Annotated in this window: 193 protein-coding genes, 2 tRNA genes, 1 pseudogene and 1 riboswitch (2 of these 197 only partly in view); of the genes and pseudogenes, 113 read left to right on the forward strand and 83 right to left on the reverse strand. The window is 33.6% G+C overall.

Annotation, left to right across the window (positions count from 1 at the left end; translation table 11 throughout):
• Positions 1 to 2,037 carry the 3' portion of a GAF domain-containing protein gene (locus HNV08_RS04220; protein WP_173279923.1) on the forward strand. The gene continues 336 nt to the left of window position 1, outside the view, so 2,037 of the gene's 2,373 nt are visible here — the last part of the coding sequence; the start codon falls outside the window, past its left edge; it ends in the stop codon at positions 2,035 to 2,037.
• A gap of 4 nt (positions 2,038 to 2,041) precedes the next feature.
• On the opposite strand, the gene HNV08_RS04225 is transcribed toward HNV08_RS04220, so the two are convergent.
• Positions 2,042 to 3,256, reverse strand: coding sequence for a Pycsar system effector family protein (locus HNV08_RS04225; RefSeq protein ID WP_173279924.1), 1,215 nt, complete (start codon positions 3,254 to 3,256; stop codon positions 2,042 to 2,044).
• Between the two features lie 244 nt (positions 3,257 to 3,500).
• Between HNV08_RS04225 and HNV08_RS04230 the strand changes: the two genes are divergently transcribed.
• From HNV08_RS04230 to HNV08_RS04265, 8 genes are all read left to right on the forward strand, one after another.
• On the forward strand, positions 3,501 to 7,184 hold the full coding sequence (locus tag HNV08_RS04230) for a metallophosphoesterase (RefSeq protein WP_173279925.1): 3,684 nt from the start codon (positions 3,501 to 3,503) through the stop codon (positions 7,182 to 7,184).
• Between the two features lie 87 nt (positions 7,185 to 7,271).
• Positions 7,272 to 8,504, forward strand: coding sequence for a BaiN/RdsA family NAD(P)/FAD-dependent oxidoreductase (locus HNV08_RS04235; RefSeq protein ID WP_173279926.1), 1,233 nt, complete (start codon positions 7,272 to 7,274; stop codon positions 8,502 to 8,504).
• Positions 8,504 to 9,037, forward strand: coding sequence for a DUF1697 domain-containing protein (locus tag HNV08_RS04240; RefSeq protein ID WP_173279927.1), 534 nt, complete (start codon positions 8,504 to 8,506; stop codon positions 9,035 to 9,037). The genes HNV08_RS04235 and HNV08_RS04240 overlap by 1 nt, the downstream gene beginning before the upstream one ends.
• Positions 9,038 to 9,043: 6 nt before the next feature.
• Complete coding sequence (locus tag HNV08_RS04245) at positions 9,044 to 10,138, forward strand: diphosphomevalonate/mevalonate 3,5-bisphosphate decarboxylase family protein (RefSeq protein WP_173279928.1); 1,095 nt, start codon at positions 9,044 to 9,046, stop codon at positions 10,136 to 10,138.
• Positions 10,139 to 10,172: 34 nt separating this feature from the next.
• Positions 10,173 to 11,102, forward strand: a complete 930-nt coding sequence (locus HNV08_RS04250; protein WP_173279929.1) for a mevalonate kinase family protein — start codon at positions 10,173 to 10,175, stop codon at positions 11,100 to 11,102.
• 85 nt (positions 11,103 to 11,187) lie between these two features.
• Positions 11,188 to 12,090: a geranylgeranylglycerol-phosphate geranylgeranyltransferase gene (locus HNV08_RS04255; RefSeq protein ID WP_173279930.1), complete on the forward strand. Its 903-nt coding sequence runs from the start codon at positions 11,188 to 11,190 to the stop codon at positions 12,088 to 12,090.
• Complete coding sequence (locus HNV08_RS04260; protein WP_173279931.1) at positions 12,091 to 13,038, forward strand: carbon-nitrogen hydrolase family protein; 948 nt, start codon at positions 12,091 to 12,093, stop codon at positions 13,036 to 13,038.
• 41 nt (positions 13,039 to 13,079) lie between these two features.
• The gene (locus HNV08_RS04265; RefSeq protein WP_173279932.1) at positions 13,080 to 13,922 is read left to right on the forward strand and encodes a pseudouridine synthase; all 843 of its coding nucleotides are present in this window, start codon (positions 13,080 to 13,082) and stop codon (positions 13,920 to 13,922) included.
• 4 nt (positions 13,923 to 13,926) lie between these two features.
• Here HNV08_RS04265 and HNV08_RS04270 read toward each other — a convergent pair whose 3' ends face one another.
• The 4 genes from HNV08_RS04270 to HNV08_RS04285 form a co-directional block, all read right to left on the reverse strand.
• Entirely contained in the window at positions 13,927 to 14,949 is a 1,023-nt protein-coding gene (locus tag HNV08_RS04270) for a transglutaminase domain-containing protein (RefSeq protein WP_173279933.1), read from the reverse strand.
• Between the two features lie 37 nt (positions 14,950 to 14,986).
• Complete coding sequence (locus tag HNV08_RS04275; RefSeq protein ID WP_173279934.1) at positions 14,987 to 15,421, reverse strand: carboxypeptidase-like regulatory domain-containing protein; 435 nt, start codon at positions 15,419 to 15,421, stop codon at positions 14,987 to 14,989.
• Between the two features lie 226 nt (positions 15,422 to 15,647).
• Entirely contained in the window at positions 15,648 to 16,409 is a 762-nt protein-coding gene (locus HNV08_RS04280; RefSeq protein ID WP_173279935.1) for a thioredoxin family protein, read from the reverse strand.
• Positions 16,410 to 16,417: 8 nt separating this feature from the next.
• Positions 16,418 to 16,921, reverse strand: a complete 504-nt coding sequence (locus HNV08_RS04285; RefSeq protein WP_173279936.1) for a TlpA family protein disulfide reductase — start codon at positions 16,919 to 16,921, stop codon at positions 16,418 to 16,420.
• A gap of 490 nt (positions 16,922 to 17,411) precedes the next feature.
• Between HNV08_RS04285 and HNV08_RS04290 the strand changes: the two genes are divergently transcribed.
• From HNV08_RS04290 to HNV08_RS04320, 7 genes are all read left to right on the forward strand, one after another.
• Positions 17,412 to 18,863 carry an arginine decarboxylase gene (locus tag HNV08_RS04290; protein ID WP_173279937.1) on the forward strand — a complete coding sequence of 484 codons (1,452 nt, stop codon included), beginning with the start codon at positions 17,412 to 17,414 and terminating at the stop codon, positions 18,861 to 18,863.
• An 11-nt stretch (positions 18,864 to 18,874) separates the two neighbouring features.
• Positions 18,875 to 19,816, forward strand: coding sequence for an agmatinase (gene speB, locus HNV08_RS04295; RefSeq protein ID WP_173279938.1), 942 nt, complete (start codon positions 18,875 to 18,877; stop codon positions 19,814 to 19,816).
• Positions 19,806 to 20,783 carry a deoxyhypusine synthase family protein gene (locus HNV08_RS04300; RefSeq protein WP_173279939.1) on the forward strand — a complete coding sequence of 326 codons (978 nt, stop codon included), beginning with the start codon at positions 19,806 to 19,808 and terminating at the stop codon, positions 20,781 to 20,783. Before speB ends, HNV08_RS04300 begins: the two co-directional genes overlap by 11 nt.
• Before the next feature lie 2 nt (positions 20,784 to 20,785).
• On the forward strand, positions 20,786 to 22,315 hold the full coding sequence (locus tag HNV08_RS04305; protein WP_173279940.1) for a carbon-nitrogen hydrolase family protein: 1,530 nt from the start codon (positions 20,786 to 20,788) through the stop codon (positions 22,313 to 22,315).
• 44 nt (positions 22,316 to 22,359) lie between these two features.
• Entirely contained in the window at positions 22,360 to 22,686 is a 327-nt protein-coding gene (locus tag HNV08_RS04310) for a hypothetical protein (protein WP_173279941.1), read from the forward strand.
• A 75-nt stretch (positions 22,687 to 22,761) separates the two neighbouring features.
• Positions 22,762 to 23,175: a VOC family protein gene (locus HNV08_RS04315; protein ID WP_173279942.1), complete on the forward strand. Its 414-nt coding sequence runs from the start codon at positions 22,762 to 22,764 to the stop codon at positions 23,173 to 23,175.
• Between the two features lie 246 nt (positions 23,176 to 23,421).
• Positions 23,422 to 23,796: a hypothetical protein gene (locus HNV08_RS04320; RefSeq protein ID WP_173279943.1), complete on the forward strand. Its 375-nt coding sequence runs from the start codon at positions 23,422 to 23,424 to the stop codon at positions 23,794 to 23,796.
• A gap of 35 nt (positions 23,797 to 23,831) precedes the next feature.
• Here the strand turns inward: HNV08_RS04320 and HNV08_RS04325 are convergent, their stop codons facing one another.
• The 6 genes from HNV08_RS04325 to HNV08_RS04350 form a co-directional block, all read right to left on the reverse strand.
• Complete coding sequence (locus HNV08_RS04325; RefSeq protein WP_394353391.1) at positions 23,832 to 25,154, reverse strand: mannosyltransferase; 1,323 nt, start codon at positions 25,152 to 25,154, stop codon at positions 23,832 to 23,834.
• A gap of 62 nt (positions 25,155 to 25,216) precedes the next feature.
• Positions 25,217 to 26,650 carry a cellulose synthase family protein gene (locus HNV08_RS04330; protein WP_194241976.1) on the reverse strand — a complete coding sequence of 478 codons (1,434 nt, stop codon included), beginning with the start codon at positions 26,648 to 26,650 and terminating at the stop codon, positions 25,217 to 25,219.
• 56 nt (positions 26,651 to 26,706) lie between these two features.
• Entirely contained in the window at positions 26,707 to 27,396 is a 690-nt protein-coding gene (locus tag HNV08_RS04335) for a glycosyltransferase family 2 protein (RefSeq protein ID WP_173279944.1), read from the reverse strand.
• Positions 27,396 to 28,223, reverse strand: a complete 828-nt coding sequence (locus HNV08_RS04340) for a toxin-antitoxin system YwqK family antitoxin (RefSeq protein WP_241697172.1) — start codon at positions 28,221 to 28,223, stop codon at positions 27,396 to 27,398. Before HNV08_RS04340 ends, HNV08_RS04335 begins: the two co-directional genes overlap by 1 nt.
• Positions 28,223 to 29,812: a 4Fe-4S binding protein gene (locus tag HNV08_RS04345; RefSeq protein WP_173279945.1), complete on the reverse strand. Its 1,590-nt coding sequence runs from the start codon at positions 29,810 to 29,812 to the stop codon at positions 28,223 to 28,225. Before HNV08_RS04345 ends, HNV08_RS04340 begins: the two co-directional genes overlap by 1 nt.
• A 2-nt stretch (positions 29,813 to 29,814) precedes the next feature.
• The gene (locus tag HNV08_RS04350) at positions 29,815 to 31,119 is read right to left on the reverse strand and encodes an NAD(P)/FAD-dependent oxidoreductase (RefSeq protein ID WP_173279946.1); all 1,305 of its coding nucleotides are present in this window, start codon (positions 31,117 to 31,119) and stop codon (positions 29,815 to 29,817) included.
• A gap of 167 nt (positions 31,120 to 31,286) precedes the next feature.
• Here HNV08_RS04350 and HNV08_RS04355 point away from each other — a divergent pair, with 167 nt between their 5' ends.
• The 5 genes from HNV08_RS04355 (at position 31,287) to HNV08_RS04375 (ending at position 36,034) form a co-directional block, all read left to right on the forward strand.
• Positions 31,287 to 31,997: a DUF547 domain-containing protein gene (locus HNV08_RS04355; protein WP_173279947.1), complete on the forward strand. Its 711-nt coding sequence runs from the start codon at positions 31,287 to 31,289 to the stop codon at positions 31,995 to 31,997.
• 67 nt (positions 31,998 to 32,064) lie between these two features.
• A complete protein-coding gene (locus HNV08_RS04360; protein ID WP_173279948.1) occupies positions 32,065 to 32,934 on the forward strand; it encodes a transporter family protein in 870 nt (289 codons plus the stop codon).
• Positions 32,935 to 33,045: 111 nt separating this feature from the next.
• A complete protein-coding gene (locus tag HNV08_RS04365) occupies positions 33,046 to 34,053 on the forward strand; it encodes a glycoside hydrolase family 113 (RefSeq protein WP_173279949.1) in 1,008 nt (335 codons plus the stop codon).
• Positions 34,050 to 34,778, forward strand: a complete 729-nt coding sequence (locus HNV08_RS04370; RefSeq protein WP_173279950.1) for a hypothetical protein — start codon at positions 34,050 to 34,052, stop codon at positions 34,776 to 34,778. The genes HNV08_RS04365 and HNV08_RS04370 overlap by 4 nt, the downstream gene beginning before the upstream one ends.
• On the forward strand, positions 34,775 to 36,034 hold the full coding sequence (locus HNV08_RS04375) for a POTRA domain-containing protein (RefSeq protein WP_173279951.1): 1,260 nt from the start codon (positions 34,775 to 34,777) through the stop codon (positions 36,032 to 36,034). Before HNV08_RS04370 ends, HNV08_RS04375 begins: the two co-directional genes overlap by 4 nt.
• Here HNV08_RS04375 and HNV08_RS04380 read toward each other — a convergent pair.
• A complete protein-coding gene (locus HNV08_RS04380; protein ID WP_173279952.1) occupies positions 36,031 to 37,563 on the reverse strand; it encodes a carboxypeptidase-like regulatory domain-containing protein in 1,533 nt (510 codons plus the stop codon). The two genes, HNV08_RS04375 and HNV08_RS04380, sit on opposite strands and share 4 nt — an antisense overlap.
• Before the next feature lie 182 nt (positions 37,564 to 37,745).
• Here HNV08_RS04380 and HNV08_RS04385 point away from each other — a divergent pair, with 182 nt between their 5' ends.
• The 6 genes from HNV08_RS04385 (at position 37,746) to HNV08_RS04410 (ending at position 42,541) form a co-directional block, all read left to right on the forward strand.
• Positions 37,746 to 38,438, forward strand: a complete 693-nt coding sequence (locus HNV08_RS04385; RefSeq protein ID WP_173279953.1) for an NUDIX hydrolase — start codon at positions 37,746 to 37,748, stop codon at positions 38,436 to 38,438.
• 63 nt (positions 38,439 to 38,501) lie between these two features.
• Positions 38,502 to 39,341, forward strand: a complete 840-nt coding sequence (gene prs, locus HNV08_RS04390; protein WP_173279954.1) for a ribose-phosphate diphosphokinase — start codon at positions 38,502 to 38,504, stop codon at positions 39,339 to 39,341.
• A gap of 24 nt (positions 39,342 to 39,365) precedes the next feature.
• On the forward strand, positions 39,366 to 39,605 hold the full coding sequence (locus HNV08_RS04395; RefSeq protein WP_173279955.1) for a RyR domain-containing protein: 240 nt from the start codon (positions 39,366 to 39,368) through the stop codon (positions 39,603 to 39,605).
• On the forward strand, positions 39,589 to 40,140 hold the full coding sequence (locus tag HNV08_RS04400; RefSeq protein WP_173279956.1) for an RNA 2'-phosphotransferase: 552 nt from the start codon (positions 39,589 to 39,591) through the stop codon (positions 40,138 to 40,140). The genes HNV08_RS04395 and HNV08_RS04400 overlap by 17 nt, the downstream gene beginning before the upstream one ends.
• A complete protein-coding gene (locus tag HNV08_RS04405) occupies positions 40,137 to 40,868 on the forward strand; it encodes a metallophosphoesterase family protein (protein WP_173279957.1) in 732 nt (243 codons plus the stop codon). Before HNV08_RS04400 ends, HNV08_RS04405 begins: the two co-directional genes overlap by 4 nt.
• A gap of 221 nt (positions 40,869 to 41,089) precedes the next feature.
• Positions 41,090 to 42,541 (forward strand): nicotinate phosphoribosyltransferase, encoded by a 1,452-nt coding sequence (locus HNV08_RS04410; RefSeq protein WP_173279958.1) that lies wholly within the window; start codon positions 41,090 to 41,092, stop codon positions 42,539 to 42,541.
• 49 nt (positions 42,542 to 42,590) lie between these two features.
• Here the strand turns inward: HNV08_RS04410 and HNV08_RS04415 are convergent, their stop codons facing one another.
• The 15 genes from HNV08_RS04415 to HNV08_RS04485 form a co-directional block, all read right to left on the reverse strand.
• A complete protein-coding gene (locus tag HNV08_RS04415; protein WP_173279959.1) occupies positions 42,591 to 43,436 on the reverse strand; it encodes a TIGR04283 family arsenosugar biosynthesis glycosyltransferase in 846 nt (281 codons plus the stop codon).
• A 33-nt stretch (positions 43,437 to 43,469) separates the two neighbouring features.
• On the reverse strand, positions 43,470 to 44,342 hold the full coding sequence (locus HNV08_RS04420; RefSeq protein ID WP_173279960.1) for a DUF547 domain-containing protein: 873 nt from the start codon (positions 44,340 to 44,342) through the stop codon (positions 43,470 to 43,472).
• A gap of 11 nt (positions 44,343 to 44,353) precedes the next feature.
• On the reverse strand, positions 44,354 to 45,256 hold the full coding sequence (locus HNV08_RS04425; RefSeq protein ID WP_173279961.1) for a sterol desaturase family protein: 903 nt from the start codon (positions 45,254 to 45,256) through the stop codon (positions 44,354 to 44,356).
• 253 nt (positions 45,257 to 45,509) lie between these two features.
• Complete coding sequence (locus tag HNV08_RS04430; RefSeq protein WP_173279962.1) at positions 45,510 to 46,322, reverse strand: purine-nucleoside phosphorylase; 813 nt, start codon at positions 46,320 to 46,322, stop codon at positions 45,510 to 45,512.
• 4 nt (positions 46,323 to 46,326) lie between these two features.
• On the reverse strand, positions 46,327 to 47,055 hold the full coding sequence (locus tag HNV08_RS04435) for a T9SS type A sorting domain-containing protein (RefSeq protein ID WP_173279963.1): 729 nt from the start codon (positions 47,053 to 47,055) through the stop codon (positions 46,327 to 46,329).
• Positions 47,052 to 47,675: a TIGR04282 family arsenosugar biosynthesis glycosyltransferase gene (locus HNV08_RS04440; protein ID WP_173279964.1), complete on the reverse strand. Its 624-nt coding sequence runs from the start codon at positions 47,673 to 47,675 to the stop codon at positions 47,052 to 47,054. Before HNV08_RS04440 ends, HNV08_RS04435 begins: the two co-directional genes overlap by 4 nt.
• Positions 47,668 to 48,177 (reverse strand): rhodanese-like domain-containing protein, encoded by a 510-nt coding sequence (locus HNV08_RS04445; protein ID WP_173279965.1) that lies wholly within the window; start codon positions 48,175 to 48,177, stop codon positions 47,668 to 47,670. Before HNV08_RS04445 ends, HNV08_RS04440 begins: the two co-directional genes overlap by 8 nt.
• A gap of 30 nt (positions 48,178 to 48,207) precedes the next feature.
• Positions 48,208 to 49,035: a metallophosphoesterase family protein gene (locus HNV08_RS04450; protein WP_173279966.1), complete on the reverse strand. Its 828-nt coding sequence runs from the start codon at positions 49,033 to 49,035 to the stop codon at positions 48,208 to 48,210.
• A 28-nt stretch (positions 49,036 to 49,063) separates the two neighbouring features.
• Positions 49,064 to 50,401 carry a sodium:solute symporter family transporter gene (locus HNV08_RS04455; RefSeq protein WP_173279967.1) on the reverse strand — a complete coding sequence of 446 codons (1,338 nt, stop codon included), beginning with the start codon at positions 50,399 to 50,401 and terminating at the stop codon, positions 49,064 to 49,066.
• Positions 50,402 to 50,407: 6 nt separating this feature from the next.
• Positions 50,408 to 51,850, reverse strand: a complete 1,443-nt coding sequence (locus HNV08_RS04460) for a SusD/RagB family nutrient-binding outer membrane lipoprotein (RefSeq protein WP_173279968.1) — start codon at positions 51,848 to 51,850, stop codon at positions 50,408 to 50,410.
• Between the two features lie 9 nt (positions 51,851 to 51,859).
• Entirely contained in the window at positions 51,860 to 55,054 is a 3,195-nt protein-coding gene (locus tag HNV08_RS04465; RefSeq protein ID WP_173279969.1) for a SusC/RagA family TonB-linked outer membrane protein, read from the reverse strand.
• Between the two features lie 88 nt (positions 55,055 to 55,142).
• On the reverse strand, positions 55,143 to 55,823 hold the full coding sequence (locus HNV08_RS04470; protein WP_173279970.1) for a TIGR04282 family arsenosugar biosynthesis glycosyltransferase: 681 nt from the start codon (positions 55,821 to 55,823) through the stop codon (positions 55,143 to 55,145).
• A 77-nt stretch (positions 55,824 to 55,900) separates the two neighbouring features.
• Positions 55,901 to 56,962 carry an arsenosugar biosynthesis radical SAM (seleno)protein ArsS gene (gene arsS / locus HNV08_RS04475; RefSeq protein ID WP_173279971.1) on the reverse strand — a complete coding sequence of 354 codons (1,062 nt, stop codon included), beginning with the start codon at positions 56,960 to 56,962 and terminating at the stop codon, positions 55,901 to 55,903.
• A gap of 54 nt (positions 56,963 to 57,016) precedes the next feature.
• Positions 57,017 to 57,352 carry an arsenosugar biosynthesis-associated peroxidase-like protein gene (locus tag HNV08_RS04480; protein WP_092445017.1) on the reverse strand — a complete coding sequence of 112 codons (336 nt, stop codon included), beginning with the start codon at positions 57,350 to 57,352 and terminating at the stop codon, positions 57,017 to 57,019.
• A gap of 85 nt (positions 57,353 to 57,437) precedes the next feature.
• Entirely contained in the window at positions 57,438 to 58,334 is an 897-nt protein-coding gene (locus HNV08_RS04485; RefSeq protein WP_173279972.1) for an alpha/beta hydrolase, read from the reverse strand.
• Positions 58,335 to 58,463: 129 nt separating this feature from the next.
• On the opposite strand from HNV08_RS04485, the gene xdhC reads away from it, so the two are divergent.
• Complete coding sequence (xdhC, locus tag HNV08_RS04490; protein ID WP_173279973.1) at positions 58,464 to 59,231, forward strand: xanthine dehydrogenase accessory protein XdhC; 768 nt, start codon at positions 58,464 to 58,466, stop codon at positions 59,229 to 59,231.
• An 89-nt stretch (positions 59,232 to 59,320) separates the two neighbouring features.
• On the opposite strand, the gene HNV08_RS04495 is transcribed toward xdhC, so the two are convergent.
• The 7 genes from HNV08_RS04495 to HNV08_RS04525 all read right to left on the reverse strand — a co-directional run bounded on the left by HNV08_RS04495 (position 59,321) and on the right by HNV08_RS04525 (position 68,678).
• Positions 59,321 to 59,710: a hypothetical protein gene (locus tag HNV08_RS04495; RefSeq protein ID WP_194241969.1), complete on the reverse strand. Its 390-nt coding sequence runs from the start codon at positions 59,708 to 59,710 to the stop codon at positions 59,321 to 59,323.
• 104 nt (positions 59,711 to 59,814) lie between these two features.
• Positions 59,815 to 62,139: a xanthine dehydrogenase molybdopterin binding subunit gene (locus HNV08_RS04500; RefSeq protein WP_194241970.1), complete on the reverse strand. Its 2,325-nt coding sequence runs from the start codon at positions 62,137 to 62,139 to the stop codon at positions 59,815 to 59,817.
• Positions 62,132 to 63,568 (reverse strand): FAD binding domain-containing protein, encoded by a 1,437-nt coding sequence (locus tag HNV08_RS04505; RefSeq protein WP_206677679.1) that lies wholly within the window; start codon positions 63,566 to 63,568, stop codon positions 62,132 to 62,134. Before HNV08_RS04505 ends, HNV08_RS04500 begins: the two co-directional genes overlap by 8 nt.
• Positions 63,569 to 63,803: 235 nt before the next feature.
• On the reverse strand, positions 63,804 to 64,280 hold the full coding sequence (locus tag HNV08_RS04510; RefSeq protein ID WP_173279974.1) for a nucleoside deaminase: 477 nt from the start codon (positions 64,278 to 64,280) through the stop codon (positions 63,804 to 63,806).
• A 121-nt stretch (positions 64,281 to 64,401) separates the two neighbouring features.
• Entirely contained in the window at positions 64,402 to 65,409 is a 1,008-nt protein-coding gene (locus HNV08_RS04515; RefSeq protein WP_173279975.1) for an alpha/beta fold hydrolase, read from the reverse strand.
• A 74-nt stretch (positions 65,410 to 65,483) separates the two neighbouring features.
• On the reverse strand, positions 65,484 to 66,782 hold the full coding sequence (locus HNV08_RS04520; RefSeq protein ID WP_173279976.1) for an O-acetylhomoserine aminocarboxypropyltransferase/cysteine synthase family protein: 1,299 nt from the start codon (positions 66,780 to 66,782) through the stop codon (positions 65,484 to 65,486).
• Between the two features lie 121 nt (positions 66,783 to 66,903).
• Positions 66,904 to 67,027, reverse strand: a riboswitch (SAM riboswitch).
• Between the two features lie 103 nt (positions 67,028 to 67,130).
• Positions 67,131 to 68,678 (reverse strand): hypothetical protein, encoded by a 1,548-nt coding sequence (locus tag HNV08_RS04525; RefSeq protein ID WP_173280136.1) that lies wholly within the window; start codon positions 68,676 to 68,678, stop codon positions 67,131 to 67,133.
• 148 nt (positions 68,679 to 68,826) lie between these two features.
• Here HNV08_RS04525 and HNV08_RS04530 point away from each other — a divergent pair, with 148 nt between their 5' ends.
• From HNV08_RS04530 to HNV08_RS04550, 5 genes are all read left to right on the forward strand, one after another.
• Positions 68,827 to 70,002, forward strand: coding sequence for a 2-isopropylmalate synthase (locus tag HNV08_RS04530; protein ID WP_173279977.1), 1,176 nt, complete (start codon positions 68,827 to 68,829; stop codon positions 70,000 to 70,002).
• Positions 70,003 to 71,388: a 3-isopropylmalate dehydratase large subunit gene (gene leuC, locus HNV08_RS04535; protein ID WP_173279978.1), complete on the forward strand. Its 1,386-nt coding sequence runs from the start codon at positions 70,003 to 70,005 to the stop codon at positions 71,386 to 71,388.
• A gap of 84 nt (positions 71,389 to 71,472) precedes the next feature.
• Positions 71,473 to 72,060: a 3-isopropylmalate dehydratase small subunit gene (gene leuD, locus HNV08_RS04540; protein ID WP_173279979.1), complete on the forward strand. Its 588-nt coding sequence runs from the start codon at positions 71,473 to 71,475 to the stop codon at positions 72,058 to 72,060.
• 66 nt (positions 72,061 to 72,126) lie between these two features.
• Positions 72,127 to 73,245 (forward strand): 3-isopropylmalate dehydrogenase, encoded by a 1,119-nt coding sequence (gene leuB / locus HNV08_RS04545; RefSeq protein WP_173279980.1) that lies wholly within the window; start codon positions 72,127 to 72,129, stop codon positions 73,243 to 73,245.
• A 3-nt stretch (positions 73,246 to 73,248) separates the two neighbouring features.
• Entirely contained in the window at positions 73,249 to 75,828 is a 2,580-nt protein-coding gene (locus tag HNV08_RS04550; protein ID WP_173279981.1) for a phosphoenolpyruvate carboxylase, read from the forward strand.
• 141 nt (positions 75,829 to 75,969) lie between these two features.
• On the opposite strand, the gene HNV08_RS04555 is transcribed toward HNV08_RS04550, so the two are convergent.
• The 4 genes from HNV08_RS04555 to HNV08_RS04570 all read right to left on the reverse strand — a co-directional run bounded on the left by HNV08_RS04555 (position 75,970) and on the right by HNV08_RS04570 (position 80,162).
• Positions 75,970 to 77,199: an ammonium transporter gene (locus HNV08_RS04555; RefSeq protein ID WP_173279982.1), complete on the reverse strand. Its 1,230-nt coding sequence runs from the start codon at positions 77,197 to 77,199 to the stop codon at positions 75,970 to 75,972.
• 9 nt (positions 77,200 to 77,208) lie between these two features.
• Positions 77,209 to 77,547, reverse strand: a complete 339-nt coding sequence (locus HNV08_RS04560) for a P-II family nitrogen regulator (protein ID WP_173279983.1) — start codon at positions 77,545 to 77,547, stop codon at positions 77,209 to 77,211.
• 267 nt (positions 77,548 to 77,814) lie between these two features.
• Positions 77,815 to 79,113 (reverse strand): ammonium transporter, encoded by a 1,299-nt coding sequence (locus tag HNV08_RS04565; protein WP_173279984.1) that lies wholly within the window; start codon positions 79,111 to 79,113, stop codon positions 77,815 to 77,817.
• A gap of 29 nt (positions 79,114 to 79,142) precedes the next feature.
• A complete protein-coding gene (locus HNV08_RS04570) occupies positions 79,143 to 80,162 on the reverse strand; it encodes an outer membrane beta-barrel protein (protein WP_173279985.1) in 1,020 nt (339 codons plus the stop codon).
• A 440-nt stretch (positions 80,163 to 80,602) separates the two neighbouring features.
• On the opposite strand from HNV08_RS04570, the gene gltB reads away from it, so the two are divergent.
• On the forward strand, positions 80,603 to 85,117 hold the full coding sequence (gene gltB / locus HNV08_RS04575; RefSeq protein ID WP_173279986.1) for a glutamate synthase large subunit: 4,515 nt from the start codon (positions 80,603 to 80,605) through the stop codon (positions 85,115 to 85,117).
• A gap of 83 nt (positions 85,118 to 85,200) precedes the next feature.
• The gene (locus tag HNV08_RS04580) at positions 85,201 to 86,664 is read left to right on the forward strand and encodes a glutamate synthase subunit beta (RefSeq protein WP_173279987.1); all 1,464 of its coding nucleotides are present in this window, start codon (positions 85,201 to 85,203) and stop codon (positions 86,662 to 86,664) included.
• A 119-nt stretch (positions 86,665 to 86,783) separates the two neighbouring features.
• On the opposite strand, the gene argH is transcribed toward HNV08_RS04580, so the two are convergent.
• The 16 genes from argH to ilvD form a co-directional block, all read right to left on the reverse strand.
• A complete protein-coding gene (gene argH, locus HNV08_RS04585; RefSeq protein WP_173279988.1) occupies positions 86,784 to 88,058 on the reverse strand; it encodes an argininosuccinate lyase in 1,275 nt (424 codons plus the stop codon).
• A gap of 221 nt (positions 88,059 to 88,279) precedes the next feature.
• A complete protein-coding gene (locus tag HNV08_RS04590) occupies positions 88,280 to 89,341 on the reverse strand; it encodes a M20 family metallo-hydrolase (protein ID WP_173279989.1) in 1,062 nt (353 codons plus the stop codon).
• The gene (gene argB / locus HNV08_RS04595) at positions 89,338 to 90,114 is read right to left on the reverse strand and encodes an acetylglutamate kinase (protein ID WP_173279990.1); all 777 of its coding nucleotides are present in this window, start codon (positions 90,112 to 90,114) and stop codon (positions 89,338 to 89,340) included. Before argB ends, HNV08_RS04590 begins: the two co-directional genes overlap by 4 nt.
• Before the next feature lie 255 nt (positions 90,115 to 90,369).
• Positions 90,370 to 91,305 (reverse strand): Rossmann-fold NAD(P)-binding domain-containing protein, encoded by a 936-nt coding sequence (locus HNV08_RS04600; protein WP_173279991.1) that lies wholly within the window; start codon positions 91,303 to 91,305, stop codon positions 90,370 to 90,372.
• Between the two features lie 151 nt (positions 91,306 to 91,456).
• Complete coding sequence (locus HNV08_RS04605; RefSeq protein WP_173279992.1) at positions 91,457 to 92,590, reverse strand: aspartate aminotransferase family protein; 1,134 nt, start codon at positions 92,588 to 92,590, stop codon at positions 91,457 to 91,459.
• 115 nt (positions 92,591 to 92,705) lie between these two features.
• A complete protein-coding gene (gene proC / locus HNV08_RS04610; RefSeq protein ID WP_173279993.1) occupies positions 92,706 to 93,506 on the reverse strand; it encodes a pyrroline-5-carboxylate reductase in 801 nt (266 codons plus the stop codon).
• A gap of 170 nt (positions 93,507 to 93,676) precedes the next feature.
• Positions 93,677 to 94,660, reverse strand: a complete 984-nt coding sequence (argC, locus tag HNV08_RS04615; RefSeq protein ID WP_173279994.1) for an N-acetyl-gamma-glutamyl-phosphate reductase — start codon at positions 94,658 to 94,660, stop codon at positions 93,677 to 93,679.
• A 42-nt stretch (positions 94,661 to 94,702) separates the two neighbouring features.
• Positions 94,703 to 95,884 (reverse strand): argininosuccinate synthase, encoded by a 1,182-nt coding sequence (locus HNV08_RS04620; protein WP_173279995.1) that lies wholly within the window; start codon positions 95,882 to 95,884, stop codon positions 94,703 to 94,705.
• A gap of 42 nt (positions 95,885 to 95,926) precedes the next feature.
• Positions 95,927 to 96,565, reverse strand: coding sequence for a GNAT family N-acetyltransferase (locus tag HNV08_RS04625; protein WP_173279996.1), 639 nt, complete (start codon positions 96,563 to 96,565; stop codon positions 95,927 to 95,929).
• A 424-nt stretch (positions 96,566 to 96,989) separates the two neighbouring features.
• Positions 96,990 to 98,567, reverse strand: a complete 1,578-nt coding sequence (locus HNV08_RS04630; protein ID WP_173279997.1) for an NADP-dependent glyceraldehyde-3-phosphate dehydrogenase — start codon at positions 98,565 to 98,567, stop codon at positions 96,990 to 96,992.
• Between the two features lie 11 nt (positions 98,568 to 98,578).
• Positions 98,579 to 99,847: a threonine ammonia-lyase IlvA gene (ilvA, locus tag HNV08_RS04635; protein ID WP_173279998.1), complete on the reverse strand. Its 1,269-nt coding sequence runs from the start codon at positions 99,845 to 99,847 to the stop codon at positions 98,579 to 98,581.
• Between the two features lie 32 nt (positions 99,848 to 99,879).
• On the reverse strand, positions 99,880 to 100,170 hold the full coding sequence (locus HNV08_RS04640; RefSeq protein ID WP_173279999.1) for an antibiotic biosynthesis monooxygenase family protein: 291 nt from the start codon (positions 100,168 to 100,170) through the stop codon (positions 99,880 to 99,882).
• A gap of 64 nt (positions 100,171 to 100,234) precedes the next feature.
• Complete coding sequence (gene ilvC, locus HNV08_RS04645) at positions 100,235 to 101,737, reverse strand: ketol-acid reductoisomerase (RefSeq protein ID WP_173280000.1); 1,503 nt, start codon at positions 101,735 to 101,737, stop codon at positions 100,235 to 100,237.
• A 95-nt stretch (positions 101,738 to 101,832) separates the two neighbouring features.
• Complete coding sequence (ilvN, locus tag HNV08_RS04650; protein WP_173280001.1) at positions 101,833 to 102,363, reverse strand: acetolactate synthase small subunit; 531 nt, start codon at positions 102,361 to 102,363, stop codon at positions 101,833 to 101,835.
• A 100-nt stretch (positions 102,364 to 102,463) separates the two neighbouring features.
• Positions 102,464 to 104,200 carry a biosynthetic-type acetolactate synthase large subunit gene (gene ilvB / locus HNV08_RS04655; RefSeq protein WP_173280002.1) on the reverse strand — a complete coding sequence of 579 codons (1,737 nt, stop codon included), beginning with the start codon at positions 104,198 to 104,200 and terminating at the stop codon, positions 102,464 to 102,466.
• Between the two features lie 12 nt (positions 104,201 to 104,212).
• Complete coding sequence (ilvD, locus tag HNV08_RS04660; protein ID WP_173280003.1) at positions 104,213 to 105,892, reverse strand: dihydroxy-acid dehydratase; 1,680 nt, start codon at positions 105,890 to 105,892, stop codon at positions 104,213 to 104,215.
• Positions 105,893 to 106,406: 514 nt separating this feature from the next.
• Here ilvD and HNV08_RS04665 point away from each other — a divergent pair.
• The 19 genes from HNV08_RS04665 (at position 106,407) to HNV08_RS04755 (ending at position 132,720) form a co-directional block, all read left to right on the forward strand.
• Complete coding sequence (locus tag HNV08_RS04665) at positions 106,407 to 107,702, forward strand: tyrosine-type recombinase/integrase (protein WP_173280004.1); 1,296 nt, start codon at positions 106,407 to 106,409, stop codon at positions 107,700 to 107,702.
• 18 nt (positions 107,703 to 107,720) lie between these two features.
• Positions 107,721 to 108,479, forward strand: a complete 759-nt coding sequence (locus tag HNV08_RS04670) for a hypothetical protein (RefSeq protein ID WP_173280005.1) — start codon at positions 107,721 to 107,723, stop codon at positions 108,477 to 108,479.
• Positions 108,480 to 108,579: 100 nt separating this feature from the next.
• On the forward strand, positions 108,580 to 108,867 hold the full coding sequence (locus HNV08_RS04675) for a helix-turn-helix domain-containing protein (protein WP_173280006.1): 288 nt from the start codon (positions 108,580 to 108,582) through the stop codon (positions 108,865 to 108,867).
• Between the two features lies 1 nt (position 108,868).
• Complete coding sequence (locus HNV08_RS04680) at positions 108,869 to 109,534, forward strand: hypothetical protein (protein WP_173280007.1); 666 nt, start codon at positions 108,869 to 108,871, stop codon at positions 109,532 to 109,534.
• A gap of 6 nt (positions 109,535 to 109,540) precedes the next feature.
• Positions 109,541 to 110,272, forward strand: coding sequence for a P-loop NTPase family protein (locus HNV08_RS04685; RefSeq protein ID WP_173280008.1), 732 nt, complete (start codon positions 109,541 to 109,543; stop codon positions 110,270 to 110,272).
• Positions 110,273 to 110,331: 59 nt separating this feature from the next.
• Complete coding sequence (locus HNV08_RS04690) at positions 110,332 to 110,781, forward strand: hypothetical protein (protein WP_173280009.1); 450 nt, start codon at positions 110,332 to 110,334, stop codon at positions 110,779 to 110,781.
• 139 nt (positions 110,782 to 110,920) lie between these two features.
• Positions 110,921 to 115,168, forward strand: coding sequence for an NACHT domain-containing protein (locus HNV08_RS04695; RefSeq protein ID WP_173280010.1), 4,248 nt, complete (start codon positions 110,921 to 110,923; stop codon positions 115,166 to 115,168).
• Between the two features lie 254 nt (positions 115,169 to 115,422).
• Positions 115,423 to 115,836, forward strand: coding sequence for an HYC_CC_PP family protein (locus HNV08_RS04700; RefSeq protein WP_173280011.1), 414 nt, complete (start codon positions 115,423 to 115,425; stop codon positions 115,834 to 115,836).
• A 111-nt stretch (positions 115,837 to 115,947) separates the two neighbouring features.
• Positions 115,948 to 119,676, forward strand: coding sequence for an efflux RND transporter permease subunit (locus HNV08_RS04705; RefSeq protein WP_173280012.1), 3,729 nt, complete (start codon positions 115,948 to 115,950; stop codon positions 119,674 to 119,676).
• Positions 119,673 to 120,890, forward strand: coding sequence for a TolC family protein (locus tag HNV08_RS04710; protein WP_173280013.1), 1,218 nt, complete (start codon positions 119,673 to 119,675; stop codon positions 120,888 to 120,890). Before HNV08_RS04705 ends, HNV08_RS04710 begins: the two co-directional genes overlap by 4 nt.
• A gap of 3 nt (positions 120,891 to 120,893) precedes the next feature.
• The gene (locus tag HNV08_RS04715; RefSeq protein ID WP_173280014.1) at positions 120,894 to 121,637 is read left to right on the forward strand and encodes a heavy-metal-associated domain-containing protein; all 744 of its coding nucleotides are present in this window, start codon (positions 120,894 to 120,896) and stop codon (positions 121,635 to 121,637) included.
• A complete protein-coding gene (locus HNV08_RS04720; RefSeq protein WP_173280015.1) occupies positions 121,634 to 123,406 on the forward strand; it encodes an efflux RND transporter periplasmic adaptor subunit in 1,773 nt (590 codons plus the stop codon). The genes HNV08_RS04715 and HNV08_RS04720 overlap by 4 nt, the downstream gene beginning before the upstream one ends.
• A 35-nt stretch (positions 123,407 to 123,441) precedes the next feature.
• Positions 123,442 to 123,840, forward strand: coding sequence for a heavy-metal-associated domain-containing protein (locus HNV08_RS04725; protein WP_173280016.1), 399 nt, complete (start codon positions 123,442 to 123,444; stop codon positions 123,838 to 123,840).
• A gap of 147 nt (positions 123,841 to 123,987) precedes the next feature.
• Positions 123,988 to 124,299, forward strand: coding sequence for a DUF6660 family protein (locus HNV08_RS04730; RefSeq protein WP_173280017.1), 312 nt, complete (start codon positions 123,988 to 123,990; stop codon positions 124,297 to 124,299).
• Positions 124,300 to 124,396: 97 nt separating this feature from the next.
• Positions 124,397 to 128,731 carry a CusA/CzcA family heavy metal efflux RND transporter gene (locus HNV08_RS04735; RefSeq protein WP_173280018.1) on the forward strand — a complete coding sequence of 1,445 codons (4,335 nt, stop codon included), beginning with the start codon at positions 124,397 to 124,399 and terminating at the stop codon, positions 128,729 to 128,731.
• A gap of 4 nt (positions 128,732 to 128,735) precedes the next feature.
• Positions 128,736 to 129,941 (forward strand): efflux RND transporter periplasmic adaptor subunit, encoded by a 1,206-nt coding sequence (locus HNV08_RS04740; protein ID WP_173280019.1) that lies wholly within the window; start codon positions 128,736 to 128,738, stop codon positions 129,939 to 129,941.
• Between the two features lie 3 nt (positions 129,942 to 129,944).
• The gene (locus tag HNV08_RS04745; protein WP_173280020.1) at positions 129,945 to 130,358 is read left to right on the forward strand and encodes a Fur family transcriptional regulator; all 414 of its coding nucleotides are present in this window, start codon (positions 129,945 to 129,947) and stop codon (positions 130,356 to 130,358) included.
• A 56-nt stretch (positions 130,359 to 130,414) separates the two neighbouring features.
• On the forward strand, positions 130,415 to 130,777 hold the full coding sequence (locus tag HNV08_RS04750; RefSeq protein WP_173280021.1) for a DUF3703 domain-containing protein: 363 nt from the start codon (positions 130,415 to 130,417) through the stop codon (positions 130,775 to 130,777).
• Entirely contained in the window at positions 130,774 to 132,720 is a 1,947-nt protein-coding gene (locus HNV08_RS04755; RefSeq protein ID WP_173280022.1) for a heavy metal translocating P-type ATPase, read from the forward strand. Before HNV08_RS04750 ends, HNV08_RS04755 begins: the two co-directional genes overlap by 4 nt.
• 190 nt (positions 132,721 to 132,910) lie before the next feature.
• On the opposite strand, the gene HNV08_RS04760 is transcribed toward HNV08_RS04755, so the two are convergent.
• Positions 132,911 to 132,983, reverse strand: a tRNA-Phe gene (locus HNV08_RS04760).
• Positions 132,984 to 133,085: 102 nt separating this feature from the next.
• Between HNV08_RS04760 and HNV08_RS04765 the strand changes: the two genes are divergently transcribed.
• From HNV08_RS04765 to HNV08_RS04795, 7 genes are all read left to right on the forward strand, one after another.
• Positions 133,086 to 133,814, forward strand: a complete 729-nt coding sequence (locus HNV08_RS04765) for a type III pantothenate kinase (protein ID WP_173280023.1) — start codon at positions 133,086 to 133,088, stop codon at positions 133,812 to 133,814.
• Positions 133,814 to 135,133, forward strand: a complete 1,320-nt coding sequence (locus HNV08_RS04770) for a hypothetical protein (RefSeq protein ID WP_173280024.1) — start codon at positions 133,814 to 133,816, stop codon at positions 135,131 to 135,133. Before HNV08_RS04765 ends, HNV08_RS04770 begins: the two co-directional genes overlap by 1 nt.
• A 16-nt stretch (positions 135,134 to 135,149) precedes the next feature.
• Positions 135,150 to 136,334, forward strand: a complete 1,185-nt coding sequence (locus HNV08_RS04775) for a tetratricopeptide repeat protein (RefSeq protein ID WP_241697174.1) — start codon at positions 135,150 to 135,152, stop codon at positions 136,332 to 136,334.
• A 184-nt stretch (positions 136,335 to 136,518) separates the two neighbouring features.
• Positions 136,519 to 137,073 carry an LPS export ABC transporter periplasmic protein LptC gene (gene lptC, locus HNV08_RS04780; protein WP_173280025.1) on the forward strand — a complete coding sequence of 185 codons (555 nt, stop codon included), beginning with the start codon at positions 136,519 to 136,521 and terminating at the stop codon, positions 137,071 to 137,073.
• 33 nt (positions 137,074 to 137,106) lie between these two features.
• On the forward strand, positions 137,107 to 137,298 hold the full coding sequence (locus tag HNV08_RS04785) for a hypothetical protein (protein WP_173280026.1): 192 nt from the start codon (positions 137,107 to 137,109) through the stop codon (positions 137,296 to 137,298).
• A gap of 3 nt (positions 137,299 to 137,301) precedes the next feature.
• Entirely contained in the window at positions 137,302 to 138,591 is a 1,290-nt protein-coding gene (locus HNV08_RS04790) for a hemolysin family protein (protein WP_173280027.1), read from the forward strand.
• Positions 138,592 to 138,697: 106 nt separating this feature from the next.
• Positions 138,698 to 140,845 (forward strand): SurA N-terminal domain-containing protein, encoded by a 2,148-nt coding sequence (locus tag HNV08_RS04795; RefSeq protein WP_173280028.1) that lies wholly within the window; start codon positions 138,698 to 138,700, stop codon positions 140,843 to 140,845.
• Between the two features lie 77 nt (positions 140,846 to 140,922).
• Here HNV08_RS04795 and HNV08_RS04800 read toward each other — a convergent pair whose 3' ends face one another.
• Together HNV08_RS04800 and HNV08_RS04805 are read right to left on the reverse strand one after the other, a co-directional pair.
• Positions 140,923 to 141,867, reverse strand: a complete 945-nt coding sequence (locus HNV08_RS04800; protein ID WP_194241972.1) for a GYDIA family GHMP kinase — start codon at positions 141,865 to 141,867, stop codon at positions 140,923 to 140,925.
• A gap of 8 nt (positions 141,868 to 141,875) precedes the next feature.
• Positions 141,876 to 143,204, reverse strand: a complete 1,329-nt coding sequence (locus HNV08_RS04805; protein ID WP_317170208.1) for a hydroxymethylglutaryl-CoA reductase, degradative — start codon at positions 143,202 to 143,204, stop codon at positions 141,876 to 141,878.
• A gap of 229 nt (positions 143,205 to 143,433) precedes the next feature.
• Between HNV08_RS04805 and HNV08_RS04810 the strand changes: the two genes are divergently transcribed.
• From HNV08_RS04810 to HNV08_RS04825, 4 genes are all read left to right on the forward strand, one after another.
• Positions 143,434 to 145,620, forward strand: a complete 2,187-nt coding sequence (locus HNV08_RS04810) for a S9 family peptidase (protein WP_173280030.1) — start codon at positions 143,434 to 143,436, stop codon at positions 145,618 to 145,620.
• Between the two features lie 64 nt (positions 145,621 to 145,684).
• Positions 145,685 to 147,244 (forward strand): peptide MFS transporter, encoded by a 1,560-nt coding sequence (locus tag HNV08_RS04815; RefSeq protein WP_173280031.1) that lies wholly within the window; start codon positions 145,685 to 145,687, stop codon positions 147,242 to 147,244.
• Positions 147,245 to 147,288: 44 nt separating this feature from the next.
• Positions 147,289 to 149,409 (forward strand): peptide MFS transporter, encoded by a 2,121-nt coding sequence (locus tag HNV08_RS04820; RefSeq protein WP_173280032.1) that lies wholly within the window; start codon positions 147,289 to 147,291, stop codon positions 149,407 to 149,409.
• Between the two features lie 83 nt (positions 149,410 to 149,492).
• Positions 149,493 to 150,044 (forward strand): thioredoxin family protein, encoded by a 552-nt coding sequence (locus HNV08_RS04825; protein ID WP_173280033.1) that lies wholly within the window; start codon positions 149,493 to 149,495, stop codon positions 150,042 to 150,044.
• A gap of 47 nt (positions 150,045 to 150,091) precedes the next feature.
• On the opposite strand, the gene HNV08_RS04830 is transcribed toward HNV08_RS04825, so the two are convergent.
• Genes HNV08_RS04830 through surE form a run of 4 tightly spaced genes read right to left on the reverse strand, consistent with a single transcriptional unit; the run spans position 150,092 to position 154,608 of the window.
• Positions 150,092 to 152,122 (reverse strand): ComEC/Rec2 family competence protein, encoded by a 2,031-nt coding sequence (locus HNV08_RS04830; RefSeq protein WP_173280034.1) that lies wholly within the window; start codon positions 152,120 to 152,122, stop codon positions 150,092 to 150,094.
• A 32-nt stretch (positions 152,123 to 152,154) separates the two neighbouring features.
• Positions 152,155 to 152,664 (reverse strand): C40 family peptidase, encoded by a 510-nt coding sequence (locus tag HNV08_RS04835; RefSeq protein ID WP_173280035.1) that lies wholly within the window; start codon positions 152,662 to 152,664, stop codon positions 152,155 to 152,157.
• A gap of 17 nt (positions 152,665 to 152,681) precedes the next feature.
• Entirely contained in the window at positions 152,682 to 153,797 is a 1,116-nt protein-coding gene (gene lpxB, locus HNV08_RS04840; RefSeq protein ID WP_173280036.1) for a lipid-A-disaccharide synthase, read from the reverse strand.
• Positions 153,798 to 153,834: 37 nt separating this feature from the next.
• A complete protein-coding gene (surE, locus tag HNV08_RS04845) occupies positions 153,835 to 154,608 on the reverse strand; it encodes a 5'/3'-nucleotidase SurE (protein WP_173280037.1) in 774 nt (257 codons plus the stop codon).
• Positions 154,609 to 154,781: 173 nt separating this feature from the next.
• On the opposite strand from surE, the gene HNV08_RS04850 reads away from it, so the two are divergent.
• Both HNV08_RS04850 and HNV08_RS04855 read left to right on the forward strand, forming a co-directional pair.
• On the forward strand, positions 154,782 to 156,923 hold the full coding sequence (locus HNV08_RS04850; protein ID WP_173280038.1) for a carboxy terminal-processing peptidase: 2,142 nt from the start codon (positions 154,782 to 154,784) through the stop codon (positions 156,921 to 156,923).
• A 62-nt stretch (positions 156,924 to 156,985) separates the two neighbouring features.
• On the forward strand, positions 156,986 to 158,080 hold the full coding sequence (locus HNV08_RS04855; protein WP_173280039.1) for an ABC transporter permease: 1,095 nt from the start codon (positions 156,986 to 156,988) through the stop codon (positions 158,078 to 158,080).
• Here HNV08_RS04855 and yihA read toward each other — a convergent pair.
• Together yihA and HNV08_RS04865 are read right to left on the reverse strand one after the other, a co-directional pair.
• The gene (gene yihA / locus HNV08_RS04860; protein WP_173280040.1) at positions 158,077 to 158,691 is read right to left on the reverse strand and encodes a ribosome biogenesis GTP-binding protein YihA/YsxC; all 615 of its coding nucleotides are present in this window, start codon (positions 158,689 to 158,691) and stop codon (positions 158,077 to 158,079) included. The two genes, HNV08_RS04855 and yihA, sit on opposite strands and share 4 nt — an antisense overlap.
• Positions 158,692 to 158,833: 142 nt before the next feature.
• Complete coding sequence (locus tag HNV08_RS04865) at positions 158,834 to 159,598, reverse strand: alpha/beta fold hydrolase (RefSeq protein WP_173280041.1); 765 nt, start codon at positions 159,596 to 159,598, stop codon at positions 158,834 to 158,836.
• A 286-nt stretch (positions 159,599 to 159,884) separates the two neighbouring features.
• Between HNV08_RS04865 and mraZ the strand changes: the two genes are divergently transcribed.
• From mraZ to HNV08_RS04940, 15 genes are all read left to right on the forward strand, one after another.
• Positions 159,885 to 160,355: a division/cell wall cluster transcriptional repressor MraZ gene (mraZ, locus tag HNV08_RS04870; protein WP_173280042.1), complete on the forward strand. Its 471-nt coding sequence runs from the start codon at positions 159,885 to 159,887 to the stop codon at positions 160,353 to 160,355.
• Positions 160,342 to 161,238: a 16S rRNA (cytosine(1402)-N(4))-methyltransferase RsmH gene (gene rsmH / locus HNV08_RS04875; RefSeq protein WP_173280043.1), complete on the forward strand. Its 897-nt coding sequence runs from the start codon at positions 160,342 to 160,344 to the stop codon at positions 161,236 to 161,238. Before mraZ ends, rsmH begins: the two co-directional genes overlap by 14 nt.
• A gap of 28 nt (positions 161,239 to 161,266) precedes the next feature.
• The gene (locus tag HNV08_RS04880) at positions 161,267 to 161,590 is read left to right on the forward strand and encodes an FtsL-like putative cell division protein (RefSeq protein WP_173280044.1); all 324 of its coding nucleotides are present in this window, start codon (positions 161,267 to 161,269) and stop codon (positions 161,588 to 161,590) included.
• Between the two features lie 10 nt (positions 161,591 to 161,600).
• Positions 161,601 to 163,613 (forward strand): penicillin-binding protein, encoded by a 2,013-nt coding sequence (locus tag HNV08_RS04885; protein ID WP_173280045.1) that lies wholly within the window; start codon positions 161,601 to 161,603, stop codon positions 163,611 to 163,613.
• Entirely contained in the window at positions 163,610 to 165,073 is a 1,464-nt protein-coding gene (locus tag HNV08_RS04890; RefSeq protein WP_173280046.1) for a UDP-N-acetylmuramoyl-L-alanyl-D-glutamate--2,6-diaminopimelate ligase, read from the forward strand. Before HNV08_RS04885 ends, HNV08_RS04890 begins: the two co-directional genes overlap by 4 nt.
• Positions 165,074 to 165,184: 111 nt before the next feature.
• Positions 165,185 to 166,426: a phospho-N-acetylmuramoyl-pentapeptide-transferase gene (mraY, locus tag HNV08_RS04895; RefSeq protein WP_173280047.1), complete on the forward strand. Its 1,242-nt coding sequence runs from the start codon at positions 165,185 to 165,187 to the stop codon at positions 166,424 to 166,426.
• A gap of 190 nt (positions 166,427 to 166,616) precedes the next feature.
• Positions 166,617 to 167,954 carry a UDP-N-acetylmuramoyl-L-alanine--D-glutamate ligase gene (gene murD / locus HNV08_RS04900; protein ID WP_173280048.1) on the forward strand — a complete coding sequence of 446 codons (1,338 nt, stop codon included), beginning with the start codon at positions 166,617 to 166,619 and terminating at the stop codon, positions 167,952 to 167,954.
• 84 nt (positions 167,955 to 168,038) lie between these two features.
• On the forward strand, positions 168,039 to 169,226 hold the full coding sequence (locus tag HNV08_RS04905; RefSeq protein ID WP_173280049.1) for an FtsW/RodA/SpoVE family cell cycle protein: 1,188 nt from the start codon (positions 168,039 to 168,041) through the stop codon (positions 169,224 to 169,226).
• A 232-nt stretch (positions 169,227 to 169,458) separates the two neighbouring features.
• A complete protein-coding gene (gene murG, locus HNV08_RS04910) occupies positions 169,459 to 170,559 on the forward strand; it encodes an undecaprenyldiphospho-muramoylpentapeptide beta-N-acetylglucosaminyltransferase (RefSeq protein WP_173280050.1) in 1,101 nt (366 codons plus the stop codon).
• 48 nt (positions 170,560 to 170,607) lie between these two features.
• Complete coding sequence (gene murC, locus HNV08_RS04915; protein WP_173280051.1) at positions 170,608 to 172,014, forward strand: UDP-N-acetylmuramate--L-alanine ligase; 1,407 nt, start codon at positions 170,608 to 170,610, stop codon at positions 172,012 to 172,014.
• Positions 172,001 to 172,723 carry a cell division protein FtsQ/DivIB gene (locus HNV08_RS04920; RefSeq protein WP_317170205.1) on the forward strand — a complete coding sequence of 241 codons (723 nt, stop codon included), beginning with the start codon at positions 172,001 to 172,003 and terminating at the stop codon, positions 172,721 to 172,723. The genes murC and HNV08_RS04920 overlap by 14 nt, the downstream gene beginning before the upstream one ends.
• 3 nt (positions 172,724 to 172,726) lie before the next feature.
• The gene (gene ftsA, locus HNV08_RS04925; RefSeq protein ID WP_173280052.1) at positions 172,727 to 174,061 is read left to right on the forward strand and encodes a cell division protein FtsA; all 1,335 of its coding nucleotides are present in this window, start codon (positions 172,727 to 172,729) and stop codon (positions 174,059 to 174,061) included.
• 64 nt (positions 174,062 to 174,125) lie between these two features.
• Positions 174,126 to 176,096 (forward strand): cell division protein FtsZ, encoded by a 1,971-nt coding sequence (gene ftsZ, locus HNV08_RS04930; RefSeq protein WP_173280053.1) that lies wholly within the window; start codon positions 174,126 to 174,128, stop codon positions 176,094 to 176,096.
• A gap of 161 nt (positions 176,097 to 176,257) precedes the next feature.
• The gene (locus HNV08_RS04935; protein WP_173280054.1) at positions 176,258 to 176,707 is read left to right on the forward strand and encodes a GatB/YqeY domain-containing protein; all 450 of its coding nucleotides are present in this window, start codon (positions 176,258 to 176,260) and stop codon (positions 176,705 to 176,707) included.
• A gap of 41 nt (positions 176,708 to 176,748) precedes the next feature.
• Positions 176,749 to 176,822 (forward strand) — tRNA-Arg (locus tag HNV08_RS04940).
• A 345-nt stretch (positions 176,823 to 177,167) separates the two neighbouring features.
• Here the strand turns inward: HNV08_RS04940 and HNV08_RS04945 are convergent.
• From HNV08_RS04945 to HNV08_RS04955, 3 genes are all read right to left on the reverse strand, one after another.
• On the reverse strand, positions 177,168 to 178,031 hold the full coding sequence (locus HNV08_RS04945) for an SdiA-regulated domain-containing protein (protein ID WP_173280055.1): 864 nt from the start codon (positions 178,029 to 178,031) through the stop codon (positions 177,168 to 177,170).
• Entirely contained in the window at positions 178,018 to 180,303 is a 2,286-nt protein-coding gene (locus HNV08_RS04950) for an FUSC family protein (protein ID WP_194241973.1), read from the reverse strand. Before HNV08_RS04950 ends, HNV08_RS04945 begins: the two co-directional genes overlap by 14 nt.
• A gap of 65 nt (positions 180,304 to 180,368) precedes the next feature.
• Entirely contained in the window at positions 180,369 to 181,958 is a 1,590-nt protein-coding gene (locus HNV08_RS04955) for an FMN-binding glutamate synthase family protein (RefSeq protein WP_173280056.1), read from the reverse strand.
• Positions 181,959 to 182,198: 240 nt separating this feature from the next.
• On the opposite strand from HNV08_RS04955, the gene HNV08_RS04960 reads away from it, so the two are divergent.
• On the forward strand, positions 182,199 to 183,056 hold the full coding sequence (locus HNV08_RS04960; protein ID WP_173280057.1) for a zinc-dependent peptidase: 858 nt from the start codon (positions 182,199 to 182,201) through the stop codon (positions 183,054 to 183,056).
• 97 nt (positions 183,057 to 183,153) lie between these two features.
• Here HNV08_RS04960 and HNV08_RS04965 read toward each other — a convergent pair whose 3' ends face one another.
• Positions 183,154 to 184,614, reverse strand: coding sequence for a T9SS type A sorting domain-containing protein (locus HNV08_RS04965; RefSeq protein ID WP_173280058.1), 1,461 nt, complete (start codon positions 184,612 to 184,614; stop codon positions 183,154 to 183,156).
• Between the two features lie 132 nt (positions 184,615 to 184,746).
• Here HNV08_RS04965 and HNV08_RS04970 point away from each other — a divergent pair, with 132 nt between their 5' ends.
• The 4 genes from HNV08_RS04970 (at position 184,747) to HNV08_RS04985 (ending at position 188,322) form a co-directional block, all read left to right on the forward strand.
• Positions 184,747 to 185,724, forward strand: a complete 978-nt coding sequence (locus HNV08_RS04970) for a polyprenyl synthetase family protein (protein WP_173280059.1) — start codon at positions 184,747 to 184,749, stop codon at positions 185,722 to 185,724.
• 133 nt (positions 185,725 to 185,857) lie between these two features.
• Complete coding sequence (locus HNV08_RS04975) at positions 185,858 to 186,421, forward strand: RNA polymerase sigma factor (protein WP_173280060.1); 564 nt, start codon at positions 185,858 to 185,860, stop codon at positions 186,419 to 186,421.
• The gene (locus tag HNV08_RS04980; protein WP_173280061.1) at positions 186,408 to 187,193 is read left to right on the forward strand and encodes a hypothetical protein; all 786 of its coding nucleotides are present in this window, start codon (positions 186,408 to 186,410) and stop codon (positions 187,191 to 187,193) included. The genes HNV08_RS04975 and HNV08_RS04980 overlap by 14 nt, the downstream gene beginning before the upstream one ends.
• A gap of 46 nt (positions 187,194 to 187,239) precedes the next feature.
• Positions 187,240 to 188,322: a hypothetical protein gene (locus HNV08_RS04985; protein ID WP_173280062.1), complete on the forward strand. Its 1,083-nt coding sequence runs from the start codon at positions 187,240 to 187,242 to the stop codon at positions 188,320 to 188,322.
• A gap of 55 nt (positions 188,323 to 188,377) precedes the next feature.
• On the opposite strand, the gene HNV08_RS04990 is transcribed toward HNV08_RS04985, so the two are convergent.
• Both HNV08_RS04990 and HNV08_RS04995 read right to left on the reverse strand, forming a co-directional pair.
• On the reverse strand, positions 188,378 to 189,151 hold the full coding sequence (locus HNV08_RS04990; RefSeq protein ID WP_173280063.1) for a metallophosphoesterase: 774 nt from the start codon (positions 189,149 to 189,151) through the stop codon (positions 188,378 to 188,380).
• 171 nt (positions 189,152 to 189,322) lie between these two features.
• Complete coding sequence (locus HNV08_RS04995; protein ID WP_173280064.1) at positions 189,323 to 190,444, reverse strand: DUF748 domain-containing protein; 1,122 nt, start codon at positions 190,442 to 190,444, stop codon at positions 189,323 to 189,325.
• Positions 190,445 to 190,574: 130 nt separating this feature from the next.
• Here HNV08_RS04995 and dnaG point away from each other — a divergent pair, with 130 nt between their 5' ends.
• Positions 190,575 to 192,539 carry a DNA primase gene (gene dnaG / locus HNV08_RS05000; protein WP_173280065.1) on the forward strand — a complete coding sequence of 655 codons (1,965 nt, stop codon included), beginning with the start codon at positions 190,575 to 190,577 and terminating at the stop codon, positions 192,537 to 192,539.
• Positions 192,540 to 192,550: 11 nt separating this feature from the next.
• Here the strand turns inward: dnaG and HNV08_RS05005 are convergent, their stop codons facing one another.
• Together HNV08_RS05005 and nadE are read right to left on the reverse strand one after the other, a co-directional pair.
• Positions 192,551 to 193,180, reverse strand: coding sequence for a response regulator (locus HNV08_RS05005; protein ID WP_173280066.1), 630 nt, complete (start codon positions 193,178 to 193,180; stop codon positions 192,551 to 192,553).
• A 137-nt stretch (positions 193,181 to 193,317) separates the two neighbouring features.
• A complete protein-coding gene (nadE, locus tag HNV08_RS05010; RefSeq protein WP_173280067.1) occupies positions 193,318 to 194,106 on the reverse strand; it encodes an NAD(+) synthase in 789 nt (262 codons plus the stop codon).
• An 85-nt stretch (positions 194,107 to 194,191) separates the two neighbouring features.
• Between nadE and gldB the strand changes: the two genes are divergently transcribed.
• Together gldB and gldC are read left to right on the forward strand one after the other, a co-directional pair.
• On the forward strand, positions 194,192 to 195,151 hold the full coding sequence (gene gldB, locus HNV08_RS05015; RefSeq protein ID WP_173280068.1) for a gliding motility lipoprotein GldB: 960 nt from the start codon (positions 194,192 to 194,194) through the stop codon (positions 195,149 to 195,151).
• The gene (gldC, locus tag HNV08_RS05020; protein WP_173280069.1) at positions 195,151 to 195,486 is read left to right on the forward strand and encodes a gliding motility protein GldC; all 336 of its coding nucleotides are present in this window, start codon (positions 195,151 to 195,153) and stop codon (positions 195,484 to 195,486) included. The genes gldB and gldC overlap by 1 nt, the downstream gene beginning before the upstream one ends.
• A 7-nt stretch (positions 195,487 to 195,493) precedes the next feature.
• On the opposite strand, the gene HNV08_RS05025 is transcribed toward gldC, so the two are convergent.
• From HNV08_RS05025 to HNV08_RS05035, 3 genes are all read right to left on the reverse strand, one after another.
• Positions 195,494 to 196,273 (reverse strand): hypothetical protein, encoded by a 780-nt coding sequence (locus HNV08_RS05025; protein ID WP_173280070.1) that lies wholly within the window; start codon positions 196,271 to 196,273, stop codon positions 195,494 to 195,496.
• A gap of 388 nt (positions 196,274 to 196,661) precedes the next feature.
• Positions 196,662 to 197,663 (reverse strand): hypothetical protein, encoded by a 1,002-nt coding sequence (locus tag HNV08_RS05030; protein ID WP_173280071.1) that lies wholly within the window; start codon positions 197,661 to 197,663, stop codon positions 196,662 to 196,664.
• A 292-nt stretch (positions 197,664 to 197,955) separates the two neighbouring features.
• Positions 197,956 to 198,714, reverse strand: a complete 759-nt coding sequence (locus HNV08_RS05035; protein ID WP_173280072.1) for a hypothetical protein — start codon at positions 198,712 to 198,714, stop codon at positions 197,956 to 197,958.
• A gap of 229 nt (positions 198,715 to 198,943) precedes the next feature.
• Between HNV08_RS05035 and HNV08_RS05040 the strand changes: the two genes are divergently transcribed.
• Positions 198,944 to 199,567 (forward strand): DUF4230 domain-containing protein, encoded by a 624-nt coding sequence (locus HNV08_RS05040; RefSeq protein WP_173280073.1) that lies wholly within the window; start codon positions 198,944 to 198,946, stop codon positions 199,565 to 199,567.
• Here HNV08_RS05040 and HNV08_RS05045 read toward each other — a convergent pair.
• Positions 199,564 to 199,872: a rhodanese-like domain-containing protein gene (locus tag HNV08_RS05045; protein ID WP_173280074.1), complete on the reverse strand. Its 309-nt coding sequence runs from the start codon at positions 199,870 to 199,872 to the stop codon at positions 199,564 to 199,566. The two genes, HNV08_RS05040 and HNV08_RS05045, sit on opposite strands and share 4 nt — an antisense overlap.
• Before the next feature lie 109 nt (positions 199,873 to 199,981).
• Here HNV08_RS05045 and HNV08_RS05050 point away from each other — a divergent pair, with 109 nt between their 5' ends.
• The 17 genes and pseudogenes from HNV08_RS05050 to HNV08_RS05130 all read left to right on the forward strand — a co-directional run bounded on the left by HNV08_RS05050 (position 199,982) and on the right by HNV08_RS05130 (position 214,635).
• Complete coding sequence (locus HNV08_RS05050; RefSeq protein ID WP_173280075.1) at positions 199,982 to 200,551, forward strand: TetR/AcrR family transcriptional regulator; 570 nt, start codon at positions 199,982 to 199,984, stop codon at positions 200,549 to 200,551.
• 56 nt (positions 200,552 to 200,607) lie between these two features.
• Positions 200,608 to 201,681, forward strand: coding sequence for an FAD-binding oxidoreductase (locus HNV08_RS05055; protein WP_173280076.1), 1,074 nt, complete (start codon positions 200,608 to 200,610; stop codon positions 201,679 to 201,681).
• Between the two features lie 203 nt (positions 201,682 to 201,884).
• The gene (paaA, locus tag HNV08_RS05060) at positions 201,885 to 202,841 is read left to right on the forward strand and encodes a 1,2-phenylacetyl-CoA epoxidase subunit PaaA (protein WP_173280077.1); all 957 of its coding nucleotides are present in this window, start codon (positions 201,885 to 201,887) and stop codon (positions 202,839 to 202,841) included.
• A 9-nt stretch (positions 202,842 to 202,850) separates the two neighbouring features.
• Positions 202,851 to 203,165, forward strand: coding sequence for a GIY-YIG nuclease family protein (locus HNV08_RS05065; protein WP_173280078.1), 315 nt, complete (start codon positions 202,851 to 202,853; stop codon positions 203,163 to 203,165).
• 43 nt (positions 203,166 to 203,208) lie between these two features.
• Positions 203,209 to 203,496, forward strand: coding sequence for a 1,2-phenylacetyl-CoA epoxidase subunit PaaB (gene paaB / locus HNV08_RS05070; protein ID WP_173280079.1), 288 nt, complete (start codon positions 203,209 to 203,211; stop codon positions 203,494 to 203,496).
• 45 nt (positions 203,497 to 203,541) lie between these two features.
• Positions 203,542 to 203,892 (forward strand): four helix bundle protein, encoded by a 351-nt coding sequence (locus HNV08_RS05075; RefSeq protein ID WP_173280080.1) that lies wholly within the window; start codon positions 203,542 to 203,544, stop codon positions 203,890 to 203,892.
• Between the two features lie 58 nt (positions 203,893 to 203,950).
• Positions 203,951 to 204,703 (forward strand): 1,2-phenylacetyl-CoA epoxidase subunit PaaC, encoded by a 753-nt coding sequence (paaC, locus tag HNV08_RS05080; protein WP_173280081.1) that lies wholly within the window; start codon positions 203,951 to 203,953, stop codon positions 204,701 to 204,703.
• Between the two features lie 38 nt (positions 204,704 to 204,741).
• Positions 204,742 to 205,278, forward strand: coding sequence for a 1,2-phenylacetyl-CoA epoxidase subunit PaaD (gene paaD, locus HNV08_RS05085; RefSeq protein WP_241697176.1), 537 nt, complete (start codon positions 204,742 to 204,744; stop codon positions 205,276 to 205,278).
• Between the two features lie 163 nt (positions 205,279 to 205,441).
• Positions 205,442 to 206,224 carry an enoyl-CoA hydratase-related protein gene (locus HNV08_RS05090; protein WP_173280082.1) on the forward strand — a complete coding sequence of 261 codons (783 nt, stop codon included), beginning with the start codon at positions 205,442 to 205,444 and terminating at the stop codon, positions 206,222 to 206,224.
• A 78-nt stretch (positions 206,225 to 206,302) separates the two neighbouring features.
• Positions 206,303 to 206,617, forward strand: a pseudogene (locus tag HNV08_RS16265) (endonuclease domain-containing protein); the annotation flags it as partial.
• Positions 206,618 to 206,719: 102 nt separating this feature from the next.
• A complete protein-coding gene (locus tag HNV08_RS05100) occupies positions 206,720 to 207,652 on the forward strand; it encodes a pyridoxal-phosphate dependent enzyme (protein ID WP_173280141.1) in 933 nt (310 codons plus the stop codon).
• A 100-nt stretch (positions 207,653 to 207,752) separates the two neighbouring features.
• On the forward strand, positions 207,753 to 208,928 hold the full coding sequence (locus HNV08_RS05105; protein ID WP_173280083.1) for a 3-hydroxyacyl-CoA dehydrogenase NAD-binding domain-containing protein: 1,176 nt from the start codon (positions 207,753 to 207,755) through the stop codon (positions 208,926 to 208,928).
• 33 nt (positions 208,929 to 208,961) lie between these two features.
• A complete protein-coding gene (locus tag HNV08_RS05110; protein ID WP_173280084.1) occupies positions 208,962 to 209,342 on the forward strand; it encodes a four helix bundle protein in 381 nt (126 codons plus the stop codon).
• Between the two features lie 20 nt (positions 209,343 to 209,362).
• A complete protein-coding gene (locus tag HNV08_RS05115; RefSeq protein WP_173280085.1) occupies positions 209,363 to 209,773 on the forward strand; it encodes a hotdog fold thioesterase in 411 nt (136 codons plus the stop codon).
• 66 nt (positions 209,774 to 209,839) lie between these two features.
• Positions 209,840 to 211,045: a 3-oxoadipyl-CoA thiolase gene (gene pcaF / locus HNV08_RS05120; protein WP_173280086.1), complete on the forward strand. Its 1,206-nt coding sequence runs from the start codon at positions 209,840 to 209,842 to the stop codon at positions 211,043 to 211,045.
• Positions 211,046 to 211,252: 207 nt separating this feature from the next.
• Entirely contained in the window at positions 211,253 to 213,790 is a 2,538-nt protein-coding gene (gene paaZ, locus HNV08_RS05125) for a phenylacetic acid degradation bifunctional protein PaaZ (protein WP_173280087.1), read from the forward strand.
• A gap of 92 nt (positions 213,791 to 213,882) precedes the next feature.
• Positions 213,883 to 214,635, forward strand: coding sequence for an enoyl-CoA hydratase/isomerase family protein (locus tag HNV08_RS05130; protein ID WP_173280088.1), 753 nt, complete (start codon positions 213,883 to 213,885; stop codon positions 214,633 to 214,635).
• Positions 214,636 to 214,642: 7 nt separating this feature from the next.
• Here HNV08_RS05130 and HNV08_RS05135 read toward each other — a convergent pair whose 3' ends face one another.
• Entirely contained in the window at positions 214,643 to 214,933 is a 291-nt protein-coding gene (locus HNV08_RS05135; RefSeq protein ID WP_173280089.1) for a hypothetical protein, read from the reverse strand.
• Between the two features lie 109 nt (positions 214,934 to 215,042).
• Between HNV08_RS05135 and HNV08_RS05140 the strand changes: the two genes are divergently transcribed.
• Positions 215,043 to 215,639 (forward strand): acyltransferase, encoded by a 597-nt coding sequence (locus HNV08_RS05140; protein WP_173280090.1) that lies wholly within the window; start codon positions 215,043 to 215,045, stop codon positions 215,637 to 215,639.
• Between the two features lie 158 nt (positions 215,640 to 215,797).
• Here HNV08_RS05140 and HNV08_RS05145 read toward each other — a convergent pair whose 3' ends face one another.
• Positions 215,798 to 216,274 carry an Lrp/AsnC family transcriptional regulator gene (locus HNV08_RS05145; protein WP_173280091.1) on the reverse strand — a complete coding sequence of 159 codons (477 nt, stop codon included), beginning with the start codon at positions 216,272 to 216,274 and terminating at the stop codon, positions 215,798 to 215,800.
• Between the two features lie 199 nt (positions 216,275 to 216,473).
• On the opposite strand from HNV08_RS05145, the gene HNV08_RS05150 reads away from it, so the two are divergent.
• The 3 genes from HNV08_RS05150 to HNV08_RS05160 all read left to right on the forward strand — a co-directional run bounded on the left by HNV08_RS05150 (position 216,474) and on the right by HNV08_RS05160 (position 221,364).
• A complete protein-coding gene (locus tag HNV08_RS05150; RefSeq protein WP_241697177.1) occupies positions 216,474 to 217,763 on the forward strand; it encodes a dihydrolipoamide acetyltransferase family protein in 1,290 nt (429 codons plus the stop codon).
• Between the two features lie 250 nt (positions 217,764 to 218,013).
• Positions 218,014 to 219,081 carry a branched-chain amino acid aminotransferase gene (locus HNV08_RS05155; protein ID WP_173280093.1) on the forward strand — a complete coding sequence of 356 codons (1,068 nt, stop codon included), beginning with the start codon at positions 218,014 to 218,016 and terminating at the stop codon, positions 219,079 to 219,081.
• 180 nt (positions 219,082 to 219,261) lie between these two features.
• Positions 219,262 to 221,364, forward strand: a complete 2,103-nt coding sequence (locus HNV08_RS05160; RefSeq protein ID WP_173280094.1) for an alpha-ketoacid dehydrogenase subunit alpha/beta — start codon at positions 219,262 to 219,264, stop codon at positions 221,362 to 221,364.
• A 62-nt stretch (positions 221,365 to 221,426) separates the two neighbouring features.
• Here HNV08_RS05160 and HNV08_RS05165 read toward each other — a convergent pair whose 3' ends face one another.
• The 5 genes from HNV08_RS05165 to HNV08_RS05185 all read right to left on the reverse strand — a co-directional run bounded on the left by HNV08_RS05165 (position 221,427) and on the right by HNV08_RS05185 (position 226,519).
• Positions 221,427 to 221,618 carry a cold-shock protein gene (locus tag HNV08_RS05165; RefSeq protein WP_173280095.1) on the reverse strand — a complete coding sequence of 64 codons (192 nt, stop codon included), beginning with the start codon at positions 221,616 to 221,618 and terminating at the stop codon, positions 221,427 to 221,429.
• 136 nt (positions 221,619 to 221,754) lie between these two features.
• The gene (locus HNV08_RS05170) at positions 221,755 to 223,656 is read right to left on the reverse strand and encodes a SulP family inorganic anion transporter (protein WP_173280096.1); all 1,902 of its coding nucleotides are present in this window, start codon (positions 223,654 to 223,656) and stop codon (positions 221,755 to 221,757) included.
• 122 nt (positions 223,657 to 223,778) lie between these two features.
• Positions 223,779 to 224,330 (reverse strand): DUF4136 domain-containing protein, encoded by a 552-nt coding sequence (locus HNV08_RS05175; RefSeq protein ID WP_173280097.1) that lies wholly within the window; start codon positions 224,328 to 224,330, stop codon positions 223,779 to 223,781.
• 18 nt (positions 224,331 to 224,348) lie between these two features.
• On the reverse strand, positions 224,349 to 226,358 hold the full coding sequence (locus tag HNV08_RS05180) for a urocanate hydratase (RefSeq protein ID WP_173280098.1): 2,010 nt from the start codon (positions 226,356 to 226,358) through the stop codon (positions 224,349 to 224,351).
• Complete coding sequence (locus HNV08_RS05185; protein WP_173280099.1) at positions 226,358 to 226,519, reverse strand: DUF5522 domain-containing protein; 162 nt, start codon at positions 226,517 to 226,519, stop codon at positions 226,358 to 226,360. The genes HNV08_RS05180 and HNV08_RS05185 overlap by 1 nt, the downstream gene beginning before the upstream one ends.
• 49 nt (positions 226,520 to 226,568) lie before the next feature.
• Here HNV08_RS05185 and HNV08_RS05190 point away from each other — a divergent pair, with 49 nt between their 5' ends.
• Positions 226,569 to 226,898 carry a hypothetical protein gene (locus HNV08_RS05190; protein ID WP_173280100.1) on the forward strand — a complete coding sequence of 110 codons (330 nt, stop codon included), beginning with the start codon at positions 226,569 to 226,571 and terminating at the stop codon, positions 226,896 to 226,898.
• Here the strand turns inward: HNV08_RS05190 and HNV08_RS05195 are convergent.
• Positions 226,892 to 230,686: the 3' portion of a T9SS type A sorting domain-containing protein gene (locus tag HNV08_RS05195; protein WP_173280101.1), read on the reverse strand. The gene runs 258 nt beyond the window's last position; the window shows 3,795 of its 4,053 coding nt (coding positions 259-4,053); its start codon lies beyond the right edge, outside the window; the stop codon is at positions 226,892 to 226,894. The two genes, HNV08_RS05190 and HNV08_RS05195, sit on opposite strands and share 7 nt — an antisense overlap.

The following is a 230,686-nucleotide window of genomic DNA, read 5'->3' on the forward strand; positions in this document are numbered from 1 at the left end:
TCTAATTTTGATTTACAAATTCAGAACATGCCCAATGATCAAAAATATATATTCGCCTGTGCTGTTATTTTAAATTTATGTTATGGTTATACGCTTAATTTTAAGCGTCCATTTTTTTATGAAATTCCTGATGCTAATGGCGTAGTTCGTTATTATAAAATGCTGTATAATGCCGATTTTACAGAAGTAATTCCATCAGAAAATGCTCCTAAAATAACGAAACAAGATTATGATGAATTATTAGATAATTTTGAAAATATAGCATTGTGGAAAAAGAAATTTCCGCCAGGTAGTTATATGTTCAAAGGGTTTGTGATTTCTAATATTTTTGATATTACAGATGACCAATCCATTTCTAATGTTAAGACCACACTGATTGGTGAGAGTAAACGAAAAACGGAGAGCTTTATGGAAGGTTTTCATGATATTTTTCAATCCTTATTTGGACTTAAAAATATCAAAGTAGGTTTTTCTATTTATAATGCAGAAGACCATGTTTTTGAACGCGTTTACGGTGTAGGTATTAATAGTTATTTGCTCAATAATTTAGAAAGCAAGTATTGTTCTGATGCTTTGTGTAAGTGGTCTTATAATAAGTTATTAAGAGAGAACGAGTATTTTTCTGTGTCTGATGTAGATAGAGCTTTTGAGAAATCACAAGGAAAGGCGCCACATATTAAAGTGTTACATGAACAAGGAATTAAAAGCGCCATTTTTGCACCAATAGCCAATAAAGAAGGTTTAATGGGTGTTGTAGAAATTGTTTCAAAAGAACCAAAAATATTAAATAGTATAAACGCTAATAAATTGGTAGATGTTATGCCATTTATTGTAAGTGCTGTGGAGCGTTCAAAGAATGACGAGACGAATTTAATTGAAGCCATTATACAAAAGGAATGTACGTCTATTCACTCTAGTGTGCATTGGAGATTTAAAAAAGAAGCCAAGCAATTTATAAAAGATGAAATGGATGGTAAGAAAGCTAATTTTAACAAAATAGTTTTCGAAAATATTTATCCTCTTTACGGACAAATTGATATTAAAGGATCATCCGAAGCTAGAAATTGGGCCACTCAAAGAGATTTGTCCCTTCAGCTAAATGAATTAAAAAGTATTTTATTAAATGCTTTTAATATAGTGAAATTGCCAATTTATGAGCAATATATCTATCAAATTGAAGACTTTTTAAAGAGTGTTGATGTGCATTTTCAAGTTGATAGTGAGCACCAGATATCTGTTTTTATTAAAAATGAAATTGAACCCGTTTTAAAACATTTGTATTCAATTGATGATTTAAAAATTGAAATCGATTCCTATTTTAAGCATATTGATAATCATGTAGATACGTTATATCATCATAGAAAACAGTATGACGATACGATTCTGAAAATCAATAAAGAAATGGCTGCGATACTAGATGCTAAACAAGTAGAGGCACAACAAATGTATCCGCATTATTTTGAGCGTTTTAAAACCGATGGTGTAGAGCACAATATGTATATCGGTGAATCATTAACAAAAGAAGATAGTTTTAACCCAATTTACTTATATAATTTAAGACTATGGCAATTACAAGTCATGGTAGAAATGGAGAATGCTTATTATCAAATGAAGTCAGATTTTCCTGTTGCCTTAGATGTCGCTTCTATGATATTAGTCTTTAATCAGCCGCTATCGATTAGTTTTAGAATGGATGAAAAACAATTTGATGTAGACGGAACCTACAATGCCAGGTACGAAATTGTAAAAAAACGAGTAGACAAAGCTTTTATAAAAGGCACTAATGAACGAGTGACCCAAAAAGGGAAGTTAAGTATTGTTTATTCTCAAAGAGAGGATGAAATAGAGTATTTACAGTATATTAAATTTTTACAAGCGAAACAGTATTTAGATACTGATGTAGAAATTGTAGAATTGCAAGATTTACAAGCGGTTACTGGTTTAAAAGCAATAAGAGTTAGTGTGTTGTATCATAAAGCCAAAGATGATAAATCCTTCTATACGTATGATGATTTAATGAAAGAAATTAAGGCTTAGAAAGCTATAAACTTGTAATAGGTGATTGTTGCCCAGAAAAATGAAAAGCTAATGCAAAAGCCATGGCACTAACGACAATTCCTACGGCAAAAAAAGTATATGTGAGTCGTAATATTTTATATTTTCTATTGAGAACCAGTCCTAAAAAGTACAAATCTTTAGTTAAAGAGCCATAGAGATACTCTTTGTCTTTCATCATTTCTTCCATAGCCCATTCAAACTCTTCAAGTTTCATTTTATGGAAGTTACCAAAGAATAATAGATTTACTTTTTTATTCGCCACATCCTCTTTTGTGAATTTTCCACTTGTTATATTAGGGCGTGTTGCTATAACTGAAAGTACTACAGATCCTACCGTAAATAAAGCAAAAATAAATGTTGGCCAAATTAAATAATCATTAGAAGGATTGTCAAGTTTAGAGACAAGATTAGACAATACTAAGGAAATAATTATAGCATTTACAGATAATAAAATATTAGCTTTTGTGTCTGCAATATCACTTAGCGTAATATGGTTTCTCAAGGCCACCCTAAACATGGTTTCAATGCCGCGATCTGGTAGGTCTAACTTTTCTTTTTTAAAGTTTAATTCCGCCTTTTTTTGTTTTAATTTATCAGTAGTTGTTTTTATTTTATTTTGATCTTGTAATAGATTTGCTAAATTTTTTCCTTTTCGTTTTTCCCATTTTTTTGTCGCTAAATCCGTGCAAAAACTATGTTGTGTTAAAAAGCCAATATTTTCTTTAAGCCATTCTGCTTTTGATACTTTTTTACCCAAAGTAAGTTCCCATTCTTTTCTTAACAATGAGGCGTATTGGCTGTAGTTTTTACTAGATAAATGTGCGCAATCTGCATCCTTTATAAAGCCTTCTAATTGGTTAGTCGGCTGGTAATTCATTTGAGTCGCTAAAATGATGTCAGAAACACTTTTAATAGTTGCTTCAGAGACCTTTTGAGCGGTTAAAAATTCTGAAGCAATTTTTACACTTTCTAGTTCATGGCCAACAATCGTTTTTGTAAATCCGGTATCATGAAACCAAGCAGCTATTAACAATTGCTCCTGTTCGTTAGCTGTTAATGTGCTGCCTTCAATTAATTCATTAACTTTAGAAACAACACGTTGCGTATGTGCTACATTGTGATAAACAAATGATGCGTCTAGATTATCATTTAAGTAAGTGATAACATAGTTCTCAGCAGCCGTTAAAAGGTTTTCCATAAATCTCGTATAAGAATTTAAAATTAAGGAATTTTTATGTTCTAAAATAAGTATTGAAATTTATTTTGTAATGTATTCAGTATGTCTTCTACTAAACTGTAGACGTAATTTATCTAGTTTAATTACAGTTTGTTATAGATTGAAATTCTTAAGAGTTATTGTATAAGGCCTTTAAGAAACATAAATTAACAATTTCTAATTGGCTAGCGTAATTCGTATTTTTGACTAACTAACGAAATGAACTATGAAATTTTTACGCAAGTTTACAATGGCTACGGTTGTTGTTTTATTCTTCTTTAATTCTTGTGCAACTCTGCATAAACAAGTGGTAGAAGGGTCAGAAAAACCGAAACCAGAAAATAAAGAAATTGAACATAGTTTTTATTTAATTGGTGATGCTGGGAACTCAAGCATAGGAGAAAGTTCGGAAGCTTTAAAGGCATTTAAGGAAAAATTAGAGACCGCTAGCAAAAATAGTACGGCCATTTTTTTGGGCGATAATATTTATCCTAAAGGCATGCCAAAAAAATCAAGTGAAGGTTACGAACTTGCTAAGCATCGTATTCAAATACAAACGAAAGCACTAGAAAATTTTAAAGGAAAATCTATATTTATTCCTGGGAATCATGATTGGTATTCAGATATAAAAGGGTTAAAAGCGCAAGAGAAAATAGTTGAAGACGCATTAGGAAAGCATAGTTTTTTGCCAGAAAATGGTTGCGCAATAGATAAAATACATATATCAGAAAATATAGAACTTATAGTGGTAGATACACATTGGTATATAAATAATTGGAATGATCAACCTACCATTAATGATGATTGCGAGATTAAAACAAGGTTAGCATTTTTAGATGAATTTAATAGCTTAATAAAAAAGGCTAGGGGAAAAACTACAATTGTTGCATTACATCATCCTATGTTTACAAACGGCTCACATGGAGGGCAATATAGTTTTAAGAGTCACATGAGCCCTGCACCTATATTAGGTACCGTAAAAAATGTTATTAGAAAAACAAGTGGAATAGCTAATGTAGATCTTCAAAATAAATTATATAATGAACTCAAAAGCCGTTTGGTAGCCTTAGCACAAGTCAATAAAAAAGTGGTTTTTGTTTCTGGTCATGAACATAATTTGCAATATTTAATTGAAGATAATTTACATCAAATTATCTCTGGTGCTGGCTCAAAAGTTTCTGCGGTAAGAAATATAGGAAGTGGTATTTTTGGTTATGGTACACCAGGTTATGCAACCTTAGATATTTATAAAGACGGATCTGCGCATGTGTCTTTTTATTCTTCAGAGAAAAAAGCGGTTGTTTTTGAAACGGAAGTGTTTTCAGAAGATAAACCATTAGCGCCAAAAACATACACTAAAAATACAGATAGTCATAAGGTCTCATCGGTTTATACAGAAGAAGAAACAGACGTTAATGGTTTTCGGAAATTTATTTGGGGAGAACGTTATAGAAAGGAGTATAGTACCAAAGTTAAGGCACCCAATGTTAAGTTAGACACGCTTTTTGGAGGCTTAACGCCAGTAAAGAAAGGAGGAGGAAATCAGTCTAAATCCTTACGTTTAGAAACTAAAAATGGCACGCAATATGTGATGCGAGCAGTACGTAAACAAGCCTTACAATATTTACAAGCGGTTTTATTTAAAGACCAATATATAGAAGGCCAATATGATGATACGGCAACAGAAGATTTAATTTTAGATGTCTTTACAGGTTCACATCCATATGCGCCATTGGTTATTGGCGATTTAGCGGATGCCGTAGGTGTTTATCATACAAATCCTGAATTGTATTTTGTGCCAAAGCAAGACCGTTTAGGTCAATATAATGACGCATATGGCGATGAGCTTTATATGATAGAAGAACATACCTCAGAAGGGCATAACGATCAAGCTAGTTTTGGATTTCAAAATAAGTTATTATCAACAGATGATATGATGCATAAAATCCATAAAGATGAAGACCTTAAAGTAGATGAAGTTGCATATATACGTGCTCGATTATTTGATATGTTAATAGGAGATTGGGATAGACATCAAGATCAATGGCGTTGGATAGAATTTAAAGAAAACGGACAAAAAATATACAGACCTATGCCTAGAGATCGCGATCAAGCATTCTCTAAAATGTCAGATGGATTTTTATTGGGTACAGCTGTAAAATTAATGCCAACAGCACGTTTGTTACGAAAATATTCAGATGATTTGGTTGATGTAAAAGGCGTAAATGTAGAACCTTACCCTTTAGATATGGAAATAATTGCAGAATCAGATAAAGCGGTTTGGGATGCTCAAGTAAAACGGATTCAAGATGGAATTACAGATGCCGTTATTGAAAATGCTTTTTTAAATATGCCATCTGAAATGCCTAAAAATTCTATAAAGGACATTAAGGCAAAGCTCAAAGCTAGACGCTCTAATCTTCAAGAAATCTCTGATCGTTATTATCAGTTAATTAATAAATATGCAGTAATTAAAGGTACTAATAAAGACGACTGGTTTGATGTAGAACGCATGCCAAACGGAGAAACTAAGGTGACAGCTTATCGCATTAAAAAAGGTAAAAAGCAAGATGTTTTTCATCAACGCACCTATACAAGAGATGAAACTAAAGAAATTTGGATATACGCGTTAGACGATGATGATGTTTTTGAGGTTAAAGGCGAAGGTGATGGTTTTATTAAAGTAATCTTAGTTGGTGGGCAAAACAATGACACCTATAATATAGAAAACGGAAAGCGTGTTAAGTTTTACGATTATAAATCCAAAACTAATACAGTGGTTACGAATAAGGGTAGAAAAAAACTGTCCGATGATTATTTAACCAATGTATATAATTATAAAAAATTAAAAAATAGTACCAATCAACTTATACCTTCTGTAGGCGCAAATCCAGATGATGGAATTAAAATCGGATTTGTAGATGTGTATACAACCTATGGTTTTGAACGAAATCCATTTACATCACAACATCAATTTGCAGCATCCTATTATTTTGCAACCGAAGGCTTTGAATTAAATTATAAAGGCGAATTTGCTAATGTTGTAGGGCACTTTAATTTAGGGCTCGATGCCTATTTTACAAGTCCTAATTACGCTTTTAATTATTTTGGAAGTGGAAATGAATCAAATAATCCAGCGGCAGACACTAGTGATGGATTAGATGCAGATTTAGATTATAATAGAGTGAAGCTAAGAACTCTAAAATTTGAACCTTCTTTAAAATGGAAAGGCAGGTATGGCGCAAGTTTTAAATTTGGAGTAACCGTAGAATCTATAGAAGTAGAAGATACTGAGGGTAGATTTATAAATGATCAGGTAATCGGCAATAATACCGAAGTTTCTAATAATTTTTATGGCGCAGATGCCACTTATAAATTTGAGCATAGAGATAATGAAGCTTTCCCTACGTTAGGTATGTTATTTAGTGTGCAAACAGGCTTTAGAAATAATATTGATACATCCAAAGGGTTTGGGTATTTGATTCCAGAACTGGGTTTTGACTATAAATTAGAACCTCAAGGTCAATTGGTTTTAGCAACTAAATTGAGAGGACATCTTAATTTTGGCGATAACTATGAATTTTATCAAGGTGCAACTATAGGAGCAGACAATGGATTACGAGGCTTTAGAAACCAAAGATTTAATGGGCAAAACGCCTTTGTGCAAAGTACAGATTTACGACTCAATCTAAAGAAAGTAAGAACAAGTGTTATGCCTCTAAAACTTGGGTTTTATGGAGGATTTGATTACGGAAGAGTTTGGATAAAAAATGAGACTTCTCATACATGGCATAAGGCATTTGGTGGTGGTATTTTTGCGAATGCAGCAGATTTATTTACATTAAACATGTCTGCCTTTGATAGTAATGAAGGTTTGCGATTAGCATTTAGAATAGGTTTTGAGTTTTAAAAAATCATATTCATTCGTTACAATAAATACTATAAAATTCTTCTTTTGAAGTATATCATTGTAGTTTTATATTTTTAAAATATAAGATTGAGTACACATAGCGATATAATAATCATTGGAGGAGGTGCGGCAGGTTTTTTTGCAGCAATAAATATTGCCGAACAGCAACCGCATTTGTCTGTTACTATTTTAGAACGAGGCAAAGAGGGTTTGCAAAAAGTAAAAATATCAGGAGGCGGAAGATGTAACGTAACGCACGCTGAGTTTATACCTTCAGAATTAACGTTGAATTATCCGCGAGGTCAAAAAGAACTGCTTGGTCCATTTCATCAGTTTATGACTGGTGATACAATAGCGTGGTTTGAAGCGCGTGGTGTAGCATTAAAGATTGAAGATGATGGTAGAATGTTTCCTGTGTCTAATTCTTCCCAAACAATTATTGATTGTTTTTTAGATCAAGCACAAAAACACCATGTAGAGGTGTTGTATAATCATGCGGTAAAATCAATTGAACCAATGTTGCAAAGCGACATTGATGCACCTCGATTTAAGATTGAAACGAATCAAGGAGCTTTAACTTGTAATGCCTTAGTTGTGGCAACTGGTAGCAATCCTAAAATTTGGAAATTATTAGAAGATTTAGGGCACACTATTATTCCACCAGTACCTTCATTATTTACGTTTGATATAAAAGATAAACGCATTAAGGATATACCTGGCGTAGTGGCAAAGCATACTGAAATTAAAGTCGTAGAAACCAATTTAGAATCTAGTGGACCGCTGTTAATAACACATGTAGGTATGAGTGCTCCAGCTATATTAAAACTTTCTGCTTTTGGAGCTGTAGCGTTGGCAAAAAGGAACTATAATTTTAAAATTGAAGTAAATTTTATTAGCCTAGATGTTAATAGTTGTACTGACGCACTAAAAAGTTATAAGCAAGAATTTGCTAAAAAAACAGTTATCAACGCAACACAATTTGATTTGCCTAAACGACTTTGGAAACAACTCGTTTTAGCATCAAAAATAAATGAAACAGAACGTTGGGCAGAGGTAAATAAAGCGCAAATAGAAAATTTAGCATTACAACTAACATCAGCCGTTTTTGAGGTAACAGGAAAAAGTACGTTTAAAGAGGAGTTTGTAACTGCAGGAGGTGTAGATTTAAAAGAAGTTAACTTTAAAACTTTTGAGAGTAAACGTATTCCTAATTTATATTTTGCAGGTGAAGTCATTAATGTAGATGCTGTAACAGGAGGTTTTAATTTTCAGAATGCCTGGACAGGTGCCTATATTGTCTCTCAATCAATTACTAAATAATGAATACATATATCGCTCTTTTACGAGGTATAAATGTTGGAGGACACAAAAAAGTTCCCATGGCTGAGCTACGAACATTATTGTCTAATTCAGGATTAGAAAACGTAAAGACTTATATACAAAGTGGTAATGTTATTTTTCAAACGTCCATAAAGGATGAGGTAACCATTGCACAAAATCTAAAGACGCTGTTATTGGATCATTTTGGTTTTGACATTCCTGTTTTTGTGAAAACACGGGAAGCATTAGAGTTCATTTTTAACAACTGTCCATTTGCTAAAGACAAAAAGGAACTAAGTTACTTTGCAGTTCTCAGTGAAATTCCTGATAAAACTAAAGTTATTGAAGCTTCTCAAAAAACATATCCAGATGATGAATATGTGATTATTAACGATTGTATTTATCTGTATTGTGCTAAAGGTTATGGTCGTGCAAAATTTAATCTTAGTTATTTTGAAAAACATTTAAGTGTCAATGCAACAGCAAGAAATTATAAAACAATGCTAAAACTGTTATCTTTGTCAGATATTTAATTCGCAATGACAGAGCAAGACTTTATTCTTAAAAATTACAATGCTAATATAGATAACGGTTCCGTAAAATGGACTTCACCAAGTAATATAGCTTTGGTAAAGTATTGGGGAAAAAAGAAGCATCAAATTCCAGAAAATCCATCGATTAGTTTTACACTTTCAGATTGTAAAACAATCACTGAAATTACATATACAAAGAAGGATTCTAAAGGGTTTAGTTTTGATGTGTTTTTTGAAGGCAATAAAAATGAAGCGTTTAAACCTAAAATTCAAACTTTTTTTGAACGCATAGAAAGTTATATGCCATTTTTAACGGCCTTTCATTTTAAAATTGAAACATCAAACACGTTTCCGCACAGTTCTGGTATAGCATCGTCTGCATCAGGAATGAGTGCAATAGCTTTGTGTTTAATGAGTATTGAAAAAAAACTCACAACTCAAGGTAATAGTACCAATGATCAAGCGTATTTTAATAAAAAAGCGTCCTTTTTAGCAAGGTTAGGATCAGGTAGTGCCTGCCGAAGTATTGAAGGCGAACTAGTAGTTTGGGGAAAAAATGATAGCGTTTCAAATAGTTCTGATTTATACGGAACCAAATTTGAAGCAGATGTACATTCAGTTTTTAAAAATTATCAAGACACCATTTTATTGGTAGATAAAGGCGAAAAGCAAGTGAGTAGTACGGTTGGTCATCAATTAATGTATGGACATCCATTTGCTGAGGAACGGTTTAAACAAGCGCATGTAAACATTGCAAATCTCAAAACGGTATTGGCGACTGGCGATTTAAATGAATTCATTAAAATAGTTGAGAGCGAAGCGTTAACCTTACATGCAATGATGATGACGAGTTTACCTTATTTTATACTAATGAAACCAAATACATTAGAAATTATTAATAAAATATGGGCTTATAGAGCGCAAACAGATTCTAAGGTATGTTTTACGTTAGATGCAGGTGCAAATGTACATGTCTTATATCCAGAAAGTGAAAAGCAAAATGTTATCGAATTTATTAAAAATGAATTGGTAACCTATTGCCAGAATGGACATTACATATGTGATCAAATTGGGCAAGGTGCAAACCAAATACAATTATAATACGTATATTTGTTAAAGTAATTGACAATACTACATGAAGGGACCACTATTTTATTCAAAGATTCTTTTATTTGGAGAATACGGAATCATCAAAGATTCTAAAGGCTTATCTATACCTTATAATTTTTATAATGGCGCATTAAAGATGGATGAAAATCCATCTAAAGAGGCTATAGATTCTAACGCAAGTTTAAAACGTTTTGTTCGTTATTTAGCTAAATTAGACAAAGACTTAGTATCGTTTGATATAGAAAAATTACAAAGCGATGTTGATGCTGGTATGTACTTTGATTCATCTATACCTCAAGGTTATGGCGTAGGAAGTAGTGGCGCATTAGTCGCAGCGATTTACGATAAGTATGCATCAGATAAGATTACTGTTTTAGAAAACCTTACACGAGAAAAGTTACTAAAGTTAAAGGCTATTTTTTCTGAAATTGAATCTTTCTTTCATGGTAAATCTTCTGGTTTAGATCCATTAAATAGCTATTTAAGCCTTCCTATTTTAATTAATTCTAAAGATAATATTGAAGCTACAGGTATTCCGTCGCAACAAACCGATGGAAAAGGTGCTGTGTTTTTATTAGACAGTGGCATTGTAGGTGAAACCGCTCCAATGGTTAGCATTTTTATGGAAAACATGAAGAATGAAGGGTTTCGTAGTATGCTAAAAGATCAATTTATTAAGCATACAGATGCTTGTGTAGATGATTTTCTAAAAGGAGATCTTAAGTCTTTATTTAAAAACACTAAGCAATTATCTAAGGTGGTGTTTAATAACTTTAAACCAATGATTCCGTCTCAGTTTCATGAGTTATGGAAAAAAGGAATTGAAACTAACGACTACTATTTAAAACTATGCGGTTCTGGTGGTGGTGGTTATATCCTTGGGTTTACTGAAAACATTGAAAAGGCTAAAGAAGCTTTAAAAGGACAAAAATTAGAGATTGTTTATAATTTCTAATTTTCAATGTTAAATATGCAAAGTCCAACTTAATTTTACTAAGTGTGTTTTAGGGTATTTTGACAGAAATTTGCGCAGTGAAACCATGTTATCTAGACGGCAGAAACACATATTAATAAAATTTTTCAGCCTATTTTCAGTAGTTAGAGGTTATAATATTTTAGTCGTTGTTGTTGCACAATATTTGGCTTCAGTTTACATTTTTGCACATTACAAACCTTTAAAATCCGTTTTATTAGATGTCAATCTACTAATGTTGGTGTTAGCGTCTACCGCAACAATTGCTTCTGGGTATATTATCAATAATTTTTATGACTCCGAAAAAGATTTAATAAACAAGCCTAGAAAATCTATGTTAGATAGGTTAGTGAGTCAAAATACCAAATTATCGTTCTACTTTATTTTAAATTTTTTAGCTGTTGTTTTTGCCAGTTATGTGTCCTTTAAAGCAGTTTTGTTTTTTGCCTTATATATTTTTGCTATTTGGTTGTATTCGCATCGTTTAAAAAAACAACCTATAGTTGGTAATTTAGTATCTGCAATATTAACGGTTACGCCGTTTTTTGTTCTTTTTATATATTATAAAAATTTTGAAAGAGTCGTTTTTGCACATGGCGTCTTTTTGTTTTTAATAGTGTCCATGAGAGAACTCACAAAAGATCTAGAAAACTTAAAAGGCGATTTGGCATTAAATTATAGAACCGTTCCCGTGGTTTATGGAGAACAAGTATCAAAACGTATGCTTACCGTTGTCGGTGTATTTACAATTATATCAGCATTATTGCTCATTAGTTTTTTTAAAATAGGGCATATGTATTATTACTTTTACCTAAGTATAGTGTTATTACTCATCTACTTTATCATATTACTAAAATCTAATAAGAAGCCACATTACTTAATTTTACATAATATTTTAAAATTTATTATTGTTGTTGGTATATTTTCCATTTTATTAATAGATGTCTCTGTAGTCTTAAATCGTATATAAATGAATAATACTTTAAAAATAGCGATGGCTCAAATTGCGCCAGTTTGGTTAGATAAAAGTGCAACATTGCTCAAAGTTAAAACGGCAATTGAAGAAGCTGCAAAGGAACACTGTGAACTTATTGTTTTTGGTGAAGCTTTATTACCAGGTTATCCGTTTTGGTTGGCCTTAACCGAAGGAGCAGCATGGGATAAAACGGTAAACAAAGAATTGCATGCGCATTACGTAAGAAACTCTATTTGTATAGAACATGGTGAATTAGACGTTGTATGCCAACTAGCGAGACGTCACAAAATAGCAATATACCTTGGTATCATAGAACGGCCAACAGATAGAGGAGGTCATAGTATCTATGCCTCATTAGTGTATATTGATAACAAAGGCGAAATACAATCTGTTCATAGAAAATTACAACCCACTTATGATGAACGCCTCACTTGGGCACCAGGTGATGGTAACGGATTACGTGTACATAAGTTAAAAGACTTTACAGTTGGAGGTCTTAATTGTTGGGAAAACTGGATGCCATTACCACGAACCGCATTGTATGGACAAGGTGAAAATTTACACATTGCTGTATGGCCAGGTAGTGATCACAATACTAAAGATATTACTCGTTTTATAGCAAAAGAATCTAGGTCTTATGTCGTTTCAGTGTCTAGTTTAATGTCTACAGCAGATTTCTCAAAGGATACACCACATAGAGATGCAATTTTAAACAAAGCACCAAAAATTCTAGCTAATGGCGGAAGCTGTATTGCAGGTCCTGATGGTGAGTGGATTGTAGAGCCTGTTTTACATAAAGAAGGTTTAATAATTCAATCAATAGATTTTAATAGAGTTTTAGAAGAACGTCAAAATTTTGATCCAGTTGGACACTATTCCAGACCAGATGTTACCAAGCTTACCGTAAATAGAGAACGACAAACAACTGTAGAAATTAAGTAGTTAATATCAACTATTGTTATACCTTTGCAAAAAGTTAAAACATGAGCAGAAATCAAGATAGCAAAGGCAAAGGGAAAACTTCAGGAAGAGGAAATGCTAATAGCAAAAACAAAAGTTATGCTAGAGGAAACGCTCCTTTTAAAAAGAAACCAAAAGCTGCAAAGCAAGGAACAAATTCTGATGAAATCAGATTAAATAAATATATCGCCAATTCTGGTATGTGTTCGCGTAGAGAAGCTGATGAAAATATAGCCATTGGTTTAGTAAGTGTTAACGGAAAAATTGTAACCGAAATGGGTTACAAAGTTAAACGTACAGACGAAGTAAAGTTTGACGGACAACGAATTACTCCAGAAGCTAAAGTGTACGTTTTACTAAACAAACCTAAAGGATTTGCTACGACAACAGCAGAAGGAAAAGGCCGAACAGTTATGGACTTAGTCGCCAATGCAACTAATGCAAATATTAAACCTATTGGTCGATTAGGAAGAAATTCTTTAGGCTTATTGTTGTTTACAAATGATGATAAAGTGGTTCAGAAATTCACTAATTCTAAAAATGGTGTTGCGCGATTGTTTCAGGTAGAATTAGATAAAAACTTAAAATTCGAAGATTTAAAAAGAATTCAAGAAGGGTTTAAGGTTGATGGAAAACTAGTGGCTGTGGAAGAGATTAGTTACATACAAGATGAGTCTAAAAATCAAGTAGGCATTAAGATTAAAAATACCGGAAATACCATTCTTCGTACTATTTTTGACCATTTTAACTATGATATTGTAAAAATAGATTGTGTGGCTATTGGTCATTTAACCAAAAAGGATATTCCTCGTGGTCATTGGAAACATCTTACAGAGCAAGAGGTTAACACGTTAAAAATGATATAAGCGTTTAGTCTTCTACTTTAAATGTATAGGTAGATATTAAGTGCTCTTCTAGATATAAGTGTACATCATAAAAACCTTTTTTTGTAAATTGATGTTCTATTTTTAAGGTAGAATTTAGAACAGAAATAGGCATAGGTATAATGTTTTCAATGCTTGTGCCATTATCAATTTTAAATACAACATCCTTAGGTTGAATCGGTTTTTTAAGTTGATATTCAAACCGAACATGTTCAAAACGCTTAATAGTTTGATGCATTTGTTTAGGAAGCGTATGTTGATCTAAACTTTCATAGGCTTTGCCATAAATGATTGGCGCTGCTAAAAATGCATTAAACGTAGGCGCATTATCTTCTAAAAGCGACCATTTTGCTTCAACCGGAAAATGATTAACTGCAAACAGTTTTGGTTCAGCTAAAAAGAAACCATCGTTGTATTGAAAGCTAAAATGATTTGTCTTTGGGTTAGGAATTCCACTAGCCCAAGTGGGATCGCATAAGTACCATTTCTTATTGAGTTTTACGGCATTCCACGAATGATTGGGTAGGTCTAATGTTTCAATATTTGTTGTGCTTACTCTTCCGTAACCTTGAATAATGTTGCATTCTATGTTGGCTAGTTTGGCTAGTTCTCTCACTAAGTAAGCGTAACCCGTACAAATTGTAGTGTTATTTTTAAGTAATTTTTTAAACAGCTTTTTTTTGAAGTTTTTATTCCAATTTTTAAGTTTTATACTATCATTTTTAAAACGATGACGTTGGTGTTTGTTTCTTAAATACAAACTATAATTATTTGAAATATTATGACAAACCCAAAAGTAAATAGCTCTAAATTTTTCAGCATCTGTGTCTAAATTACACGTCAGTTGATAAGCTAATTTTGGTAAATTATAAAGCCCTTCATTGTTGTAAGACAAAGCTATGCTATCTGCTTTTTTAAAATCTATATGATTAAAATCAGAGATTTGTGCAAAAGAATGTTTCGCAATAATGAAGAGCAATATATTTACAATCGTTTTTAAATAACGCATCTAAGTATTGGACCAATGATGTTTATGGATGTTGTAATTAATCCTTTCGTTTAGATTTGTATGGTTTACCAGTATCTAAGGTGCCAATCATAGTTACATCATCTAAAGTTAATTTTACAGTAATAAACGAAGTGTCTTCTTTTATTTCTACTTTTTGAGTTTCATAACCGATGTAACTAAAAAGTAAAACATCGCCTACATTTAATTTTTTAGGAAATGTAAATTCGCCTTTTTCATTAGTTGTTGTGCCATTAACTGTGCCTTCTTGCACAATGTTTACACCAAGTAGCACATCTGTTTCGTCGCTAACGATGCCTTTAATTGTGCGTTCCTTTGTAATCGATTTCGAGTTGTTTTCGTTTTTAGTCTGAGAGAATGTAGGATGACTAACAAACAAAGTAAGTATCAATAAACTAATAAAGCTAAAGGTTGTTAAATGTTTTTTTTGCGGTAATGTGACATGTTGTTTCATAATATCTGTGTTTTGTTTTCTTCAAATCTAGATGTTATGCTTACAAGTTAATAATAGTTTTGAGTAACAGCAACCTATGAGTTCGTAAAGTCGTGTTTTTGGTAAGTGACGCGCTTCATGTAGTATGAACACGAGCTACGTTGTATTTAAAATTTTAAATAAAAAAAAGTACTCTCGTTACATTTAAAACTCGAGTACTTTACTATCAATCAATCAAATTTTCGTTTTACATGGTGCTTGCTTTTATAGGGCAACCAATGGCTTTTGTAAGGTTTGGACTTGGCTTTTCCCCTTTTTCTAATGCAGCAATGGCATCTTCAACGTATTTTACTTTTACGTTTTCTGGCGATTTAGCGTTGTCATCAATTGAGCCAATGTATTGTACTTTTCTTTCACTATCTAATAAAAATACATGAGGTGTTCTTACAGCACCATATTGAGGGTATATTTTTTGTCCTTCATCTACTAAATATACAAATGGAAAACCTTTGTCTTTTGCGCGTGTTTGCATTGCTGCAAAACCTTCTTTTTCATTTTCTGGACTATTAGGATTAATAGCAATAACAGAATAGCCTTTAGGTGCATATGCGTTGTGCAATTCTATTAAACGGTCTTCATAAAGTTTAGCAAAAGGACATTCGTTACAAGTAAAAGTGACTATATAACCTTTTGCATTGTCTATACTAGCTAATGAAACCATTTCACCATTGACGTTTTTAAGGTTAAAATCGGTTGCAACATCGCCAATTTTATAACCACCAATCTCTTCTAAAGTTTTAGTTTGTTCTGGGCCATGACCACCACCAGGAGGTGGTCCTTTTCTATCGCCTTTTCCCTTTGGTGGATGTCCTTTTGGAGGATGACCATTAGGATCGTGTTTTTGGTTTTCAGTAATTGTTTCGGCAGAGTTACTAGCTTTGTCTTTACAAGATACTAGAGCAGTTGTGGATATAACAACAGCGGCTATGAATACACTTATTTTTTTCATTCTATTTATTAATTAAAGTTTTGGTAAATTTCGTTTTCTAAGTCGTTAATATTTTCAAAAGGGCGTTCGTAAAATAAACGTTTTTCATGGTTAAAGATTATTGTAAATGGAATAGCTCCCGACCAATTGGGATCTATTTTGTCTATCCAAGTATTTGAGTCAGGATCATCTAATAGTACCACCTTTGTAGTAATATTTTGTTCTAATAAAAAGGGTTTAAGTTGTGTGTCAATGTCTTTAGGAAAATCTAGACTCACTAATAACAGTTCTATGTTTGCGTTTTTATTGGCGTATTCTTGTAAATATGGCAATTCCTTTACACAAGGTGCACACCACATCGCCCAAAAATTCACAATAGTTATTTTGCTTTGTTCGGTATATAGTAATGGCTCTAATTCTTCAAAATTATATACAGGAACTTCTGAAATCTGAAGTTTTTTTGTAGAATCACATGAGGTGATAAAACAAATTATGAGCGTAAAAAGGAATAGTTTTTTAAGTGTAGTAATCATTAAATAGTATTATTCATTCATTAGACTTAGATTGAGGAAAAAAGTTTAATTGAATATATATTTATTTCAAAATTTATACTAACATGCAGTTTTGAGTCGTATTAAGACCATAAAATGAGGTGTTTAAAAAAAAATAAAAAATGTTTTTTTTATTAAAAAATAAATTACATTTGCGGCGAAAATTGGTGTTAATTTAATTTAAGATTTTAAAGCCAGTTTTTAGCTGAACAATTGAAACATGTTTTTATGTTCGGGCTTTTGAAAATTAGGAAGTCATATTCAAAAGCAGCTTATAGGTTAAGTAACCGAATTTTAGAGCTAACTTCCGCTTCTGCGATAGCTGCTAGTCAGCATATTTATGGTTTTGTACCAACTACACAAAGCCAAATTCAGGTATGATATAACGTAACCTTAACGGAGTTTTACGCATATATTTTTTAATTTACATACTTTAAGTCCCATACGTTGGGAATTTTATCATAATTACATCATGAATAATAAATACATTGATCTTATTGATCAATCCTTTCACTTTCCTCAAGACGAATTTAAACTTGAAGGCAAATCTTTACGTTTCCATAATGTAGACCTTATGAAATTGGTTGAAGAGCATGGAGCACCTTTGAAATTTACGTATTTACCTCAAATTTCTAATAACATTCAGCGTGCAAAAACGTGGTTTGCTGAAGCGTTTAAGAAACACAATTACAAGGGTGAATACAACTATTGTTATTGTACAAAAAGTTCACACTTTAAACACGTTTTAGATGAAGCTTTAACGAACGATATTCATATTGAAACCTCTTCAGCTTTTGATATTGATATTGTACGTGCGCTTAAAAAAGAGGGAAAAATCACCAATAACACGTACGTGTTAAGTAATGGTTTTAAACGCGAAAAGTACATTACAAATATAGCTGAGCTAATTAATGATGGTCATAAAAACTGTATTCCTATAATTGATAATTACGAGGAAATAGATTTATTATCAGAAGAAATAAACGGTAAGTTTCAAGTTGGTATTAGAATTGCTTCCGAAGAGGAACCAAAGTTTGAATTCTATACCTCGCGTTTAGGAATTGGTTATAAAAACATTGTGCCTTTTTACAAATCTCAAATTCAAGATAATAAAAAAGTAGAGCTAAAAATGTTACACTTTTTCATTAACACAGGCATAAGAGATAACGCATATTACTGGAATGAGTTGCACAAATGTCTAAAAGTCTACACAGCTTTAAAGAAAATTTGTCCATCATTAAATAGTTTAAATATAGGAGGTGGTTTTCCTATTAAAAATTCGTTGGCTTTCGATTTTGATTATGCGTATATGGTAGACGAAATTGTAAATCAAATTAAATTGGTTTGTGAGGAAGAAGAGGTAGATGTACCTAACATTTTTACTGAATTTGGAAGTTTCACAGTAGGCGAAAGTGGAGGTGCTATTTATAAAATACTTTACCAAAAGCAACAGAACGACCGTGAAAAATGGAACATGATAAACTCCTCTTTCATTACAACATTACCAGATACTTGGGCAATTAATAAACGTTTTGTGATGTTGCCCATTAATCGTTGGAATGATAGTTACGAGCGTGTACTTTTAGGAGGTTTAACGTGCGATAGCGATGATTATTATAACAGTGAGCAACACGTTAACGCCATTTATTTACCAAAGTATAATAAAGACAAACCTTTATATATTGGCTTTTTTAACACAGGAGCGTACCAAGAAACCATTGGCGGTTTTGGTGGATTACAACATTGTTTAATTCCAACACCAAAGCATGTTTTAATTCAGAAAGATGCAGAAGGCAATTTAAGTACTCGTGTATTTGCAGAGCAGCAAAAGAGTGAAAATTTATTAGGCATTTTGGGTTATGAAACTGAGACAAAAGAATCTACAATAATTACGTCAAAAGAACTTTTAGAAAATAAAATTTAGAGTAAAAGATTATGAACAAACAAAATTACGCTGGTATTCCAGATGAGTTAGCAAAATTAGAAACAGCTAAAATTGTTCTAATTCCTGTACCTTACGATGGTACAAGTACTTGGCAAAAAGGAGCAGATAAAGGGCCTGATGCTTTTTTAGATGCTTCTGCAAATATGGAACTTTATGATATTGAAACAGATTCTGAAGTTTACCAACAAGGTGTATTCTTAGCAGATGCTGTTACAGAAAACGCGTCACCAGAATCTATGGTAGAAGCGGTTCATTTAGCAACAAAAAAATACATCAAGAAAAATAAATTTGTTACTGTTTTTGGTGGCGAACATTCTATTTCAATTGGTACTATTAGAGCATTCAATGAAATGTTTGATGACTTAACTGTCTTACATATTGATGCACACGCAGATTTACGTGAAAGTTATGACGGTTCTAAATGCAACCATGCTTGTGCTGTTTATGAAGCGAGTCAAACTACCAATTTAATTCAAGTAGGTATTCGTTCTATGGATGTCATTGAAAAGACGGTAATGGACGAAGATAAAACATACTTTGCTCACGAGATGGCAGAAGATGATAGCTGGATGGATTCTGCCATAGATCAAATGACAGATAATGTATTTATTACATTCGATTTAGATGCACTAGATCCTTCAATTATGCCAAGCACTGGCACACCAGAACCAGGAGGATTATTGTATTATGAAACTTTGGAATTCTTAAAACAAGTGTTTGAAGAAAAGAATGTGGTTGGTTTTGATATTGTGGAATTATGTCCGAATGAAAATGAAAAATCATCCGACTTTTTAGCAGCAAAACTCTATTACAAAATGTTAAGTTACAAGTTTCAAAATGAAGATAGTGAAGATGCTTTTGAAAGTAACTTCAACGATGCAAATAACCAAGGACATAAAAAATCTAAATTCCAAACAGAAGATGACTACTAATAAAGGCGAAATTTCAAAATTCATTGAAAAGTATTATTTACATTTTAATGCGGCTGCTTTAGTTGATGCAGCAAAAGGCTACGAAGACCAATTAAATTCTGGAGCAAAGATGTTAGTGTCTTTAGCTGGTGCTATGAGTACTGCAGAATTAGGGAAGATTTTTGCAGAAATGATACGTCAAGACAAAGTTCAAATTGTGTCTTGTACAGGTGCAAATTTAGAAGAAGATATCATGAATTTGGTAGCGCATTCACATTACAAACGTGTGCCAAATTATAGAGATTTAACACCTCAAGATGAGTGGGATTTATTAGAGAAAGGCTTAAACCGAGTAACAGATACTTGTATTCCAGAAGAAGAAGCTTTTAGACGCATTCAAGAACATATCGTTAAAATTTGGAAAGAGGCTGAAGCTAAAGGCGAACGCTATTTGCCACATGAGTATATGTACAAATTATTGTTATCTGGTGTTTTAGAAGAGCATTACGAAATAGATTTAAAAGATTCTTGGATGTATGCTGCTGCAGAAAAAAACTTACCTATAGTTTGTCCTGGTTGGGAAGATAGCACCATGGGAAACATTTTTGCAAGCTACGTACTTAAAGGCGAGTTAAAAGCAAGTACCATGAAATCTGGTATAGAATACATGACATTTTTAGCAGATTGGTACACAGATAATTCTAAAGATGGTATTGGTTTCTTTCAAATTGGAGGCGGAATTGCAGGCGATTTCCCAATTTGTGTAGTGCCAATGTTATACCAAGATATGGAACGTACAGACACACCATTCTGGAGTTATTTTTGTCAGATTAGTGATAGTACAACAAGTTATGGTTCATATTCTGGTGCAGTACCAAACGAAAAAATAACTTGGGGAAAGCTAGATATTAATACACCAAAGTTCATCATAGAAAGTGATGCTACTATTGTTGCACCATTAATTTTTGCTTATCTCTTGGATATGTAATCATGGACAATCAAAAGATTGACAACATAGAATTAAAGTTTCTAACGGTTGATGATTTTGAAGAATTAAAGTCAGCAACCTTAGAATCTTATGGTGGCGTTTTAGATTCCTACTGGAAAAAACATCACATAGAACGTTTAACTTCTATTTTTCCGCAAGGGCAAGTGGTTATAAAAATCGATGGTAATATTGCAGGTTGCGCATTGTCTCTCATTGTGGATTATGACAGTATAGATGATGAGCATACCTATGCAGATATTATTAAAGGAGATACATTTAAAAATCACGATGCTAATGGCGATGTACTTTATGGTATTGATGTATTTATAAAACCAGAATACAGAGGATTACGTTTAGGAAGACGTTTATATGATTACAGAAAAGAAATTTGTGAAACCCTTAATTTAAAAGGAATTGTCTTTGGTGGACGAATGCCAAATTACCATAAACACAAAGGATTTACACCTAAAGAATACATTGAAAAGGTAAAGCGAAAGGAAATACATGATCCGGTTTTAAACTTTCAAATTTCAAATGACTTTCATCCTGTACGCGTGTTAAAAGGCTATTTAGAAGGCGATACAGCATCCAATGAATATGCTGTTTTAATGGAATGGGATAATATTTATTATACAAAAAAAAGCAAGCGCGCTTCAGCGATAAAAACCGTTGTGAGATTAGGACTTATTCAATGGCAAATGCGTCCTTATAAAGATTTAGATGCGTTGATGCAGCAAGTAGAATATTTTGTAGATAGTGTGTCTGCATATCGTTCAGATTTCGCCGTGTTTCCTGAGTTTTTTAATGCGCCATTAATGGCAAAGTACAATCATTTGCACGAGCCACAAGCCATTAGAGAATTAGCAGGTTACACTAAGGTTATTGTAGAAAAAATGCAGCAATTGTCTATTTCGTACAATATAAATATCATTACAGGTAGTATGCCAGAATTGGTGGATGATGTGTTGTATAATGTAGGCTATTTATGCAGAAGAGATGGAAGTTTAGAGCGCTATGAAAAAATCCATGTCACACCAGATGAAGCTAAAGTTTGGGGAATGCAACGCGGAAATGAATTAAAAACGTTTGAAACTGATGCAGGAAAAATAGGCATATTAATTTGTTATGATTCGGAGTTTCCAGAATTATCAAGGTTATTAGCAGATGAAGGTATGGACATTTTATTTGTACCATTTTTAACAGATACGCAAAATGGATATTCTAGAGTGCGTCTATGTGCGCAAGCAAGAGCAGTGGAAAATGAGTGTTATGTTGCCATTGCTGGTAGTGTAGGTAATTTGCCAAATGTAAATAATATGGATATACAATATGCACAATCTGCCGTGTTTACGCCTTGTGATTTTTCGTTTCCAAGTAATGGTATAAAAGCGGAAGCAACGACCAATACCGAAATGATTTTGGTAGCAGATGTGGACCTCAGTCTTTTACGAGAATTACATGCTTTTGGTGCTGTAAAAAATTTAAAAGATAGAAGAAAAGATGTTTATGAAGTTGTACGTGTAAACAAATAAGTATTATATTTAAAAAAAATTAGCATTAGAAATATTATTAAAAAATGAAACCGAAAGACGCACATTTAAAACGAGTTATAGTTGATTTTAAAAAATTAACACCAGAAATTTTAGCACTACTTGTGGAGAAATATCCTGACGGCTACGATGATGGAAATGTAATTTCGTTTAAAAATGCAAAGAATGAAACTGTAGAAGCTGTTGAAGTTACAACTGAAGATACTAAGTATTTAGTTAAAGTTAGTACAAAGCTAGAGCAGACTATGGAAAATTATGATGAAGATGATTATGAAGATTTTGATGATGATGATCCAAACGCAGTCGTAGATCCGGAATTAGAACCTGGAGCTGAAGACGAAGATTTTGGTTAAATCTTAGTTGCTAATTTTTGAATATTTTTGTAATTTACTGTATATTAAAGTGTTGTAATTTTAAATGGTTGAATTATGGAAACATCATTTCATGTCTCTTTACCGTGTGTAAGTGTAAAAGAAACTAAGAATTTCTACATTAATAGTATTGGAGCTTCTAGCGGAAGGTCTGGTAAAAATTGGTTAGATGTAAATTTATTTGGCCACCAAATAACATTTATTCAAGCCGAAAAATTCAATTTTAATAATCCCAATTATGTATTTGAAGGTAAGTTGTTGCCATCGTTTCATTTTGGTGTTATTGTCAATGAAGACAACTGGAAGGACTTGTATGAAAAACTGAAAAATTTAAACTTAAATGTAGTCACACAAACCACGTTTTTGTCAGATAAGCCAGGAGAGCATTTGTCTTTTTTTATTAAGGATCCTAGTGATTATATGTTAGAATTTAAAAGCTTTAAAAATTCTAAAGACGTTTTTAAAGCTTAAAATCAAATTTTTAATTTAATCTAAACGTTAGTTAGACTAAAAAGAACTTCTACAATTATAGCTACAGTAATTATAGCCTTAAGGTTATATTCTAAAAGCATTTGGGCTTGAGGTAGCAAATTCCCAAAACCACACATTATTTAGTTATAGATACTACGAGGATTGCAAAACCTTGCACGTATTGAGGTGTCTATATCTAAAATTTAAACAAAGGAATTTAAACAAGATTTTTAATTTTTAGCAAACATGAAAAACAAACAATTTATACTCGTATTTATATTCTCAATTGTAGTATTTAGCGCAAATGCATTATTAGTGAAAAAAACTAAAACGCAAGAAAAACGAAAAGAAACAACAACTGCTACTTTTGATGGTTATGATGCAGAAGATGGTTATGCCTTTATTGTCCTAGAGGATAAGGATGATCCAGATAGTGAGATGACAATGTTCTTTACAGAAATTTCTGAGGCCGCTTTAAAAGCTGTGAACTTAAAATCTAATGATATGATTGGTAAGCGTTTTCAAATTACTTATGAGGTCACAGAATATGAAGAAGAAGACGATAACGGTTATATAGAAACGTTTGAGAGCTTTAAAATATTAGAAGTAAAAAAGATTTAAAACCATTATTTATAACAAGAGTTAAGATTGGACTGCTAGGCAACTAGCAGTCTTTTTTTTAATACAACTTCCCAAATAAATACAGAAAATACAATACAATATTCGAGTCCAATAATCCATAAATTTTCAGAAAACGTATCGTTAGCATAAGCGGCATAGCTTAATATAATAATTATAGACCAAACTATAGGGAATTTATATTTAGTAAACACGCTTAATAGGAGTACCGTTGCAATGTACCAAGGATGAACCGTTGTACTTAAAAACAAATACAAAGTAAGCGCCAATAGCATGGATGTAATCAGTTTTGGGAAATAACTATTGTCTTTAAAAAACGAAAAACCCAATATGAATAGAACCGAAATAACAGGTAAAATTTTTCCTATTATGGCAATTTCATTATAACCCGTTATTGCATAGCCTATAGCTCTGGCGAGATAATAAATACTGGCATTAAATTCAAAATTTCCAAACCAAAGACCAACAGTTTTAGAATAATTATTTACAAATTCCATTGAAAAAAACGGAATAAAAAGTAGAATAATAGTACCGATAACAATACTGTAAAAACCTATGAGTCGTGGTAAATTTAGATTTTTGATGGTGTCTAAAAACCTTGTTGTTTTGCTGTCTTCTTGAGGCGTTTTAAAATGGTTAAAAAACAAAGGCAACAACATCAATGGAATTAATTTTACTGAAATAGAACAGGCTAAAACCACAGCTGCCCATTTCCATTTGCCAGAATGTAATAAGTATAATGACCAAACAAGGAAGAAAATCATGACACCTTCAAAATGCAGGTTCCCTGTTAATTCAATAATGATAAACGGATTTAAAATGTACCAGAAGATATTATTAGACGGTAATTTTAGTCGTTCTAAAAGCTTTTTTCCAAAATATAAGGTACCAATGTCAGCAGCAATAATTATAAGTCTTAGACCAATAACTGAGCTCAAAATACTTTGCCCAGGAAATAGATTTGCTACCACAAAACAAAGTTGATTTATTGGCGGATAATTTGTAAAATGCGACGCACTTAAACTTCCCATGCCATTAAATAACTCTTGTGTGTCTGCTATAGGAAATACACCGTTTTCTATAAATGAGTTTGGTTTGTAGAGATAAGGATTTAGGCCATTTAAAATTATACGTCCATCCCAAATAAAACGATAAAAATCTTGCGATAAATTAGGAATGGCAAATAAAAATAATAACCGAAATATTACAGAGAAAAGAACTAATGTCTTAAACTTGAATTTTGCCGACTTTATAATTTGAAAAGTAAATGCAAAGAGTGTAACGTACAGTAATATTAATTTTGAGGTATCACTACGGACTAAATCATAAGCAAAACCCACATAAAAAATGCTACTTAAAATAAAAAATAGAAAGGGGATTTTGTGATATTTCCAATTTGCAATCACACCTTAGATGTGAGTGATTTAAAAAACACATAAGAAAATCCTATAAAGAGCATTAAGTGAAACGGAAATAATCCAAAATCGCCACCTTGGTCACCCACAATAAAGGCACTATACATCCCAAAAGCAAAGTACAGCATTAAAAGGCCTTCGATAATAACATGTGGTGATACTTTTTTACGTAAGTACTTATTGTTTTTCCAGTTGTCTTTGAATTTTTTAATATTGAATTTTGGTGTACGTACAAATTCACTTTTTTTACCAATATGCCCTTCAATAACAGCAATAGAATTGTGTAATGAAAATCCCATGGCAATGGAGAAAAAGGTAAAGAACATTCCGATGTAACCAAAAAATCGTTTAAAGCCGCTGCCATAAATATTTTTGTACATAAACCAGTAGCAAACAAAGAATATTATTGTACTCATTACAAAGAAACTCATTATATAAAAATAGTTTCTTAAATGTGCATATTCATTTTTTATATACAACATAGGAATACTCAAAATAGCAACAATAAAGATGCTTAAAAACATAGAGCTATTTAATAAGTGAAGTAACCCATGAACTTTAGTTTTAGCAGAAATATTATTAGACTTTACAACGCGCCATAGCATTTTTCTGAAGTTTTCTGCACCACCTTTATTCCAACGAAATTGCTGTGAACGCGCAGCACTGATAACAATTGGTAGTTCTGCAGGTGTTTCTACATCTTCTAAATATTTAAATTCCCAATTTTTTAGTTGCGCTCTGTAACTTAGATCTAAATCTTCTGTAAGAGTATCACCTTCCCAATTTCCGGCATCGAGAATACATGCTTTTCTCCAAACACCAGCTGTTCCATTAAAATTAATAAAATGGCCTTTACTGTTTCTGCCAACTTGTTCTAATGTAAAATGAGCATCTAAAGCAAATGCTTGTATTTTAGTAAGGATAGAGTAGTTTCTATTTATGTGTCCCCAACGCGTTTGTACAACACCAATTTTATCATTCTTAAAAAATGGAATTGTACGTTTAAGCCAGTTAGGTTGTGGTAAAAAATCGGCATCAAAAATGGCAATAAATTCTCCTTTTGCTATTTCTAAACCTTCTTTAAGTGCACCAGCTTTAAAACCAGTACGATTGGTTCTGGTAATATGTTTAATGTCTAAACCGGTTTTGGCAAGTTGTTCTATGTGCGCTTTTGTGGTTTTTACAGTTTCATCTGTAGAATCATCCAAAACCTGTATTTCTAATTTTTCTCTTGGGTATTCTAGCAACGCAATATTATCTAATAAGCGTTCCATTACATACATTTCGTTAAACACAGGAAGCTGAATGGTAACAAATGGAATTTCTTCTGAATTTGAAAAATCGAAAGTTTCACAATTTTCTCGCTTCCGTTTAGAAGACAAGTAATTATAAAGCAGGTTTAACTGAGCCAAAGCATACATAAAAATCAGTACTATGGCAATAGTGTAAATTACAATTATGGTGTATTGAAGGTATATCACTTAAAACTATATTTAAAAATCCAAGTCAAGATTTTTACACCAGCAAAGATAGCACCTTTTATCGTACCAGAAACTTTTGAGACGCCTATTCTGTTTCTGTAATTTACAGGAATTTCTCTATAACTTAATTTTTGTTTTAAAACTTTGAGTTGCATTTCTACGGTCCAACCATAGGTTTTGTCTTCCATGTTTAAGCCTAACAGTGTGTTGTACTTCACTGCTCTAAATGGTCCTAAGTCAGTAAAGGTTGAGCCAAAAAATAATCTCATTAAGTTGGTAGCTAACCAGTTACCAAAAATTTGAGGTTTTGTCATGGCGCCAACTTCGCGCAATTCTTTTACTCTAGAACCAACAACAAAATCAATGTCTTCTTCTATAATGGGCTGCACTATTTTAGTTAGTTCTTCAGGATAATCACTATAATCGCCATCTATAAAAACAACAATGTCTGGCTTAATTTCTTGCTTAGAAATATAATCCATGCCTTTTAAGCAGGCAAAACCATATCCTTTTTGGTTTTCTACTAATACAGTTGCACCAGCATTTTTAGCATTGATTTCCGTATTGTCTGTTGAGTTATTACTAACTACTATAATCTCGTTTACAATAGAAGGAATGTCATTTATAACAAGAGGAATTGATTCTTCTTCATTATAAGCAGGAATTATTACTGATATATTGGACATTATTTTAAATCTGAAAGTTTATTGTCTCTTTTAAATGATTTTAAATCTGTCCATTCTTTAAGTTTTTTTCCTTTAGAATATCTTGAAGCAGATATTAATTTTTCATCTTTATACATGAGGCAATATCCATTTTTTTTATTGTTTGTTAACTGACACTTGTGGTTAATTTTTTCGTTTTCGTCATAAAATAACCACCAACTGTCTTTTTTTCCATTCACAAAATGACCTTCTGAGGTTTTTGTTCCTTTGCGGCTGTAAAATTGCCAATAGCTATTGAGTTTTCCTAACTTATAGTCGCCAACTTTTTCAATTTGACCATTATCATAAAAAAACCGCCAGTATCCTGTTTGTTTATCATTTAAATACTGACCTTCATTTTTAAGTTTGCCATTGTTGTAATACGTTTTCCAATACGCTGTTTTAAGGTTGTCTAAAAAATGTCCGGTAGACTTTAACCTGCCGTTTGGGAAATAAAATTTCCAATACTTTGAGCGTTTGCCATTATTGTAATGCCCTTCTTCTAAAAGTTTATTGTTAGAATATGTTTTCCAATGCTTTATTTTTAAGCCATTTTTGAAGTAGCCAAAAGCTTCAGTATTTCCGTTTGAATCGTAAAATTTCCAAAATCCGTTCTCTTTACCATTTATAAAAGCACCACGTTTTTTGAGTTGACCATTTGTATAATAAAAGTACCAATAGTCTACTTTTACATTATCTTGTAGCCAACCTTTATCACTTGTGTTGCCATTGTCATAGAAATGTTCTGCGTAATTTTTTTGACCAAACGCCACAGAAGACACCATAAAAAGAAATAGAAAAAGTCGCATTAGTTTTGGTTTACTAAATCCATTAAATCAACATCATTACCAAGTAAAATTTCAGTAGGATTAATACGTCCTTTCATAGAATCATTTTCTAATTTTAGTACACCTCTTGGGCAAACAGCAGAACAGACACCACAACCTACACAGCTAGAGCGTACTATATTCTCTCCTTTTTGTGCATAGGCACGTACATCTATTCCCATTTCGCAACTGTTAGAGCAATTACCACAAGAAATACATTGTCCACCATTGGTAGTAATTCTAAATTTAGAAAACAATCGTTGTTGAAACCCTAGAATTGCTGCCATAGGACAACCAAATCGACACCAAGAGCGACTTCCTAAAATAGGGTAGAAACCAGTACCTATAACACCTGAAAAGATAGAGCCAATATAAATGCCATAAGTAGAACGCAAAGCACCTGCTTTTATGTAAAAAATTTGATCTGTTGTGCCAGTAAAATGCATTATGAGTAATAAGGCAATTACAATGAAAAAACCTATGGCACCATACTTTGCGTCTTTGCCCAATTCTTGTCTTTTAAAATACATGACAGCTGCAAATACTAATGTTAAAAAGCCAATAACTAAGCTTATAAATATACCTCTAGTTAGCCAAAAGTCATTTTTGTCATAACCTAGATAAGTATAAATCATTGCGGTTGTCATTACTACAGAAAATACTAAGACCGTGTGGATTAACCATCGCTCTATTTTCCAAGCAGACATTTTTTTAGACGATAATTGTCTAAACGAATCACCAGCCGTTTCTGCCAATCCGCCACAACCACAAACCCAAGAACAATACCAACGCTTTCCATATTTGTACGTCAGAATTGGTGTAATTACGAATATAGATATGATACCAAAAAGTAAAAGCGCCAATCCTATGTTGCCATTAGAAAGAAAACCGTTTACCGACCATTCATCAAAAATATAATAGTTAAGCGGCCAAATACTTTTTAGGTCGTAATATGGTAAGTCCTTATTCATAACGTACATAAATTCTGGAATCAAAAAGGCAAAACCTAATTGAAAAAACATAACAGAAACTGTACGAATCTGTTGGTAACGGTTATGTCTGTATTTTAAAATAAACTTATACCCAAAAGCTAAAATTGCAACCGTATACAATGTACCATAAACAAACCATTGACTGGCGTTTCTATCACTTAAAAGTACGCTTAAAGGATCAAATAACCCTATTAATCCTGTGTTTGCTTTACCATCTGAGCCTAGTCCTAAATATTCAGGAAAGAAATAAAGGACAATATAAAATGTAGTTAAAATGACACCTACAATCCAACCCCAAACGCCTCGTGAGGAAATGGATTTAAACCAAACACCATCATTTTTTATACCTTCTAATTTAGTTAAATAAGCATCTCTGGCATATACTATTATACCAACCGCAATTAAGCCTAATGAAAGCGATAAGAAAAAGGCTTTATTAGGGAAATTAGTATTAAACAAAGCTAATACTAAAATGAACAAGCCAATAAGACCTGTTGCTAAAGCTATTTTTTGTTTTGTTGTTATATCTAAAGCATCTGGTTTGGCTAAAGACATACTGTGGTTTAATTTATTACTCATAATTAAGCGGTTTGTAGTTGGTTGTTGTAGGCTTTTAAAATTTCGTTTTCGAATTTTGAATAAAACTCTGGGTCAAAATTCGCTTCAGATAAATGATGCATCACATAATCGATATCGCGTTTTTCTGTTAACCATGTATCAAAAGTTTCATGGCGCATTCGTATACCAAAGGTATTGATGCCTAAAAATGCTTTGGTGTCTTTGTGGTACGCTACAGTAATACATTTTGTATCGTCACTGTGTTTCCAATGAAAATGTTTTTCGTGTTTTGGGCGTCCGCGTTCTCCAAATACCCAACCATACGTTTGATATTCAATATCCATAAACTTTGCTGAGTTAAACCAATGTCCAGGTTTGTATTCTATTTTATTGCCACAGATGGTTTGGGCTAAAGTTTCTCCCATCATTCGGCCTGTGTACCAAACGGCTTCGATGGGTCTTCGGTTGCCTATAGCTTCATGTTGTTCAGCGCAATCACCAATTGCATATACATCTGAAATGTTGGTTTCTAAAAAACGATTCACTTTTACACCTCGTCCTAATTCAATTTCTGAACCTTTTAAGAAATCGATGTTAGGCGTCACTCCAGCAGTTAATCCTACCACATTACAAGGGATTTCTTCTCCTGTTTCTTCAATAATGACAGATTTAACGTTTCCGTTTTCGTCAGATTTTATTTCTTTTAAATTGGTTGAGAGCCTCAAATCTATATGATGATTTTTTATATGTCTATTAATCATCTCACTTTCACCTTGTGGTAAAACACCATTCCAGAAACTATCTTCTCTTACTAGAAAGGTAACCGGAATACGTCTAGAATTCAACATTTCTGCTAATTCAATGCCTATTAATCCACCACCAACGATTACGGCACGATTACAAACTTTATTATTAGGAGCATGTTTTTCTAGGTTTTCTAAATCTTGTTTGTGGTACATACCCATAACACCATTAAGGTCTTGACCTGGCCAACCAAATTTGTTAGGTTTACTTCCTGTTGCAATAATCAATTTGTCATATTGCATCGTATCTCCTTCGGCAAAATGAAGTGTTTTAGATTTGGTTTCAACGTTTTTTACGTAACCTTTTTTTAATTCAATTCTGTTTTTTTTCCAAAACCAGTTTTCGTAAGGTTGTGTGTGTTCAAATTTCATGTGTCCCATATACACATACATTAATGCTGTACGCGAAAAGAAATAATCTGTTTCTGCTGAGATAATTGTTATCTTTTTATCAGATAGCTTTCTTATATGTCTGGCTAAAGTAACGCCTGAAATGCCGTTGCCAATGATCACAATATGCTCCATGTTTTTTGTTGTTAGTTAAGAGGTCTGTCGAAGCTAAAGGTAATAACTTAATATGTGCGCTTTATTTAGAAAGAATTTAAATAGTGTTTTTGGGTTTTAGTGTTTGTAAGTGTTAAGATTTTTGTACGACCTAGGGTGCAATTGATGAACAAAATATTCCCTTAAACATGAAAAAAATTAGTTTAATACTTACATTACTCGTTAGCTTAAGTGTATCTGCACAAGACTTAGATTTGTTTTTTACGCAAACCAATTTGTTTTTAGGTAAGCATGTATCTAAAGGCAAAGTTGACTATGCGTCTATACATAAAGACCAATCTGAATTAGATGAACTTTTAAAAATAGCCAGTTCTATTTCCGTAAAAAGTACGGATGCCAATAATTATAAAGCCTTTTGGATTAACGCCTATAATATTTCAGTTATTAAGGGCATTATAGATAATTATCCGACGAAATCGCCTTTAGATAATTCTGGTTTTTTTGATAAAACCACTTATAAATTAGCAGGTAAAGACATTACATTAAATGATATAGAGCATAAGTTGTTAAGAGCAAAATTTAAAGATGCACGTTTTCATTTTGTGTTGGTTTGTGGTGCTGTAGGTTGTCCACCATTAATCAACAAGGCCTATTTACCAAGTACTTTAGAAACTCAATTAGAAAATCAAACTGTAAAAGCCTTAAATGGTAGTTTTCTTAAAGTGAATACAAAAAAGAAAAAAGTAGAAGCTTCTGAAATTATGAAATGGTATAAAGAGGATTTTACTATGGATGGCATTACCGAAATTGAGTTTATAAATAAATATAGAACAGAAAAAATTCCTGATAACTTTAAGTTAAGTTATTTCACATATAACTGGAATTTGAACAAACAATAAAATCTCTTTAGAACGAAAGATCCCAAAAATTAACTTAATCTTAAATATTAATCAACAAAAAAAAGCAATGAAAAAAATTAGTTTATCAATCCTAGTAATGATGGTTACATGTCTAGGATTTTCGCAAGAAGACGAAGAATCGCAAAAAAGTGTAATACAAGAATATACGCCTTCAAAATTACTAGATAAAGGACAATGGGATATTAAATGGTTTAATAACCTATATACGCAAACCGAAAGTACATTTAGTGATGGTAAAGAACCAAGACAAACCTTTTTTACATCGACTGTAGATGTGTTTACAGGTGTGTCTGAAAACAGTAAGTTCAATGTAGGATTACTTTTAGAATTTAGATCTAATGTTATCGCAGATAGAGACGCTTTAGATGTATTTTCTTTTGATGGCGAAACAGGTACTGCACGTTCGGGATTTACCTCTTTTGCACCTGCTGTAAAATTTAATCCGTTTAAAAATGTATCTAACTTTACAATTCAATCTGCTTTTCATATTCCATTAGTAGATAACGAATCTGAAGATGGTGTATTTTTAGACCAGAAGGGATTTATTTTTCAGAATAGATTTTTCTATGATTACACTTTTCCTAGTGGTGATTGGCAAATTTTTACTGAGTTGAATACCGAGTATAATTTTGGTAAAAAAGAAGATAGCTTTGCTAACAACAGTCTTAATTTAACACCAGGTGTTTTTCTAAGTTATTTTCCTAGTGATAAGTTTACAGTATTAGCTTTGGCTCAACATTCTCAACGCATTGATACAGGTAATGATTTTGAACAAGATTTTACAGCGTTAGGTGGTGGTTTTAAATATCAATTAACAAAGGAATTAAATATAGAAACACTTTATACCAATTTTGTACGAGGAAATAATACAGGGTTAGGCCAAACATTTAATGTAGGTTTAAGAGCCTTGTTTTAGGCCTTTGTTTTTATTGACAACGCATATTAGAAGAAATCCCGTTTCTTGTGCTGAATTTATTTCAGTATCAACGGGATCTTTTCTATATTTAGAAATACAATATTAATATATATGAAGCTGTATCAATACCTAGTCATTTTTTTGAGTTTTGCAATGCATTCTTGTACAAGTCAATCCGAAAAAATTAATGGTGTAAGTTTTGTAGCTTCAAGAGATATTATTGACGAAACTAATGTTAATCCCATAGTAGAAGTAAATGCTAATTATGCGGCTGTAATGCCATTTGGGTTTATTAGAGATTTAGATCATCCCAACATTCAGCATAATACAAATAGGCAATGGTATGGCGAAACCCAACCTGGTACAAAGCAATATATAGAAGAACTCAGAAAAAAAGAGATTAAAGTAATGATAAAACCTCAAATTTGGGTGAGACGAGGTGAATTTACGGGTCTTATTAAAATGTCTTCTGAAGAAAACTGGAAAATTTTAGAGGAAACCTATACTAGTTTTATTTTACTATATGCGCAATTAGCAAAAGATGTGAATGCTGAAATTCTTTGTATTGGAACAGAATTAGAGTTGTTTGTAGAGCATAGACCTCAATATTGGATTGATTTAATTGCAGACATTAAGACCATATATAACGGTAAATTAACCTATGCGGCAAATTGGGATGAATTTAAAAGAACACCATTTTGGGATAAGTTAGATTATATAGGTGTAGATGCCTATTTTCCTGTAAGTGATCTCAAAACACCCACTGTAGAAGATTGTATTGAAGGTTGGAAAGTACATAAACCAGTCATTGAAAATCTCTCTAAAACCTATAATAAGCCTATATTGTTTACAGAATATGGATATAGAAGTGTTGATTTTGCTGGAAGAGAACCTTGGGCTTCAGATATGGAGATGGACGATGTTAATTTACAAGCACAAGTAAATACAACTAAGGCATTGTATGAGACCTTTTGGAAAGAGCCATGGTTTGCAGGTGGTTTTGTATGGAAATGGTTTCATAGACATCACGAAGTTGGTGGTGAAGAGAATTCGAGATTTACACCGCAAAATAAACCTGCAGAAGCTGTGATAAAAGCTTACTATAAATCAAATAAATGAAAATAATAAAGTGTTTCGTTGTACTCCTATTATTTGCATCTTGTAATACTGATGATGTGAAGGATGAGAATAGTTTGAGTGACTATTTAGAAAACAGAACCGTAGAAAATGGTGCAGTTATCGCTTGTGCTGGTAGCATGGAAGATAACACAAATAGCGTAGAAATATTCTTTTATCCAGAAAGTGGTGCTTCTAATTTTGGTCTGTTTGAAACATCGAGTAGTGCTGTAGATCCAAACGACATATTAAATTATAACCGCATTGTTTTAGATGATATAGCTGTGTTTAATGGCTACTTACGTAAGTTTGAAGGACATTTTAATGAAGAGCGCTGGTTTATAGTATCTTTTGAGTTAGATGGTGAGATAAAACTATCTAATCCTATTAGAATAAAACATATTACGCAACCCACATTATACGCTACGCAAATTTCAATTAATCAGGACACTTCTCTAATGCCACTGTTTACCTGGAATGTTAATTCTGAAGAAAATAATGCCATCTTTTTTGAAGTTCTATCTACAATTGACAATGATTTATGGTCAGGTACGTATACTTTTGAAACGCAATTTCAATATTATAACACTGCTAATGTGGTTTTAAATATTACAAACGGAACACCTCCAGATTTAGTTCTCGGCGAAACTTACAAAATGACCATAATGGATGTTAGTGAAGATAACTGGATTAATGAAATTTTTGTTTCTCAATTTACTGCACAATGATTAGACTATTAACGTTGCTTTTTGTTTGTTTTTCTTGCTTTAGTTACGCACAAAGCAAAGTGGTTGACCTCAAAATTCAAGGGAATAAAAAACTAAAATCGTCTTTTGTAAAAAAAATATCTAATATTAAATCTGGTGTAGTATTAGATTCTTCTGTGATAGAAGAAGATATAAAATTATTAAAACGATTGCCTTCAATTGCACATGCGTATTATCAAGTGTTTCCTGCAGAAGGCAAGGATGAATACAATGTGTTTTACAATATTGAAGAAAACTTTACTATAATCCCTTCTGCTAATATTTATACGACCAATGAAGATGAGTTTGCTTACCGTTTAGGATTGTATGAATTTAATTTACTAGGTCAGAATATTACATTTGGTGGCTTTTATCAAAAAGACATTTATAGTTCGTATGCAGTAAACTTTAGAGCGCCTTATTTGTTTGGTAGATCTTTAGGTTTGGCAATGAATTATCAAGATTTAACGACTCAAGAACCTATATTTTTTGATAATAAAACAGCCGATTATAAATACAACAATACGTCTTTTGAAGTATTAGGTTTATATCAATTAAATTTTACTAACCGTTTTGAATTAGGAATTAATTATTTTACAGAAGATTACCAATATAAATCTGGAGCGACGAGTCCTAATGTTCCTCGAGCTTTGAGAGTCCATAAGTTATTGTATAAACTTATTTATGAATACAATAACCTTAATTACGATTATCAATATGTAGAAGGTTTTAGAAGTATTCTTAATTTTCAATATGTAACCACACGAGATGATTCCTTACCAGAGTTTCTCATTGCATGGAATGATTTTTTATTTTACAAACGTTTAGGTACACATGGCAATTGGGCGAATCGATTGAGAATTGGGATGGCTACCAATAATGAAACACCTTTTGCTCCTTTTTCCGTAGATAATAATATCAATTTAAGAGGTGTTGGCAATACCATTGATAGAGGTACAGCAGCAATAGTATTAAACACAGAATACAGACATACGCTATTCGAAAAAAAATGGTTTTCGCTACAAGGTAATGTGTTTATTGATGCTGGTACTTGGCGAAATCCTGGTGGTAATTTTGGCGATTTTTCAGATTCTCAAAACATACGTGTATATCCAGGTGTAGGATTGCGTTTTATTCATAAAAAAATATTTAATGCCATATTTAGAATAGACTATGGTAATGGGATAACGCCAGATGCTACCAATGGATTAGTTTTTGGTATTGGCCAGTATTTTTAATCTTCAGCTGGTAAGGCTTTAAACTTTTTTATAGCATTATTTGGTTCAATAATGTTATGACCTTTCCAGAATTCAGGATTATATTGACTTAGCTTAGTCGGTAAAACAAGTGTTTTTTCTTTAAAATTATGATAGTCCGCTTCAGATAACAAATCAGTTTCAAAAACGACGAGTTCTGTTTTTTCAATATTTCTAATTATAAAATGGAGGTCTGCTTTTAATTCATTTTGTTTACGTCTGCCTTTTACATTTTTGTTTTTTTCTACGATTTTTATAGGTCGCTTAATTCCTGTTTTTTCTCCAAAAGTTTCATCTCTATATTTTAGGGTGTACTTTTCGTTTTCGTTTTTCTGAAAAATAATAGTGCCTTCTTTTAAGTACTTATTCATGGAAATGCCAAGTATAGAAAACTTACTTAAAGGTTTTATGTTTTTATAATCTACGCGCACTATAGCAAAATCCTCTGTGTTAACGTACATGGTGCCAAAATAATCTTCACTGCGTTTGGGTTTAAAATCTATTTCATAAACAAACATGTCGTCCATATAAGCATAATCTGAAACTTCAAACTCATAACGATTAGATTTATGAATAAAGTTGAGGTCATTGTCTTCATCAATAAAATTATTGTTTTCAAAATTATGAACCATCATTTTTTTCCAGTTCAAAAACCCTAATTTTTTTAGAGAGTCCTTTTTCTTTTGGGCGTCGACCATAGCGTCTGTAACAACTTTTTCTTTCTCGTTTTTATCGCCAAACAAAGACGAGTCAATTTCTTCTTTAGCACCAAACCATCCCGATTTTATCTTAAAGTAAGAATCGCGTTTTACATATTTTCTAAAAATAGCATTAAAGCGTTCTTCATAGTTGTTAAAGTTGAGATCAGCAGATGAATCGTAAAGCTGGCACGCTTTTAGAATTTCCATTTTCTGATAAGATTTAGGCTCAATTTTTCCGTAAAGTTCGCCTAAAATTTCAGTGTGGTCTGCAATGGTTTTGGGCATAATAGTGATTAAACTATCAATAAGATGTTGGTTAAATTCTGGAATTGTAGATTTCTCTAAATGCACGTTGTGCTTATCTATATTTGTATAATAAGATTGTCTAAAAAATAACTTGCGTTTGGCATAGTCATAATCGTAATTCGTAGCAAGCCCTTCTTTTATCTTATCTAAAATCTCATCAATGGTGTAAGATTTGTTAGTGACTAAAACTTCAGATAAATCTACACTTTGTGGTATTAGGTAGATAGTAGCATGGTTATAATTTAAGAGTGAAATTCGCTTTTCTTCATAGCCTAAACAACTAATAACTAAAGAGTCATCAGCTTTAAGATGTCGTTTAATAGTGATGCTAAATTCGCCATTGTCATTACTAATGACTCCAGACTTGGCATTGAACTGAATGGTTGCAAAAGGAATGGGTTGCTCCGTTTTAGAATTTAATAATTTTGAAGAAAAAGTGTGCTGTCCGTAAGATTGCGATATCGTAAAGACTACAAACGCAATAATGATTTGATTGATTTTCATTGAGTTGATAATTGATTGGTGTTCAGCCAAAGTAGAAGAATGAAATAATTCTGAAACTCAATTTATAATTTTGTTAAGTCATATTTTACTTAAGTTTAACATCTTTAAGAAAAATTATAGGTTTTCATTATCAAGATTTTAACAATGTTAGTATATTTGTGTCAATATTACACAAACAAAACATGGCGTTACAACAAGATATAAAAGTAGCCGTAGATGCAGTGATTTTTGGCTACGAGTCTAAAGGGAATTTATCGGTTTTATTAATTAAGAGAGGTATAGAACCTTTTAAAGATGCTTGGGCCATGCCAGGAGGATTAGTGTTAGAACGCGAATCTTTAGAGGCAGCAGTAAAACGAGAGCTCAAAGAAGAAACAGGTGTAAGAATTGATTATTTAGAACAATTGTACACCTTCGGAAAGCCAAACAGAGATCCAAGAAATAGAGTAATATCAGTGAGTTATTTTGGTTTAGTTAGGCCAAATCATTTTAAAATAAAAGGCGATACAGATGCCGTAGACGCTAAGTGGTTTCCAGTAAATGATTTGCCAAAATTGGCTTTTGACCATAAGAAGATATTTCAAATGGCAGCACAACGATTAAAAGGCAAATTAATGTACCAACCTATTGGTTTTGATTTACTATCTCCAGAATTTCCGTTCTCAGATTTAGAACATTTATATACTACAATATTAGGTCGAGATATAGATAGACGCAACTTCAGAAAAAAAATTAAGAGTTTTGGTTTTGTTGAAGAAACTGATAAATTACACCAAGAAGGCAGTGGTAGACCAGCAAAACTATTTAAATTTAATAAGCAAAAATATGATACTCTAGTGGATGATGGCTTCCACTTTGATATTAAGTTTGTGTAGTTTTTACACAAAATATTTGGTCGATTCATAATTTCAATCTACATTTGTGTAAAAATAACGCAAATGATTTTAAATTTAGATACTTCGTTTCAACCTTTAGGAAAAGACAATACCATTCAGTTTAATAGTTTTACATTCTCTGGAGGCGAGCCTCATATTAAGATACTTTCGGATTTAAATGAGGTCACAGAAGTTACGGTAACAACCAGAATTCAATCCTTTAATGATTTAGGGTTGCTACTGATTGCTGTGGATGCTTTGCGTAGAATGGATGTAAAAACCATGCATTTGTTTTTGCCATATATGCCAGCAGCACGTCAAGATCGTGTTATGATTCCTGGAGAAGCTTTGTCAGTAAAGGTCTATGCAGAGGTTATTAATAGTTTAAATTTTGAATCTGTTTCGGTTTTCGATCCGCATTCAGAAGTCACAGCAGCTGTAGTGAACAATTGTAAAGTGATGACTAACCATACGTTTATTGAGCAGGTAATACGACGTATCAATTCTGAAGTTTTACTCATTTCACCAGATGGAGGTGCTTTAAAAAAGATTTATAAAGTGAGCGAATTTCTTGGCGGATTCCCAGTTATAGAGTGTTCTAAAAAACGAAACGTAACCAACGGAAAACTTGAAGGGTTTAAGGTCTACGAAGATGATTTAGAAGGTAAAGCCTGTTTAATTGTAGATGATATTTGTGATGGAGGCGGAACATTTATGGGTTTAGCAGAAGAACTCAAAAAGAAAAATGCAGGCCAATTATATTTGGCCATAAGTCATGGCATATTTAGTAAAGGTGTAGAAGCTCTGAATCAACATTTTGAAACCATTTTTACAACAGATAGTTTTAAGAATATAGATGAGGTTGGTGTTGTACAGATAGCATTGAACGACATTCTTAGATGAAAATTATTAGAATTTTATAGCGAAATGATGATAGACGATGCAAATATTACTTTAGAGTTGGTATCAAAACACATCCATAACATGTGGACAACTTGGGCAAAAAACATTATTGAAACAGAACCCAATATTTCTAAAGAACGAAAAGAACGATGGCAAAAAGAATGTTTCAAACCGTATGAAGAACTTTCAGAAAGCATGAAACAATTAGATCGGAATTTTGCAGTTCAGATTATAGAAGCGATTACTAATGAACGAACAACATAAAAAAAGAATAAGCAAATTTCTGAGTTTGGTGTTAAGACATCAGCCAGAACATATCAACCTACAATTAAACGAAAACGGTTGGGCAAAAGTTGATGAACTCATAGAGAAATCAAAAGCCAAAAAGAGAAGCTTTTCAAAGGAAGAATTAATAGAGATTGTAGCCACAAATGATAAACAACGTTTTGCCTTTAATGATAACAAATCCTTAATACGAGCTAATCAAGGGCATTCCGTAAAAACTGTAGATTTACAATTAGAACCCATAAAACCACCAGATGTTTTATGGCATGGAACGGTTGCAAAGTTTATGGATTCTATTAATACATATGGCTTACTAAAGCAAAGCAGGCAACATGTACATTTAAGTAAAGATGTAGAGACGGCTTTAAAGGTAGGAAATCGAAGAGGGAAAGCCTTAATTTTAAATGTAGCATCTGGTAAAATGCATCGCGATGGTTTTAAGTTTTACTGCTCAGAAAATGGTGTGTGGTTAACGGAAACTGTGCCATTAGAATATATAACACTAAAAGAATGAAAAGAACATTTGCTATAGGAGATATTCACGGAGGATTTAAGGCCTTAAAACAGCTTATAGAGAATCTTCAAATCACTAAGGATGATGTGCTTATTTTCTTAGGTGATTACGTTGATGGTTGGAGTGAATCTGCCCAAGTTATTTCATATTTAATAGACTTATCAAAGACAAATACATGTACCTTTATTAAGGGAAATCATGATGCTTGGTGCGAACAATGGTTGGCATCTGGTTTTATCAATGAGGTTTGGTATCAACATGGAGGAAAGGAATCAATAGAAAGTTATATTGGTGTTTCGGATCACGATAAAAAAATGCATCTTAAGTTTTTTGAAGATTTAGCGATGTATCATATTGATGCAAAAAACCGATTATTTCTTCATGCTGGTTTTACGTCTATGCATGGTGTAAACAAAGAATTTAATATCCAAAATTTTTATTTTGATAGAACCCTTTGGGAAATGGCATTGACCATGGACAAGCGTATAGAAAAGCATTCCGAATTATATCCTAATCGTTTAAAACATTATTCGGAAATCTATATTGGTCATACACCTACAACCAATTATTCTCAAACAAGGCCAATGAATGCTGTTAATGTCTGGAATGTAGATACAGGAGCTGCTTTTAAAGGCCCTTTATCTGCTATAGATGTGGATACTAAAGAAGTGTTTCAAACAGACAGAGTTATGGATTATTATCCTAATGAGACTGGTAGAAATAAATAGAAAAGCAACAGTGAGACTGTCCCTTTGAGGGAATTTTAGGGGTGTAATTCTTATAATTAATCTCAACTTCCAATCACTACAATTTTTAAATTTTAACCCACAATTACAACTTAACAACAAGTTTTAAAGATAATTTGCGTAAATAAAACGCAAATTATTTTGTCGCCTCAAAATTAAAATATATATTTGTGTATATATTACGCAAATTAAATAGTTTTATTATGAATCCACTATTATATACAGACGGTTACAAAGTAGACCACAGAAGACAATATCCAGAAGGAACAACATTAGTATATTCTAACTGGACACCGAGAAAGAGTAGAATAGAAGGCATAGAAAATGTTGTGTTTTTTGGGTTGCAATATTTCATTAAAAAATACATGATTGAGGATTTTAATACTAATTTTTTCAATCAACCAAAAGCTGAGATATGTAAACGTTACTCTAGACGTATCAATAATTATTTAGGGCCAAACCAAGTAGGTATCGATCATATAGAAGCGCTTCATGATTTAGGCTATTTGCCAATGGTTATAAAAGCGTTGCCAGAAGGTGTGCAAGTGCCAATTAGAGTGCCAATGGTAACGATGTACAATACAAAACCAGAATTTTTTTGGCTCACAAATTATTTCGAAACCTTATTGTCTACCACACTTTGGATGCCTTGTAACTCGGCAACTATAGCCAAAGAATACCGAACAATTTTAGATAAATATGCCTTAGAAACGTCGTCAGTTCCAGAATTTGTAGATTGGCAAGGTCACGATTTTTCAATGCGAGGAATGGCAGGATTAGAAGCCGCTGTAATGTCGTCAGCAGCACATCTGTTGAGTTTTACAGGTACAGATACTATTCCAACCATCGATTTTTTAGAGGATTATTACAATGCCAATTCAGATACCGAATTAATTGGTGGTTCTGTCGCAGCAACCGAACATTCTGTAATGTGTATGGGCACTAATTTGGGAGAGCAAGAAACCTTTAAACGTTTAATTACAGAAGTCTATGCAAATGGTATTGTGTCTATTGTTTCAGATACTTGGGATTTATGGAAAGTACTTACCGAATATTTACCGAATCTTAAAAACGAAGTATTAGCAAGAGACGGAAAAGTTGTGATAAGACCAGATTCTGGTGATCCTGTAGATATTATTTGTGGTCATCCAAATGGCACATCTACTGAAGAGAAAAAAGGGGTTATTGAACTACTTTGGGAGATTTTTGGAGGAACAACTAACGCTAAAGGTTATAAGGAATTAGACGCACATATTGGAGCCATTTATGGAGATAGCATCACCTTAGATAGAGCGACTCAAATTTGCGAGCGTCTAAAACAAAAAGGCTTTGCTTCAACTAATGTGGTTTTAGGTATTGGTTCTTTTACATACCAATATAATACAAGAGATACCTTTGGATTTGCAATGAAAGCGACCTATGGCGAAGTAAATGGCGAAGGACGCGAAATTTATAAAGATCCTATTACAGATGATGGTACAAAGAAATCGGCTAAAGGTTTAATTAAAATCGAAAAGCAAAATGGTGTTTACCAATTAATAGACCAAGTCTCTTGGGAAGAAGAAAACCAAGGCGAATTAAAAGAGGTTTATCGCGATGGTAAATTGTTAATCGATGAAAGTTTGACCGAAATTAGAAAACGAATAAAATCTTAACTTCTTATAATAACCTACAAGGTTCTAATAATCTTGTAGGTTTTGTTTTTTAACAGACGCTCTTTTTATAATATGCTTGCAGTTCTTCAGCCGAAGCACCAAACATCTTCTTTATATAAATAGTCCAAAAGTGATATTGCACTTTCCAAATACCATGCTTGTTATACATACGAGCTGAGGTTTTTAGCTTTTTATTAATCACAACAAATTGGTTTCTGGCGTAGAGTTCGTTAATTAAAATATTGTCTTCGTAAATGATATAATTTTCATCATAACCACCAATATCATCAAAAAGTGTTCGCGTTATAAACTGACTTTGATCGCCACCTCTGCAAGCACGCCAAGAAAATTGCGTCAACCAACTCGCTAAACGTAACCACCAATGCTTACTATCAAACTGCATTCTAAAACAACCAGCTTTATTTCCTTTGTTAACCTCATTAATAATCAGTTGGTCAAAATTTTTTGGTGGAAAAGAATCCGCATGAAGAAAATATAAAATGCTGCCTTTGGCATGTTTTGCACCCAAATTCATTTGTTTGGCTCTACCTTTTTCAGAATTAACCAATACAATTTTAGGTTGAATTTGGGATGCCGAACTTGTTTTTGGATTACTTAAGTCACTACTTTGTTGCACGTCAGTTCGAGTGAAATTCCTTTTTTGGAATTTTGTATCGAGAACTATTTTATTTTTTTCTCCATACGATGCTTCACGTTGATCAGAATCCCTCGAAGCGACGAAATCGCTAATAATTTGTAATGTTCCATCCGTACTTCCACCATCAACAATAATTATTTCCGAAATGTTTGAAGCCAATGTATTTTGATTAATATGGTGTAATAATTTACCAATATTATCAGCTTCATTTAAAACAGGAATAATTATACTTATCATAGTTTACTTACGAAAAATGTTTTAGGTGAGTTTTTAATCGTTCAAATTCCAGTTGTAATCTTTGAAACTTTTTTTAGCTGAACTTGAAATTTTTAGGTCAGCATTTTGATTTAAAAATTCGATTAAATCGCCATCGTGTTCAAAATCCTTTTTAAACCATTTAAAAATTTTAGACAGTTTTATGTGGTTTTCGGTTAATTCATTTTTAGTAGAATCGTTTAAAAATTCTTTAGTCGCATTTGTTAATTGCGTTTCTAAATCTGAAGCGGTAAAGGCCTCGTTCTGTAATTTAGGACACGAGATAGATGCACAAACAATAGCAAAATGAATACGAGGTTCGTTCATTTCTCTTAAAATCTTATGTTCAATATCATTAAGGTTTTGCCATTTGTCGCCAAATTGCCAAAGCCTTTGGTCCCAAGGGTCTTTAATGTCTTTAATGCTTTTTACAGGATAATGTCTAAGAATTAAATCTACGGTTAAGGCATTGTAAGCGTTAATCCAATAGGCTAATTTTTCGTCTTTTGTCCAACTGTCATCAGGTAGTGTTTCACTAAGGTAATCAATATAAACCTCAAATTCAGATTCGTTTTTTATGCCTTTATAATTAACATTACCAGATTCAGAAACATGGTTTTGTAAAATTTTGTTCCATCGGTTATGCATTACATCTTTATAATTAGATAAGGGTTTCGGTGGTTTTGGTGGCAGTGGAATTATGTCTTCTTCTGACTCAACAACCGTTTCATTTTGAGATTCAGGTTGCTCAATAATTGTAGAGGATTCGGTTATATTAGATTCTGTACTAACCGTTTCAGAAGTATTATTTTCTGTTTTAATAGTCTGCTTTTTTGTAACGCAAGACATTATAAATAGTGATACAATTAAAGCAAAAAGATATTTCATTGGTTGAAGTTTTAAACATCAGATTCTCGTTTTTTTGAGAATGCAGGATACAATTCCTGACTAATAAAATCTTTAGGAAATTCTTCATCGCCTTCAAAACCTAATTCAATATCTCTACCATCGTGTGGTATATAATCGGTTTTAAAAATGTAATCCCAAAGACTTAATGTTAGTCCGAAATTAACACCATACCTTACGTCTTTTGGCAATTCTTTTACATGATGCCAGATATGCATTTTAGGATTATTAAAAATGTATTTTAAAAACCCATAATCCCAACCCAAATTAGCATGGTTTAAATGGCCAACAGCAATACTAAAGAAATAGACGATAGCCACATCTTGCGCATCAAAACCGCCAATAATAGCAATAGGAATGTATAAAATAGACTTGTACATCACTGGTTCCATCCAATGGTAACGCAAGTGTGCGGCAAAGCCCATTTCCTTAACAGAATGATGTACTTTGTGGAAATTCCATAGCCATTCAAAACGATGTAAAAGCCGATGCGTGTTCCATTGTACAAAATCGGACACTATAAAAAAGATAAATAGGCCTAACCACTTTGGTAAATCATCTACATCAAACAATTGAAAGCTAGAAACCGATAAACCAACGAAGCCTAAAATATCATTAAATAATTCTGAAACTGTATTTGACAAAGCAATGAAGACAATTAAATTCAGAAGAAAAAAATTGAAGAACATATAGAACGTATCTAACCAAAAATCCTTCCGGATTAAGGCTTGATTTTTTCGCCAAGGAAATATAATTTCTAAAAGCCAAACGACTATTGAAATTATAATTAAACCATAGAAAAAATTGTCCCAATGATTGATGTCAATGAGCTCATATTTTAAATAGTTCCAATAATCGGAATAGGATTTTGTGAATATGTCTAGATATTTTTCCATCTTTTGTTTCCATGAAAATGGGTGTCTTCTTTTGTTCTTCCTGCGAAGGCAGGAATCTCTTTTTATATATTTAGACCTGCTAGGTTTTTAAACCTGCTAGGTCTTGATTATGGATTATACCTACAAGGTCGAAAAAAGACCTTGCAGGATATTTCGCGATAATAATTTAGTTTATACTTTACACCTACAAGGTTTTCAGCGTTTAGTTGCGTATCAGTGAGACTGAAGACTGCAAACTGAGGACTGCCAATTATTAAAGTGTCTTTATCAATTCTTTAAACAACGTAATCATGTTTGGTTCTGCTTTTCCTGCCATGGCGATAATTTCAGCAATATCAACAGGTTTAAGATTGTCTGGGTCGCACTCATCAGTTAAAACCGAAACAGCAGCCGCTTTTAAATTCAAATGGTTAGCGACAATAATTTCTGGTACAGTGCTCATACCAACAGCATCTGCGCCAATGGTTTTTAGCATTCTGTATTCGGCTCTCGTTTCTAATTGTGGTCCAACAACACTAGCATAAACACCTTTGTGTAAGGTAATGTTTTGGGCTTTAGCAATCGTTTCGAATTTTGAGTTGATGTCAGCGTCATAAGGTGCACTCATATCTGTAAAACGTTCGCCTAATTCTGAAACGCCTTTAAACGCTAATGGCGAACCACCTTGTAAATTCAAGTGGTCGTCAATAAGCATTAATTCGCCTTTTTTGAAATCTAAATTTATTGCACCTGCAGCATTAGAAACCAATAGCGTTTTAATACCTAATTTTTCCATAATTCTTACCGGAAACGTCACATCTTGCAACGTGTAACCTTCATAAACATGAAAACGACCTTGCATCACAACGACTTTTTTACCTTCTAGAATACCATAAATAAGTTTGCCTTTATGAAACTCTACAGTTGCCGTTGGAAAATTAGGAATGTGATTATAACTAGCTTCTGCAATGATTTCAATTTCATTAATTAATTGTCCTAAACCAGTACCAAGAATGATACCTATTTCGGGATTTTCAAAACCTTTGCTTTGTAAATATTCAGTGCTTTCTGTTATAAATTTAATCATTGAGTTAATGTTTAATTAGCTTTTTTGTAAAGGTATTACCATTAACTGAAAAACGTATTAAATATAACCCAGTTTTTAATGAAGAAATATCAATGGTTTGTGTTTGTTTCGTGAGATTTTTATATTCTAAAATACGGTCTCCTAATGTATTGTACACAGAGAAATTAATATTGGTTTGTGCATTATTAGAAATTTCTAAAATGTCATTTGCAGGATTTGGTGATAAACTTATTTGTTGTGATAAGGTGTTTTCTACTACATTTAATGCAGAACAGGTTGTATTTGTAAATGGAATTATTTTACCAAAATCCCAAAATTGATCAAATTGTTGGCAGTAAAAAAATACGAGGTCGTAATTAGATATATTGGCATTAGTTGGAATGTTTACGGTAAACATTTTTGAACCGTTTTGATTGACAGAGTTAGAACCAACTAAGCCAAACTCAAAGTTTTCTAGATTAGAAATTAACGAATTTCTTAAGGTTGCATCTGTAGCTCCATTTGAGGCAACAAAATAGGCTCTAATGTCTGGTCCTGCAGCTGTAGTAAAATTGTCTCCTAAGTTGAGCGTAACGGTATTATTTGTGTTTAGCACAACTGTAACATCTCCCATTACATTGTACATTGGAATACTGCTATTGTTTTCAAAATCCGTAGCCATCACTGAGCATTGGGAATAAACAGTAGAAATTGCAGAAAAAATAAAGCAAATAAAAAGTAATTTTGTTTTCATAATTTACACATTTGGTGGTTTGTTAAATATTTTTCGAAAACTTTATATGGTTTTAAATCTTCGACATTATCTATGTCGTTAAGAGTTTTTAAAACATACACACTTTTATCATTGAGTTTGTTAATTGTTTGCTCGTAAACAGTCTCTCCTCCCCAATTTTGTATGTTAAACACTTCAGGGTAAGCATGTTTCATTCCCAAAAGATAGTAGCCTCCATCTTCTGCTGGTCCTATTACAAAATCTTGATTTTCTAAATTTTTAAAAGATTCATCTATTATAAATTCGTTTAAATCTAACAAGTCACTGCCAATTATTACTGCTTTGTCGTAGTCGCTATTAAATACATCGGAAAAGGCATTTTGCATACGCTTTCCAAGATCACCTCCAGATTGTATTTTTTTTATAAAATGGTCGTTGTCCCATAAGTCATTTGTACTAATATTTTCTGAATAAAACACGAAAATATCTGCATTTACCTTTTGAGATATATTGGCTGTGTGTTGCAATAGGTATTTGTAAATATCTAGCGCATTTTGATCACCAATTGTTTTTGCTAAACGTGTTTTACATTTTCCCAATTCGGGATTTCGAGTAAAGATTATTAGGGCATTCTTATTCATCATTTTCAAGCTTATCGTATATTTTATTTCCTTTTGTAAGCCATTTACTCCATTCTTTAGAAAATGCGTGAACATCATCTGTTTCGCCTTCTGTATTGTAAATTGTGAAGTCGTTATTTTTCCATTCAAAAATACCGCCAAATAAATTAAAAACATTGGTGTATCCAGCATTTTTAAGCTGTTCTGCAACGTCTTCTGAGCGAATACCAAGCGAGCAATACACTACAATGGTTGCCGATTTATCTGGTAATAATGCCGTAGTTGTTTCTAAATTAAATTCGTCATAACCAACGCAAATCGCATCTTCCAAATGACTCACATTAAATTCTGAAACTTCTCTAGCATCTAACAAAATAGCATCGGTTTTTGGCATCGCTAATTCGTCAACTGAGATATAAGGCACGCTTTCTTCGTTATATTTTTTTAGTAGTTTTTTAATGCTACTTTGGCTATGTCCTGCAATGCCTAGAAGTAGAAATGATAGTAAAATTAAATTTTTCATAAGGGTTTAGTATAATTAGTTGGTCTAACCTTACAGTAATATCGGTTTTCCCTGTAATTGTTTTTCTGTTTCGGGTAATATTTCCATGTTATCCCAAATACCAGTAACTATGGTTTTTGCATAAGATTCTGGTAATAATCCGTTTAACATCAGTTGATTTGTGTGTTTATAATCATAATCTAATTTACGGAAATTTACTGTAGTCAATGGTTTTGAATCGTCTAAAATAGCATACCAAACGTTAGGGTTTCCGTCGTTTGCAGGCATACCAATAACACCAGGATTAACCCAAAGTTTATCATCTTGTTGTTCTAAAAAAGGTAAACCACAATGGCCAGCAATAATGATATCAGCTTGTGTTGCTTCAAAATTTAATTGTTTGGTAGACCAAGCTGTGGATTTAAATATAAATTCTGAAACATTAAAATAAGAACCATGGACCACAGAAACGGTTTTATTGCCCGATGTAAATTTAATATGGTCCGGAAGCGTTTCAAGATAATTTAATGAATCTTGTGATAATTTACTCTTAGCATAAGGATACCATTGTTGCGAAAAATTATCACAGCGAGAGCCTTCCCTAAAATCGCAACCACAATCATCTTCATCATCGCGCAGTTGTATTTCTACATTACCAACAATACTGCGTGCTTTCCAATTTTTAAATGTTTGAATGGTTTCTTCTGGCTGAGCGCAATACCCAATGATATCGCCTGTACAAATACAGTTTTCTGGCAAAATACCTTCTGATTCAGCTACAGTAATAAGGGCTTCAAGCGCTTGAAGATTACTGTAAACACCACCAAAGAGTAATACTTTATCAGTTAAATGACCTATGTCTGTTATGTTTTTATTCATTGTTTTTGTTACTGCATCGGACAGCTTGTTATTTTAATTTTAGCCATTTAGGAATGAAATATAAAATATTACAACTTAAAATTCCCCAAATATTTACCCATAGCAAGTCGGCATATTTTCCTTGAGTGAAAATTAAGGCTTCAGGAAATACATTAAAAACCAATAAGAATCCAAAAGTAATTCCTGTTATAACACTAAGATAAAAACTAATTTTTGGGACTTTCATTTTCCAGAATAGAAAAATAGGTGTTAAGCCAATAACCATAGTTCCTGAAATGGTGGTTGCGGATAATATTTCAGCTTCAAGAAAAATTGGCAAAGTTCCTAAAATGGCAATAGCAGCCATGGACGCTCGTCCAAAAGTGAGGTCTTTTACCATGCCTAAATCAATTGCTAATAATTTGGAAAAGGATGAAAATGTAGAGTCTAAGGTTGAAGCTGCAGAGGTTATCATTATAAAATTAATGACTAACAGAATAATTACACCAAATGCTTTACCAACTTGCACTGCTGCCTGACCAGTAAAGCCTTGCGTTTGTGCATATACGCCAATAATACTAAATAAAACGATGCAAATGCCACCTAATAAACTTGCCCACAAAAAGCTTTTCCGTGTGACTTTTGGCGAACTTATAAAAGCTCTATCTGTTAAAACTGGATCGTGAAACGGATAACTAAACGATTGAATAATAGCTGCGAAAAACAGATTTAAACCCAACTCAAAACTCCATGTGCCTGAAGAGGAAACATCGCTATCGCTAAAGGATTCTACTGAGAAGATTTTCCAAAGAATGACTAACAATAAAATGCTAAATAATACCATTTGAATGACATCTGTGAAAATTGAACTACTCAATCCGCCTTTAATCGCATAGGCTAAGGTTAGTACTGTAAAAACAATAATGGCTTTGTAGTAGGCTGAACTGCCAATGTCTCCAAAATAACTACCAATAACCATGGTGTTACTCCAAACTTCATTAAACAAACGAATGGCAATTAAAATTGAAAATAAGGCCATGGCGCCTTTGCCAAATTTGCTCGTCAGGAATTCATGAATACTTTTAAAACCACCAACGGTTCTAATCTTATAAATTAATAAACCTGCCACAGCAAAAGATAAATAATAACCAGCATAAGCCACACCACCAACAATACCAAAGCTTAAACCTAAATTGGCAGCATTGGTAATACTCTTGGCAAAAATCCAAGAAATAATAAGGCTACCAGTAAGCACCAAAGCATTTGGCGCTTTTCGGTTATGAACCGCCTTAAAAAATTGGTCAGTAGTTTTAGCTAATGGCGAAAGCACAAAGAGCAAAACACTCGATGCAACTATTAAAAGCCATTGCCAGTCAATTATATCCATACGTTTTTATTCATTCCACCACACTGGAACATTAATACTATTGTTGTCGGTTGCAGATGCAGCAACACTATAATTTTCAAAATTTAAAGCTTCTTCTTCTGCAGGATAAGGCATTCTTACCGGAATGATATCATTATTTAAACTCGCAGAAATAGTTTGTAATTCTGGGAAACCTGTTCTTCTGTATTCTATCCAACCTTCATAGCCATTAATAACATTCGCAATCCATTTTTGAGTCAAAATTTGCTCAATAGGATTAGACCCAAAAGCATTGTAAGCTGCAGGACCAGTTAAATAATCCGCTGGTAATTCCGTGTTCCAATACTCAAATGCTAAAATAACACCATTATTGTATAAGGTTTGTGCATCTGCCGAAATTATGTTTCTGGCAGCCGCTTCTGCTAAAGAAAATTGCACTTCCCAAGCGGTAATAAAATTAGCATCTAAAGTGGATGTGTCTTCTCTAAAAGCTGTGCTTGCTAACGAATAATCGGCTAAGGCAATAGACGTGGAAGACGCGTCAATTCCATTTAATAATCCGTTATATTCATTTGTAGTTGAATTTGAAAATGGACGAAATAAACTCGAAATTCTAGTGTCGTTTAAATTGATTAAAATGTCTTCCATCGTTTCTGATAATACGAAGTTGTTGAAATCGCCAATTCGCAATTGTGCTAATCTAAAACTGTTTGGGTCTGTATTGGTAAAATTGAAAATAGCATTCTCACTGTTTGAAGTGATATAATTGCCTTCATCAAATAAGGTTTGCATTTCGCTTGAAACATCTACTTTATCTGAAATACGAAGCAAATGTTTAATTTTTAAGGCATTTGCAAATTTTATCCAAGCCTCTAAATCGCCATTAAATAAAATATCGCCTTCTAGTGGAATAGCATCTGAATAGGCTTCAATGGCAGCAATACCTTTATCTAAATTATCTAAAATACCGTTATCGTTGAGGTAAATAGCTTCCTGTAAATCATAGGTTGGTGTAACAGAACCTTCAACACCATTAAAGGCTTCAAAATAAGGAACGTCTCCAAATAAATCGGTTAAGCCAGCTGTCATATAAGCTTTTAAAATTAACGCAGGACCTTCATAAACCGCAAAAGTCTCTACAGTTTGTGATTGCTTTAAAATGATTTCATTATCTCTTAAGTTGGTATAAAATATAGGCCAAGGATTACCACCTAATTGTGGCGATTTTAAAGCATGTCTATCAAATAAATTAAAATCTAAAGCGGTTCTGTGTTGTGATAACAAGTCGCCAGCAACAAAACCTTCGTAGCTCATATTTTCGCCAAAATCGTATATAACTTGTCTCAGTAACAAACTCGGTTGTACTGAACTTGGCGAGTTAGGATTTGTATTAATGTCTTCAAAATCTTTGGTGCAGCTTGTTGTAAAAATTAAGCTTAAAATTGAAATGGTATATATAATTTTTTTCATCGTACTATTTTAGAAATTAAATCCGGCTTTAAAACCAATGCTTCGTGTTGTGGCATAACTCATATCTTCAACACCACTTACAAATCCGTTGCCTTGTACGGCTAATTGTTCTGGGTCAAAATGTGGATTTTCAGTAATGGCGAATAAATTATTTCCTACCAAAGACAGGTTTAAATCTGCACCTTCTTTTAAGCCTAAAAAGCCATCTTTAAAATTAAAGGTGTAACCAATGGCACATTGACGCAGTTTTAAAAATGATGCATCGTAAATATTGTTTTCTTCATGGTTTCTATCGTAAAACTGTCTGTAATAACTTTCTGCTGTAATGGCAACCGTATTTGCTGAACCAGTGTTAACATTAACACCTTGCGCTACAATACCGTCGTCTGGTCTGTAACTGGTTTCGGCCAATTGGCCACCAACATTTCCTAAAGCACGTGTTCTAGAAACGATTTCGCCACCTTGTCGCCAATCGAATAAAAAGCTTAGGTTCCAATTTTTGTAGTTGAAATTATTGCGCCAACCTAATGTGAAATCTGGATTGTAATTTCCTAGCTTTTTTAAATTGTCATCTGCAATGTAATTCCCGTTATCATCAATTAAAAACTGACCGTTTTCGTTTTTCTGATAGCCAGTTCCATAGAAATCGCCAACGCGACCGCCTTCTTCCACTTGAAACCAAACGGTTTGATTAGAACTATCGTAAATTCTACTGTAAGCGAGCGTTAATCGTCCATCAGATTGTGGTAAATCTTTAATAATGGAACGGTTTGTGGCAAAATTTAAGGTGGTATTCCAATTAAAATTATCCGTTTGTATTGGTGTAATACCTAAAATGATTTCTACACCTTGTGTATTTACGTTTCCACCATTAACCACTTGCTGACTGTAACCGGAAGAAATAGCCACAGGTAAAGAAATGATTTGGTCTTCAGTGTTGGCATTGTAATACGTAAAATCTAAACGTAATTTATTATCTAAAAAACGTAAATCTGTACCAAATTCATAAGATGTGGTGCGTTCTGGTTTTAAATTAGAATTAGGAATAAAATCTTGGTTGCTAAACGTTGGCTCACTATTGTAAGGCGTTTGCGATACAAAAGCACCAGAGGTTTGGTACGCGCTGGTATCATTGCCGACTTGCGCCACACTAGCTCTTAGCTTCGCAAATGAAAATATACTCGGTAATTCCGTAACGTTAGATAGAATAAAACTCGACGATACAGAAGGGTAGAAGAACGATGTGCCATCTACCGAAAATGGTGTTGCTAAAGCACTAGACCAATCGTTTCTGCCAGTAATGTCTAAAAATAAAAAGTCTTTATAACCGAATTTTGTAATGCCATAAAATGAATTGATGCGTTTTTCACTTTCAAACTGAAACGTTTCAATGGGTGAAGCTGCATTATTGAGATTGTAAATTCCTGGTTGTGCCAAACTCACGGTTTGCGACTGATTTGTTGTTGCGGTTTGGTTGAGTCTATTTCCGCCTAAAAACACATCCACCGAAAAGTCATTAAATTGATTTTTATAGTTAATTAAAAAATCTGTATTCACTTCTCTAAACATCACATCGTGCTCTGCATAAGCACCATTGCTAAAACGGTTGCTACTGTATGCACGTCTTAATTGACGCTTTTCTGTACTGTAATCCATTCCTGTTCTTAAGGAAATACTTAAGTTTTTGGCTAATTCTTGTGTCATAGAAATGTTACCAAAAATGCGGTCGCGATTAAATGAATTGGTGTTTTCATTCAAGATAAAATACGGATTATCAAAAAAGGTATAATTAAAAGAATATTGTTGTGTGCCTTCTAAACCAGGTTGCCAATAATCCTTTAAACTTTCAATATTTAAAGAGCGTGGTCCCCAAGCCACAAGCGAATAATTGGCGTTTTCGCTTCCGTAACCATTAGAAGGTCTGTTGTCGCTACTAGAATTTATATAACTTAAAGACGCGTTGATTTTAGTCTTTTCACTTGGATTAAAATTTAATTTAGCCGCAACGGTTTGTCGATCTAAATTAACACCAGGAATAATAGATTCACTTCTTAAATCTGTAAACGATAAGCGGTAATTTCCGGTATCAAATCCATTAGAGATTGAAATATTATTAATGGTTGTGGTTCCAGTTTGGTAGAAATCTTTTAAATTATCTGGATTAGACACAAAAGGCGTCGCAGTAATATCTAAGCCATTATAAAGTGCCGTGTCGCCACCTCTTACAAAAGAACCGTTTGCTAATTGCACAGGACTATCAAATTGCGGAATAAGTAAACCTGCATCTAAACGCGGTCCCCAAGAATAGGTAATATTATCGTTGATGCCACCACCAAGACCATCTACATATTCAAATTGGCCGGAATTTCCCTGACCATAAGAATTTTGAAAATCTGGTAATCTAAACGCCGAATCCACAAACAATGACGAGTTAATACTAATACCTAACCCTCTTTTGTTACCGCCATTCTTGGTCTCTATAACAATAACACCATTTGAGGCTCTTGTGCCATACAGAGCTGCAGCACTTGGTCCTTTTAAAACGGTAACAGACGCAATATCATCCGGATTGACTTCCATGCCACCATTTCCGAAATCAATTTCTTGAAATCCAGCAGCAGCTTCATTAGTGAAATTAAAAACCGTTTCGTTGTTAATAGGTACACCATCTACTACAAATAAAGGATTGTTATTAGAAAAAGATGCTTCGCCTCTAATGGTAATTTTGGAAGACGAACCAACACCTGTTGCACCTTGTGTAACGGTTACACCAGCTAGTTTGCCTTGTAGGTTGTCTAAAAAATTGATGGTTTTTACCTCATTTAAACTTTTTGAGGAAATCGCTTGTACAGCATAACCTAATTCTTTGGTATCGCGTTCTAAACCTAAAGCTGTAATTACCACTTCATCTAAAGCCGCAGAATCTTCTTCTAAAGCAATATTAATTAGGGTTTGGTCGCCAACCACAATAGTTTGAGATTTAAAACCTAAAAACGAAAATGTAAGTGTATCTGAGTTAGACGACACGACAATACTGTAGGTGCCATCATCATTTGTTGTAGTGCCTAAACCTGTGTTTGATGTAATGTTTACAAACGGTAAAGGTGTTGCAGAAACCGCATCTGTGACGGTTCCGGTAATTGTAATTTGAGCATTACTGAAAAAGCATAAGCATAGCAGTAAGCCTGTGTAAATGTGCTTCATATTAAGACCACAAAACGTGGCGATTTTTTTGAGATGTTTTGGTTTGAATGAAAAAATCGTGGGAATTAGTACAATTTAAATTCCCGTTTTAAATATGAAGTAAAATAGGCGAGCCTTTATTATAGTGTTTTTTGAAAACCGTTTTACCATGAAAAACAGTAGAAAAACTAGAGTATGTTTGAATGGCTTTCCGAAGTTTTAAGAGTAGCTTTTTAATCTTAATAGCTAAAGGTTTGAAACTTTCTAAGATGATTTCAAAATCGGAAGCATCATCGATATCTGATAAGGTTTCAAGATAAGTTGTTTTTATTTGTTGCTGTTGTAATTCCGTATTTAAACAATGACGAAGCTGTTTCGTTTGCCAAGGTAAATTCTGAATTTTAGTTGTATTAAAATGTGTTTTCTTGAAACCCATTAAATAAAAACCACCATCCGTAGAAGGTCCTAAAACTAAATCGGAATCAGTTAGCTTGTCCTTCGCTTTTAAAATGTGATTGGCTGTAAGATGAGGAATATCGTTACCAAGTGTAATTACTTGTTTGAACCCTTTGTTGTAAATGGCAGCAATAGCATTTGTAAAACGCTCGCCAAAAGTGTTTCCTATTTGTTCTTTTTCAGAACAATGAAAATAAGGTAAACCTGTTTTTTTAACCGTTTTAACCGTTTCTGTATTAAGCAATTCAAAAAAATCAGCAGAAGAATGGGATGTAGACATCAATTCTTTTTCTGCAGAATTTGCAAAGATTAATATGGCGGTTTGGTTATTCATATGTCATTCCTGCGAAGGCAGAAATCTAATAATTTTGGTTTCTTTATTTCTAGATTCCTGCCTTTACAGGAATTGGGTTAAGCAACAACACCTTGGCAGCTGCTTCCTGCACCAGCAGTGCAACCGTAACAATGTTGTGAAATGACGATGTTTCGTCCTTCTAATAATTCTTCATTAAATTCTGAAATATGTTTAGACTTGCTGTTTACAGGCAATTCTAACATCTGGTTAAAATCACAATCAAACAAATAGCCATCCCAACTAATAGAAATGGTGTTGGTACACATTACATTTTCTACAGCAGCTGGATTGTAGGCTTCAACCAAAGAATACATATAATCTTCGTAATTTTCTGAAGCAATAAGGAAATCTAAAAATCGCGCAATTGGTAAGTTAGTAATGGCAAATAAATTGTGAAATTCAATACCAAAATCTTCCATCAAAGCTTTTTTGAAATCCTTTTCCATAGCGGCTTGGTCTCCTGGTAAAAAGGCACCAGACGGGTTGTACACTAAATCGAGACGTAAATCACTGTCTGGCATGCCGTAACCAACCGCATTTAATTCTTGTAAGGCTTTAATGGATTTATCAAAAACTCCATCGCCTCGTTGTTTGTCGGTTTTTCCACGCGTCCAATGTGGCATAGAACTCACCACATGCACATTGTGTTTTTTAAAGAATTCTGGTAAATCGTAATATTTTTTATTGGCTCTAATAATGGTTAGGTTAGAACGTACAATGAAATCTTTAATTCCCGCTTTAGCAGCTTCTTCAACAAACCATCTAAAATCTGGATTCATTTCTGGTGCACCACCTGTTAAATCTAAGGTGTGTGCGCCTGTGTTTTTAATCACCTCAAGACATTGTCTCATGGTATCTCTGGTCATTATTTCCTTACGGTCTGGACCAGCATCTACGTGGCAATGGTCGCAAACTTGGTTGCACATGTAGCCTACATTGATTTGTAGAATTTCGAGCTTTTTTGCTTTTAAGGGAAATTGATTTGTTTCAGAAATCTTAGCTTTAAACGTTGGTAATTCTCCATTCTGAAAAATACCATTAGAAAGTATTTCTAATTGCTTGTTGCTTTGCGCTAAATCGCTTCCTTGCTTTTTTAGTGATTTTGTTGCTGTCGCCATTAATTAAATTATCTTATAAATTCTTACGTAACAAACTAGAGATTGGTTTTAAGGTTAACCATCTAATTTATTTACTTTATTCATCATTTGCACACCATGTACTAAGGTTGCGCCACTTTTAATAGCAGCACCAACATGTATGGCTTCCATCATTTCTTCTTTGGTTACACCTCTTTGAAGCGAATCTTTTGTATACGCATCAATGCAATAAGGACATTGTTCTGTATGTGCTACAGCTAAAGCGATTAACGATTTTTCACGAGCAGTAAGTGCGCCTTCTTCAAAAACTTTTCCGTAATAGTCAAAGAATTTGTTTCCTAGTTCTTCACTCCATTCTGTGATTTTTCCAAATTTGCGTAAATCTGCTGCGTCGTAATATGGTTTAGACATAATGTATTTTTTAAGATTTGAATCAAAAATTGTTTTGTCGAAATGATTTCAAAGACTTAACAAAATTTGAAATTAATTTTATCGATTAGTATTTTGTTAGTTGCGGTAAGGAATATTCAGTGATTTGAATCACATCATTTTTTCTAACCGTTTTATCTAAAAAGTAGAAAACATCATCTAAATCATTAATGTTTACTGAGGCGACCTCATGAGCACCTCCTTTTACAATGTTGAAATAATATGGTGTTTCTAAGTCTTCAAGTTTTTTTACGATGGTGTTGGGTCCATCTAACATCATATAGCCAGCTTTGTTGGGTAGGCAATTGTGATGAGGTGCTGTGCCAAAAGGAACTGTGGTATCGTCTGTACCATGGAAAAGTACAGTTGGTATAGCGTTAGAAGTTGTAATATCTTCACTATTTAAAATGGCACCAGAAAAAGAAATCGCTGCAGCATAGTTTATAGAATCATAAGCCGTATCGTTAGACAAGAAAAATCGTTTCATAAAAACAGTATGTAGAATAATTTCAGCGCCTGCACTGCTTCCTGCTGCAACTATTTTACTGGTATCTACTTGTAGTGTTTTACTATTTTCATATATAAATTGGGTAGCGTCTAAAAAATCGAGAACACCTTGATTAAAGGTAAAAAGTTTGTCTTCTTTAGAACATTTACAGCCAAAACCGGTTTTTGTGCCTCTTCTTAATAAACGATAAGAAATGGAAACGCCAATGTAATTTTTAGAAGCGGCAAAGTTAGCCATGTTTTTTTCGTCTGTACCAGCACGACTTCCTCCAGAAAATCCGCCACCATGCATCCAAACCACAACAGGTAAACTGTCTGTTTCTTTTATGTTTTCAGGTGTATAAACATCCATTTTAAGGGTATCTATTCCTTTAATGGCATACGTGTAAGTTTTTATGTTTTGAGCGAAGCCTATGGCAAATGAAAAAAAAAGAAAGACTGCGAATAAATGTTTCATGAAATCAAATTTAGGTCAAAAAAAGTAAAATGTTATTGAGAACTATTTTTTTATAAGAAATGATTGTGTTTAAATTTACTAGAGCCAAACCCAAAATGTATTACTTTTAATTTTCTTTTTATCTCGTAAATGCAAAATTGGATTACTCTTTTAGCCGAATTTAAACAAAAGCGAATACCTGTAGCGTTAGTAACCGTTACCAAATGTTTAGGTTCCACGCCATGTGTAGTTGGTTCACGATTAATAGTGACACGTGATAAAAAAAATTATGGCACCATAGGTGGTGGAAAACTAGAATTCAATGCCATAGATGAAGCTATCGTTGCGTTAAAGGAAAATAGAATTATGACGTCAACATATACATTAGGTCCAGAATTTGAACAATGTTGTGGTGGCAAAGTAGAATTTATAATAGAACCCATGAATCAATCGCCAGAGTTATTTTTGTTTGGAGCAGGTCATATTGGTGTAGAAATCGCGAAGTTATTGGTAGATACGCCTTTTGAGGTTAATCTCATAGATTCTCGAGATAATTGGTTGTCTAATCTTAATTTAGATAAAGAAATTAAGACACATCAAACCTCTGAAACCGATTTTAAAACCTTTAAGGATGTAGTAGAATGGGGAAATAACTGTTATGTTTTAGTATTGACTCATAATCACGCCATTGATTTTGATATTATAGCCATGGCTTTGCAACAAGAAACAAAATTTTTGGGTTTAATTGGTAGTAAAACGAAGAAAGTGCGGTTTAATAATATGCTTATCAATGATCTGAAAATTGAAGAAGGAATGCGTAATGTCGTTTGCCCAATTGGTTTAGATATTGGTGGAAATACACCAAAAGAAATTGCTATAAGTGTCGTTGCTCAGCTATTGCAAATTCATTATAAGTAGGAAATAGGTTATTGCCACACCACATAATCGTATTTGTGTTTCTGTGATGAGGATAAAACCAATAAAATTTCTATTGTATAGGAATTGGCTTAACTAAAAAGTGTTTCACTCAATGCATAATAAATAGCCATTAATGCCGAAAATATAGCACTTCCTAAAAATCGCCATTTTAATTTAAAGCGATTTTGAATGATATAATTAGCCACAAAAGAAATAGGAATATTGACTAAAAACGACCAAAAGGCAATCTCCAAAAGGTTGAAACCAATAGCTTCAAACTGACCTGAAAATAATTTAATAAATAATAAATGCCTTGCAATCCATAACGGATTAAAATAGGCAATAGCCAAACCCGTTTTGGTTAAAGTTGCTTTTAATCCTTTTAAGGCGTTTGTTTTTTTTACAATCCAATCAAAATAATTTGGGATTTCAAATGCGTAAAAAGTAGCGCCAACAATTACCATTCCTAATAAGCGCATCCAAGAAAACTCATCTAACAGAAGTGCAGCAATAGTGTCGCCAGCACTATAGATTAGTGCGCCTTTTGTAATGTTCGATTTTTTGTAGTGTAGTGCGATAGAATTTATTTTTTATATAATCCCATCAAAACCTTTTCAGGTGTCATTGGTGCATGAAACTTTAAATCGTAATTAGGATTAAATGCTTTTATGGCATTCTGAAGTGCAAAATAAGCACCAATGCCATACATTAAAGGTGGTTCGCCAACGGCTTTAGATTTTAAAATAGCCATGTCATTACCTTCTGTTTCAACCGGAATCACTTCAACTGTTTTTGGTACTGAAAATATATCCGGAACTTTGTAGGTAGATAAAGCATTAGATAATAAACGTCCATCTTTGTTATAAGCGATTTCTTCCATAGTCATCCAACCAATTCCTTGAATTAAGGCGCCTTCTACCTGACCTAAATCAATACCTTCACTCATACTTTTACCGTAATCATGAACGATTTTTACAGCGTCAAATTCATAAGTACCGCGCGTACAATCTATAGTAGCTGTTGTAATTGCTGTGCCGTAAACGTGATAGGCGAATGGATGCCCTTTTTCTTTGGTTTTATCAAAGTGAATTTCTGGTGTGGCATAATGCGCATTTTCGGTTAATGCCACACGTTTTAGCATGGCAGAACTAATGAGACTTGTCCAAGATAACTCCGACTTCTTGCCATTCACGTAAACAAATTCTTTATTTAATGTAATACTGTTTTCTGATACATTTAGATCTTGTGAGGCTACAGATTTTAATCGTTCTAATAATGCTGTGCAAGCCATTAATGTCGCTTTTCCGTTTAAATCTGCCGTAGAACTGGCAGCAGAAGGCGAGGTATTGGCAACTCTAGTGGTATTGGTCGTTTCAATTTTAATGTGCTCAATAGAAACAGAAAATACATCAGCTACAATTTGCATCATTTTGGTATTTACACCTTGTCCCATTTCTACAGCAGCTGTGCTAACACCAATACTGCCATCTAAATAAATATGAACTAAAGCACGTGCATGATTCATTGGAGTGTTGGTGAACGAAATACCAAAGGTAATTGGCATAAACGATAGTCCTTTTTTAAACGCTGTATTGTTTTTGTTGAATTCGGAAACCTCTTGTTCCATAGCTTCAATGTTAAACAGTTGTTTTGCCGAATGCCATGTGTTTTTAGCTTCTACTTTTTTAGCAATTTGTCCGTATGAAAATGTATCGTTTTCATCTAATAAGTTGGCTTCTTGGATGGCTCTTGGACTTACACCAATTTCATGTGCTGCTTTCGCAATGGCAGATTCTATTACAAACATACCTTGTGGACCTCCAAAACCTCTAAAGGCTGTGTTTGGTGGTAGATTGGTTTTACAACTTAGTACTTTGGTCGTTACATTGGGTACATAATAACTGTTGGTAGCATGAAATAAAGTACGCTCGGCAATAGCTGGTGATAAATCTGCTGCGGCACCAGAATTTTGTAAAAATTCAGATTGATAGGCTAGGATTTTTAAGTCTTTGGTTAAGCCAATTTTATAGGTGCTTTCGTAAGGATGACGTTTGCCAGTCATCCGTAAATCATCATGCCGATTTAGAATCAGTTTTACCGATTGATTTAAATGAAAAGTTGCCAAGGCAGCCATTACAGCCCAAGGTGTCGCTTGGTCTTCTTTGCCACCAAATCCGCCACCAAGACGTGTGACATCAACTTCAATTTTATGCATGGCAACACCCAAAACCTGCGCTACTGTTTTCTGCACAGCAGTTGGACCTTGAGTAGAGGAGGTAATTTTTATATTGCCATTTTCTAAAGGCTCAGCATAAGCACCTTGCGCTTCAATATATAAATGTTCTTGACCGTTAGAAAAGGTTTCGCCTTCAAAAATATAATCACAATCAGCAAATGCTTTTTCGGTATCTCCTAAACTAAAAGAACGTGGTGCATTAATAAAACTACCTTTTGCTTTTGCTTCTTTTGCTGTTGTGATTACCGGAAGTTCTTCAATATCTATGCTAATTAAATCTCTAGCTTTTCTGGCAATAAATTCAGATTCTGCCACAATTAAGGCAATTGGCATACCCCAAAAATGAACTTCATGTTCTGCGAATAAAGGTTCATCAGGAATAATTCCTCCAATTTCGTTTTCGCCAGGAACATCTTTGTAAGTGAAAATACGTTCAACACCTTGCAAAGCTTCGGCTTTAGAATAGTCGATGCTTTTAATTTTTCCATGTGCTTTTGGCGAATCAAAAACCACTGCGTGAAAAGTGCCTTGTCTAATATTTACATCGTCTACATACAAGGATTCGCCACGAACATGTGTGTAAGAATCGAGGTTTTTAATACTCTTTTTTAGAGACTTAGAAACCGCATCTAATTTTGAACCTAAGATTTTATTATCTGTGTTTTTATGCATGTTGAATAAAATCGTTTAAAGTGAATTGCTCTGGAAATATCATCGTGAAATGCGCATAGAATAATTGTCTTGCCAATAAGCGCTTATAATCACTTGTACCACGAACATCGCTAATTGGACTAATTTCAGTTTGAAGTATGTCGTTGGCTTCTAAAATAGTTACTGATGTTAATGGTTTTCCTGTTAAAAAAGCGGATGTTTTATGTAAATATTTAGGAATTGCGGCAACACCTCCAACGGAAATATGGGCTTTTAAAATAACATCGTTTTCTGTTGTGATTTGAAGTGCAGAATTCACACTGGCAATATCTAAATGAGTTCGTTTACAGACTTTTTCAAAATTAAAAAACGATGCTTTTGTTGGTAATTTAAAGCTGATATTTTTAATGAGTTCGTGATCTTGCAAGTCGTAAGTTTTGTAGCCTTGATAAAAATCTTTAAGGAAAATTTTACGTTCGTTTTTATTCTCATTTGAAATAGTAATAGTACTATTTAACGCTAAAAAGAAAATGGTCATATCTCCGATTGGCGAAGCATTAACCAAGTTGCCACCAAAGGAAGCCATGTTTCTAATTTGCTCTGAAGAGACTAATTTTAGGTGCTTTTTTAAATTCGGAAAATAGTGATTCAATTCGGTGTGATTCCATAAATCAGACACGGTTGAATTGGCACCAATGGTACACATTCCGTTTTCAATAGCGATGCCTTTCAGATAATCTTTTTCCGCAATAAGATGAACTTTATTATCAATTAAATGGTCTGCTTGTTGCACGTATAAATCCGTTCCGCCAGAAACAAATTGTCCTTTTGGTTGGTTTAAATCTTTTGCTTTTAAATCTTTTATACGTTGTGGAATGGTTTCAAAATACTCAGGGATAAATCCGTTTTTAATTAACCATTCTGTTGCAGTAGTATCTTTGTTTTCTAATTTTTCTACGACGTGATGTGCGGCTTTTTCAATAGACTTATAACCTGTGCATCTGCAAATGTTTCCGCTAATAGCATCTAGAGCATTAGCGTAATTATTCTCTGAATTTGACAAGGCAAAACCAGTGAGCGCGACGACAAAACCAGGTGTGCAAAATCCGCATTGTGTAGCGTAATTTGACTTCATGGCGTCTTGGGCTGTGGTTAGTTGGTCTTGTAGGTTAGTGCCTTCAACCGTTACAATATGTTTGCCATGTGCATTTCCTAATGGCGAAATACAAGACGTTATGCTTTTGTATTCTATAGTGTCGTTTTCTAGTGTGCCAACTAGTACTGTGCAAGCACCACAATCGCCTTCGCGACACCCAATTTTGGTACCTGTGAGACGTTGTTGGTAACGTACAAAATCCAATAAAGTCATTCCAGAATTTTCTGAAGTGGTTATGGTTTTGTTGTTTAGGATGAAGGTTATCAATATTTTAAATTTTATTGTTTTGTTCATTTTGTCTTGAAACAAAACGAACCAAAAGTTCAAAACGATTTATTAGGAAATTACTCATCTCGTTTTTATTTGTTTTATAATGAATTCGTGAATGCAAAGCATTTGTTAAATCAAAATTTAATATTTATCGATTAAAATCCTTTAAATAAGTATGATAATTGATCAGATTTATTAATTTTTCACACTTCACACTTCACACTTCACACTTCACACTTCACACTTCACACTTCACACTTTAATACTCCGTCTTATCCACTTTCTTAGTCCATTCTTGAAACGGTTCTAAAGCCACTTCTCTTGCTAATTGTTCAAACGGAATGCTTCGTTTTTCGTAAGGTAACGGAATTTCTTTATATATAAACTCGTCATCAAAGCCAATATTTGCAGCATCTATTTGGTTGCTTCCGTAATATACTTTGTCTGGTCGCGCCCAATAAATAGCACCTAAACACATTGGGCAAGGTTCGCAAGAGGTGTAAATTTCGCAACCATCTAATTGAAACGAATCTAAGTTTTTACAAGCATCTCTAATGGCTGTAACTTCGGCATGTGCTGTTGGGTCGTTGGTTGAGGTTACTTTATTGTTGCCTCGTCCTACAATTTTTCCGTCTTTTACTACAACGCATCCAAAGGGTCCTCCTTCATTATTATGCATGCCTTTTAAAGCTGCGTTAACAGCTTCTTTCATAAATTGTTCTTTAGTATTACACATTAAATGTAGTTTTTTATTTAAGGTTTTATTGACAATTGTCTTACAAGCTAATATACTATTTTTAAAAATAGAAAAGCCCAAACGTGAATTTGGGCTTTTATTATTATGCTTATAATTACTATTATGCGACTTGAATATTTAATCTGTTGTTTGTTTTTAATTCAGTTTTAAAGATGGGTTTTAAAAAACGTTCTAGTTGATCAAACTCTATTAAAAAAGCATCATGTCCATGAATTGATTTGATTTCGTGAATATTGACATTGTCTTTCACACCTTTTAAGTCTACAAAAGTGGACCAGTTCTCTTCGGCTTTAAAAAATAAATCTGAGTTTATGGTAATGATATGGATGTTAGATTTTATGGTAGAAGCGATTTCTAAAAAATCAGCATGACCATCTGTAATATCTATCGTTTTTAGAACTTGATTCATCATTTTATATGCCGCTAGTTTAAAGCGTTTATTTAAACTGTCACCATGATAATTGAGCCATGATTCTATATTAAACAGTGTATTAGATCGCTTTGTGCGGCCAAATTTTTGAGTTAAGGACTCAGGTGTTCTATATAGAGTCATCGCGTGCATTCTAGCATCGGCTAACGGTTGGCTAGAATTATTTAAAATGGCATCTTGTATGTGGCAGTTAGCGATAATCCAATCTGTAGATTTCCAATCGGTTGCAATAGGTATTAAATGTTGAATGACATTTGGTTTTAAGATGGCTAATTCCCAAGCTAATCCGCCTCCAACAGAACCTCCAATGACGGCAAACAATTGATCAATTTTTAATTGTTCTAAGGCAATAGAAAAAAGTTTAGCAATATCTTTTGCGGTAAAATTTTTATAATCTTCTATTAAATTTTCGATAGTATTATCAAAACCATTTCCTGGAATATTGAAGGCTATAATAGAATAATTATTGGTGTCTATACATTTGTTTTCTCCAATTAAATCGTTCCACCAACCATCGGTTCCTATGACATTAGAATTCCCAGTTAAAGCATGATTGACTAATACAATTGGTGCAGAATGTAATGGCTTGCCAAAAGTTTGATAAGATAGATTTATAGTAAAAGTCTTACCAGTATGGCTTGCAAAATTGTGAATAGTTATATATTGTAATGCGTTCATTTTTAACTTTGAATAATTAAACAGATGTTATCATGGCCATAACATCTGTTTTTAATCTCAACTTATATATAATATTAGTTTTGAATTGTCTTTTCTTGTTTTATTAAAGCAAATGTAGCTTTTAAATCTGCTTTTAAATCTTCAATATTTTCTATACCTACAGACAAACGAATTAAATCTTTAGTGACACCAGTGGTTTCTTGCGCGTCATCACTTAATTGTTGGTGTGTTGTACTTGCAGGATGAATGATTAATGATTTTGTATCACCAATATTAGCTAATAAAGAGAAGATTTTTGTTTTATCTGCAATGGTTTTAGCAGCTTCATAACCTCCTTCAGCACCAAAGGTAACGATTCCGCTCTGACCATTTGGTAAATATTTTTTAGCGAGCGTATTGTATTTACTCGATTCTAAACCTGGATAATTCACCCATGTGACTTCGGGTTGTTCTTGTAACCATGTTGCTAATTCTAAAGCGTTTTCGCTATGTTTTTTAATACGCAGTTCTAGTGTTTCTAATCCTTGAATTATTTGAAAGGCATTAAATGGGCTTAATGCACCACCATAATCTCGTAACCCTTCAATTCTTATTTTTGCAATAAAAGCAGCCGCACCTATAGCTTCACTATAAACTAAACCATGGTAACCTGCAGAAGGTTCTGTGAATTCTGGGAATTTTCCGTTAGTCCAGTCAAAAGTTCCTGCGTCAATAATAACACCACCAAGTGAAGTACCATTACCATTTATATATTTTGTTAATGAATGAATAACAATGTTGGCGCCATATGCAATTGGGTTTAGCAAATAAGGTGTAGCAACAGTGTTATCTACAATTAACGGCACTTTATGAGCTTTTGCTACTTTAGAAATATTTTCGATATCTAAGACATCTAGTTTAGGATTTCCTAAAGACTCCACAAAAATTGCTCTTGTGTTTTCTTGGGTCGCTTTTGAGAAATTATCTATATCAGAAGGGTCTACAAATGTGGTTGTAATGCCGTGTCTAGGTAATGTAACACTAAGTAAATTATAAGTGCCTCCATATAAACTACTCGAAGCAACAATATGGTCTCCTGCTTTTAATAAAGTTAAAAGTGTTGTGGAAATAGCTGCAGTACCAGATGCTGTTGCCACAGCAGCAATTCCGCCTTCTAAGGCTGCTAATCGCTGTTCTAAAATATCGTTTGTAGGATTGTTTAAACGTGTGTAAATAAACCCTGGAACTGATAAGTTAAATCGTCCTGCGGCATCATCAGAATCGTCAAATACATAAGCTGAAGATTGATAGATAGGCACAGCTCTTGTACCTCCTGTTTGTTTAGTGTCGTGTCCTGCGTGTAACGCTTGTGTTGCAAATTTTTGTGTACTCATTTTTCTAAGTTTTTTGAATTAAAATAAATTAAACCAAAAGCCAAATAAACTTCAGTTTGAAGCATACTTAATAGAAAAATGTTAAAAAGAAAATGCTAATTACAGATGGGTAATTAGGCTTTAGTTATCTATCCGAAATTGCAAAAAATGACTTGCGCTTTCAAGTAGAATTTAGCACCTTCTTAGTGAATCTAAGGGTTGCTAAGGCTTCAAAGGGTCTTTCCCTCCACCTTTCTTGATAACATTTCAGTAAGTGTTTGAACTTTGTGAGCACAAATATTGCAATTCAAAAGTTAGAATTCCAAATTTATTTGCACTTTTTATATTTTTTTTATGAGATTAAGAATATCAGGAGGAGTATTTTGTTAAATATTTAGTGTTAATAATTTCACTGACCGGCTTGTTTGTAATTTTACTTTCTAACCAAGAAATTATATCTAAATAAAGGAATGCTCTACGCTCAAAAGGATGGTCTTCAAAGGTCTTTAAGGTTTTGTGTAATTCTTTAAAGGCATTTTTAAGATCGTGTGGATATATATCTTGAAGACCTCTAATAAACTTTATCATTTCTTTCTGAACTTCGTGAAGTTCATTCATTTTGATTAAAAACTTGTAGGTACTTCTTAATAAAGATTCTAAATGATAATCTAAACCTGCTTCATAATGCGCAACTAAATTTAGTACTCTAGAAAAGCAAAGTAGATCTTCGCGCATAGACAATGTTTTGTTAGAAATGATTTTGTCTAAGTACTTAATGCATGTTTTATTGTTGCCAGCTCCAAAATGTAAACTCGCAAATTTATAGTAGAAAATCATTTTATGGTGCGGATCGGTTCTGTCCTTAAAATCAATGAGATCTTTTTCAATTTTTGGAATTAAATTCAGTCCTGCTTCAAAACTACCATCCATGAAATGTTGATTAATAGTATGAAAATTAGTGTATAAAAATATTAGCGTTGATACGTTTTCATCCTTATTGAATTTTACATCATTTACAATAGCTTTAAATTGATTTAGTTTTTTTACAAACTTGGGCTTGTTACCTGTAAAAAACAAAGACTCTAAAAGGTAATTATTACCCTTGAGATAAAAAACTGGGTTTAAGTTAATCATGCTTGGGTTTTGATGAAACAGATCTACCCATTTAGATGCATATTTATAACAGTTTAAGAAATCTTGTAATAAAAAGCTATACCATAAATAAGCTTTGTACAACCAGAGTTTTTCTCTAAATCCAATTTTTTTATCATTAATTTTTGGAAGCCTATCATTAAAATACTGGGTGACCATTTGGCTTTCCTCTTCATTTTTTACATAGCCTGTCTTTAAAATAATACTGTATAGTTGCAGCGATAAATTAGATAGTTTACTGGCTATTACATTTTGAGAACTCAGTTCTTTGGCTTGTACTGCTAACTCATCTGCGCGTGTATTTATACTACGTGTAATGTATTGCGCTTCTATAATTTTTTCGAGTTCCACGATTTCAAAAGCTGAGTTTTTTTCTTCATTAGCAATGGCTAATTCTTTGGCTTTATCTAAGATTTTTAGACTTTGTTTGTACAACCCTTTATGGTACAAGATAGAGGCGAAATCTAATTGTTCCCTAATTTGTAACCTAACATTTTGATGCGATGGATTTAATTTTAAACTAATTAATATTTGTTTATAGAGGTGAGCTTTTACGTTAGCAAGTTGTGATTTTTTTACAATATCACTTTTTAAAATTGCAGCTTCGTTGTAGGTTTTAGCTTTATCTAAAAGGTTAAAAAGTTTTAAGAATTTTGAATCAGAATTTACACCAAGTCGTCCAACGTAAAGCTTAAACTGTCGTTTTTCGGACTTTGTTAAAGATTTTACCAGTGAAAATAAATTATCTTTTTGGTCTTTAGTTATCAATAGAATATTGTGTTATGTGTTTGATTTTAAACTACTTAAAGTGCTTAATTGGTTTTGAACATCGTAAAATCAAATTTTCATTATACAAATTAATGAAATTCAAAACATAAATTCGTAAGACAATACTATAAATATATTTTGATATATGTCAAATAACAATATACAAATCTTTGATACAACATTACGTGATGGTGAGCAAGTGCCAGGCTGTAAACTAAACACTGAGCAAAAACTAGTCATCGCAGAGCAATTAGATGAACTAGGTGTTGATATCATAGAGGCAGGATTTCCCGTCTCGAGTCCTGGTGATTTTAAATCGGTAGAAGAAATTTCTAAAATCGTTAAAAACGCAACTGTTTGTGGGTTAACCCGATCAGTTCAAAATGACATAAAGGTAGCAGCTGAAGCCTTAAAATATGCTGCAAGACCTAGGATTCATACTGGTATTGGGACTTCTAATTCTCATATTGTCCACAAATTTAAAACAACTCAAGAAGACATATTAGAGCGTGCTTTTGCTGCAGTAAAGTATGCAAAATCGTTTGTAGAAGATGTTGAATTCTATGCGGAAGATGCAGGGAGAACAGATAATGAATATTTAGCTAGAGTTTGTGAGGTTGCGATAAAAGCAGGTGCAACAGTTTTAAATATACCAGATACTACTGGCTATTGCTTGCCTAGTGAATATGGTGCAAAAATTAAATATCTTAAAGAGAACGTAAAAGGTATAGAGAAAGCAATATTATCTTGTCATTGTCATAACGATTTAGGTTTAGCAACGGCTAATTCTATAGAAGGAGTGATTAATGGAGCAAGACAAATTGAGTGTACCATTAATGGCATAGGTGAACGTGCTGGTAATACAGCATTAGAAGAGGTGGTGATGGTGTTGAAGCAACATCCATACCTCAATTTAGATACGAATATCAATACATCAATGCTTTATGGTATGAGCCAATTAGTTAGCGATAGTATGGGCATTTATACGCAGCCTAATAAAGCAATTGTTGGGTCTAATGCATTTGCGCATAGTTCTGGTATTCATCAAGATGGTGTGATAAAAAATCGTGAAACGTACGAAATCATTGATCCAAAAGATGTAGGTGTTACAGAATCTGCAATTGTGTTAACGGCAAGAAGTGGGAGAGCTGCATTAGCATATAGAGCTAAAAATGTTGGGTACGAATTAACAAAACTTCAATTAGATGAAGTGTATGCAGATTTTTTAAATTTTGCTGATAAAAAGAAAGAAATTAATGATAGTGATATCCATCAAATCATTGAAGGCAGTAAGGTTTATCAACAAATAATATCAGCGTAGATGTCAAAGAAAACATTATTCGATAAAGTTTGGGATGCGCATGTGGTCGATGCCATTAAAGATGGTCCCCAAATACTATATATAGATAAACATTTAATACATGAAGTAACAAGTCCACAAGCTTTTAATGAACTAGAAGCTCGTGGAATTCCTGTATTTAGACCAAATCAAATTTTAGCAACGGCAGATCATAATACACCAACATTAAATCAAGATCAACCCGTAAAAGATGATTTATCTAGGCAACAACTAGAGCAGTTATCAATAAATTGTAAAAAGAACAATATTACATTATATGAGTTAGGACATCAATATAATGGAATTGTCCATGTAATGGCTCCAGAGTTGGGAGTGACACAACCAGGCATGACCATGGTCTGTGGAGATAGTCACACGTCAACACATGGTGCCTTCGGTACTATTGCTTTTGGAATCGGTACAAGCCAAGTCGCGCAAGTATTTGCAAGTCAGTGTTTGTTACTTACAAAACCAAAAAGTTTAAGAGTATCGGTAAATGGTAAGTTAAAGAATGGCGTTTTGCCAAAAGACGTCATTCTTTATATCATATCAAAACTAGGGACAAATTCTGGTACTGGATATTTTTGTGAATATGCAGGCAACGTCTTTAGTGAAATGAGTATGGAAGGTCGTATGACGGTTTGTAATATGAGTATAGAAATGGGTGCTCGTGGTGGCATGATTGCTCCAGATCAGACCACTTATGATTATATAAAAGGTAGAAAATTTGCGCCTAAAGGGGCAGATTTTGATAAAAAAGTAGCGTATTGGGAAACATTAGCTACGGATGAAGGTGCTAAATTTGATATGGAATATAGCTTCAATGCAGAAGATATAGAACCAATGATTACATATGGAACCAATCCAGGAATGGGTATTAAAATTTCTGAAACTATTCCGTTAGATGAAAATCCATCATTTAAAAAGTCATTGGCTTACATGAATTTTGAAGCTGGTGAGAGCCTTATTAATAAACCAATTAATTTTGTGTTTATTGGAAGTTGTACCAATTCTAGAATAGAAGATTTTAGAGTAGCAGCACATTTTATAAAAGGCAAGAAAAAAGCGGATAATGTTACAGCTTGGTTAGTGCCAGGTAGTAAGCAAGTTGAGGCTCAAATAATAGAAGAAGGCTTAAAAACAGTATTTGAAGATGCAGGTTTTGAGTTGCGACAACCTGGTTGTTCTGCATGTTTGGCCATGAATGATGATAAAATTCCTCAAGGTGAGTATTGTGTGTCTACTTCAAATAGAAATTTTGAAGGTCGACAAGGGCAAGGATCAAGAACGATATTAGCAAGTCCATTGGTCGCAGCAGCAACAGCTGTAGAAGGAAAGATTATAGATATTACTAAGCATTTAAATTGAAGTTTATCCTGATAGGTTTTTAAAACCTTGTAGGTGTTAAAATATAATTATAAAAGAGATTCCCACTTTTGTGGGAACTAAGAGATGGAAAAATTTACAACATTAAAATCAAGAGCCATTCCATTAAATATTGAGAATGTAGATACAGATCAAATAATTCCTGCTCGATTTTTAAAAGCAACAGATAGAAAAGGTTTTGGAGACAATGTGTTTAGAGATTGGAGATATCATAAAGACGGAACGATTAATACAGATTTTGTTCTTAACGATACAAATTACTCTGGGAGTATTTTAGTTGCAGGAGATAATTTTGGTTGTGGCTCTAGTAGAGAGCATGCAGCTTGGGCAATTACAGATTATGGATTTAAAGTAGTTGTGTCTAGTTTTTTTGCAGATATTTTTAAAGGAAATGCTTTAAATAACGGGTTGCTTCCAATTCAGGTTTCAGCATCTTTTTTGAGTGACTTATTAGCGCAAATTGAGTCCAATCCACAGATAGAATTAACAGTTAATCTTGAAGACCAAACAATTTCTGTAGAAGAATTGGGTGTTTCAGAAACTTTTGAAATAGACGTCTACAAAAAAACGTGCTTAATCAATGGATATGACGATATTGATTATTTATTGAGTAAAAAAGCAGAAATCGAAGCATTTGAAAAACAAAGTGTGTAGATTGCTACAATTAGAAGAACAAAAGAATAAAATTTCCGATATGTCGGATATAAAAAAGATATTTTAATGAAATTAAACATTGCAGTTTTACCAGGGGATGGTATTGGTCCAGAGGTGACTAAACAAGCAATTAAGGCATTGACGGCGATTGCTTCAGAGTTTAACCATAATTTTAAATTTACAACAGCTGATGTAGGTGCAATTGCTATAGATAAACATGGTGATGCTTTGCCTGATGCTACTTTAGAGTTATGTAAAAAGAGTGATGCTATTTTATTCGGAGCTATTGGTGACCCGAAGTATGATAATGACCCTTCAGCGCCTGTAAGACCAGAACAAGGGTTGCTTAAGTTAAGAAAAGAAATGGGCTTGTTTGCAAATATAAGACCTGTGAAAGCTTACAAAACGTTACTCGATAAGTCTCCATTAAAAAAGAATATTATTGAAGGTACAGATATTTGTATTTATAGAGAGCTAACAAGTGGTATTTATTTCGGAGAAAAAGCATTGTCAGAAGATGGGAACTATGCTTCAGATTTATGTGCATACACACGAGATGAAATAGAGCGTATTGCACATTTAGCATTCGCTGCAGCACAGCATAGAAATAATAAAGTAACTCTAGTGGATAAAGCAAATGTGCTAGAATCATCGAGATTATGGAGAAAAGTTGTAAAAGAAGTAGCAGAGGATTATCCTGATGTTGCACTAGATTTTTTGTTTGTTGATAACGCAGCCATGCAAATGATATTAAATCCAAAACAATTTGATGTTATATTAACTGAAAATATGTTTGGCGATATTATAAGTGATGAAGCAAGTGTAATAGGAGGTTCAATAGGCTTATTAGCGTCAGCTTCTGTAGGTGATAAGTATGCTATGTTTGAGCCTATACACGGATCTTATCCACAGGCGACTAATAAAGGTATTGCAAATCCTATTGCATCTATATTATCTGCGGCTATGTTGTTAAGTCATTTTGGCTTGCATAATGAGGCCGAACTGATTCGATTAGCGGTAGAAAAATCTTTAAAATTAAATATTACAACGCCAGATATCAATACGGCAATAGATACAGTGACAACAACTAACGTTGGGGATTTTATAGAAGATTTTATATTTAACCCTAAAGACACCAATCTAAACTTTAAAAATATCCATTTAGGACAATCCACAATCATATAAAACATGCCAACACAGCCAAAGTTAACACGCTTTAACCAAAATGTTTTGTCTAAATATCAAATATACAACAGTATATTTATGACATTACCATTTGATACAATAACAAAAACAGGAGCACTTTTGCCTTTGTTTCATGAAACTTGTCAAAAAGGATTTGCAAATCAAGAAGACCCGACAACAATCGTAGATACTTTTTTTAAAAAATATCAAGGGCGAAGATCATCTCAGAGTCAAATCAATTTGCTATTTAGATTTATTCAGTACATTGAAAGACAGGTGGTTTTGTTTGATGCCATTGAAGATGCTGCATTTCCAGTGGTAAATAATATGGATGGTATAGGTACTTTAAGAAGCTTAAAAGAGACAGTTACTGCCGACGATAAAATGGAATTGCTTCGTAAATATTTAGAAGAATTTAAGGTAAGAATTGTACTCACAGCACACCCAACTCAATTTTATCCAGGATCTGTTTTAGGTATAATTACAGATTTAACAGAGGCTATTAGAGAGAATGATTTATTAAGAATAAATGACTTATTAGCGCAACTGGGTAAAACACCATTTTTTAAACATGAAAAACCTTCGCCATTGGATGAAGCCATCAGTTTAATATGGTATTTAGAAAACGTATTTTATAAGTCGTTTGGAAGTATTTTTGATTACATACAGCAAAATATTTTTGATGGTGAGCAAGTCGATAATGATATTATCAATATAGGCTTTTGGCCAGGAGGTGATAGAGATGGTAATCCGTTTGTAACACCAGAAATCACATTAAAAGTGGCCAATAGATTGCGCTTGTCTATAATTAAGAATTATTACAGAAATGTAAGACAGCTAAAGCGAAAATTAACGTTTCAAGGTGTTGAAGATAGAATGGCTAATCTAGAGCGCGAATTGTATAATATTGTTACGAACGAAACCTCTAGTTTGACCTTAGAATATTTTGTTTCAGAATTAAAAGCTGTAAAACAAACTATTATCGATAAGCATCAGTCCTTATATGTAGAAGAGGTTAATAGTTTAATAAATAAAACACATTTGTTTGGTTTTCATTTTGCGAATTTAGATATCAGACAAGATAGTAGAAAGCATGAAAAGTTTTTCAATGACATGGTCAATGCATTGATTGATAGTGGAAGTGATGTTTTTCCTAAAGACTATTTTGAGTTGTCAGAGAATGAGCAAATAAAAATATTGTCTACAGTAGAAGGTTCCGTTGATTTGTCTTTAGTAAAGGACGAAGAGACTTTAAAAGCCTTGAAAACCATGCAGGTAATTAAGACTATCCAAGATACCAATGGAGAGCAAGCTGCAAATCGCTATATAATTAGTAATAATCAAACCACTTTACATGTAATGCAATTATTTGCAATGTTAAAGTTGGTGGCATTTCAAGATCAATTAACTGTTGATATAGGACCGTTATTTGAAACTATTACCGATTTAGAAAATGCGCCAAAAGTTATGGAGGAGTTGTATTCTAATCCAGAATATGCAGCGCATTTAAAAAGTAGAGGAAATAACCAAACCATAATGTTAGGTTTTAGTGATGGAACTAAGGATGGTGGTTATTTAATGGCTAATTGGGCAATTTATAAGGCAAAAGAAAATTTAACAAGAGTGTCTCGAGAATATGGTGTAAAAGTGATATTTTTTGATGGACGTGGAGGACCACCAGCAAGAGGTGGTGGAAAAACACATAATTTTTATGCATCATTAGGCCCAACAATTGAAGATAAAGAAGTACAATTAACGATACAAGGACAGACCATTAGTTCAAATTTCGGAACCTTGGAGTCTTCACAATACAATTTAGAACAATTAATTAGTTCTGGTATTGGTAATAGTTTGAGTGATTCTGATTTAAGTATGGATCCTGAAAATAGAATAGTAATGACTGATTTGTCAGAACGAAGCTATAAGGCGTACTCAGAATTTAAAGCACATCCTAAATTTATTTCCTATTTAGAGCATATGAGTACTTTAAAATACTATGCAAAAACAAATATAGGTAGTAGGCCATCAAAAAGAGGGAAGTCAGAAGGACTGGTGTTTGAAGATTTAAGAGCGATTCCTTTTGTAGGTTCTTGGAGTCAATTAAAGCAAAATGTTCCTGGATTTTTTGGTGTAGGGACAGCGCTAAAACATTATGAAGATTCCAATGAATTTGAAAAAGTTCAGCATTTATTTAAAACCTCAAGCTTCTTCAAAACTTTAATTGAAAATAGCATGATGTCCTTGTCAAAGTCATTCTTTGATTTAACACGTTACATGTCTGAAGATAAAGAGTACGGTGAATTTTGGAATCTTATTTATGAAGAATACGAAACTTCAAAGCGACTGATTTTAAAGCTAACAGGCTATTCAGAATTGATGCAAGAAGAACCTTCGGGTAAAGCTTCAATTGCCGTTAGAGAATCTATTGTATTGCCTTTATTAACTATTCAGCAATATGCCTTAAAGAAAATTCAAGAACTTGAAAAAGCTGAGGTAAGGGATGAGGAGCAAATTAAAATATTTGCTAATATGGTAACGCGTTCTTTATTTGGTAATATCAACGCTAGTCGTAATTCGGCTTAAAAAAAAACTGTAGTAAAGAATAAAAGTCTGTAGAGTTGATCTCTGCAGACTTTTTTTAATTTAAATAAAAACCCCTCGTAGAAGACTACGAGGGGTTTTGGTTATTACCTCACTAAATTTGAGTTTGACGACGCATTGTAATTAATGTTCGTTTAATCTAAAATCAGGATAAGCATCCATACCATGCTCGTGTGCATCTAGACCTTCTAATTCCTCGCGTTCAGATACTCTAATTCCGGTTACTTTTTTCAGCGTAAATATAATTATGAAAGATGAAATTATGCAAATTACAGCATAAGATGCTACACCAATTAGTTGGCTTACAAATTGAGAAACACTTGCTAATTCACCAAAAATACCAACAGCTAAAGTTCCCCAAATTCCACATGCTAAATGTACCGCTATAGCACCTACTGGATCATCTAGCTTAAGTTTGTCAATAAGAGCTACAGCAAATACAATAATGGCACCTGCAATTGCTCCAATTAATATGGCATCCGTTGGGCTCATTTGGTCAGCACCAGCTGTAATTCCTACAAGACCACCTAAAATACCATTAAGGAACATTGTTAAATCTAAATTTTTATATCGTAAAGTAGAAACTAGGGCAGCAACTACACCACCTGCAGCGGCAGCTAAACATGTTGTGACTAATGTTAATGATGTTAAAGTTGGGTCTGCAGATAATACAGAACCACCATTAAAACCAAACCAACCTAGCCATAGAATTAATACACCAGCAGTTGCTAAAGGGATATTGTGTCCAGGAATAGCTTGCGGCTTTCCGTCTTTAAATTTACCAATTCTTGATCCTAAAAGAAATACTGCGACTAATGCTGCCCAGCCACCAACAGAGTGCACTAAGGTTGAACCAGCGAAATCGTAAAATGGCGTTTCAAGTGTTTGTAAAAATCCACCTCCCCATTTCCAAGAACCTGCTATTGGGTAGATAAAGCCTACATATAAAACGGTAAAAATTAAGAATGGTCCAATTTTCATACGTTCGGCTACTGCACCAGATACAATTGTTGCTGCTGTTGCGGCAAACATACCTTGAAATAAGAAATCTGTCCAATAGGTATAGCCTTCGTTATAAGTGAGGTCTAGAGCACCATCTACCATAGGAGCATCTAAGCCAAATCCAGCAAATCCAATAAATCCATTAAAATCTCCTGGATACATTAGGTTGAATCCTACTAAACAATAAAGAAGTAGACCAACAGTGATGATAAAAATATTTTTAAATAAAATGTTTATAGTGTTTTTTTGACGCGTTAAACCAATTTCTAAAAACGCAAAACCCATATGCATAAAGAATACGAGTGCTGTACAGATCATCATCCATACATTATTTGTTGTAAGTAATTCCATAGTTAGTTATTATTTTAAAGTGTTGCCTCCTTTTTCTCCTGTGCGAATTCTATAGCATTCATCAATATGTGATACAAAGATTTTACCATCGCCAACATCACCTGTAGATGCAGCATCTATAATGGTTTTTACGGTTATCTCTTCAAAATCGTCATTAACAACAATCGACAAATAACGTCTTTGTATGTCACTAGTACTATAAGAGACACCTCTGTATACATGACCTTCTTTTTCGTTTCCGAGCCCTGTAACGTCCCAGTACGAAAAGAAATTTACACCTACATCGTGCAATGCATTTTTTACTGTAGAAAACTTTGATTTTCTAATAATAGCTTCAACTTTTTTCATAAAAAAAAATTTAAAATTTACTTAGTTAAGAAACAAATTTATATAATCTTTATGTACACCCTATAATATTTTAGGGTTTAAGTTAAATTTTTGTGAATATTTTATTTTATTCCCCAAAAAATTTAGTATCTATTAGATTTTATTCTTATTAGGGTTTTTATAAAGGCTATTTAAAAAGTAAAACCTTCAAAGTGTAAAACTTTGAAGGTTTTTTATCTAATCATTTAAATTAATATAGAATGAATAAAACTCCTATATAATAAGGTATTATCTTTCTCTTTTTCCTGGGTATGCAATTTCCCCATGTTCAGAAAGGTCAAGACCAACTGTTTCTTCTTCTTTTGTAACTCGAAGACCCATTGTTGATTTTAAAATTTTAAGAATAATAAAAGATAAGACAACAGACCAAACAGCGTAAGCTAAGACACCTATAGCTTGTGTGCCTAATTGTCCGAATCCACCACCATTGAATAATCCAATGCCTTCTTCTCCGTTAATTCCCCAAAGACCGATAACTAATGTTCCCCATGCTCCAGCAACACCATGTACAGATGCTGCACCAATAGCGTCATCAATTTTTAATTTCTTTTCAATAAATTCTATTGAGAATACCACAATCACACCACCAATAAGACCTGCAAATACAGCACCTATTGCAGACATGTTTCCACATCCTGCTGTAATACTTACTAAACCAGCTAAAGCTCCGTTTAAAGTTTGTGGTAGATTTGGTTTACCGTACCATATCCAGGTTGTTATTAAAGCACCAAGACCACCTGCTGCTGCTGCTAAATTTGTAACTAAGACAACATTAGAAGCACCGATGGCGTCTGCACCACCCCAAGCTAATTGAGAACCACCATTAAAACCGAACCATCCTAACCAAAGGATAAATACACCTAAAGTAGCTAGTATTTGATTGTGTCCAGGTATTGCTACCACTTTTCCATCAACAAATTTTCCAATTCTAGGTCCTACCATGTATGCTGCAACTAAAGCTGCCCATCCACCTACAGAGTGTACAATAGATGATCCTGCAAAATCAATGAATCCAAGGTTAGTTAACCAACCAGACCCTTGCCATTGCCATCCACCAGCGATTGGGTAAATAAGAGCAGTCATTATAATTGAAAATATAGCATAAGTAGAATATTTTGTTCGTCCTGCAATTGCTCCAGAGACAATAGTTGCTGCAGTTGCTGCGAACATCGTTTGGAATAATAAATCAGCACCTTCTCCTTGCATTAATCCACTCCAGAAAAACCATCCATTAGAAGTGTCTCCGTACATTAATGAGTATCCTACAAGCCAGTATGTTAGGGATCCAACACAAATGTCTAATAGGTTTTTCATTGCAATGTTGGCTGCGTTTTTAGAACGTGTCATTCCAGTTTCTACAAGTGTAAAACCTGCTTGCATAAAGAATACTAAGATTGCTGATATTAGCATCCAGAGCATTCCCATGTCCCCATTTATAGCAGCAACAGCAGCTTCAATTTCGGTAGGTTCAGCAGCATCTTGTACTGCGATAAGATTTGGGAGAATTGATAAAATATTAGGTATCATAATAGTTAGTGTTAGTTAATATTGTTTGGTTAGAACGTATAGATAGCAGCTAAAGTAAAGGCAGCTAAACTACTTGCATCTTCACCGTCTGCATCAAAAAATCTATTGTCCCAATTGCTCCAAGAATCTAATCTGATTTCTGGCTTAATAATTAAATTGCTTTCTACAGTGTAGCTTCCTGTTAGAGTAGTAGCAAATACACTTGGTAAATCATCTAGGTCTTTGTCGTGGTATCCAAAATACTCTCCTCTTAATCCAATGCTGAAATCGTCAGAAGTGGCAAATTGTGGGTATAAAGCTGCTCCGTAAAAACCGCTACCATCATTGTCGTTATATGCTGCGTTGATTCCTAAGAAAAAATCGTCAGAAAGATCAAATCCACCAGTATAGTCAATTTCAAAACCTAAGCCACCGTTATTTCCGCTGTCGTAGTATAAATTTAAGTATTGACCAGAATATCCTAATTGAGCGCCAAATGAATATTCTCCAGTTGTAGATGTATTGTTAGTATCCCAAGGATTCATCACAGCAAGCATTAAGCTAAAATCATCAGATAGAGCAAAATCAGCTTTTAAACCTAAATGAGAGAATGGTCCATGAGAAAATAAATAAGAAGTACTGTAGTTAAAGTTAGCTGCAGGAGCAATTACTTCGTATCCTAAAAATGTATTAAAACGCCCCATAGTTAAAGTAGTGCTTTCTGAGACATTCCAATAAGCATAAGCTTGGTTTACAATACCGTCAACAATATCATCGCTAAAAGTTGCGCCAGCACCTCTTGGTCCTACAACTAAATCAAGTACAGCACCTACTTTGCCACTTTCGTAACTGGCAATTAAGTTACCCATACCTAATGCAAATCCAGTTTGGTCAGCAAAAGCAGTTCCGTATGATTGTCCAGAATCATCAGATGTAGTTAGGTAAGTTTGATAATAAGCATCCACACTTCCGCTAAGTGAAAAAGATTTGGTCTCTTCTGTAGACTCAGTTTCTTGTGCTGTTAATACTATTGACATTAATAGTAATGTTAATGTGAAAATTTTTTTCATGATATATATTTATAATAGTTAGTTCGGGTCAAATCTATATAATCTTTAGTAACACCCTGTATTAATTTGGGGTAAAATTGTAATTTTTACGGATTTACAATTTTAGACCCCTTAAATTTTAGGGTTAAAATTTTTTATTGCGTTTTTTTTATAAATTCAATAATTCGATTTTTAATAAAATGTATAAAAATGTGCAAATTGATATATTATTTCTAATAGTTGAATCGTTTTGAAATCGTTTTCGCAAGAAATAAGGAGAATTGTTGAGTATTTTTCATTGACTTATTAGTAGTATATTTCGATATTATTGAAAGATTTTCATTCAAAATGGACTTTACTATCGATATGCCAAAACTGATTCAACTATTTTTTTAATAAATTTTTTGAATATATCTTAGAGCTTAAATAAGGTGTAAAAACCTTTAAAATTTTTCTAATTTATGTTAAAGAAACAAGGACTTTATTTACCAGAATTTGAACATGAAAATTGTGGTGCAGGATTCATCTGTAATTTAAAGGGTGAGAAGACTAATCAAATTATACATGATGCCCTAGAAATACTAGTAAAACTTGAGCATCGAGGTGGTGTGAGTGCGGATGGAAAAACGGGTGATGGTGCAGGCCTTTTAATAGATATTCCTCATGCTTATTTTAAGCGTGTTTGTGGTTTCAAAGTTCCGGTAAAAGGGAAGTATGCTGTAGGTATGGTTTTCTTACCAAAAAATAGGAACCAATATAAGTTTTGTAAGGACACTTTTGAGAAAGAAATTATTGCACAAGGATTAACCGTAATAGGGTGGAGGGAAGTTCCTGTAGATTCTACTCAGTTAGGTGAAATTGCCTTGGCTTCTGAGCCTAATATTGAGCAACTTTTTGTTGGTAAATCTAATGAGGTTTCTGAAAAAGATTTTAATGCAAAACTCTATGCAGCGCGTAAGATTACAGAGCATACAGTTAGAAATTCTAAGATGTCTCAAAGCTCTTATTTTTACGTGTCTAGTTTGTCTATGAATACACTTATATATAAAGGTATTATTATGCCAGAAGATATAGGGCCTTATTATAAAGATTTACAAGAAGACGATTTAGTAACGCGTTTAGCATTAGTGCACCAGCGATTTTCTACCAATACGATGCCAACATGGGAATTGGCGCAACCTTTCCGTTTCATGTGTCAGAATGGTGAAATCAATACCCTTCGAGGAAATGTGAGTAGAATGCGTGTACGTGAAGAAATCATGAAAAGTGATGTCTTCGGTCCTCAAATTGATAAATTATTTCCAATCATATTACCAGGAAAGTCAGATTCTGCATCTATGGATATGGTGGTAGAATTATTGACACATACAGGACGTTCTTTGCCAGAAGTGATGATGATGATGATTCCTGAAGCATGGGAAAAACACAAAACCATGTCACCAGAGCGTAAAGCATTTTACGATTACAATGCTTGTATTATGGAGCCATGGGATGGACCAGCATCTGTACCTTTTACAGATGGTAATTATATAGGTGCGCTTTTAGATAGAAATGGGTTACGACCATCACGATATACGGTTACCAAAAGTGGTAAATTAATAATGTCTTCTGAAATAGGAGTCGTTGACATCGATCCAGAAGATGTAGAAAGCCATGGTCGTTTAGAGCCTGGTAAGATGTTCTTGGTAGATATGAATCAAGGTCGTATTATTAATGACGAAGAAATAAAAAGTAAGATTGTTAAAGAAAGACCTTACCAAGAATGGTTAGATAAAACAAGATTGCACTTAAAAGATATTCCGTATACTGGAGAAACTTGTCCTATTGAAACGCTTGATATCAAAACGAGACAGCGTCTATTTAATTATACATACGAAGACATCCAAGAGGTGATCACGCCTATGGCGCAGAAGGCGAAAGAAGCTTTAGGTTCTATGGGAATCGATACACCTTTAGCGGTTTTATCTAATAAACCACAGTTAATTTCTAACTACTTTAAACAATTATTTGCTCAAGTAACTAATCCGCCATTAGATGGTATTAGAGAAGAAATTGTTACCGATATTAGTTTGTCTTTAGGTAAGGATAGAAATATTTTTAGCATTACAGAAAGGCAATGTAGAAAGTTAAAAATTCAGAATCCTGTAATTTCAAATGACGATTTAGCAAAAATCAGAAACATTCAAGTGGAAGGTTTTAAAGCCGAAACTGTAGAAATGTTATATCAAAAAGATAGAGGACTCAATGGTTTAGAAGATGCTTTAGATGGTATTATTGTTCAAATTGAAAAAGCCTTATTGCGCAAAACGAATATCATCATCTTATCAGATAGAGGTGTTAGCAAAGAAATGGCACCAATACCACCATTATTAGCTTGTTCTTATGTGAGTCATCAAATGAACCGTTTACGTAAGCGTTCTTATTTCGATATTATTATAGAATCTGCAGAACCACGTGAGCCACATCATTTCGCAACCTTATTTGGTTATGGTGCTTCAGCGGTAAATCCTTATATGGTTAACGAAATTATCAGAATGCAAGTGACAGATGGTTTCATTACAGATATGGACGAGCAGAAAGCTGTCGATAATTTCAACAAAGCCATCGGAAAAGGAATTCTTAAAGTAATGAACAAAATAGGAATCTCAACATTGCGTTCTTATAGAGGTTCTCAAATATTCGAAATTGTTGGTTTTAACTCACAATTTGTAGAAAAATATTTCCCGTATACGGCTTCAAGAATTGAAGGTATTGGACTTTATGAAATAGAAAAAGAGATAGACAAGCGCTATCAACACGCGTATCCTAGTAATGTTTTAGATAAACGTTTAGGATTAAATATTGGTGGTGACTACAGATGGAGACGAAATGGAGAAAAGCATTTGTTTAATCCAACTACTGTAGCAAAATTACAACAAGCGGTTCGTTTAAGTGATCAAGCAAGTTATGATGTCTATGCAAAAACAATAAATGAGCAATCTAAAAATTTAATGACCATTCGTGGTTTGTTTGAATTTAATAATATAGATCCTATTCCAATTGAAGAAGTAGAGCCTTGGACGGAAATCGTTAAGCGTTTTAAAACAGGAGCGATGTCTTATGGATCTATTTCTCGTGAAGCTCATGAGAATTTAGCCATTGCTATGAACCGAATTGGAGGTAAATCTAATTCTGGAGAAGGTGGAGAGGATAGAAGACGTTTTCAGCCAGATATTAATGGCGATAGTAGAAATTCTGCAATTAAGCAAGTGGCTTCTGGTCGTTTTGGTGTTACGTCACATTATTTGACGAATGCTAAAGAGATTCAAATTAAAATGGCGCAAGGTGCTAAGCCAGGAGAAGGTGGTCAATTACCGGGAGAAAAGGTATTACCATGGATTGCTTCGGCAAGAAATTCAACGCCTTTTGTGGGATTAATTTCGCCACCTCCACATCACGATATTTATTCTATTGAAGATTTAGCACAATTAATTTATGATCTTAAAAATGCTAATCGCGACGCTAGGATTAATGTAAAATTAGTGTCAGAAGTTGGTGTTGGTACTATCGCAGCTGGTGTTGCAAAAGCAAAAGCAGATGTTGTACTTATCGCTGGTTATGATGGTGGAACAGGAGCATCGCCTTTAACATCACTAAAGCATGCCGGTTTACCTTGGGAACTTGGTTTAGCGGAAGCGCAACAAACTTTAGTGCTTAATAATTTAAGAAGTAGAATTGTTGTAGAGTGTGATGGACAATTAAAAACCGGTCGAGATGTCGCTATTGCAGCATTGTTAGGTGCAGAAGAGTTTGGTTTTGCAACAGCTCCTTTAGTGGCTTCAGGTTGTATTATGATGCGTAAGTGTCACTTAAATACCTGTCCTGTTGGTATCGCAACACAAGATAAAGAATTGCGTAAAAACTTTAAAGGCACACCAGAGCATGTGATTAATTTCTTCTATTATATCGCGGAAGAATTAAGAGGAATAATGGCAGAATTAGGCTTTAGGTCTATGGCCGAAATGATTGGTCAAACGCATAAAATTAATGCGAATAAAGCTATCAATCACTACAAAGCTAAAGGTTTAGATTTATCGTCAATTTTACACCGTCCAGAGGTTTATAATAAAATGACGGTTAAGAATACAGAAAGACAAGAACATAATTTAGATAATGTGTTGGATTTTAAAATTCTAAAAGATTCGCATCGCGCATTATATAGAAAGGAGCAAATGAACCTGGCTTATCCAATAAAAAATACAGATAGAACTGTAGGCGCTATTGTAAGTAATGAAATTTCAAAAATTTATGGACATTTAGGCTTACCTGAAGATACCTTAAACATCAATTTTGAAGGATCTGCTGGTCAAAGTTTTGGAGCTTTTGGAGCACACGGATTAACGTTCAACCTACAAGGGAATACTAATGATTATTTAGGGAAGGGCTTGTCTGGAGCTAAGCTAATCGTTAAGAAGCCTGAAAAAGCAGATTTTAAAGCAGAAGATAATATTATCATTGGTAATGTATGTCTCTTTGGAGCAGTTGAAGGTCAGGCCTATATTAATGGAATTGCTGGTGAGCGTTTCGCAGTAAGAAACTCAGGAGCCACTGCAGTTGTAGAAGGTGTGGGAGATCACTGTTGTGAATATATGACAGGTGGAAAAGTGGTTGTTCTTGGTAAAACAGGACGAAACTTTGCTGCAGGTATGAGTGGCGGAATTGCGTATGTATATGATCCAGAAAACAAGTTTAAAAATGGTTTATGTAATACTGAGACTATAGAATTTGAGAAAATTCTAAAGAAAGATGCTAGTGAGTTAAAGTCGATAATAGAGAATCACGTAAAATACACTAACAGTGATTTAGGCAAGTCTTTATTATCAGATTGGGAAACGAGTTTGAAGCATTTTGTGCGTGTAATGCCTACGGAGTACAAACGTGCTTTAAAGCGTTTAGAGACAGAAGAGCAAATGGTTGAAGAATTAGAAATAGCATAGTAATAGGCTGTTTTGAAGAGTTAAATAATAAGAATTTAAATTTAGAAAGTCAGGAAGAGATTCCAGCTTTCGCAGGAATAGAAATGGGAAAAGTAACAGGTTTTAAAGAATTCGAAAGAAAAGATGAGTCATATAAGCCAGTAAAGGATCGTGTAAAACATTACAATGAATTTACGGTGCCTTTGAAGGATAAAGATATGACCGAACAAGGTTCGCGTTGTATGGATTGTGGAATTCCATTTTGTCACAGTGGTTGTCCGCTAGGTAATCTTATTCCAGATTTTAACCATATGGTTCACCAAGGCGAATGGCAAAAAGCATCTTGGATATTACATTCAACAAATAATTTCCCGGAGTTTACAGGGCGTTTGTGTCCTGCACCATGTGAGCAAGCCTGTGTATTAGGTATTATAGAAGATCCGGTTTCAATTGAAAATATTGAAAAAAATATTGTGGAACGTGCTTTTAAAGAAGGATGGATAAAGCCACAACCACCAAAAGTAAGAACAGGAAAAACGATTGCTATCGTTGGTTCTGGTCCTGCAGGATTGGCAGCGGCACAACAATTAAATAGAGCAGGTCATACCGTAACTGTTTTTGAACGCGATGATGCTATTGGAGGATTGTTGCGCTATGGTATTCCAAATTTTAAAATGGAAAAAGGGATCATAGATCGTCGTTTAGCGATTCTTGAAGCCGAAGGCATTGTGTTTAAAACCAATGTTAATGTGGGTGTTAATTATGATGCCGAAGAATTAAAAAAGTTTGATGCAGTAGTATTGTGTGGTGGTGCAACCGAAAGAAGAAGTTTGCCAACACCAGGTATTGATGCAGATGGCGTAGTGCAAGCCATGGATTTTTTAACGCAACAAACTAAGGTTGTTTTTGGGCAAAAGATAAAAGATCAAGTTTTAGCAACAGGAAAAAACGTTATTGTAATAGGAGGAGGCGATACAGGAAGTGATTGTATCGGTACATCGAATCGTCAAGGTGCAAAGTCGGTTGTGAATTTTGAAATTATGCCAAAGCCACCAGGACATCGTTCACCAACAACACCTTGGCCATATTGGCCATTGCAGTTAAAGACATCTACGTCTCATAAGGAAGGTGTAGAGCGTAACTGGTTAATCAACACAAAAGAGTTTGTAACCAATGCTAAAGGAAAGTTAACCGCCTTAAAAACGGTAAATGTAGAATGGGAAATGGTACCAGGAGAACGTCCTAAGTTAATCGAAATTGCTGGTACGGAAAAAACTTGGAAATGTGATTTAGCCTTATTGGCACTTGGATTTACTGGGCCAGAAGCAACGTTAGCAGAAAAGCTCGGAATACATCGAGATGCGCGCTCTAATTATAAAGCGGACTACGGTAAGTACCAAACTAATATTCCTAATATTTTTACGGCAGGAGATATGAGACGAGGACAATCCTTAATTGTCTGGGCAATCTCAGAAGGACGAGAAGCAGCGCGTCAAGTAGATATTTATTTGATGGGTAAATCAGATTTAGCCACTAAAAATGAAGAAGGCGATTTAGTAGGGATATAAGTTAATATCATATTTCTACTACTATAAAATTTTAAGGGTAAGTCTATTGTTAGGGTAGAAAGTAAAAGCATCTGGAAACAGATGCTTTTTTTTATTACTTGAAGTTCTGATGCAAGATTCTATTTAGGAAACTTAGCTTTAATAGCGTCCAAACACAAATTATGAATACTCCCAATATGCGAGTGTTCTTTACCTAAATCGGGTTTGTAGGTTCCGGCTTGTACTTGGCTTCCAATTTTTTGATACGCTTCTCTAAAACTCATGCCATCAACCACTAAATTATTGATGCTGTCTACCGTAAATAAGTATTGGTATTTTTCATCGTTGAGGTCAATATCTTTTACAATGATTTGCTGAATAGAATACGTAAAGATGTCTAAAATATCTTTCACATCTTCAAAAGCGTTGATGATGTTTTCTTTTAATAATTGAAAATCTCTGTGGTAACCACTTGGTAAATTATTTGTGATTAATAACATTTCAGAATGTAAAGCCTGAATTTTATTACACTTACCTCTAATTAATTCAAACACATCAGGATTCTTTTTATGTGGCATAATGCTACTTCCTGTGGTTAATTCATCTGGAAACGTAATAAACCCAAAATTCTGACTCATATACAGACAAATATCCATAGCAAAACGTGCCATGGTATTACACAAGCCACCTAGAGCACTTGCAATGGCGCGTTCACTTTTTCCTCTGCTCAATTGCGCCGCAACCACATTGTATTTTAAAGTTGAAAATCCTAATTCTTTGGTAGTAATAGCTCTATCAATAGGAAATGAACTGCCGTAACCAGCAGCCGAACCTAGAACATTTTGGTCTGTAATTTTTGAAACGGCATTTAAGACATAAACATCATCAATTAATAATTCGGCATAAGCAGAGAACCACAATCCGAAGGATGAAGGCATCGCAACCTGCAAATGTGTGTAACCTGGTAAAAGTTTTGTTTTATGCGTTTCTGCAAGGCCTAAAAGCGTATCGAAAAACGTTTTCGTTTTATCATTTATGATTTGTAAGTTTTCTTTATAGTAAAGTTGAAGCGCAACTAAAACTTGATCGTTTCGAGAACGTGCGGTGTGGATTTTTTTTCCGACGTCGCCTAGAGTTTTTGTGAGCTCGTGTTCAATTTTAGAATGTACATCTTCAAAGGTATCTTCAATAGTAAACGTGCCTTCTTCAATAGATTTGGCTAAAACCTTTAATCCTGATTTTAGTTGTTCTAATTCATCCGAAGTAATAATTCCGATAGCTTCTAACATAATGGCATGCGCTAAAGAGGCTTGCACATCGTATTTTGCAATATGCATGTCAATTTCACGGTCATTACCTACTGTAAATAATTCTATTTTTTTATCTATTGAAAAGCCTTTGTCCCAAAGTTTCATAATATATTCCTGCGAAGGCAGGAATCTCTGCCTTCATTTTTAGTTAAACTTTTATTCTTTGTTATTCCTGACAAGGCAGGAATTTATTTTTAATATAGACCTGCAAGGTTTTAAAAACCTGCGAGGTCTATTGTCTTTTTTGTCATTCCTGCGGAGGCAGGAATCTGTTTTTAAATTTCAGTTTGTGTGTGGATTCCTGCTTTCGCAGGAATGACAGCACCTTACAATACCTTCTCCAACAACTTAATATACAAATCAACACCTTCCTCAATTTCAGCCAAATAAATAAATTCATCTGCTGTGTGCGAACGCGTGCTGTCTCCTGGTCCTAATTTTAAGGACTGACAAGTTAATACAGATTGGTCTGATAGTGTAGGTGAACCGTAAGTTTCTCTTCCTAATTCAATGCCAGCTTCTACCAATTCATGATTACTAGAAATTGAGGACGAATTTAATCGTAAACTTCTAGCAGTAATACTAGAACATGGCGATTTCTGAGTTAAAATATCTGCAATTTCTTGATTGGTGTATTTGTCATTCACACGCACATCAACAACTAAATCTACTTCTGCAGGAACAGCATTATGTTGTTTACCTGCGTTAATTTGTGTAACGGTCATTTTTACATCGCCTAAAACTGGCGATTTTCTTTCAAATTTATACTCTTGAAACCATTTTAAAACATCAATAGTGTTATAAATTGAATTGTCTTTATTTGGATGTGCAGCATGGCTAGCCGTTCCTTTTACTTTAGCGTCAAATACGACTAAACCTTTTTCAGCAATGGCTAAATTCATTAAAGTTGGCTCACCAACAATAGCAACATCAACTTTTGGAATGATACTCAACATGCTGTTCAATCCATTTGGTCCACTGCTTTCTTCTTCAGCAGAAGCCACAATAACTAAGTTGTAGTTGAGGTCTTTTTTATCGTAAAAATAAGTGAACGTGGCAATTAATGAGACCAAACAACCACCTGCATCATTACTGCCTAAACCGTATAATTTTCCATCTTCTACAATGGCTTTAAATGGGTCTTTGGTGTAACCGTTGTTTGGTTTTACCGTATCGTGATGCGAGTTTAATAACAAGGTTGGCTTGCTCTCATCGAAATATTTGTTGGTAGACCATACGTTATGATTATTCCTTTTAAAAGGGATATGATGTGTTGTGAACCAATTTTCAATGAGCAATGCCGTGTTATCTTCTTCTGATGAGAATGATTGTGTTTCTATAAGTTGCTTAAGTAAAGCAATGGCTTCTGTAGTAAGGCTTTTTATCATTTTGTGATGGTTGTATGTTTGTTATGAGTATGGAAAAGCATCTCTGATTTTCCGATACAAACTTTTTGAACGTTTTTATGTATAGCATGAAAGCAATTATCTAACTTAGGTAACATGCCTTCGAATATGATATTGTTTTCTTTTAAAATTTTATAGCTTTCTGTATTGATGTTTTCGATAACGGAATCCTCATTTTCTACGTCTTCGAGCACACCGTTTTTCTCAAAACAATAGTATAATTCGGTGTTGAAAATGGGAGACAACCCAATCGCTAATTCTGAAGCAATGGTGTCTGCATTGGTATTGAGTAATTGTCCATTTTCATCATGTGAAATTGCGCAAAATACTGGTGTAATGTTATTATTCAGTAAAACTTCTAAAGCGTCTGTGTTTACTTTTTTTACATCACCAACAAAACCGTAATCTATGGTTTTTACTGGTCGTTTTTCGGATACAATAGTGTTGCCATCTGCTCCAGAAAAACCAATAGTGTTACAGTGATGCGCCTGTAATTGAGCTACAATGTTTTTATTGATTTTACCTGCATAAACCATAGTAATAATGTCTAAAGTCGCTGCGTCAGTAATACGTCTGCCTTCAGTCATTTTCACAGGTACATGCATTTGTTTGGCTAATTTAGTGGCTATTTTTCCACCACCATGCACCAAAACTTTTGGTCCAGCTATAGTGGCAAAATCTTTAAGAAATGCAGCTAAGGCTTCTTCGTTATCGATGATGTTTCCACCTATTTTTATGACTTTTATTGTTTTCATTTCGTTATTTTTTTGTCAGTCCTGCGTAGGCAGGAATCCACAATTGATAGTATAGATTCCAGCTTGCGCAGGAATGACAATGCATTAGACCTGCTAGGTTTTTGAAACCTGCGAGGTCTGAATTTATTTATAAACCTTTGTCATTCCCGTGAAAACGGGAATCCACATTTGTTGGTTATAGATTCCAGCTTGCGCAGGAATGACAATGCATTAGACCTACAAGGTTTTTAAACCGTGCAGGTCGGACATAATTTTTTATAAACCCTCCAAAATCTGCTTCAATACTACTTGTGCAGCATAGGTTCTATTGTTTGCTTGTTTAATAACTACGGATTGTTCGCTGTCTAAAACTGCATCTTCTACAATTACGTTTCGTCTTACAGGCAGGCAATGCATAAATTTCGCATGTCCTAACTTAGCTTTAGTAAGCATCCAATTGTGGTCTTGGTTTAATACTTTTCCGTAATCGTTATAGCTACTCCAGTTTTTAACGTACACAAAATCGGCGTCTTTTAAAGCGTCTTCTTGATTGTGATTTATGGGTGTGTTTTTAGTGATTTCTTTATTTAATTCGTAACCTTCAGGATGTGTTATGGTTAAATCTACTTCCAGTTTTTGCATCATTTCTACAAACGAATTGGCAACCGCTTGTGGTAATGCTTTTGGATGTGGTGCCCAAGACAATACTACTTTTGGTTTTACTTTTTCAGTAAGTTCGGTAATGGTTATAGCATCTGCCAAGGCTTGTAATGGATGTGCTGTTGCGCTTTCCATGTTTACAATTGGCACAGTGGCATATTTTTTAAAGTTATTTAGAATGTATTCCGATTCATCTTTAGCTTTATCTTGTAAAGTTGGAAATGCACGTACTGCAATAATATCTGCATATTGCGAAATCACTTGTGCGGCTTCTTTAATGTGCTCCGATTTATCCATATTCATGATAGTGCCATCTTCAAACTCTAAATTCCAAGCGTCGTTGATGTTTAAAATCATCACTTCCATGCCTAAGTTTTTTGCTGCTTTTTCGGTGCTTAATCGGGTTCTTAAACTCGAATTAAAAAAGAGCATCACTAAGGTTTTGTGTTTTCCTAAATCTTGAAATTCAAAAGGGTTCATTTTTAGTAAAATGGCATCCTTTATGGTTTCAGATAGGTTAGAAATATCTTTTATTTTGGTGTAGTTTTTCATGTTCACTTTCTGCGAAAGCAGGAATCTTTTTAATTATACTTTAATTCTAAGTTAACATCTCTAAAGTCTCCTCAAGGGGACAATAGTTCAATTCGTCTGAGTGTATTGTCCCCTTGAAGGGGCTTTAGGGGTGTTTTTTCACAGTTTCATGTTATAATATTTTTAATTCTTGTTCTAACGCCTCAAAAAACACATCAATATGCTTTTTCTGAATGGTTAATGGTGGAAGAATTCTTAATAAATTAGGATTTTTAGCACTTCCTGTAAAGACATGATGGTCAAAAATTAACTTCTTCCGTAAGTCTGAAATTGGGAAATCGAATTCTAAACCTAACATTAATCCACGTCCTTTAATTGATTTTAAATTTGGTAAGGTCTTTGCTTTTTCTTGAAAATAGTCTGAAATCATTTTAGCATTTTCCATCAGTTTTTCTTCTTCTAAAACTTCTAAAACTGAAAGCGTAGCAGCACATGCTAAATGATTACCACCAAATGTAGTTCCTAATAAACCAAAAGACGCTTTAATCGAAGGATGAATTAAAATGCCTCCAACCGGAAATCCATTTCCCATGCTTTTGGCTATAGAAATAATATCTGGTGTTATGTTATGTTTTTGGTAGGCAAAAAAGTCGCCTGTTCTTCCAAAACCAGATTGTACTTCGTCTGCAATTAATGCTGTATTGTAGTGTTTGCAAAGCTTATCTAAACCTTGGTAAAATGCCGTTGTGCTTTGGTCTAATCCACCAACACCTTGAATAAACTCAACAATAACAGCGCAAGTTTCGTTTTGTTTTAAAATAGCTTCAGCAGCATCTAAATCTCCTAATTCTATAAAATCAACTTGTTGTTGTGCGTTTAAAGGTGCTACAATTTTTGGATTGTCAGTAGCAGCGACAGCCGCAGATGTTCTACCATGAAACGAATTTTTAAAGGCTAACACTTTGGATTTACCATTATGAAAGGATGCCAATTTTAAAGCATTCTCGTTGGCTTCGGCACCAGAATTACATAAAAACAACTGGTAATCTTTGCAGCCAGATAAAGCTTCAAGCTTATCTGCTAATTCAACTTGCATTGGGTTTTGAATGGCATTACTATAAAAACCAAGTTTGCTGACTTGATTGGAAATAGCAGAAACATATTTTGGATGCGAATGTCCTATAGAAATGACTGCGTGTCCACCATATAAATCTAAATATTCGACATCTTTATCATCGTAAACGTAGATGTCTTTGGCGCTTACTGGTGTAATGTCGAAAAGTGGGTAAACATTAAATAAACTCATATTGTTGTTGCTTTATCCTGCAAGGTTTTAAAAACGTTGTAGGTATAGATTGTTATTTCATACCTATAAGGTCAAAAAGAGACCTTTCAGGATTTGTGATTTTTAGAAGGATATACTAAATCTGTTCCTTTTTTATATTATTTATCTTATTAAATGAAGCCACCATGCCTTGAATTAGAGATGAACTCAGTCCTTTGTGTTCCATTTCGTTGAGTCCTTCAATAGTACAGCCTTTAGGTGTGGTAACTCTATCTATTTCTTCTTCAGGATGATTGCCGTTTGTAATTAATAAACTAGCAGCGCCTTCACTAGTGTACATGGCTAATTCTTGTGCTTCTTTGGAATCAAACCCTAACTGAATTGCGGCTTGTGTTGTTGCACGGATTAATCGCATCCAAAAGGCAATACCACTTGCGCAAACTACAGTAGCCGCTTGCATTTGCGATTCTGGTATCGCTAACGTATGTCCTAATCTATCAAAAATCGCTTCTGCAATTTTAAGGCGTTTTGCACCTTTTTCATTGCTACACATACAGGTCATAGATTTTCCAACGGCAATAGCTGTATTTGGCATGGCTCTAATGATGAATTGGTCTGCGCCAACAATAGCTTCGATTTTAGGAATAAGGAATCCGGTTATGGTTGAAATTAAAACGTGTTTTTCTGTTAAAAACGGTTTAATATCGTTTAATATCGTTTCAAAATGTCTGGGTTGAATAGCAAATATTAGAATATCGGATTGCTTTACGGCTTCAATATTATCGCTGGTTAAATGCACATTTTTATACCCTTGTAAATCTTGAATATCGTCCAAGTTACGTTTGGTTAAATACAATGTGGTTATAGCGTTGTTAGTGATGAGCCCTTTTGCGATGGACTTTCCTAAGTTTCCTGTTCCTATGATTGCTATTTTCATCTTTTTAGTAATTAGTGTATGGTTGATAGTGTTTTTATGCACTCAAACTCATTAATGTTACTTGGTTTATTTTTCTACTTTTTTTTTGTCATTCCTGCAAAGGCAAGAATCTATTTTGTTTTTAATTTTTGTTCTTTAAGTATTCCTGCTTTCGAAGGAATGACAGAAGTTTAAAAATAATTCGCCTTTAATTCTAAACCTTCGGTCTCTTCAAAACCAAACATAAGATTCATGTTTTGTACTGCAGCACCCGAAGCACCTTTTAATAAATTATCAATGGTACTTGTGATTAATAATTTATTGCCGTGTTTTTCAAGGCTAATTATACATTTGTTGGTATTTACTACTTGCTTTAAAAATATGCTTTCATCTGAAACAATAGTAAATGCTGCGTCTTTATAATACGCTTTGTACAGTGCTTTTGCGTCGTCTATAGAGCCTTCATATTTTGTATACGTTGTTGCAAAAATTCCTCTAGAAAAATCGCCTCTATTGGGCATAAAGTTGATTTCTGATTTAAAGCTACTTTGTAATTGTTTTACCGTTTGGTTGATTTCTCCTAAATGCTGATGATTAAAGGCTTTGTAATGCGAAAAATTATTATCTCTCCACGTAAAATGCGTTGTAGCAGATAAGGATGTTCCTGCTCCAGTTGCTCCAGTTACCGCATTTATATGTACATCATTTGTTAGTAAACCATTTGCCGCTAAAGGCAAAATAGCTAATTGTAATGCTGTTGCAAAACAACCAGGATTAGCGATGTAATTTGCTTGTTTTATAGCGTCTTTATTCAATTCTGGCAAGCCGTAAACGAATTCTTTTCCTTCAAAATTTTTATTAGCTACTAATCTGAAATCATTACTTAAATCGATGATTTTAGTGTGATCTGAAAATGTGTTGTTTTCAAGAAAAGCAGTAGAATTTCCATGGCCTAAACACAAGAATAAGACATCGACCTCCGAATTGATGTTGCTCGTAAATTCTAAGTCTGTAGAACCAATTAAATCTTGATGGATTTTATGAATTTTGTTGCCTGCATTAGAGGTGCTAAATACAAAATTGAGGTTAGTTTTAGGATGGTTAATTAATAACCTAATTAACTCTCCTGCGGTATAACCTGCTCCTCCAATGATTCCTATTTCTAATTTTTTCATAATCTTAAATACCTACAAGGGTTTGAAATCCTTGCAGGATTTTTAACTATTTACCTGCTGATAAATCTTATTTTGGTTACCTACAATCTTAATAAATCCTTTGGCTTCATCTGCTGTCCAGCCTTTGTTTTCTTCACCATAACTTCCAAATTTAGCACTCATTAAATCGTGTTGAGATGAAATACCATCTAAATCGAAGTGATAAGGTTTTAAGGTTACAAAAACATCGCCTGTAACTTTGTCTTGACTACTCTGTAAGAAGGCTTCCATGTCGCGCATTACTGGGTCTAAATATTGACCTTCGTGCAAATGCATACCATAAAAATTAGACATATAATCTTTGTGCTGTAATTGCCATTTGGTTAGCGTATGCTTCTCTAATAAATGATGTGCTTTTATAATAATCAAGGCAGCAGCTGCTTCAAATCCAACGCGTCCTTTGATACCAACAATAGTGTCTCCAACATGAATATCTCTTCCGATGGCATAGGCTGATGCTAAATTATTTAGCACTTCGATGTTGATTTCTGGGCTGTTTTCTTCCCCGTTAATAGCTACCAATTCGCCTTTAGAAAAGGTAAGTACTACTTTCTCTGGTTCGCTATGTTTTAATTGCGAAGGAAATGCTGATTCTGGTAAAGGTTTGTTAGAGGTTAAGGTTTCAGAACCACCAACACTAGTTCCCCAAAGTCCTTTGTTGACGGAGTATTTTGCTTTTTCCCAAGACATATCGATACCGTTTTCTTTGAGGTAATCAATTTCTTCTTGTCTGCTTAAACTGCCATCTCTAATTGGTGTTATAATTTTAATGTTTGGTGCTAAGGTTTGAAAAATCATATCAAAACGCACTTGGTCGTTTCCTGCGCCTGTACTTCCGTGAGCTATGTATTCAGCATCGATACTTTTTGCATATTCTATAATTTCTATGGCTTGAATAATACGTTCGGCACTTACTGAAAGGGGATAGGTGTTATTCTTTAGTACATTTCCGAAGATTAAATACTTAATTACCTTGTCGTAATAAGAAGCTACGGCATCAATGTTTTTATAAGTAGATACTCCCATTTTATAAGCATTTTGCTCAATAGTGGCAATTTCTTCAACAGAAAAACCTCCAGTATTTACACTTACGGCATGGACATCGTAACCTGCTTTACTTAAACTTACTGCGCAATAGGATGTGTCTAATCCACCACTATATGCTATAACTAATTTCTTACTCATTTTTCGCTTTTATTGTTTTTCAATTGTAAAATGTATTCGCATTTAAATGCTCGATTCATCTTTTTTATCCTTTTTAAGGAACATGGTTTGCTTTAAATTTTTCAACCTTGTCCATGCTTTTTTATCGTAATTGTGTGCTTTGGGTTTTGGTTCTTCAGTTTTTTGAGGATCGTATAACATACCTGTACATAAGCACATTTTTTGCTCAGTTCTTGTTAAAACATCGAAATTTTTACAAGTTTGACAGCCTTTCCAAAATGATTGGTCATCAGTTAATTCTGAGAATGTAACAGGTTTATAGCCTAATTCACTATTCATTTTCATAACCGCTAAACCTGTGGTGATACTAAAAACTTTAGCATCTGGAAATTTGGTTCTAGAGTGTTCAAAAATGACTTTCTTAATTTTTTTAGCCAGTCCTAAGTTTCTAAAATCTGGATGTACAATTAAGCCAGAATTGGCAACAAATTTGCCATGACTCCATGCTTCTATGTAGCAGAAACCTGCAAATTTATCACCATCTAAAGCAATAACAGCGTTACCATTTTCCATTTTAGAAATGATATACTCTGGTTTACGTTTGGCTATTCCAGTACCTCTTACTTGAGCGGCATCTGCAATGGTGTTACATATCGTTTCTGCGTATATGCTATGTGATTTATCAGCAATAACAATTTTCATTGTAATTGAGTTTTAATATTAAAAAATGCAATTTGTTTTGTTTGAATGTAGAACCGGACACACCTTAGTTCTAATAATAATTGTATACCCTTACGGGCGACGATTAAGTCCACGGCGTAACGTATTTCTATTTGAAATGGGTAGTACTAAATTTCTAAGTATGTGTTGTGAATTGTTCAATGTAAAAAAATAAAAGATTAACTAAATGGTTTTAAGGTAGAGTGCCATTAGCGACGTCGCCTGTTAGTAAACAAGCTTGTGGGTCTTTCTATTTTATTTTTTTGAATTAACATAATGTAAATTTAGAATTAATATTTAATAATTGCCCTATTATTTGTTGATTTTTAAAAAATTTATGAAATTCATAATTCTATCAAAATAAATTGTAAATCTTTCAGCAATAATGGCTTTGCAGTTCATTAATTTATAGAATATAATCAGTGCTTACAAAGTTTGAGGCTTCCGAGTTCATTAATTCTTTTAAAATTGTGTTATTGTAAGCGTTGTCTTTAGAGGCTACAAAAGTTCTAATTGAAAAAGAACGTAAAGCATCATGAACACTAAGTGTTGCAACTGCTGAATCTTTTCTCCCTGTAAATGGATAGACATCTGGTCCACGTTGGCATGAACTGTTTAGGTTGACTCTACAGACTAAATTTACAAGTGTATCTATTAAAGGTGCTAGCGTTTTTACATCCTTGCCAAATAGACTAACTTGTTGTCCATAGTTAGATTCTGCCATGTCATCTAATGGTTCATCGATATTGGAAAATGGTACCACAGGAATTACAGGTCCAAATTGTTCTTCTTGAAACACTCTCATTTCCTTGGTAACAGGATATAAAACTGCTGGGAATATATAATTTTCAGTGGTTTCGCCACCTTTGTTATTAATAATCTTTGCGCCTTTTTCAATAGCATCATCAATTAAACCTTGTATATATATAGGCTTATCTGGTTCTGGTAAAGGTGTTAATTTTGCACCATCTTCCCATGGGTTTGCAAATTTAAGCGCATCGACTTTTGCAGAAAACCGTTTATTGAATTCTTCTATGATATCTTCGTGAACGTATAATACTTTTAATGCCGTACAACGTTGACCATTAAAAGATGTGGTACCTGCAATACATTCATCTATGGCTAGATCCAAGTCTGCATCTGGAAGTACTATTGCTGGATTTTTGGCCTCAAGCCCTAAAACTAAACGTAATCTATTACTTTTTGGGTGTTGGTTTTGTAGCGCGTTTGCCGACTTACTGTTACCAATTAAAGCCAAAACGTCCACTTTTCCTGATTGCATAATTGGTGCGGCTACTGTTCTTCCACGTCCGTATATAATATTAACAACGCCTTTTGGAAAGCTATCCCTAAACGCTTCTAATAATGGAGAAATTAGTAAAACACCATGCTTTGCCGGTTTAAAAACAGCTGTGTTCCCCATGATTAAAGCAGGAATTAATAACGCAAATGTTTCATTTAGTGGGTAGTTATAAGGTCCTAAGCAAAGTACAACACCTAATGGGCCTCGTCTAATATGAGCATTGACACCAGAACTTTTTTCAAATTTAGCGCTATCGCGATCCATTTGCTTGTAATCTTCAATAGTATCATATATGTATTCTACAGTTCTATCAAATTCTTTTTCAGAATCTGGTAGGTTCTTTCCAATTTCCCACATTAATAATTTTACAACGTCAGCACGTTTGGTTTTCATTTGTTCTACAAACTTTTCCATACAAGCAATGCGGTCTACAACTTTCATGGTTGGCCATAAGCCTTGCCCTTTATTGTATGCCGAAACCGCTGAGTCTAATGCACGCAGTGCTTCTTTTTTTCCTAATGTTGGTATTGTGCCTAATAATGTGGGTTGGTAGTCTGTGGTAGATGATATGCTTGAATATACTTTTGAGGTTTCTCCTCTCCAAGGTATTAAAGCACCTTCTGTTAAATAGGTGTTTTGTTCTACTAACGTGTTGATTTGAAACTGTTTTGGAATATTCATTTTTGTTTGTATTAGACTAAAAACTGAAATAAATCGGGTTTGTCATTAAGGTAATCTCCAAAGAAATTATGAAGCTTCATTTTTGTAATTAATGGTTCTAAATCTTCAGGAGACTTCAATTCTATACCAACGACGGCAACATCATTTTCTCTATTTGCTTTTTTGGTATACTCAAAGTGAGTGATGTCATCGTTTGGTCCTAAAATATCGACAACAAAATCTCGTAGAGCACCTGTACGTTGTGGAAATTTAACAATGAAATAGTGCTTTAGGTTAGCGTAGAGTAGTGCACGTTCTTTGATTTCTGCAGTACGTGTAATGTCATTATTGCTTCCACTAATAACACAGACTATATTTTTGCCTTTTATCTCGTCTTTAAACTGTTCTAAAGCAGAGAGACTTAATGCTCCTGCTGGCTCAGCAACAATGGCATCTTTATTATATAATTCTAATATAGTTTGGCATATTTTGCCTTCATCAACAGTTACAACACGATGTAGATTTTCTTTACAAATTGCAAAATTTAAATCGCCAACGCGTTTTACAGCAGCGCCATCTACAAAGTTATCTATGGATTCTAATTTAATATTTTCATTTGCTCTAATAGAAGTGAGCATAGCAGCAGCACCTTTGGGTTCTACACTAATGATTTTTGTTTGAGGTGACAATAGTTTAAAAACAGAAGATAAACCAGACGCTAATCCACCACCACCAACAGGAACAAAAACATAATCAATAGGATGTTCTTTTGCTTGGTCAATAATTTCTAATCCGACTGTTGCTTGGCCTTCAATGACTTTTTCATCATTAAAAGGATGAACAAATGTTTTACTCATTTCTTCACTTTGCTGCATGGCTGCATGGTAGGCATCATCAAAAGTATCTCCAACTAGAACTACATCAATAAATTCTTCGCCAAACATTTTGACCTGTTCAATTTTTTGGCCAGGTGTAGGTGATGGCATAAAAATGGTGCCATGTATTTTTAGAAGTTTACAAGAAATGGCAACCCCTTGAGCATGATTACCTGCGCTAGCACATACAATTCCATTTTCTATTTGAGCAGCATCTAAAGAAGAAATTTTATTATAGGCACCTCTAATTTTGTAAGATCGGACTTCTTGTAAATCCTCACGTTTAAAATAAATATTAGCTCCAAATTTTTTAGAATACCTCGCATTTTTAACTAAAGGTGTTACAGAAGCAATACCTCTAAGTTTTTCTGCTGCAGCTTCAATAGCCTTTAATGTTGGTCTGTATGTGGTTTTTGTTTCTTCCATGTTTTCTTCCCACAAAAGTGGAAATATGATATTTAAATTACAGTTTCATAATGCTCAACACTAGGAAAGGGATCATAGTAATGGTGTAATAATGCTTTCCATTTTTTATAAGCTTCAGATGATCTAAATCCTATATTATGATCTTCTATTGTTTCCCAATTTACAAGTAAGATGTATTTGTTTTTTTTCTCAATACATTTTTTTATTGAATGACTTTTGTAGCCTTTAATTGAACTGATATACTGTCCTGCTTTTAAAAAGTCAATCTCAAATTGCTTTTCTAAATTGTCTTTAATGTTTAAAATAGCAACTTCTAATATCATGATTCATTTTGCATTTTAGAAAACCACCTGTCAGATTATTACCATCTGACAGGATGATTATAATTTATGCTAAAACAGAATCACTTGCTTCAACATCAGATTTAATAACTTTCATTGCTGTCATTGCAGAACGTAAACGTTGACCAACAGCTTCTATTGGATGATTTCTAATAGCATCATTAACCGCAATTAATTCTTTATTGTCAACGGCATTTGAATTAGAGTATGGTTTACCGATAATACTTGTATCTACAGTTTTCATAAAATCAGATAATAATGGCTTACAAGCATGGTCAAATAAATAACAACCGTATTCTGCTGTGTCCGATATTACACGGTTCATTTCAAATAATTTCTTTCTTGCAATGGTGTTAGCAATTAATGGAAGTTCATGAAGTGATTCGTAATATGCAGAATCTTCAATAATACCTGCACTTGTCATCGCTTCAAAAGCAAGTTCTACACCAGATTTTACAAAAGCAACTAATAAAACACCATTGTCAAAATATTCTTGTTCTGAGATATGATCTGATGTTAAAGCTGTTTTTTCAAAAGCCGTTTCACCTGTTGCAGCTCTCCATGATAATAAATTAACATCATCATTTGCCCAATCTTCCATCATAGTTTTAGAGAAGTGACCAGAGATAATATCGTCCATATGCTTTTCAAATAAAGGACGCATAATGTCTTTTAATTCTTCTGATAGTTGGTACGCCTTAATTTTAGCTGGATTAGATAGGCGATCCATCATGTTGGTAATTCCACCATGTTTTAAGGCTTCTGTAATGGTTTCCCAACCAAATTGAATTAATTTCCCAGCATAACCTGGTTCAATACCTTCTTCAACCATTTTGTCAAAAGATAATATTGCACCTGTTTGTAATAGTCCACAAAGAATAGTTTGCTCGCCCATTAAATCAGATTTTACTTCAGCAACAAAAGATGATTCTAACACACCAGCTCTGTGACCACCTGTAGCTACAGCGTAGGCTTTGGCTTGTGCCCAACCTTTACCTTCAGGATCATTTTCTGGGTGTACAGCAGTAAGTGTTGGTACACCAAATCCACGTTTGTACTCTTCACGTACTTCACTACCAGGACATTTTGGTGCTACCATAATTACGGTTAAATCCTTGCGGATTTGTGTACCTTCTTCAACGATATTAAATCCGTGAGAATAACTTAATGTTGCTCCTTTTTTCATTAATGGCATAACCGTATTTACAACATTAGTGTGTTGCTTGTCTGGTGTTAAGTTTAACACTAAGTCTGCCGTTGGTATTAATTCCTCGTACGTACCAACAGTAAACCCGTTAGATGTTGCGTTTTTGTAAGATTCACGTTGCTGGTCAATTGCAGCCTGACGTAATGCATAAGAAATATCTAAGCCAGAATCTCTCATATTTAAACCTTGGTTAAGTCCTTGTGCACCACAACCAACGATTACGATTTTTTTTCCTTTTAAAGCGTCTACACCATCCTCAAATTCTGAAGCGTCCATAAAACGGCACTTTCCTAATTGCTCTAATTGTTCTCTTAATGGTAATGTGTTAAAATAATTTGACATTGTTTCTAGTTGTTTTTTTATTTGAGAGCATTAAATTTATAAAAGAGAAGATGAAACTAGTTCTATTCTCTTTTTTCTAATCTCTTGTTTTTTATTTAGTGTTGAAATGCTTTAAGCATTGTTGATATTTTCATTTCGTCTTTAGTCACAGCAACTCTTCCTGAACGTGTAAATTGCATAATACCAAATTGATTTAAATCCCTATAAAGTAGATCTATCTCTTCTTTTCTTCCTGATTTTTCAAGGACAAAAAATTTCTTGTTTACAGTTACAATTCGGGCATTACTTTCTTTGATTATATTCTGAATTTGTCGTTCGTCGAATAGTAGTTCTGATTTAATTTTAAATAAACACGATTCTTGATAAATGATTTCATCTTCGGTATGGTAAAAAGCTTTAATGACTTCAACTTGCTTTTCAATTTGACCGATGATTTTCTTCATCTGAGATTCGGTGATGTTTACAACAATAGTAAATCTTGAAACACTTTCAATTTCTGAAGGGGACGTGTTAAGACTCTCAATATTTATATGTCTTCTTTGGAATATTGCAGAAATTCTATTTAGTAATCCTATATTGTTTTCCGTGTATATTGAAACGGTATATTGTTTGTTCTCTGTACTCATTCTTTTAATAGATAATAGAAAAAAGATAATAGAAAATTGACTTTTAGTCGTTAAGGCATTTGAAACCTATGTTCTCTATTCTAGTTTCTTTGTTCTTATTTTATTCTAATCTTATATCTGAAACACTTGCGCCAGTCGGAATCATTGGGAAAACATTGTCTTCCTTTTCTACTCTTACTTCTAAGAAATAAGGACCATCACAATCTATCATTTCTTTTACGGCTGCTTTTAAATCTTTTCGTTCTGAAACTTTTTGTGCTTCTATTTGGTAGCCTTTTGCAATAGCTACAAAGTCTGGGTTAACCATTTCTGTAGAGGCATAACGTTTATCAAAAAATAGCTGTTGCCATTGACGAACCATACCAAGGAATTCATTGTTTAATACAACTATTTTTACAGGTACTTTTTGTTGAAAAATAGTGCCTAATTCTTGAATATTCATTTGGTAACCACCATCACCTGCAATCATTATAACTTCGCGTTCTGGAGCTGCCATTTTTGCGCCAATAGCTGCAGGTAGTGCAAATCCCATGGTACCTAATCCACCAGAGGTTATATTACTTTTACTAACATTAAATTCTGCGTATCTACAAGCGATCATTTGATGTTGTCCAACATCACTAACTATTGCAGCTTTTCCTTCTGTTTGTATGTTGATTTCTTTCAATACTTCACCCATTGTTAAACCGTCTTTGGTTGGGTGTAGGTCGTTTTTAATAACCTTATCGAATTCTATTTGATATAAATCCTTAAATTTTTGATGCCATTGGGAATGTGTATTTGTGTTGAGCAATGGTAATAATGCTTTAAGACTTGATTTAGCATCGCCTAAGACTGCGACATCTGTTTTTACGTTTTTATCAATTTCTGCTGGATCAATTTCAAAATGTACAATCTTTGCTTGCTTGGCATAAGTAGCTAAATTGCCTGTAACTCTGTCATCAAAACGCATTCCGATTGCAATTAATACATCGCACTCATTTGTTAATACATTGGGTGCATAGTTTCCGTGCATTCCAACCATTCCAACATTTAAATGGTGTGAGCTCGGAATTGCTGAAGCTCCTAAGATTGTCCATGCGGAAGGAATTCCTGATTTTTCTATTATAGCTTTAAACTCGTCTTCTGCTTTACCTAAAATAACACCTTGTCCCCAAACAATAAGTGGCTTTTTTGCGTTATTCATAAGTTCTGCGGCAGCTTTTAAAGCAGATGTATCTGTTTTTGGTACAGGTTTATAGCTTCTAACACCAGTACATTTTTTGTACTGGAAATCAAACTCTTCAAACTGGGCATCTTTAGTAATGTCAATTAAAACAGGTCCTGGTCTACCGCTTTTAGCAATATAAAATGCTTTTGCTAAGACTTCAGGGATTTGAGATGCTTTAGTGATTTGGCAGTTCCATTTAGTAACAGGTGTTGATATGCCTACAATATCAGTTTCTTGAAAGGCATCACTACCGAGTAAATGAGAACCAACTTGACCGGTAATGCAGACTAAAGGCGTAGAGTCAATTTGAGCATCTGCAATACCGGTAATTAAATTAGTAGCTCCTGGTCCAGATGTTGCCATGGCGACACCAACTTTCCCAGAGATTCGCGCATAACCTTGAGCGGCGTGAGCTGCTCCTTGTTCGTGACGCGTTAGTACATGATGAATTTGATCTTGATATTTAAATAATTCATCATACACAGGCATTATTGCTCCTCCAGGATAACCATAAAGAGTTGTAACACCTTCAGCTAATAAGCACTTTATAACGGCCTCACTACCAGAAATTCTTTCTGTAGTTTTAGTGCTTTTAGAATTGTTGTTTATTGTTTGAGTTTCTTTCATTTACGCTTTTTTTTAGAATTCATCCGTTACACATCCTTTAGACGCAGATGAAACTGTTTTTGCATATTTATATAGAACACCACGTTCAAATTTTAATTCTGGTGCTTTCCATTTTTGTCTTCTTCGTTGTAATTCCACTTCAGATACTTCTAAGGAAATGGAGTTAGTTTCAGCATCAATTGTAATGATGTCGCCATCCTTTACTACTGCAATTGTGCCGCCTTCTTGTGCTTCTGGTGTGATATGTCCTACAACAAAACCATGTGTTCCGCCCGAAAATCTTCCATCAGTAATTAAGGCAACATCCTTACCTAAGCCAGCTCCCATTATGGCTGCAGTAGGTTTTAGCATTTCTGGCATTCCAGGTCCTCCTTTTGGTCCTTCGTATCTAATGACCACCACGTCGCCTTTCTCTACTAAACCATCTCTAATGCCGTCGTTTGCTGCATATTCACCTTCAAAAACTTTGGCTTTTCCTCTAAAACAAAGGCCTTCTTTGCCAGTGATTTTAGCCACACTACCTTCTGTTGCTAAGTTGCCATACAGCATACGTAAGTGTCCGGAAATCTTAATTGGTTCTTCAATCGGTTTAATAACATCTTGTCCTTCAGTTAAATCTGCAACATCGAGTAAATTTTCTGCAATAGTTTTACCTGTAACCGTTAAACAATCACCATGAATTAAACCTTTTTTCAATAGATATTTTAACACTGCAGGAATGCCTCCCACAGCATGTACATCTTCCATTAAATATTTTCCACTCGGTTTTAAATCTGCTAAAAAAGGTGTGTTATCGCTAATATCTTGAAAATCTTTCAGTGTAAAATCAATTTGAGCCGCTCTTGCGATAGCTAAAAAATGTAATACAGCATTTGTAGAGCCTCCTAGTATAGTGACTAATCTTACCGCATTTTCAAGAGATTTTCTTGTTATTATATCTGAAGGTTTAATGTCTTTTTCTAATAACACTCTTAAAGCTTCTCCTGCTTTTATAGATTCTTGCTGCTTTTCTTCACTCAGTGCTGGGTTTGAAGAATTGAATGGTAATGTCATTCCTAAAGCTTCTATTGCAGAAGCCATAGTGTTCGCTGTATACATGCCTCCACAGGCACCAGCTCCAGGACAAGCCTTTTCAACGATGTTCTGATATTCGCCTTCATCCATGGTTCCAGCAACTTTACTTCCCCAAGCTTCAAAAGCAGAAACGACGTCTAATTTTTTGCCATTATGACAACCTGAATCAATTGTGCCTCCATATACCAAAATTGATGGACGATTTAGTCTAATCATAGCCATGAGCGCACCAGGCATATTTTTGTCACATCCTACTACAGTAACGAGTCCATCGTAACTCATCGCTTGTACAACTGTTTCCATAGAGTCAGCAATAATATCACGAGATGGTAGTGAATATCGCATTCCTGGTGTTCCCATTGAAATACCATCACTAACACCAATAGTGTTAAAAATTAACCCAACTACATCTTTGTTTTTTGTACCTTCTTTGACCAGCTTGGCTAGGTCATTAAGGTGCATGTTGCAAGGGTTGCCTTCGTATCCTGTACTGGCAATACCAACAATGGGTTTGTAGAAATCTTCTTTGGTTAATCCAATAGCATGCAACATAGCTTGTGCTGCTGGTTGCGTTGGATCTTGTGTAACTGTTTTGCTGTATTTGTTTAATTGACTCATAGTTTATTTAGGCAAAAATGATTTGCAGGAACTAAATTACTTGATATGCGATGGATTTATAATTAAGTTCATAATTTTTTTCTAAAGTCAGATGTGTTAGAGAGGTTTTAAATACGTGAAATTCAATGATTTAGATAAGAATTAATATGATGTTCAAGCGTGTTTAAATTTTTAAATAAGAGTAATAGTTAAAAGCAATAAATTAACGATTTAACATTTTTTTTAAAGAAATTAAACTAAATGTGCGTTTCGGTAAAGGATAGTGCAATGTTTTAAACCAAAAAACTCGCAACTTTCTAAATTTAGAATGTTACGAGTTTTGGTGGTGGTGCCTCCAGTACCATTATTTGCTTGAACCTGTGTTATACTATTTTATATAATAACCTATTTATCCCTTTATTTATAATACGTGTGAGATATTTTAAATAATTTATATACTTTTGTAATAACAATAATTAAAGGAGATGTTGTCCCTTTTGTTGTCCCTTTATTATATAAATCATTAATTGAGATTATGAGTAAGTCAATTAAACCAACTTCGGGAACGATTAAATATAGATTAAAAGATGGTAATGCCAAAAAAGAAACCTCTATAATTTTAGATTATAGTTTTGGTAGAAACAATCGCATAAAATTTGCCACGGGTTATAAGGTTTTACCTAAAAATTGGGATAAAACATATCAAAGAATTAGAGCAGTATCTACAATAAGAAATAGGGAAAAAGTTAATAGTGATTTATTGAACTTCTCTTCAGAATTTGTAGAAGCAGTTTCTAAATTAGAAGATTTAGAAAAGCAAAATAAGAATATATTGAAATCACTATTGTTTAAAATAGTGAGAAAGAATGAAAACAACGACAAGCTGATAACTACTTTTTTTGAATTTGCTGATGATTATATTGAAAAAAGAGAAAATCAAGCAAAGAATATTGATGCTGTAAAATTAAGCCCAATTACTATTAGGTCTTATAAGCAAACTGTTAATAGACTAAAAGAATTTAATACTCGTGTTAACTATAATTTAGATTTTGAGAGTATTAATTTGAATTTTTATTATACGTTTATAAAATATTTAGAGGATAATAATTATTCTGTGAACACAATAGGAAAGCATATAAAGAATTTAGTAACTATTTTGAATAGAGCTACTGAAGATGGAATTAATACTAATCTTAAATATAAACACTCTGAGTTTAAAATGGTCTCTGAAGAAACTGTTTCTATTTATCTTACCGAAGCTGACATAGATGCTTTATATAAAACAGACCTGTCTAAAACAAAAGATTGGGAACTAGCTAGAGATATATTTTTAATTGGCTATTACACAGGGCAGAGAGTTTCAGATTATAATGGAATTACTAAAGACCAAATTAAAACCTTTAATGGAAAAGAAGTATTTGAATTTAAACAACAAAAAACGAATAAGCGTGTTTATGTTCCAATTCATAGACGTGTTAAAGAAATCATGGAACAACGTTATAATGGTTTTCCACCTCGTAAATTGAATAATCCAGATATTAACGAATACATTAAAGAAGCTGGAAGAAAAGCAGAGATAAACGAGCAAGTCACAATAACAAAAACGGTTGGTGGAAAAAAGACATCAGAAACTGTTCCTAAGCACAAGCTCATTGTTTCTCACACTGCACGAAGATCATTTTGTACAAATGCATATTTATCTAAAATGCCAACAATTGATATTATGTCTATTAGTGGTCATTCTACAGAACGAGAGTTCTATAAATATATTAAAGTTACACCTCAAGAAAGAGCTGTAAAAATTGCTGATAGTGATTTTTTTAAAAATTAATTATTCAATAACCTATAAATGAATTACGAAGATGCATTTGCAATCGATGATCTGCCAAGTTTAGATCAAGAAAAGAAAGATTATAAGTTTAACCTAAAAAATTACAGTAATTACGAGCCGAAATTGGTTGACGATTTCTATTTAAAGTACTTTATACGTTTGCTGCTTTTTGAAACTCGAATTTTAGAACTTCGTGGGTTTTTAAAGCATCATTACGATTATTGTAACGACCCAGAGCTCTACTATTCGGTTCTTGATTTTGAGGTTATACCTAAAATTGAGGAGATTATTGACCATGCACAGGTGCTCCTAGAAGGAAGAGGCTATAATAATGAAGTAAAGTTAGAAAATGGCTTCACAGAAAGTGAAGGTGTCATACAAAATTATGATTTAGATTATCCACTAATGTTACATCAAACATGTTTTAACAGAAAACAGAAAGAATTTGCAAAAAGAGTTGAAATCATTAATAATTTTATTCTAGACTACAAAGATGAAAAAGTGAAAAAACCATTAAAGTGGATAGCAGGTCCATCTCAGTTAGCTGTAATTATTCAAGAGTTAATTTTGCAAGGTTATATGGAAGGTGATACGCGAAACGGCGATGTAAATTGCCGTAAATTGGCACGAGAACTTTACGATGTTTTTGATATTAAAGATTGTGATTCAGCTAGCTCAATAGAAATATATCTCAGTCCAGGTAATAAGCGACATAAAGGAGCAAAACAAAAATTTGATGATAGAAACTTTCTTATTCCTCCAGCTCGATTAACATAATTATTTTAATACTGTTTATAAACTGACGTATACACCTAAATTTTAAAAAAAACTGTGTTGTAGAGTATTTTTGCATTGTAAAACATTAAACACAGGTCAAATGAAGTCTACACAACTTAATATTTATCAAAGGATACTCGATGAGCTTACTGAAAATATCCTGATTGGTGTTGATAGGAAGTTAAAATCGTATTTTGATAAATACAAGCCATCCAAAAAAGAGGAAGATGAACTTCTTACGGTTGATGAAACTCTTAAAATCCTAAAATGTTCTAAACAAGCCCTTTGGAATTGGCGTAAAAATGGTATTCTGCCAAGCTATCGAATGGGGAATCGTGTCTACTACAAAAAGAGTGATATTTTTTCCAAACTCACTAAACAGGAGTAGCATGATAAACACAGGATTTATAATGCTCTATCGCGAGCTAATCGATTGGGAATGGTATACAGATGTTAATACTTGTAAATTGTTTGTACATTGTTTACTTAAGGTCAACTATAGCAAAAAACGATGGCGTGGAATTGTAATAAATAAAGGGGAGTTTATTATATCGCTTGAAAAACTTGCAGTCGAAACAGGTCTTACTGTGAGTAAAGTAAGAACTGCTTTGTCAAAATTGGAAGCAACAGATTATATCAAAGTAGAAACTACAACAGCTTTTACTAAAATCAGTATTCCTGAATTAAGTGGTTTCGTTGTAGAAACAAATCAGCCAAAGAATGATAAACCTAACGACATACAAAATAGCACGCCATTATTAAACTCTTCGCAAACGATTAACAATCCATTAGCAACTACGAATACTAATAATAATATATTAAAAAATAGAAAAAAGATATTTAGAGATAAAGTCTTTGCTCTCTCTAATTTTAATATTAAAATTTTAGAATCTTTTTTTAATTATTGGAGTGAATTAAATACCAATCAAACAAAAATGCGTTTTGAAGAACAACAATTTTTTGAGATAGAGAAAAGACTTAAAAAATGGGTTTCAAATGAAAAACACCCAGATAAGATATCAAAACCTAAGAGCAAATTACTCACAAATAGGTAATTAATTATGCAAAGAATTGGTGAAACTCAAAAAACAGGTCAATTATTAAATCGGATGTTTAAAGACAAAAAGACACAATCGTCAAAAATAGTTATAAAGCAAATGGATGAGATCTCTAAGGCAGAATTATGGAAGATATTTACTAGAACATTCTTTAATATGTATGGAAAAAAGTTAAAACAAGATGAGGATGCATTAAAAAACCTGAAAGTAATATTCTATTATTTTCTGCGAGATGAAAAATTCTTCAAATGTAAAAATTTAAGAAGTGATATTACCACCCCCTCTTTAAAAAAAGGACTTTTAATAATTGGAGGCTATGGTTTAGGGAAGTCGAACTATTTTGAGGTTTTTGAAAAAGTGTTTCAAAACTTTCCTAGTTTAAGGTTTAAATTTTATACCTCAAAAGAATTGGTTCAAAATTATGAAATGTGTCAGACACCATTAGATAAAGAATGGTTTTTTAAAGATGTAAATAGAAAATACATGTTTATAGATGACATAAATTCAGAACGTTTAGCCAGTAATTATGGTAAAGTTGATGTTATTGAGGAGGTGTTAGCGAACAGGTACGATAAAAAATTAACAACATTTGCTTCATGTAACTATACCAATAGCGATAAATGTGCTCAACAAACTTTAGAAGATCTTGGACTGCGTTATGGCGGTCGCATTTACGATCGATTACATGAAATATTTAATATTATTGAATTTGTTGGGGTAAGTTATAGAAGATAACAAAAGGTTAAATTAAACTTTATTTTACGTTTTAATCAATCAAATTCTTAAAAACGACTATGAAAACAGCAAAATTATGCAACCATTGTTGCCAAACTTTTGAAGCTAGAAGAAGCAATCACGTTTATTGTACAGCAAGTTGTAAAACAAAAGCAAGCTATAAAAGAAATGACTATAAATATGTTTCTGGTCACTATCAAAAGAAAGAAACATTACCAAAAGCTGAAGGTTTAAGCCTGCCTACAAAAATCGATATTATAGATTCCATAAAAAGCTTAGAAACAAAGATTGAAAGTATTCAAAAAGCACCAATGATTGATGTAAATTCTATTTCAAATACGGCTATAGGAGCAGCTACAGCAGATGTAGCAGTTTTTGCAGCAAAGAAATTATTTGCACCTAACTCACTACCTGCTACAAAAGGAGATATTGCAATTTTAAAGAATGAGTTAAATCAACTAAAAAGATTGATTCAGAACAGTACACCAAATAAGTCGTCATTATTTTGAAATTCCATGATTGTTAATTAATCTATTTCTCATAAGATTTCTTACTTTTATACAACCACATTAATTATGTTAAAATTTGTGGATCAATTAATATGACTAAGCCTTTGGTATTTTTTAGAAAATTGACTAAACTTTATTAATGAAAAATGATGGTAAAAATTTTGAAAAATTAACCAAAGAGTTCTTTTCTTATCTATTCAACAGGTTAGGTTATATAATCCATAAAGAACGTATTCAATTTAGTGGAACACAAGATGGTTTTGATGTTCAATTTGTTATTTGTGAAGACTTAAAAGAAAGGTCAATTTATATTGAATGTAAAGATTATTCAACAGACTTGAAGTTTGGACCTATTTATGCTAAAGCTATTGATTTAGAATCAAATTATTCATTCAACAAATATGATTTAGCATTATTTATTAGCCCAAGAGCTAATTTTCGCAATAATAGAAATGCTGAAAAAGTTGAACCAGTATTTGATAAATTTTCATTTACAACAAGGCTTTTAGACCAAGCAAATGGAGTAGAAAACTTATTCGCTCTTAATAAAGACATATATAAAGAAATATACAAACGTGAATGTAGCCTCAAAATAAATGAGAACGAGGAAATTGAAAAGTTTAAGAGCATCATTCTTTCAAGAGGAAATTTTAGGAAAATCATAGTTAGCGAAGAGGATAAAGAAAAATTTATTTCGAACGCCAAAAAATGTTCAAATTATATTCCACGAAGTTTAATTAAGGAAAGAAAAGCTAAGAAGTCTCATAGATATTTATATCACGAAGAAGATGACTCAGATAATCTAATCTCTATAGTTAAGGGCAATATTTCAAACTCAAAAAATGACGGGTTGGCATTGTTAGGCAATCCAGGTTTAGGCAAATCTGTAGAATTAGCTGAACTGGCGCAATACTTTTGGAAGAATAGAGAAGAAACGAATACTATTCCTTTTTACAGAGTAATAAACAGTTTTACTGTTGATAGTAAAATAAGTGATTTTCTTCCAAAAGACTGGGATAAAATACCTAACCTTTTGATTATTTTGGATGGCTTGGATGAAATATCATATATAAATGAGTTCAAGGCTAAACTTCAAAACTTCATTTCTGATAGCAAGGATGAATTTCAGAACATTTATTTTGTTCTAAGTTGTAGAACTAACATTTATGAAAATATTGTAAAAGGAATACCAAAATTTGAATGTTTTTTTCTTGATAGTATAAGCTATCAAAGTGCAATAAATCATTTACAGTCAGCATTCAAATTTCCTCGTAAAGTAATTTTAGGCTTACATGTTAATGAAGACCAAAGAGAGTTTTTAGAAAATCCCTTTTATTTAAACCTTTTCGGAGAATACTATTCGGAAAACTCCAGTTTACCAAAAAACAAAACTGACCTAATTGAAAAATATGTTGATAAAAGGTTAGAGGAAGACAGGGTTAGAAAGTTTCAGAATAAAGAATATGATAAGTCTATAATATTTTCCGCATGTAAAAATACTGCATTAACTATAGAGGCAATGCAATCAAGAGTAATTGAAGATTCCAAACTAACAATGTTAATTCCAAATCATAAGGCAGAACTAATCAATTCTTGTTTTATTGAAAAAGTTTACAACGCAGATAAATGGCAATTTGAGCATAAAAACCTTCAAGAGTATTTTGTCTCAAAAGCCTTGATGAAGCTTCCATTTGATGAAATAATTAACTTTATTAGTCTTAATTCTGATAATAATAAAACACACCCTTCATGGTTAAATTCAATATCCTATTTGATTAATGATTTAGAATCAACTGATGAAACTTATATAAATTTAATTGAATGGCTTAAAAAATACGATTCAGAAGTTCTATTTAAATCTGATTCAGACAGAATATCTAAAGATATAAGATCAGATATTTTTCAAGATTATTTTATTAAAAGATGCAAGGTTAATACTTTATGGATAAGGACTAATGATAGTGAAACAATAAAAATTGCCAAGTTTGGAGACGACGTTAAAAATATTGATTTTTTAATCTCTGAAATAAATGACACAACAAATCATAGAAGAACAAGAATATCTGCTTTTGATTTATTGTCTTACATGAATTTGAATGAAAGAGAAAAAGAAATAAAAGCTTTAATCTTAAAATATTTAGATGATAATAATGAAGATTTTGATTTAGATGCTAAATCAGATTTATTAAGATTTGTGAAACGATTAGAATATCATTTAGATGAAGAGTTTTTTACAGAGCTGTTATCTAAGATTAAGGAAAATGACTATCATAGAATTTTCACTTCCTTATTGGAATGTTTTCAAAAAGAACTATTCTTAAACGAAAAATCTGTTGACCCCAATAACCATGTTGACTACATTAAGAAAGTAGCTAACGTAATAAGTGGTAAAATAGAACGAAAACATCTAAAAGACAGAAATATTTCTTCAAATGAAAGGCAGAATTTGAAGAATGTTCTTTTACAGTTTAGAAATATTGACTCATTTTTATTTGCTTTAGATTTCCTATTAATTAGAAAAGATAATTATCATCTTAACGAAAGCGAAATCACAGAATCTATTCAAAGGCTTTCTACTATGTATTCTAAAGATGCTAATATTTTAGATAAGGTTGTGAATTTTATTTACAGAGGCATTGAAAAAAGATTATATCTTTTTGATTTTGAAAAAGATTTTTCTGAGTTTTTCAAAATTACAAATACTCAACATGAAGCCTTTTTAAAATTCTATGATGTTAGAAATAAGATTGGAATGCGGTTTATGTCGCACATAGCTACTGATAAGTGTATTGTATTTTTAGCAGAAGAATACAAGAAAAGTAACATTAAAGATATAGCTGTACTGCATTTCAGAAATAACTTGAGTTGGCGAAATTTCGAATTAGCAATAAAATTTCAAAGTCTTATTTTAAAGGCCACAAACTATGATTTTAAAGGAGATATTTTAGAGCAAAAAAAGAGAAATGAATGGAAGCAACTCCATGAAACCAAAGAAATGTTGAATTTTAATTTATTATTTGATAAAAACAAATTAATAGAATTAGTAGAAGCTTTATTCACTAATCTTCAATCAGAAAAAACAAGTTGGGAGAGTCTTCATGAATTTGAGAAAATATATTGGGAGAGTCTTGAATTACAAAAGTCCATTCCTCAATTAGTCATTAATATTGTCCATGAGACATTACGTCATTCTAATTCCAAATATGTTACTTGTGATGATGTTCTTAAATTAGTCAACAGCGAATTATACCTAATAAAGAAAATTAAAGAAGAAATACATTCTAAGCGTAACAACAGACTAAACAAGCCCATAGAGATTACAAAAGAGCAATATGATTTCATCAATAATTGGTGCCAAGAATCGATTAAATCTATAAATCTTGAATCAAAATCTTTATTAGATAAAGAGGAATGTGATTTTCTTTGGTATTTTAGAAATCTATTTAATTTAAAGTATCCTGATGAAATCCTTTTAGAATTATTGGAAGTTGATGGCACAATGAATTTTAACAGACAGCATCATGGTATTGGCTATATATGTGAAATATTAGATAAATTAACTGTTGATGACAGGATTATTCTAAATATTGAAAAAGGTATTACTGTTGAGCAAATAAGAAAAAACCACTTTATCTATGCTATTGATAACCGTTTAAGAAAGGCTTATCCTAAAATAGAAGAGTACTTATTAGATAACAATCAAAACCATTACTTTAGAAAAGAAATCTTAAAGAAATATTATCAAATCAACCCTTCTGTAGATTTGCTTAAAAAAATAGCAAACAAAAATATGCAAGAAGAGATTACAGATGATATAGTGTGGTCAATTTTCGATATTCTAATTGAAAATAACCAAAGTGATTTCGTTATTGATAAAATACTGTATTACTATAATGCAAATGATGAACACTTAAAAGAATTAATCACTATTAAATACCTCATTAAATCGAATTACGAAAAGGCATTCCTATACTTTAATAATTGGATTAAAGAGCAAAAAATATATACTCGAAGAACTAAAAATAGTTTACGCACAGAGGACTTTCCTAAGCATCATAACCCAAAATCTATCCCACATATAATTGAATTAATTAAAACTTACTATGAAAATAATGAGTTTAAATTTGATGCGTATAGCAACCCCATAAGGTTTATTGTTGAATCAATTAATGCTATTGCTCAAAACAATTCTCCAGAAGTATGCAAACAACTTATAGAAGAGTTAGAAAAATGCAGACAACCACTTGACAATAATGAGCATGATCTATATTATCTTAATCAAGTTTTACTAGATTTAAAAGACATACATATAAAACTTGAATCTAAACCAATGTCCTTTCCTTCTATCGCAAGTAAAATGGATAAATTTCAATACTATTTTGCATAGAAATAATCTGAAAATTAACATCATTAAATTATTTCTTTCACACTTCTACACTTGTGCTTTACTTGCCTAAAACAGGGGGTTCTTGTCTGTACTTCCTAATCAAAACATTCTAACCAAAAAAGAAATTCTTGAGGTGGTTTATGAACTTTATGAGCTTACGGATGAAGAAATAGCGAATGTAGAACATAATTAACCTCTAAACTTCTGTTAAACAAAATCAATAGTTGTTAAAATTTCATAATTTTGTAATTAATATGAAACAAGTATTCCATAAAATAATGTCTTTAGCAATGGCTTTTGTAGTGTTATGCTCTACAATGTCATTTACGCTTAATATGCATTTTTGTGGAGATGCTTTAGTAGAAACAGCTGTTTTTAATAAGGCTAAGGGTTGTGGTATGGAAATGCAAAAGCCTTCTACTGAAGGATGTGCTATTACAAAGAAAAACTGTTGTAATGATGAACAATTGGTAGTTGATGGTCAAGACGAACTACAATTACAAGTTGACAAAATTTCTTTTGAACAACAAGTTTTCATTGCCTCATTTGTTTATACCTATATTAACCTTTTTGAAGGTTTAGATAACAATGTATCTTCTTTTGAAGAATACGATCCACCACTCGTCGTCAGGCAAATCTTCAAGATTGACGAGACTTATTTAATTTGATTTTTAAACAATAGACTGTTTTATCCTATGACTTTATAATGTCATAAGGATAATTTGTTGTATTCGGTGTTTTCCTAACGCCAATGTCTAACTGTTTAATAATCAAAATATATGCTTAATAAAGCAATCAAATTTCTTATAGAGAATAAACTCGTTGCAGTTCTGCTACTTGCCCTTTTTGTTGGATGGGGAACTGTAAACGCACCTTTCAATTGGGATACAGGGTTTTTACCAAGTAATCCTGTGGCTGTTGATGCCATTCCAGATATCGGAGAAAATCAACAAATTGTATTTACAAAGTGGGATGGTCGTTCGCCACAAGATATAGAAGACCAAATCACTTATCCATTAACGACTTCTTTACTCGGTATTCCAGGAGTAAAAACGATTCGTAGTTCGTCTATGTTCGGCTTTTCAAGTATCTATATCATTTTTGAAGAAGATGTAGAATTCTATTGGAGTCGTAGTCGTATTCTAGAAAAACTCAATTCATTACCAAGTGGTTTATTACCTGAAGGTGTTAATCCTGCTTTGGGTCCAGATGCAACAGGATTAGGACAAATATTTTGGTACACTCTTGAAGGTAGAGATGAAAATGGAAATGTTACTGGTGGTTGGGATTTACACGAACTGCGTAGCATTCAAGATTACTATGTGAAATATGCTTTATCTACTGCAAGCGGTGTTTCTGAAGTCGCTTCCATTGGTGGTTATGTACAGGAGTATCAGGTGGATGTCAATCCAGAGCTGATGCGTCAATATAACATTAGTTTAAACCAGATTGTAAAAGCGGTTAAAAGTAGTAATCAAGATATTGGTGCGCAGACTATAGAAATTAATCAAGCTGAATATTTAGTACGTGGTTTGGGTTATGTGAAATCTGTTGAAGATATTGAAAATGCTGTAGTTACTTCAGAGGATTTTACTTCAATTAAGATTAAAGACATTGGTAAAGTATCATTAGGTCCAGCAACACGAAGAGGTTTATTGGATAAAGAAGGTGCGGAAGTCGTTGGTGGTGTTGTAGTGGCACGATATGGTGCAAATCCAATGGAAGTCATTAATAATGTAAAGGCGCAAATTGAGGAGCTGAAAGGTGGATTACCTTCAAAGGTATTGGCAGATGGACGAACATCTCAATTAACAGTTGTTCCTTTCTATGATCGTACCGAGCTTATTGAAGAAACATTAGACACGCTTAATGAAGCGTTGACACTAGAAATATTAATTACCATTTTGGTTATTATTGTTATGGTTTTTAATTTAAGAGCTTCTATTTTAATTTCTGGATTGCTGCCTGTCGCCGTATTAATGGTATTTGTTACCATGAAACTGTTTAACGTTGATGCCAATATTGTAGCCCTTTCAGGAATTGCTATTGCTATTGGAACTATGGTAGATGTAGGCGTCATTCTCGCAGAAAATATGATTCGCCATCTCGATGATGACAAATTACGATTACGAGAAGATGGTACAGAGTTAACTACGAATGAAGTAGTTTATAATGCGACTGCCGAAGTTTCTGGAGCGATTTTAACCGCGGTATTAACCACAATTATCAGTTTTGTTCCTGTGTTTACAATGATTGGTGCAGAAGGAAAACTATTTAGACCACTTGCTTTTACCAAAACGATGGCGTTATCAGCATCTTTGGTCATTGCATTGTTTTTAATTCCACCATTTGCAGCTTATTTATTCAGAAAAACATCACTTAAAAATTCTTTTAAGCATATTTTAAATGGTGCTTTAATAATTGCTGGAATAGCAATTATGGTTACTGGATATTGGTTAGGGATTATTTTAATTGCTTTTGGTATTACTGGTTTACTTGGAGTCTTTGGTAAACTAAATAAGAAAAACAGCAATCTTGTAAATATTATTATTTCGTGTACTGCCATTATATTTTTACTTGCCGAATATTGGAGACCACTAGGCTTTGACAGAAGTATTTTAGTCAATCTTATTTTTGTAGCTATTATTTGCTTCGGAATTTTAGGAATATTTTCAATTTTCAGAAAGTATTATGGTCAAATTTTAAATTGGGCTTTAGCAAACAAGTTATTGTTTTTAATTATTCCGGCAACTGTGCTTGTTTCTGGAGGATGGATTATGAACAATACAGGAAAAGAATTTATGCCATCTCTAAACGAAGGTTCTTTTCTATTAATGCCAACCTCATTACCACACTCTGGCGTTGAAGAAAACAAAAGAGTGCTTCAACAATTAGATATGGCAGTAGCTACTATTCCAGAAATTGAAACCGTAGTTGGAAAAGCTGGTCGAACAGAATCTGCATTAGATCCTGCGCCTTTATCTATGTACGAAAACATGATTCAGTATAAGTCTGAATACATGCGTAACTCAAAAGGAAAAAGACAACGTTACAAAGTAAACGATGATGGTGCTTTTGAATTGAAAGATGGAACATTTATCGCCAATCCTAATAATTCCGAAAATGTTGTTTTTACAAAAGTTATACATGCTCAACTTATCGAAGATAATGATGGCGAATTCTATCGTAATTGGCGACCAGAAATTAATAGTCCTGATGATATTTGGAATGAAATAGTTAGAGTTACCAAATTACCTGGCGTTACGTCTGCACCAAAATTACAACCCATAGAAACCAGATTAGTTATGCTTCAAACAGGTATGCGAGCACCAATGGGAATAAAAGTAAAAGGACAAGATTTAAAACAAATCGAAGTGTTTGGTTTGCAATTAGAAAGTCTTTTAAAACAGGCAAAAGGTGTTAAGGTTGAAGCTGTTTTTGCAGATAGAATTGTTGGTAAACCGTATTTGCTCATTGATATTGATAGGGAAAAGATAGCACGTTATGGTGTGTCAATTGAAGATGTGCAAAACGTGCTAAAGGTTGCAATAGGTGGTATGGCTTTAACGCAAACGGTTGAAGGTAGAGAGCGTTATGCTGTTAGAGTACGTTATCCAAGAGAGCTGCGTGGTAATCCAGAAGATATAAAAGGGATTTATATTCCTGTTGAAAAAGGAAGCCCTGTTCCATTAAGTGAGTTGGCGACTATTCAGTATGAGCAAGGACCACAGGTAATTAAAAGTGAAGACACCTTTTTAGTTGGCTATGTGTTGTTTGATAAATTAGATGGGTATGCAGAAGTGGATGTTGTTGAAAATGCGCAAGCTTTATTTCAGCAGAAAATAGATTCAGGAGCATTAACTGTTCCAAAAGGCATCAGCTATAAATTTACAGGAACTTATGAAAATCAGTTACGAGCAGAAAAAACGCTTTCTGTTGTCGTTCCATTAGCCCTTGCTATTATTTTCTTGATACTGTATTTCCAGTTCAAATCTGTTACTACGTCACTCATGGTGTTTACAGGAATAACGGTTGCATTTGCAGGTGGTTTTATAATGATATGGCTGTATGGTCAAGATTGGTTTTTTAATTTTAGTTTATTTGGCGAGAATATGCGAGACCTTTTCAATATGAAAACCATCAATTTAAGTGTGGCAGTTTGGGTAGGTTTTATAGCCCTATTTGGTATTGCTACAGATGATGGAGTTGTTATGGCAACATACCTCACACAAACTTTTGAGCGTGAAAAACCTGCCGATAAAAATAGCATAAGAACTTCCGCTTTACAAGCAGCCGAAAAACGTATTCGTCCGTGTTTAATGACAACAGTTACTACTATTTTGGCGCTGTTGCCTGTATTGACATCCACAGGAAAAGGAAGTGATATTATGATACCTATGGCAATTCCAATATTTGGAGGCATGGTTATAGACATTACCTCTTACTTTATTGTACCAGTATTATATAGCTGGAGAGAAGAGTTTAAATTGAAAAGAGCAAACAAATGAAAAAAATAATTTATACACTCATAGGTTTATTAACTTTTAGTGTCTCAAATGCACAAGAATTAGAAACACTTATTAATGAAGCTCTAACTAATAATCCTGAAATTCAAAAATTTGAATTTCAGTATAGTATTGCTTCCGAAAAAGTGAATGAGGTCAATACCATTCCTAATACTGAATTTGGCGTGGGTTACTTCGTAAGTGAACCAGAAACCCGAACAGGAGCGCAACGCTTTAAAGTATCCGCTAAACAAATGTTACCGTGGTTTGGTACAATTGCTTCACGAGAAAATTATGTGAGTTCATTGGCTGATGCAAAATATGAAGACATTGTTATTGCTAAGCGAAAATTGATGGCTTCTGTATCACAATCCTATTATAATCTTTACTCTAATAAAGCAAAGCAAGAGGTTTTAAGCGAGAATATTAAACTATTGGAAACCTACGAAACGTTAGCACTAACCTCGGTTGAAGTTGGCAAAGCTTCAGTGGTAGATGTGTTGCGATTGCAAATGCGTCAAAACGAAATGCAACAAATAAAAGATGTTTTAAGTCAACAGTTTTTAGCAGAACAAACTAATTTCAATAAGCTCTTGAGCAGGAAAAATGATACTGCTGTTAGTGTGGTAGATAGTTTAATGATGCCTTCAGAAGACTTTGAATTCACTTCTAAAAATTTAGCCTTACACCCTGAATTACTAAAATTCGATAAATTTTATAAGTCGGTAGAGCAATCCGAATTATTAAACCAAAAAGAAAGCAGTCCAATGATTGGTTTTGGCTTGGATTATATCAATGTTTCCGAAAGACCAGATATGAGTTTTTTAGATAACGGTAAAGATATTGTAATGCCAATGGTTTCGGTGTCCATCCCAATATTCAATAAGAAATACAAATCTCAAACCAAGCAAAATAAGTTGCAACAACAGGAAATTACGGCTCAAAAACAAGAACGATTAAACACTTTGGAAACGCTTTTAAGTAAAGCAATTAATGAGCGTATTTCGACAAGAATAAGTTATGAGACTCAAACCAAGAACTTAAAACAAGCCAAAGATGCTGAAGACATTTTAATTAAAAGCTATGAAACAGGAACGATTGATTTTAATGACGTTTTAGATATTCAAGAACTACAATTAAAGTTTCAAATGAACCAAATAGAGTCTATTAAGGGCTACTATGTGCAAAGCACAATTATTAATTATTTAATTCAATAAAATATGACACATACTTATAAAATAACAGGAATGACCTGCAATAACTGTAAGGCTTCCGTAGAAAAATATTTAAGTGAAATAGACCAAGTATCAGAGGTGTCTGTTAATCTTGTAAAAGGTGAAGCAGAAGTGAACATGAATACTCATATTTCAACTGAAATATTACAAAAGGCATTACCAGAAAAGTATACCTTATCAGAAAAGAAAGAGAAGAATGTGTTTGCATCTTCAAGTATGGCGACAATGTCAATGGAAGAAGAAAAAAGCAAGTTGCAACAATTAAAACCTCTTTTACTTATTATTTTTTATATAGCAACCGCAAGTGTATTATTACATTATAAAGATTGGAGTTGGAGTGCATTTATGCTCGACTTTATGGGCTTATTCTACATTGTGTTTAGCTTCTTCAAGATGTTAGATTTAAAAGGCTTCCCAGAATCTTTCAAAATGTACGACCCATTAGCAAAACGAGTTCCTGCTTATGGTTGGATTTATCCATTTATAGAAACAGCTTTGGGATTAATGTTTTTAATGCGCTTTAAAGTAGAAATTGCTTTAATAATAACACTTGTTGTATTAGGTATTACAACCATTGGTGTAACGAAAACATTATTAGATAAAAAATCTATTAGATGTGCTTGTTTAGGTACAGCTTTAAAGTTACCAATGACAGAAGCTACTTTTATTGAGAATGCCATAATGATTGTAATGGCAATATTAATGCTATTAAATATCATTTTAAAATGAAAAAATATATAATTTACATAGGAATATTAGCTGTGGGACTTCTATTAGGATGGTTCCTTTTTGGTGGTTCGTCAAATACAGAAACAGAACACAATCATGATGCAGTAACAGAAAACAATCAAATGTGGACGTGTTCTATGCATCCACAAATTATGCAACCAGAACCAGGTGATTGCCCTATTTGTGGTATGGATTTAATTCCTGCCGAAAGTGGAAGTGATGGCCTATTAGCAGACCAATTTAAGTTAACTGAAAATGCGATGGCTTTAGCTAATATTCAAACAACTGTTGTTGGCAAAGGAAATATTGATGGCAACACCATTAAATTATCTGGTAAAATTGTTGAAAATGAAGAAGCAAATTCGGTTCAAGTCAGTTATTTTTCAGGAAGAATAGAACGATTGAATATCAGTTTTACAGGCGAAGAAGTTCGTAAAGGTCAGCTATTAGCTACCATTTATTCGCCAGAATTATATGCAGCGCAACAAGAACTCATTACAGCAGCTTCATTAAAAGAATCACAACCTGCATTATATAAAGCTGTGCGCAACAAATTAAAATTATGGAAGCTCTCTGAAAATCAAATTAATCAAATTGAAACTTCTGCTAAGGTTAAAGAAAATTTTCCGGTATATGCAACGGTTTCAGGTACGGTTTCTGAGAAATTAGTCGAACAGGGCGATTATATCAAACAAGGTCAACCTGTACTTAAAATAGCTAATCTAAACACGGTTTGGGCAAATTTTGATGTGTATGAAAATCAAATCGATTTATTTAAAAAAGGACAAGAGATTTCAGTCACTACCAATACTTATGCTAATAAAGAATTTGAAGCTAAAGTAGATTTTATTGACCCTGTTTTAGATACAAGAACAAGAACTGTGAAATTAAGAGCGGTACTTAATAATAAACAGAACGTTTTTAAGCCAGGAATGTTTGTTGAAGGAAAAGTTAAAGGGATGACTTCAAGTAAAGAACAAGCATTAACCATTCCATCCACAGCCGTTTTATGGACTGGAGAGCGTTCAGTTGTTTATATAAAAACAGACCCTGCTCAACCTGTTTTTGAAATGCGAAAAATTACATTAGGGAATCAAATTGGCGACAATTATGAAGTGTTAGATGGTTTGAAAATTGACGATGAGATAGTAACAAATGGAACATTTACCGTTGATGCAGCAGCGCAATTACAAGGCAAAAAATCAATGATGAATAAAGAAGGTGGTAAAGTTATGACTGGTCATGAAGGACATCTTGGAATGGAAAATAATCCTTCAGCAAATAACGCGAATCATTCTAATATGAATGAGAGGGTAAAAGTGTCCAAGGGTTTTCAGAATCAATTGAAAGTCGTTTTTAATGATTATATCAAATTAAAAGATGCTTTACTTAAAGATGAATCTAATAATGTAATAACTGAATCGAAAAGACTACTGGGTAATTTATCTAAAGTTGATATGAAGCTATTAAAAGATAAAGAGGCTCATGGTCATTGGATGTCATTAGAAAAAGAAATAAAAGCATCTGCCACATCAATTTCAAATGCATCAAATATTGAATCACAACGAAATCATTTTAAGCATCTTTCATCACATTTAATTAGCACGATTCAGACATTTGGTATCAATGAAAAAGTCTTTGTTGAGTTTTGTCCGATGGTAGACGATAACATTGGTGCGTACTGGTTGAGCAGGGAAGAAAAAGTAATCAATCCATATTTTGGTGGTGCAATGCTAACCTGTGGAGAAGTAAAACAAGTCATAGAATAATAAAAATCAAATAATAACAATTAAATTTTTTAACAATGAAAAAAGTAATTTTAAGTGTAGCTGTAATTATGGCTATAGGTTTAACGAGTTGCAAAAACGAAACCAAGCAAGAAACAACAGAAACAAAAACGGAAGTATCTAAAGACATGGCTATGGTAGACATATCTTTTGGTGTTAGAGGTAATTGCGGAATGTGTAAAAAAACTATCGAAAAAGCTGCTAACAAAGTTGAAGGTGTTGCTAATGCAACATGGGATGTCGATAAAAAGAAAATAGATGTGTCTTTTGATGATGCTAAAACAGATACAATGGCAATTCACAAAGCAATAGCAGCATCAGGTTACGATACAGAAAAAGTTTCAGGAGATGAAGATGCTTACAGTAACCTACCAGGATGTTGTCAATACGACCACGAAATGATGATGAATCAATAAGGAGATAAAGGAAGAGGATCATTCAGACCATGACCATTAATAATAAATATAGAAGAGCCTTGTTATTTAAGGCTCTTCTATTATAAAAAAATCATACTAACGTTATTTGCAATACCATTGCATTAAATAATTTATATCTTTGCTACGATGAAATTTTTAGCTTTTATATTATCAATTTATATTTTCGCGCTTAATTTAGCACCCTGCGAAGATAATGTTACGCTTGATAATGAGGTGCAGACAGAAATTTCACAAGGAATGGACAATGACCATCAACATCAAGATTCAGATTTATGTTCGCCTTTTTGTATTTGTCAATGCTGCCATGTAAGTGCTGTGCATTTTGATATTCCAGATTTAAAATTAGGAATATCTTTTATTTCCACAAAAGATGTTTTATACCTAAGCGGTTCAGAAAAAGACTTCACGAATTCCGTTTTACAACCACCACAAGTGTAATGAATACCTGCTACGCAGGTGTATTATAAATCTATGCTACCATCGATACTCTTTGGTAACTATTCTTTATTTATAAATTCATTATAACTATAATTCTATGATTAATAAAATCATTGATTTTTCAATCAATAACAAATTCATTATTGGTTTGCTAACGCTTACCATTGTTGGAGCAGGTATTTGGAGTGTGACAAAAGTACCCATCGATGCTGTTCCAGATATTACCAACAACCAAGTACAGGTCATTACACAAGCACCTAATTTGGGAACAGAAGACATTGAACAATTTGTAACCTATCCAGTAGAAGTTGCAATGAGCAACCTACCTGATGTAAAGGAAATCCGTTCCATTTCTCGTTTTGGTTTATCTGTGGTTACTATTGTTTTTGACGATGCTATGGGAACCTATCTACCACGTCAATTAGTAGCTGAAAAGCTAAACGAAGTTAAAGAACAAATTCCAAGTGGTTTTGGCGAACCTGCTATGGGACCTATCTCTTCTGGATTAGGAGAAATCTATCAATACACACTTAAAGTAAAACCAGAGTATAAAGACAAATATTCAGTTACTGATTTGCGCACAATGCAAGATTGGATTGTACAACGTCAAATGGCAATGGTAGAAGGTGTAGTTGAGGTAAATGCCATAGGAGGAAAAATTAAACAGTACGAAGTTGCTGTCGACCCAAACGAACTAAAAGCTATTGGTTTAACAATTACCGATGTTTTTGAAGCTCTTGAAGCTAATAATCAAAACACAGGTGGAGCATACATTGAAAAGAACCATCAAGCCAATTTTATTCGTGGAGAAGGTTTGGTACGTAGTTTAGAGGATATTAAAAAGATTACGGTTAAAAACACTAACAATATTCCAATTACCGTTGGCGACATTGCAACAGTACAATTTGGTGCTGCCATTCGCTATGGTGCTTTAACTCAAGATGGAGAAGGCGAAGTCGTTGGGGGATTAGTAATGATGCTTAAAGGAGCAAATTCAAATGATGTTATCGAGAACGTAAAAGAACGAATGGCTCAAATTGAAAAATCATTGCCAGAAGGTGTCATTATCGAACCTTTGTTAGACCGAAGCAAATTAATAGCAGAAACGACTTCAACGGTTGCTACCAACCTAATTGAAGGTGCATTAATAGTAATATTTGTCCTTATTTTCTTATTAGGCAATTGGCGTGGTGGTTTAATAGTAGCTTCTACAATTCCATTATCGCTGCTGTTTGCATTTATACTAATGAATGTGTTTGATGTTTGGGCTAATTTAATGAGTCTGGGAGCAATAGATTTCGGAATTATTGTCGATGGTGCTGTGATTATTGTAGAAAGCACCGTTTTTCTAATTGCTTCACAAGTTCTAAAGAAAAGGAAATTGACATCTAAAGAACGTGATGGTGTTGCTGCGGATGCCTCAAAAAAAATGATGAATGCTGCCTTCTTTGGTCAGTTAATTATTCTAATTGTCTTTCTTCCTATTTTGGCATTAGAAGGCATCGAAGGGAAAATGTTCAAACCAATGGCATTGACTTTCATTTTTGCAATGATTGGTGCAATGGTACTTTGTTTGACGTATGTGCCAATGATGTCTGCCTTAGTTTTAAGAGCACCAAAGTCAGACAAAAAATCTTATGGCGATAAATTTGTGCATTGGGTAGAAGAAAAATACCAACCTTTATTAGTTAAAGCGATACAAAAAGGAAAATGGATTATAGGCATTGCAGTCGTGCTATTCGGACTAACAGTTTTTATGTTTAGTCGAATGGGAGGCGAGTTCATCCCACAACTCGATGAAGGCGATATTGCATTTCACGCCATTTTAAAACCAGGCAGTTCCCTTACAGAAACTATTGAAACGACCACAAAAATTGAACAAATTGTAAAAGCAAAGTTTCCAGAAGTCGAAAAAATTGTAAGTCGAATTGGTGTTGCAGAAATCCCAACAGACCCAATGCCAATGGATTTAGCCGATGTTTTTGTGATTTTAAAACCAAAAAGCGAATGGACAACAGCCACTACAAAAGATGAATTAATAGAGAAGATGAAAGAAGCGGTAGAAATGGTTCCTGGTGTTAACTATGAATTTACACAACCTATCGAAATGCGTTTTAATGAATTGCTGGAAGGTGTTAGAGAAGACATTGCCATAAAACTTTATGGAGAAGATATAAATATACTCTCTCAAAAAGCAGAAGAAATATCCAAAATTATTGCAGGTACAGATGGAATTGGAGATATGAAAGCGGAAGCCACAACAGGGTTACCACAAATGACCATTACGTACAATAGAAATAAATTGGCCCAATACGGACTTCAAATTAATACCTTAAACCAAATTGTACAATCCGCATTTGCAGGAGGTACGGCAGGAGTTATTTTTGAAGGTGAAAAGCGGTTTGATTTAGTGGTAAGATTAAGTTCTCGTAATCGTAAAGACATAACAGATGTGCAAAATTTGTATATCAACTTGCCTTCTGGTGCGCAAATTCCATTACGTGAAATTGCGGATGTTAGCTACAAAGCTGGTCCAATGCAAATCAGTAGAGACAATACCAACAGAAGAACTTATGTAGGTGTCAATGTTAGAGGTCGTGATGTAAAATCATTGGTAGAAGAAATTAAAACTAAATTAGATGCACAATTAGAACTGCCATCAGGTTATTTCATTCGTTATGGTGGTGCTTTTGAAAATTTAGAACGTGCCAGTAACCGTTTACAAACTGTTGTTCCTATTGCCTTGTTACTCATTTTTGTACTGATTTATTTTGCATTAAAATCCTTACCACAAACCTTGATGATTTATATAGCAATCCCAATGGCAACCATTGGAGGTGTTGTAGCGTTATGGTTGCGTGATATGCCTTTTAGTATTTCGGCAGGTGTTGGTTTTATTGTGTTGTTTGGTGTTGCAGTATTAAACGGATTAGTAATGATTAGTGGTTTGAATGAGTTAAAAGAAGAAGGAGTTACCAATCTAAAAGATAGAATTATAGAAGGAACTAAACGAAGAATTAGACCTATAATGTTAACTGCTTTTACAGATGTTTTAGGCTTTCTACCAATGGCAATTTCAGCATCGGCTGGTGCAGAAGTTCAGCGACCTTTAGCAACCGTTGTAATTGGTGGTTTGTTAACCTCAACACTATTAACATTATTCGTTTTACCTATATTATATCATTGGGTAGAAAACAAATCATTCAATTTTAGGGCTAACAAAAAGGTAATTACAGTTACTGCTATGGTGGCTTTTATGTTTTTGTTGCCAATAACAGGAAATGCGCAAAAAATAAATGATTCGTTACCAATTATTTCGATGCAAGAAGCTGTAAAATTGGCTAAAGAAAACTATCCAAGTTTAAAACAACAACAACTCGAAATTGATAAGCAACAACAATTAAAAGGAACTGCTTTCGATTTTGGTACTACCCAAATTTTTACGGGAGGTGAAGAAATCAATAACGGAAATGGTATTTACACCACTATTGGAGTTGGTCAATCAAATATTGACGTTTTTGGTATTTCGCCAAAGAAAAAATTACAGGAACAACGTATTCAGTTAGCTCAAAAAGCGTTTCAGCTTTCAGAATTAGATTTAGAACTGGAAGTAAAGAAAGCGTGGGCAAATGCTTTACAGAGTAAAAGGAATTATAATTTATACAAAGAGTTAGATTCCATCTATACCAACTTTGAAAAAGCAGTTGCTTTAAATTATGAAGTAGAAGCCATTTCTAAACTGGAATATGCAGCAGCCAAAAATCAAGCCTTACAGATTCAGAATAAATTTTTGCAATCAAAAAGTGAATATGTTATTGCTTTACAACAATTAAACTTGTGGTTGATTTCAGATGATTTTTATACGGTTTCAGATGAAATTGTTATAACGAGCGAAATAAATGTAGAATCCTTTAGTATAGAAGCACACCCTTTATATACTGTTTCTCAACTTCAACTCGCAGAGGCAGAAGCAAACTTTAAAGCTGCCAAAGCTGAAAATTTACCAAAGTTAAACCTTCAAGGTGGTTTACAAAAAGTAAATGGAAATTCAGGGTTTTATACCTATCAAGCTGGTATTTCCATACCGTTTTTATCTGGTACAACAAAAGCACAAGTTAGAACTGCAAAAATTGATAGGCAAATTGCCGAATCAAATATGCAGTTCAAGCAAAAGGAAGTGCAATCTAAATTTAATCAAGCCAAAGAAAATCACCAAAAATGGAAAACATCTTGGCTGTTCTATAAGGATGAAGTATTACCACTTATTAAAGAACAAAAAACTGGTGCTTTGTTTGCTTATAAAGAAGGAGAGATTGATTACACAGCGTTTACACAACTTATAAAAGAAGCTATTCAATCTGAATTACAATCTCAAGAAGCATTAATAAATTATTTAGAAAGCACATTTCAACTACAATATTTTAATCAATAAGACAATGAAAAACACACGATATATAATTTTAGCACTACTAACAGTTTCATTTTTAGTTGTTGCTTGCGGAAATAAAGAAAGCCATAAAGAAGGTGATGGTCATTCCCATAACGAAGAACAAAAAATTGAAGAAAACGATGACCATAGCGAAGGCGAAGAAGTGATGCTTTCACAACAACAGTTTGAGGCATTAAAAATGAAGATAGACACCATTGCGTTGCGTAATATGAGTGGTTATGTAGAAGCAAATGGCACTTTGGAAGTTCCGCCACAAAGTGAAGCAGCCATAACATCAGTAGTTGGCGCAAATGTGGTTTCCATAAAAGTGATTGAAGGTGATAAAGTGAATAAAGGTCAAGTTGTGGCATATCTTTCACATCCAAATATTATTCAAATGCAAACCGATTATTTGAATGCTTTTAGCAATAGTAATTTTTTAAAGAAGAACTTTGAGCGTCAACAAAAATTATATGATGCAGGAGTTGGCTCTGGTGCAAATTTTCAAAAGGCCGAAGCCGAATATGATGCCTCTAAAGCAATGGTAAATGGATTGGAAGCGCAGTTGAAACTATTAAACATAAATACGTCATCAGTACGAAATGGAACAATTGCTCATAGTATATCATTACGCAGTCCTATTGAAGGCTATGTGCAAAAGGTTGAAGTAAAAACAGGACAGTATGTTGAACCACAAACCGAACTCTTCGAAATTGTAAATACGTATCACGTTCACGCTGATTTAATGGTGTTTGAAAAAGATGTGTATAAAGTTAAGAAAGGTCAAAAAGTAAGCTTTAATGTTCAAACAATGCAAGATGAAGAATTAACAGCAGAAATTTATTCGGTAAGTAAAACTTTCGAAGACAATCCCAAAGCGGTACACGTACACGCAGAAATTGAGAATAAAAAAGGCATTCTTATTCCTGGAATGTATATTCAAGGAAAAATCCAAACAGAAAATACGAAAACTATGGCGTTGCCCGAAAGTGCCATTGTAAAAGAAGGCGATAGATTTTTCGTGTTTTCGGCAGAAAAAGAAAATGAAGATTGGAGTTTTAAACCTATTGAAGTGCTTTTAGGAGCAAAAGATGGTAACTGGAAAGCGGTTCAATTTGCTGAAGAACAAGATAAAACCACAAAATTCGCTTATAATAATGCGTATTATTTAATTGCAGAAATGAAAAAAGGCGAAGCAGAACACGAACATTAGATTATGCAAACAATAGAAAAATTATTAGAGTCAAAAGATATTCGTATTACCGCAATGCGTCTATTGATTTATAAGTTTCTTGCAGAAAAAGAAATTGCAGTAACATTAAGTGATATAGAAAATGCTTTTGAAAAAGCAGATAGAACTACATTGTACAGAACTATTAAAACATTCGAGGAAAAGGATATTGTACATCAAATAGACGATGGCACAGGCATTACTAAATATGCGCTTTGTGAAAAAGGCTGCAACTGTGATATTGAAACCGATTTACACTTACATTTTCATTGTAATAACTGCAACGAAACGGTTTGTCTTACTGAGCATAAAATTCCACAAATAAAAGTGCCCAATGGTTTTATTTCAGAAAATGTCAATTTGGTGGTCAAAGGTATTTGTGATAAGTGCAGTAGATAACAAATGCACTTCCATTGCACTTACTATTAGATTATTTTTATCAAAAATTAGTGGATATGAAGTTTAATACTAAAATACCTAAACCTCTTAAACAGGCTTATAACGAAGAATTAAAACGATATAGTTTCTGTTTAGAAAATAAGCAGTATAGTAATGCTTGGTATCATTTAGAACGCAGTCATATCATAGGGCAATCTTACCCAATAGAACATACCTATTCACATTGGTTAATGCTAAAGTTTGGATTTATACAAAAAGATACTAAAGAAGTACTCGGTCAAATTATTAGGTTACTTGTTGGTGGTTGGAAATCATTTATTAACCACGTGCCACTTGGGAATACAGGCGGTGCAAACGTACCACCATTAAAATCTATGCCTATACCTAATGATATTAAAAAATTATTCAATTCAAAATGAAGAAAAAGAAAGTCAATTTAAGAGATTTAAAACTAAATTCAAAGGAACAACATTCTCACGATGATGGTCACGACCACGGAGATGGTAGCGCATTCAAAACATACATTCCTGCTATCATAAGTTTTGTAATGTTAATTGTAGGTATCGCTGTAGATTATTTTGATGCGATTCCTCAATTTAAAGGATGGATTCGAGTAGTTTGGTACACTTTAGCATATATTCCAGTTGGATTTCCAGTAATTAAAGAAGGATGGAAAAGCCTTATAAAAGGCGATGTTTTTACCGAGTTCTTTTTAATGTCTATTGCCACGATTGGTGCATTTATAATTGGTGAATATCCAGAAGGTGTTGCAGTAATGCTATTTTATGCAGTAGGAGAATTATTTCAAAATGCAGCAGTAAATAGAGCAAAAGGAAATATTAAAGCATTATTGGATGTTAGACCAAAAGAAGCCAATGTATTTCGTGATGGTGACTATATAAGTGTGTCGCCAGAAGCTGTAAATATTGGAGAGAAAATTCAAGTTCGTGTAGGTGAAAAAATTCCATTGGATGGTATTTTATTATCCGAAAAAGCATCTTTAAATACTGCAGCATTAACAGGCGAAAGCAAACCAGATTCTATTCAAAAGGAAGCCAAGGTTTATGCCGGTAGTATTAATTTAGAAAGCGTTATTGAAGTTGAGGTAACCAATAAGTTTGAAGATAGTTCTATAGCGAGAATTTTAGACTTGGTTCAAAATGCGACAGCACGCAAATCTAAAACAGAATTATTTATTAGACAGTTTGCTCGTATCTACACACCAATTGTAGTGTTTTTAGCTATTGGTGTTACTTTTATACCTTACTTTTTTGTAGATGATTATGTATTTAGAGATTGGTTATACAGAGCATTAATTTTCTTGGTAATATCTTGTCCTTGTGCGTTGGTAATTTCAATTCCTTTAGGATATTTCGGTGGATTGGGGGCAGCTTCAAAAAATGGAATCTTATTTAAAGGTGCTTCATTTTTAGATGCAATGACCAAGATAAATACTTTGGTAATGGACAAAACAGGAACAGTTACCAAAGGTGTTTTTAAAATCAAAGAAGTAAAAGCAATCGGTTGGAATGAAACCGAATTTATGCAATACTTAATGGCGATGGAAGAACAATCCACGCATCCAATTGCTAAAGCAATTTTAGAGTATAAAGCAGAAGGAGAAGATTTTGAAGCTACCGAAGTATCTGAAATTGCAGGTAAAGGTTTAAAAGGGATTGTAAATGGTAAAACAGTTTTAGTAGGAAATAAAGCCTTAATGACTTCTAATAATATTGATGTTCCATCTGAAACGGAATCTATTGTAGAATCTATTGTTTTAGTTGCAATCGATAATCAATTTGCAGGTTATGTAGTCATAGCAGATGAATTAAAGGAAGATGCAAAAGAAACTATTACAGCATTACACAAAGTAGGCATTAAAAATATTATGATGCTTTCTGGTGATAAAGATTCTATAACTCAACAAGTCGCTAAAGAGTTGAATATTGAAAATGCTAAAGGTGGTTTACTACCAGAAGATAAATTAAACGAAGTTGAATCTTTAAAGAAGAATCCTGAAAATAAAGTAGCTTTTATAGGTGATGGTATTAACGATGCACCTGTTTTAGCAGCGAGTAATGTTGGTATTGCAATGGGTGGTTTAGGTAGTGATGTCGCAATAGAGACAGCAGATGTCATCATTCAAACAGACCAACCTTCAAAAGTCGTGAGAGCGATTAAAATAAGTCGTTCCACACGAAAAATCGTTTGGCAGAATATCATTTTAGCTTTTGGTGTAAAAGTGATTGTTCTAATATTAGGTGCAGGTGGTTTAGCAACTATGTGGGAAGCGGTTTTTGCAGATGTTGGTGTTGCATTGTTAGCAATATTGAATGCTGTTAGATTACAGCTCGCGAAATGAGGTTAGGAATATTAAATGGATTGGAAACAACTTTAACATTAATAATATTAAAGAATTATTACGTAAATCGAGGATAATTAATAATTCTGTTAATTTGTGTTTAAATGAATAAATGTATCGGTGTTGTCCCTTATGTTGTCCCTATAAAAACAAAAAACCCTGTAAATCATATGTTTACAGGGTTTGAAAGTGGTGCCTCCAGGAATCGAACCAGGGACACAAGGATTTTCAGTCCTTTGCTCTACCAACTGAGCTAAGGCACCAATTGCTTAATTAAGCGGATGCAAATATAGATGCATTTTTAATATTCGCAAAAAGAATTTGCTAAAATTTGATTTTATAACTTTGTAAAATATAAAATACTTATGAATCTTATTGTAGATGTGGGGAATACGTTTGTTAAATTTGCTGTTTATGATGGCAGAAATTTAATATTTAAGCAAAGTTTTAAGCTAGAAGCGTTTAAAAAACAATATAATTTGTTGAAAAAGGCCTACCCAAAAGTAGATTGTGCTATAATTTCTTCAGTAGGTCGTTTGCTTCAAAAAGATATTGATTTAGTAAAAGCTGATATGCCAATTTTAGAGCTTAGTTCAAAAACTAAAGTGCCATTTAAAAATTTATATGCCACACCTGAGACATTGGGAGTCGATAGAATGGCATTGGTAAGTGCTTCGGTTGATCAATTTTCTGATAACAATGTTCTAATCATAGATGCAGGAACCTGTATAACATATGATTTTATAAATAAAGAGAATGAATATTTAGGTGGTGCTATTTCTCCAGGTATTCGATTGCGATATAAAGCTTTGAATGATTTAACAGCTAACCTTCCTTTGTTAGATGCTTCAATGCCAGATTCTATTGTAGGAAATTCTACAAATACGTCAATTCACTCAGGTGTAATCTTTGGTGTAATTAAAGAAATGGATGGAATAATTGATGAATATATGGAGAATAATATAGATTTAACAATTATTTTAACAGGAGGAGATACCAAATTTTTGTCAAACCAATTAAAAAATACCATATTTGCGAATTCAAATTTTCTTTTGGAGGGTTTGAATTTTATTCTAGAATATAATTCAAAATAATGATAAAACGATTCATTGTAATTTGTATTACAATTATTAGTTCTTCTGTTTTTTCTCAACAAGGGACAGGTTCGCCATATTCATTTTATGGTATTGGAAGTTTAAAGTTTAGAGGTACAGTTGAAAACCGTAGCATGGGAGAGATGGGAGTTTATTTGGATAGTATTCATTTAAATTTAAGAAATCCTGCCTCTTACGCTGGTAAAAACATTGAAGCGAGTCCGTTTGATGGAGAAAGTAGACCTGTTAAGTTTTCTGTGGCTGGTACAATGTCTTCGAGTACATTAAAAAATGAATCTATAAATGAAAATGCTAATAGTGCAATTTTCGATTACTTAGCGCTGTCTATACCTATAGGTAAATTTGGTGTAGGATTTGGTATTTTACCGTTTACTTCAGTGGGTTATAGGTTAGATGATATTGATGACAATGACGATTTGGTAAATCGTTTTAATGGTGAAGGCGGTATAAATAGAGTTTTTACTGGCTTAGGTTATCAGTTAAGTGATAAGTTAAGTGTTGGTATGGATATAAATTATAACTTTGGTAATATTCAAAATACGGCCATTGAAGTTGCTTATACAGAGGATCGAAATATTGTACAATATCAGACAAGAGAATTTAATAGATCGGATTTAAGAGGTTTGACTTTTAATTTTGGTTTAGCATATAAAACGATGATTACTGATAAGTTGGAGTTATCTGCAACTACGACTTATGCGCCAGAAAGTAAGTTGCAATCAGAAAATGAAAGATCATTTTCAACGGTAACCTTAGATACAGATTATAATGTCACAAGTATAGCAAATACAATTGATGCCGACTTAGAAGCTCAATATTTGAGAGATACAGAGTTAACCTTGCCTTCTCGCTTTACTTTAGGATTAGGAGTCGGGAAACCAAAATCATGGTTTATAGGAGCTGAATACACATTTTTAAATACTAGTGAATTTTCTAATCCTGTTTTTTCTAACACCACAACGTCCTACCAAGATGGTTCTCAGTTTTCTTTAGGTGGGTTTTATATTCCTAAATATAATGCCTTCTCTGGGTATTTTAATCGTGTTGTTTATAGAGCTGGTGTGAAAATAGAAAATACAGGTTTAATAATTAAAGAAGAGCCAATAAACGAGTTTGGCATATCTTTTGGACTAGGTTTACCAGTTGGAGCTCGAAATTTATTTTCAAACGCAAACTTTGGCTTAGAAATTGGAAGAAGAGGGACTACTGAGAAAAATTTAATTTTAGAGAATTTTGTAAACTTTAATGTTAGTTTATCTTTAAACTCTAGATGGTTTCAACAAAAAAAATATTATTAATAAAATTAACTAAAAAATGAAAACGAGATTTACAGTACTACTTTTAACCTTGTTTATGAGTGTTAACTTGAGTTTTGCTCAAGAAGATAGCCAAGAAGAATGCATGACTAATCTTTCACTTTTTGACGGTTACGCAAAAAGTAAAAAATATGATGATGCGTATGGACCATGGAAAATTGTAAGAGAAAAGTGCCCAAAATTTAATAGAGCCATTTATGCACATGGTGAAAAAATATTAACACACAAAATAACAAATTCTACTGGTGCAGAACAGGTAGCTTTTATTAATGATTTAATGTTGCTACATGATCAAAGTAGAGAGCATTTTGAGTCTAAATACGATCTTGCAGATGTTTTAGTTGATAAGGCTAATTTAGCGTACAAGTATAAAAAAGAATTGAATAAGACAGATGAGCAAGTATATGCTATGTTCGATGAAGCTTATACAAAAGATGCTAAGAATTTTAGTGACGCTAAAGGGTTGTATTCTTATTTTTCTTTGGCCGTAGATTTGTATGATGCAGAAAAATTATCAGCACAACAAATGTTTGATAAATATGATGATGTAAATGAGATCATTGAAGGTATTATAGAGAGTAATACTGTGAAACTAAATAAATATGCAGCTAAGGAAGAAGCTGGAGAACAGTTGTCTAAAAAAGAAGCACAACGTAAAGCGAGTTACGAATCATACATTAATGCTTTCGAAACTAAGATATTACCAAGTATGGATCAAAAACTTGGTAAAAGAGCAACGTGTGAAGTGTTAATACCATTATATGAAAAGGATTTTGAAGAGAATAAAAACAATGGAGTTTGGTTACAACGTGCTATGAATAGAATGTATGCAAAGGGTTGTAAAGAAGATCCATTATTCTTAAAATTAGTACAACAGAAAAATACTATTGAGCCTAGTGCAGATACTGCATATTACTTATATGTATTAACTGGTGAGCAAAAATATATTGATCAAACGATTTCGTTATCAACAGACCCTTTAAAAAAGGCAAAATTATATAAAGGTTTAGCGCAAGAATTGAAAGCTAAAGGAAGCTACAGTAAAGCAAGACAATATTATATGGAGGCTTTAAAGTTAAACCCTTCAGACGGTTCGCCTTACTTGTCTATAGCAGCAATGTATGCTAAGAGTGCAAATAACTGTGTGATTCAAACTTTAATAAGCGTGCCGTATTTTGGTTAGCAGCATTAGAAGCTGAAAAAGCAGGTAGAGTAGATGGAAGATTAAAGTCTGCAGCAGCTAAAACAGCAGCGAGCTACAGAGCAAGTGCACCATCAAAATCAGATATCTTTTCTTGTAGTTGTTCTGGTACAGTAGTTAAAATTGGTTGTTGGATAGGACGCTCTGTAACAGTGCCAAAAATTTAATGACAAAACATAAAATACATATAGTTAAAAACCTAGTCACAGCAATTGTTGTGACTTTGTTTTTTTCGTGTACCAATGATTTTAGTGAGATTCAGAAGGTAGGCGTGCTTCAAAATCAACCTATAAGTGAAGCGAATCTAATAGATTTAAAATACACAAAATTTGAGGATGATACGGTTAGATTATTAGCAAACCTCATGAGTCCTAAAATGTTAGATTATTCAAATAGAAAATTCAAGTTTTCAGAATTTCCAGACGGTATAGAGTTGAGAACTTATGATGATGACGGTAATCGTACAACAATAACTTCTAAATACGCAATTCATTATCCGCAAACTGATATTATTGATTTGCAAGGTAATGTTAGGATTATTACACATCAAAACGATACCTTATTTACCGAGCAATTATTTTACAACCAGAAGTTAGAATGGTTGTTTACAAATGAGCCTTGGAAATATGGAACATTACACGGCATTGGTTTTGATTCTGATAAAAGCTTCGAAAATTTTCAGATGTTAGAAATGGGTGGCGATTTTGAACTCGATAATTAGTTACCTTTGTTATAATAATCATTTTATTCAAATATGAAAATACAGAAGATTTTTCATTACGCTTATCTCGTTTTTGCTGTTTTATTTCTTTACGATGCCGTTAACAAATGGTCAGAAAACAGAAATGGAGCCTATATGTCACTTTTATTTGTGGCATTAGCCGTATTTATGTTTTTCTTTAGAAAGCGATTTAGCAAAAAGTTTGAAGACCGAAATAACAAATAATTTATGACCTTAGATGTTGTCATAATTATTGTAATGCTGATACTTTCAGCATTTTTTTCAGGTATGGAAATTGCCTATGTGTCTGCTAATAAAATTCATATTGAATTAGAAAAAAAGCAAGGTGATTTTTTAGGTAAAATACTAGGTAAACTCACAGCTAGACCATCAAAGTATATTGCTACTATGCTTATAGGTAATAATATCGCATTGGTAATTTATGGTTTTAAAATGGGTGATGTTCTAGTGCGTTGGTTTCAGACCTTTTTGCCATCAGATAACACTGCAATATCCTATTTATTAACGGACTTACAATTGTTAACACAGACTATAGTTTCTACAATTGTAATTTTAATAACAGCGGAATTTTTACCTAAAGTTTTTTTTCAGATTTATGCCAATTCATTATTAAAGATCTTAGCAGTTCCTACATATGTATTTTATATCCTATTTTCTTGGATTTCAGATTTTGTTATTTGGATCTCAGATGCTGTTTTAAAATATGTATTTAGAACAGAGGGAGAAGATGTGGTTTTAGCGATGACAAAAGTGGAGCTAGGTAATTACATCAGTGAGCAAATGGAGTCGGTAGAGGACCATGATGAAGTAGATAGTGAAATTCAAATTTTTCAGAATGCTTTAGAGTTTTCAGACGTAAAGGCTCGTGAAGTAATGGTGCCACGAACTGAGATTACAGCTGTGGATATATCAGAGTCTTTAGATAATCTAAGGCAATTGTTTATTGATACAGGAAGAACTAAAATTATTGTTTATAAAGACACCATCGATGATATTTTAGGTTATGTGCATTCCTTTGAATTGTTTAAAAAACCTAAATCCATAAAATCTATTATTATTCCTGTAGGTTTTGTACCGGAAACCATTTTTATAAAAGATGTATTAAATATCTTAACAAAAAAACGGAAAAGTATAGCGGTTGTCATAGATGAATATGGAGGAACTTCTGGCATTATGACGGTAGAAGATATTATAGAAGAGCTGTTTGGTGAAATTGAAGATGAACATGATACTTTTGAGATGATAGAAGAGCAGATAGATCAAAACACCTATAAGTTCTCTGCCAGATTAGAAGTGGATTATATCAATGAAACCTATAAGCTCAACCTTCCGGAAAGTGAAAATTATGAAACCTTAGGAGGCTTAATTGTAAATGCTGCTGAAGAAATACCAAAGGCTAAGGATGATGTTCTTATAGATAATTTTAAATTCACAATAACAGAAGTGTCGTCTACCAAGATAGACGAAATTGTATTAAAAGTCCTAGAAGTAGATTAATACATTGCTGCGGCTTATAAAAACTACAATACTACTTTTATTATTTAGTAGAAAATACTATTTTCGCAGACTTATTTACACCAAAATAAATTATACATAAAAGACAATGGCAGTTTTAAATAAAATTAGACAACGATCACTGATATTAATTTTTGTAATTGCAATGGCATTATTTGCTTTTGTAATTGGAGATTTATTCAAAAATTCTGATGCATTTTCAGGAGGATCACAAGATGTGGTTGCTACCATTAACGGTAAGGATATTAATCGTTTAGATTTTCAGCAAAAAGTAAAGAATTACCAAGATGCTTCAGGTGGAAGACAAACTTCTACTCAAGCAATGAATACAGTCTACAGCCAAGAGCTTCGTAAAATTGTACTACAAACAGAATTTGATAAATTAGGTCTGTCAGTAGAGAAGGACGAAATGAGAGATTTATTAAAGAATAGTTTTTCTTCTTATCCAGAATTTCAAGATGAGAATGGAAATTTTGATGTAAATCGATTGAATGCTTTTATTTCAAATTTGCAAGATTTAAATGGTGGTACAGCACCATTAGGGAACTTTATGGTGAATTTTGATAGTTGGGTAAACAACGAACAATCTATCGCAGCAAATTCAGTGCAACAATCCTATTACAATATGATTAAAGCAGGTATCAGTACTACAATTTCTGAGGCTGAAAATGATTATTTTGGTGATGCAAAAACAGTAGATGTACGTTATGTGCAGATTCCTTATACTAGTATTACAGATAGCTTAGTGCAGGTGTCAAAAAGTGATATACAGGCTTATATTAATGACCATAAAGACACTTACGAAACAGAAGCAACTAGAGAGGTTGTTTATGTAGAATTTAAAGAAGAAGCGTCTAAAGCAGATGAAGACCAAATAAAAGCTGGTTTATTAGCGCTTAAAAAAGATAAGGTAGAATATAACGAGAGTAGTAAAAATGAAGAAACTATTCAAGGTTTTGATACGACTAACAATGTTGAAGAGTTTGTAAATACAAATTCAGATATAAAATATAGTGATACCTTCTTAAGAGCTGCAGAATTACCATCGGTTGCAAAGGATACATTATTAAAGTTAAATGTTGGCGATTATTATGGGCCATATAAAGATGGTGAATACTATAAGTTATCTAAAGTAATTGCAAAAAAAGAGTTACCAGATTCTGTTAAAGTTCGTCATATATTAATACCTAATATTGGTGGACAAAGAGCGGATGCTTCAGTAACAAAAACACCAGAAGAAGCTAAGAAAACTGCAGACAGTATTTTAGCAGCTATTAAATCGGGTACTAAATTTATGGATGTATTAGAATTATCTTCAGATAAAGTTAGTAATGAAAAGGACGGTGAAATTGAGTTTGATTACAAAGCAGGTATGGCTCCAGAATTTAAAGCATATGCTTTTGATAATAAAGTAGGTGATATAGATGTTGTACAAACGTCATTTGGATATCATATTATAGAAGTATTAGAGCAAAAAAGCTATAACAGTACTGTAAAAGTTGCTACGATAGCAGATAAAATAGAGCCATCTGAAGAAACGTTGCAAGCTGTATTTAATAAAATGTCTAAGTTTGAAATTGCTGCAAAAGAGGGTGATTTTAATGAATTGGCAAAAGAGCGTGATTTAACGGTAAAACCAATTTCATTTAAAATATTAGACGAAAATATTCCTGGTCTTGGAAGCCAAAGAGAAGTTGTGCGTTGGGCGTTTAATGAAGATACAGATACAGGAGACTACAAGAATTTTACAATATCTAATTTTGGATATATAGTTGCTAAAGTCATTGAGAAAAAAGAAGCAGGTTTAATGAGTACTGAAGATGCGTCTATCACAGCTTTACCAATTATTAGAAACGAGAAAAAAGCGAAATTAATTCGTGAAAAAATATCTGCGACTACAGTTGCAGACATTGCAAAAAATCAAGGATTGAGTCCAAAATCAGCAGCAGCAATTACGCTTAAGAATACAACACTTTCAGGAGCAGGTGTAGAGCCTAAAGTTGTAGGTGCAGCATTTGGATTAGCAGAAGGTGCTACCTCTAAACCAATTGATGGCGAAAAAGGCGTGTACGTTATTGAAGTGACTAAAATAACTGAAGCTACAAAATTAGATAATTATTCTGCTATTATGAATAGATTAAATACGGAACGTCGTGCTGCAGCACAAACAGCAGTATTTAAAGCATTAGAAAATTCAGCAGAAATAGAAGATAACAGGGCTAAAACAGTATACTAAATTAGTTATTGTTTAAATACAGAAAGAAAGGCTTTACAGTGATGTAAAGCCTTTCTTTTTTATCGTTATGTACTTTTTTAATGAAGAGGTGTATGCTTTAAAATCATCTCGTCATAAGGAATTATAGTGTCTAATCCTTTTGAATTGAAATAGGGAGTTGGATCGTCTTGTGATGTTGCTAAAACAAAATCGCCTCCCCAAGCACCTAAGCTCTTTATTGCGCCTTTAAAATCTTTAAACAAACGCTGTTTAATCACTTTTTGTTGAACAAGGCTAGAAACGATAGACTCGTGGGTTTCTATTAATTTTTCAAACTCTAAGAGCGAAGTTGAGCAAATCATTTTTTCGGTAATTGAAGAAATGGTATTTATGGTTTCTGTATTAATCTTGCCTAATTGTTTATAGGTGGAAATACCATCTCTACTATTCTGTTTTTGATTGAGATAAACAAAATAAAGATGTTGTTTAAATTCAGGTTCAAAATTTACAGTGTCTACAATAGGTGGTTTGCCATCTTGTAATTGAAATGTTATTGGGCAATTATTTTGAGCACAAGCAATATCATATCCACTACCACCAAAAGTTTTTGCTAAGAGAGTAAAGGCGTCTACATTTCCCCAATTTGCCATATTATTAATTAAAGTAGAAGAGGTGCCTAAACCCCAAAGTCTATTAAAATCTTGGTGCGTTGTGATATTAAACCCTATGTTTTTAGTTAAAAAGTCTGGATTTAAAGTTTTAATTGCTTCAAATATTTGAATAAGTCGTTGAGAAATGTCATTGGTGTAGCCTGACTTATTTTTAATTTCTCCTTGTGCGATTGTAAAACGGTCTTGATACCATATGGTATCTTGCTCATTAAAACTTTTCCATGAAATAACGTTAGACTCGTTTTTTTCAATCTTTAAGCTTTGTCCATATGCTGTGGGTATAGCCAATGCTTTTGTGCCATCTAAAACAGCATATTCTGCCGTAAGTAATAGTTTGCCGTTACTTCTGTATATTATATTTTTACTGCTCAATGCTGTATTTACTGTCTTAGATTTTCTATGGCCTCAACCACAGAACTATGCGACACTACATTAGTTTTGAAATGCGCTATGAGTTGTGATTTTTCAGTTTCGGTGGCTTCAAATTGATTTAAAATATTCATTAAGTGCATTTTCATGTGTCCTTCTTGAATGCCAGTTGTGGTTAAGGACTTTACAGCGCCAAAGTTCTGTGCTAAACCAGCTACTGCTACAATTTGCATCAATGCTTTAGCTGTTGGTTTTTGTAACATTTCTAAAGCAAACTTAACCAAAGGATGTATGCTCGTTAAGCCACCAACGGTTCCTAGGGCTAATGGAATTTCAATCCAAAATTTAAAAATACCATTTTCTATACTACAATGGGTTAAACTAGTATACGTTCCGTCTTTTGCGGCATAGGCATGTACACCAGCTTCGATAGCTCTAAAATCATTACCTGTAGCCAAAACTACCGCGTCAATACCATTCATTATACCTTTGTTATGGGTCACGGCTCTGTAAGGTTCTACTTTTGCAATATCTACAGCTTGCTTAAATTTTTGCGCGAACTCCATAGGATGAGGAATGTCCTTACTTTTTAAATCTTCAATCTTACAAGAAACTTCAGCATGTACCAAACACTCTGGTACATAGTTAGACAGAATACTCATTACAATATTAATAGCCTTCTCTTGGTCGTTAAAAGCTTCATAAAGCAGTGCCTCAGATTTAAATGTTGCTGCAAATTGCTCTAAACATGTGTTAATGAAGTTTGCGCCCATGGCATCCATGGTTTCAAACGTAGCATGGAGTTGGTAGTAATTAGGTAAATCTGCCGACTTGTTGCGTAATTTAATATCTAAAATACCACCTCCTCTACGTTCCATACTTTGGGTAATAGAAGCGGTATCGCTTAGTAATTTTGGTTTTACGTGCTTAAAGAATGCTTCAAGCTTTTTTGTATCGCCTTGATATATAAAATGAACCTGCCCAATTTTTTCTGTAGACAGTACTTTAGCTTTAAAACCACCTCGTTGCAACCAAAATTTAGCGGCTTTACTTGCAGCAGCGACTACAGAACTTTCCTCAATGGCCATAGGAATGGCTAATGTAGAGTCATTGATTAAAAAATTAGGCGCAATACCTAGAGGTAAATAGTAATTAGAAATGGTGTTTTCAATAAACTCATCGTGTAGTTTTTGAAGTTTGTCATCGGCATTCCAATAACGTTCTACTAGTGCTCTTGCGTTATCTTTTTCTGTAAAATAAGTCTCTAAAAGCCACTCAATCTTTTCAGATTTAGAAAGTTTTGAAAAGCCAGAAATAGTGTTTGGCATATGGGTTTTAATTTTAGTAAAAACAAAGATACTAGGATTGGTATAAAAATGTGTGTATTATAGATTCTAAATGCCGATTTACTGTTAATAATAGCGATTTTTTGCATAATTTTTAGTAAACTTGGCATTGCTCTATTGAAAATTAGAATATTGTAAACAGTACGTGCCTAAAAATAGTATTAGTCTAGATCTGTAAAGTAGATTAATAGCATGTAATGATATAAACAAGTAATACAAACACATGAAATTAAAACAATTTACCGCAATTATTGGTTTCTTAATAACGTCATTAGTTTTTGCGCAAGAGAAACAAATTACACTTCAAGACATTTGGACTGGCCAGTTTAGAACACAAGGTATGCAAGCATTGCATTCTATGGCTAACGGAAATCAGTATTCAGTCTTAAATTTTAATAGGCAAAATAGAACATCTACAATAGATATTTACGATTATAAAACGTTAGAAAAAGTAAAAACCTTAATCTCATCAGCTGATATTCCTGAGATTCAAGGTTTTTTTGATTATTCATTCAATGATGATGAAACGAAAATAATTCTAACAACTCAGTCTAAACCTGTATTTAGACGTTCTACTTTGGGTGAATACTATATTTATGATGTAGCATCTAAAAAGGTTGTAAAAGTCTCAGATGATTTAGTTCAGGAGCCAACGTTGTCTCCAGATGGTACTAAAGTTGCCTACGGTTTTGAAAACAATTTATATGTAAAGGATTTAAAATCTGGTAAAGTATCACAGATTACAACAGATGGTGAAAAGAATAAAATTATAAATGGTATAACGGATTGGGTTTATGAAGAGGAATTTAGTTTTGTAAGAGCTTTTGACTGGAATGCCGCAAGTAACCAAATAGCGTTTATTAGATTTGATGAAACTAATGTGCCAGAATTTTCAATGGATGTTTACGGATCTGATTTATACCAAACACAACACGTATTTAAATACCCAAAAGCAGGAGAAGAAAACTCTAAAGTGTCTTTGCATTTGTACAATTTAGATTCGGAAAATGTAAAAGAATTAAAAGTAGATAAACCATATCAAGATTTTTACATTCCAAGATTAGAATGGACAAAAGAAGCAAATGTGTTAAGTGTTCAGTTTATGAATCGTCATCAAAATGAATTAGATCTTTGGATGATTGATACCAAAGAAATGACTTCAAAAATTGTCTTAGCAGAAAAAGACAAAGCATATATAGATGCCACCTTTAATTTAACGTTTTTAGAAGACCATAGTTTTATTTGGACGAGTGAATTAAACGGTTTCAATCATATCTATCATTATGCTAAAAATGGAAAATTAATTAATCAAATAACAAAAGGGAATTGGGAAGTAACTAAGTATTATGGTTTTAATGAAAAAGCAAGTACTATTTATTATCAATCGACCGAAAATGGATCAATAAATAGAGACGTATATTCTATAAAGTTAAATGGAAAGAGCAAAAAACGTTTAACGAAAAAGGATGGTACTAATAGTGCAGCGTTTAGTGCGGATTTTACTTACTTTATAAATACATTTTCTAGTGCAACGACACCTAATGAGTATACTTTTGTGGATACTAAAAAGGGCGAAATAGTTAAAAATATTAAAGATAATAAAAGGTTATCTAAGCAATTAGAGGATTATGTAATGTCTAAAAAAGAATTTAGTACCATTACTGTCAATGGCAATGAATTAAATATGTGGACTATTAAGCCTGCAAATTTTGATGCCAATAAAACCTATCCCTTATTTATGTATCAATATTCTGGACCTGGTTCACAACAAGTTGCTAACCGTTGGAATGGTTCTAATGATTATTGGTACCAAATGTTGGCGCAACAAGGTTATATTGTTGTATGTATAGACGGAAGAGGTACTGGCTTTAAAGGTGCTGACTTTAAAAAAGTGACGCAAAACGAATTAGGTAAATATGAAGTAGAAGACCAGATTGAAGCCGCAAAACAATTAGGAAAATTAGATTATATAGATGCTTCGAGAATAGGAATTTGGGGATGGAGTTATGGTGGCTTTATGAGTAGTAATGCCTTGTTTAAAGGAAATGATGTCTTTAAAATGGCAATAGCTGTAGCACCTGTAACAAGCTGGAGGTTTTATGATACCATATATACAGAACGCTATATGACAACGCCTCAAGAAAACCCAAGCGGTTATGATGAAAATTCTCCAATTAACCATGTCGATAAACTGAAGGGCGATTTTCTATTAATTCATGGCTCTGGTGATGATAATGTACATGTGCAAAACACCATGCGTATGGTTGAAGCCTTAATTCAAGCTGATAAGCAATTTGAATGGATGATTTATCCAGATAAAAATCATGGTATTTATGGAGGAAACACAAGACTTCATTTGTATAAGAAAATGACTGATTTTATCCATAAAACTTTAGGAGATAAACTTTAAAAGCATAAAGAGTAAAATCTTTTTACAGCAATAAACGTACTAATTAATACTAACTAACAAAATTATGTCAACAGCGATAAAACAAGCCCATCAAAAGGAATTATTTGGGCATCCAGTAGGCTTATATGTCTTATTTTTTACAGAAATGTGGGAACGTTTTTCTTACTATGGAATGCGAGCATTATTAACACTTTATTTAGTAGAAAAAACTACAGCAGATAATCCTGGTTTAGGTTGGTTAGATTCAGAGTCAATTATGCTTTACGGATGGTATACTATGCTGGTTTATGTTATGTCTATTCCTGGCGGAATGATTGCAGATAAGATATTAGGGCAAAAGAAGGCGGTTTTATATGGCGCTCTAATATTAGTTGCTGGTCATGGTATTTTGGCTTTCGATGAGATGTGGGCTTTTTATTCGGGATTAGCACTTATAATTTTAGGTGTTGGTTTATTAAAACCAAACATTTCAACGATGGTTGGTGGTTTATATAAGCCTGGAGATATTAGAAGAGATAAAGGATTTAGTATTTTCTATATAGGAATTAACTTAGGTTCGTTACTAGCAACCTTTATTGTAGGTTATGTTGGAGAACAAATTGGTTGGCATTATGGATTTGGGTTAGCAGGTATTGCAATGCTGTTAGGATTAGTTGTGTATTTATATGGACAGAAATATTTGGTTTCTGTTGGAAATAAGCCTACAATCGAAGATAAAAACGCTGATGTTTCTATTGGGAAGCTTTTAAGCGATTTGTTAAAATCTCCAATTAATCTTGGAATTGTCGCATTGATAATAGCATATGCTGTTTACGCAGGTTTTACATATAAAGGAGTAGACAGTTGGGGTTACACGGCATTATATATTTTTATAGCTATTGTTGCTGGTATCATGATGATGATTTATAAGAATTTAGAAACTCAAATATCGAAAGATCGATACCTTGTATTGTTACTTTCCTTTTTAATTGTAATAGTATTTTGGGGAGCATTTGAGCAAGCAGGTGGATTAATGAGTATTTACACTAAAACAAATACAGATCGTGTTTTGTTTGGATGGGAAATACCTGCCACGTGGTTTCAAGGTCTAAACGCAGGTTTTATTATCATCTTTGCAACATTAGTTGCGGGCTATTGGGCTAAGCGAAAATTGAAAGGTAAAGAGGCATCCTCTTTGTTTAAAATGGCAATTGGTACAATGATAATGGGACTTGGTTTTGTGTTTATGATATTTGCTGCTTCTGAGTTTAACTCTAAAGGTAGCTCAGGGATGTATTGGTTGGTGTTGGCTTATTTATTCCATACTATTGGAGAACTTTGTTCATCACCTGTAGCATTGTCTTTTATAACGAAATTAGCTCCTGTAAAATATGCTTCATTAATGATGGGTGTTTATTTTGCAGCTACAGGACTTGGAAATAAAGTCGCAGGAGTTATTGGAGAATCTGCTTCCGAGTTTGGTGAATATGCTATCTTTTCTGGTATAACGATATTTACAGTAATCTTCGGAGTATTAGTAATATTATTACTTAAGCCGTTGAAGCGTTTAACTCATGGTGCAGAAGACAACGAAGTAGAAATGCATGATGATGAAGCCGAAGGTTTCGAATTAGCAGATAATTAAAATAACTAAACCTTAATAATTACGCCTAACTAATTAATATTTATATGAATACTGATATTGAAAATCTATTTAAAGACAAAGTTTTAGGTCATCCTGCCGGACTTTTTGTATTATTCTTTACCGAAATGTGGGAACGCTTTTCCTTCTACGGTATGCGTGTTTTGTTAGTTAATTTCCTTACTATGGCAGCCATAGGCTATAATCCTGGTTGGGAATGGACTGTAGAAAATGCAGGTGCTCTTTTTGGTACATACGCCATGTTACTTTACATTACACCAATTATTGGAGGATGGATAGCGGATAAATATACAGGGTATAGAGCAGCCGTAATTATTGGGTCGCTAATAATGACAGCAGGTCACGCTTCTATGGCTTTAGAAACAGAGTTTTCTCTATATTTTGGATTGTTTTTATTAGTTGTTGGTACTGGTTTCTTTAAGCCAACGATGACCTCTATTATATCTGATATGTATAAAACGCATCCAGAAAAGAAAGATGGTGCTTATACCATTTATTACATGGGTGTAAATGCAGGAGCATTTTTCGGAATGATGCTATGTGGTTATTTAGCAGAAAAAGTTGGTTGGGCTTACGGATTTGGATTAGCAGGCATCTTTATGCTTCTTGGAACCATTCAATTTTGGCTAGCTGGTCCTTTATTTGGAAAAATTGGAGCAAAGCCTTCTAATGTTCACGAAGTAGAACTGCCTCAAAATATTAACGAGGATAGTGTAGAGGTTTCAACAACTGAGAACGAAGAGCCTCAAAACCCATTCACAATGTTAGATAAGGTTCTAATCGTTATCGCATCAATTATTGGTTTAGGTTATGCTATTAACGATCCTATGTCTAAAATCGCAGGTGTCGATATGTTTTCATTCTTACAAATAGGTGAATTTGAAGGACAGTACACTGCAGTTTTATTTGCGTTAGCACTGTTTTTAATATTAGTAATTGGACGTATTTTACGCTACACAGCTGTTGTAAGAGATAGAATGGTGGCATTCATCATATTTGCGTTCTTTACCGTATTCTTCTGGATGTCTTTTGAGCAAGGCGCATCATCGTTAGTGATTTTTGCTAGAGATAATGTAGATCGCTTATTAAGCGGTAGTTCAGCAACGATATTTAATATTGTTAATACATTACTTACCGTTGTACCACTGATTATCATTTCGTACGTTCTCTTTATTTTGTGGAAGAAAACTTTCAAAAAAATCCCAGGTTCAAATGTTGTTTTAGTGGTTTGTTTTGTGTTAATGTGGGGAATTGTAGGATGGATGTTGAATAGAGATTTTAACACTACAGCTTATGATGTAAGTTATAGTGCTATTGAACAACCAGTGTTAGACGACAAAGGTGTGCAGGTTAAAAATGATAAAGGTGAATTACAATTTAAATACATTCCAGTAACACAAAATACGGTTACAAATGCTTCACAAAAAATTGTAACTAAAACCATTACAGTTGGTGAGCCTTATGCAGATTATAAAGTTGGTGACAGCAAAATTCTTATCAATAAAGATAAGGATTTAACCGAATTTTCATTTGTGTCTTCAAAAGAAAAAGAAGAAGAATTAATTGCGCATGCCTCAACATTAAGAAGAGATAATGGTTTTGTTGATGCCACTATTACAAAAGTAAGAGATAATGAAGTAGAGATTACGGTTTCATGGTTTAGTATTCTCAATTCATTCTTTATCATTGTATTTGCATCTTTCTTTTCTAAATGGTGGGAAAGCAAATATAACCCAAGTGCAGCTACTAAATACGCACTTGGTTTAAGTGTCATGGGACTCGGTTTTGGTTTACTAGCTTTTGGTGCTTTTGGTCTTGTAGATGGTGTTAAAGTAAGTATGATTTGGCTGATATTAGCCTATCTATTCCATACACTTGGAGAACTTTGTCTGTCTCCTGTTGGCTTGTCTTATGTAAGTAAGTTGGTACCAGGTAGAATGATTGCGCTGATGTTTGGTATGTGGTACTTAGCCATTGCAATTGGTAATAAAATGGCTGCAGTTGTGGGTGGACAAATTGAAAATATTACTAAGGAATATAGCTTATCTACATTCTTCTTAATATTTACAATAGTACCTATAGTGGCTGGTTTATTAATATTTGTTTTAAACCCTGTTTTGAAAAAATTAATGCATGGTGTACGCTAAGAAAAACCGTTAAAAATATCTAAAATGCTCCTAATTAGGAGCATTTTTTGTAAGTTCGGCTCATTAATTGCAACAAATCTATTATGATAAAAAAAATAACTTTAGGACTAATTGCTGTTTTTGCATTTACAATAACAGGGATTGCGCAAGACATTAATTGGGTAACTATGGAAGAAGCTTTAGAGCTTCAGAAGAAAGAACCAAAAAAGATTTTTATGGATGTTTATACCAATTGGTGTGGCCCTTGTAAAATGTTAGATAAGAATACCTTTCAAACTAAAGATGTCGCTGCATATGTCAATGAACATTATTATGCAGTAAAATTCAATGCAGAAGGAAATGAGGAAATAACGTATAAGGATACGACGTATTCTAATCCAAATTTTGACGAATCAAAGACAAATAGTAGAAACAGTGTACACGAGTTTTCACGTTTCTTACAAATTAGAGCCTATCCAACGATGGTCTTTTTTGATGAAGAAGGCAATGTGATTGCACCAATTCAAGGTTATCTAAAACCGCAACAATTGGAGTTGTATTTAAAGATATTTAAAACGGATGACTATAAAGAAATGACAACGCAAGAGCAGTTTAGTGAATACGTAAAATCTTTTGAAGCTGAATTTGAAGAATAAGTTATTATAGTACTTCGCTATTGATAGTTCACAAGAATCAATAGACTTTATTCAATTATAAAAGCACCCTTTTCTCTAGTATGATGGAAAGGGATTTTTTTATGCTTACAAGTTGCCTTCCATCGGTTTAAATAAGACGTGTAGTTGCTTGCGTCTGCAATGATCTGCTCTGGTTGTAAACTATCGATTAACCGGTTTAGATTAAGTTGAGGCGAATTTATTAATAAGATATAATTTGGTTTAAATGAGAGGTTATTATAAATAGCTAAGCTATCTATAGTAAGGATGGTCTTACCTTTAAATTGATAAACCGATTGCAGGTTGTTTGTTATAATATTTTCAATGGATTTACCAACCTTGTAATTTTTTATGACATAATCCGAAGCAATTTTTGTTGAATCAATGTTATGGTAAATCAATAATTGAGCATTGTGTTTTTCTCCAATTAATGTATGTCGACTTCTGTTAAAAATAATAAATTCACTATCTAAGGTATTGTTTAGGTTGTAAAAATTAACCAGCTGAAAACTTATAACAGCAAGTAAGCTTATAGTTGTCCATTTAAAATTTCTAGTAGTATACAATTGTACACATGCTATAATTATCACATATGAAACAATAACTTGAAGCAGCGAAAACGGAATATCTCTCAATAAGAAGTCTTCAAATTGAGCTACCCAAGCGATAAAATTATTTAAACTTTGAATTATAAAGCTATAAATCGAAACAACGCTAGGAGGTAAAGCACTAACTAATGCTAAAAAAATAACGAGTAAGCCAAATCCAAGAATGAGCCCTAAAAAGGGAATAACGACCATATTAGAAATAAAAAATAAACCTGGAAATTGGTGGAAATAGAACAAGCTTATCGGTACCACACCAACCTGAGCTGCTAAAGTTACCGTAAAAATTTGCCATAGCTTATTTGGTATTAAATATTTAGGTATCCATAATTTATATAAAATAGGTTGAATGCTAACAATGCCAAATACGGCTAAATAACTCATCTGAAACCCTACAGAAAACAAAAAAGTTGGTTTAAATAATAATATCACAAATGCAGAAATGACAAGCGTATTATAAATGTTAGTAGGTCGTTTAAGATGCATAGCAATGCTAATGATGCTAAACATCGTTACCGCTCTTGTTACGGAAGGCGATAGTCCTGCAATAATGGCAAAACTCCATAAGATGACTACAATGATAAGAGGTCTTAAAAAACGACCATGTTTTAAATAAAGTAGTGGTTTTAGTAAAAAATTTAAGATCCATAAAATAATACCAACATGTAATCCCGAAACGGCTAGAATGTGGATTGTACCAGAATTTACATAATTATTGTAAACATTTTTGTCAATAGTTTGGCGTTGACCTAGTAATAAGGCATTGATAATACTAAGGACATCATCTTTAAATCCAGCTTCAGTTAGTCTTTGGTTTATTTGAAATCTTAATTGGTCTGCATAACCATAGATGGTTGATTTAGATTTTGTGATCTCGAATATTTTTGATCGCTCTAAATAGGTTTGATGGTAGACCTGATGCAGTTTGAGATAATTACTATAGTCAAATTGAAAGGGATTTAATGGTTTTTGAATAGCTTGAAGCGTGGCTGATGCAAATAAGACATCATCAACATTGAAGGGTGTTAAAAGACTGTCACGTTTTATATTAATCAATAAACGACCACTCGTCTTCGTGTGGTTAATGGAATGAATTCCGACGATGTATTTGTCATTATAAACATCAGATTTTAATTGTTCTTCAATTTTAAATACGACATCGCTTTGATGTTGTGCTAAATTTAGATGGGAGTAATGTTGTGGCCTTAGCGTATCGTCTTGGAGTTGATAGGCTGTCATTCCTATGCCAATAGTGCTTAAAAAAACTAAACTGCCAAAAAGCGGTGAACGATTGATTTTAGATTTTAAGATAAGATAATAGACTCCTACAAGAATAACTAAGCCAATTGTAGAATAAAAAGCTATAAAAAAATTGGGCCTTAAGTGATGTGCTAGGATAATGCCTAAAACTAAACAGAAGGTCAGCTTAATAAATGCAAAATTTAGTAACTTCATGATAATGAGTTACTAAAATATGGAAAATGTAGTTACAAAACGCGTCTAGCCTGTACAAAAGAGAAATACCAATACTTTTCTGCCAATGAAGAGGTCATTACACCTTTGCTGCTTGAGGCATGGATAAATTCTACGTTTCCTGGTCTTACGCGCGTTACAATGCCAACATGGTTGACTTTTCTACTGTTCTTTTTAGTGGCAAAAAACACCAAATCTCCAACGTTTACGTTTTTTAAATCTATCCAATCACCTGTGCTTTTTAGTCCAGATGTGGTTCTTGGTAAATTAATGTTATGTTTTTTATAAGTTGTAAATATTAAACCAGAGCAATCCATGCCTTTTTTTGTTGTTCCTCCATACTTATATCGTGTGCCATCAAAGGTTTGCGCGTACTTAACAATGGCTTCTGCGTCTTTACTTGGCTTTGCAGTGGAATTAACTTTTACTGTATGCGTTTGTTTGTTTTTGCTTGATGTTACTTTTTTGGATTTACAGCTAGAAACTATAAAAAGCAAGCATATAAAAGGTAATATTTTTTTCATCAATAAGAGTTTCTGTGTCAATCGTTTTTAATGGCGTTATATATCAATTTGGCGGTGTTATCACTTGCGCCACGTCCTCCAAGCTTTTGCTCTAATTCGTAATAGTCTAAAAAGAGTTGTTCACGTTTTTCGGGATTAAGAATTGCCGTTAGTTCTTTTTTTAAGCGTTTTGTATTTAAATCAGCTTGAATTAATTCAGTAACCACTTCACGATCCATGATTAAATTGACCAATGAAATAAATTTTAATGTAATAATGCGTTTAGCGATCTGATAGGAAATAGAACTCGCTTTATAGCAAACCACTTGAGGCACTTTAAACAAAGCGGTTTCTAAGGTTGCCGTCCCAGAAGTTACCAATGCTGCCGAAGATAGACTTAATAAATCGTAGGTTTTATTAGAAATAAACTGAATGTTGTTCTTTTTTATAAAGGTTTTGTAAAAGTGGAAATCTTGGCTAGGAGCACCAGCAATAACAAATTGGTAATCCTTAAAATCATCAACCACACTAAGCATTACACCAAGCATTTTAGTGATTTCTTGTTTACGACTTCCAGGTAATAAAGCAATAATAGGTTGGCCACTGAGATTATGTGTCTTTCTAAAGTTGTGTTCATTAACTTGAGGTCTATTAGCAATTGCGTCAATTAATGGGTGTCCAACAAAATGGACATCGTAATCGTATTTTTTATAAAACGCTTTTTCAAAAGGCAAGATGCAATACATGGCATCGATGTATAGCTTTATTTTTTCAACTCTACTCGCTCTAGAAGCCCAAACTTGAGGCGAAATATAATAATGCGTTCTATATTTTTGAGCTTTAGCCCATTTTGCTATTCTAAGATTAAAGCCAGAGTTGTCGATAAAAATGATAACATCTGGTTGAAATGTTACAATATCAGCTTTACAGTATTTAATATGACCTAAAACTTTTCTAAGATTTAAAATAACTTCAGAAAAGCCCATAAATTGACGTTCCTTATAATGCATTACCAAGTCTCCTCCAACTGATTTCATGAGATTACCACCCCAAAATCTAATGTCGGCTTTAGAATCTTGTTTATACAAAGCTTTCATCAGGTTTGAACCATGTAAATCGCCAGAGGCTTCTCCAGAAATAATATAATATTTCATTAATTAGAATGCATAATTTAGTTATTGACTTATAGTTTTAGTCGTTTAATTTCCAGGTGTTTAAATTCTGAATTGTATGATGTGCGGTTAAATCAAAATGAACAGGAACAACGGAAACGTAGCCATGTTTTAAAGCCCATTCATCTGTATCTTCACCTTTATCCATATTTACAAATTTTCCTGTTAGCCAGTAATACTCTCTTCCCATTGGGTTGGTGCGTTTGTCAAACTCTTCTTTCCAATTGGCCTTGGCCTGACGACATATTTTAATTCCTTTTATAGCTTTCTTTTCTAGATTAGGTAAATTCACATTAAGAACAACACCATCAGGCAATCCATTTTTTAATACTTGTTTCGTAATGGTTTTAATAAATGATTTACAATGTTCAAAATTAGCATTCCAGTTAAAGTCCAATAGCGAAAACCCAATAGCCGGAATACCTTCAATACCTGCCTCAAGAGCAGCACTCATTGTACCAGAATAAATAACGTTTATGGAAGAGTTAGAGCCATGATTTATGCCAGAAACGCAAATGTCTGGTTTTCTATCTAATATTTCATTTACGGCTATTTTTACACAATCTGCAGGTGTGCCAGAGCAACTGTATTCTAATTGTTTTCCGTCAATAACAACGTTTTCAATATGTAACGTAGAATTTATGGTTATAGCATGTCCCATGGCACTTTGTGGGCTATCTGGAGCTACAACCACAACATCACCTATGGTATTCATAACAGAAATTAATGTTCTAATTCCAGGTGCTGTGATTCCGTCATCGTTGGTAACTAATATTAAAGGGCGTGCAGACATTAGTGAAATTGTTTTAATGAACTGTAAAAATAATAAAAAGCTACCGTTTAACGGTTATTATTAGGTTTAACAAAAAATTAGTGTCACTATTTTTTATGGCACGGTTTTTTCTTCTATTTTAGTGAAAAATTGAAAGCCTGCTTAATTGCGAATTAATTAAAACAAAAAAGAGAATGAGAGGGAATTATAAGTTTTTACTACTTGCATTGTTAATCGCATTTGCCTCATGTAGTTTTACAAGTAAAAAATTTGACGATCCGGATAAAGATAAGTTACTCATACAATTAATAACCTATTTGTTAGACCAAGGACATTTTGATCCTAAAGATATAAACGATGATTTTTCGTCGCACGTTTTTGAAGCTTACATAGATAATTTAGATCCATTTAAGCGCTATTTTTATGCTTCGGATATTAAAGAATTTGAAGCCTATAAGGATAAAATTGATGATGAAATCAAAGCTTATGATTTATCATTTTTTAACTTAACACATAGTAGATTATTACAGCGAATTGGAGAATCTAAGAAGATCTATACTGATATTTTAGAGAAACCCTTTAATTTTTCTGTAGATGAAGAATATTCGGCAGATTATGAAAAACTTCAATATGTAACGAGCAAAAAAGAAATGAATGAACGCTGGAGACAGCAACTTAAGTTTTCTACAATAGCGAATTATGACGATGCTATTGCGCAGCAAGATTTAGATTTAGAAAATAAAACCATAACAGCTAAAACAAAAAAATCTAATAAGACGTTAGAGTCTGATGCTAGAATCGCAACAAAAAAATCTCTAGATGAGCTTTATGACTACATTGAAGATAGAAGGCGAGAAGACTGGTTTTCTGTTTATATTAATGCCATTGTTGAAGAATTTGATCCACATACATTTTACTTCGCACCAGAAGATAAAGAGCGTTTTGATAGAGATATTTCTGGAAAGTTTGAGGGCATAGGGGCAAGATTACAGAAAAAAGTAGATGGTATAATGGTTAATGAAATTATTAGTGGTGGTCCGGCTTGGCGCGCTAATGAATTAGAAGTGGGAGACCAAATACTAAAGGTAAAGCAAGAAGATGAAGAAGAAGCTGTCAACGTCGTTGGTATGCGCTTAGATGATGCTATAAAATTTATTAAAGGGCCAAAAGGAACAATAGTAACTTTAACTTTGAAAAAAGTAGATGGCACCATTCAAGATATTTCTATAAAACGAGATATTGTTGAACTAGAAGAGACCTATGCAAAATCTTCAACTGTTGAAAAAGATGGAAAGAAGTTTGGTATCATTAATCTTCCGAAGTTCTACATTAATTTTGAAGATTATAATAAGCGAAATGCGGCTTCAGACATAAAGCAAGAAATTATAAGGCTAAAAGAAGAAGGCGTGGAAGGTTTAGTAATGGATTTAAGGAATAATGGAGGTGGATCATTACAAACCGTTGTAGATATTGCTGGTTTATTTATTGAAGAAGGGCCTGTTGTTCAGGTAAGAGAAACGGGTAGAGAAAAAGAAGTATTAAGAGATAAGGATAAAGCCATTGTTTGGGATGGACCATTGGTGATACTTGTTAACGAATTATCAGCTTCTGCTTCAGAAATATTAGCGGCCGCTATGCAAGATTATAAGCGAGGTATTGTCATTGGTAGTAAGCAAACATATGGTAAAGGAACAGTACAAACCGTTTTTGACCTCAATCGTATGGTAAGGAATAATACCAATGGAGATATGGGAGCTCTGAAGTTTACAACTCAAAAATTTTATAGAATTAATGGTGGTTCTACACAATTAGAAGGCGTAAAAAGTGATGTTGTTGTACCAGACCGTTACAGTTATATCGATATAGGCGAAAAGGATCAAGAAAATCCATTGCCTTGGGATAAAATTGACGCAGCAGATTACCAGGTCTGGGAAAATTATTTTGATTACGATTCTACAATTAGCAAAAGCAAAGCACGAATGGCTAATAATGAACAGTTAAAACTTATTGATGCTAATGCGCAATGGGTAAAGAAAATTAGAGATCGTGAAACGTATTCTTTAAATTATGAAGATTACAAAAAAGAAATGAAGGTAAATGAAGAGGAAGCTAAGCGTTTTTCTAAGCTATCAGAATATCAAACGGACTTAACATTTAGTTCATTGCCTTATGAACTTAAATTGATGGATAAGGATTCTGTCTTAAAAGAAAAACGCGACCGTTGGCATAAGAGTTTAGCTAAGGATGTTTATGTAGAAGAAGCTATAAATGTGCTTCACGACTTAAAAATGGCTTATGCGATTAAAACAGAAGTGGTTAATTCTGTTAAGAATTAAATTTAGAAGCCAAAATGACAAATCAGCATAGGTTGACGTTGTTAGGTTGGTAAGATCATATAATGAAGAACAATAATAATTCATTAGCAAGTTTAGCGCTTCAAAAGTTTAAAAAGAACTTTTGGGGCGTTTTCAGTTTGGGAATTATTGCTTGTATAGGTCTTATTTCAATATGTGCTTATTGGTTTGCGCCAGATGCTTCAAAAAATGCAAATCAAATGCATTTATCTATTCATTCTAAAGCGCCAGGTTTTGAGGTAGAAATGTTAACTATTCCTTCAGGTATAGTGTCCAATCAAAATTTCTTTTCAAAATTATTCTTCGGAAAAAATAATACAGATACCGAAATCCCTATTAAGTCCTATACTGTTAATGGTAGTATGCTCAATTATGTAGAATATGCTTCCGATGGTTTACAAGGATTAGAAAAGCAAATAGATGTATCAAAATTCCCAGAGTCTAATTATAAACAATACATTGATACTAGAAGCTTTGTTTTTGGAACAGATAAATACGGAAGGGACTATCTAAGCCGCGTATTAATTGGTTCTAGGATTTCCTTTTTTATAGGTTTTGTAGCTGTTTTTATTTCATTAATCGTTGGACTTATAATGGGAAGTTTAGCAGGTTATTATGGCGGAAAGGTAGATGCGTTTATTATGTGGATCATAAATATAACATGGTCAATTCCGACGTTATTGTTAGTAATCGCTATTACCTTGGCATTAGGAAAAGGGTTTTGGCAAGTGTTTATTGCGGTTGGCTTAACCATGTGGGTAGAAGTGGCAAGAGTGGTTAGAGGACAAATAATAAGTGCTAAAGAAATGCAATACGTTACGGCAGCAAGAGCATTGGGATATAATGATTTTAGAATTATTACCAAGCACATATTACCTAATGTATTTGGGCCTTTAATTGTAATTTCTGCAGCTAATTTTGCAGCAGCTATTCTAATTGAAAGCGGCTTGAGTTTTTTAGGTATTGGAGCGCAGCCACCAATGGCAAGTTGGGGCGCCATGATAAAAGATCATTACAACTATATTATTTTAGGCAAACCCTATTTAGCTTTAATTCCAGGGTTTTGTATTATGCTACTGGTTATGGCTTTTATGTTGGTAGGTAATGCTTTAAGAGATGCTTTAGATGTTAAGACTTAGAGCGATTTGAGTTGTTCAATTTCGTCATTGGTGTTGCCTATAAATCCTAAAACGTCTTCCTGTCCTATACTTTTAGAAGAAGAGGTTATAAAATAAGGTGGCAATTCTTCCCATGTTTTTAGTAAGACGTCACAATAGTCTTTAACATGGCGTTCAATCGCTTGTGGTTTTAATTTATCGGCTTTAGTAAAAATGACTCCAAACGGGATACTACTTTCTCCCAAATACTGCATAAACTCTAAATCAATAGGTTGAGGTTTATGTCTTATATCAACCAAAACAAATGCAGAAACGAGTTGTTGTCTTTGTTCAAAATAATTCGTAATAAATTTTTGGAATTTCTTTTTAGATGATTTAGAAACACGTGCATAACCGTAGCCTGGCAAATCTACTAAGTACCAATTTTTATTGATTAAAAAGTGGTTGATAAGTTGCGTTTTTCCTGGTCGTCCAGAGGTTTTTGCTAAACTTTTACGATCGGTTAGCATATTAATTAATGAGGATTTTCCAACATTACTTCGACCAATAAAAGCATATTCCGGAAGTTGGTTTTTTGGACATTTAGCGACTTCAGAATTACTTACTATAAATTCAGCTGATTTAATTTTCATCTCAAACTTCCTACGAAAGTAGGTATCTCTTTACATTAAACGTTAAGGTAATTTTGTTTTACGCCATAAAGTGTAAATTCATTTTTAGGCTTTTCTTTCTACAACAGTATTGTCTTCCTTTTGGAAAGGAATAAGGATGGGCTTAGAACTTTCTTTTTTCCAACCATCCATTCAAAATAGTATTGAACGTTTCAGGGTGTTCCATCATAGCAGCGTGGCCACATTTATCTATCCAATGCAATTCAGAATCTGGTAATAATTCATGAAATTCCTCAGCAACTTCAGGAGGTGTTACACTATCATTTTTTCCCCAAATGATACACACAGGTGTTTCCATTTTAGGTAAATCTTTAGCCATATTATGTCTAATAGCACTTTTTGCAATCGCTAAGGTTTTTATAAGTTTGTTTCGGTCGTTTACGGTTTCGTATACTTCGTCAACAATTTCTTTGGTTGCTACAGCAGGATCGTAAAATACATCTTGTGCTTTCTTTTTGATAACCTCGTAATCACTACGTTTTGTGTAACCTCCACCCATGGCGCTTTCGTAGAGTCCTGAGCTTCCGGTTATAATAAGGGCTTTAACTTTTTCCGGATTTAGTTTTGTGTAGTATAAGCCGATATGTCCGCCTAGAGAATTTCCTAATAAAATAACCTTATCAAAGCCTTTAAAATCAATAAATGCCTTTAGGTAATTGGCAAAACTCTTTACGTTGGTTTTAATTAAAGACATGGTGTAAATAGGCAATTCAGGAATGATAACTTTGTAGCCTTTTTGGCTAAAATGTTCGGTAACAGCATCAAAATTACTGAGTCCACCCATTAATCCGTGTAACACAATAATTGGTGTGCCTTCTCCTACTTCAATATATCTATAATCCTTTTCTTTTTTTAAAAGGTGTGCCATGTGCAAGTTAGTACTAATGTGTTAAAAACAAATATAACCAAATCCTTTAGAAAATAAATAATATGGAAAAAATATCAATTTTTTTTATCTGAATTTACTTATGTAAGATAATGTTAATAATTCCCACTTGCAAATTCTTAGGTTAAAAGTGGAATTCATTGAGGTTTAAAAAAAACGAAACGAAATTAACTAAAAACTTATCAACAAAAGTGGTATTATGTGGTAAAAAGTGGTGAATTTTTCAATATCTTTGATTCATAATCGTTAAAGTGGTAAACAAAACCTTTTGAATTCATTTATAGGAACATACGAATGTAAAGCTGATGCCAAAGGAAGGCTAATGATACCTGCTGTCCTCAAAAAGCAGTTGTCATCAGCATTACAAGATGGTTTTGTGTTGAAACGTGCTGTGTTTCAGCCGTGTTTAGAGCTGTATCCTATGTCTGAATGGAACAAAATGATGGAGAAGATTAACAAGCTAAACCGCTTTAAGAAAAAGAACAATGATTTTATCAGACGTTTTACGGCTGGTGTTAAAATTGTTGAGGTAGATAGTACTGGGCGATTATTAATTCCGAAAGATTTAATTGGTTTTTCAGGGATTAGTAAGCATGTGGTTTTGGCGTCTGCTGTGAATATTCTTGAGATTTGGGATAAAGATAAATACGAACAAGCTATTGATGATGCGGCTTCAGATTTTGCTGATTTAGCCGAAGAAGTAATGGGACAAGACGATGATGTTGATGGATTATCATAATGCAGTTTTACTTAAGGAAACCGTAGATGGCTTAGCGATAAGACCAGATGGTGTTTATGTAGATGTTACGTTTGGAGGTGGAGGTCATAGTCGTGAAATCTTATCGCGTTTAGGGTCAGATGGAAAACTTTATGCATTTGATCAAGACAAAGATGCCCTTGAGAATAAAATAGATGATGACCGTTTTGTGCTGATTAATGAAAACTTTAGGTATGTCAAGCGGTTTTTAAGATTTTATGGTGTAAAAGAAGTTGATGGTGTTTTAGCTGATTTTGGCGTGTCATCACATCAATTTGATGTTGCGGAACGTGGTTTTTCTACAAGGTTCGAGGCAGATTTAGATATGCGAATGAATCAAGATAATCAGCTTTCGGCTTTTGAAGTCATTAATGATTACGAAGAAGAGCAAATTAAAACTGTGCTTTTGCAATATGGTGAATTAAGGCAAGCGCCTGCTATGGCGAGAGTAATTGTTGAAGCTAGAAAAGAAGGAGCTATTAAAACCAGTGAACAGTTAAAAACGGTTTTAAAGAAATTTCTAAATCATCAGAAAGAGAATAAAGTCTTGGCTCAAATTTATCAAGCGATAAGAATTGAGGTAAATCAAGAAATTGAAGTATTAAAAGAATTATTGCTTCAAATGCCAGAAATCTTAAAGCCAGATGGTCGCTTAAGTTTTATATCCTACCATTCTTTAGAAGATAGGTTGGTAAAACGTTTCATTAGAAACGGACTTTTTGAAGGCGAACCAGAGCGCGATGTGTTTGGGAATTTTGAAGTGCCTCTAAAAAAGGTAGGCGGATTAATAATTCCGTCAAAAGAAGAAATGAAAATTAATAATAGAGCGAGAAGTGCAAAGCTTCGTATTGCGAAAAAGTTATAAAAGTTTCCTGCCGTTGTAGGAAGTGAAAATGAAAAAAAATATCTATCACATACTAAGAGGGAAATTTCTAATCAGTGATGATTCGTTTAAAAATTGGCGTATCATCATTTTAATTTCAGTCTTAGCGATAATAATGATTGCAAGTTCTCATAAAGCAGACCAAAAAGTCTACGAGATAGCAAAGCTAACCAATGAGGTAAAAGAATTACGCTCTGCATTTGTAGATAAAAGAGGAAAGCTCATGCAGCTTAAAAAAGAGTCTTTTGTTGAGGTAGAAATGAAAGCAAAAGGAATTGGGATTTCCTTAAACCCACCAACAAAAATAATAGTTAGGTCACAACAAGAACAATAATAAACAAGCTTTGGCAATAACAGAGAAAAACATATTACACAGATTATATTTCGTGGCAGGTTGCTTGCTTGTGTTTGCGATTGCTGTGGTGTTTAAGCTTGTGAATATTCAATTTGTTCAAGGAGACGAATACAGAGCGCTTGCTGAGAAAAGAACTTTGGAGGATTTCGATATTCCTGCAAATCGTGGCAATGTATATTCTGCGGATGGCAGTTTGTTGGCAACCTCTATTCCAAAATATGATATTAGAATTGATGCTATTCAGGCAAAGCCAGCTACTTTCGAAAAGTATATTGGTGCTTTGGCAGATTCGCTTCATGTCTATAAAGGAAAACCTGCTTCGTATTATAAAAACATCATTCGTAAAGCACGAAAAAACAAAAACAGATATTTCCTTTTAGCACGAAACATTAGCTATTCAGATTATATAAGAATGCGAAATTTTCCATTGTTAAATCTCGGAGCAATTAAAGGTGGTTTAATTGTTGAGCAAACTACTAGGCGAGAGCATCCAATGGGAGGCGTTGCTTCGCGTTCTATTGGTTATGAGCGATTTGATGAAGATGGTAATGTAAGTAGAGCAGGTATTGATGGTGCTTTTGGTGTAAAATATTTAAGAGGAACAAACGGTAAGCGTCGTAAACAAAAAATCGGTAATGGGCAATGGAAACCTATTGCAGATTACGACCAAGTAGAGCCAAAAGATGGTTATGATGTGTACACAACTATAGATGTTAATATTCAAGATATTGCGCATCATTCGTTGTTAAAACAATTAGAATTATACGAAGCTGAACACGGTTGTGTAGTTGTAATGGATGTAAAAACTGGCGAAGTTAAAGCTATTGCTAATTTAGCTAAAACATCAAAAGGAACCTATTACGAAAAACGAAATTACGCCGTTTACGAAGCGCATGAGCCTGGTTCTACCTTTAAGGTTATGGCGATGATGGCTGCTTTAGAAGATAAAGTAATAGACACATCAACGGTTGTAGATACTAAGAAAGGTCGAAAGAAATTTTATGGTCGTGTTATTACGGATTCTGGTAGTGGTTATGGCGAAATTTCTGCAGCTCGTGCTTTAGAAGTGTCTTCAAACATTGGTTTAGCGACAATTATTGATGATAATTATGCTAAGCAGCCACAAAAATTTATAGACCATTTAAAGGGTTGGAAACTAAATGATTCTCTTAATGTTTCAATAATGGGAGAAGGGATTCCGGATATTCCTGAGCCAGGTGCAACCAATTGGAGTAGAAATGCTTTGCCTTCTATTGCTTATGGCTATAACTTAACAATTACACCATTGCAAACATTAACGTTTTATAACGCGATTGCAAATGATGGCGAAATGATAAAGCCGCGTTTCATTAAATCGGTTAAGTCTTTTGATAAGGATATTGAGGTGTTTGAAAAAGAAGTTATCATCGATAAAATTTGTTCAGATAAAACCTTGTCTGAAGTGCAAGATATATTGAAGAATGTGGTTATTCGTGGTACAGGAAAACGCATGTATTCCGAAACATTTTCTATGGCTGGCAAAACCGGAACCGCTAGAACGGATTATGCTGATTTAGAAAAATGGTACAAAGACAAAAAATATGTGTCGTCTTTTGCTGGCTATTTTCCAGCAGATAACCCAAAGTATTCTTGTATTGTAGTGATACATAAGCCAAGTACAAAAGTGGGTTATTATGGAGCCGATGTTACAGGTCCTGTTTTTAAAAGAATTGCTCAAAAAATTTATACAGATACGCCAATTATTGATGAAGTTGAATCGTTGGATTTCAAGAATAATATAGTCAATAAAGATTTTGAAAGTTATTACGATAACGCTCAAAAATACAAGGAACTAATGCCAAGCGTTGTAGGTATGCCTGCTATGGATGCTATTGCGTTGTTAGAAAACTTACAAGTAGATGTGCGTGTAAAATTAACAGGAAGTGGTGTTGTAAAAAAGCAGTCTGTTGAGAAACTTCAGAAATTACAGTCTAACCAAACTATCATATTAGAAGCATTATGATGGTGTTAAAAGACATATTATACAAGGTTACTATAAACGCAGTGGTTGGTAGTACAAGCATTACGGTTAGTAAAATTGAATTCGATTCGCGTCAAATAAAAACGAATGATGTTTTTGTGGCTATTTCAGGGACGATTACAGATGGTCATAATTATATAGAGAAAGCGATTGCAGATGGTGCAACTGCTATTATTTGTGAGGCGTTACCAGAACATCTTCAAGATGACATCACATATATAGAAGTCGCAAACTCTAATCAGGCGATGGCAATTATGGCTAATAATTTTTATGGTCAACCATCCGAGAATTTAAAACTAGTTGGTGTTACAGGAACCAATGGAAAGACAACAGTGTCTAGTTTACTGTATCAGCTATTCAAAAAAGCAGGATATAAAGTTGGGTTATTGTCTACTGTGAAAATTATGGTAGATAATACCACGTATAAGGCAACGCATACCACGCCAGATTCGTTAACTATCAATAAGTATTTGAAGATGATGAATGATGAAGGCGTAGAATTTTGCTTTATGGAAGTGAGTTCGCATGGTATTCATCAAAGTAGAACTGAAGGCTTAAAATTTGAAGGCGGCATTTTCACAAACCTCTCTCACGACCATTTAGATTATCACGAAACGTTTGCTGAATACAGAGATGTTAAGAAAAAGTTCTTTGACCAATTACCAAAAGAGGCATTTGCGTTATCTAATATCGATGATAAGAATGGCTTAGTAATGTTTCAAAATACAAAGGCCAAAAAATACACGTACGCTTTAAAGAACTACGCAGACTTTAGAGCGCAGATTTTAGAAAATGAATTCAGTGGTTTGTTATTAAAGTTGAATGATAACGAATTATGGACACGCTTAATTGGAAGTTTTAATGCCTACAACATTTTAGCAATTTACGGAACAGCTGAATTACTAGGCTTAGAAAAAGGTGAGATTTTAAGATTGATTAGTGAGCTCGAAAACGTAGCAGGACGCTTTCAATATTTTATTTCAGACGAAAACATTACGGCCATTGTAGATTACGCACACACGCCAGATGCTTTAAAAAACGTATTGCAAACCATTAACGATATCAGGACAAAAAACGAAGAACTGATTACGGTTGTAGGTTGTGGAGGCGATAGAGATAAAACCAAACGTCCTAAAATGGCGCATATCGCTTCGGCTTTAAGTACAAAAGCCATTTTTACTAGTGATAATCCACGTAGTGAAGTGCCAGAAACCATTATTGAAGATATGGAAAAAGGGGTTGAGCCTCAAAATTTCAAAAAGACATTGTCTATAACGGATAGAAAACAAGCGATTAAAACCGCTTGCCAAATGGCAGGACCAAAAGATATTATTCTCATTGCAGGAAAAGGTCATGAGAATTACCAAGAAATTAAAGGCGAACGCTTTGGTTTTGATGATTATAAAATCGTTCAAGATTATTTAAAACAATTGCAGAAATAGTATATCCTGCAAGGTTTCAAAAACCTTGTAGGTAGATAAAAGAAATATAATGTATGTCACACTGAGCGCAGTCGAAGTGCTCATTTAAGATAATTTAAACAACAACTAATAATGCTGTATTACCTATTCGAATATTTAGAGCAACAGTTCCAATTACCAGGAGCTTCACTTTTTGGGTTTATAACCTTTAGGGCTGCTGTGGCAATTATATTGTCGTTGTTGATTTCTACGATTTTTGGTAAGCGAATTATTCGTTTTTTACAAAGACAGCAGGTAGGCGAAACCATTAGAGATTTAGGATTAGAAGGGCAGGTTGAAAAAGCTGGTACACCTACAATGGGTGGAATCATCATTATCCTGGCGACTTTAATTCCTGTGTTGTTATTGGCAAAGCTTGAAAATATTTATATCATTCTTTTGATTGTAACCACACTTTGGATGGGAACTATCGGTTTCATCGATGATTATATCAAAAAATTCAAAAACGATAAAGAAGGATTAAAAGGAAAGTTTAAAGTTTTAGGTCAAGTTGGATTAGGAATCATTGTTGGTGCAACGTTGTTCTTTCATCAAGATGTAACATTAAAGGAGAAGTTGCCTATTGCTCAGCAAAATGAGATTCGTGCTGAAAATCCAGATGTACAAGCTGCAAAATTATTTAAAGCCGAAGAGAAATCAACAAAAACAACGATTCCATTTTTAAAAGATAATGAGTTTGATTACTCCGATTTAATCACTTGGATAAGTCCAAGCTTAGAAAAATATACTTGGATTGTATTTATAATAGTCAGCATTTTTATAATAACAGCAGTTTCAAATGGTGCGAATTTAACCGATGGGATTGATGGACTCGCAGCAGGAACTTCCGCCATAATTGTATTGACGTTAGGGATTTTTGCTTGGGTATCTAGTAACATCGTTTTTTCGGGTTACTTAGATATTATGTACATCCCAAGAGCTGAAGAAATCACAATATATATAGCTGCCTTTGTAGGTGCATTAGTTGGCTTTCTTTGGTATAACACGTATCCAGCTCAGGTGTTTATGGGAGACACTGGTAGTTTAACTATTGGTGGAATCATTGCAGTAATTGCTATTGCTGTGCGTAAGGAATGGTTAATACCTATTCTATGCGGAATTTTTTTAGCCGAGAATTTATCAGTGGTTATGCAAGTGAGTTATTTCAAATACACGAGAAAGAAATTTGGAGAAGGACGACGCATTTTCAAAATGTCGCCTTTGCATCATCACTATCAAAAATCAGGATATCATGAGAGTAAGATAGTGACGCGTTTTTGGATTGTAGGAATCTTGTTAGCTATTATAACTATAGTAACCTTGAAGATAAGATAGATGAGTTTGTCATTCCTGCGAAGGCAGGAATCCACAATAAATACAGTAAAAAGTAGATTCCTGCTTTCGCAGGAATGACAAAAAGGAAAGTAATGAACGAAGCAACAATTAACCAGCAGAGTAAGAAGTCCTTCCTTTTAAGATTACAATCCTGTAAGGTTTTAAAATCCTTGTAGGTATCTAAGAGAAAATGAAAAAAGAAAGGTTAGTCATATTAGGTGGAGGAGAAAGTGGTGTAGGAACAGCGCTTTTAGGAAAAGCAAAAGGATACGAGGTTTTTGTATCAGATAAAGGAAAAATTAAAGACAAGTATAAAGACGTTCTTTTAAATAATGAGATTGAATTTGAAGATGAACAACATACAGAATCTAAAATTCTGAATGCAGACATCATCATGAAAAGTCCTGGTATTCCAGATAAAGTGGCTTTGGTAAAACAGATTCGTGAAGCCGGAATTACTGTGGTTTCAGAAATTGAATTTGCTTCCAAATTTACAGAAGCAACTTTGATTGCTATAACAGGAAGTAATGGTAAAACCACAACGGCAACGTTAACACATCATTTGTTACAACAGGATTTAGATGTTGGTTTAGCTGGGAATATTGGCGACAGTTTCGCGAAGCAAATTTTAGAAAAAAATCACGATAACTACGTGTTGGAGATTAGCAGTTTTCAACTGGATGATATCATCGATTTTAAACCAAAAATTGCGATTCTAACGAATATCACACCAGACCACTTAGATAGATACGATTATAAGTTTGAAAACTATATCGCTTCAAAATTTAGAGTGGTAGAGAATCAAACAGAAGATGATTATTTCATCTACGATGCAGATGATGAGGTTATTGTGGAGTACATGAAAACACATCAAATTCAATCCAAAAAACTGCCTTTTTCATTAACGCGAGTTATGGAGCAAGGCGCATATTTAGACAAAAACAATATAATAATAACAATAGATAATAATAAAATCACTATGCCAACAGAAAATTTAGCACTAGAAGGAAAACACAATGTGAAGAATGCCATGGCAGCTTCTACTGTGGCACATTTACTTAAAATAAGAAAGCAAACTATTCGCGAGAGTTTAGAGAACTTTCAAGGTGTGGAGCATCGTTTAGAAAATGTTTTAAAAATAAATAAAGTGCAATACATTAACGATTCTAAGGCTACAAATGTCAACGCTACGTATTTTGCTTTAGAAAGTATGGATGCGCCAACGGTTTGGATTGTTGGAGGTGTAGATAAGGGCAACGATTATACAGAGTTGTTTCCGTTTGTAAATGAAAAAGTGAAGGCTATTATTTGTTTAGGTAAGGATAATGCAAAACTTATGGATGCATTCGGGAAAATGGTAGATGTTATTATTGAAACGGAATACATGAGTGAAGCTGTGAAAATAGCTTACAAGTTGGCTAATGCTGGAGATAATGTATTGTTGTCGCCTGCGTGTGCAAGTTTCGATTTATTCGAAAATTATGAAGATAGAGGTCGCCAATTTAAGAATGCGGTTAGGAATTTATAGAAAGTAGTCATTCCTGCGAAAGCAGGAATCCACAATAAGATAAACAATTAGATTCCTGCCTTCGCAGGAATGACAAAACGAAAAATGCAAAACATATTCAAACAAATAAAAGGAGATAAAGCCATTTGGGCTATAGTTGCGTTGTTGGCTATATTCTCGTTTATGCCTGTTTATAGTGCTGCAAGTAACTTAGCTAATGCTGGGCATACCAATACGTTTTCTTTGTTGGTTAAGCATTTTATGCATTTGTTATTGGGCTTTGTTATTATGTTTGGTGTACATAAAGTGCCTTATAAATATTTCCGTGGCTTATCCATGGTAATGATTCCTATTGTGTTTGTTTTGTTATTAATAACAATGCTTCAAGGCACTACTATCGATGGCGCGAATGCAAGTCGTTGGATTCAGATTCCTATAGTCAATATGTCTTTTCAAACATCAACATTAGCGTCTGTAGTGCTGATGGTTTATGTGGCAAGATATTTGTCTAAAATCAGAGATAAAGAAGTCAAGTTTAAGGAGACCATTTTACCACTTTGGACACCAATATTTTTTATACTCATACTTATTTTACCTGCTAATTTTTCAACAACAGCTATCATATTTACTATGATTATGATGTTGGCATTTATTGGTGGTTATCCATTAAAATATTTGGCGTTAATGATTGTATCTGGCATTGCAGCTTTGGCTATTTTTATATTGGTAGCAAAAGCATTTCCAGACGCTATGCCAAACAGGGTAGATACGTGGATGAGTAGAATTGAAAACTTTACAAACGGAGAAGATACAGAAGCGGATTACCAAATTGAAAAAGCAAAAATTGCTATCGCAACAGGAAGAAGTCCTTTAGGACCAGGAAAAAGCATACAAAAGAACTTTTTACCACAATCGTCTTCAGATTTTATTTTCGCGATAATTATTGAAGAATACGGTTTGTTTGGTGGCATTTTTATTCTGTTTTTATACATGTGGTTGTTATTTAGAATTGTGGTGGTAAGCCATAAATCAGATACTATTTTCGGAAAATTATTGGTTTTGGGTGTTGGGTTGCCAATAGTATTTCAGGCCTTAATAAATATGGCAGTTGCGGTAGAATTATTCCCGGTTACTGGTCAGACCTTACCATTAATTAGTAGTGGTGGAACATCAATTTGGATGACCTGTATGGCAATAGGGATTATTCTTAGTGTAAGTGCTAAACGCGAAGAATTAAAAGAACAAGAAGATGCAGAAGATAATCCGTTGGCAATTTTGAGTGAAGCGATTTAGACAGAGGCAAAGGAGAAAAGAGATTAGAACATAGAAATAATAATAAAGATTAAAAGGATAGAAAGAAGATGTCAGTTAAAACTGATTTTGAAGTGAATGATTGTCCCCTTGAGGATTAGTGAAAAATAAAATACTTTTTGTTTTGAAGCTACCGAGCGAAGCTCATTAGGGGTGTTTTTAATAATTAAACATTTTTATAGAAAAACGATAAAAAATAAACAGAAATTAAAATTTGAAGCCATATAAATTCATATTATCAGGAGGTGGAACAGGAGGACATATTTATCCTGCCGTTGCAATTGCAGACGAATTAAAGTCGCGCTATTCAGATGCTGAGTTCCTTTTTGTTGGTGCTTCAGATAGAATGGAAATGGATAAAGTGCCTCAAGCTGGTTATAAAATTGAAGGGTTGTGGATTTCTGGAATTCAACGAAAATTAACGTTAAAGAATTTAGCATTTCCGTTTAAATTGATTTCAAGTCTCTTAAAATCGCGAAAAATTATAAAGCAATTTAAGCCAGATGCCGTTATCGGAACTGGTGGTTTTGCAAGTGGACCATTGTTGCAAGTGGCGTCTTCAAAAGGAATTCCGAGTTTAATTCAAGAGCAGAATTCATTTCCTGGCATCACAAATAAATTACTAGGAAAAAAAGTAAATACTATTTGTGTGGCTTATGATGGTTTAGAACGATTTTTTCCAAAAGAGAAGGTAAAACTCACTGGAAACCCAATTCGTAAGGATTTATTAGAAGTAAAAAATAAACAGATAGAAGGTAAAGATGCCTTCACACTAAAGCATAATAAAAAAACACTTTTAGTATTAGGTGGAAGTTTAGGCGCAAGACGCATCAATCAATTGATTGAAGCCAATATTGATTTTTTTGAAGCGCAAGATATTCAAGTGATATGGCAATGCGGAAAATTGTATTACGACCAGTATAAACAATACAATGATTTAGATAGAGTGCAAGTGCATGCGTTTTTAAATAACATGGATTTGGCTTATGCAGCTGCAGATGTTATTATTTCTAGAGCAGGAGCAATTTCGGTTTCAGAATTATGCATTGTTGGTAAACCGGTAATTTTTATTCCGTCGCCAAATGTAGCAGAAGACCATCAAACTAAAAATGCAAAATCGGTTGCAGATAAAAACGCAGCGATTTTAATACGAGAAAAAGATTTAGATGCTGATTTTCAGAATGAGTTTTCTGCATTGATTTCAAACGAAGAAAAACAAAAAGAATTAAGTAAAAATATTGAAGCCTTAGCATTAGTTAATGCCACAAATGATATTGTGGATGAGGTTGAAAAACTTTTAAATAGCGCATCTTAATCTTCTCAAAAGGAAGAAACTGAGAAGGGAAGTGGAATAGAAATAAAAATGAATAGCAATAAGGATCATATCAGCAACAGTGAGAAGGCTCTTCCTAATGGTAAGGGTTTGGGATGGGCTTTTAGTGTTTATTTTATTGGTATTGGAGGTATAGGAATGAGTGCTATTGCGCGCTATTTTGTGGCCAACGGTAAGCAAGTAGCTGGTTATGACAAAACACCTACTGAAATCACAAAAGCGCTTGAGGCTTTAGATGTTCAAATTCATTTTGAAGATAGTTTAGAACACATCAATTCAGAGTTTTTAAATCCTGAAAACACATTGGTGGTTTATACGCCTGCGATTCCTAAAAGTCATTCGGAATTAAATTATTTTAAGGATAATGGTTTCAACGTTTTAAAGCGTTCAGCAGTATTAGGAGAAATTACGAAGCAAACCGTTTGTTTGGCTGTTGCTGGTACACATGGTAAAACGACTACGACCAGTATTTTAGGTCATTTGTTAAATACATGTAATGTGCCTGTTACAGCATTTTTAGGTGGAATTAGTGAAAATTATAATTCTAATCTAATTCTAAACGGAACAGAAGTTACCGTTGTTGAGGCCGATGAATTTGACCGTTCGTTTTTAACCTTATCCCCAGATTTGGCTTGCATTACCTCAATGGATGCAGACCATTTAGATATTTACGGAAATGCAGAAGAGTTAGTAAAAACCTTTAAAGATTTTACAGCGTGTATAAAACCTAACGGAAAGTTATTTGTAAAAAATGGATTACCGTTAAATGGTATTACCTATGGTATTGACGATGATTCAGATTATAGTGCGCAGAACATTTCAATAGAAAATGGGAGCTATATTTTTGATGTAAAAACACCAAAAGGCATTCAGAAGGGTTTCAAATTTAGTTTGCCTGGACGCCATAATTTATCTAACGCACTTGCGGCATTAGCAATGGCAATAGAATATGGGTGTGCTTTTAATGATTTAGCAATTGGATTAGAGACTTATAAGGGTGTGCAGCGTAGATTTACGTATCAAATAAAAACCAATGATTTTGTTTTTATAGATGATTACGCACATCATCCAGAGGAGATAAAAGCTGTTTATCAGGCAGTGAGAGAAATGTATCCAGGGAAAAAAGTGCTTGCCGTTTTTCAGCCGCACTTATTTAGTAGAACACAAGATTTTGTAGATGGATTTGCAGAAAGTCTTTCAAAATTCGATGAATTATTGTTGTTAGATATTTATCCTGCGAGAGAATTACCAATAGAAGGCATTACCTCAAAATGGCTATTAGAAAAGATTAAAAACCCGAATAAAAAACTAATTGAAAAATCAGAAATAATTAATGAAATTAAAAAATCTGATGCTCAAATAGTATTAACCATTGGAGCAGGAGATATAGGAGCTGAAGTTAAACACATTAAAGAAGCGTTCTATGTTGAAAATTAATTATAACTATATAAAAATCATAGTGTTGGTTCTGTTGGTTGGCTTTTTGTTTGCCTTTTCAAACCAAAGAAATAAAACCAGACTGGTAGGTGAGCCTAACATTAAATTCTTGGGTGAAAACCAATTATTTATAACAGAATCGAATGTTAGTAAATTGTTAATACAAAATTTAGAACCTGTTTCAAAGCAACCTAAAGATATTATAGATTTGAATGCATTAGAATCTGCCCTGAAATCTAATCCAATGATCAAGCAAGCGGAAGTGTTTATGTCAGTAAATGGTACACTTTCAGCCGAAATTGAACAGAAACGACCTATCGCAAGAGTGAACACAAATGCATCGTATTATATTGACGATGAAGGAGGATTTATGCCTTTGTCATACAATTATGCGGCAAGAGTGCCACTAGTTACTGGAAATATTAAGAAAAATAAGCTTAAAACCGTCTTTCAATTTGCAAAAGTTGTAGATGAAGATGATTTCTTAAAGAAACATGTCATTGAGATTCGTCAAAACGACGATAATACAATCGATTTTAAAATTCGAAAAAGTGATTTTACGGTTCATGTAGGAACCTTAAAACAACTCGAAAAAAAGATAAATAATTTTAAAGCGTTTTATCAAAAGGCTTTTAAAGACCAAATTTTAGATCGCTATGCAATTGTAAATTTAAAATTTGATAAACAAGTGATTTGCACCAAAAAGTAAGCTATGGACAAACAAAACATTTCGGTAGGTCTAGATATAGGAACCACAAAAATTGTGGCCATGATTGGTCGCAAAAATGAGTATGATAAAGTTGAGATATTAGGTCTTGGTAAGGCTAAAAGTATGGGCGTACATCGTGGTGTAGTTAATAATATTACGCAAACGATTCAATCAATACAACAAGCGGTTCAAGAAGCAGAAGCAGCAGCTGCAGAGAAGATTGAAGAAGTTACAGTTGGTATTGCAGGTCAGCACATACGAAGTTTACAACATAGTGATTATATCACACGACCAAATTCTGATATTGTTATTGACGAGGATGATATTGATCGTTTAATCAATCAGGTACATAAATTAGTTATGCTTCCTGGCGAAGAAATTATCCATGTATTACCGCAAGAATTTAAGATTGATGGTCAAGCCGAAATTACAGAGCCTATTGGCATGTATGGTGGTCGACTAGAAGCTAATTTTCACGTGGTGGTTGGTCAGGTTTCATCCATCAGAAATATTGGTAGATGTATTAAAAGTTCTGGTTTAGAATTAGAAGGCATCACTTTAGAACCATTAGCTTCTGCAAATGCAGTCTTAAGCAGAGAAGAAAAAGAGGCTGGTGTAGCTTTAATTGATATAGGAGGAGGAACAACAGATTTGGCTGTTTTTAAAGATGGCATAATTCGTCATACAGCAGTGATTCCATTTGGTGGTAATGTCATTACGGAAGATATCAAAGAAGGGTGTTCTATTATTGAAAAACAAGCAGAGCTGTTAAAAGTGAAGTTTGGGTCGGCATGGCCAGGAGAAAATAAAGATAATGAGATTGTGTCTATTCCTGGTTTACGCGGAAGAGAGCCAAAAGAAATTACATTAAAGAATTTGTCTAAAATTATTCACGCGAGAGTCGTGGAAATTATTGAGCAAGTTTTTGTTGAAATAAAAAATTACGGTCACGAGGAGCAAAAGAAAAAATTAATTGGAGGTATTGTATTAACAGGTGGAGGAAGCCAGTTAAAGCATTTAAAACAATTAGTAGAATATATTACAGGCATGGATACCAGAATTGGATATCCTAACGAGCACTTGGCAGGAGATAGTGATGAAGATATTGCTAGTCCGTTGTATGCAACAGCCGTTGGTTTAGTGATGGATGGTTTAAAACGTCAAGAACGAAAAAAAGTAGAGCAAGTTGTAGAAGAAGAGATTGTTATTGAAAATGCAGCAGAAGAGACTATAGAGCCAGAAATTGAAATAAAAGAAGAAAAGCCCGTAAAAGAGCGTCGTTCGTTTTTAGATAAGTTAACCGAGCGTGTAAAAGATTTTTTAGATAATGCAGAGTAACAGCAACTAAAAATCTTGAAAGAGTAATAAAAATTAAAATTGAAAACCCATAATTACAAATAAAATGAGTAACAGCAACGAATTTGGAAACATTTCATTTGATTTGCCTAAGCATCAATCAAACGTCATCAAGGTTATTGGTGTCGGTGGAGGTGGAAGCAACGCCATCAATCACATGTTTCAGCAAGGCATTAAAGGTGTAGATTTTGTAATCTGTAATACAGATTCTCAAGCCCTTCAAAATAGTGGTGTACCAAACAAAATTCAATTAGGTGTAGCTTTAACAGAAGGCTTAGGTGCAGGCGCAAATCCAGATGTAGGCGAAGAGGCAGCAATTGAAAGTTTAGAAGACATCCGTAGAATGTTAGATACCAATACAAAAATGGTATTTATAACTGCAGGAATGGGTGGAGGAACTGGTACAGGAGCCGCACCAATTATTGCAAAAATGGCAAAAGAGCTAGACATCTTAACTGTTGGGATTGTAACTATGCCGTTTCAATTTGAAGGAAAAATGCGTAATGCCCAAGCACAACGTGGTATCGAGAAACTACGATCTCATGTAGACTCCTTAGTTGTAATTAATAATAATAAGCTTCGCGAAGTTTATGGAAACCTAGGATTTAAAGCTGGTTTCTCAAAAGCAGATGAAGTCTTATCTACAGCCTCTCGTGGTATAGCAGAAGTGATTACACATCACTATACTCAGAATATTGATTTACGTGATGCTAAAACGGTTTTAAGCAATAGTGGAACAGCGATTATGGGATCTGCTACGGCTTCTGGTCAAACCAGAGCACAAGAAGCAATTATGAGTGCTTTAGATTCACCGTTACTTAATGATAATAAAATTACTGGAGCTAAAAACGTATTGTTGCTAATCGTTTCTGGATCTCAAGAAATTACAATTGATGAAATTGGTGAAATAAATGATCATATTCAAACCGAAGCTGGATTTGGAGCAAACATTATTATGGGTGTTGGTGAAGATGAAGGGTTACAAGAATCTATTTCTGTAACAATTATTGCGACAGGATTTGATCTCGATCAGCAAAATGAAATTTCAAATACTGAAACGAAAAAAGTAGTCCATGCTTTAGGAGAAACAACAGAAACGAGTACACAAGAAAAGGAGCCAGCTATTATCACGCCAGATATAGTTTTAGAAGCTGAAAAACCAGCACCTGTTGTTCGTCATACTTTAGAAGAGGATGTAGAAGAGGTGAATATTGTAACTAAAGCAGAAGACAATAGTGGTACTAACTTAATTGAAACCACAGATATTATAAAAAACATAAATGTTGTTTATGATGAAGTTTTAGATGCTCAACCAGACATCATTGAGCCAGTAGCAACCATTGAACCTGAGCCTACAATAGAGCCAGAAGATTTTGTTATTACGCCAATTGTAAACAAAGCCGAAAGAATAGAGGAACCTACAGAAGAGCAAATTACTTTTTCTTTCGATTTGCCAATTGCGAATAAGAAAACCGAAGTAGAGGCTGAAGAGCCAAAAGCTGAAGAAGAAAAGATGTTTTTTAGTTTAGAGGAAGAAGTTAAGGATATAGACGTAAAAGAACCTGTTGAAATTATTTCTGTAACAGAAGTCAATGAACAAGGAGAAAAACGTTATGCGTTGGATGATTTTGAGACGTTTGAGTCTTCTTTAAATGCTAAAAACGAAATTGCAGAAGTAAAAGAAGAAGTAGTTTTTGAAAAGAAAACACTTGCTGTAGATGAACCATTAGAGATTTCTGAAGAAGAGATTGATCCTATGAATAGTCCTATTTCAGACTTACTTATTGCTCGTGCAGATGAGCGTAGAAGAAGAATGAAGGATTTTAACTATAAGTTTAATACAGCGAAAATAGACGAAATAGAAAAAGAACCTGCTTACAAAAGACAAGGTGTTAATTTAGAAGATGCACAGCATTCTTCTGAAACGAAAGCTTCTAGAATGTCTGTTGGTACAGATGAAAATGATGATATTCAATTAAGAAGTAACAATTCATTTTTGCACGATAACGTGGATTAATAGCAAGTTTAGTGTATTGTGCAAAAGCACTTAGTACAAGCCCAAAAAGTTCCTCCAGCTTTTTGGGCTTTTTGTTTATTTATAGTTTACCAATAGAGGATTTCTATAGTATTACAAGCAAAACTTTTTGTTATCTTCGCACTTCTTAAATAATCTAAAATATGAGTTTACAAGTTGATATTATGACTGCAATGAAAGCAGCAATGAAGGATAAAAATCAAACAGCATTAGCTGCTTTAAGAGCTGTGAAATCGGAAATATTATTAGCACAAACGGCTACGGGTTCTAAAGAAGATATTTCTGAAGATGAAGAAATAAAGATATTGTCTAAAATGGTAAAACAGCGTAAAGATAGTGCTGCTATATTTTTAGAGCAAGATCGAAATGATTTAGCTGAACCAGAATTAGCTCAAGCTGAAATTATCAGCCAATTTTTACCAGAAGCCTTAAGCGAAGATGAAATTGAGAAAGTGGTTGTAAAAACTATAGAACAAGTTGGTGCAGAAGGTATGAAAGATATGGGGAAGGTTATGGGAATAGTGAGTAAAGAATTAGCAGGACAGGCAGATGGTAAAACTATATCTAATATTGTAAAGGCTAAGTTGTCTTAGAATAAATAAGATTAAAGGCATCTGTTTTTAAGGATGTTTATGGCCTCGTAGTTCAACTGGATAGAATATCAGATTTCGGCTCTGAGGGTTGGAGGTTCGAATCCTCTCGAGGTCACGGATAAATCAAAAAGTTGCACGTCAAATCAAGCTCGCTTGAATTTGTAAGTGCAACTTTTTGATTTTCAAAACGGAGTTTTTGAGGATGCGAAGCCATCCTAACTAAAGTAGAAATAAAAAAGTTAGAAAGTGGTTTAGCTCGCTTGAATTTGTAAGTGCAACTTTTTGATTTTCAAAACGGAGTTTTTGAGGATGCGAAGCCATCCTAACTAAAGTAGAAATAAAAAAGTTAGAAAGTGATTTAGCTCGCTTGAATTTGTAAGTGCAACTTTTTGATTTTCAAAACGGAGTTTTTTGAGGATGTGTATTACCGTTCTGTATTGCTTCATTTTTGTTTTTGTAGCTATTCCAAGACTACTTCTAATATGTTCGCGTTTCCATTGTCCGCTTCGTTAGAAATAAATAAACGACCATCATCGCTAAATGTTAATCCTTCTGGCTGAGCAAATTGTTTTTTATTTAACTTAATGGCATTTTTAATGATGCCTTCATTATTCAATATAATTAGTTTTGGATTTTTACCCTCTAAAACATAAATATCTTGAGTCATAGGATGCACGGCAATTTCAGATGGACATAAAGTATTACGGATATGTTTGTGTTTAAAGTCTTTTAAAATTTCAGATTTTAGGTTCACACTAAAAACAGGTATAGTATCAACGGTTTTAGTGTCTAATGGAATTTTATATACGCTTCTTAAGTGTTTTGGGCCTAAGTCTTTATCTTTTGGAGATATTAATAATTGATTGTTTTGGGTATCAAAAGTTAGGCTTTCCATATTGTTGTCAGCATCAAAAACAGTTTTGATTTTAGACGTTTTTATAGCCTTAGTATTATAATTTGAAAGTGCATAGATTAAGCCATCGCTTCGTAAAACATAAGCATCGTTGTTGTGAATTGCAATAGCTTCATAATCACCATGACCAGCAAACTTTATGGTTTTTAGAATAGAATTAATTTTAATATCATAGATGAAAATATAACCATCTTCATCTTGTATACATGCAAATGTATTTTCATTAATCCAAGCAATACCACTGACTTCGTTTAATATATCAGGTAAAACATGCGTATTTTTAATGGTGTATTTATGGGTGGAATAGCTTTCTTGTTTTACATCAATAAAATTATGTTTGTAAAAGAAAAAACCAACTATGAATGTAAATAACACAATGGAGATGCCTAAAATGGCATTAGAGGTTTTCATAATTTTTTATCTTAAATTTTGCTGTTAATTTCAATAGTTTTTCACTTAAGCTAAATAGCCAATATAGTTGTTCTCTAACCAAATGCGCTTCCTTGTGCGTGCGTTCGTTTTTTGTCTGAAAAAAATCATCATTACCAAGTTCATTATCTGAAAAGTGAAAAGGTGTGGTTTTAAAGACAGCATTGCTAGTTGCAGAATTTTCAAAGTCAATAGTTTTCAATTGTATGCAGGCTAAGTCGAGATTATCTAGAATTTTTTTAGATATCCTTTCAAAGTCTTCAGAGGCGTTAGATGTTGGGTTGTTTTGAGTATAAGTGCTAAGTGATGCCAATGACGCTAAGAGACTATTGTTTATAACTACAAGTTGGTAAATGTCATCGATATGGTTTTGTTTGGATTCTGGTTCTTGTGCCATTCTCTGAAATGCGGCACTTAAGTTAGACATTTCTACAAAGGCTTCCTTTCTATTAATTTTTAAGCTCGTTGGAATAGTTCCTTTTTTTTGATAAAAGTTGCTAATAGATTTAAAAAACGCTGTATTAGCTTTTAAGCTATCTTTAATATGATCGCCAATTTCCATAAATGACCAAGCCGGAAAGAGCCAGCGCATTGCTGCATAAGATAAGGTTGCTCCAATGAGTGTGTCAAAAACTCTAAACTGAATGACCGTAAGAATATTAGGTTCTAAAATTCCATATATTAAAATTACACTCAAGGTAATAAAGGTAGCAGATGCTTTATAGTTTTTTTGTACCATAGAGAATGCAACAACTATAGATAGTACACCTAAAGCACCATAGATATACGGATTGCTAATTATAAACACTAAACCAGTAGCTAAAACTGCTCCAATAACTGTACCGATGATTCGGTCTTTGGAGCGCTCTTTGGTAAGACCATAACTTGGTCGCATTATTACAATAATAGTAAGGATAATCCAATACGGATTCTGAAAATCGAAAAATAAGCCAATACCATATCCTATCATAACAACAACAGATAGGCGCAAAGAGTGTTTAAAAATGGTAGACCTATAACTTAGATTTCTAAGGATTAATCTTGGGTTGTAATCTCGTCGTTTTATAAATCGAATTAATTTATCGTTTTTAATGTAATCATTAGAAGTTAAGTCTGGATTGCCCAGTAACCATTTAATTTTCTTTAATTTTTCAAATTGCTTTTTTTGATAATCTAAGAAATTTTGGAGCATCAGATATTGCTCATATTCTTCTAATTGATTGGCATCTTTAAATATTAAAATTTCTGTTTCAAGCTTTATCAATACATCAGAAATCACTTTATTAGATGGTAGACGTTTTGAATTATTTAGATGTTTGGAAATAGATTTTAATTGATGCGATAGTTCTAAAATTATTTTCTGAAAATGTGTTTTAAACTGCGGATGATTTGCAAAAAAGACATCCATTTTATTGTAGTTCACAGGATTTGCAATGGCTGTTTCTAACATTTCTATGAGTTGACCTAATATCAATAGTCTTCTGCTGTGGTAGTTAGATTTTCCTGAACTTTTTCGAGATAATATTAGAATTTCACGTAAGGTTTCATGATGTTCTGTGAGTTCACTTTGTAGGTTTAAAAGTTGAACCTGCAACTCGTCTCTGTTGGGCTGTTCTCCAATTAATTGCCTTCTGGTATCTAATAGTTGAGCTGTTAATAAAAATGTTTCGATTAACGCTTCTTCGGTTTGGGCCTTAGGGTTAAAGTAATACCAAATTGTAGAGAGTATTAAATACCATAGACCGCCAACACCAATGAGCAACGCAAACTGATAAACTTCTAAATTTTCTAATCGGTGTGCAAAACTTAATACTAATGCTAATAAACCTGAAAAACTTATTAATGAAGCTCTAAATCCATAAATTGAAATAAAGGCAATACAAAAGGTTAAAATACCAAGAACAGGGAAGAGTAGGTAGTTTGAAATGTTTAAGTAGCCACCAATAAAGCTTATTATTACAACTAATAGCGAGGAGAATAATATACCAATTTGTTTATGTTTTAAGTTGCCACTAACATCACTTGGAGAACACCAAAATGCACCAAAACAAAGCGCAAGACCAATTTCTAATTGATCGGCTATAATACCGCAGATAATTGGAGTTGTTACAGCAATACTTATTAATACCGCTTTAGAAAAGCTGGTGCTTTTAAAGAATTCGATTAATTCCTTAGCATGTTTTGAAATAAGTTTTAAAATAGGTGTTTTGATTTTATCATTCTTTACAAAGATACGATTTGATAAGTAAAGCAACTGCGTTTATTCTGATACTGTAAATCAATAGTTTAAAAAAAAGCAGAGCTTTTAGAATATAAGAGCTATTTCATAATCCGAGTTAACTGAAAGAACTTCTTATAATCTTCAGGAATTGTATCAACGTTAAGTAAGCTACCTGTTTTCATAGGAGGATAAATATCGTGATAGGTTTTTACGTTGTACAGGCCAATACGTTTACTAATGTGGTCTCTCGTTAATTCACTAGGGCTATTAAGACCAGCTGCAGCTACTAATTCTAAGAAGGAATGAATTGTAGCTTCATGATAACGTTTAGCTCTAGGAGCCTTGTCCTCTACAACCAATCCTTTTACTAAAGATGCGTTTTGTGTTGCTACACCAACAGGGCAAGTATTAGTGTTACATTGCAAGGCTTGAATACAACCTATGGATAACATCATTGCACGTGCACTATTACAGCCATCGGCTCCCAATGCTATAGCTCTTGCCATATGAAAACCTGTAATTATTTTACCAGCAACAATGACCTTTATTTCTTTTCTTATATCAAATCCTACGAGTGTATCATGAACAAAAATTAAACCTTCACGTAATGGCATTCCCATAGAGTTCGAGAACTCAACAGGAGCCGCACCAGTTCCACCTTCTCCACCGTCTACAGTTATAAAATCTGGGTAAATACCTGTGTGGATCATGGCTTCACAAAAGTCCATAAATTCTTGTTTTCTTCCCAAACATAATTTAAAACCAACGGGCTTACCATCAGAGAGGTCTCTAAGTTTTTTAATAAAATGCATAAACTGAATTGGGTTAGAAAACGCAGAATGCGATGGAGGAGAGTGTACTGCTATACCAGGTTTTACATGTCTTATTTTTGCAATTTCTTCGGTGTTTTTAGATGCTGGTAAAATTCCTCCATGTCCAGGTTTGGCACCTTGAGATAATTTTATCTCAATCATTTTTACTTCTGGTTTTAAAGCGTTTTCTCTAAATGTAACTTCATTAAATGTGCCATCTTCTTTTCTGCAACCAAAATATCCTGTACCTACTTGCCATATTAAATCGCCTCCATTTTCTAAATGATAATTACTTATGCCACCTTCTCCAGTATTGTGCGCAAAATTGCCCATTTTGGCTCCTTTGTTTAAAGCTAAAACAGCATTTTTACTCAGTGAACCAAAACTCATTGCAGATATGTTTAACAAACTCGATGAGTATGGCTGTTTACAATCTTTACCTCCAATTATTAATCTTGGGAATTCTCCAATGTCTTTAGGGTTTTGTTTTGCATACATAGAATGTTCTAGCCATTCGTAACCAGAATGGTATAGGTCCATTTGCGTGCCAAAAGGCTCAGTGTCATTTTCGCCTTTTGCTCTTCGATAGATTAATGATCGCAATATTCTGTTTAAGGGTCTACCTTGGGTGTCTGTTTCAACAAAGTATTGCATTATTTCTGGCCTGATTGCTTCTAGCATGTATCTAAAACGTCCTAATAATGGGAAATTTCGTCGAATAGTATGTGAGGTTTGCATAATATCAAAAAGCCCCATAATAATTAAGGGGCCTATTAATAAAAATGCCCATAAAATAGGTTGCCAGATAAAAGCAATGCCAACAATTGCTAAAACAATAATTATAGAAATGATTAAAAATTGTTCACGTACTTTCATAGAAAATAATATTAGAAAAAAATTAGGAAATTATGCTGTCTTAAGAATTCTGATGTAAATATAATAATTATACAACATTAGTAATACGGTCTAATATGATAAAAACTATATGGATTGGTTATTTGCTATTTATATTTAATGCGTGCTGTTCGGAGAAATTATTTATTGAAATAAAAATGATTGTTAGAATAGTTTCTTTATTTTCATCGTTTCCATATTTAAATAAAAACTTAAGACTAGATGTTGTTGCAAACAGAGCAAGAAAATTTAGAAAGATTATTTATATCTAGATATATGATTCCTATAGGCATTGCAATACTTGTTCTTTTTATAATTTATAGATTATTTAAAATTATTCAATTTTTATATGCAACCAAGTTTAGTAAACCATTGTTTACACACCTTTATCTAAAACGGAATGAATTAACCGCAGCACAGCGATCTATATTAAAAAAGGAGTATGCGTTTTATAACAAGTTAAAAGATCGGCATCAACTACATTTTGAGCATAGAGTTGCTGTTTTTATAAATGAAAATGAGTTTGTTGGAAAAGAAGAACTAATTGTAACAGACTGCATGAAAGTTATCATTGCGGCTACAGCTACGATGTTAACTTTTGGATTTAAAAAGCACAGGTTAAATATAATAGACACGGTTATAATTTACCCAAAAGTTTATTTTTCTAGTATTAATGGTGTGTATCACAAGGGAGAAACTAATCCGCAAATGAAAGCCATTGTTTTTTCTTGGGAGGACTTTAATCACGGCTATAAAATAGGAGATGACAATCTAAATCTTGGTATTCATGAATTTGGTCACGCCATTCACTTAAATGCTAAAACGAGTAAAGATATAAGTAGTCATATTTTTAATACGGGCTTTAATGCACTAATAACTTATTTGCAAAGTAATGAGAATGTAAGAAAAAATCTGCTTGCATCTAAATATTTTAGAACCTACGCATTTACTAATCATTTTGAATTTTTTGCAGTTCTTCTCGAAAATTTTATTGAAACACCAGATGAGTTTAAATCTCAGTTTCCAGAATTATATAGATACATGAGGGAAATGCTTAATTTTAGGTTTGCTGGTTATTAATTTCTGCAGAAAGCTTTTAATTAAATATATAACAATAGAGAATAAAAAAAAGCGGCTATTGCCGCTTTTTTTATGTGTTAAAATTTATAATACTAAATTAATCTTTAGTAACTCTTATTGTTTGAGTATTATCTCCTGATGTAATTTTCACTAAATATAATCCTTGTGATAAGTCAGACATATCAATTGAAGAATTCGTAATCTCATTTTTAGAGAAAGTTGCAACACTCTGACCAAGTAAATTAAATACTGTAACATTATCTACGTCTTGTGAAGACTTTATGTTTAAAAGTCCAGAAGTTGGATTTGGATATACGCCAAATGACTGTAAAGTATTATCTTCTATACCTAAAGTTGCGTCAGTAGTAAAGCTCCAAACATTTGTAGCTGTTGTAATACCAAAACAATTTACAACATCAACACTCCAATAGTAAGTTGTACTAACTGCAAGACCAGTAATAGTTCCACCATTCGCAAAATTTTCAAAAGATTGAGTTGGAGGGTTTGTAGTACCAAGATTTAATGTAAATGAATCATCAGGGCTTGCTGCTGTCCAGCTAAAACTATATGATGAATCTGGTGCTTCTAAAGGAACGGCAGTCGCTGCATCAGCAGGTGAAGGTGCAGTCGCTGGTGATGGTGCTGCAGTTTCATTGCATGCCTCTGTAGTAAAGCTCCAAATTGGACCAGCAGTTACACCATTACAGTTAACAGCGTCAATAGACCAATAATAAGTTGTATTAGGTTCCCAATCATAATTAATTGATACACCACTAGAAAATCCTGTGATAGTTCCTAAGTCTCCTCCAGCAGCTGTTATTCCTAAATTTAAGTTATAGCTATCTGCAGGATCACCAGTACTTGATGGTGTCCAGTCAAAAGGTCCAAGGTTGTTTACAGTAGTCCCATAATTAATTTCTACATTCGTTGCAGCATCTGCAGGTTCAATTGCTGCTGTCACGGCATTCGGAGAAGCCACGGTACATTGGTAAACTGAAACGTTGTCTACGTACCACGCTACAGCCCAATCACCTGTCCATCTAAAACGAACTTGAGCAGTTGTAGCTCCAGCCAATTCGGTAGTAACATCTAGGTTTATCGTTCCTCCATCATAGCCGTCGCCACTGTATGTTTCAACTGTAGTCCACGTGATTCCATCAGTCGTTACTTCTACATAACCAATTCCGCCATAATTACCTGCGAAATAATGCGAATATCCTAAAGTAACAGAAGTTAGGGATGAACAGTCAAAAACAGGGCTTTCAAGAGCGGCTTCTTCTGCTGTACTATTGTTTCCATAGCCGTCACTATCAAATGCTGCATAATTACCGTCACAATTTCCAGAAGTGTATACGTTAGTGTTTCCAGCGGTTAATAAAGCAGCTTCACCACCTGTTTCAAATGTCCATATTTCATTGTTGACATTTGCGGCAATATCATTGTTTGTCCAGCCTGTTGGTAAGGTTAGGCCTGCTTCAAAGTCTTCTGATAAAACAACTTGCCCAAACATCAGAGAGGATGTGAAAACAAGAGCTAAGAGTAAAGTAATTTTTTTCATATGTTATAGTTTTTTTGGATTAATTCGATAAAGTTACAAATAATTATTAGCTGAAAATGTTAAATTACTAAAATTCCGTATTTGTGGATTTTAAGTTGCAGAATTCGTAATATTGTACCGTTAAAATCATAAATGAAAATTACCGAACAAATAAAACAACCTATTGCTTACGAGATGGATCTTTTTGAACAAAAGTTTCAGCTCTCTATGGCGAGTAAGGTTGCTCTACTTAATAGAATAACCCATTATATTGTAAATAGAAAAGGCAAACAAATGCGGCCTATGTTCGTTTTTCTTGTTGCGAAAATGATGAATAATGGTGAAGTAAGTGAGCGTACATATAGAGGTGCTTCAGTAATTGAGTTAATACATACAGCAACATTAGTGCATGATGATGTGGTAGATGATAGTAACCGTAGACGTGGGTTTTTCTCCATTAATGCGTTGTGGAAAAATAAAATTGCCGTTCTTATAGGTGATTTTTTATTGTCTAAAGGTTTGCTACTCTCTATAGATAATAATGATTTTGATTTACTTAAAATTATTTCTGTTGCAGTTCGTGAAATGAGCGAAGGTGAATTACTGCAAATAGAAAAAGCGAGACAGCTTGATATTACCGAAGATGTTTACTTTGAAATCATACGGCAAAAAACAGCAACCTTAATAGCTGCATGTTGTAGTTTGGGTGCAGCGTCGGTTAAGCCGAATTCTATAGAAGTAGAAACTATGCGAAAATTTGGAGAGTTAATTGGAATGGCTTTTCAGATTAAAGATGATTTATTTGATTATGGTGAAGAAGCAATTGGCAAACCTACTGGTATAGATATAAAGGAGCAGAAAATGACGCTTCCTTTAATTTATGTCTTAAATAATTGTTCTAAAAAGGAGAAATCTTGGTTGATTAATTCCGTAAAAAATCATAATAAAGATAAACAACGTGTAAAGGAAGTTATTGCGTTTGTCAAAGAACAAGGTGGACTTGATTACGCTATTTCAAAAATGAAAACCTTTCAAAAGGAAGCCTTGTTGCTTTTAGAAAAATACCCAGAATCACCATACAGAGCATCTCTAAAGCTTATGGTTGATTACGTAATTGACAGAAAAAAATAATTATATCTTACTGATAATTAGTTGTTTGTAAATAAATTTAATTATTTTTTATTTCGCAAGCAACCATTGGTTGCAAAATTGCGTCTATACTCATAGAAAGACTTTAGAAGGCTATTGCAATTTAAATGAATTAATGAAAGTTATACAACTTCATAAAAACGAATCAAAACTTATTCAGAAAGCTGCGACTCAAAATCGCGAAGCTCAACATTTGCTATATGAATTGCACGCACCCAAAATGCTAAGTGTTTGTAGGTATTATATAAAGGATGTTTACCAAGCAGAAGAAGTAATGTTAAATGGATTCTTTAAAGTGTTTAAATATTTAAAGTCATTTAAAAATGAAGGTAGTTTTGAAGGTTGGGTAAGACGGATAATGGTTAGAGAAGCGATTTCTTATTTAAGACAGCAAAAGCAGATTGAGTTTGCGGTAGAAGATCAATTTTTAGAACACGATTCTTCTAATAATATAAATTCTAATATAGAAGTTGCAGAAATACAATTGCTGATAGATAGTTTGCCAGAAGGTTATAAAATGGTTTTTGTGATGTATGCTATAGAGGGTTATAAGCATCAAGAAATAGCAGAACTATTAAAGATTTCTGAAGGTACTTCAAAATCCCAATTGTTTAAAGCAAGACAATTGCTTCAGAGCAAAATTAATGAACTAAATAACAACAGTTATGGCTCCAATTAAATTTGAAGAAAATGTAAAAGATAAGTTAGAAAAAAGAACCTTATCGCCTTCGCAAGACGGTTGGTCTAAGTTGTCTAACCGATTAGATGAAGATCAACATACATCTAAAAAACCGTTGTATTGGTGGTTAAGTATTGCGGCAGGCATATTATTAATGATGGCAGTTGCGATTCAATTTTTTAATAAAGCAGATTCAGAAAAACAATTGCCACAAATTGTAAATGAAGATAGTATTAATGGACAAATCCAGCAAGATAAAACCCAACCCAATGCGCATAAACTTATTGAGTTAGTAGAACAAGACAAAACTGAAGAGAAAAACCTAGAAACATTACCAGAGCTTATAAGCGACAACCGTATTGATTATAAAAAAGTAACCAAAGAAAAAAGTATGTCAGGTACCAAGGTTGCATCTCATAATGCAATTCAAAAAGATTTAAATACAACTATACATACGGATGAAATCAATAAACCGAAACAGAATGTTATAGATACTGCTATGCTGCAAGAAGCTATGGTCGTGGCTATGCAAGAATTAAAAAACGAACAAGCAGAGGTAAGTGATAGAGAACTAGATTCTTTATTAAAAATAGCGAGTAAAGAATTATTTAAGAACAATTTACACATCGAATCTGTTAAAATTACAGATGCAGAAACCTTATTACTACGCGCAGAAGAAGAAATGGGACAATCTTTTAGAACTAAGGTCTTTGAAGCTTTAAAAGACAGTTATAATTCAGTAAAAACAGCAGTTGCAGATCGAAACAATTAAAACATCAAATCAAAATAAATCATCATTAATCAAAAAACGAACAGTCATGAACACAATTACAAAGCTATTAGTATGCCTAATTTTAAGCATTACTATATCAAAGTTACAAGCACAGACAAAGGATTTAGATTCTATTAGAAAAGAAAAAGTAGACTACAAAATTGTTAAATTAGAAGAAGAAAGGTCTCAAATTGAAGAACAAGAAAAAGGAGCCTTAAAACTCAAAATTCAAAAAATCAATGCGAGGTTAGATGCCGATGAAATCACTGCAGCGGAAGCTGAAAACCTAAAGAAAGAAGCGGCAAAGATAGCTGTTTTAAATATTGAAAACAGAACGGTTATTATAGATAAGCAGATTGCATTACTAAGGCGTAATGGCTATGATGCTTATCAATATAGAAGGGATGATGACGAGAAGGTAGAATTAAACATTGGATCTAACGGTTTGCATATAAATATTGGATCTGAAGAAAAAGCACCTAAATACGATCTTAGAACCACTAATAAAATGTTATTTGCTATAGGCTTTAACAATACTATAATTGATGGCGAAAATTTGGATGATTCGCCATATAAAATTGGAGGTTCTGGTTTTGTAGAATTAGGTTGGTTATGGCAAACACGTCTTTTTAAAGATTCTAATTTTATGAGAGTAAATTATGGATTTTCGTTTCAATGGAATAAATTAAACATGAAAGATAATCAATATTTCGTGCAAACAGATGATGTAACGTCATTGCAAGAGTTTCCTGTAGATCTCGATAAAGCCCAATTTAGAGTCACTAATTTAGTGGTGCCGATGCACTTAGAATTTGGGCCATCTAAAAAAAGAGAGTTTAAGGATAAAATTAGATATACAACGGAAAACCAGTTTAAATTCGGGATTGGTGGTTATGGTGGTTTAAGGCTTGGTACATTGCAAAAACTGAAGTACAAAGAAAATGGCGATCGTGTTAAGGATAAAATCAGAAAAAATTACAATACGTCAAATTTTGTATACGGTTTAAGTGCATATGTTGGATTTGATGACGTGTCACTTTACGTAAAATATGATCTAAACCCATTATTTAAAGACCAAGCCGTAGATCAGAATAATATTTCTGTTGGACTGCGTTTTGACTTAGATTAATCAGTCGGGATATATAAGTTTAAAAGCCTAAATCTATATCTAAGATTTGGGCTTTTTATTTTAACGGATCTAAATGGTCTGTAGATTTAAGGTTTACAAACGTATGCGTAATTGTGTCTTTAGAAACTTCCCATTGTCTAAAACCTAGTGGTCTATCATCTAGGTTTTTACTAGTCGCTTCACCACTTACGAGTTGAATGCCTTCAAAATTATTGATGGTTAATTTATGCGTATGGCCAGATAAATATGCCGATACATTATTGTTTTTAAACAATTCTAGTATTTCTTTACGTTTATCAACTGGTAAATTAAAATAATGTTCTTCTTCGTTTGGAGATTCTGTAAATAAAGGATAATGACCAATAACAAATACAGCATGCTGTTCTTCTTTTTGAGTCTTAAGTGTGTTTTTAAACCAGTTATAATGCTTTTTAGATTCATTTTCAACATCTACTTTTAGTAACTGTGTGTTTATAACAACAAAAGCATTGTTCTTGTGTTTAAAATCATAGTAATCTTTACCAATCGTATTTCTATAAAAACGCAATGTAGAGTCATTTGGGATATTGCCTACATCGTGATTTCCAGCAGCAACGTAACACGTTGTTTTTAGACCTTTCATGATGTTTTTAAATTCTATATATGTGCTATCAGCAGCATCATTGACTAGATCTCCATAGATAACTACAAAGTCCGTGTTTAATTCATTTATTTGAGAAACCGCTTGTTTAAAGGTAGCGATATCATGTTTATAGCCACCCATGCCTAACTGCGTGTCGCACAATTGAACGAAGGAAAAGGATTCTGTATCCTTGGTTGTACAAGACATAAAGTTTAACAACAAGCTTGTAATCACAATACAAAGCTTTAATGATGAAGCGCTACTTTTTAATTTAGAATGCATACTAATTTAGTTCTAATTAAGAAGCTAAAGTTATATAATCTCATTGTGAAAACCACTGAATTATACGATGGTTTTTATAAAATAACCTAGCTAAGCTTATTCTTTGGCTTTGAAAGCGTCTTCATACTCAATTTCATCATCCACCACACCCTTAAAAGCTTTTATCCATGCATTTTCAAAAATGTTAATGACACTTGGTAAAACACCAGCTTCAATAGTGTTTAAGTTTCCTTCAAGAGGTATTTTTGTAGCTAAAGTGTCTGTTCTCTGATTTTTTAAAATAAACTTAAAGAAACCAACAAAACCTTCCCATAGCACACTAAGAAAATTGTCATCTTTGCTAATAAGTTTAGAGTTTGTAACCAAAGGTTTCATATAGCCTTTTAAATAGCCATCAGCAATGGCGAGTTCACTAAATAACTCAAATGTTCCAGAATCAAAATCTATACCAGCATAATGTTGTGTAAAGGCATTTAAAGCTGTGACGTCTGCTTGTTTTAAACCAAATTCAATATTCAAATCTGGTATTTCTTTAATAAGATTAATTTGGCCATCTAAAGTCATTTTACCATTGCCAATAGACCTTGCTGTTGCATGGATTGGTGAAGGTAATGTGCGAGATTTGGCCGACACATTTCTCAAGTTTTTGGCAGTAAGATCTAGATGATTAAAATGTAAATCGATATTGGGATCTGCCTGTAACTCTACAAATGCCAATTTTCCATTTTTAATTTCAAAATTATTTATGTCAATAGGTACTAAATCAGTTAATGCTTTGGTCCAATCCTCAGAATCTGCAGTTTCTCCTTCGGTTTGTTGATCTTCCATAACATATATTACTTCAGGACTAAACATAATAATCTCACTCACTATTTTTCCTTTAAAAATTGATTTCCATTCAATAGATATGTCAGTTTCTGGGAAATTTAAAAAAGGAACTTGCGTTTTGGCATTAACTTTATTGAGGTATAAGTCTTCAATTACGTAAGCACCACGAACTAATGAAATGTTTATGTCTTTAACTTCACCATAATAACCAGGTAAATCTGCTAATACTTTATTGACCTCGGCTTTTACAAAATAGGGCAAATAAATCCTTACAGAGATTAATATAAGTACAATAATCGCTGGGACAATGTATCTCTTTTTTTTATAGGCTTTTCTTTTGTGTTTAGACTGTTGAGAATTTGTTTTGCCGTCAATTGCTGAATCGTTCATATTCTAAATATAAGAAAATGACGTTTATTGTTAGTTTTAATTGTTTAATGTTTAACATTTGAGTTGTTATAGTTTGTAGAATTTTGGATTTATCTTCTTAAATTTACAGACTACTTAAATCTCAAAATAATTGATTTCACAGAATTCCATAGCACAAGTATTTGAAACCGCTCGCGTAGAAGAGGTTATTGGCGATTTTGTTCAGCTAAAAAAATCTGGAAGTAATTTTAAAGGTTTAAGTCCTTTTAGTGAAGAACGTTCTCCTAGTTTTATGGTTTCACCAGTAAAACAGATTTGGAAAGATTTTTCTAGTGGAAAAGGAGGTAATGCGGTAACATTTTTAATGGAGCATGAGCATTTTACCTATCCTGAAGCTATAAAATATTTGGCAAAAAAATATAATATAGATATAGAAGAAACGGAAAGGACAGACGCGGAAAAAGCCCAAGCAGATACTAGAGAAAGTTTGTATTTGGTTAGTGAATATGCAAACACCTATTTTCAGAAAATATTACATAGCAGTAACCAAGGTAAGGCCATTGGGTTAAGTTACTTTAAAGAAAGAGGTTTTACGGAAGAAACAATTAAAAAGTTTCAATTGGGATATTCTTTAGACGAATGGCAAGCCTTTACAGATGATGCTTTGGGCAAAGGATATAATATCAAATTTTTAGAACAGACAGGATTAACAATTGTTAAAGGAGAAAAACGGTTCGATAGATTTAAAGGCCGTGTTATGTTTCCTATTCATAGTATGAGTGGACGTATTTTAGGATTTGGAGGACGAATATTAATCGCAGATAAAAAGGCGGCTAAATATCTTAATTCTCCTGAAAGTGAAATATATCATAAAAGTAAAGTCCTTTATGGCTTGTATCATGCTAAGCAAAGTATAGCAAAAGAAGATAATTGTTATTTAGTTGAAGGGTATACAGATGTTATTCAGTTTCATCAAACCGGAATCACAAATGTGGTGTCTTCTTCGGGAACGGCTTTATCTGCGGATCAAATTAGATTAATTAATAGGCTTACCAATAACATCACAGTACTTTTTGATGGTGATGCTGCAGGAATTAGGGCATCTTTACGTGGTATTGATTTAATATTAGAGCAAGGCGTTAATGTAAAAGTGTGTACGTTTCCTGATGGCGAAGATCCAGATAGTTTTTCTAGATCAAATACGTTAGAAGAATTAACAGAATATCTCAATACAACATCTCAGGATTTCATTCAATTTAAAGCCTCTCTATTAGTTAAGGAAGCGAATAATGATCCTATAAAAAAAGCAGAAACGATACGAGATATTGTAAACAGTATTGCTTTAATACCAGATCAAATTAAGCGCGAAATCTATATCCAAGAATGTGCTCGCATTATGGATATAAGTGAAAACGTACTCTTTAGTACATTAGCACAGATTAATAAAAAAGAGCATCAAGAAGCAAATAAAAACTATAAGCAAGAGCAAAAAGCGTTTCAGGTAGTAAAGAATGAGCCATCACCAAAGCAAAAAGTTGATGTTCAGTTTGAGTTAGAGCGTAAAATTATAGAAATCTTAATGTTGTATGGTAGTAGAACAGAGCAATTTGAAGATTTGATTTTAAAAGAAAATGAAACTTCGGGAGAATTGCAATTAGAACCTACTAAGCATGAAACTCGTGTGTTCGAAAAAATATATTTAGATCTTCAAGAAGATGAAATGCAGTTTTCTAATACCCAATTTAAAGCGCTTTACTATGCATTAATTGAAAAGTTAAATTTAGACGAAAATTTTTCAACTAAACAATTTATAAATCAATTAGATCAAGAATCTGCTAGCACAGTTACTAGTATTTTAATGGAAGATGAAAAGTACAATTTACATGATTGGCAGCGCAATCAAATTATACCAAAAGAAAAAATAGATTCTGTATCTCAATTGGTCAGTCAAACCATTTTAAGTTTACGCTGTCATTTAATTGATCAAAAAGTAGCTGAGTATAAAAATGAGACGCTAAACGAAAATGCAGATACTCGCACCATAATGGAAGATGTAAAAGATTACGTTGGTCTTAAAATGTTATTGTCTAGAAAATTAGGAAAAGTACTAGGTTAAACCAATACAAGCTACGTTAAATTATGATGTTTAGCTTGGTGAATTAAATCTACAATATTGGTAACATTAAGTTTTTTAAACAAGCGTGCTTTGTATGTGCTCACTGTTTTTTCGTTAATATCTAATTCTTGAGCTATTTCTTTATTTTTTCTTCCGATAGAAAGCAGTTTTAGCACTTCAACCTCTCTAGTAGATAGTTTTTTAAACATTCTACTTCTACTTTTTCTAGTGTCTTCATAGCGCAGGTGTTTGTCCATTTTTTCACTTAATGAAGTTTCTCCTGTATGAATTTTACGAACGGCGTTTTCTATGTCTTCAACATTTGCCGTTTTATTTAAATACCCAGAAGCGCCTGCTTTTAAGGTACTAATAGCGTATATTTCTTCTGGTTGATGGCTAAACATTAGCACATTCACAGATTTGTATTCCTTTTTAATAGCTCTTAGAGCTGTGATGCCGTTAAGTTCAGGGAGATCGACTTCAGAAATAATAACATCTACTTTTTGACGTCTTACAAATTCAAATATTTCAATTCCGCTTTCTAAACTTCCGATGACTTTTAAATCAGGCTTACTATTTAGGTATAGTTCTAGTCCCTTTCGGACAATGGGATGACTATCAACAAGTAATATGTGTATCATTACTATTGTATTTTATTATGTTGGTTAGGGTTATTATAAATTAATAGGCTATAATCAATACAATTGTGTAAATTTAAGTAAGTAAAAATAGTGAAAAATTGATAAAATCTATAATTTAGGTTGTAAAAACGTAATTTTTATTTTAAATCTTTAGGGATTTCGCAAATAGGAATAGGAATCATTTTATGCTTATTTGAGGTGTTGTATCTGGTAAAAATCTCAAATACTTCGCGTTGTCTCCCTTCAAAATCGGCAATTGTTTTTCCCTCGTCTTTCATTTGCATTGCCCACTCTAACTCTGGATAAGATGCTCCAATTTGATCCTCATCACTACGTGCATCACCAAATAGGCCGTCGCTTGGTGCTGCTTTCATTATAGATTCTGGTACATCTAGGAAATTACCAATATTATACACTTCAGATTTTAATAAGTCTGCTATTGGACTTAAATCCACTCCACCATCACCATATTTTGTATAAAAACCGACACCAAAATCTTCAACTTTATTTCCTGTACCAGCTACTAAAAGACCTAATAAACCAGCGTGGTAATATAACGTGGTCATTCTTAAGCGTGCTCTAGTATTGGCTAATGCCATATTTACCGTAGCGTCTTTTCCTTCAAGATTTACTTCGGTTTTAAACTCTTCAAAAACAGGTGTTAAATCTACACGTGTCTCTTTTACGTTAGAAAATCTACCTTTTAGTTGTGCAATATGTTCATGTGCTCTACTGACATGGCTAGAAGCTTGGTGAATAGGCATTTCAATACATAAAACGTCTAAACCTGTTTTGGCACAAAGTGTAGACGTTACTGCGGAATCTATTCCTCCAGAAATCCCTACAACAAAACCATTAACACCTGCTTTAGTAGCATAATCTTTTAACCAATCTACAATATGATTTACAATCTTTTCTGTCTGCATAATTTTTGAGTTTTTATTACAAAGAAGTGTACCTTTGTACAACAAAAATAATGCAATCGTGTTAGGATTAAAAATGTTTTATAAAATGCAGATTAGATTTTTTATAATATTAGTGTTTAGTGTAATGCTATGGTCTTGTGATGAGGCGTCTAAATTGGAAAAGGAAATTGCCAAAATAGAAACAGATTTTATAATAGAACGTTTTGATACCGCTTTTTTTGAAGCAGAACCTAAGGATTTACAAAAGTTAAAGAGCGCTTACCCATTTTTCTTTACTAGTGATCCTGATTCCTTTTGGTTAGAAAAAATGAAAGATAGCTTGCAGATAGAATTGTTAAGTGAAGTGCAAACTAAATTTCCTAATGTTAAAGAAACAAAAGAAGAGCTTACAGGTCTTTTTCAGCATCTAAAGTATTATGATAAAACCTTTAAAACACCTCGAGTAATTACGTTAACTAATGATGTGGCATACAGAGATAAAACCTTTGTAAATGACTCTATAGTGCTAATTGCTCTAGATAATTATTTAGGAGCATCACATGAGTTTTATCAAAATATACCTATGTATATAGCGGCTAATATGAAGAAAGATCAAATTGTGTCTGATGTTGCTAATGGTTATGCATTAAAATATATGTTTCAGTCAAAACGCAGTACGCTATTAGATGAGATGATTTACTTTGGTAAGTTGCTATACTTTAAAGATGTGTGTATTCCTTTTAAATCAGATGCTGAAAAAATAGGATACTCAGAGGAGCAACTACAATGGGCAGAAGCTAATGAAAGCCAAATATGGAGTTATTTTGTAGAAAAGGAATTTCTGTATAGTACCAATAGTAAATTACCAAGTCGTTTTATTGGCGATGCGCCTTTTACTAAGTTTGGACTAGAATTAGATAATGATTCGCCAGGACGATTAGGTCAATATTTAGGTTGGCAAATTGTAAAAGCTTATGCGGAAAAAACGGAAGTTGATGTGTTACAACTAATGCAAACCGAACCAGAAGAAATATTTAGAAAAGCAAAATTTAAACCGAAGAAGTAATGTCTAAAGTAATAAAATCTAAAATTGTATTAAACGTAGAGCTCGATGAAAATCGAGTGCCAGAAAAATTAAATTGGTCTGCGCAAGATGGTGGCGTAAATAATGAAGAAGCCAAGGCATTAATGTTGTCGGTTTGGGATAGTAATGCGCAAGAAACTTTAAAAATAGATTTGTGGACTAAAGATATGCCAGTTGACGAAATGAAATTGTTTTTTCATCAAACTTTAGTGACCATGAGTGATACTTTTTTAAGAGCAACCCAAGATGAAAAAATGACAGCTACAATGAAGGATTTTTGCGATTATTTCGCAGAGAAATTAGAACTGAAAAAGTAAAGCAGCTCTAATTATCTATTTGGTCTGTAGTTTTGTAATATGGTTCTGTATTAAAACTTTCAGAAGGCAATGCGTGGTAGTTCGTTTTGTTTGCTTTTCTGTGTTCTATAAATTTTGAAGTATCAAATACACGCCAAACAATTAATTCATTAAGTCGGCCAGTTTTTGTTTTTTTATCAACTTCAATTTTTCTAATCATTTGGTCAATAGTATTTTGATCACCAAATTTTTGTGTTTTAAGCGTATTCTGACCTGTGTTTATTTTGTATTCTACCCAATATAAAATAGTAGGACTACTAGTTATTACTGGCTTTTTCACAGGACGTTTTTTAGCTTTTTTTATGATTTTTTTAGGAGGTGCTTTTTTACCAGCAACAGCTAATTTTGTAGTCTTGGTTTTATTTTCTCCACCTAACAACTCAGAGGGTTGATCTGCTGTGGTCAATATTTCATTGCTTGGAACGTCAATAATTTCATGTCTTATTAAGGTTAAAACGATGAGTTTATCTCTTAATAAAATTTCAACAATATATTTTCCTATAGGTAAATCAGCTATTGGGATTTTAGCCTCATTTTTTCTAACTCTAACAACTCTTTCAAAATCTTCTTTGAATAAAACAACCTCGAATATAGTTCGTCCACATTTAAAAAAAATACTGTCCTCAGCCTTGTTTAAACTATGCTCAAGTTCTTGTGCTCTCGCATTAATGTTTTTGACTAATGTAGATTTTTGACCATAAGCTATGGATATCAAAAGTAAGAACACTATTGTGAACTTTAGTCTCATATTAAGTAGGTTTATTGTTTTGGGAGCAAATTTTAACACTGTACTGTTATAGTAATCAGTTACTTAATACGAAGTTATTAGATTTATAAACCTTGCGGAATAATAATAGATACATTACTCATTTTATTGTTAACATGTAACCACTATCGATGTAGTGCAAAAAAATGGTGTAAATGAATGTTGTGGTGATAAAATTAAGAGAGTTTTTGTATTGATGTTTTAATTGAAAACAGACTTTATTGATCTTAAAATCAATAAGTTGAGAGGTTGGTTTTGTTTGTGTGACCATCAAAGATTATAGCTCGGTAGGTTGTAAAAAAAATCTCAGATTAAGTGATAATCTGAGATTCTAAATAGGTATTAATAGAAATAAATATTGCTGATTTATTTATAAATTATCCGGATCGTTTACCTTCTTATAGTATGGTTCAATATTATAACTTTCAGACGGTAATGTTGTAAAGTTAGATTTGTTGTTCTTTTTGTGTTGCACAAATTTTGGTGGATCGTAAACGGTCCATATAATAAGTTCATTTAAGCGTCCTGCTTTTGTTTTCTTATCAATTTCGATTTTTTTAATCATACGATCTACAGTGTCTTGATCGCCTAATTTCTGTATTTTTTGTGAGCTTTGCCCATTATTTATTCTGTATTCTACCCAGTACGTACTTTCAATTCTGTTTGCTCGTGCAGCATCTACTTCTACAGAAGACCTTCTTGTATTTTTAGGTTTCTCTTCCGATTTAAATAATGACATACTGCTTTCAGCAGGTTTTTGAGGTTTTGTATAGGTAACTTTTCTTGTTAGCCTTGGTTTTTTTGGTTGTTCTGGTTCTGCCTTCTTACCTGCAACGGCTAAATCAGTTTTGTTGGTATGTGTCTCCATACTTGTGAGTTCTTCTTCTGGTAAAGGCGTATCAACAGCTGCGATTTCTATAGCTTCGGCCTCAATTTCTGGTGTAACAGGGTCTGTTGATGGTTTAGCACTAGCAACGGCAACGGCTTCTTTTTTAGCTTTAGTGCCAAATAAATCTGTGCTGTCGGTAACTAAAGGTGTTTCCGGAATTCCAAACGATTCATTTCTTAATAGCGTCATTACAATTAACTTATCACTAAGTAATGCTTCTATAATATATCGTCCTACTGGTACATCTGCAATTGGGATAACGGCTTCGTTATCTCTAACTTTTATAACACGTTCAAAATCATCATTAAAAATAACAACTTCGTAGACTGTTCGTTCACATTTTAAAATGAGACTGTCTCCTGTTTTATTAAGATTGTGTTTAAGTTCTTGAGCTCTTACATTAACATTTTGATATAATGTTGATTTTTGGCCATAAACTAATGTAGCCAACAGTAAGAACACAGTTGTGTAAAGTGTTTTCATGTCTAAGTAGGTTTTTGTTTTGGGGAAACAATATTACCATTGTAAATACAAATATGTACAAATCATTGGTAAAAACAAAGATATTTGCTTTTATTTTACTTAAATCATAAATCGGATAGACGCCGTTTTTCTTAGATATATAGCAAAATATATCGTTATTATGCTAAAATTAGGGTTTAAAAGAAGAAAATTAAATTCTTTTATCACTTTGATTTATAGAGCCTTATAAGTCTTGTAGGAAAAATGGATCAAAATTTATATAATCATATTAGCGTGTTAACTATAATGAAATTTATAAATCTTGCGTATTCCCGTTTGTAGAATAATAAGGTGTAGAATTAAAAATATCTGTGGAGGAAGAATAGACAAAATCTGGGTTTGAAGCCTGGTTTTCCATAAATTCACTTGTGTTATAGACTTCCCAAATTGTTAAAGTATTGAGTTTGCCGCAGTCACTTTTTAATTCTTCTTTGTGTTTTAAAATCATGCGATCTACAGAGTCTTGATCGGCTAATCTCATGGTTTTACTAGAGCCTATTTTATTAATAACCTGAGATTCTATCCAGTAAAATTTAAGTTGTGTTGAAGCTTTTTGCTGTTCATTGCTACGGTTAAGCATAAATGAAAGGCTTTTGTTAGGTGCTGCTTTAATAATGTTTAAGGTTTCATCTAACATCATTCCCATGCCTTCGGCTGGTTCATTTATATCAGATTGCGATGTGTCATTATAGCTTTTATGTCTTATTAAATCAATAAGAATAATTTTATTGGTAAGTTTTGCTTCAACAATAAATTTCCCTTCAGGAATGTCTTGTAAAGAAATTTTCGTTTTAACGTCGTTAATAATGATCTTTTTTTCAAAGTCTTCGTTAAAAAAATCTACGGCAAGAATTTTGTTGTTACATTCTAAAACTAAAGTATCTTTAGTTTTATTTAAATTATGTTTTAATTCTTTTGCTTGTGGATGCTTATTTTTTATGAGTTTAAAGTCTTGAGAAAAACAAGTTAGCGATACAAATAAGATGAGTAGTGTGCATATATTTTTAAACATAATAGTCACTTTTAAGATTAGAGGGCTTTCTTTAAGTATTCTATTTTGATAGATATACTCGTTTATACTGTCACTAAGTTAAAACCAAGTGTATGATATGGAGATATATCATTGATATGTTACGTTTTTTTTAGATGATACACACTCAGATACGATGTAAAGCAAAAAAACAAGATTTAATTATACATAATTTTTAGTACGTAAAATTGTAAAATGTTTAAATTAGCTTATGAAAAAAATACTCTTTGGTGCTATAATCGCAATTGTTGTCGTATTTGCATTTAAATATTGCACTGACAAAAAAAACGATGAAATTGTAATTAAAGAACACAGTGCTTTAATACAAGAGCAAATTAAAAATGTGGGTAAAATAGTAGTCACGGAAGGACACTTCTCAGAGGTGTTTAGTTACAAAAACTCTAAAGGTATATTTGGCGATTATCTTTCGGCAGACAAAAAAGCGCTCGTTGTTGTCAATGCAGATGTCACTATAGGTTATGATTTAAGTAAAATTGAATGCAATATAAATGAAGCAACTAAAACACTTCAAATTGTTAATATTCCACAAGAAGAAATTAAAATTAGTCCAGATTTCGAATATTACGACATACAAGCAGATTTCTTAAACCCTTTTGAAGCGAACGATTACAATAAAATAAAGGAAACGGTACATAAATCACTGATGAAAAAAATAGAAGCGTCTGATTTAAAGTTAAACGCTCAAAATCGATTAATTAGCGAACTTTCAAAATTCTTTATTTTAACAAATTCATTAGGATGGACATTAGAGTATAATGAAAACCCAATAAATGATGTCATTCAGTTTAAAGAACTGGAAGGTATTGTAGATTAACCGAGTTTTCGCTGTAAACTAGCAATACCACCACCATTGATTGCGTCAACACCATTAGATTTTAAAAAACTGGTGGCATTCGCAGATCGCATTCCGCTAGCACAATGGGCAATGACAGGTTTGTTTAAGTTTTTAATCTCGTTTAGTCTAGAGTTGAGTTCCTGAAGTGGAATGTGTATAGCATTTTTTATATGATTTCCTTTATATTCCGATAGTGTTCTAACATCCAAAATAACTGCACCTTTCTCAATGTATTCTTCAATTTTATTTGTTGATTTGCCAAATAAGGCAGTAAATAATCCCATAGTGTTTGTTTTTAACAAAAGTCTATAAACCTTTATTAAATATAAGTAACCAAAGTTACATTATAAGGTGTTACATCAAAAACTTCTTATTTTAGTGCTTTAAAATTATATGAAAATAGAAACAAGACAACAAGAAATAATTAGAATAGCCGCAAAGCTATTTAAGGAGAAAGGTTATAGTGCAGTGACCATGAGAGATTTGGCTAAAGCTATGGGAATCAAAGCTGCGAGCCTTTACAATCATATAAAATCAAAGCAAGATATTTTAAACACAATTATAATATCAATTGCAGAAGAGTTTACGCAAGGCATGCAATACATTCAATCATCTAATGATACTTGTATTAATAAGTTAAATAAGATAATAGAACTTCATGTAAAAATATCGAGTCAAAATATTTACGGAATGGCCTCTTTAAATAATGATTGGATGCACTTAGAAGAAAAACTAGAATATTACCTGAAGCTGAGAGATGCTTACGAAAATGATTTTAGAAATATCTTAAAACAAGGTATAACCTCTGGAGAAATTATTGAAATAAAGCCAGAAGTAATGCTGTTTTCTATACTAACTACACTGCGCTCACTATATATCTGGATTCCTAAAAAGGAAGATCTTAACTTAGAAGAGTTAACAAAATCGCTATCCCAAATCCTCATAAAGGGAATTATCAAATAATTTTGTAGCTTTGTAAAGCAAACTAACAAGTGTTAGTTTTTGTTTATATTTTAAATATGGCTCAGTTTTACAAACTAAAAATACAAGATATATATAAAGAAACAGAAGATACTTCTGTGGTTTCTTTCAACGTTCCAGACCATTTAAAAAACGAATTTAAGTTCCGTCAAGGACAACATTTAACGCTAAAAGCAGATATAAATGGCGAAGATGTTCGTCGTTCCTATTCGCTTTGTTCTAGTCCAAATGACAACCAATGGAAAGTGGCAGTAAAGAAAATTCCAGGCGGAAAGTTTTCTACTTATATTAATCAAAGTTTAAAAATAGGAGACCATTTAGAAGTCATGCTACCTAGTGGTACTTTTGGTGTAGAGGTGCAACCAGAAGCTTCAAAAAACTATCTATTTTTTGCTGCAGGAAGTGGAATCACACCAGTGCTTTCTATGTTAAAAGCACATCTGTCTGCAGAACCAAAAGCAACTTGTAAGCTATTTTATGTGAATAAAACAGCAAAATCCATTATCTTTAAAGAAGAACTCGAGCAACTTAGAAATAAATATTTTGGTAGACTTGAAATCTACTATTTTTTAACCAAAGAGCGTCGCGATATCGAATTATTCAATGGTAGATTTGATGATGAGAAAATGCAAGTTTTAACCAAAACATTTATCGACATTCCAGATACTAATGAGGTGTTTCTTTGCGGACCAGAAAAAATGGTACACTTCGTAAGTGACTATTTAATAAACGCAGGATTACCCAAAAAACTCGTGCATTTTGAGCTATTCGTAACAGGATTATCAGACGAAGATATTAAAAGAGCCGAACGCTTAGCACAACAAAAAGTAGAAGGAACAGAAGTAACCATTGTCGATGGTGGAAAAGAATTCGCATTCACCATGACCAAAGAATACGATAACATTCTCGATGCCGCCTTAGGTGCAGGAGCAGATTTACCATTCGCATGTAAAGGAGGCGTTTGTAGTACCTGTAAATGCGAAGTAAAAGAAGGAAGCGTAGAGATGAAAATAAATTACGCGTTAAGCGATAAAGAAGTATCTCAAAATTTGGTGCTAAGTTGTCAAGCTGTACCAACCACAGATAAGGTAATCGTCGATTTCGACGTGTAAAATTCCTACGAAAGTAGGAATCTTAAAATAATAATTTTGGCGTTACCCAAAGGGGCAGGCTCTCGCAAGTCGCTATCAAAGATGAGCTCCAATAATTGCTCCATCCTTAACGCGCCAACAGCAAAAGGCCAACAGCCAACAGCTAAAAAAAAAGAAGTGCAACAAGCTAAAAGCCAAAAGCTAGTAGCTAAAAGCTAAAGATCATGAGTGAAGAACAAATAAAAAACCTAGAAGAACAATTCGAAGCACGTATCGCAAGAGACGAGAAAATCGAACCTAAAGATTGGATGCCAGAAAAATACCGCAAAACGCATATTAGGCAAATGTCGCAACATGCGCATTCCGAAATTGTAGGTATGCTTCCAGAAGGAAACTGGATTACAAGAGCGCCTTCCTTACGTCGTAAAGTGGCATTATTAGCAAAGGTACAAGACGAAGCAGGTCATGGATTATATCTATACTCAGCAACCGAAACTTTAGGTATATCTAGAGAAGAAATGTACGAGCAATTACATACAGGAAAAGCAAAATATTCTTCCATATTTAATTACCCAACAATCACTTGGGCAGATATGGGAGCCATAGGTTGGTTAGTAGATGGCGCAGCAATAATTAATCAAGTACCATTATGTAATACCTCTTATGGACCATACGCAAGAGCAATGATTCGTGTTTGTAAAGAAGAAAGTTTCCACCAACGTCAAGGTTACGAAATCATGATAAAGTTGGCTAATGGGACACCAGAACAAAAGGAAATGGCACAAGATGCTTTAAACCGTTGGTGGTGGCCAAGTCTAATGATGCTTGGGCCAACAGATGCAGAATCTATTCATACAGAACAATCTATGAAATGGAAACTAAAACGTAAGTCTAATGACGATTTACGTCAGCAGTTTATAGACCAAACCGTTCCACAAGCAGAATTAATTGGTTTAACCATTCCAGATCCCGATTTAAAATGGAACGAAGAGCGTGGTAGTTACGACTTTGGCGAAATTGATTGGGATGAGTTTTGGCAAGTTGTAAAAGGTCATGGACCAATGAATAAAGTACGTATGAAAGCAAGAGTGGATGCGTGGGAAAATGGAGCATGGGTTCGTGATGCAGCAATGGCATATGCTGAAAAGAAACGAACCTCTTTGAAAAAAGAGGTCTCATAATCGATAATTATGAATTATTGGTATGTCTATATCATGACAAATAAACCTAATGGTGTGATTTATATTGGTGTAACCGATAATATTGCGGAAAGAGTTAAAGAACATAAACTAAAAGTGTATCCAAAATCATTCACAGCTAAATATAATTGTGACAAGCTAGTTTATTTTGAAGAGTTTGAGAATGGAGCAGAGGCAGAAAAACGGGAACGACAATTCAAAAAGTGGAAAAGAGATTGGAAAATTGAATTGATAAAGGAAATGAATCCCAATTGGACAGATATAAGTATTAATTGGAATATGAACTATAATAAATTAAGAAAGTAAAATATAATTAACAAGATACCTGTTTTCACAGGCATTAAAAATTATGTCAACAAAAAATTGGCCCTTATGGGAAGTCTTCGTAAGAAGTAAAAACGGATTAGAACATCGTCACTGCGGAAGTCTACACGCAGCAGACGAAGATATGGCTTTAGAAAATGCACGCGATGTCTACACAAGAAGAAGCGAAGGTGTTAGTATTTGGGTGGTAGAATCTAAACACATTACGGCATCCAATCCAGAAAACAATGGAGAGATGTTTGAACCTGCGCAAGACAAAGTCTATCGTCATCCAACATTTTACGATTTACCAGACGAAGTGAAGCACATGTAATGCGGAACTTGAAGTCGAATTTGAAGTTGAATTTAAAAAAGAAGAATGAAAGAAAATAAATTTGATTTAACAGAGCGACTAGAAAATTTTGCAGCTGCAATTATTATCCTGTATGATAAAAAACCATTGTCTTATGCTGGAGATTATTTAGCAAAACAACTTATTCGTTCTTCCTGTTCTTCCGCTTTAAATTATGGCGAAGCTTTAGGTGCAGGAACAAGTAAGGATAAAATAAATAAACTAAGAATTTCTTTAAAGGAATTGAGAGAGAGTCAAAGAAACTTGAATATCCAATCTAAGGCTCAATTATTTTCAGAAGAAAGTCTTTCAAATTTAAAAGACGAAAATGACCAATTAATAAGAATCATGGTCACTAGAATTAAAAACATTAATTAGATTTTTTTGAATTCGAGTGCGTTTTCAACTTCGACTTCAATTTCAAATTCAATTTAATATGAAACAAAACCTATACAAATACATCCTAGGAATCGCAGACAACAGTCTAATCCTTGGTCAAAGACTAGGAGAACTTACAGGTCATGGACCAAGCCTAGAAACAGATATTGCTTGTACTAATATTTCTCTAGACTTTTTTGGTCAAGTACGAAGTTATTATCAATATGCAGCAAAAATTGCAGGAGATAAACGAACGGAAGATGATATTGCAATGCTTCGTAAAGAGAGAGAATATGTAAATGTGTTATTAGTAGAGCAACCAAACACCAATTTTGCATATACTATTGCACGTCAATTTTTATTTGATGTGTATCACTTTCTGTTTTTAACGGAATTAGAAAAGAGTAAGGATTTAACGCTTTCCGCAATTGCAACAAAATCGCTTAAAGAGGTAAGTTATCATCAACGTTTTTCTACCGATTGGTTAAAGCGTTTAGGAGATGGAACTACAGAAAGTAAAGAGAAAATGCAAGAAGCTATTAATGATTTGTGGACCTGCACAGACGAGCTTTTTCATCAAACCGAAGCAGATAAAGCGATGGTTAAAGATGGAATTGGAGTAGATGTTACCGCGTTAAAAGAAGTGTATTATAAAAAAGTAAATGAAATTTTAGAAGAAGCAACCTTAGAAACTCCAGAATCAAAATGGTTTCAAAAAGGAGGGAAACAAGGTATTCATACAGAACACTTAGGATACTTGTTAAGCGATTTGCAATACATGCAAAGAACTTATCCAAATATGGAATGGTAAAGCCCATCTTAAACTTCCCAAAGGGAAGAAGTTAGACTATGAATAAAACAGAACATATAACCCGTTCGAGTGAAAACTCTTCCCCTTTGGGGAAGGTGGATGGGGCTTTTGTTGCCATTTTAGAGTCAGTCTCAGATCCTGAAATTCCAGTATTATCTATTATGGATATGGGAGTTGTACGTTCTGCTGTTATCGAAAATAACATCGTAAAAGTTGAAATCACACCAACTTACAGTGGTTGTCCAGCAATGGATGTTATTGGAGACGATATAAAAGCAGCATTAAAAACTGCAGGATACGATTCCGAAATCGAATTGATTTTAGCACCAGCTTGGACAACCGATTGGATTACACCAAGAGGACGAAAAGCATTAGAAGATTACGGAATTGCAGCACCTTTAAATGCAGAAGCAGATAAAGAGGTGCTATTAAACGGAAAGCGATTAGTAAAATGTACTAATTGTAGTTCCACAAATACAAGATTAGTAAGTCAGTTTGGTTCTACAGCATGCAAAGCACAATTTCAGTGCGACGATTGCCAGGAACCTTTTGATTATTTTAAATGTTTAAAGTGATAATTTGTTATCATCCTGAACTAGTTTCAGGATCTCATCAATAGTAGAAATATACGTCAGTTCAAGTGAATTTGCGTTTTTGCAATTTTGTATTGAGAACCTAAAATAAAATTGTGTTTTGTCATTCCTGCGAAGGCAGGAATCCACAAATAAAAATAAACATATGAGTAAAAGCATTCTTTTAAAAGTAGAAAATAAAATAGCGTACATCACGCTAAACAGACCAGAAGTATTTAATAGTATAAATAGAGAAATGGCATTTCTATTTCAAGATACTTTAGATGCTTGCGAAATAAATTCAGAAATTAGAGCCATTGTAATCACAGGAGCAGGAAAAGCATTTGGTGCTGGTCAAGATTTAAAAGAAGTTACAGATCCAGACTTAAATCCTGGTTTCAAAAAAATATTAGACGAGCATTATAATCCAATAATAACAAAAATCCGAGCGATTAAAAAACCAATTATAGCCGCAGTAAATGGCGTTGCAGCAGGAGCAGCAGCAAATATTGCATTGGCTTGTGATATTGTTGTTGCACATGAAAAAGTGAATTTTATTCAAGCATTTAGTCTAATAGGCTTAATTCCAGATAGTGCTGGAACCTATTTTTTGCCAAGATTAATAGGGTTTCAAAAAGCACAAGCATTAGCCATGTTGGGCGATAAAATTTCTGCAGGCGAAGCAGAAAAAATGGGAATGATTTATAAAATGATTCCATTGGAAAGCTTTGAAGAAGACGTAAATAAGCTCGCTTTAAAATTAGCAAACATGCCAACTTTAGCCTTAGGAAAAATTAAAGAAGCATTCAATGCGTCATTAACCAATACTTTAGAACAACAATTGGCTTTAGAGTCTAAATTACAGATAGAAGCAGCAAGTACTAACGATTATGCCGAAGGCGTTGCTGCATTCATTGAAAAAAGAAAACCAAATTTTAAAGGGAACTAAAATTATTAACGTGAGTATTGTCCCCTTGAGGGGACTTTAGGGGTGTTTTTGTTTAGAATAAAAGCGCTACAATATAGAATGAAAAACAAAATAATTCCATACAATTCAAAATTAAAAGAATACGCTAGAGCACTAAGAAAGAATAGTACTTTGGCGGAAGTGTTGTTATGGGAAAATATTAAAAACAAAGCATTAGGAGTGCAATTTCACAGACAAGTCCCAATGTTAGATTATATCGTAGATTTTTATTGTCATGAATTAATGTTGGCGATAGAAATAGATGGGAATTCTCATGATTTCAGATATTTTGAAGATGCAAAAAGACAGAATAAACTAGAAAATGAAGGTGTAGAGTTTATACGATTTTCTGACTTAGATGTAAAGAACAATATGTTTAGTGTTTCATTATCTTTAGAGGAAAAGGTAAAAGAATTGAAAACACCCCTAAAGTCCCCTCAAGGGGACAATACTAATCAGGAAAATAAAGTTGAATCTTTGAAGGAAGAATTAACTGAAACCCATAATAGAATAAAACCTTTTATTCACAAAACACCAGTATTAAGTTCTAGCTTAATAAATGAAATGGTTGGAACAAACGTTGTGTTTAAATGCGAGAACTTCCAAAAAATGGGAGCGTTTAAAATGCGAGGAGCAACAAACGCGATTTTATCCTTTTCTGATGAGGAAAGACAAAACGGAGTCGTAACACATTCTTCAGGTAATTTTGCACAAGCGGTTTCATTAGCAGCATTAAAATTAGCCGTGAAAGCTTATATTGTAATGCCGGAAAACGCACCGCAAGTCAAAAAAAATGCAGTTAAAACTTATGGAGGAGAAATTATAGAATGTGAATCCACACCAAAAGCAAGGGAAGCTACTGCGAATAAAATAAAAGAAGAAACGGGAGCTTCGTTTTTGCATCCATCCAATCAAGATGAGGTCATTTATGGCAATAGTACAGCAGCTATGGAATTGCTTGAGGAATATCCAGATTTAGATGTGATTTTAACGCCAGTTGGAGGAGGTGGACTCATTGCAGGAACAGCTTTGGCAGCACACTATTTTTCAAACAATTGTAAAGTTATTGGTGGAGAACCGATGGAAGCTGATGATGCGTATCGTTCTTTAATTTCAGGTAAAATAGAAACAAATGATAGTTTTTATACAATAGCAGATGGCTTAAGAACACATTTGGGTGATCGTAATTTCCCAATTATTCAAAAGCATGTGGATAAGATTATTCGTGTTGAAGAAGATGAAATTATAAATGCTATGAAATTGATTTGGGAGCGCATGAAGATTATTGTAGAACCTTCATGCGCAGTCCCATTTGCAGCAGTGTTAAAGAATAAGGAAGAATTTAAAAATAAGAACGTCGGCATTATTTTGTCGGGCGGAAATGTAGATGTAATAAACCTACCATTTTAAAGCGTCTGAGTATTGTCCCTAGAGGGGACTTTAGGGGTGTTTTAGAAAAAGTTAAGAACAAAAGTTTAATTAAAAGTTACCCACTTTCGTGGGCATAAACATGAACATAGGAATTATAGGTTCAGGAACCATGGGAAGTGGTATTGCGCAAGTCGCAGCAACTGCTGGTTGTACAGTTAAATTATACGATACTAATCAAGCAGCTTTAGATAAAGCAAAAGCGAGTTTGGAGAAAATTTTAAATCGTTTAATTGAAAAAGGTCGAATAGATACGGAAGAAAAAAACAGAATTCAAGGTAATATTCAATATATAGATAGTTTAAAAGATTTAGGAGATTCTAATCTAACTATCGAAGCAATTATCGAAAATTTAGAAATCAAACAAAAAGTGTTTTCAGAATTGGAAACTTATGTTTCTGAAAATTGCATCATAGCATCAAACACATCAAGTTTATCGATTGCTTCTATTGCAGCTTCATTACAAAAACCAGAGCGATGTGTCGGAATTCATTTTTTCAATCCTGCGCCTTTAATGAAATTGGTAGAGATCATTCCAGCCATTCAAACATCAAAAGAAGTTCTTGAGAAATCAATACAAACAATTTCAGATTGGAAAAAAATTGTGGCTGTTGCTAAAGATACACCAGGATTTATTGTAAATAGAGTCGCGAGACCTTTTTATGGCGAAGCACTTCGTATTTACGAAGAAGGATTGGCAGATTTTACAACTATAGACAATAGTTTAAAAAGCATTGGAAAGTTCAGAATGGGACCATTTGAATTGATGGATTTTATAGGAAATGATGTCAACTACACCGTAACCGAAACCGTTTTTACCGCTTTTTATTTCGATCCAAGATACAAACCAGCATTCACACAAAAACGCTTTGCTGAAGCAGGATATTTAGGTCGAAAATCAGGAAAAGGTTATTATGATTATGATAAAAATGGAAAGAAAGTAATGAACACTGATGTCGCGTCGAGCGCAGTCGAGACGTCTCTTTCAGAAACTATTTTCAACAGAGTCCTAGTCATGCTAATCAACGAAGCAGCAGACGCACTATTTTTAAATATCGCATCTGCTGAAGATATAGATAATGCCATGACCAAAGGCGTAAATTATCCTAAAGGATTATTGGCTTGGGCAGACGAAAAAGGTATCGATTGGTGTGTTGAACAGTTAGATGCTTTATATAGCGAATACCACGAAGATAGATACCGTTGTAGTCTATTATTACGAAAAATGAACAGAGAGAATAAAACGTTTTTTAATTGAAGAGGTATTAGAAAATAAGAATTAGGCATTAGTATGAAAAGTGATTATCATTTTAAATTCGAAGATTTATTAATATATCAAAAGGCTATGGATTTTGGAGAAATAGTAGATGTATTAGTGAAAAATTTCCCTAATCATGAACTTTATGCCCTTTCATCACAATTTAGAAGAGCAGCAGATTCTATAGCTTTAAATATAGCGGAAGGTTACCCAGGTTCTGATGCGCAATTTGTAAAGCATATTAATCATGCAATTCATAGCGCTAATGAATGCGTAAGTTGTAGTTCAAAAGCAAAAAGGAGAAAGTATATTAGCTTTGAAGAGAATGAAAATAATCGAAAATTAATTTCTGAATTAACAAAAATGATGTCCTCATTAAGGAAGAAAATTTTAGAACGAAATACGAAAAACTAATCCCTAATACCAAAAAACTAATGCCTTTATCTAGTGATAAAATCCCACATAAAATGCTTTCCCAAGATGCATACAGCACTTGGCTAGGAATAGAAATTCTAGAGAGCGAATTAGGTCGCTGTAAAGTAGCAATGACTATTAGAAAAGAGATGCTAAACAGTATGGGTAAAGCACATGGAGGAATTAGTTATTCCTTAGCAGATACGGCATTCGGATTTGCAGCAAACACACATGGTAAATATGCAGTGTCTATAGAAACAAGTATTAACCATATTGAAGCATTAGAAGAAGGTGATTATTTAACAGCAGAATCTGTTATAGAAAACGTAAAAAACAAACTAGGCTTTAACATTATTGAAGTCAAAAGAGGAGAAGAGTTAGTCGCACTTTTTAAGGGTGTTGTTTATAGAACTCAAAAAGATTGGGAATAAAAAAATAATATTAATTTGAAATAGAAGTTTCAATTTTCGACTTCAATTTCAATTTCAATTTCAAAGATGGAAACATACATAATAGACGGAATTAGAACACCAATAGGAAACTACAAAGGCACATTATCTGCTGTTCGTACAGACGATTTAGGCGCATTAGTAATCTCAGAAGTTGTAAAACGAAACCCAAACATCCCAAAAGAAGCCTACGACGATGTTATTATGGGTTGTGCCAATCAAGCAGGAGAAGACAACCGTAATGTTGCACGTATGTCTTCACTTTTAGCAGGATTACCATATACAGTGCCTGGAGAAACCGTAAACAGATTGTGTAGTTCAGGACTATCAGCAATTATTCACGCAAATAGAGCAATAAAAGCAGGCGATGGAGATGTTTTTATTTCTGGTGGTGTGGAAAACATGACACGCGGACCCTACGTTATGGCAAAACCTTCATCTGCATTTGGAGGCGATTCAAAACTATACGATTCTACTTTCGGATGGCGATTTATAAATCCGAAAATGCACGAAATGTATGGTACAGATGGCATGGGAATGACTGCCGAAAATCTAGTCGAAAAATATAATATTTCTCGCGAAGACCAAGATAAATTCGCACTTTGGAGTCAGCAAAAGGCAAGTAAAGCACAAGAAAACGGTCGATTAGCAAAAGAAATAGTAACAGTCGAAATTCCGCAACGTAAAAAAGACCCTATTCCATTTTCAAAAGACGAGTTTATAAAACCAACATCATCTCTTGAAGTTTTGGGAAAACTAAGAGCAGCCTTTAAAAAAGTAGGTGGAAGCGTAACCGCAGGAAATTCTTCTGGATTAAACGATGGTGCAGCAGCAACCATTATTGCAAGTGAAGATGCAGTAAAAAAGTACAATTTAAAACCATTAGCAAGAATTGTAAGTTCTGCAGTGGTTGGTGTCGAACCAAGAATCATGGGAATTGGACCTGTACAAGCCTCTAATAAAGCGTTAGAGAAAGCAGGTTTAACCATGGACGATATAGATATCATCGAGCTTAATGAAGCTTTTGCAGCACAAGCTTTGGCGTGCATTCGTGCTTGGGGATTGGCAGATAACGACCCAAGAATTAATCCAAACGGAGGAGCAATAGCTATTGGTCATCCGCTAGGTGTAACAGGAGCAAGAGTTGCCTATTCTGCAGCTTTAGAGTTGCAGGAGCAAAATAAAAAATACGCTTTAATTACCATGTGTATTGGTGTAGGTCAAGGGTATGCTTGCGTTATTGAAAGAGTCTAATTCCTGCGCAGGCAGGAATCTCTTAGTAAAAAGGAAATAAATTCTGGCTAAGAAAAAACATAGCAAGTAAGTGCGTTAGGGATTGAGGCATTTGTTGAAGCTCTTTTTTGTTTTTCACAAAAAAAGCGACTGCCGAAAGCCCGACCTTTAGGTAACGCCTAAATAGAATTAATAAATAAAAGATACCTGCCTTCGCAGGCATTTGATATGAAAAAAATACAACACTACGTCCAAGGTTCTTGGACCACAGGAAAAGAAGAAGGAACACCAATCTTAGATGCAGTAACAGGGGAAGCATTTACTAGTATTGCAATAGAAGGATTAGATGTTCCTGAAATTTTAAACTACGGACGAATCAAAGGAGGAGAAGTTCTTCGTAAAATGACCTTCCAAGAGCGTGGAAATATGCTTAAAAAATTAGCATTGTATCTTACCAAAAGAAAAGATGCTTTTTACGATTTAAGCTACAGAACAGGAGCAACCAAAGTAGACAGTTGGATTGATATTGAAGGAGGTTTTGGTAACCTGTTTGCCAACGCATCATTACGAAAATTATTCCCCAATCAACCCTATCATGTAGAAGGCGATGCTATCGATTTGTCTCGTGGTGGACGCTTTATGGCGCATCATATTATGGTACCTAAAAAAGGAGTAGCAGTGCATATTAACGCATTTAACTTCCCAGTTTGGGGAATGTTAGAAAAATGTGCGGTAAACTGGATGGCAGGAGTTCCTGCTGTGGTGTTGCCTGCACCTTCATCATCGTATTTAGCAGAAGCCGTTGCAAGGACTATTATAGATTCTGGAATTTTACCTGAAGGGGCTTTACAAATCATTAACGGAACGGTTAAAAATATTCTAGACACCGTAGAATCTCAAGATGTTGTAACCTTTACAGGTTCTGCACAAACCGGACGATTGCTAAAAGCACATCCAAGATTAATTCAAGAATCGGTGCCTTTTACTATGGAAGCCGATTCTTTAAATGCTTCCATTTTAGGAGAAGATGCCCTTCCTGGAACACCAGAATTCGACCTGTTTGTAAAAGAAGTTAGAAAGGAAATGACGGTTAAAGCAGGACAAAAATGTACAGCCATTAGACGCATCATTGTTCCTGAGAAATTAGTAGACGATGTACAATTTGCATTAGCAAAACAGCTAGATAAAGTAACTATTGGAGACCCAAGATTAAAAGAAGTTAGAATGGGTTCTTTAGTCAGTCGTCAACAAGTACAAGCAGTTCGAGATTCGGTAAACGATTTGTCAAAAGAAGCACAAATTGTGTATGGTAATTTAGACGAAATTAATACCCTTGGAGCAGATGCCAAAAAAGGCGCATTTATTAGTCCGATTGTATTACGAGCAGATAAGCCATTTCAAAATACAGTGATTCATGAGCGTGAAGCATTTGGACCAGTAAGTACCATCATGCCTTATAAAAATTTAGACGAAGCCATTACTTTAGCGCAAATGGGTAAAGGATCTTTGGTGTCTTCCATTGCTACCAATGATGATGCAATTGCTAAAGATTATGTAATAAATGCAGCATCGCATCATGGTAGGATTTTAGTTTTAAATAGAGAAAGTGCGAAGCAAAGTACAGGTCATGGTTCGCCATTACCATACTTAGTACATGGTGGTCCAGGACGTGCTGGTGGAGGCGAAGAAATGGGAGGCATGCGTGGAATTAAGCATTATTTACAGCGTACAGCCATACAAGGTTCGCCAACAACTATTACGGAAATTACTGGAATTTATCAGCAAAATGCAAAATACAAGGAAGCAGAACAGCATCCATTTCAATACCATTGGGAAGATATTCAACCAGGTATATCTCTAAAAACACACAAGCGTACGCTTACCGATAATGATATTCAGAATTTTGCCAATTTAACTTGGGATCATTTTTATGCACATACAGATATTACGTCTTTAGATGGTAGTATTTTCGAAAAGAGAACAGCGCATGGATATTTTATTATTTCTGCAGCAGCAGGATTGTTTGTGTATCCTAATAAAGGACCTGTAGCAGCTAATTATGGTTTAGATAGTATCCGATTTTTAAGACCTTTATATCATAATGATACTATTTATGTGCGTTTAACTTGTAAAGAAAAAGTAGATAGAGATGTTGCTTCTGCAGAACATCCAAGCGGAATTGTAAAATGGCACGTGGAGGTTTTTGATGCTAATTTTGAAAACCGTCCGGAAAGTCAAAAATCAGACAAAGATAGTCCGTTAGTAGCTGTTGCAACCATATTAACGATGGTTCAGAAAAAACAAGAGACTTTCGTTGAAATGACAGAAGAAAAAATTGAAGCATGTCTTTCTAATTTAAAAGCAGACGCGAAACCTAAATGGGGAATCATGACACCACAACACATGGTGGAGCATTTAGAATACACCTATAAAATTGCTTCAGGAGAAATTCAAGATTTTGAGATTGCCACACCAGATAAGATTTTAGACAAAGTGCATCATAGTTTATATGATTATAAAAAGTTTCCTAAAAATACTGCATTTCCACATTTAGAAAAGGACACATTAGAGGATTTAAAACATGCCGATTTAGAAACTGCGATTGAAAAATTTAAGGAACAAAGAGAAAAATATATAGAATTTTATAAAGAAAATCCAGAGGTGAAATTGAAAAATTTGGTTTTTGGAGAGTTAAATAAATACGAAGCGTATCTTTTAGAACGTAAGCATTTGAATCATCATTTTGAGCAATTTGGATTAATATAGTTTGTCATTCCTGCGAAGGCAGGAATCCACAACAGAAAAGAATTTTAAATTAGATTCCTGCCTACGCAGGAATGACAATAAAAAATAAAAATATGAGTGAACCTTATGTTAAGTTAGAAATAAAAAACGAAGTAGGATACATCCAATTCTTTCATCCAGCACACAATTCCTTACCAGGAAATATTCTGGCCGAATTAGCACAAACCATCACAGAAGCCGGAACTAATGATGCTATTAAAGTTATCGTGCTTAAAAGTGGAGGAGATAGAACCTTTTGTGCAGGAGCAAGTTTTAATGAACTTATTCATATTAATGATGAAGCTACCGGAAAAGTCTTCTTTTCAGGATTTGCCAACGTGATTAATGCCATGCGTAAATGCCCAAAATTTATTATCGGACGTATTCAAGGGAAAACCGTTGGAGGAGGTGTTGGTTTAGCTGCTGCAACGGACTATTGTATGGCTACAAAATTTGCAGCAATTAAACTTAGTGAGCTAAATATTGGTATTGGGCCATTTGTAGTTGGTCCTGCAATTGAACGTAAAATGGGATTAAGTGCCATGTCGCAAATTGCTATTGATGCCAACACGTTTTATACACCTGAATTTGCTAAAGACAAAGGATTATATACACATGTTTTTGACTCTACAGAAGCATTAGATGAAGCGGTAAAAACAACTGCAGAACATTTATGTACCTACAATACAGAAGCAATGCTAGAAATGAAAAAAGTATTCTGGCAAGGCACAGACCATTGGGATGAACTTCTTGCAGAACGTGCAGCAACAAGTGGAAGATTAGTGCTTTCAGATTTTACAAAAGAAAAACTAAAAGCATTTAAATAGGAGAATATTATTCAATATAAACGACACTGTGTTTTGGAATTGTAATGCCTTGTTTTAAAATCACAAAATCGGCAGTAACAGCCCAAATAGTGGTGTTAACACGTATTAATTTATTAGTGCTATCCATAAAGTAAATTCTAACTTTAGTTTTTAATAAATTACCTAATTGGGTTGCACGTTCTAAATAATGAGACCTGAGTTTTATTTTTTTCGGACTTTTTAGAACTTCATTATTTGAAAATTTTAATTGCGGAATATTCTCTTTTAATATAGTATATGATGGTTTTGAAATATTCATAAAATATAATGTTTTTGTAAAATAGTATGTTTAAATATACAAAACCTTACAAATGTTTGTTGATTTTATTGATATTTAACATATTTTTTAATTAAAACGAATTCTATAGATGATTTATCAGTTTAAAGGTTATACACCAGTAGTACATAAGAGTAGTTTTGTTCATCCATTAGCAGCTGTAACTGGCAATGTTATTATTGGAAAAAATTGTTACATAGGTCCTGGAGCGGCTATTCGAGGAGATTGGGGACAAATTATTTTAGAAGATGGTGTCAACGTACAAGAAAATTGTACCATTCATATGTTTCCTGGGAAATCAATTACACTTAAAGAAAGCGCACATGTTGGTCATGGAGCCATTATTCACGGTGCTAATTTGGGTAAAAATTGCCTAATAGGCATGAATACGGTAATCATGGATGATGCGGAAATAGGTGATGAATGTATCATTGGAGCCATGTCTTTTGTAAAAGCCGAAACTAAAATTCCGTACAGAAGTTTGGTAGTTGGTAATCCTGCGAAAATCATCAGAGGGATCACAGACGAAATGATTGCATGGAAAACAAAAGGCACACAGTTGTATCAGCAATTACCTGCCGATTGTCATGAGTCATTAAAGGAAGTTGAGCCACTTCGTGAAGTTCCTGAAAGAATGAAAATACAAGATGAGGTGTATAAAACGCTTCGTGATACGTTTAAAAAATGAAGTTATGTAGATTGTCCCCTTGAGGATTACTGAGAAACAAAATATATTTTTGTTTTGAAAGTGCCGAGCGTAGCTTTTAGGGGTGTTTTAAGAACTAGCTTAAAGAATCCGATAAGACAGATTGCCACGACTTGAAAAACGTTTCGCAATAACGTCACTCACAACACACGACTCAAATCAATAGCATTAGTTTCCTTGCTTGTAGAAAGGGCAATCAAACTCTGCACATTACCTAAATAAGGAAGTAAGGTTAATTTCGAAATAATAAAAGTCTCGTAGGCTTCTATATCTTCAACCACCAATTTTAAGAGGTAATCAAAGTTTCCACTTACCCTGTGACACTCTACCACTTCAGGGAAGTTGTTAATCTCTTTTACAAATTTTTCCAAATAACTTCGGGTGTGGCCTTGTAAGGTAATGCCAATAAAAACAGTCAATTTTAGACCAATTTTTTTGTTATTTAAAACTGCTACATAGTTCTTAATATAACCTTCTTTTTCTAATTTTTTAATGCGTTCAAAAATGGGAGAAGTTGTCATGCCGAGTTCTTCTGCAATACTTTTCGTGGTTCGGTTACTGTTTTTTTGAAGAATAGATAAAAGCTGAATGTCTATGTTATCGAGCGTATAAGCCATCAGAAAATTATTTGGTTAAAACTGTAAATTTAATATTAAAAAGTTAAATATTCTGTTTTATTTATTTTATAAAGATTTATTTGCTTTTTAATGTGATAATAAAAGATTTTAACAATTGTTGATTGTGATATGTGTTACCTTTAATTCTTAAATTAATAATTTTTATAGCTGAATGACTTTTGAATTAAAAATGCCTAAAATGGGCGAGTCAATTACTGAAGGAACCATAATCAATTGGTTAGTTTCTGAAGGCGATACTTTTGAGGAAGGAGACATTATTCTAGAAGTCGCTACAGATAAAGTCGATAACGAAGTACCTGCACCAGCCTCAGGAACTTTGGTTAAAACTTTATTTCAAGCTAAAGATGTGGTGCCTGTTGGAGAAGTTTTGGCAATTCTTGAAGTTTTAGAAGAAAAGAAATCGAAATCGAACTCGAATATGAACTCGAAAGAAGAGACTAAAGCTGTCAGTTCGAGCGCAGTCGAGAACAAAGCCAATAAAAAAAGAACAAAATTAGTTCAAAAGGTTTCAAATTCAACTTCATATTCAGTTTCAAATTCTAATCTTTTCTTTTCACCATTAATCATTAAAATAGCAAAAGAACACCATATTAGTTTTGAAGAATTAGCAAGAATTCCTGCCACAGGTCACGAAGGCAGATTACGCAAAAGCGACGTCTTTCAATACATAGAAGACGGCAGACCATTCAAATTTGCGCAGCCAGTAGCTGAAAAAGATCCAACAGCCTACCGCATTCCACAATTACAATTCGATAAAGGCAAAGGAAAAGTCATCGAAATGGACCGCATGCGCCAAATGATTGCCGACCATATGGTGTATTCTAAGCACACTTCGCCACACGTTACAGCTTATGTTGAGGCAGATATGACGAATATGGTAAACTGGAGAAATGCTAATAAAGTTGCCTTTCAAGAAAAATATGGAGAACGATTAACCTTTACACCTTTGTTTGTAGAAGCGGTTGCAAAAGCAGTAAAAGATTTTCCAAATATAAATGCTTCAGTAGATGGTAACAACATCATTGTAAAAGAAGCTATTAATATTGGTATGGCAACCGCATTACCAAGCGGAAACTTAATAGTTCCTGTTGTAAAAAATGCAGATACCAAAGATTTAAAAACTATTGCAAGTAATGTAAACGAACTTGCAGAAAAAGCAAGAGAAAATAAATTAGTAGGAGACGATATTAAAGGTAGTACGTTCACGATATCTAATGTAGGAACCTTTGGTAGTGTGATGGGAACACCAATTATCAACCAACCAGAAGTCGCTATTCTGGCATTAGGAATCATTAAAAAACGACCAGAGGTTATCGAAACCGAAAATGGAGATGAAATCGCTATTCGTAGTATGATGTATTTATCATTATCCTTCGACCACAGAGTCGTTGATGGTTTTTTGGGAGGAAGCTTCGTAAGACGCGTCGCTGATTATTTTGAGCAGTTTGATACCAACAGAAAAATATAACCCGTTTTGTCATTCCTGCGCAAGCAGGAATCCACAAAGCATAAAATGACGTCACTTCGAGTGATTCCGATTTTTTTCATCGGAATTGTATCGAGAAGCTTATCAAAATGTTTTCGATACGAATTTGAAAAAATCAATGTCACGCGAACCAATTAAAAATAACACGTTTTGTCATTCCTGCGCAAGCAGGAATCCACAAAAGAAGTATAACATAAAATAGATTTCTGCTTTCGCAGAATTGACAAAGAATATGAAACACAACATTTCAATAACCACAGTAACCGAATCCAAAGTCAAAACTATAGACTTTAACAACATACCATTAGGCACAGCCTTCACAGACCACATGTTTATTTGTGACTATAATAATGGTGTTTGGGAAAACCCACGAATAGTGCCAATGGGAATGATTCCTACACATCCTGCAGCAATGGCATTGCATTATGGTCAAGCCATTTTTGAAGGCATGAAAGCCACAGTCGATGCTAGCGGAAACCCAATGCTTTTCAGACCATCGAAAAATGCTGAAAGACTAAATTTTAGTGCAGACCGAATGGGCATGCCATCGTTTCCCGAAGATTTATTCGAGGAAGGCTTAAAACAACTCGTCGATTTAGAACGCAACTGGATTCCACCAATGGACGGAAGCGCACTCTATTTAAGACCATTTATGTATGCAGACGAAGCCTTTATTGGTATGCGCGCAGCAACACATTTTAAGTTTATAATTATGGCCTCACCAGCAGGACCATTTTTTACAAAGCGCATAAAACTGTGGGCAGAAAACAAATACATACGAGCAGCATCAGGAGGAACAGGAGAAGCAAAAGCAGCAGGAAATTACGCAGCAGCCATCCGTCCAACAGAATATGCAAAAGCCAAAGGTTACGACCAAGTATTATGGTTAGATGCCGTGGAGCACAACTATATTCAAGAAGTGGGTACCATGAATATTTTCTTTAAAGTCAACGGAAAATTCATCACGCCAAAACGCGATGGTTCCATTTTAGACGGGATTACGCGTATGAGTGTTATCGATATATTGAGAGATAAAGGTTACGAGGTTACAGAACGTGCCATAACCATTCAAGAAATTCGAGATGCTTCATTAAATGGTACTTTAGAGGAAGCCTTCGGAACCGGAACAGCCGTTGGTATTGCTTACATTCAAGAAATTGCCATGGGAGAACATACCATTCATGTTTCCGACGAAAGTCCAGTTGGTCTAGACGTAAACAACACATTAAACGCTATTAAAACAGGAAAAATTGAAGATAAATTTGGTTGGATGGTAAAAGTAGAAAACCAGTTGGTATAAAATAAATTGGGCGTTACCACAAGGGTCGCGCTTTCTGTTATATCTTTTTTGCTTTTAATGGCAAAAAAGGATGCCACATCAATCGCTAACGCAAACTAACTCTAACAAAAAAATCTTTTATATTAATAAAAAAGATTCATTTTTGAGATTATAACAAAATAGATACCTGCTTTCGCAGGCATGAATATGAAAAAAGAAGCACTAAAAAAAGGATTTTCAAAACTCTGTACAGCAAAAGCTATGGCAGAATTATACGAAGCTAATTTTAAACAAGTTTCAAAATATGTGCATGCCACATCTCGAGGTCATGAAGCTATTCAAATCGCTTTAGGAATGCAATTATTACCTCAAGATTATGCCTTTCCATATTACAGAGATGACGCTATGCTATTGTCTTTCGGTTTAGAGCCATACGATTTAATGTTGCAATTATTAGCCAAAAAAGACGACCCATTTTCTGGTGGAAGAACCTATTATTCGCATCCAAGTTTAAAGGACGACGATAAACCAAAAATCCCACACCAATCTTCCGCAACAGGTATGCAGGCTATTCCTGCCACTGGAGTCGCAATGGGAATGCAGTACAAAGAACTACAAGGCCTAGATAACCTCTCGATTGCGCTCGAGGAGACAACAGCTGTCAGTTCGAGCGTAGTCGAGAACGCTCTAAAACCAATAACCGTTTGTTCTCTAGGCGACGCCTCAGTAACCGAAGGCGAAATCGCCGAAGCCTTTCAAATGGCAGCACTAAAACAAATGCCAATTTTATATTTGGTACAAGATAATGGTTGGGATATTAGTGCCAATGCAGCAGAAACTAGAGCGCAAAATGCAGCAGAGTATGCAAAAGGTTTTAAAGGTTTAGAAGCTATTTCAATAGATGGCGCCAACTTTACGGAAAGTTACGAAGCCTTAGAAAAAGTAATAGAAACCATTCGTACAGAACGTAGACCATTTTTAGTACATGCCAAAGTACCATTATTAAATCACCACACATCTGGAGTAAGAATGGAATGGTATCGCGACGATTTAGATGAAGCACGTTCGCGTGACCCTTATCCTGTTTTAAGACAACAATTATTAGATGCTGGTTTTTCAGAAAAAGAAGTCGAAAACATAGAAAATTCAGCGAAAGCGAAAGTACAAGCCGATTTTGAAAAAGCGTTACAAGCCGAAGACCCAAAACCGGAAGATTTATTTACTAACGATTTTGTGCCAACACCAATTACAGAAGAAAAAGGTACGCGTTCACCAAAAGGTGCTGATAAAGTGGTCATGGTAGATTGTGCTTTATTCGCCGTAGAAGAACTAATGAAAAAGCACAAAGAATGCTTGCTTTATGGTCAAGATGTTGGTGGACGATTAGGTGGTGTTTTTAGAGAAGCAGCGACTTTAGCTCAAAAATTTGGAGACGATCGTGTATTCAATACACCAATTCAAGAAGCGTTTATTGTCGGTTCTACAGTTGGTATGAGTGCAGTAGGATTAAAACCCATTGTTGAGGTGCAGTTTGCCGATTATATTTGGCCAGGATTAAACCAGTTGTTTACAGAAGTGAGTAGAAGTTGTTATTTATCTAACGGTAAATGGCCAGTGTCTATGATTCTGAGAGTGCCAATTGGTGCCTATGGAAGTGGAGGACCTTATCATTCGTCATCAGTGGAATCTGTAATTACCAATATTCGTGGAATAAAAATAGCGTATCCAAGTAATGGAGCTGATTTAAAAGGTTTGATGAAAGCGGCCTATTACGATCCAAATCCAGTAGTTATTTTAGAACACAAAGGCTTGTATTGGTCAAAAGTACCAGGAACACAAGGTGCAACGTCTGTAGAGCCAAGCGAAGATTACGTATTACCATTTGGTAAAGCTTGGGTGCTCCAAGAAATCTGGAAACAAGATAAAGTAGAAACCTTAACTATTGTTACCTACGGAATGGGCGTGCATTGGGCAATGAATGCTAGTGAAGAATTAGGTATGCAGGATCAAATAGAAGTAATTGATTTGCGTACTTTATTTCCTTTAGATGAGGACACTATTATGACATCTGTTAAAAAAACAGGAAAGTGTTTAGTGGTTACTGAAGAACCTTCAAATAACAGTTTTGCACGTGCATTATCTGGTAAAATTCAAGAGGAATGTTTTAAATATTTAGATGCACCAGTAATGACAATTGGTAGTGAAAATATGCCTGCGATTCCTTTAAATTCTATTTTAGAAGAAACTATGATTCCTTCTTCGGAAAAATTAAAAACAAAAATAGAGCAGTTGATTAATTATTAGACATAAAAAAAAGCCTATCCAAAAGATAGGCTTTAAACTTAAAAAGATTGTAAGGTATATACTTATATAACTTTTACATTTACTGCATTTAATCCTTTTTTTCCTTCGGTTAAATCGAATTCTACATTGTCACCTTCTCTTACTTCATCAACTAAACCAGAAATGTGTACAAAATGCTCTTTTCCGTTTCCTTCTTCTGTTATGAATCCAAAACCTTTAGAGTCATTAAAAAATTTTACTGTACCAGTACTCATATTATAATATATTAAATTAAGAGACGAAGGTAGTCTAATTAATTGATAATCAATTATTTTGAATCTGTTATTTTAAAAACAATGATAAGTATCTAAGCCTTAGCTGTTAGAGTTCTAATTTAAACTTAAATTAGGTTTAGATATCGTATTCAAAAAGTGATTTAGTGAATTTTTCAGGATTTTCGGCGAGATGATATCTTGGGTCATCGATAGCTTCAATAATAACATCTTTAAATTTAGGGCTGGCTTTATATAATAATATTTTACAATCTTGACTTAAATGTTTCAATTTTATAGTCTTGCCTGCAGCTTGGTATTTTTCGACCAAAATAAAAATGGCTTCAATGGCTGAGTGATCAGAGATTCGAGCTTCAACAAAATCAATTTCAACGATATCTGGATCGTTTTTAATGTCAAATTTTTCGTTAAATGAAGTAATACTTCCAAAAAATAAAGGTCCCCAAATCTCGTAAGTTTTGGTGCCATCTTCTTTAAATCGTTTTCTTGCTCTAATTTTCTTAGCATTTTCCCAAGCAAAAGATAATGCAGATATTATTACACCTACAAATACAGCAATAGCTAAATCAAAAACTACGGTTACAACAGAAACTATAATTAATACAACGGCATCTGACATTGGTATTTTTTTCATAATTCGGAAACTAGACCATGCAAAAGTTTCTATGACCATCATAAACATTACACCTACTAATGCGGCAATTGGCACTTGTTCAATGTATTTATCAGCGAATAGTATAAAAGTTAATAAGGTTATAGCCATCATTACACCAGATAATCTTCCTCTCCCACCAGCATTTATATTTATCACAGTTTGGCCAATCATTCCGCAGCCTCCAGTTCCTCCAAATAATCCGCTTAACATGTTTCCTGCACCTTGAGCAACACATTCTTTATTTCCATTTCCTCGTGAATCTGTTAATTCGTCCACTAGATTCATGGTCATTAAAGTTTCAATCAAACCTACTGATGCTGCTAAAAAGGCATAAGGTGCAATAAATTTTAAAGTATCTAAATTAAATGGTAAGTGGCTCCAGAGTTCAGCAAGATTAAGTTTGCTAGATAATTCATCAAAACCATTGAGACCAGCACCTCCACCATCTCTAATAAAATCACCAACATTAATAGATTGTAGTCCTCCAAAAATAGAAATCAGTGTTACTATTAAAATTGCAGTAAGTGCAGCTGGCAGCTTTTTTGTTAACTTCGGTAAGCCCCAAATTATAAACATGGTCAGCAATACAAGACCAATCATAATATAAAGTTTATTGCCTTGCATTATTGATTTAACCACACCATTATCCTTTACGGAATAAAAGCCACCATCTTGAAAGTTAAAAACGACCTTCTTGGTATTAATATCATATACTTGGTTGTCCGCTATAACAAATACCTCTTTCCCGGTAGAAATGTTTTTAACAGATTCATTCTCAATTGAGAATAGGGCAGTACCCGAAATTAAATCATTAACAGCATTGTTGTTTACGCTATAGACCAATTCTTTAGACTCAGTTTTACGCATGTTTTGTCCAAAAATATCTTTAGTGTTTTCTTTAAACATGCCTAGTTGAGCCATAAAGATTACTATGGCTAGTCCGTTTACAAAGCCCATCATTACGGGATGAGGAATTAAACGAACAAACTTTCCAAGCTTAAATAAACCTGCTAAGACTTGAATAATTCCCATTAATACAACGGCAGCTAATAGATAAAAATAACCCATGTTTTCTACAGGAGTATCAAAAAGGAGACCTTTTGCGTGCCCTTCTTGTATCATGTGAACAAAAATCACAGCGACAGCACCTGCTGCTCCAGATATTAAACCAGGTCTACCTCCAAACATGGCGGAAATGATACCGATTATAAATGCTCCAAAAAGTGCAACGATAGGGCTAATTTGTGCAACAAACGCAAATGCTACAACTTCTGGAATCATAGCTAAAGATACTGTGATACCAGCAAGAATATCATTCTTTGGGTTTTTTGTAAAAGATTTGATTGTATTTGCGCCGAACTTCATAGTAAATGCATTTAAAAGTCGGCAAAGATATATTATTTAGTTTTAAACTTAACCAAATAGCATATGAATCAAAAAAAGCGCTAGTTTATTTACTAGCGCTTTGAATATAGCTTTCGGTGGTATTATTTATTTTCAGGTGGAAATTGCATGAGCATTTCAGAAACAAACTCTTTAATTCTAGCTTCTTTCTTTTCGATGTTTTTCGTCTCAAGATTACCTGTTCCAGAGCCTTGCCAGATAAGTTCTTTCTTACTTGTGTTAATTAAATCTATATACAGAACACCTTCAGTTGAAGTTGAAACTTGGTTGTTGTTCCAGCCAGTACGCCAGCCCCAACCACCATAACCTCCCCAACCCCAAGCACCATTGCCCCAAGTATTGTTGTAAATGTCTACACGCTGGTTAGATTTGGTAAATATGCTGACTAGCATATCTGGATTTTCGGATTTTGTATAGCCTTTAGCCATTAACTCAGCTTCTATTGCTCTTAATATGCGTCTTTTATCAATATCATTGATCTCGGCTTTATCGATTCCAGGCTTAAAAAAAGCAAATGTTTTGTAGTTTTCAAAATTTGTTTCTCTATCATAGTCAGCAGCAACTTTAACTGAACTACAAGATGAGAGCAACACTAATAAAAATAAAATAGGAGCGAATTTGAGTAGTTTTTTCATAATGTTTTTAGATTTTAGTTAAACTTCGTTTAATAAATGGTCATCTACAATATTGGGTAATGTTATTTTTAAGTTAGGCTCTATTTCCATTGCGCGTTTTATGGCAAACATAGCCCCTTCATTTCTAGCCCAGCTTCGTCTAGAAATACCGTTGTTTACATCCCAAAATAACATTTGTTTTAATCGTTTAGATGATTCTTTACTTCCATCAAGAACCATGCCAAATCCGCCATTAATCACTTCGCCCCAACCAACGCCTCCGCCATTGTGTATGCTCACCCAAGTAGCCCCTCTAAAGCTATCTCCAATAACATTATGAATGGCCATGTCTGAAGTGAAACGCGAGCCATCATAAATGTTACTCGTCTCTCTATATGGAGAGTCGGTACCTGATACGTCGTGGTGGTCTCTTCCAAGAATTACATATCCTATGTCCCCTTTTTTAATGGCATTATTAAAAGCTTCTGCAATTTTTGTACGACCTTCTGCATCTGCATATAGAATTCGCGCTTGAGAACCAACGACTAATTTGTTGTCTTGTGCACCTTTAATCCACTGAATATTATCGGCCATTTGCTGTTGAATCTCTTTAGGAGAACTTTTCATGATTTTCTCTAAAACCTCACAGGCTATTTTATCGGTTTTCGCTAGATCTTGGGGATTACCAGATGCGCAAACCCATCTAAATGGTCCAAAACCAAAATCAAAACACATTGGTCCCATTATATCTTGCACATAACTAGGGTATTTAAATTCTCGACCTATAGTTGGATTATCCGACATGATATCAGCGCCAGCTCTAGAAGCTTCTAATAGAAAAGCATTACCGTAATCAAAAAAATAGGTTCCTTTCTTAGTGTGCTTATTTATAGCAGTTGCATGCCTGCGGAGAGATTCTTGTACTTTTTCTTTAAACAATTTAGGGTCATTTGACATTAGTGCATTAGCTTCTTCAAAAGAAAGATCTGCAGGATAATAACCACCAGCCCAAGGATTGTGTAGCGAAGTTTGATCACTACCTAAGTCAATATGAATTTTAGCCTCATCAAACTTTTCCCAAACATCAACCACATTACCAAGGTACGCAATAGAAATAGTTTCTTTTTCAGATTTTGCTCTATTAACACGGAAAACTAATTCATCTAAATCAGTGATTTTTTCGTCAATCCAGCCTTGGTCTAATCTAACTTGAGTAATTTTAGGGTTAACTTCGGCACATACAGTGATGCATCCGGCTATATTTCCTGCTTTTGGTTGCGCTCCAGACATGCCTCCTAAACCTGAGGTAACAAATAGATTCCCCTTAGGAGATTTTCCTATTTTTCTAAAACCATTAAGTACTGTGATTGTGGTGCCATGTACGATGCCTTGTGGCCCAATATACATATAACTGCCTGCAGTCATTTGACCATATTGTGTTACGCCTAAGGCATTATATTTTTCCCAATCGTCAGGTTGAGAGTAATTAGGAATCATCATGCCGTTCGTAACAACAACTCTTGGTGCTTCTTTATGCGAAGGGAATAAGCCCATTGGATGACCAGAATACATAACTAAGGTTTGTTCGTTATTCATCTCGGCCAAATACTTCATGGTTAATCTATATTGTGCCCAGTTAGAAAACACAGCGCCATTTCCTCCATAAGTAATTAATTCATGTGGATGTTGCGCAACGGCGTGATCTAAATTATTCTGAATCATTAACATTATAGCTGCGGCTTGCTGTGATTGCGCAGGATATGCTTCAATTGGTCTTGCGTACAACTTATAATCTGGGCGTAGTCTATACATGTAAATTCTACCGTAGGTTTTTAATTCGTGTTTAAACTCTGGTAGTAACGTTTTATGGTGTTTTTTGTCGAAATAACGCAAGGCATTTTTTAAAGCAAGTTTTTCTTCATCAGAAGATAAGATAGCTTTACGTTTAGGTGCATGGTTTATGGTTTTATCGTAAGATTTTAGTGCTGGTAATATATCTGGAATGCCTTCTAGGATTTGATCTTTAAATGATAATTTTGATGCCTGCATTACTTTTTTTTTAATTTATTTTTATTGAAGCCATAAGGGCAATGTCTGCAACCGCTTTCGCAGCAATAGCCGCGCTTTAAATGATATTGTTCTGTGAAACAACGGTAACCTTCTGGTGTGAGATAGTAGTCTCCATCTTCAATTGGGACGAATTTCTTCATAGACACAAAGATAATGCAATTTGGTGTGATTTTTGAATTGCTAAGTAGTATGATTATTATATCCAAACATTTAGTACCACGCGGTTATCTAGGAATAACCGTATTTCCTTTTGTGTTTTTAAATTCAAAATGGTTGAAGCACAATAAAACGTTGATAAACCATGAGAAAATTCATTTAAAGCAACAGTTAGAATTATTGGTAATTCCTTTTTATATACTCTATTTAGGTGAGTTTTTAATTAAATTAGTGACATATAGAAATTGGAATATGGCTTATAGAAATATTTCATTTGAACGTGAAGCTTATGTAAATGAAAAAGACCTCGATTATTTAAAATCAAGGCCATTTTTAAACTTTATAAACTATATGTATTATTGAATAACGATTTTTTTAGTAACTACAGTACCTGTGTCTAAGGATACCTTTACGATATAAGCTCCTGTGCTTAAATTGTGAGTTGGCATATTATAACTCATGTCGTCTATATTAAGATTTTTATGAATAATTCTTCCTGTTAAATCGAATAATTCGAATGTTTTTATAGAGCTTAAGTTAGAAGTTGTTTCTATGTTCTTATCTATAGATCTAATTTCTAAATCAGAAATGATATCCTGATCTTTAATGCTTAGAGCTTGATTGGTAAACCTTAAAATAAATCGATCATTGTAAGTCCCTACATTACTCGTAAATGTGTATGGATTTGCTCTTAAATCATGAATAGTGTTAAGTTCTGTGTCTTCTAGGTAAATGTTTTGATTTGTATTTTCAAATAAACCATCAACTTGATTTAAACTTATGGTGTAATTACCATCTGTAGGTATTTGATAACCTAAAGGAATTGTTTTTGACTGATCAAACGGTAATGCTTTACCTTGAATAGCCAATTTATTATCTGATTCTAGAGAATAGAATTGAGTATTAGATTGGTTGATTAGAAACCCATCATAAAGTCTATCTATGTCATCAGATGCTCCGTTTGCAAAACCAATTAATGTAGAAATTGCAGAATTATTATTATCAATAAAATCCAACCAAATTCTATGTTTTTCATTTGAGGTTTCTGGAGAATTTCTAAAAAAATCATCATTAGGATAGAGTCCACGCATGGTGTTGTTATAATATACGTTATTTGGTGTTGGTGCAGAATCTAACATTAATGCAAAGAATCCCTGACCAGATGCAATAAAGCCATTGAAGCCTGCAGGTGTAGATCCTAAGCTATTTGCTGCGAGATAATTATCAGGATTATAATTATATGAATAATTTTCGTAAAATGGATTATCAATTGCTGTAGTGGCTGGATCTATATGTCTCCAAAAATAAAGCGTACCGTCAATGGTAGGATTTGCAGTTACAAAATCTGTCAATGATATAGCAGATGGATATGGATTACCTAATAAATTCCAGTTGTCGTCTTGCGCTGTAGCAATATTACCAATGCCAGCATAATCAGCACCAGTCCATGTGCCTCTAGAAATAGGAAAAGAAATTTGACCATTATTTAATGTGCCTACAAATTCGGCTTGGTTAGTTGCTGGTGTAGATATTAATCCTCTGACGATATAACCTTTGCCAGAAATCATATTTTCTGTTGTATTTGTCCAGGCTCCATGTTCACCAATAGTTCCATTAGCTACTGTAGGATTCCAATTATAAATTGTAGAGATAGGTGATCCTGGAGATATAGAAGTTACGTTAAAATCTTCTACAGGGGACGACCAATAGACATAATCTAAATCGCCTAGACCATTAGCTCTTCTTCTTATTTCTGCAATACCAGTATTTTCATTCGTAGCTACATCATTTATTTGTATTAGACTCGCATTATTTCTAATTCTGAAACTAGCGTTTGGTTCAATAGTTACTTTGTCTTCTATGGTTAGAGAAGAATTAGATCTTTGCAGCAAATTGGCATCATCTAGTATTATCATATTATAACCTGTGCCATCAGTAGCATTATCTATAGCTGGGTCTCTTGAAGTTGGAGGTATGGTAATACAATTAGTTAGTTCTGGTACACCAACTGGTGTCCAATTATCTGGGTCTTCCCAAGCATTACTTTGAGAACCGTTCCATGTTTTGTTGCCTTCCACGGTTACGGTTGTTGGGTCTAACTCGACTAAAGTTTCGCCAGAACATAAATCGTAGGTTACTTCTGCATAGTAGGTTGTTGTTTTTGTAGGGTTCACTTCAATTTGTCCATCATTATCTGAGTCAATAATTTCGTTAGCTGCTGAAATTGAATTTTCATACCATTTAAGCGTTGTAATTGAATTTCCGGACGGTGTAAAACGCCAAGCTTCGTTTGTAGTAGACCAATTGTCATCAGATGAATTTCTGTTTGGAGCCGCTTTTCCTGTCGTTGAGTTGGCTTGAATTCCTATACATGCGTTACCATCGTTCCAGCTATTAAGTGCTACTTTCTCCTCAATATATACTTCAATTATATTAGTATCTTCATATAGAACAATCATTCCTGTATATTTCAATGAATTGTTTGCATACATTGGAACGTCGTTCCATGCAGCAACCAAGGCTCTACAACCAGTGTCTAATGTTATAAGTTGATAGCCAATTTCTCCACCAACACTTGGATCTACATCATGATGTACGCCGTAAATTGAGGCTCCATAGTATCGACCTGTTGTATTATTAAATGTTGGTACATCTTCAGTAAATTGCCATCCTGAAGCATTTCCGGCGAGACCATCATTAAAAGAAATGACACCATTTGAGCCAATAACACATGAGTCATAAGTATTACCATAAAAACAAAAGTCGAAAGGTAAATTTACAACTGGTGACCAAACATCATCAACATTTACACTAACAGGATTTGCCAAACAGCCGAACTGGTAAGGCGGATTATAGGTAATTTGATTTACGTCATAGTCTGTGGTTTCACCAAGTTGTAAGTAGTTAGCTACTAATTGTGTGCTGCCAGTAGAACAATTAATTGTGACGTCAGAGCCAGATGAACCTAATCCACCAGCATCCACTGAAGGACAAGCTAAGCTCGATGTGCCTAATACATTGGTTGCTTCACATGGTAAAAGAACACATATGTTAAATGTACCGTTATGGTTTGTACTACTAGATCTGCTGTAAACCCTAATGAGATATGTTGTTCCAACATTTAAACCGACTAATGTCGTAGTTTCATCTTCTAATGTGCCTGTGCTGTTTTCACAAACTAAAGAGGTTCCATTACAGCTACCAATAAAAACTTCGAATACAATATCGAGAATAGATAATCTTTCAACGATAATAGTGTGTTCTGGTCTTTCGGCCACAAAAGAATACCAAACATCATCGTTAGCTGTACCTGAACATCCTGTTAGAGATTGAGTTCCCCCAACAGTGGTGCCCATAGTTGGTGTACAGATTATTTCTGGATTTAATGAGATGGCATTAGAACAATCGTCATTTGATGGTGGTGGAATTATTGGTTCTGTAATGCATATAGTAAAACCTCCATCATGATTTGAACTACTCGATCTGCTATATACTCTAATGTAATAGGTGCTGCCAGTTGTTAAACCCAATAAGGTTGTGGTTTCTGATTCTGTTGTTGAGGTACTATTTTCACAGACTAATGAGGTGCCATTACAACCTCCTGTAAATACTTCAAATACGATATCATAAATATTAATTCTATCTACAGTTATTGTATGTTCTGGTCCTGTAGCCACAAAAGAATACCAAACGTCATCATTTGCGGTACCAGCACATCCAGGTAGAGACTGTGTTCCGTTAACGGTTGTACCTGTAACAGGATTACAACTCGTGTCAGATGTTAGCATAATAGCGTTTGAGCATAAGTCGTTTGGTGGTGTTCCTAATATTCCCGTAATAGTGATATCGTCAAAAAAGTTATATTCATTGTTGTTATTTGCGGTTCCATAGAGTCGGAATCTTGAATCATTTGCAAAAGAAAATGCGGCATCAGTAATGGTTGCGGATAAAGTGTGTTCATTTCCAGCGCCCTGATTAGTGAATTCATCACCAAGAGTAAAAGTATTTACCGTAGACCAATTGGAACCATTATAAAATTGGAGTCTAAAGCCTTCTCCATTTTCTAAATTTATAGCCTTATGACAAAAAGTAATAGTGACTTCGCTATAACTTTGTAAATCAATTTCTGGAGACGTATTAACATTTCTGCT

The sequence above is a fragment of the Winogradskyella eckloniae genome (assembly GCF_013249045.1).
Taxonomy (GTDB): Bacteria; Bacteroidota; Bacteroidia; order Flavobacteriales; family Flavobacteriaceae; genus Winogradskyella; species Winogradskyella eckloniae.

What these genes read in the sequence shown, in the direction of transcription:
- HNV08_RS04225 (WP_173279924.1), bottom strand. Translation starts at nt 3,256, where the DNA reads ATGGAAAACCTTTTAACGGCTGCTGAGAACTATGTTATCACTTACTTA.
- HNV08_RS04230 (WP_173279925.1), top strand. Translation starts at nt 3,501, where the DNA reads ATGAAATTTTTACGCAAGTTTACAATGGCTACGGTTGTTGTTTTATTC.
- HNV08_RS04240 (WP_173279927.1), top strand. Translation starts at nt 8,504, where the DNA reads ATGAATACATATATCGCTCTTTTACGAGGTATAAATGTTGGAGGACAC.
- HNV08_RS04245 (WP_173279928.1), top strand. Translation starts at nt 9,044, where the DNA reads ATGACAGAGCAAGACTTTATTCTTAAAAATTACAATGCTAATATAGAT.
- HNV08_RS04250 (WP_173279929.1), top strand. Translation starts at nt 10,173, where the DNA reads ATGAAGGGACCACTATTTTATTCAAAGATTCTTTTATTTGGAGAATAC.
- HNV08_RS04255 (WP_173279930.1), top strand. Translation starts at nt 11,188, where the DNA reads ATGTTATCTAGACGGCAGAAACACATATTAATAAAATTTTTCAGCCTA.
- HNV08_RS04260 (WP_173279931.1), top strand. Translation starts at nt 12,091, where the DNA reads ATGAATAATACTTTAAAAATAGCGATGGCTCAAATTGCGCCAGTTTGG.
- HNV08_RS04265 (WP_173279932.1), top strand. Translation starts at nt 13,080, where the DNA reads ATGAGCAGAAATCAAGATAGCAAAGGCAAAGGGAAAACTTCAGGAAGA.
- HNV08_RS04270 (WP_173279933.1), bottom strand. Translation starts at nt 14,949, where the DNA reads ATGCGTTATTTAAAAACGATTGTAAATATATTGCTCTTCATTATTGCG.
- HNV08_RS04275 (WP_173279934.1), bottom strand. Translation starts at nt 15,421, where the DNA reads ATGAAACAACATGTCACATTACCGCAAAAAAAACATTTAACAACCTTT.
- HNV08_RS04280 (WP_173279935.1), bottom strand. Translation starts at nt 16,409, where the DNA reads ATGAAAAAAATAAGTGTATTCATAGCCGCTGTTGTTATATCCACAACT.
- HNV08_RS04285 (WP_173279936.1), bottom strand. Translation starts at nt 16,921, where the DNA reads ATGATTACTACACTTAAAAAACTATTCCTTTTTACGCTCATAATTTGT.
- HNV08_RS04290 (WP_173279937.1), top strand. Translation starts at nt 17,412, where the DNA reads ATGAATAATAAATACATTGATCTTATTGATCAATCCTTTCACTTTCCT.
- speB (WP_173279938.1), top strand. Translation starts at nt 18,875, where the DNA reads ATGAACAAACAAAATTACGCTGGTATTCCAGATGAGTTAGCAAAATTA.
- HNV08_RS04300 (WP_173279939.1), top strand. Translation starts at nt 19,806, where the DNA reads ATGACTACTAATAAAGGCGAAATTTCAAAATTCATTGAAAAGTATTAT.
- HNV08_RS04305 (WP_173279940.1), top strand. Translation starts at nt 20,786, where the DNA reads ATGGACAATCAAAAGATTGACAACATAGAATTAAAGTTTCTAACGGTT.
- HNV08_RS04310 (WP_173279941.1), top strand. Translation starts at nt 22,360, where the DNA reads ATGAAACCGAAAGACGCACATTTAAAACGAGTTATAGTTGATTTTAAA.
- HNV08_RS04315 (WP_173279942.1), top strand. Translation starts at nt 22,762, where the DNA reads ATGGAAACATCATTTCATGTCTCTTTACCGTGTGTAAGTGTAAAAGAA.
- HNV08_RS04320 (WP_173279943.1), top strand. Translation starts at nt 23,422, where the DNA reads ATGAAAAACAAACAATTTATACTCGTATTTATATTCTCAATTGTAGTA.
- HNV08_RS04330 (WP_194241976.1), bottom strand. Translation starts at nt 26,650, where the DNA reads ATGTATGCTTTGGCTCAGTTAAACCTGCTTTATAATTACTTGTCTTCT.
- HNV08_RS04335 (WP_173279944.1), bottom strand. Translation starts at nt 27,396, where the DNA reads ATGTCCAATATATCAGTAATAATTCCTGCTTATAATGAAGAAGAATCA.
- HNV08_RS04340 (WP_241697172.1), bottom strand. Translation starts at nt 28,223, where the DNA reads ATGCGACTTTTTCTATTTCTTTTTATGGTGTCTTCTGTGGCGTTTGGT.
- HNV08_RS04345 (WP_173279945.1), bottom strand. Translation starts at nt 29,812, where the DNA reads ATGAGTAATAAATTAAACCACAGTATGTCTTTAGCCAAACCAGATGCT.
- HNV08_RS04350 (WP_173279946.1), bottom strand. Translation starts at nt 31,119, where the DNA reads ATGGAGCATATTGTGATCATTGGCAACGGCATTTCAGGCGTTACTTTA.
- HNV08_RS04355 (WP_173279947.1), top strand. Translation starts at nt 31,287, where the DNA reads ATGAAAAAAATTAGTTTAATACTTACATTACTCGTTAGCTTAAGTGTA.
- HNV08_RS04360 (WP_173279948.1), top strand. Translation starts at nt 32,065, where the DNA reads ATGAAAAAAATTAGTTTATCAATCCTAGTAATGATGGTTACATGTCTA.
- HNV08_RS04365 (WP_173279949.1), top strand. Translation starts at nt 33,046, where the DNA reads ATGAAGCTGTATCAATACCTAGTCATTTTTTTGAGTTTTGCAATGCAT.
- HNV08_RS04370 (WP_173279950.1), top strand. Translation starts at nt 34,050, where the DNA reads ATGAAAATAATAAAGTGTTTCGTTGTACTCCTATTATTTGCATCTTGT.
- HNV08_RS04375 (WP_173279951.1), top strand. Translation starts at nt 34,775, where the DNA reads ATGATTAGACTATTAACGTTGCTTTTTGTTTGTTTTTCTTGCTTTAGT.
- HNV08_RS04380 (WP_173279952.1), bottom strand. Translation starts at nt 37,563, where the DNA reads ATGAAAATCAATCAAATCATTATTGCGTTTGTAGTCTTTACGATATCG.
- HNV08_RS04385 (WP_173279953.1), top strand. Translation starts at nt 37,746, where the DNA reads ATGGCGTTACAACAAGATATAAAAGTAGCCGTAGATGCAGTGATTTTT.
- prs (WP_173279954.1), top strand. Translation starts at nt 38,502, where the DNA reads ATGATTTTAAATTTAGATACTTCGTTTCAACCTTTAGGAAAAGACAAT.
- HNV08_RS04395 (WP_173279955.1), top strand. Translation starts at nt 39,366, where the DNA reads ATGATGATAGACGATGCAAATATTACTTTAGAGTTGGTATCAAAACAC.
- HNV08_RS04400 (WP_173279956.1), top strand. Translation starts at nt 39,589, where the DNA reads ATGAACGAACAACATAAAAAAAGAATAAGCAAATTTCTGAGTTTGGTG.
- HNV08_RS04405 (WP_173279957.1), top strand. Translation starts at nt 40,137, where the DNA reads ATGAAAAGAACATTTGCTATAGGAGATATTCACGGAGGATTTAAGGCC.
- HNV08_RS04410 (WP_173279958.1), top strand. Translation starts at nt 41,090, where the DNA reads ATGAATCCACTATTATATACAGACGGTTACAAAGTAGACCACAGAAGA.
- HNV08_RS04415 (WP_173279959.1), bottom strand. Translation starts at nt 43,436, where the DNA reads ATGATAAGTATAATTATTCCTGTTTTAAATGAAGCTGATAATATTGGT.
- HNV08_RS04420 (WP_173279960.1), bottom strand. Translation starts at nt 44,342, where the DNA reads ATGAAATATCTTTTTGCTTTAATTGTATCACTATTTATAATGTCTTGC.
- HNV08_RS04425 (WP_173279961.1), bottom strand. Translation starts at nt 45,256, where the DNA reads ATGGAAAAATATCTAGACATATTCACAAAATCCTATTCCGATTATTGG.
- HNV08_RS04430 (WP_173279962.1), bottom strand. Translation starts at nt 46,322, where the DNA reads ATGATTAAATTTATAACAGAAAGCACTGAATATTTACAAAGCAAAGGT.
- HNV08_RS04435 (WP_173279963.1), bottom strand. Translation starts at nt 47,055, where the DNA reads ATGAAAACAAAATTACTTTTTATTTGCTTTATTTTTTCTGCAATTTCT.
- HNV08_RS04440 (WP_173279964.1), bottom strand. Translation starts at nt 47,675, where the DNA reads ATGAATAAGAATGCCCTAATAATCTTTACTCGAAATCCCGAATTGGGA.
- HNV08_RS04445 (WP_173279965.1), bottom strand. Translation starts at nt 48,177, where the DNA reads ATGAAAAATTTAATTTTACTATCATTTCTACTTCTAGGCATTGCAGGA.
- HNV08_RS04450 (WP_173279966.1), bottom strand. Translation starts at nt 49,035, where the DNA reads ATGAATAAAAACATAACAGACATAGGTCATTTAACTGATAAAGTATTA.
- HNV08_RS04455 (WP_173279967.1), bottom strand. Translation starts at nt 50,401, where the DNA reads ATGGATATAATTGACTGGCAATGGCTTTTAATAGTTGCATCGAGTGTT.
- HNV08_RS04460 (WP_173279968.1), bottom strand. Translation starts at nt 51,850, where the DNA reads ATGAAAAAAATTATATATACCATTTCAATTTTAAGCTTAATTTTTACA.
- HNV08_RS04465 (WP_173279969.1), bottom strand. Translation starts at nt 55,054, where the DNA reads ATGAAGCACATTTACACAGGCTTACTGCTATGCTTATGCTTTTTCAGT.
- HNV08_RS04470 (WP_173279970.1), bottom strand. Translation starts at nt 55,823, where the DNA reads ATGAATAACCAAACCGCCATATTAATCTTTGCAAATTCTGCAGAAAAA.
- arsS (WP_173279971.1), bottom strand. Translation starts at nt 56,962, where the DNA reads ATGGCGACAGCAACAAAATCACTAAAAAAGCAAGGAAGCGATTTAGCG.
- HNV08_RS04480 (WP_092445017.1), bottom strand. Translation starts at nt 57,352, where the DNA reads ATGTCTAAACCATATTACGACGCAGCAGATTTACGCAAATTTGGAAAA.
- HNV08_RS04485 (WP_173279972.1), bottom strand. Translation starts at nt 58,334, where the DNA reads ATGAAACATTTATTCGCAGTCTTTCTTTTTTTTTCATTTGCCATAGGC.
- xdhC (WP_173279973.1), top strand. Translation starts at nt 58,464, where the DNA reads ATGCAAAATTGGATTACTCTTTTAGCCGAATTTAAACAAAAGCGAATA.
- HNV08_RS04495 (WP_194241969.1), bottom strand. Translation starts at nt 59,710, where the DNA reads ATGCGCTTATTAGGAATGGTAATTGTTGGCGCTACTTTTTACGCATTT.
- HNV08_RS04500 (WP_194241970.1), bottom strand. Translation starts at nt 62,139, where the DNA reads ATGCATAAAAACACAGATAATAAAATCTTAGGTTCAAAATTAGATGCG.
- HNV08_RS04505 (WP_206677679.1), bottom strand. Translation starts at nt 63,568, where the DNA reads ATGAACAAAACAATAAAATTTAAAATATTGATAACCTTCATCCTAAAC.
- HNV08_RS04510 (WP_173279974.1), bottom strand. Translation starts at nt 64,280, where the DNA reads ATGTGTAATACTAAAGAACAATTTATGAAAGAAGCTGTTAACGCAGCT.
- HNV08_RS04515 (WP_173279975.1), bottom strand. Translation starts at nt 65,409, where the DNA reads ATGAACGCATTACAATATATAACTATTCACAATTTTGCAAGCCATACT.
- HNV08_RS04520 (WP_173279976.1), bottom strand. Translation starts at nt 66,782, where the DNA reads ATGAGTACACAAAAATTTGCAACACAAGCGTTACACGCAGGACACGAC.
- HNV08_RS04530 (WP_173279977.1), top strand. Translation starts at nt 68,827, where the DNA reads ATGTCAAATAACAATATACAAATCTTTGATACAACATTACGTGATGGT.
- leuC (WP_173279978.1), top strand. Translation starts at nt 70,003, where the DNA reads ATGTCAAAGAAAACATTATTCGATAAAGTTTGGGATGCGCATGTGGTC.
- leuD (WP_173279979.1), top strand. Translation starts at nt 71,473, where the DNA reads ATGGAAAAATTTACAACATTAAAATCAAGAGCCATTCCATTAAATATT.
- leuB (WP_173279980.1), top strand. Translation starts at nt 72,127, where the DNA reads ATGAAATTAAACATTGCAGTTTTACCAGGGGATGGTATTGGTCCAGAG.
- HNV08_RS04550 (WP_173279981.1), top strand. Translation starts at nt 73,249, where the DNA reads ATGCCAACACAGCCAAAGTTAACACGCTTTAACCAAAATGTTTTGTCT.
- HNV08_RS04555 (WP_173279982.1), bottom strand. Translation starts at nt 77,199, where the DNA reads ATGGAATTACTTACAACAAATAATGTATGGATGATGATCTGTACAGCA.
- HNV08_RS04560 (WP_173279983.1), bottom strand. Translation starts at nt 77,547, where the DNA reads ATGAAAAAAGTTGAAGCTATTATTAGAAAATCAAAGTTTTCTACAGTA.
- HNV08_RS04565 (WP_173279984.1), bottom strand. Translation starts at nt 79,113, where the DNA reads ATGATACCTAATATTTTATCAATTCTCCCAAATCTTATCGCAGTACAA.
- HNV08_RS04570 (WP_173279985.1), bottom strand. Translation starts at nt 80,162, where the DNA reads ATGAAAAAAATTTTCACATTAACATTACTATTAATGTCAATAGTATTA.
- gltB (WP_173279986.1), top strand. Translation starts at nt 80,603, where the DNA reads ATGTTAAAGAAACAAGGACTTTATTTACCAGAATTTGAACATGAAAAT.
- HNV08_RS04580 (WP_173279987.1), top strand. Translation starts at nt 85,201, where the DNA reads ATGGGAAAAGTAACAGGTTTTAAAGAATTCGAAAGAAAAGATGAGTCA.
- argH (WP_173279988.1), bottom strand. Translation starts at nt 88,058, where the DNA reads ATGAAACTTTGGGACAAAGGCTTTTCAATAGATAAAAAAATAGAATTA.
- HNV08_RS04590 (WP_173279989.1), bottom strand. Translation starts at nt 89,341, where the DNA reads ATGATAAAAAGCCTTACTACAGAAGCCATTGCTTTACTTAAGCAACTT.
- argB (WP_173279990.1), bottom strand. Translation starts at nt 90,114, where the DNA reads ATGAAAACAATAAAAGTCATAAAAATAGGTGGAAACATCATCGATAAC.
- HNV08_RS04600 (WP_173279991.1), bottom strand. Translation starts at nt 91,305, where the DNA reads ATGAAAAACTACACCAAAATAAAAGATATTTCTAACCTATCTGAAACC.
- HNV08_RS04605 (WP_173279992.1), bottom strand. Translation starts at nt 92,590, where the DNA reads ATGAGTTTATTTAATGTTTACCCACTTTTCGACATTACACCAGTAAGC.
- proC (WP_173279993.1), bottom strand. Translation starts at nt 93,506, where the DNA reads ATGAAAATAGCAATCATAGGAACAGGAAACTTAGGAAAGTCCATCGCA.
- argC (WP_173279994.1), bottom strand. Translation starts at nt 94,660, where the DNA reads ATGAAAAAATTAGAAATAGGAATCATTGGAGGAGCAGGTTATACCGCA.
- HNV08_RS04620 (WP_173279995.1), bottom strand. Translation starts at nt 95,884, where the DNA reads ATGAGTAAGAAATTAGTTATAGCATATAGTGGTGGATTAGACACATCC.
- HNV08_RS04625 (WP_173279996.1), bottom strand. Translation starts at nt 96,565, where the DNA reads ATGAAAATTGTTATTGCTGATAAATCACATAGCATATACGCAGAAACG.
- HNV08_RS04630 (WP_173279997.1), bottom strand. Translation starts at nt 98,567, where the DNA reads ATGAATATTCCAAAACAGTTTCAAATCAACACGTTAGTAGAACAAAAC.
- ilvA (WP_173279998.1), bottom strand. Translation starts at nt 99,847, where the DNA reads ATGGAAGAAACAAAAACCACATACAGACCAACATTAAAGGCTATTGAA.
- HNV08_RS04640 (WP_173279999.1), bottom strand. Translation starts at nt 100,170, where the DNA reads ATGATATTAGAAGTTGCTATTTTAAACATTAAAGACAATTTAGAAAAG.
- ilvC (WP_173280000.1), bottom strand. Translation starts at nt 101,737, where the DNA reads ATGTCAAATTATTTTAACACATTACCATTAAGAGAACAATTAGAGCAA.
- ilvN (WP_173280001.1), bottom strand. Translation starts at nt 102,363, where the DNA reads ATGAGTACAGAGAACAAACAATATACCGTTTCAATATACACGGAAAAC.
- ilvB (WP_173280002.1), bottom strand. Translation starts at nt 104,200, where the DNA reads ATGAAAGAAACTCAAACAATAAACAACAATTCTAAAAGCACTAAAACT.
- ilvD (WP_173280003.1), bottom strand. Translation starts at nt 105,892, where the DNA reads ATGAGTCAATTAAACAAATACAGCAAAACAGTTACACAAGATCCAACG.
- HNV08_RS04665 (WP_173280004.1), top strand. Translation starts at nt 106,407, where the DNA reads ATGAGTAAGTCAATTAAACCAACTTCGGGAACGATTAAATATAGATTA.
- HNV08_RS04670 (WP_173280005.1), top strand. Translation starts at nt 107,721, where the DNA reads ATGAATTACGAAGATGCATTTGCAATCGATGATCTGCCAAGTTTAGAT.
- HNV08_RS04675 (WP_173280006.1), top strand. Translation starts at nt 108,580, where the DNA reads ATGAAGTCTACACAACTTAATATTTATCAAAGGATACTCGATGAGCTT.
- HNV08_RS04680 (WP_173280007.1), top strand. Translation starts at nt 108,869, where the DNA reads ATGATAAACACAGGATTTATAATGCTCTATCGCGAGCTAATCGATTGG.
- HNV08_RS04685 (WP_173280008.1), top strand. Translation starts at nt 109,541, where the DNA reads ATGCAAAGAATTGGTGAAACTCAAAAAACAGGTCAATTATTAAATCGG.
- HNV08_RS04690 (WP_173280009.1), top strand. Translation starts at nt 110,332, where the DNA reads ATGAAAACAGCAAAATTATGCAACCATTGTTGCCAAACTTTTGAAGCT.
- HNV08_RS04695 (WP_173280010.1), top strand. Translation starts at nt 110,921, where the DNA reads ATGAAAAATGATGGTAAAAATTTTGAAAAATTAACCAAAGAGTTCTTT.
- HNV08_RS04700 (WP_173280011.1), top strand. Translation starts at nt 115,423, where the DNA reads ATGAAACAAGTATTCCATAAAATAATGTCTTTAGCAATGGCTTTTGTA.
- HNV08_RS04705 (WP_173280012.1), top strand. Translation starts at nt 115,948, where the DNA reads ATGCTTAATAAAGCAATCAAATTTCTTATAGAGAATAAACTCGTTGCA.
- HNV08_RS04710 (WP_173280013.1), top strand. Translation starts at nt 119,673, where the DNA reads ATGAAAAAAATAATTTATACACTCATAGGTTTATTAACTTTTAGTGTC.
- HNV08_RS04715 (WP_173280014.1), top strand. Translation starts at nt 120,894, where the DNA reads ATGACACATACTTATAAAATAACAGGAATGACCTGCAATAACTGTAAG.
- HNV08_RS04720 (WP_173280015.1), top strand. Translation starts at nt 121,634, where the DNA reads ATGAAAAAATATATAATTTACATAGGAATATTAGCTGTGGGACTTCTA.
- HNV08_RS04725 (WP_173280016.1), top strand. Translation starts at nt 123,442, where the DNA reads ATGAAAAAAGTAATTTTAAGTGTAGCTGTAATTATGGCTATAGGTTTA.
- HNV08_RS04730 (WP_173280017.1), top strand. Translation starts at nt 123,988, where the DNA reads ATGAAATTTTTAGCTTTTATATTATCAATTTATATTTTCGCGCTTAAT.
- HNV08_RS04735 (WP_173280018.1), top strand. Translation starts at nt 124,397, where the DNA reads ATGATTAATAAAATCATTGATTTTTCAATCAATAACAAATTCATTATT.
- HNV08_RS04740 (WP_173280019.1), top strand. Translation starts at nt 128,736, where the DNA reads ATGAAAAACACACGATATATAATTTTAGCACTACTAACAGTTTCATTT.
- HNV08_RS04745 (WP_173280020.1), top strand. Translation starts at nt 129,945, where the DNA reads ATGCAAACAATAGAAAAATTATTAGAGTCAAAAGATATTCGTATTACC.
- HNV08_RS04750 (WP_173280021.1), top strand. Translation starts at nt 130,415, where the DNA reads ATGAAGTTTAATACTAAAATACCTAAACCTCTTAAACAGGCTTATAAC.
- HNV08_RS04755 (WP_173280022.1), top strand. Translation starts at nt 130,774, where the DNA reads ATGAAGAAAAAGAAAGTCAATTTAAGAGATTTAAAACTAAATTCAAAG.
- HNV08_RS04765 (WP_173280023.1), top strand. Translation starts at nt 133,086, where the DNA reads ATGAATCTTATTGTAGATGTGGGGAATACGTTTGTTAAATTTGCTGTT.
- HNV08_RS04770 (WP_173280024.1), top strand. Translation starts at nt 133,814, where the DNA reads ATGATAAAACGATTCATTGTAATTTGTATTACAATTATTAGTTCTTCT.
- HNV08_RS04775 (WP_241697174.1), top strand. Translation starts at nt 135,150, where the DNA reads ATGAAAACGAGATTTACAGTACTACTTTTAACCTTGTTTATGAGTGTT.
- lptC (WP_173280025.1), top strand. Translation starts at nt 136,519, where the DNA reads ATGACAAAACATAAAATACATATAGTTAAAAACCTAGTCACAGCAATT.
- HNV08_RS04785 (WP_173280026.1), top strand. Translation starts at nt 137,107, where the DNA reads ATGAAAATACAGAAGATTTTTCATTACGCTTATCTCGTTTTTGCTGTT.
- HNV08_RS04790 (WP_173280027.1), top strand. Translation starts at nt 137,302, where the DNA reads ATGACCTTAGATGTTGTCATAATTATTGTAATGCTGATACTTTCAGCA.
- HNV08_RS04795 (WP_173280028.1), top strand. Translation starts at nt 138,698, where the DNA reads ATGGCAGTTTTAAATAAAATTAGACAACGATCACTGATATTAATTTTT.
- HNV08_RS04810 (WP_173280030.1), top strand. Translation starts at nt 143,434, where the DNA reads ATGAAATTAAAACAATTTACCGCAATTATTGGTTTCTTAATAACGTCA.
- HNV08_RS04815 (WP_173280031.1), top strand. Translation starts at nt 145,685, where the DNA reads ATGTCAACAGCGATAAAACAAGCCCATCAAAAGGAATTATTTGGGCAT.
- HNV08_RS04820 (WP_173280032.1), top strand. Translation starts at nt 147,289, where the DNA reads ATGAATACTGATATTGAAAATCTATTTAAAGACAAAGTTTTAGGTCAT.
- HNV08_RS04825 (WP_173280033.1), top strand. Translation starts at nt 149,493, where the DNA reads ATGATAAAAAAAATAACTTTAGGACTAATTGCTGTTTTTGCATTTACA.
- HNV08_RS04830 (WP_173280034.1), bottom strand. Translation starts at nt 152,122, where the DNA reads ATGAAGTTACTAAATTTTGCATTTATTAAGCTGACCTTCTGTTTAGTT.
- HNV08_RS04835 (WP_173280035.1), bottom strand. Translation starts at nt 152,664, where the DNA reads ATGAAAAAAATATTACCTTTTATATGCTTGCTTTTTATAGTTTCTAGC.
- lpxB (WP_173280036.1), bottom strand. Translation starts at nt 153,797, where the DNA reads ATGAAATATTATATTATTTCTGGAGAAGCCTCTGGCGATTTACATGGT.
- surE (WP_173280037.1), bottom strand. Translation starts at nt 154,608, where the DNA reads ATGTCTGCACGCCCTTTAATATTAGTTACCAACGATGACGGAATCACA.
- HNV08_RS04850 (WP_173280038.1), top strand. Translation starts at nt 154,782, where the DNA reads ATGAGAGGGAATTATAAGTTTTTACTACTTGCATTGTTAATCGCATTT.
- HNV08_RS04855 (WP_173280039.1), top strand. Translation starts at nt 156,986, where the DNA reads ATGAAGAACAATAATAATTCATTAGCAAGTTTAGCGCTTCAAAAGTTT.
- yihA (WP_173280040.1), bottom strand. Translation starts at nt 158,691, where the DNA reads ATGAAAATTAAATCAGCTGAATTTATAGTAAGTAATTCTGAAGTCGCT.
- HNV08_RS04865 (WP_173280041.1), bottom strand. Translation starts at nt 159,598, where the DNA reads ATGGCACACCTTTTAAAAAAAGAAAAGGATTATAGATATATTGAAGTA.
- rsmH (WP_173280043.1), top strand. Translation starts at nt 160,342, where the DNA reads ATGGATTATCATAATGCAGTTTTACTTAAGGAAACCGTAGATGGCTTA.
- HNV08_RS04880 (WP_173280044.1), top strand. Translation starts at nt 161,267, where the DNA reads ATGAAAAAAAATATCTATCACATACTAAGAGGGAAATTTCTAATCAGT.
- HNV08_RS04890 (WP_173280046.1), top strand. Translation starts at nt 163,610, where the DNA reads ATGATGGTGTTAAAAGACATATTATACAAGGTTACTATAAACGCAGTG.
- mraY (WP_173280047.1), top strand. Translation starts at nt 165,185, where the DNA reads ATGCTGTATTACCTATTCGAATATTTAGAGCAACAGTTCCAATTACCA.
- murD (WP_173280048.1), top strand. Translation starts at nt 166,617, where the DNA reads ATGAAAAAAGAAAGGTTAGTCATATTAGGTGGAGGAGAAAGTGGTGTA.
- HNV08_RS04905 (WP_173280049.1), top strand. Translation starts at nt 168,039, where the DNA reads ATGCAAAACATATTCAAACAAATAAAAGGAGATAAAGCCATTTGGGCT.
- murC (WP_173280051.1), top strand. Translation starts at nt 170,608, where the DNA reads ATGAATAGCAATAAGGATCATATCAGCAACAGTGAGAAGGCTCTTCCT.
- HNV08_RS04920 (WP_317170205.1), top strand. Translation starts at nt 172,001, where the DNA reads ATGTTGAAAATTAATTATAACTATATAAAAATCATAGTGTTGGTTCTG.
- ftsA (WP_173280052.1), top strand. Translation starts at nt 172,727, where the DNA reads ATGGACAAACAAAACATTTCGGTAGGTCTAGATATAGGAACCACAAAA.
- ftsZ (WP_173280053.1), top strand. Translation starts at nt 174,126, where the DNA reads ATGAGTAACAGCAACGAATTTGGAAACATTTCATTTGATTTGCCTAAG.
- HNV08_RS04935 (WP_173280054.1), top strand. Translation starts at nt 176,258, where the DNA reads ATGAGTTTACAAGTTGATATTATGACTGCAATGAAAGCAGCAATGAAG.
- HNV08_RS04945 (WP_173280055.1), bottom strand. Translation starts at nt 178,031, where the DNA reads ATGAAAACCTCTAATGCCATTTTAGGCATCTCCATTGTGTTATTTACA.
- HNV08_RS04955 (WP_173280056.1), bottom strand. Translation starts at nt 181,958, where the DNA reads ATGAAAGTACGTGAACAATTTTTAATCATTTCTATAATTATTGTTTTA.
- HNV08_RS04960 (WP_173280057.1), top strand. Translation starts at nt 182,199, where the DNA reads ATGTTGTTGCAAACAGAGCAAGAAAATTTAGAAAGATTATTTATATCT.
- HNV08_RS04965 (WP_173280058.1), bottom strand. Translation starts at nt 184,614, where the DNA reads ATGAAAAAAATTACTTTACTCTTAGCTCTTGTTTTCACATCCTCTCTG.
- HNV08_RS04970 (WP_173280059.1), top strand. Translation starts at nt 184,747, where the DNA reads ATGAAAATTACCGAACAAATAAAACAACCTATTGCTTACGAGATGGAT.
- HNV08_RS04975 (WP_173280060.1), top strand. Translation starts at nt 185,858, where the DNA reads ATGAAAGTTATACAACTTCATAAAAACGAATCAAAACTTATTCAGAAA.
- HNV08_RS04980 (WP_173280061.1), top strand. Translation starts at nt 186,408, where the DNA reads ATGGCTCCAATTAAATTTGAAGAAAATGTAAAAGATAAGTTAGAAAAA.
- HNV08_RS04985 (WP_173280062.1), top strand. Translation starts at nt 187,240, where the DNA reads ATGAACACAATTACAAAGCTATTAGTATGCCTAATTTTAAGCATTACT.
- HNV08_RS04990 (WP_173280063.1), bottom strand. Translation starts at nt 189,151, where the DNA reads ATGTCTTGTACAACCAAGGATACAGAATCCTTTTCCTTCGTTCAATTG.
- HNV08_RS04995 (WP_173280064.1), bottom strand. Translation starts at nt 190,444, where the DNA reads ATGAACGATTCAGCAATTGACGGCAAAACAAATTCTCAACAGTCTAAA.
- HNV08_RS05005 (WP_173280066.1), bottom strand. Translation starts at nt 193,180, where the DNA reads ATGATACACATATTACTTGTTGATAGTCATCCCATTGTCCGAAAGGGA.
- nadE (WP_173280067.1), bottom strand. Translation starts at nt 194,106, where the DNA reads ATGCAGACAGAAAAGATTGTAAATCATATTGTAGATTGGTTAAAAGAT.
- gldB (WP_173280068.1), top strand. Translation starts at nt 194,192, where the DNA reads ATGCAGATTAGATTTTTTATAATATTAGTGTTTAGTGTAATGCTATGG.
- gldC (WP_173280069.1), top strand. Translation starts at nt 195,151, where the DNA reads ATGTCTAAAGTAATAAAATCTAAAATTGTATTAAACGTAGAGCTCGAT.
- HNV08_RS05025 (WP_173280070.1), bottom strand. Translation starts at nt 196,273, where the DNA reads ATGAGACTAAAGTTCACAATAGTGTTCTTACTTTTGATATCCATAGCT.
- HNV08_RS05030 (WP_173280071.1), bottom strand. Translation starts at nt 197,663, where the DNA reads ATGAAAACACTTTACACAACTGTGTTCTTACTGTTGGCTACATTAGTT.
- HNV08_RS05035 (WP_173280072.1), bottom strand. Translation starts at nt 198,714, where the DNA reads ATGTTTAAAAATATATGCACACTACTCATCTTATTTGTATCGCTAACT.
- HNV08_RS05040 (WP_173280073.1), top strand. Translation starts at nt 198,944, where the DNA reads ATGAAAAAAATACTCTTTGGTGCTATAATCGCAATTGTTGTCGTATTT.
- HNV08_RS05045 (WP_173280074.1), bottom strand. Translation starts at nt 199,872, where the DNA reads ATGGGATTATTTACTGCCTTATTTGGCAAATCAACAAATAAAATTGAA.
- HNV08_RS05050 (WP_173280075.1), top strand. Translation starts at nt 199,982, where the DNA reads ATGAAAATAGAAACAAGACAACAAGAAATAATTAGAATAGCCGCAAAG.
- HNV08_RS05055 (WP_173280076.1), top strand. Translation starts at nt 200,608, where the DNA reads ATGGCTCAGTTTTACAAACTAAAAATACAAGATATATATAAAGAAACA.
- paaA (WP_173280077.1), top strand. Translation starts at nt 201,885, where the DNA reads ATGAGTGAAGAACAAATAAAAAACCTAGAAGAACAATTCGAAGCACGT.
- HNV08_RS05065 (WP_173280078.1), top strand. Translation starts at nt 202,851, where the DNA reads ATGAATTATTGGTATGTCTATATCATGACAAATAAACCTAATGGTGTG.
- paaB (WP_173280079.1), top strand. Translation starts at nt 203,209, where the DNA reads ATGTCAACAAAAAATTGGCCCTTATGGGAAGTCTTCGTAAGAAGTAAA.
- HNV08_RS05075 (WP_173280080.1), top strand. Translation starts at nt 203,542, where the DNA reads ATGAAAGAAAATAAATTTGATTTAACAGAGCGACTAGAAAATTTTGCA.
- paaC (WP_173280081.1), top strand. Translation starts at nt 203,951, where the DNA reads ATGAAACAAAACCTATACAAATACATCCTAGGAATCGCAGACAACAGT.
- paaD (WP_241697176.1), top strand. Translation starts at nt 204,742, where the DNA reads ATGAATAAAACAGAACATATAACCCGTTCGAGTGAAAACTCTTCCCCT.
- HNV08_RS05090 (WP_173280082.1), top strand. Translation starts at nt 205,442, where the DNA reads ATGAGTAAAAGCATTCTTTTAAAAGTAGAAAATAAAATAGCGTACATC.
- HNV08_RS05105 (WP_173280083.1), top strand. Translation starts at nt 207,753, where the DNA reads ATGAACATAGGAATTATAGGTTCAGGAACCATGGGAAGTGGTATTGCG.
- HNV08_RS05110 (WP_173280084.1), top strand. Translation starts at nt 208,962, where the DNA reads ATGAAAAGTGATTATCATTTTAAATTCGAAGATTTATTAATATATCAA.
- HNV08_RS05115 (WP_173280085.1), top strand. Translation starts at nt 209,363, where the DNA reads ATGCCTTTATCTAGTGATAAAATCCCACATAAAATGCTTTCCCAAGAT.
- pcaF (WP_173280086.1), top strand. Translation starts at nt 209,840, where the DNA reads ATGGAAACATACATAATAGACGGAATTAGAACACCAATAGGAAACTAC.
- paaZ (WP_173280087.1), top strand. Translation starts at nt 211,253, where the DNA reads ATGAAAAAAATACAACACTACGTCCAAGGTTCTTGGACCACAGGAAAA.
- HNV08_RS05130 (WP_173280088.1), top strand. Translation starts at nt 213,883, where the DNA reads ATGAGTGAACCTTATGTTAAGTTAGAAATAAAAAACGAAGTAGGATAC.
- HNV08_RS05135 (WP_173280089.1), bottom strand. Translation starts at nt 214,933, where the DNA reads ATGAATATTTCAAAACCATCATATACTATATTAAAAGAGAATATTCCG.
- HNV08_RS05140 (WP_173280090.1), top strand. Translation starts at nt 215,043, where the DNA reads ATGATTTATCAGTTTAAAGGTTATACACCAGTAGTACATAAGAGTAGT.
- HNV08_RS05145 (WP_173280091.1), bottom strand. Translation starts at nt 216,274, where the DNA reads ATGGCTTATACGCTCGATAACATAGACATTCAGCTTTTATCTATTCTT.
- HNV08_RS05150 (WP_241697177.1), top strand. Translation starts at nt 216,474, where the DNA reads ATGGGCGAGTCAATTACTGAAGGAACCATAATCAATTGGTTAGTTTCT.
- HNV08_RS05155 (WP_173280093.1), top strand. Translation starts at nt 218,014, where the DNA reads ATGAAACACAACATTTCAATAACCACAGTAACCGAATCCAAAGTCAAA.
- HNV08_RS05160 (WP_173280094.1), top strand. Translation starts at nt 219,262, where the DNA reads ATGAATATGAAAAAAGAAGCACTAAAAAAAGGATTTTCAAAACTCTGT.
- HNV08_RS05165 (WP_173280095.1), bottom strand. Translation starts at nt 221,618, where the DNA reads ATGAGTACTGGTACAGTAAAATTTTTTAATGACTCTAAAGGTTTTGGA.
- HNV08_RS05170 (WP_173280096.1), bottom strand. Translation starts at nt 223,656, where the DNA reads ATGAAGTTCGGCGCAAATACAATCAAATCTTTTACAAAAAACCCAAAG.
- HNV08_RS05175 (WP_173280097.1), bottom strand. Translation starts at nt 224,330, where the DNA reads ATGAAAAAACTACTCAAATTCGCTCCTATTTTATTTTTATTAGTGTTG.
- HNV08_RS05180 (WP_173280098.1), bottom strand. Translation starts at nt 226,358, where the DNA reads ATGCAGGCATCAAAATTATCATTTAAAGATCAAATCCTAGAAGGCATT.
- HNV08_RS05185 (WP_173280099.1), bottom strand. Translation starts at nt 226,519, where the DNA reads ATGAAGAAATTCGTCCCAATTGAAGATGGAGACTACTATCTCACACCA.
- HNV08_RS05190 (WP_173280100.1), top strand. Translation starts at nt 226,569, where the DNA reads ATGATTATTATATCCAAACATTTAGTACCACGCGGTTATCTAGGAATA.